General features: G+C 59.4%; 217 protein-coding genes and 8 pseudogenes (1 of these 225 running past the window's edge). 126 read left to right on the plus strand and 99 right to left on the minus strand.

Annotated features, from left to right (window positions below):
• A partial coding sequence (locus tag AB1E34_RS08805; RefSeq protein WP_372571968.1) for a DNA helicase occupies positions 1–1070 on the plus strand: 1070 nt, incomplete at its 5' end.
• Between the two features lie 351 nt (positions 1071–1421).
• On the plus strand, positions 1422–1838 hold the full coding sequence (locus tag AB1E34_RS08810; RefSeq protein WP_372571969.1) for a putative quinol monooxygenase: 417 nt from the start codon (positions 1422–1424) through the stop codon (positions 1836–1838).
• A gap of 110 nt (positions 1839–1948) precedes the next feature.
• On the opposite strand, the gene urtE is transcribed toward AB1E34_RS08810, so the two are convergent.
• The 5 genes from urtE to urtA all read right to left on the minus strand — a co-directional run bounded on the left by urtE (position 1949) and on the right by urtA (position 7934).
• Positions 1949–2644 carry an urea ABC transporter ATP-binding subunit UrtE gene (gene urtE, locus AB1E34_RS08815; RefSeq protein ID WP_372571970.1) on the minus strand — a complete coding sequence of 232 codons (696 nt, stop codon included), beginning with the start codon at positions 2642–2644 and terminating at the stop codon, positions 1949–1951.
• 3 nt (positions 2645–2647) lie between these two features.
• Entirely contained in the window at positions 2648–3388 is a 741-nt protein-coding gene (gene urtD, locus AB1E34_RS08820) for an urea ABC transporter ATP-binding protein UrtD (protein ID WP_372571971.1), read from the minus strand.
• Positions 3385–4617 carry an urea ABC transporter permease subunit UrtC gene (gene urtC, locus AB1E34_RS08825; protein WP_372571972.1) on the minus strand — a complete coding sequence of 411 codons (1233 nt, stop codon included), beginning with the start codon at positions 4615–4617 and terminating at the stop codon, positions 3385–3387. The genes urtD and urtC overlap by 4 nt, the downstream gene beginning before the upstream one ends.
• Positions 4618–4620: 3 nt before the next feature.
• The gene (gene urtB / locus AB1E34_RS08830; RefSeq protein ID WP_372571973.1) at positions 4621–6537 is read right to left on the minus strand and encodes an urea ABC transporter permease subunit UrtB; all 1917 of its coding nucleotides are present in this window, start codon (positions 6535–6537) and stop codon (positions 4621–4623) included.
• A 116-nt stretch (positions 6538–6653) separates the two neighbouring features.
• Entirely contained in the window at positions 6654–7934 is a 1281-nt protein-coding gene (gene urtA / locus AB1E34_RS08835) for an urea ABC transporter substrate-binding protein (protein ID WP_372571974.1), read from the minus strand.
• A 408-nt stretch (positions 7935–8342) separates the two neighbouring features.
• On the opposite strand from urtA, the gene AB1E34_RS08840 reads away from it, so the two are divergent.
• The 9 genes from AB1E34_RS08840 (at position 8343) to ureG (ending at position 14158) form a co-directional block, all read left to right on the plus strand.
• On the plus strand, positions 8343–9155 hold the full coding sequence (locus AB1E34_RS08840; protein ID WP_510769685.1) for an urease accessory protein UreD: 813 nt from the start codon (positions 8343–8345) through the stop codon (positions 9153–9155).
• A gap of 1 nt (position 9156) precedes the next feature.
• Positions 9157–9459, plus strand: coding sequence for an urease subunit gamma (locus AB1E34_RS08845; protein WP_372571976.1), 303 nt, complete (start codon positions 9157–9159; stop codon positions 9457–9459).
• A 17-nt stretch (positions 9460–9476) separates the two neighbouring features.
• Entirely contained in the window at positions 9477–9638 is a 162-nt protein-coding gene (locus AB1E34_RS08850) for a peptidase M23 (protein ID WP_372571977.1), read from the plus strand.
• Positions 9635–9940 (plus strand): urease subunit beta, encoded by a 306-nt coding sequence (locus tag AB1E34_RS08855; RefSeq protein WP_372571978.1) that lies wholly within the window; start codon positions 9635–9637, stop codon positions 9938–9940. The genes AB1E34_RS08850 and AB1E34_RS08855 overlap by 4 nt, the downstream gene beginning before the upstream one ends.
• A 337-nt stretch (positions 9941–10277) precedes the next feature.
• Complete coding sequence (gene ureC / locus AB1E34_RS08860; RefSeq protein WP_372571979.1) at positions 10278–12038, plus strand: urease subunit alpha; 1761 nt, start codon at positions 10278–10280, stop codon at positions 12036–12038.
• Positions 12039–12168: 130 nt separating this feature from the next.
• Complete coding sequence (locus AB1E34_RS08865) at positions 12169–12396, plus strand: hypothetical protein (protein ID WP_372571980.1); 228 nt, start codon at positions 12169–12171, stop codon at positions 12394–12396.
• A 34-nt stretch (positions 12397–12430) separates the two neighbouring features.
• On the plus strand, positions 12431–12883 hold the full coding sequence (locus AB1E34_RS08870) for an urease accessory protein UreE (protein WP_372571981.1): 453 nt from the start codon (positions 12431–12433) through the stop codon (positions 12881–12883).
• Positions 12867–13514 carry an urease accessory protein UreF gene (locus AB1E34_RS08875; RefSeq protein ID WP_372571982.1) on the plus strand — a complete coding sequence of 216 codons (648 nt, stop codon included), beginning with the start codon at positions 12867–12869 and terminating at the stop codon, positions 13512–13514. Before AB1E34_RS08870 ends, AB1E34_RS08875 begins: the two co-directional genes overlap by 17 nt.
• A complete protein-coding gene (gene ureG, locus AB1E34_RS08880) occupies positions 13511–14158 on the plus strand; it encodes an urease accessory protein UreG (protein WP_372571983.1) in 648 nt (215 codons plus the stop codon). Before AB1E34_RS08875 ends, ureG begins: the two co-directional genes overlap by 4 nt.
• 388 nt (positions 14159–14546) lie before the next feature.
• Here ureG and AB1E34_RS08885 read toward each other — a convergent pair whose 3' ends face one another.
• Positions 14547–15731 (minus strand): MFS transporter, encoded by a 1185-nt coding sequence (locus tag AB1E34_RS08885; RefSeq protein ID WP_372571984.1) that lies wholly within the window; start codon positions 15729–15731, stop codon positions 14547–14549.
• A gap of 163 nt (positions 15732–15894) precedes the next feature.
• Here AB1E34_RS08885 and AB1E34_RS08890 point away from each other — a divergent pair, with 163 nt between their 5' ends.
• The 3 genes from AB1E34_RS08890 (at position 15895) to AB1E34_RS08900 (ending at position 17657) form a co-directional block, all read left to right on the plus strand.
• Positions 15895–16503 (plus strand): 2-hydroxychromene-2-carboxylate isomerase, encoded by a 609-nt coding sequence (locus AB1E34_RS08890; RefSeq protein WP_372571985.1) that lies wholly within the window; start codon positions 15895–15897, stop codon positions 16501–16503.
• 397 nt (positions 16504–16900) lie between these two features.
• Positions 16901–17251 carry a nitrile hydratase subunit alpha gene (locus AB1E34_RS08895; RefSeq protein WP_372571986.1) on the plus strand — a complete coding sequence of 117 codons (351 nt, stop codon included), beginning with the start codon at positions 16901–16903 and terminating at the stop codon, positions 17249–17251.
• A gap of 49 nt (positions 17252–17300) precedes the next feature.
• A complete protein-coding gene (locus AB1E34_RS08900; protein WP_372571987.1) occupies positions 17301–17657 on the plus strand; it encodes an NHLP leader peptide family RiPP precursor in 357 nt (118 codons plus the stop codon).
• 395 nt (positions 17658–18052) lie between these two features.
• Here the strand turns inward: AB1E34_RS08900 and AB1E34_RS08905 are convergent, their stop codons facing one another.
• The 6 genes from AB1E34_RS08905 to AB1E34_RS08930 all read right to left on the minus strand — a co-directional run bounded on the left by AB1E34_RS08905 (position 18053) and on the right by AB1E34_RS08930 (position 24392).
• Positions 18053–19225 carry a quinone oxidoreductase family protein gene (locus tag AB1E34_RS08905; RefSeq protein WP_372571988.1) on the minus strand — a complete coding sequence of 391 codons (1173 nt, stop codon included), beginning with the start codon at positions 19223–19225 and terminating at the stop codon, positions 18053–18055.
• Positions 19226–19247: 22 nt separating this feature from the next.
• Positions 19248–22523, minus strand: a complete 3276-nt coding sequence (locus AB1E34_RS08910; RefSeq protein ID WP_372571989.1) for a type 2 lanthipeptide synthetase LanM family protein — start codon at positions 22521–22523, stop codon at positions 19248–19250.
• Between the two features lie 106 nt (positions 22524–22629).
• Entirely contained in the window at positions 22630–22965 is a 336-nt protein-coding gene (locus AB1E34_RS08915; protein WP_372571990.1) for a hypothetical protein, read from the minus strand.
• Positions 22966–22979: 14 nt separating this feature from the next.
• Positions 22980–23330 (minus strand): hypothetical protein, encoded by a 351-nt coding sequence (locus AB1E34_RS08920; RefSeq protein ID WP_372571991.1) that lies wholly within the window; start codon positions 23328–23330, stop codon positions 22980–22982.
• Positions 23331–23415: 85 nt separating this feature from the next.
• Positions 23416–23766 carry a hypothetical protein gene (locus AB1E34_RS08925; protein ID WP_372571992.1) on the minus strand — a complete coding sequence of 117 codons (351 nt, stop codon included), beginning with the start codon at positions 23764–23766 and terminating at the stop codon, positions 23416–23418.
• A 290-nt stretch (positions 23767–24056) separates the two neighbouring features.
• Complete coding sequence (locus AB1E34_RS08930; RefSeq protein WP_372571993.1) at positions 24057–24392, minus strand: nitrile hydratase subunit alpha; 336 nt, start codon at positions 24390–24392, stop codon at positions 24057–24059.
• A gap of 364 nt (positions 24393–24756) precedes the next feature.
• On the opposite strand from AB1E34_RS08930, the gene AB1E34_RS08935 reads away from it, so the two are divergent.
• From AB1E34_RS08935 to AB1E34_RS08945, 3 genes are read left to right on the plus strand one after another with little or no spacing between them, the layout of a single operon-like run.
• Positions 24757–25998 carry an NHLP bacteriocin system secretion protein gene (locus AB1E34_RS08935; protein WP_372571994.1) on the plus strand — a complete coding sequence of 414 codons (1242 nt, stop codon included), beginning with the start codon at positions 24757–24759 and terminating at the stop codon, positions 25996–25998.
• Entirely contained in the window at positions 25995–28136 is a 2142-nt protein-coding gene (locus AB1E34_RS08940; protein WP_372571995.1) for an NHLP family bacteriocin export ABC transporter peptidase/permease/ATPase subunit, read from the plus strand. The genes AB1E34_RS08935 and AB1E34_RS08940 overlap by 4 nt, the downstream gene beginning before the upstream one ends.
• Positions 28117–31035 (plus strand): NHLP bacteriocin export ABC transporter permease/ATPase subunit, encoded by a 2919-nt coding sequence (locus AB1E34_RS08945; protein ID WP_372571996.1) that lies wholly within the window; start codon positions 28117–28119, stop codon positions 31033–31035. Before AB1E34_RS08940 ends, AB1E34_RS08945 begins: the two co-directional genes overlap by 20 nt.
• 36 nt (positions 31036–31071) lie before the next feature.
• On the opposite strand, the gene AB1E34_RS08950 is transcribed toward AB1E34_RS08945, so the two are convergent.
• The gene (locus AB1E34_RS08950) at positions 31072–32547 is read right to left on the minus strand and encodes an NAD-dependent succinate-semialdehyde dehydrogenase (RefSeq protein ID WP_372571997.1); all 1476 of its coding nucleotides are present in this window, start codon (positions 32545–32547) and stop codon (positions 31072–31074) included.
• Positions 32548–32758: 211 nt separating this feature from the next.
• Between AB1E34_RS08950 and AB1E34_RS08955 the strand changes: the two genes are divergently transcribed.
• Positions 32759–33025 (plus strand): hypothetical protein, encoded by a 267-nt coding sequence (locus AB1E34_RS08955; RefSeq protein WP_372571998.1) that lies wholly within the window; start codon positions 32759–32761, stop codon positions 33023–33025.
• Positions 33026–33034: 9 nt separating this feature from the next.
• On the plus strand, positions 33035–33679 hold the full coding sequence (locus AB1E34_RS08960; RefSeq protein ID WP_372571999.1) for a DUF1523 family protein: 645 nt from the start codon (positions 33035–33037) through the stop codon (positions 33677–33679).
• 5 nt (positions 33680–33684) lie between these two features.
• Here the strand turns inward: AB1E34_RS08960 and AB1E34_RS08965 are convergent, their stop codons facing one another.
• Positions 33685–35262: a DUF5928 domain-containing protein gene (locus AB1E34_RS08965; RefSeq protein ID WP_372572000.1), complete on the minus strand. Its 1578-nt coding sequence runs from the start codon at positions 35260–35262 to the stop codon at positions 33685–33687.
• 142 nt (positions 35263–35404) lie between these two features.
• Here AB1E34_RS08965 and AB1E34_RS08970 point away from each other — a divergent pair, with 142 nt between their 5' ends.
• Complete coding sequence (locus tag AB1E34_RS08970; RefSeq protein WP_372572001.1) at positions 35405–36223, plus strand: sulfotransferase family protein; 819 nt, start codon at positions 35405–35407, stop codon at positions 36221–36223.
• 2 nt (positions 36224–36225) lie between these two features.
• Here the strand turns inward: AB1E34_RS08970 and ggt are convergent, their stop codons facing one another.
• On the minus strand, positions 36226–37980 hold the full coding sequence (gene ggt / locus AB1E34_RS08975; protein ID WP_372572002.1) for a gamma-glutamyltransferase: 1755 nt from the start codon (positions 37978–37980) through the stop codon (positions 36226–36228).
• A gap of 227 nt (positions 37981–38207) precedes the next feature.
• On the opposite strand from ggt, the gene msrP reads away from it, so the two are divergent.
• Both msrP and msrQ read left to right on the plus strand, forming a co-directional pair.
• Positions 38208–39107 carry a protein-methionine-sulfoxide reductase catalytic subunit MsrP gene (msrP, locus tag AB1E34_RS08980; RefSeq protein ID WP_372572003.1) on the plus strand — a complete coding sequence of 300 codons (900 nt, stop codon included), beginning with the start codon at positions 38208–38210 and terminating at the stop codon, positions 39105–39107.
• A gap of 4 nt (positions 39108–39111) precedes the next feature.
• A complete protein-coding gene (gene msrQ / locus AB1E34_RS08985) occupies positions 39112–39708 on the plus strand; it encodes a protein-methionine-sulfoxide reductase heme-binding subunit MsrQ (protein ID WP_372572176.1) in 597 nt (198 codons plus the stop codon).
• A 109-nt stretch (positions 39709–39817) separates the two neighbouring features.
• Here the strand turns inward: msrQ and AB1E34_RS08990 are convergent, their stop codons facing one another.
• A complete protein-coding gene (locus AB1E34_RS08990; protein WP_372572004.1) occupies positions 39818–41002 on the minus strand; it encodes an NnrS family protein in 1185 nt (394 codons plus the stop codon).
• A gap of 168 nt (positions 41003–41170) precedes the next feature.
• Between AB1E34_RS08990 and AB1E34_RS08995 the strand changes: the two genes are divergently transcribed.
• The 10 genes from AB1E34_RS08995 (at position 41171) to AB1E34_RS09040 (ending at position 50182) form a co-directional block, all read left to right on the plus strand.
• Positions 41171–42919: a cytochrome D1 domain-containing protein gene (locus AB1E34_RS08995; protein ID WP_372572005.1), complete on the plus strand. Its 1749-nt coding sequence runs from the start codon at positions 41171–41173 to the stop codon at positions 42917–42919.
• A gap of 89 nt (positions 42920–43008) precedes the next feature.
• Complete coding sequence (cobA, locus tag AB1E34_RS09000; protein WP_372572006.1) at positions 43009–43782, plus strand: uroporphyrinogen-III C-methyltransferase; 774 nt, start codon at positions 43009–43011, stop codon at positions 43780–43782.
• Entirely contained in the window at positions 43775–44116 is a 342-nt protein-coding gene (locus AB1E34_RS09005) for a c-type cytochrome (RefSeq protein ID WP_372572007.1), read from the plus strand. Before cobA ends, AB1E34_RS09005 begins: the two co-directional genes overlap by 8 nt.
• On the plus strand, positions 44113–45258 hold the full coding sequence (locus AB1E34_RS09010) for a cytochrome D1 domain-containing protein (protein WP_372572008.1): 1146 nt from the start codon (positions 44113–44115) through the stop codon (positions 45256–45258). The genes AB1E34_RS09005 and AB1E34_RS09010 overlap by 4 nt, the downstream gene beginning before the upstream one ends.
• A gap of 3 nt (positions 45259–45261) precedes the next feature.
• On the plus strand, positions 45262–46251 hold the full coding sequence (ahbB, locus tag AB1E34_RS09015) for a siroheme decarboxylase subunit beta (RefSeq protein WP_372572009.1): 990 nt from the start codon (positions 45262–45264) through the stop codon (positions 46249–46251).
• Positions 46248–46700 carry an Lrp/AsnC family transcriptional regulator gene (locus tag AB1E34_RS09020; RefSeq protein WP_372572010.1) on the plus strand — a complete coding sequence of 151 codons (453 nt, stop codon included), beginning with the start codon at positions 46248–46250 and terminating at the stop codon, positions 46698–46700. The genes ahbB (AB1E34_RS09015) and AB1E34_RS09020 overlap by 4 nt, the downstream gene beginning before the upstream one ends.
• Entirely contained in the window at positions 46697–47182 is a 486-nt protein-coding gene (ahbB, locus tag AB1E34_RS09025; RefSeq protein ID WP_372572011.1) for a siroheme decarboxylase subunit beta, read from the plus strand. Before AB1E34_RS09020 ends, ahbB (AB1E34_RS09025) begins: the two co-directional genes overlap by 4 nt.
• Position 47183: 1 nt before the next feature.
• The gene (nirJ, locus tag AB1E34_RS09030; RefSeq protein ID WP_372572012.1) at positions 47184–48398 is read left to right on the plus strand and encodes a heme d1 biosynthesis radical SAM protein NirJ; all 1215 of its coding nucleotides are present in this window, start codon (positions 47184–47186) and stop codon (positions 48396–48398) included.
• The gene (locus tag AB1E34_RS09035; protein WP_372572013.1) at positions 48373–49947 is read left to right on the plus strand and encodes a cytochrome D1 domain-containing protein; all 1575 of its coding nucleotides are present in this window, start codon (positions 48373–48375) and stop codon (positions 49945–49947) included. Before nirJ ends, AB1E34_RS09035 begins: the two co-directional genes overlap by 26 nt.
• The gene (locus tag AB1E34_RS09040) at positions 49904–50182 is read left to right on the plus strand and encodes a hypothetical protein (protein ID WP_372572014.1); all 279 of its coding nucleotides are present in this window, start codon (positions 49904–49906) and stop codon (positions 50180–50182) included. The genes AB1E34_RS09035 and AB1E34_RS09040 overlap by 44 nt, the downstream gene beginning before the upstream one ends.
• On the opposite strand, the gene AB1E34_RS09045 is transcribed toward AB1E34_RS09040, so the two are convergent.
• The 8 genes from AB1E34_RS09045 to AB1E34_RS09080 are packed head-to-tail and all read right to left on the minus strand — an operon-like array spanning position 50172 to position 59095.
• A complete protein-coding gene (locus AB1E34_RS09045; protein WP_372572015.1) occupies positions 50172–51065 on the minus strand; it encodes an FAD:protein FMN transferase in 894 nt (297 codons plus the stop codon). The genes AB1E34_RS09040 and AB1E34_RS09045 overlap by 11 nt on opposite strands.
• Complete coding sequence (locus AB1E34_RS09050; RefSeq protein WP_372572016.1) at positions 51062–51580, minus strand: nitrous oxide reductase accessory protein NosL; 519 nt, start codon at positions 51578–51580, stop codon at positions 51062–51064. Before AB1E34_RS09050 ends, AB1E34_RS09045 begins: the two co-directional genes overlap by 4 nt.
• Positions 51577–52398: an ABC transporter permease gene (locus AB1E34_RS09055; RefSeq protein WP_372572017.1), complete on the minus strand. Its 822-nt coding sequence runs from the start codon at positions 52396–52398 to the stop codon at positions 51577–51579. Before AB1E34_RS09055 ends, AB1E34_RS09050 begins: the two co-directional genes overlap by 4 nt.
• Positions 52395–53288, minus strand: a complete 894-nt coding sequence (locus AB1E34_RS09060) for an ABC transporter ATP-binding protein (protein WP_372572018.1) — start codon at positions 53286–53288, stop codon at positions 52395–52397. Before AB1E34_RS09060 ends, AB1E34_RS09055 begins: the two co-directional genes overlap by 4 nt.
• Entirely contained in the window at positions 53281–54534 is a 1254-nt protein-coding gene (locus AB1E34_RS09065) for a nitrous oxide reductase family maturation protein NosD (RefSeq protein ID WP_372572019.1), read from the minus strand. Before AB1E34_RS09065 ends, AB1E34_RS09060 begins: the two co-directional genes overlap by 8 nt.
• A 3-nt stretch (positions 54535–54537) precedes the next feature.
• Positions 54538–56445, minus strand: a complete 1908-nt coding sequence (gene nosZ, locus AB1E34_RS09070; protein ID WP_372572020.1) for a TAT-dependent nitrous-oxide reductase — start codon at positions 56443–56445, stop codon at positions 54538–54540.
• A 14-nt stretch (positions 56446–56459) separates the two neighbouring features.
• Complete coding sequence (locus tag AB1E34_RS09075) at positions 56460–58637, minus strand: 4Fe-4S binding protein (protein ID WP_372572021.1); 2178 nt, start codon at positions 58635–58637, stop codon at positions 56460–56462.
• A complete protein-coding gene (locus AB1E34_RS09080; RefSeq protein ID WP_372572022.1) occupies positions 58628–59095 on the minus strand; it encodes a DUF2946 family protein in 468 nt (155 codons plus the stop codon). Before AB1E34_RS09080 ends, AB1E34_RS09075 begins: the two co-directional genes overlap by 10 nt.
• Positions 59096–59263: 168 nt before the next feature.
• Between AB1E34_RS09080 and AB1E34_RS09085 the strand changes: the two genes are divergently transcribed.
• Positions 59264–59968 carry a Crp/Fnr family transcriptional regulator gene (locus AB1E34_RS09085; RefSeq protein WP_372572177.1) on the plus strand — a complete coding sequence of 235 codons (705 nt, stop codon included), beginning with the start codon at positions 59264–59266 and terminating at the stop codon, positions 59966–59968.
• A 1-nt stretch (position 59969) separates the two neighbouring features.
• Here AB1E34_RS09085 and AB1E34_RS09090 read toward each other — a convergent pair whose 3' ends face one another.
• The 4 genes from AB1E34_RS09090 to AB1E34_RS09105 are packed head-to-tail and all read right to left on the minus strand — an operon-like array spanning position 59970 to position 64564.
• The gene (locus tag AB1E34_RS09090) at positions 59970–61904 is read right to left on the minus strand and encodes a nitric oxide reductase activation protein NorD (RefSeq protein ID WP_372572023.1); all 1935 of its coding nucleotides are present in this window, start codon (positions 61902–61904) and stop codon (positions 59970–59972) included.
• 9 nt (positions 61905–61913) lie between these two features.
• Positions 61914–62723: a CbbQ/NirQ/NorQ/GpvN family protein gene (locus tag AB1E34_RS09095; RefSeq protein ID WP_372572024.1), complete on the minus strand. Its 810-nt coding sequence runs from the start codon at positions 62721–62723 to the stop codon at positions 61914–61916.
• Positions 62724–62728: 5 nt separating this feature from the next.
• Positions 62729–64096, minus strand: a complete 1368-nt coding sequence (locus tag AB1E34_RS09100) for a cbb3-type cytochrome c oxidase subunit I (protein WP_372572025.1) — start codon at positions 64094–64096, stop codon at positions 62729–62731.
• 15 nt (positions 64097–64111) lie between these two features.
• A complete protein-coding gene (locus AB1E34_RS09105) occupies positions 64112–64564 on the minus strand; it encodes a c-type cytochrome (protein ID WP_372572026.1) in 453 nt (150 codons plus the stop codon).
• 324 nt (positions 64565–64888) lie between these two features.
• Between AB1E34_RS09105 and AB1E34_RS09110 the strand changes: the two genes are divergently transcribed.
• Complete coding sequence (locus tag AB1E34_RS09110; RefSeq protein WP_372572027.1) at positions 64889–66691, plus strand: NAD(P)-binding domain-containing protein; 1803 nt, start codon at positions 64889–64891, stop codon at positions 66689–66691.
• A gap of 65 nt (positions 66692–66756) precedes the next feature.
• On the opposite strand, the gene AB1E34_RS09115 is transcribed toward AB1E34_RS09110, so the two are convergent.
• On the minus strand, positions 66757–67956 hold the full coding sequence (locus AB1E34_RS09115; RefSeq protein ID WP_372572178.1) for an ROK family transcriptional regulator: 1200 nt from the start codon (positions 67954–67956) through the stop codon (positions 66757–66759).
• Between the two features lie 190 nt (positions 67957–68146).
• Between AB1E34_RS09115 and AB1E34_RS09120 the strand changes: the two genes are divergently transcribed.
• The 8 genes from AB1E34_RS09120 to AB1E34_RS09155 all read left to right on the plus strand — a co-directional run bounded on the left by AB1E34_RS09120 (position 68147) and on the right by AB1E34_RS09155 (position 77543).
• A complete protein-coding gene (locus AB1E34_RS09120) occupies positions 68147–69160 on the plus strand; it encodes a sugar ABC transporter substrate-binding protein (RefSeq protein ID WP_372572028.1) in 1014 nt (337 codons plus the stop codon).
• 95 nt (positions 69161–69255) lie between these two features.
• The gene (locus tag AB1E34_RS09125; RefSeq protein WP_372572029.1) at positions 69256–70317 is read left to right on the plus strand and encodes an ABC transporter permease; all 1062 of its coding nucleotides are present in this window, start codon (positions 69256–69258) and stop codon (positions 70315–70317) included.
• A complete protein-coding gene (locus AB1E34_RS09130; RefSeq protein ID WP_306200054.1) occupies positions 70317–71084 on the plus strand; it encodes an ATP-binding cassette domain-containing protein in 768 nt (255 codons plus the stop codon). The genes AB1E34_RS09125 and AB1E34_RS09130 overlap by 1 nt, the downstream gene beginning before the upstream one ends.
• Complete coding sequence (locus tag AB1E34_RS09135; RefSeq protein WP_372572030.1) at positions 71081–71713, plus strand: nucleoside/nucleotide kinase family protein; 633 nt, start codon at positions 71081–71083, stop codon at positions 71711–71713. Before AB1E34_RS09130 ends, AB1E34_RS09135 begins: the two co-directional genes overlap by 4 nt.
• 400 nt (positions 71714–72113) lie before the next feature.
• On the plus strand, positions 72114–72455 hold the full coding sequence (locus AB1E34_RS09140) for a hypothetical protein (protein ID WP_372572031.1): 342 nt from the start codon (positions 72114–72116) through the stop codon (positions 72453–72455).
• Positions 72452–76030 carry a choice-of-anchor D domain-containing protein gene (locus AB1E34_RS09145; RefSeq protein WP_372572032.1) on the plus strand — a complete coding sequence of 1193 codons (3579 nt, stop codon included), beginning with the start codon at positions 72452–72454 and terminating at the stop codon, positions 76028–76030. Before AB1E34_RS09140 ends, AB1E34_RS09145 begins: the two co-directional genes overlap by 4 nt.
• Complete coding sequence (locus AB1E34_RS09150) at positions 76027–76305, plus strand: hypothetical protein (RefSeq protein WP_372572033.1); 279 nt, start codon at positions 76027–76029, stop codon at positions 76303–76305. Before AB1E34_RS09145 ends, AB1E34_RS09150 begins: the two co-directional genes overlap by 4 nt.
• A 2-nt stretch (positions 76306–76307) precedes the next feature.
• A complete protein-coding gene (locus AB1E34_RS09155) occupies positions 76308–77543 on the plus strand; it encodes an MFS transporter (RefSeq protein ID WP_372572034.1) in 1236 nt (411 codons plus the stop codon).
• A 57-nt stretch (positions 77544–77600) separates the two neighbouring features.
• On the opposite strand, the gene AB1E34_RS09160 is transcribed toward AB1E34_RS09155, so the two are convergent.
• Positions 77601–78248 carry a glutathione S-transferase family protein gene (locus AB1E34_RS09160; protein WP_372572035.1) on the minus strand — a complete coding sequence of 216 codons (648 nt, stop codon included), beginning with the start codon at positions 78246–78248 and terminating at the stop codon, positions 77601–77603.
• A 70-nt stretch (positions 78249–78318) separates the two neighbouring features.
• Entirely contained in the window at positions 78319–79095 is a 777-nt protein-coding gene (locus AB1E34_RS09165) for a transporter substrate-binding domain-containing protein (protein ID WP_372572036.1), read from the minus strand.
• 110 nt (positions 79096–79205) lie between these two features.
• Between AB1E34_RS09165 and AB1E34_RS09170 the strand changes: the two genes are divergently transcribed.
• Positions 79206–79952: an amino acid ABC transporter ATP-binding protein gene (locus tag AB1E34_RS09170; protein WP_372572037.1), complete on the plus strand. Its 747-nt coding sequence runs from the start codon at positions 79206–79208 to the stop codon at positions 79950–79952.
• Positions 79953–79968: 16 nt separating this feature from the next.
• Entirely contained in the window at positions 79969–80721 is a 753-nt protein-coding gene (locus AB1E34_RS09175; protein ID WP_372572038.1) for an amino acid ABC transporter permease, read from the plus strand.
• A gap of 65 nt (positions 80722–80786) precedes the next feature.
• On the opposite strand, the gene AB1E34_RS09180 is transcribed toward AB1E34_RS09175, so the two are convergent.
• The 10 genes from AB1E34_RS09180 to AB1E34_RS09225 form a co-directional block, all read right to left on the minus strand.
• Entirely contained in the window at positions 80787–82136 is a 1350-nt protein-coding gene (locus tag AB1E34_RS09180; protein WP_372572039.1) for a sigma-54-dependent transcriptional regulator, read from the minus strand.
• 4 nt (positions 82137–82140) lie between these two features.
• Positions 82141–82266 (minus strand): hypothetical protein, encoded by a 126-nt coding sequence (locus AB1E34_RS09185; RefSeq protein ID WP_372572040.1) that lies wholly within the window; start codon positions 82264–82266, stop codon positions 82141–82143.
• A 2-nt stretch (positions 82267–82268) separates the two neighbouring features.
• The gene (locus AB1E34_RS09190) at positions 82269–83543 is read right to left on the minus strand and encodes a c-type cytochrome (RefSeq protein WP_372572041.1); all 1275 of its coding nucleotides are present in this window, start codon (positions 83541–83543) and stop codon (positions 82269–82271) included.
• Positions 83524–84705, minus strand: a complete 1182-nt coding sequence (locus tag AB1E34_RS09195; RefSeq protein ID WP_372572042.1) for a formate dehydrogenase subunit gamma — start codon at positions 84703–84705, stop codon at positions 83524–83526. The genes AB1E34_RS09190 and AB1E34_RS09195 overlap by 20 nt, the downstream gene beginning before the upstream one ends.
• 158 nt (positions 84706–84863) lie before the next feature.
• Entirely contained in the window at positions 84864–85457 is a 594-nt protein-coding gene (fdh3B, locus tag AB1E34_RS09200; protein ID WP_249706918.1) for a formate dehydrogenase FDH3 subunit beta, read from the minus strand.
• Positions 85458–85470: 13 nt separating this feature from the next.
• Positions 85471–88368, minus strand: coding sequence for a formate dehydrogenase subunit alpha (locus AB1E34_RS09205; protein ID WP_372572043.1), 2898 nt, complete (start codon positions 88366–88368; stop codon positions 85471–85473).
• A 153-nt stretch (positions 88369–88521) separates the two neighbouring features.
• Positions 88522–88707, minus strand: coding sequence for a twin-arginine translocation signal domain-containing protein (locus AB1E34_RS09210; RefSeq protein ID WP_372572044.1), 186 nt, complete (start codon positions 88705–88707; stop codon positions 88522–88524).
• 55 nt (positions 88708–88762) lie between these two features.
• A complete protein-coding gene (locus AB1E34_RS09215; RefSeq protein WP_372572179.1) occupies positions 88763–89371 on the minus strand; it encodes a TorD/DmsD family molecular chaperone in 609 nt (202 codons plus the stop codon).
• Between the two features lie 17 nt (positions 89372–89388).
• Positions 89389–89946, minus strand: a complete 558-nt coding sequence (locus tag AB1E34_RS09220; RefSeq protein ID WP_372572045.1) for a DUF3306 domain-containing protein — start codon at positions 89944–89946, stop codon at positions 89389–89391.
• A complete protein-coding gene (locus AB1E34_RS09225) occupies positions 89943–90476 on the minus strand; it encodes a DUF3305 domain-containing protein (RefSeq protein ID WP_372572180.1) in 534 nt (177 codons plus the stop codon). The genes AB1E34_RS09220 and AB1E34_RS09225 overlap by 4 nt, the downstream gene beginning before the upstream one ends.
• A 360-nt stretch (positions 90477–90836) precedes the next feature.
• On the opposite strand from AB1E34_RS09225, the gene AB1E34_RS09230 reads away from it, so the two are divergent.
• Entirely contained in the window at positions 90837–92780 is a 1944-nt protein-coding gene (locus tag AB1E34_RS09230; RefSeq protein ID WP_372572046.1) for a 4Fe-4S binding protein, read from the plus strand.
• Here the strand turns inward: AB1E34_RS09230 and AB1E34_RS09235 are convergent.
• A complete protein-coding gene (locus AB1E34_RS09235; protein ID WP_372572047.1) occupies positions 92774–93505 on the minus strand; it encodes a hypothetical protein in 732 nt (243 codons plus the stop codon). The two genes, AB1E34_RS09230 and AB1E34_RS09235, sit on opposite strands and share 7 nt — an antisense overlap.
• 59 nt (positions 93506–93564) lie before the next feature.
• On the opposite strand from AB1E34_RS09235, the gene AB1E34_RS09240 reads away from it, so the two are divergent.
• Positions 93565–94275 carry a biotin/lipoate--protein ligase family protein gene (locus tag AB1E34_RS09240; RefSeq protein WP_372572048.1) on the plus strand — a complete coding sequence of 237 codons (711 nt, stop codon included), beginning with the start codon at positions 93565–93567 and terminating at the stop codon, positions 94273–94275.
• Positions 94272–94751: a DUF6505 family protein gene (locus tag AB1E34_RS09245; protein ID WP_372572049.1), complete on the plus strand. Its 480-nt coding sequence runs from the start codon at positions 94272–94274 to the stop codon at positions 94749–94751. Before AB1E34_RS09240 ends, AB1E34_RS09245 begins: the two co-directional genes overlap by 4 nt.
• Before the next feature lie 13 nt (positions 94752–94764).
• Here AB1E34_RS09245 and AB1E34_RS09250 read toward each other — a convergent pair whose 3' ends face one another.
• The 3 genes from AB1E34_RS09250 to AB1E34_RS09260 are packed head-to-tail and all read right to left on the minus strand — an operon-like array spanning position 94765 to position 96979.
• The gene (locus AB1E34_RS09250) at positions 94765–95568 is read right to left on the minus strand and encodes an ABC transporter substrate-binding protein (RefSeq protein WP_372572050.1); all 804 of its coding nucleotides are present in this window, start codon (positions 95566–95568) and stop codon (positions 94765–94767) included.
• Positions 95565–96281 (minus strand): ATP-binding cassette domain-containing protein, encoded by a 717-nt coding sequence (locus AB1E34_RS09255; protein ID WP_372572051.1) that lies wholly within the window; start codon positions 96279–96281, stop codon positions 95565–95567. Before AB1E34_RS09255 ends, AB1E34_RS09250 begins: the two co-directional genes overlap by 4 nt.
• Positions 96275–96979: an ABC transporter permease gene (locus tag AB1E34_RS09260; protein WP_372572181.1), complete on the minus strand. Its 705-nt coding sequence runs from the start codon at positions 96977–96979 to the stop codon at positions 96275–96277. Before AB1E34_RS09260 ends, AB1E34_RS09255 begins: the two co-directional genes overlap by 7 nt.
• 205 nt (positions 96980–97184) lie before the next feature.
• Between AB1E34_RS09260 and AB1E34_RS09265 the strand changes: the two genes are divergently transcribed.
• A complete protein-coding gene (locus AB1E34_RS09265) occupies positions 97185–99146 on the plus strand; it encodes a sensor histidine kinase (RefSeq protein ID WP_372572052.1) in 1962 nt (653 codons plus the stop codon).
• A 122-nt stretch (positions 99147–99268) separates the two neighbouring features.
• On the opposite strand, the gene AB1E34_RS09270 is transcribed toward AB1E34_RS09265, so the two are convergent.
• Positions 99269–100171: a LysR family transcriptional regulator gene (locus tag AB1E34_RS09270; protein WP_372572053.1), complete on the minus strand. Its 903-nt coding sequence runs from the start codon at positions 100169–100171 to the stop codon at positions 99269–99271.
• A gap of 171 nt (positions 100172–100342) precedes the next feature.
• Here AB1E34_RS09270 and xdhA point away from each other — a divergent pair, with 171 nt between their 5' ends.
• The 6 genes from xdhA (at position 100343) to AB1E34_RS09300 (ending at position 109084) form a co-directional block, all read left to right on the plus strand.
• Positions 100343–101806 (plus strand): xanthine dehydrogenase small subunit, encoded by a 1464-nt coding sequence (xdhA, locus tag AB1E34_RS09275; protein ID WP_372572054.1) that lies wholly within the window; start codon positions 100343–100345, stop codon positions 101804–101806.
• A gap of 17 nt (positions 101807–101823) precedes the next feature.
• The gene (gene xdhB / locus AB1E34_RS09280; protein WP_372572055.1) at positions 101824–104142 is read left to right on the plus strand and encodes a xanthine dehydrogenase molybdopterin binding subunit; all 2319 of its coding nucleotides are present in this window, start codon (positions 101824–101826) and stop codon (positions 104140–104142) included.
• Positions 104143–104145: 3 nt separating this feature from the next.
• The gene (xdhC, locus tag AB1E34_RS09285; protein ID WP_372572056.1) at positions 104146–105027 is read left to right on the plus strand and encodes a xanthine dehydrogenase accessory protein XdhC; all 882 of its coding nucleotides are present in this window, start codon (positions 104146–104148) and stop codon (positions 105025–105027) included.
• 44 nt (positions 105028–105071) lie between these two features.
• Positions 105072–106673, plus strand: a complete 1602-nt coding sequence (locus AB1E34_RS09290) for a xanthine/uracil/vitamin C permease (RefSeq protein ID WP_372572057.1) — start codon at positions 105072–105074, stop codon at positions 106671–106673.
• A 62-nt stretch (positions 106674–106735) separates the two neighbouring features.
• Positions 106736–108073: a guanine deaminase gene (gene guaD, locus AB1E34_RS09295; protein WP_372572058.1), complete on the plus strand. Its 1338-nt coding sequence runs from the start codon at positions 106736–106738 to the stop codon at positions 108071–108073.
• A gap of 141 nt (positions 108074–108214) precedes the next feature.
• Positions 108215–109084, plus strand: coding sequence for a bifunctional allantoicase/(S)-ureidoglycine aminohydrolase (locus AB1E34_RS09300; RefSeq protein WP_372572059.1), 870 nt, complete (start codon positions 108215–108217; stop codon positions 109082–109084).
• Here the strand turns inward: AB1E34_RS09300 and bhcR are convergent.
• On the minus strand, positions 109065–109913 hold the full coding sequence (gene bhcR, locus AB1E34_RS09305; RefSeq protein ID WP_372572060.1) for an HTH-type transcriptional regulator BhcR: 849 nt from the start codon (positions 109911–109913) through the stop codon (positions 109065–109067). The genes AB1E34_RS09300 and bhcR overlap by 20 nt on opposite strands.
• 166 nt (positions 109914–110079) lie before the next feature.
• Here bhcR and bhcA point away from each other — a divergent pair, with 166 nt between their 5' ends.
• The 4 genes from bhcA to bhcD all read left to right on the plus strand — a co-directional run bounded on the left by bhcA (position 110080) and on the right by bhcD (position 114484).
• On the plus strand, positions 110080–111270 hold the full coding sequence (gene bhcA, locus AB1E34_RS09310) for an L-aspartate--glyoxylate aminotransferase BhcA (protein WP_372572061.1): 1191 nt from the start codon (positions 110080–110082) through the stop codon (positions 111268–111270).
• Positions 111270–112235, plus strand: coding sequence for a beta-hydroxyaspartate dehydratase BhcB (gene bhcB, locus AB1E34_RS09315; protein ID WP_372572062.1), 966 nt, complete (start codon positions 111270–111272; stop codon positions 112233–112235). Before bhcA ends, bhcB begins: the two co-directional genes overlap by 1 nt.
• A 14-nt stretch (positions 112236–112249) precedes the next feature.
• Positions 112250–113413, plus strand: a complete 1164-nt coding sequence (gene bhcC / locus AB1E34_RS09320; protein ID WP_372572063.1) for a 3-hydroxy-D-aspartate aldolase BhcC — start codon at positions 112250–112252, stop codon at positions 113411–113413.
• Between the two features lie 105 nt (positions 113414–113518).
• Positions 113519–114484: an iminosuccinate reductase BhcD gene (bhcD, locus tag AB1E34_RS09325; RefSeq protein ID WP_372572064.1), complete on the plus strand. Its 966-nt coding sequence runs from the start codon at positions 113519–113521 to the stop codon at positions 114482–114484.
• A 111-nt stretch (positions 114485–114595) separates the two neighbouring features.
• Here the strand turns inward: bhcD and AB1E34_RS09330 are convergent, their stop codons facing one another.
• Genes AB1E34_RS09330 through puuE form a run of 3 tightly spaced genes read right to left on the minus strand, consistent with a single transcriptional unit; the run spans position 114596 to position 117989 of the window.
• Positions 114596–116038 carry a nucleobase:cation symporter-2 family protein gene (locus AB1E34_RS09330; RefSeq protein WP_372572065.1) on the minus strand — a complete coding sequence of 481 codons (1443 nt, stop codon included), beginning with the start codon at positions 116036–116038 and terminating at the stop codon, positions 114596–114598.
• A 56-nt stretch (positions 116039–116094) separates the two neighbouring features.
• The gene (locus AB1E34_RS09335) at positions 116095–116580 is read right to left on the minus strand and encodes an ureidoglycolate lyase (protein WP_372572066.1); all 486 of its coding nucleotides are present in this window, start codon (positions 116578–116580) and stop codon (positions 116095–116097) included.
• On the minus strand, positions 116577–117989 hold the full coding sequence (puuE, locus tag AB1E34_RS09340) for an allantoinase PuuE (protein WP_372572067.1): 1413 nt from the start codon (positions 117987–117989) through the stop codon (positions 116577–116579). The genes AB1E34_RS09335 and puuE overlap by 4 nt, the downstream gene beginning before the upstream one ends.
• Positions 117990–118140: 151 nt before the next feature.
• Here puuE and uraH point away from each other — a divergent pair, with 151 nt between their 5' ends.
• Positions 118141–118494 (plus strand): hydroxyisourate hydrolase, encoded by a 354-nt coding sequence (uraH, locus tag AB1E34_RS09345; RefSeq protein WP_372572068.1) that lies wholly within the window; start codon positions 118141–118143, stop codon positions 118492–118494.
• Here uraH and AB1E34_RS09350 read toward each other — a convergent pair.
• Positions 118491–119411, minus strand: a complete 921-nt coding sequence (locus AB1E34_RS09350; protein ID WP_372572069.1) for a LysR family transcriptional regulator — start codon at positions 119409–119411, stop codon at positions 118491–118493. The two genes, uraH and AB1E34_RS09350, sit on opposite strands and share 4 nt — an antisense overlap.
• 98 nt (positions 119412–119509) lie before the next feature.
• Here AB1E34_RS09350 and AB1E34_RS09355 point away from each other — a divergent pair, with 98 nt between their 5' ends.
• The 5 genes from AB1E34_RS09355 to AB1E34_RS09375 all read left to right on the plus strand — a co-directional run bounded on the left by AB1E34_RS09355 (position 119510) and on the right by AB1E34_RS09375 (position 125987).
• Positions 119510–120745, plus strand: a complete 1236-nt coding sequence (locus AB1E34_RS09355) for a urate hydroxylase PuuD (protein WP_372572070.1) — start codon at positions 119510–119512, stop codon at positions 120743–120745.
• A gap of 195 nt (positions 120746–120940) precedes the next feature.
• Positions 120941–122191, plus strand: coding sequence for a sarcosine oxidase subunit beta family protein (locus AB1E34_RS09360; protein ID WP_372572071.1), 1251 nt, complete (start codon positions 120941–120943; stop codon positions 122189–122191).
• A gap of 13 nt (positions 122192–122204) precedes the next feature.
• A complete protein-coding gene (locus AB1E34_RS09365) occupies positions 122205–122492 on the plus strand; it encodes a sarcosine oxidase subunit delta (protein ID WP_372572072.1) in 288 nt (95 codons plus the stop codon).
• Positions 122489–125434 (plus strand): sarcosine oxidase subunit alpha family protein, encoded by a 2946-nt coding sequence (locus tag AB1E34_RS09370; RefSeq protein WP_372572073.1) that lies wholly within the window; start codon positions 122489–122491, stop codon positions 125432–125434. The genes AB1E34_RS09365 and AB1E34_RS09370 overlap by 4 nt, the downstream gene beginning before the upstream one ends.
• Positions 125427–125987, plus strand: coding sequence for a sarcosine oxidase subunit gamma (locus AB1E34_RS09375; RefSeq protein WP_372572074.1), 561 nt, complete (start codon positions 125427–125429; stop codon positions 125985–125987). Before AB1E34_RS09370 ends, AB1E34_RS09375 begins: the two co-directional genes overlap by 8 nt.
• Before the next feature lie 8 nt (positions 125988–125995).
• On the opposite strand, the gene AB1E34_RS09380 is transcribed toward AB1E34_RS09375, so the two are convergent.
• On the minus strand, positions 125996–127000 hold the full coding sequence (locus tag AB1E34_RS09380; protein WP_372572075.1) for a GlxA family transcriptional regulator: 1005 nt from the start codon (positions 126998–127000) through the stop codon (positions 125996–125998).
• 113 nt (positions 127001–127113) lie between these two features.
• On the opposite strand from AB1E34_RS09380, the gene AB1E34_RS09385 reads away from it, so the two are divergent.
• The 5 genes from AB1E34_RS09385 (at position 127114) to glnT (ending at position 132345) form a co-directional block, all read left to right on the plus strand.
• A complete protein-coding gene (locus tag AB1E34_RS09385; protein WP_372572076.1) occupies positions 127114–127770 on the plus strand; it encodes a helix-turn-helix domain-containing protein in 657 nt (218 codons plus the stop codon).
• Between the two features lie 207 nt (positions 127771–127977).
• A complete protein-coding gene (locus AB1E34_RS09390) occupies positions 127978–128907 on the plus strand; it encodes a class II glutamine amidotransferase (protein ID WP_372572077.1) in 930 nt (309 codons plus the stop codon).
• 1 nt (position 128908) lies between these two features.
• Positions 128909–129592: a GltB/FmdC/FwdC-like GXGXG domain-containing protein gene (locus AB1E34_RS09395; protein ID WP_372572078.1), complete on the plus strand. Its 684-nt coding sequence runs from the start codon at positions 128909–128911 to the stop codon at positions 129590–129592.
• A gap of 20 nt (positions 129593–129612) precedes the next feature.
• Positions 129613–130941, plus strand: coding sequence for an FMN-binding glutamate synthase family protein (locus AB1E34_RS09400; protein ID WP_372572182.1), 1329 nt, complete (start codon positions 129613–129615; stop codon positions 130939–130941).
• Positions 130942–131016: 75 nt separating this feature from the next.
• Positions 131017–132345 carry a type III glutamate--ammonia ligase gene (glnT, locus tag AB1E34_RS09405; RefSeq protein WP_372572079.1) on the plus strand — a complete coding sequence of 443 codons (1329 nt, stop codon included), beginning with the start codon at positions 131017–131019 and terminating at the stop codon, positions 132343–132345.
• Positions 132346–132440: 95 nt separating this feature from the next.
• Here the strand turns inward: glnT and folD are convergent, their stop codons facing one another.
• The 3 genes from folD to AB1E34_RS09420 all read right to left on the minus strand — a co-directional run bounded on the left by folD (position 132441) and on the right by AB1E34_RS09420 (position 135137).
• Positions 132441–133343, minus strand: coding sequence for a bifunctional methylenetetrahydrofolate dehydrogenase/methenyltetrahydrofolate cyclohydrolase FolD (gene folD, locus AB1E34_RS09410; protein ID WP_372572080.1), 903 nt, complete (start codon positions 133341–133343; stop codon positions 132441–132443).
• Positions 133344–133399: 56 nt separating this feature from the next.
• A complete protein-coding gene (locus AB1E34_RS09415; protein WP_372572081.1) occupies positions 133400–133705 on the minus strand; it encodes a chorismate mutase in 306 nt (101 codons plus the stop codon).
• Positions 133706–133880: 175 nt separating this feature from the next.
• Entirely contained in the window at positions 133881–135137 is a 1257-nt protein-coding gene (locus tag AB1E34_RS09420; RefSeq protein WP_372572082.1) for a glycerate kinase type-2 family protein, read from the minus strand.
• A 229-nt stretch (positions 135138–135366) separates the two neighbouring features.
• Here AB1E34_RS09420 and AB1E34_RS09425 point away from each other — a divergent pair, with 229 nt between their 5' ends.
• Positions 135367–135999, plus strand: coding sequence for a TetR/AcrR family transcriptional regulator (locus AB1E34_RS09425; RefSeq protein WP_372572083.1), 633 nt, complete (start codon positions 135367–135369; stop codon positions 135997–135999).
• A gap of 7 nt (positions 136000–136006) precedes the next feature.
• Here AB1E34_RS09425 and AB1E34_RS09430 read toward each other — a convergent pair whose 3' ends face one another.
• Complete coding sequence (locus AB1E34_RS09430) at positions 136007–137173, minus strand: NAD(P)/FAD-dependent oxidoreductase (RefSeq protein WP_372572084.1); 1167 nt, start codon at positions 137171–137173, stop codon at positions 136007–136009.
• Between the two features lie 306 nt (positions 137174–137479).
• Between AB1E34_RS09430 and napF the strand changes: the two genes are divergently transcribed.
• Genes napF through AB1E34_RS09470 form a run of 8 tightly spaced genes read left to right on the plus strand, consistent with a single transcriptional unit; the run spans position 137480 to position 143985 of the window.
• A complete protein-coding gene (napF, locus tag AB1E34_RS09435) occupies positions 137480–137995 on the plus strand; it encodes a ferredoxin-type protein NapF (RefSeq protein ID WP_372572085.1) in 516 nt (171 codons plus the stop codon).
• Positions 137992–138240: a chaperone NapD gene (locus tag AB1E34_RS09440; RefSeq protein WP_372572086.1), complete on the plus strand. Its 249-nt coding sequence runs from the start codon at positions 137992–137994 to the stop codon at positions 138238–138240. The genes napF and AB1E34_RS09440 overlap by 4 nt, the downstream gene beginning before the upstream one ends.
• A 41-nt stretch (positions 138241–138281) precedes the next feature.
• Entirely contained in the window at positions 138282–140771 is a 2490-nt protein-coding gene (gene napA / locus AB1E34_RS09445; RefSeq protein WP_372572087.1) for a nitrate reductase catalytic subunit NapA, read from the plus strand.
• A gap of 28 nt (positions 140772–140799) precedes the next feature.
• Positions 140800–141618, plus strand: a complete 819-nt coding sequence (napG, locus tag AB1E34_RS09450) for a ferredoxin-type protein NapG (RefSeq protein WP_372572088.1) — start codon at positions 140800–140802, stop codon at positions 141616–141618.
• Positions 141615–142532, plus strand: a complete 918-nt coding sequence (gene napH, locus AB1E34_RS09455) for a quinol dehydrogenase ferredoxin subunit NapH (RefSeq protein ID WP_372572089.1) — start codon at positions 141615–141617, stop codon at positions 142530–142532. Before napG ends, napH begins: the two co-directional genes overlap by 4 nt.
• Positions 142533–142571: 39 nt before the next feature.
• Positions 142572–142982, plus strand: coding sequence for a nitrate reductase cytochrome c-type subunit (locus tag AB1E34_RS09460; protein ID WP_372572090.1), 411 nt, complete (start codon positions 142572–142574; stop codon positions 142980–142982).
• Positions 142983–143012: 30 nt separating this feature from the next.
• The gene (locus AB1E34_RS09465) at positions 143013–143714 is read left to right on the plus strand and encodes a NapC/NirT family cytochrome c (RefSeq protein WP_372572091.1); all 702 of its coding nucleotides are present in this window, start codon (positions 143013–143015) and stop codon (positions 143712–143714) included.
• Between the two features lie 13 nt (positions 143715–143727).
• A complete protein-coding gene (locus AB1E34_RS09470) occupies positions 143728–143985 on the plus strand; it encodes a hypothetical protein (protein ID WP_372572092.1) in 258 nt (85 codons plus the stop codon).
• 26 nt (positions 143986–144011) lie between these two features.
• On the opposite strand, the gene AB1E34_RS09475 is transcribed toward AB1E34_RS09470, so the two are convergent.
• From AB1E34_RS09475 to AB1E34_RS09500, 6 genes are all read right to left on the minus strand, one after another.
• On the minus strand, positions 144012–145007 hold the full coding sequence (locus AB1E34_RS09475; protein WP_372572093.1) for an ABC transporter ATP-binding protein: 996 nt from the start codon (positions 145005–145007) through the stop codon (positions 144012–144014).
• A complete protein-coding gene (locus tag AB1E34_RS09480) occupies positions 145004–146035 on the minus strand; it encodes a Gfo/Idh/MocA family protein (protein ID WP_372572094.1) in 1032 nt (343 codons plus the stop codon). Before AB1E34_RS09480 ends, AB1E34_RS09475 begins: the two co-directional genes overlap by 4 nt.
• Positions 146032–146871, minus strand: coding sequence for a carbohydrate ABC transporter permease (locus AB1E34_RS09485; RefSeq protein ID WP_372572095.1), 840 nt, complete (start codon positions 146869–146871; stop codon positions 146032–146034). Before AB1E34_RS09485 ends, AB1E34_RS09480 begins: the two co-directional genes overlap by 4 nt.
• A 10-nt stretch (positions 146872–146881) precedes the next feature.
• Positions 146882–147796 carry a carbohydrate ABC transporter permease gene (locus AB1E34_RS09490; RefSeq protein ID WP_372572096.1) on the minus strand — a complete coding sequence of 305 codons (915 nt, stop codon included), beginning with the start codon at positions 147794–147796 and terminating at the stop codon, positions 146882–146884.
• Positions 147797–147858: 62 nt separating this feature from the next.
• Positions 147859–149112, minus strand: coding sequence for an ABC transporter substrate-binding protein (locus tag AB1E34_RS09495; RefSeq protein ID WP_372572097.1), 1254 nt, complete (start codon positions 149110–149112; stop codon positions 147859–147861).
• A 36-nt stretch (positions 149113–149148) separates the two neighbouring features.
• Positions 149149–150036, minus strand: coding sequence for an N-acetylmuramic acid 6-phosphate etherase (locus AB1E34_RS09500; protein WP_372572098.1), 888 nt, complete (start codon positions 150034–150036; stop codon positions 149149–149151).
• 168 nt (positions 150037–150204) lie between these two features.
• Between AB1E34_RS09500 and AB1E34_RS09505 the strand changes: the two genes are divergently transcribed.
• Genes AB1E34_RS09505 through nagA form a run of 4 tightly spaced genes read left to right on the plus strand, consistent with a single transcriptional unit; the run spans position 150205 to position 154042 of the window.
• The gene (locus AB1E34_RS09505) at positions 150205–151092 is read left to right on the plus strand and encodes a glucosamine kinase nucleotide-binding domain-containing protein (RefSeq protein ID WP_372572099.1); all 888 of its coding nucleotides are present in this window, start codon (positions 150205–150207) and stop codon (positions 151090–151092) included.
• Positions 151079–151834, plus strand: coding sequence for a GntR family transcriptional regulator (locus tag AB1E34_RS09510; RefSeq protein WP_372572100.1), 756 nt, complete (start codon positions 151079–151081; stop codon positions 151832–151834). The genes AB1E34_RS09505 and AB1E34_RS09510 overlap by 14 nt, the downstream gene beginning before the upstream one ends.
• 34 nt (positions 151835–151868) lie before the next feature.
• Positions 151869–152876, plus strand: coding sequence for an SIS domain-containing protein (locus AB1E34_RS09515; protein WP_372572101.1), 1008 nt, complete (start codon positions 151869–151871; stop codon positions 152874–152876).
• Positions 152873–154042: an N-acetylglucosamine-6-phosphate deacetylase gene (gene nagA, locus AB1E34_RS09520; RefSeq protein WP_372572102.1), complete on the plus strand. Its 1170-nt coding sequence runs from the start codon at positions 152873–152875 to the stop codon at positions 154040–154042. The genes AB1E34_RS09515 and nagA overlap by 4 nt, the downstream gene beginning before the upstream one ends.
• A gap of 8 nt (positions 154043–154050) precedes the next feature.
• Here nagA and AB1E34_RS09525 read toward each other — a convergent pair whose 3' ends face one another.
• A complete protein-coding gene (locus AB1E34_RS09525; protein ID WP_372572103.1) occupies positions 154051–154734 on the minus strand; it encodes a DnaA N-terminal domain-containing protein in 684 nt (227 codons plus the stop codon).
• A 465-nt stretch (positions 154735–155199) separates the two neighbouring features.
• Here AB1E34_RS09525 and AB1E34_RS09530 point away from each other — a divergent pair, with 465 nt between their 5' ends.
• Positions 155200–156507: an AAA family ATPase gene (locus AB1E34_RS09530; protein WP_372572104.1), complete on the plus strand. Its 1308-nt coding sequence runs from the start codon at positions 155200–155202 to the stop codon at positions 156505–156507.
• Positions 156508–156689: 182 nt separating this feature from the next.
• Positions 156690–157607 carry a ParB N-terminal domain-containing protein gene (locus tag AB1E34_RS09535; RefSeq protein ID WP_372572105.1) on the plus strand — a complete coding sequence of 306 codons (918 nt, stop codon included), beginning with the start codon at positions 156690–156692 and terminating at the stop codon, positions 157605–157607.
• A gap of 62 nt (positions 157608–157669) precedes the next feature.
• Here AB1E34_RS09535 and AB1E34_RS09540 read toward each other — a convergent pair whose 3' ends face one another.
• A complete protein-coding gene (locus AB1E34_RS09540; protein WP_372572106.1) occupies positions 157670–158725 on the minus strand; it encodes a tyrosine-type recombinase/integrase in 1056 nt (351 codons plus the stop codon).
• Positions 158726–158993: 268 nt separating this feature from the next.
• Here AB1E34_RS09540 and xrtT point away from each other — a divergent pair, with 268 nt between their 5' ends.
• The 4 genes from xrtT (at position 158994) to AB1E34_RS09560 (ending at position 164910) form a co-directional block, all read left to right on the plus strand.
• Positions 158994–160448: an exosortase T gene (gene xrtT / locus AB1E34_RS09545; protein ID WP_372572107.1), complete on the plus strand. Its 1455-nt coding sequence runs from the start codon at positions 158994–158996 to the stop codon at positions 160446–160448.
• Positions 160445–162523: a VIT and vWA domain-containing protein gene (locus AB1E34_RS09550; RefSeq protein ID WP_372572108.1), complete on the plus strand. Its 2079-nt coding sequence runs from the start codon at positions 160445–160447 to the stop codon at positions 162521–162523. The genes xrtT and AB1E34_RS09550 overlap by 4 nt, the downstream gene beginning before the upstream one ends.
• Positions 162524–162676: 153 nt before the next feature.
• Positions 162677–163360 (plus strand): response regulator transcription factor, encoded by a 684-nt coding sequence (locus AB1E34_RS09555; protein ID WP_372572109.1) that lies wholly within the window; start codon positions 162677–162679, stop codon positions 163358–163360.
• A complete protein-coding gene (locus AB1E34_RS09560; RefSeq protein WP_372572110.1) occupies positions 163354–164910 on the plus strand; it encodes an ATP-binding protein in 1557 nt (518 codons plus the stop codon). Before AB1E34_RS09555 ends, AB1E34_RS09560 begins: the two co-directional genes overlap by 7 nt.
• 61 nt (positions 164911–164971) lie before the next feature.
• Here the strand turns inward: AB1E34_RS09560 and AB1E34_RS09565 are convergent, their stop codons facing one another.
• The 3 genes from AB1E34_RS09565 to AB1E34_RS09575 are packed head-to-tail and all read right to left on the minus strand — an operon-like array spanning position 164972 to position 166563.
• Positions 164972–165529: a transposase gene (locus AB1E34_RS09565; protein WP_372572111.1), complete on the minus strand. Its 558-nt coding sequence runs from the start codon at positions 165527–165529 to the stop codon at positions 164972–164974.
• A gap of 30 nt (positions 165530–165559) precedes the next feature.
• The gene (locus AB1E34_RS09570; RefSeq protein ID WP_372572112.1) at positions 165560–166168 is read right to left on the minus strand and encodes a transposase; all 609 of its coding nucleotides are present in this window, start codon (positions 166166–166168) and stop codon (positions 165560–165562) included.
• Positions 166132–166563, minus strand: coding sequence for an IS110 family transposase (locus AB1E34_RS09575; RefSeq protein WP_372572113.1), 432 nt, complete (start codon positions 166561–166563; stop codon positions 166132–166134). The genes AB1E34_RS09570 and AB1E34_RS09575 overlap by 37 nt, the downstream gene beginning before the upstream one ends.
• 254 nt (positions 166564–166817) lie before the next feature.
• Between AB1E34_RS09575 and AB1E34_RS26120 the strand changes: the two are divergent.
• Together AB1E34_RS26120 and AB1E34_RS09580 are read left to right on the plus strand one after the other, a co-directional pair.
• Positions 166818–166988: pseudogene (locus AB1E34_RS26120) on the plus strand (IS481 family transposase); the annotation flags it as partial.
• Positions 166981–167340, plus strand: a pseudogene (locus AB1E34_RS09580) (IS5 family transposase); the annotation flags it as partial. The pseudogenes AB1E34_RS26120 and AB1E34_RS09580, both read left to right, overlap by 8 nt.
• Before the next feature lie 114 nt (positions 167341–167454).
• On the opposite strand, the gene AB1E34_RS09585 reads toward AB1E34_RS09580, so the two are convergent.
• The 5 genes from AB1E34_RS09585 to AB1E34_RS09605 all read right to left on the minus strand — a co-directional run bounded on the left by AB1E34_RS09585 (position 167455) and on the right by AB1E34_RS09605 (position 173002).
• Positions 167455–168462, minus strand: a complete 1008-nt coding sequence (locus AB1E34_RS09585) for an ABC transporter ATP-binding protein (RefSeq protein ID WP_372572114.1) — start codon at positions 168460–168462, stop codon at positions 167455–167457.
• On the minus strand, positions 168459–169427 hold the full coding sequence (locus AB1E34_RS09590; protein WP_372572115.1) for an oligopeptide/dipeptide ABC transporter ATP-binding protein: 969 nt from the start codon (positions 169425–169427) through the stop codon (positions 168459–168461). The genes AB1E34_RS09585 and AB1E34_RS09590 overlap by 4 nt, the downstream gene beginning before the upstream one ends.
• A gap of 9 nt (positions 169428–169436) precedes the next feature.
• Positions 169437–170354 (minus strand): ABC transporter permease subunit, encoded by a 918-nt coding sequence (locus tag AB1E34_RS09595; RefSeq protein WP_372572116.1) that lies wholly within the window; start codon positions 170352–170354, stop codon positions 169437–169439.
• 12 nt (positions 170355–170366) lie between these two features.
• On the minus strand, positions 170367–171290 hold the full coding sequence (gene oppB / locus AB1E34_RS09600) for an oligopeptide ABC transporter permease OppB (protein WP_372572117.1): 924 nt from the start codon (positions 171288–171290) through the stop codon (positions 170367–170369).
• An 89-nt stretch (positions 171291–171379) separates the two neighbouring features.
• The gene (locus AB1E34_RS09605) at positions 171380–173002 is read right to left on the minus strand and encodes a peptide ABC transporter substrate-binding protein (protein ID WP_372572118.1); all 1623 of its coding nucleotides are present in this window, start codon (positions 173000–173002) and stop codon (positions 171380–171382) included.
• Positions 173003–173423: 421 nt separating this feature from the next.
• On the opposite strand from AB1E34_RS09605, the gene AB1E34_RS09610 reads away from it, so the two are divergent.
• Together AB1E34_RS09610 and AB1E34_RS09615 are read left to right on the plus strand one after the other, a co-directional pair.
• The gene (locus AB1E34_RS09610) at positions 173424–174362 is read left to right on the plus strand and encodes a LysR family transcriptional regulator (protein WP_372572119.1); all 939 of its coding nucleotides are present in this window, start codon (positions 173424–173426) and stop codon (positions 174360–174362) included.
• 58 nt (positions 174363–174420) lie between these two features.
• Complete coding sequence (locus AB1E34_RS09615; RefSeq protein WP_372572120.1) at positions 174421–175332, plus strand: glutaminase; 912 nt, start codon at positions 174421–174423, stop codon at positions 175330–175332.
• A 118-nt stretch (positions 175333–175450) separates the two neighbouring features.
• On the opposite strand, the pseudogene AB1E34_RS09620 reads toward AB1E34_RS09615, so the two are convergent.
• Positions 175451–176083: pseudogene (locus AB1E34_RS09620) on the minus strand (tyrosine-type recombinase/integrase).
• A gap of 295 nt (positions 176084–176378) precedes the next feature.
• Positions 176379–177053, minus strand: coding sequence for a GntR family transcriptional regulator (locus AB1E34_RS09625; protein WP_372572121.1), 675 nt, complete (start codon positions 177051–177053; stop codon positions 176379–176381).
• Positions 177054–177186: 133 nt separating this feature from the next.
• Here AB1E34_RS09625 and AB1E34_RS09630 point away from each other — a divergent pair, with 133 nt between their 5' ends.
• The 4 genes from AB1E34_RS09630 (at position 177187) to AB1E34_RS09645 (ending at position 181236) form a co-directional block, all read left to right on the plus strand.
• Positions 177187–178185, plus strand: coding sequence for a TRAP transporter substrate-binding protein (locus tag AB1E34_RS09630; RefSeq protein ID WP_372572122.1), 999 nt, complete (start codon positions 177187–177189; stop codon positions 178183–178185).
• A gap of 78 nt (positions 178186–178263) precedes the next feature.
• The gene (locus AB1E34_RS09635) at positions 178264–178749 is read left to right on the plus strand and encodes a TRAP transporter small permease (protein WP_372572123.1); all 486 of its coding nucleotides are present in this window, start codon (positions 178264–178266) and stop codon (positions 178747–178749) included.
• A gap of 10 nt (positions 178750–178759) precedes the next feature.
• Positions 178760–180043 carry a TRAP transporter large permease gene (locus AB1E34_RS09640; protein ID WP_372572124.1) on the plus strand — a complete coding sequence of 428 codons (1284 nt, stop codon included), beginning with the start codon at positions 178760–178762 and terminating at the stop codon, positions 180041–180043.
• Positions 180044–180090: 47 nt separating this feature from the next.
• Positions 180091–181236 carry an alpha-hydroxy acid oxidase gene (locus tag AB1E34_RS09645; protein ID WP_372572125.1) on the plus strand — a complete coding sequence of 382 codons (1146 nt, stop codon included), beginning with the start codon at positions 180091–180093 and terminating at the stop codon, positions 181234–181236.
• Between the two features lie 24 nt (positions 181237–181260).
• On the opposite strand, the gene AB1E34_RS09650 is transcribed toward AB1E34_RS09645, so the two are convergent.
• From AB1E34_RS09650 to AB1E34_RS09710, 13 genes are all read right to left on the minus strand, one after another.
• Positions 181261–181674: a methylglyoxal synthase gene (locus AB1E34_RS09650; RefSeq protein ID WP_372572126.1), complete on the minus strand. Its 414-nt coding sequence runs from the start codon at positions 181672–181674 to the stop codon at positions 181261–181263.
• Complete coding sequence (locus AB1E34_RS09655; RefSeq protein ID WP_372572127.1) at positions 181655–182173, minus strand: 2,4'-dihydroxyacetophenone dioxygenase family protein; 519 nt, start codon at positions 182171–182173, stop codon at positions 181655–181657. Before AB1E34_RS09655 ends, AB1E34_RS09650 begins: the two co-directional genes overlap by 20 nt.
• 10 nt (positions 182174–182183) lie before the next feature.
• Positions 182184–182885 carry an SDR family NAD(P)-dependent oxidoreductase gene (locus AB1E34_RS09660; RefSeq protein WP_372572128.1) on the minus strand — a complete coding sequence of 234 codons (702 nt, stop codon included), beginning with the start codon at positions 182883–182885 and terminating at the stop codon, positions 182184–182186.
• Entirely contained in the window at positions 182882–183508 is a 627-nt protein-coding gene (locus AB1E34_RS09665) for a 2-dehydro-3-deoxy-6-phosphogalactonate aldolase (protein WP_372572129.1), read from the minus strand. Before AB1E34_RS09665 ends, AB1E34_RS09660 begins: the two co-directional genes overlap by 4 nt.
• Positions 183505–184425: a 2-dehydro-3-deoxygalactonokinase gene (locus tag AB1E34_RS09670; protein WP_372572130.1), complete on the minus strand. Its 921-nt coding sequence runs from the start codon at positions 184423–184425 to the stop codon at positions 183505–183507. Before AB1E34_RS09670 ends, AB1E34_RS09665 begins: the two co-directional genes overlap by 4 nt.
• Positions 184406–185095 (minus strand): RraA family protein, encoded by a 690-nt coding sequence (locus AB1E34_RS09675; RefSeq protein ID WP_372572131.1) that lies wholly within the window; start codon positions 185093–185095, stop codon positions 184406–184408. The genes AB1E34_RS09670 and AB1E34_RS09675 overlap by 20 nt, the downstream gene beginning before the upstream one ends.
• Before the next feature lie 12 nt (positions 185096–185107).
• Positions 185108–186097: a C-terminal binding protein gene (locus AB1E34_RS09680; RefSeq protein ID WP_372572132.1), complete on the minus strand. Its 990-nt coding sequence runs from the start codon at positions 186095–186097 to the stop codon at positions 185108–185110.
• A gap of 34 nt (positions 186098–186131) precedes the next feature.
• Positions 186132–186626 (minus strand): lactoylglutathione lyase family protein, encoded by a 495-nt coding sequence (locus tag AB1E34_RS09685; RefSeq protein ID WP_058275454.1) that lies wholly within the window; start codon positions 186624–186626, stop codon positions 186132–186134.
• Between the two features lie 22 nt (positions 186627–186648).
• The gene (locus AB1E34_RS09690) at positions 186649–187437 is read right to left on the minus strand and encodes an SDR family NAD(P)-dependent oxidoreductase (protein ID WP_372572133.1); all 789 of its coding nucleotides are present in this window, start codon (positions 187435–187437) and stop codon (positions 186649–186651) included.
• A gap of 1 nt (position 187438) precedes the next feature.
• Positions 187439–188440, minus strand: a complete 1002-nt coding sequence (locus AB1E34_RS09695) for an ABC transporter permease (protein WP_372572134.1) — start codon at positions 188438–188440, stop codon at positions 187439–187441.
• The gene (locus tag AB1E34_RS09700) at positions 188437–189960 is read right to left on the minus strand and encodes a sugar ABC transporter ATP-binding protein (RefSeq protein WP_372572135.1); all 1524 of its coding nucleotides are present in this window, start codon (positions 189958–189960) and stop codon (positions 188437–188439) included. Before AB1E34_RS09700 ends, AB1E34_RS09695 begins: the two co-directional genes overlap by 4 nt.
• A gap of 87 nt (positions 189961–190047) precedes the next feature.
• On the minus strand, positions 190048–191202 hold the full coding sequence (locus AB1E34_RS09705) for a sugar ABC transporter substrate-binding protein (protein WP_372572136.1): 1155 nt from the start codon (positions 191200–191202) through the stop codon (positions 190048–190050).
• Positions 191108–191977: an SMP-30/gluconolactonase/LRE family protein gene (locus AB1E34_RS09710; protein ID WP_372572137.1), complete on the minus strand. Its 870-nt coding sequence runs from the start codon at positions 191975–191977 to the stop codon at positions 191108–191110. The genes AB1E34_RS09705 and AB1E34_RS09710 overlap by 95 nt, the downstream gene beginning before the upstream one ends.
• Positions 191978–192086: 109 nt before the next feature.
• On the opposite strand from AB1E34_RS09710, the gene AB1E34_RS09715 reads away from it, so the two are divergent.
• From AB1E34_RS09715 to AB1E34_RS09745, 7 genes and pseudogenes are all read left to right on the plus strand, one after another.
• On the plus strand, positions 192087–192758 hold the full coding sequence (locus AB1E34_RS09715; RefSeq protein ID WP_372572138.1) for a GntR family transcriptional regulator: 672 nt from the start codon (positions 192087–192089) through the stop codon (positions 192756–192758).
• Between the two features lie 127 nt (positions 192759–192885).
• Positions 192886–194448 (plus strand): sugar ABC transporter ATP-binding protein, encoded by a 1563-nt coding sequence (locus AB1E34_RS09720; protein ID WP_372572139.1) that lies wholly within the window; start codon positions 192886–192888, stop codon positions 194446–194448.
• A gap of 2 nt (positions 194449–194450) precedes the next feature.
• Positions 194451–195437 carry an ABC transporter permease gene (locus AB1E34_RS09725; protein ID WP_372572183.1) on the plus strand — a complete coding sequence of 329 codons (987 nt, stop codon included), beginning with the start codon at positions 194451–194453 and terminating at the stop codon, positions 195435–195437.
• Between the two features lie 51 nt (positions 195438–195488).
• Entirely contained in the window at positions 195489–196484 is a 996-nt protein-coding gene (locus AB1E34_RS09730; protein WP_372572140.1) for a substrate-binding domain-containing protein, read from the plus strand.
• Between the two features lie 52 nt (positions 196485–196536).
• Positions 196537–197427, plus strand: coding sequence for a hypothetical protein (locus AB1E34_RS09735; RefSeq protein WP_372572141.1), 891 nt, complete (start codon positions 196537–196539; stop codon positions 197425–197427).
• Positions 197415–198224: an NAD-dependent epimerase/dehydratase family protein gene (locus AB1E34_RS09740; protein WP_372572142.1), complete on the plus strand. Its 810-nt coding sequence runs from the start codon at positions 197415–197417 to the stop codon at positions 198222–198224. The genes AB1E34_RS09735 and AB1E34_RS09740 overlap by 13 nt, the downstream gene beginning before the upstream one ends.
• A gap of 162 nt (positions 198225–198386) precedes the next feature.
• Positions 198387–198563 (plus strand): annotated as a pseudogene (locus AB1E34_RS09745) (IS5/IS1182 family transposase); the annotation flags it as partial.
• On the opposite strand, the pseudogene AB1E34_RS09750 reads toward AB1E34_RS09745, so the two are convergent.
• Positions 198557–198796: pseudogene (locus AB1E34_RS09750) on the minus strand (transposase); the annotation flags it as partial. The pseudogenes AB1E34_RS09745 and AB1E34_RS09750 sit on opposite strands and share 7 nt — an antisense overlap.
• Before the next feature lie 19 nt (positions 198797–198815).
• Here AB1E34_RS09750 and AB1E34_RS09755 point away from each other — a divergent pair.
• Positions 198816–199357, plus strand: a pseudogene (locus AB1E34_RS09755) (IS5 family transposase); the annotation flags it as partial.
• 71 nt (positions 199358–199428) lie between these two features.
• Here the strand turns inward: AB1E34_RS09755 and AB1E34_RS09760 are convergent.
• Positions 199429–200112 carry a GntR family transcriptional regulator gene (locus tag AB1E34_RS09760; protein ID WP_372572143.1) on the minus strand — a complete coding sequence of 228 codons (684 nt, stop codon included), beginning with the start codon at positions 200110–200112 and terminating at the stop codon, positions 199429–199431.
• Positions 200113–200417: 305 nt separating this feature from the next.
• Here AB1E34_RS09760 and AB1E34_RS09765 point away from each other — a divergent pair, with 305 nt between their 5' ends.
• The 8 genes and pseudogenes from AB1E34_RS09765 to AB1E34_RS09800 all read left to right on the plus strand — a co-directional run.
• Entirely contained in the window at positions 200418–201389 is a 972-nt protein-coding gene (locus AB1E34_RS09765; RefSeq protein ID WP_372572144.1) for a TRAP transporter substrate-binding protein, read from the plus strand.
• Between the two features lie 116 nt (positions 201390–201505).
• Positions 201506–202000 (plus strand): TRAP transporter small permease, encoded by a 495-nt coding sequence (locus AB1E34_RS09770; RefSeq protein ID WP_372572145.1) that lies wholly within the window; start codon positions 201506–201508, stop codon positions 201998–202000.
• Positions 202001–202002: 2 nt separating this feature from the next.
• Positions 202003–203289: a TRAP transporter large permease gene (locus AB1E34_RS09775; protein WP_372572146.1), complete on the plus strand. Its 1287-nt coding sequence runs from the start codon at positions 202003–202005 to the stop codon at positions 203287–203289.
• Positions 203290–203307: 18 nt separating this feature from the next.
• The gene (locus AB1E34_RS09780; RefSeq protein ID WP_372572147.1) at positions 203308–203742 is read left to right on the plus strand and encodes a GlcG/HbpS family heme-binding protein; all 435 of its coding nucleotides are present in this window, start codon (positions 203308–203310) and stop codon (positions 203740–203742) included.
• Between the two features lie 9 nt (positions 203743–203751).
• Positions 203752–204633 (plus strand): NAD(P)-dependent oxidoreductase, encoded by an 882-nt coding sequence (locus tag AB1E34_RS09785; protein ID WP_372572148.1) that lies wholly within the window; start codon positions 203752–203754, stop codon positions 204631–204633.
• A gap of 57 nt (positions 204634–204690) precedes the next feature.
• Positions 204691–205434 (plus strand): SDR family NAD(P)-dependent oxidoreductase, encoded by a 744-nt coding sequence (locus AB1E34_RS09790; protein WP_372572149.1) that lies wholly within the window; start codon positions 204691–204693, stop codon positions 205432–205434.
• A 17-nt stretch (positions 205435–205451) separates the two neighbouring features.
• Positions 205452–205763 carry a cupin domain-containing protein gene (locus AB1E34_RS09795; protein WP_372572150.1) on the plus strand — a complete coding sequence of 104 codons (312 nt, stop codon included), beginning with the start codon at positions 205452–205454 and terminating at the stop codon, positions 205761–205763.
• A gap of 193 nt (positions 205764–205956) precedes the next feature.
• Positions 205957–206755 (plus strand): annotated as a pseudogene (locus tag AB1E34_RS09800) (IS5 family transposase); the annotation flags it as partial.
• A gap of 77 nt (positions 206756–206832) precedes the next feature.
• On the opposite strand, the pseudogene AB1E34_RS09805 reads toward AB1E34_RS09800, so the two are convergent.
• From AB1E34_RS09805 to AB1E34_RS09820, 4 genes and pseudogenes are all read right to left on the minus strand, one after another.
• Positions 206833–207465: pseudogene (locus AB1E34_RS09805) on the minus strand (IS3 family transposase); the annotation flags it as partial.
• Positions 207438–208745 (minus strand): malonyl-CoA decarboxylase, encoded by a 1308-nt coding sequence (locus tag AB1E34_RS09810; RefSeq protein ID WP_372572151.1) that lies wholly within the window; start codon positions 208743–208745, stop codon positions 207438–207440. The pseudogene AB1E34_RS09805 and the gene AB1E34_RS09810, both read right to left, overlap by 28 nt.
• Position 208746: 1 nt before the next feature.
• Positions 208747–209412, minus strand: a complete 666-nt coding sequence (locus AB1E34_RS09815; protein ID WP_372572152.1) for a GntR family transcriptional regulator — start codon at positions 209410–209412, stop codon at positions 208747–208749.
• A 42-nt stretch (positions 209413–209454) separates the two neighbouring features.
• Positions 209455–209841 carry a YciI family protein gene (locus AB1E34_RS09820; RefSeq protein WP_372572153.1) on the minus strand — a complete coding sequence of 129 codons (387 nt, stop codon included), beginning with the start codon at positions 209839–209841 and terminating at the stop codon, positions 209455–209457.
• Between the two features lie 84 nt (positions 209842–209925).
• On the opposite strand from AB1E34_RS09820, the gene AB1E34_RS09825 reads away from it, so the two are divergent.
• From AB1E34_RS09825 to AB1E34_RS09870, 10 genes are read left to right on the plus strand one after another with little or no spacing between them, the layout of a single operon-like run.
• Complete coding sequence (locus AB1E34_RS09825; RefSeq protein ID WP_372572154.1) at positions 209926–210810, plus strand: fumarylacetoacetate hydrolase family protein; 885 nt, start codon at positions 209926–209928, stop codon at positions 210808–210810.
• A complete protein-coding gene (locus tag AB1E34_RS09830; RefSeq protein WP_372572155.1) occupies positions 210807–211472 on the plus strand; it encodes a malonic semialdehyde reductase in 666 nt (221 codons plus the stop codon). The genes AB1E34_RS09825 and AB1E34_RS09830 overlap by 4 nt, the downstream gene beginning before the upstream one ends.
• A gap of 18 nt (positions 211473–211490) precedes the next feature.
• The gene (locus AB1E34_RS09835) at positions 211491–211943 is read left to right on the plus strand and encodes an OsmC family protein (protein WP_372572184.1); all 453 of its coding nucleotides are present in this window, start codon (positions 211491–211493) and stop codon (positions 211941–211943) included.
• 38 nt (positions 211944–211981) lie between these two features.
• Positions 211982–213055 carry a C4-dicarboxylate TRAP transporter substrate-binding protein gene (locus AB1E34_RS09840; protein ID WP_372572156.1) on the plus strand — a complete coding sequence of 358 codons (1074 nt, stop codon included), beginning with the start codon at positions 211982–211984 and terminating at the stop codon, positions 213053–213055.
• 30 nt (positions 213056–213085) lie between these two features.
• Positions 213086–213637, plus strand: a complete 552-nt coding sequence (locus AB1E34_RS09845) for a TRAP transporter small permease subunit (RefSeq protein WP_372572157.1) — start codon at positions 213086–213088, stop codon at positions 213635–213637.
• Positions 213634–214938: a TRAP transporter large permease gene (locus tag AB1E34_RS09850; RefSeq protein WP_372572158.1), complete on the plus strand. Its 1305-nt coding sequence runs from the start codon at positions 213634–213636 to the stop codon at positions 214936–214938. The genes AB1E34_RS09845 and AB1E34_RS09850 overlap by 4 nt, the downstream gene beginning before the upstream one ends.
• A 10-nt stretch (positions 214939–214948) precedes the next feature.
• Complete coding sequence (locus tag AB1E34_RS09855) at positions 214949–215815, plus strand: dioxygenase family protein (RefSeq protein WP_372572159.1); 867 nt, start codon at positions 214949–214951, stop codon at positions 215813–215815.
• A gap of 12 nt (positions 215816–215827) precedes the next feature.
• Positions 215828–216643 carry an amidohydrolase family protein gene (locus AB1E34_RS09860; RefSeq protein ID WP_372572160.1) on the plus strand — a complete coding sequence of 272 codons (816 nt, stop codon included), beginning with the start codon at positions 215828–215830 and terminating at the stop codon, positions 216641–216643.
• Positions 216640–217017: a hypothetical protein gene (locus AB1E34_RS09865; RefSeq protein WP_372572161.1), complete on the plus strand. Its 378-nt coding sequence runs from the start codon at positions 216640–216642 to the stop codon at positions 217015–217017. The genes AB1E34_RS09860 and AB1E34_RS09865 overlap by 4 nt, the downstream gene beginning before the upstream one ends.
• A gap of 8 nt (positions 217018–217025) precedes the next feature.
• Entirely contained in the window at positions 217026–218144 is a 1119-nt protein-coding gene (locus AB1E34_RS09870) for a cytochrome-c peroxidase (protein ID WP_372572162.1), read from the plus strand.
• Here AB1E34_RS09870 and AB1E34_RS09875 read toward each other — a convergent pair.
• Positions 218131–219294, minus strand: a complete 1164-nt coding sequence (locus AB1E34_RS09875) for a pyridoxal-phosphate-dependent aminotransferase family protein (RefSeq protein WP_372572163.1) — start codon at positions 219292–219294, stop codon at positions 218131–218133. The genes AB1E34_RS09870 and AB1E34_RS09875 overlap by 14 nt on opposite strands.
• Before the next feature lie 104 nt (positions 219295–219398).
• Here AB1E34_RS09875 and AB1E34_RS09880 point away from each other — a divergent pair, with 104 nt between their 5' ends.
• Positions 219399–222305: an FAD-binding and (Fe-S)-binding domain-containing protein gene (locus tag AB1E34_RS09880; protein ID WP_372572164.1), complete on the plus strand. Its 2907-nt coding sequence runs from the start codon at positions 219399–219401 to the stop codon at positions 222303–222305.
• 9 nt (positions 222306–222314) lie between these two features.
• Positions 222315–222992 (plus strand): GntR family transcriptional regulator, encoded by a 678-nt coding sequence (locus AB1E34_RS09885; protein ID WP_372572165.1) that lies wholly within the window; start codon positions 222315–222317, stop codon positions 222990–222992.
• Between the two features lie 42 nt (positions 222993–223034).
• Here the strand turns inward: AB1E34_RS09885 and AB1E34_RS09890 are convergent, their stop codons facing one another.
• From AB1E34_RS09890 to AB1E34_RS09910, 5 genes are read right to left on the minus strand one after another with little or no spacing between them, the layout of a single operon-like run.
• Positions 223035–224189, minus strand: a complete 1155-nt coding sequence (locus tag AB1E34_RS09890; protein ID WP_372572166.1) for an Ldh family oxidoreductase — start codon at positions 224187–224189, stop codon at positions 223035–223037.
• The gene (locus tag AB1E34_RS09895; protein WP_372572167.1) at positions 224101–224973 is read right to left on the minus strand and encodes an ABC transporter permease; all 873 of its coding nucleotides are present in this window, start codon (positions 224971–224973) and stop codon (positions 224101–224103) included. The genes AB1E34_RS09890 and AB1E34_RS09895 overlap by 89 nt, the downstream gene beginning before the upstream one ends.
• Positions 224970–225779 (minus strand): ABC transporter ATP-binding protein, encoded by an 810-nt coding sequence (locus AB1E34_RS09900; protein WP_372572168.1) that lies wholly within the window; start codon positions 225777–225779, stop codon positions 224970–224972. Before AB1E34_RS09900 ends, AB1E34_RS09895 begins: the two co-directional genes overlap by 4 nt.
• Positions 225776–226804: an ABC transporter substrate-binding protein gene (locus tag AB1E34_RS09905; RefSeq protein WP_372572169.1), complete on the minus strand. Its 1029-nt coding sequence runs from the start codon at positions 226802–226804 to the stop codon at positions 225776–225778. The genes AB1E34_RS09900 and AB1E34_RS09905 overlap by 4 nt, the downstream gene beginning before the upstream one ends.
• Positions 226805–226862: 58 nt before the next feature.
• The gene (locus tag AB1E34_RS09910) at positions 226863–227708 is read right to left on the minus strand and encodes a fumarylacetoacetate hydrolase family protein (protein ID WP_372572170.1); all 846 of its coding nucleotides are present in this window, start codon (positions 227706–227708) and stop codon (positions 226863–226865) included.
• 150 nt (positions 227709–227858) lie between these two features.
• On the opposite strand from AB1E34_RS09910, the gene AB1E34_RS09915 reads away from it, so the two are divergent.
• Entirely contained in the window at positions 227859–228599 is a 741-nt protein-coding gene (locus AB1E34_RS09915; RefSeq protein ID WP_372572171.1) for a FadR/GntR family transcriptional regulator, read from the plus strand.
• Between the two features lie 194 nt (positions 228600–228793).
• Positions 228794–229232 carry the 5' portion of a fumarylacetoacetate hydrolase family protein gene (locus tag AB1E34_RS09920; protein ID WP_372572172.1) on the plus strand. It continues 245 nt past the right edge of the window, so only the first 439 of its 684 coding nucleotides appear in the window; its start codon is at positions 228794–228796; the stop codon falls past the right edge of the window.

Here is a 229232-nt window from a genome sequence, read left to right on the forward strand (position 1 = left end):
TGGGAAAACCCTCTGTCAATCGAGGCAAAATCACCTCGATCAACAGGAAACTCCCAACTCAACAAACCGCGAAACATATCCCGCGTAAGCACAACTCACGCCAAACAGAGCCCATATCGCGGAGCGATTTAGTGCGTGAGCCCAGCCTCCCAACTCGTCAGCGTGCGGCGAACGTCAGCTATTCAATGTTGAATTTTGGGATCGGATCGGACACGGTTGTTGTGGGCCTTGCTCGGGCCTCCGCCCTCCATCTGGGAAGCATCTGTCATGCGGAGCGAAGTGAATTTGGACCTGTCTCGTCCGAGCGTGTGCATAAGGAGGGATTGCGGAGGCGTCTCGAAAGAGGAGGAACCAAATTGCACCTTTCCGCTCCCATTTATCGGTTGAAACGACAAGCTAAACTCTTGGCGCGCCAGAATGGTATCCCTTTGCACGAAGCGCTGGATCAGATGGCTATTGAAGAGGGGTTCCAAAGCTGGAGCCACCTTTCATCGTCATTGTCTAGAGAAAGTCCGGCGGCGATCGTCCTGTCTCGGCTCGAACCCGGCGACCTGGTCCTGCTTGGTGCAAGACCCGGTCACGGCAAGACACTTCTTGGGCTCGAATTGGCGTCAAAGGCAGTAACGCTTGGCCGGAAAGGGTATTTCTTCACACTAGACTACCACGAGCGTGACATTGCAGACCGGTTTTCGGCTCTCGGCATCGACCCGGTGCCCGAACAGAAAGCCGTGGTTATTGATACGTCGGATGAAGTATCTGCGAACTACATCATCAATCGCCTTGAACGCGTCTTAGAACCCGCAGTGATTGTGATCGATTACCTTCAACTTCTCGATCAGAGGCGCACCAATCCAAGCCTTGACGACCAGATCACGTCTCTACGGAGATATGTGAAGGCGACAGGTGCAATTTGTGTGTTGATCTCGCAAATAGACCGTTCGTTCGATCTGAGCGTCAAGACTATGCCCGATGTGTCGGATGTTCGCCTACCCAACCCGCTCGATCTGTCTGTGTTCGACAAGTATTGCTTCTTGCACGATGGCGAAGTCCAGTTGGATCAAGCTGCGTAGCCGAGCGGCACAGTGCATTGCGGACATTCGGCGAGTGTCCATAAAGTCCGCACATCTGACCTTGTATGTTGGGCACCAAAACCCGACCCGCTCTGGCGTTACACGATAAGATCGGGGTCATACCAATACTGTTCACCGACCTTTGGTATGTCTTTTCTTATTCGTGCCTGTCTGGCTGCAAGATCACCAAGTATCGCTTTCGGTATCCGCGACGTCGTCCAGCATGATACCTTTTGAGCATATGGGTTGGTCCTCGAAACCTTTTCGCGCAGGTGTTGAGGCTGGTTGCATCCTTGACTCATACGATGCGGTGCCCGCACGCTCGACCCATTAAAACCAAGGGAGGTTAGAATGAGATTTTCGATTTGGGTAGGCGCGATGATCCTGGGTGCCACGGCCGCAATCGCCGGGGAAGACGCGGATGATATTCACTGGAGCATCACCATGTCGGTGAATGAGGGCATGGCCGACAAGGTTGTGCCGCTGGTGACCCGCATGTCCGAGGCCACAATGGCCAACGAACCAGACGCGCTGATTTATGAATACATGCAGGATGGCGACACCGTGCATATCTATGAGCGCTATGCCGACAATGATGCGGCGATGCTCCACATGTCCAATTTCGGAGCAAATTTTGCCGAAGAGTTCTTTGAGGCATTCACCGTCGACAGCATCGCGATTTACGGCCCCGCAGGTGATGATCTGAAAGAAGTATTTGCCGATGCGAACCCCGCCTATCTCGGCAAAATCGCTGGCTTCGCACGCTGAGATTTCGCGAAGCTAGAAACGGCGGGTCGTGTCGTTTATGCGATCCCGTGATCCAGCCTGACATAGCCGTCTAGGCTGCGCTGGTCCGATAGAAATCGCGGTGAGCAGGGTCAGACGGATACGCCCGCCAGCACGTCTTCGCGCATCAACTCGTCCTTGCGTCCCGAGAGAGTCACCTCTCCCCGGCGCAGCACAACGAAACTGTCGGCCAGTTCATAGGCGAAGTCGAAATACTGTTCGACCAGCACGATTGCCATTTCGCCCTTGTCGCGCAGCATCGAGATCACACGACCGATCTGCTGGATGATGTTGGGTTGGATGCCCTCGGTGGGCTCGTCCAGCAACAGCAGCTTGGGCTTGGTGATCAGCGCCCGCGCGATGGCGAGTTGCTGCTGCTGCCCGCCCGACAGGTCGCCACCGCGCCGATCACGCATGTCATGCAGTACCGGGAACAACTCGAATATCTCGTCCGGGATGTGATGCGCCTCGCGCGGCAGGCAGGAGAAGCCGGTTTCCAGATTTTCCTGCACGCTCATCAAGGGGAAGATCTCGCGCCCCTGCGGGACATATCCGACTCCCATCCGCGCCAGCGCATGGGCGGGCAGCAGCCCAATGGACTCGCCATCCAGCGACACCTCTCCGGCTGATCGCGGATGAGTGCCCGAGATCGCCTTCATCAGGCTGGTCTTGCCGACGCCGTTTGTGCCCACCACGCAGGTCACCGCGCCCTGCTGTGCCTCCAGCGACACATCATAGAGGATCTGCGAGTGGCCGTAGTGCAGCGTCAGGTTCTTGATATTCAGCATATTCTAGCGCCCCAGATAGACGTCGATGACGTCCTGATTTGCGGTGACGTGATCCAGGCTGCCCTCGGCCAGAACCGAGCCCTCATGCAGCACGGTGACCTTGCAATCGAGCCTGCGCACGAATTCCATGTCATGTTCGACCACGACCACCGCGCGGGTTTTTGCGGCCTCGACCAGAATGCGGGTCGTATGCTCGCGCTCTTCCGGTGTCATACCGGCAGCTGGTTCATCCACCAGCAGCAGTTGCGGCTCCTGCGCCAGCAGCATGCCGATCTCAAGCCATTGTTTCTGGCCATGGCTCAACTCGCCGGATTTGCGATCCATCTCATCCTTCAGCCCGATATGCTCGGCCAGTTCCGCCACCCGCGCGCGATCAGGAGCGGAGGGGCGAAAGAACAGCACCGACAGGATCGAGCGGGGCTTTTTCAGCGCCAGCAACAGGTTGTCCGCTACGGATTGATCCTCGAACACGGTGGGTTTCTGGAACTTGCGCCCCACGCCCGCCTGCGCGATCTGCGCCTCGTTCAGCGCCAGCAGGGACTGGCTTTTGTCCCCCCAAAGCACCCTGCCCTCGTCCGGTTTGGTCTTGCCCGTCACGATATCCATGAAAGTGGTCTTGCCCGCGCCATTGGGGCCGATGATGGCGCGCATTTCCGCCTTGCCGATCTGGAAGGACAGGTTGTTGATCGCGCGAAACCCGTCGAACGAGACCGAGACGCCGGAGACTTCCAAAAGCGTGGTCATTCCAAAGCCTCCTTCTCGCGCAGCGATCCCATATCGGGGCCCAGGTCTGCGCCGTGGCGATCCGGCGCGCGCCGTTCATTCCAAAGATCGACCAGCCCACCGATCCCCGTCGGTGCAAACAGCGTGACCAGAACAAAGGACAGGCCCAGCACGATCTGCCACCAATCGACCCATTTGATCGTGTAAAACCCAAGCGGCAGATCAGGAGCAAGTCCGCCAGTGAACCAACTGGAGAGCAGGCTGACAAGCGCCGCGCCCACAACGGCCCCGTAGAGCCGTCCGCGCCCGCCAATGGCAACCCAGACCGCCAGATAGATCGAGGCGATCGGCGCAAGTTCGGCGGGGTTGATGATACCCGCCTGCGGGTAATAGAGCGCACCGGCGATCCCCGCGATGCATGCAGTCAGCGTGAAGACGGCCAGCTTGTAGCGTTCGACCGAATAGCCCAGGAACCGCACCCGCGCCTCGTCATCGCGAATGCCTTTGATGACCGACCCGAACTTGCCCGACATCACCCAAGCGCCCAGAAGATAGCCCAGACCAAGCGCCAGCGCCGACGCCCAGAGGAACCAGAGCGAGATGGTGGCCTGCGGCACCGCCTCCAGTCCCGGCAGGTTCTGCAGGCCCGAAAGGCCGTTATTACCGCGCAGTCCGCTGTCATTCTGGAACAGATAGAGCGCCAGCGCCAAGGTCATCGCCTGTGTCAGGATTGACAGATACACGCCCGTCACCCGGCTGCGGAAGGCCAGCCAGCCAAAGACCAGTGCCAGCAGGCCGGGCACCAGCACCACCAGCGCCAATTGCAGAACCAGACTGTCGGCAAAAGCCCAGACCAGCGGAAACTTGTTCGAGCCGACAACGCCGAATATCTGCGTGCCGATGGCGTCGATCACCTCTTGCTCGGTCGGTGGCAGCGGCGCCTCGCTGAGCGAGGTCACGACGATATCGCGCGTCCGTTCATACATCAGCCACATACCGATCATGTAGCCACCCAACCCGAAGAACGCGAAATGACCAAGGCTCAGGATACCGCAATAACCCCAGATCAGGTCCATCGCGATGGCCACCAGACACAAGCAAAGCGTCTTGCCCAGTGTCTTGACGAACGAGGTTGAGATCACGCCGATGCCGAACCCTTCGGCCAGCACCGTGACCATCAGCGTGAACAGCGCCAGCAGCGAGATGAAGATCAGCACCGACGGGTTGCGGGCGAAGAAACTGCGATCCATGGTTCAGTCCCCTGCCGCTCGGCCCTTGAGCGCGATGATCCCGCGCGGCCGGAATTGAATGAAGATGATGATGAAGATGATCATGTAGGTCTGTGCCGCCAGCGTGTTGGACGGGTTCAGCCATTCTACACCTTTCTGGAAGAAACCGATCATCGTGGCCCCTGCCAGCGCGCCCCAGATATTGCCGACGCCGCCGACCACCACGGTCATGAAGCTCTGCACGATATAGGCCGAGCCCAATTCGGATGTCACTTTGGCAAAGAGACCGATCGCGACCCCCGCGACACCGGCAATGCCCGAGCCAAAGCCAAAGGCCAGCATGTTCACGCGCCCCGGATTGATCCCCATGCTCGCCGCCATGCGCGGGTTCTGCGTTACGGCGCGGGTCTCAAGCCCCAGCCGCGTGCGTTTCATGATGAACAGGAACACGACGAGGAAAAACAACGCCAGCACAAAGATCGCGATGCGGATATAGCTGATCGAGACCACGTCATTCAGCACCAGCGACCCGTCCAGCCAGCCCGGCGCAGTCAGGGGTCGCGCCTGAGTGCCAAAGATGTTTTTGGCCAGTTGCTGCAGGGCGATGGAGATGCCAAAGGTGGCCAGCAGCGTCTCAAGCGGACGATGATAGAGATGGCGGATCACCAACCGCTCCATCGCCACCCCTGCCCCGAAGGTCACCGCAAAGGCCAGCGGGATCGCCACCAGGATCGAGGTGGTGTGATCGGGGATCACCTGCTGCACCACGTAACCGGTATAGGCGCCCATCATGATGAACTCGCCATGCGCCATGTTGATCACGCCCATCACCCCAAAAGTGATGGCAAGGCCGATGGCCGCAAGGAAATAGATCGAGGCCAGTGACAGCCCGTCCAGCACCAGATCGAGCGTCTGCCCGGCAGCTACCCGCGTGCTGATGCTGCCCATTGCCTGCTCTGCCGCCGCCGCGACGGAGTGTGACGGGTCCAGATAGACCTCGGCAAATTGATATTGCGCGACGATTTCACCAATCTGGTCCGAGGTCACACCCGGTACAACTTGCCCCTGCTCGACCAGCGATTGATAGGCCGCAGCGCGGGCGGCATCGGTGTCCAGCGTGACCAGGGGCACGCCGCCGACCCGTCCACCGTCGATATGGGCGATCAGCGCTTTGCGGATATCCTCCGGCGTCAGGGGTTTCGTCGCGAAACCCTCGGAAACCAGCAGCTCATAGGCCTGATCCAGCGACAGGGCTTCGCTGCCGGGTATCAGCTCGGCTTTGACATTCAGGTCTTCGGGGATGTCACCTTCAAACACCTGAACGCGGGCTTGCAGGATTGGGTTCAGCGTGGCACGCACATCCACGCCCAGATCGTCTGACATGCTCTCGATCGCAGTGACGCGGGCGGCATCATCAGGATCATAGGCCATGGTCAAAAGCCGTTCCAACCGCTCTTTGCGGGCTTTCAGCACGGTATTTTCTTCGCCTGGGATCGAGGCGCGGAGCGGCTCCAGCGCCGCCGCTGACGGGTCGCGCTCCAGCGATTGCAGCGCCGCGGCCCGGTTGGCCGCATTCGGATCGGAGAGCTGGAACTGCACCAGAGCCGTGGCGAGCATGGCGCGGATGCCGCTATTGGGCTTGATCTGCTTCAGATCGCGCTTTTCTGCCTCGCCAACCTGCGCGCCGGTATCGAGGTCATAAAGCGCATAGAGGCCAGATTCAGCCTTTTCCGCCCGAAAGAAAAGGTCATCCTCTTTGCGTAACCACATGTTCTTGGCCTGCCAGGCTTCCAGCACCTGCTGGGCCTGCGCCAAGCCGCTGGTTGCCACTGCATCGATGGCGGGCGCGATGGTCTTGCGCGAGCTTTTCACGATCACGTCGCGGTGGTCCTGCAACACCGACTGCATCGGCGCGTCCTGGGCGAGGGCTGCCGTGGCCATCAGAACCCAAAAGACAAAAATATTCACTGCGCGCAGCATCGTGCACTCATTCCTTTATCGGCCCGAAGGCGCTTATGGGCCAGAGGGGTCGCCCCCTCTGGCAGGTTTTCATGGGATCAGTAGTTCGACTTGGTCTGAACGCAGGTCGAGGTTTCGGTGTTGTACATCCCGCAACCCAGCTCTTTCCAATCCGATTTCAGCAGCGCCGATTCCGGCAGGAAGTCGGTCCAGGCATCGCCCGGCACTTCTTCGGTCTGGCTGATGATGTCGAACTGACCATCGTCGAGGATCTCGCCGATCAGCACCGGCTTGGCCAGATGGTGATTAGGCAGCATCACCGCTGTGCCGCCGGTCAGGTTCGGGAATTCCTGCCCGTACATGGCCGCGCGAACCGCATCCACATCGGTGCTTTGGGCCGCCTCGGCTGCGTTCACCCACATGTTGAAGCCGATGTAATGTGCTTCCATCGGGTCGTTGGTGACGCGTTCTTCGCCCATGCGCTCTTTCCAGGTGGCGATGAACTCTTCGTTGGCCTCGGAATCCGCCGACTGGAAGTAGTTCCAGGCCGCCAGATGGCCGATGAGGTTCGAGGTATCGAGGCCCGAAAGCTCTTCCTCGCCCACCGAGAAGGCCACGACCGGGATATCGTCGGCGGAAACACCCGCTGCGGCCAGTTCCTTGTAGAAGCCGATATTGGCGTCGCCATTGATGGTCGAGATCACACCGACCTTTTTGCCGTCGGCCCCAAGAGCAACCACATCAGCCACGATCTTGGACCAGTCGGAATGGCCAAAGGGCGTGTAGTTCACAAAGATGTCGTCCTTGGCGATGCCCTTCTGCTGCAGGTAGCTTTCCAGGATGTTGTTGGTGGTTCTGGGGTAGACATAGTCCGTGCCAAGCAGAGCGAATTTCTCGACCCCCAGTTCCTCCAGGAAATAGTCGGTGGCCGGGATTGCCTGCTGGTTCGGTGCGGCGCCGGTATAGAAGACGTTCTTGGACGATTCCTCGCCCTCATACTGTACCGGGTAGAACAGCAACCCGTTCAGCTCTTCGATTACCGGCAGAACCGATTTCCGGCTCACGCTCGTCCAGTTGCCGAAGATGACATCGACATCATGCACCGTCAGCAATTCCCGCGCCTTTTCCGCGAAAAGTGGCCAGTCCGAGGCCGGGTCGACGACAACGGCCTCGATCTCGCACCCCAGAACGCCGCCCTTGTCGTTTTGCTGATCGATCAGCATCAGCATGGTGTCTTTCAGCGTGGTTTCCGAAATGGCCATCGTGCCGGACAGCGAATGCAGCACACCCACCTTTACAGGGCAATCGGCTGCATGGGCGACGCCGGTCAGCGCGGTGGTCGCGACCGCAGCCGCCAATGTGGTTTTCAGGAAGTTCATTCTGTCTCCTCGCGGGGTGGATCAGCAGCACACGCTTGCTTTGGCAGGCACCTCTGCTTACCTATTCCCCCGCAACTTAAATGTTGCACCCGTGTGGCGGCTGATCCGAGTGCCAAGTCGATCCGGCCGTCACACACCCTTGACCGGTCCCCCCGGCCTGAGTGCCTTCAGCGATTCTGCAACGCGGCAAATTAGGCAACGGCCCGGCGCCTGTTTTCTAACTCAATGCATGTTTTTGCCTAATTTTTAATCCAATAAGGTTGTTTCGTTGATATTTTGGGCAACCAAAGGGGGGATACCGCTGATTTGGCCGTTTAGGCTGGTTGCTCCTGCCCCTCTGATCGACAGTCAGCGCCGAAATCGCCTGAATCGGAGGCAGTTATTCAACTGGCCGCACCCATACCGACGCTGTCTTCATCATCCGCGCAACCCAGAGCGCGGGGACATGTCAAGCTGTCGACCAAACCGCTGGCAGGTCGCAGCGTGCTGGATGACCTGCGGATGTCCGGGTCGTATAAATGCGTCTTTCCACGGCCAAGCGGACCCGCGGTTGATGCGGTTCTGGTCAACACGGCGGGCGGCATCACCGGCGGCGATCGCTTCCAGGTCGAGGCGCGGGCCCTTACCGGAACCGCGCTGACCCTGACCACACAAGCCGCCGAACGGGCCTATCGCGCGCAGCCGGGCCAGATCGGGCAATTGCGGACCGAATTGCATGTGGAAGCCGGGGCAAGCCTCAATTGGCTGCCGCAGGAAACCATCCTGTTCAACGGCTCGACCCTGCATCGCAGCCTGCGGGTCGAACTGGACGACGAGGCCCGGTTTCTGATGGTCGAACCGTTGATCCTGGGCCGTCCGGCCATGGGCGAGAGCCTCACGGATGCGCGGTTCCGTGACCATGTAGAGATCAGCCGCGCTGGTCACCCGATCTTTCTGGACCGTCTCGACCTGAGTGGCGATCTGCAGGCCCATATGGCGCGGCCTTTCACCGGCAATGGCGCAGGAGCGCTGGCGCTGCTGCTTTATGCCGCCCCCGATGCCGAGGCCCGCCTAAACGGGTTGCGCGACCTGCTACCCGAAACCGCCGGGGCCAGCCTGATCCGGGACGGGCTGCTGGTGGCGCGGGTGCTGGCACGCGACGGCTTTGCCCTGCGCCAGGTTCTGGAACCGGCGCTGACATACCTGTCGCAAAGTGAATTACCAAAATGCTGGACGCTCTGACATGAACCTGACCCCAAGAGAAAAAGACAAACTGCTGGTCGCCATGGCCGCCGAGGTGGCCCGCAAACGGCTGGCGCGCGGCGTCAAGCTGAACCACCCCGAGGCGATAGCGCTGATCACCGATGCGGTGGTCGAAGGCGCGCGCGACGGACGCTCGGTTGCCGATATGATGCAGGCCGGCGCTCAGGTGATCACCCGCGACCAATGCATGCAGGGCGTGCCCGAGATGATCCACGAGGTTCAGGTCGAGGCCACTTTTCCCGACGGCACCAAGCTCGTCACCGTTCACAACCCCATTCGCTGAGTTCAAAGGAGATCCCAATGACCCGATTGATGCTGCCCGCCCTGATGTTTGCCACGCCCGCTCTGGCCCATGAGGCCGGACATGTTCATGCCCATGGGACGGACTATACCAATCTTGGTTTGGGCCTCGCCCTTATCGCGCTGGCCGCAGTGGGTCTTGCCGCGACCCGTTCCAAATGATCCCGGGTGAGGTCATGCCCGCGGCGGGTGACATCACCCTGAACGCGGGCGCAGAGGCGATCACTCTGATGGTCGCCAATACCGGCGACCGGCCGGTGCAAGTGGGCAGTCACTATCACTTTGCTGAAACCAATCCGGCGCTGGAGTTCGACCGGGAGGCCGCTCACGGGCTGCGCCTCGACATCGCGCCCGGCACCGCCGTGCGGTTCGAGCCGGGCCAACGCCGTGAAGTGTCGCTGATCCCCATCGGCGGCGCGCGACGGGTTTATGGATTCAATCAACAAGTCATGGGCGACCTCTGATGCCAAGCAGCGCCAACGTTTCCGGCAAAGAGTTAAGGTTCGCCCCGCGATACATTGATCTACCACCAGCCGCGCCATTGGCCGAGTGTAGCCAAAACAAAGATAACGTACGCGGAAACGTGAAGCCAAAATGCGATGGTAGACATAAGGTACCCTTCGGTGATGCACTGTCTCATTTGTCAAAGCCGACCGATGGGCTCAAAACTATAAAAAACCGCAGCGCACTTCGTTTGCAAGGAAGTGTTCCCGTCGAAAAATCAAAGCGAAGCAAACTGTTACAGACCAATGGCAGCAGTTCGCCTAGTTCATGAAACAATACGTGATCTGAGGATCAGACATGCCCGCTCAAATCAAACGCTCCGACTATGCCGCCATGTTCGGCCCCACCACCGGTGACAGGCTGCGGCTGGCCGATACCGATCTGATCATCGAGGTCGAACGCGACCTGACAGCGGAACGCGCGGGGGCCGCCGCAACGGGCGGGACCGGCGACAACGCGCTGCTCTATGGCGAAGAGGTCAAGTTCGGCGGCGGTAAGGTGATCCGCGACGGGATGGGGCAGTCTCAGGTTACGCGCGCCGAGGGCGCGGTAGATAACGTCATCACCAACGCGCTGATCGTCGATCACTCGGGCATCTACAAGGCGGATGTAGGCCTGAAGGACGGGCGCATCGCCAAGATCGGCAAGGCGGGCAACCCCGATACGCAGCCGGGTGTCGATATCATCATCGGCCCGGGCACAGAGGCCATCGCGGGCGAAGGGCGTATCCTGACCGCAGGGGGGTTCGACAGTCATATCCACTTCATCTGCCCGCAACAGATCGAGGATGCCCTGCATTCCGGGCTGACCACCATGCTGGGCGGCGGCACCGGCCCGGCGCATGGCACCCTGGCCACCACCTGCACGCCCGGCCCCTGGCATATCGGACGGATGATGCAAGCAGCGGACGCTTTCCCTATGAACCTGGCCTTTGCGGGCAAGGGCAACGCCTCGCTGCCCGCCGCGTTGGAAGAACAGGTCCGGGCCGGGGCCTGCGCGCTGAAACTACACGAGGACTGGGGCACAACGCCCGCCGCCATCGACTGCTGCCTCTCGGTCGCGGATGCGATGGATGTACAGGTGATGATCCACACGGATACGCTGAACGAATCGGGTTTTGTGGAAAACACCGTGGCTGCCATGAAAGGCCGCACAATCCACGCCTTCCACACCGAAGGCGCGGGCGGCGGTCATGCCCCGGATATCATCAAGATCTGCGGCGAGCAGCATGTCTTGCCCTCCTCCACCAACCCCACACGGCCCTTCACCGTGAACACGGTCGAAGAGCATCTCGACATGCTGATGGTCTGCCATCATCTGGACAAATCTATCCCCGAGGATGTGGCCTTTGCTGAAAGCCGCATCCGGCGCGAGACCATTGCCGCCGAGGATATTCTGCATGATATGGGCGCGTTCAGCATCATCGCTTCGGACAGTCAGGCGATGGGCCGCGTGGGCGAAGTGCTGATCCGCACTTGGCAAACCGCGGACAAGATGAAGAAACAGCGGGGTCGTTTGTCCGAGGAAACCGGCGAGAATGACAACCTGCGCGTCCGCCGCTACATCGCGAAATACACCATCAACCCGGCCATCGCCCATGGCCTCAGCCATCAGATCGGCAGCATCGAGGAAGGCAAACGCGCCGATCTGGTTCTGTGGAACCCGGCATTCTTTGGCGTCAAACCCGAGATGGTGCTGCTGGGCGGCACGATTGCCTGTGCGCAGATGGGCGATCCCAATGCCTCGATCCCGACCCCGCAGCCGGTCTATAGCCGCCCGATGTTCGGGGCCTATGGCCGCTCGGTCGAACGCTCGGCCATTACCTTTGTCTCTGCGGCGGCACAAGCCGAGGGGATCGGTGACACCCTGGGGCTGGCCAAGGACACCGTGGCGGTGCAGGGCACCCGTTCCATCGGCAAACGCGATCTGATCCTGAACAATGCGACGCCACAGATCGAGGTTGACCCCGAAACCTACGAGGTGCGCGCCGATGGCGAGTTGCTGACCTGCCAGCCCGCCGAAACCCTGCCGATGGCGCAGCGATACTTTTTATTCTGATCAAATCCTGTGCTGCGTTGCAGCAATCACAACGCAGCCATGATCAAAAACCCACTATACAGTGAGGATCAAATGACAAACACTAGATGCCATGGGAGGACCTGCTTAACCCATCTTTATGGAGGTCCTATTGGCACAATCCACACTTCAAGAACGCCCCGGTTTCTCGGTTTCCGCAATGCTCAGCAGAGTCGGATCATCGATCTACGCGGTTTTGATCAACATGGCCGAGGCGCGCTCGCACGCGAAACAGATTCAGTTTCTGCAATCGCTCAGCGACGAAGAACTGAAACGCCGCGGCTTGTCACGCGACCGTATCGTGCATCACGTCTTTGCCGGTTCGGTCTGGCGCATCTAGCGGACGCACAACCCAAATCAGAGGAGGCGTGCGCATGACCACCCTCCTCTCTACTGCGCTTCAGTATGCCGATCATTTGCATGGCGAGCCCTCGAACAACCTGTCTCTGACCTACGAGGGCCGCTTCTTGCGCCGCAAAGTGCTCACCTGTGAAGACGGCGAGCGGATACTGGTTGATCTGGCGCAAACGACCTCGCTGAACGATGGCGGAGCGCTGATCCTTGACGATGGGCGCAAGGTTGAGATTCACGCCGCGCCCGAGCCGCTGTTGGAAGTCACAGCATCCGATCTGACCCGTATCTCTTGGCATATCGGCAACCGCCACACACCCTGCCAGATTGAGGGCGACCGGTTGCTGATCCAACGCGATCACGTGATGCGAGACATGCTGATGAAGCTGGGCGCAACCCTGCGCGACGTGGTGGAACCTTTCACGCCCGAAGGTGGCGCTTACGGGCACGGGCGGACCCATGGCCACGCCCACTGAGACCCTGACCCTGCTGCAATGGCTGTCGCCCGCCTACCCGGTGAGCGCTTATGCCTATAGCCATGGGCTGGAAGCGGCTGTGGATCAGGGCTGGGTCACCGATGCGGAAAGCTTCAAGGCGTGGCTGAGCGATGTGTTGACTGCCGGGTCGGGCCGGTCCGACGCCCTGTTTCTCGCGGCGGCCTATCACGCGCAGGGGGCAGCGGCGCTGTCCCGCATTGACGATCTGGCGCGGGCATTTGCCCCGGCCCGCGAGAGACTGCTTGAAACCGACCAGCAAGGCGCGGCCTTTTGCCGGACCACACGCGCGGTTTCGCAGCCCGGGTTGGGTGATTGGGTCTATCCGGTGGCTCTGGGTTCGGCGGCCGCGCAGGAAGGTCTGCCGCTTGACCTGACACAGCGCAGCTATCTGCAGGCCTTTGTCGCCAACCTGATCGCGGCGGCGCAGCGGTTGTTGCCGCTGGGCCAGACCGAAGGACAAGTGATGCAACACGCCCTGATCCCCGTTTATGCCGAGGTAGCACAGGCGACGGAACATGGTGATCTGGACGCGCTGAGCGGTACCACCTTTCTGAGCGATATCGCGGCAATGAAACATGAAACCCAGTATTCGAGGATTTTCCGAACATGAGCAGTATGAACGGCCCCCTGCGCATCGGCATCGGCGGCCCGGTGGGCGCGGGCAAAACCACTCTGACAGCAGCGCTTTGCACCGCATTGCGCGACAAGGTCTCGCTGGGTGTCATCACCAATGACATCTACACGCAGGAGGACGCCGATGCGCTGATGCGGATGCAGGTGCTGCCCTCGGACCGGATTATCGGTGTCGAGACCGGTGGCTGTCCGCATACCGCGATCCGCGAGGACGCCTCGATCAACCTCGCCGCCGTGGCGCAGATGGTCGAACGCCACCCCGAGGTCGAAGTGGTGCTGATCGAAAGCGGCGGTGATAACCTGTCGGCCACGTTCAGCCCGGAACTGGCCGATCTGACTCTTTATGTGATCGATGTGGCGGCAGGCGAGGAAATCCCGCGCAAGGGGGGCCCGGCGATCACCCGCTCGGACGTCCTGATCATCAACAAGACCGATCTGGCGCCGCATGTTGGCGCCAATCTGGACGTGATGCGGCGCGACGCGACTCGCATGCGCAAGGATCGGCCCTTTGTGATGGCAGCCCTGCGTCATGGCGAGGGTGTGGCGCAGATTGTCGAGTTGCTCGCGGGGCTCGGCGGCCTAGACCTTGCGCACCAGACCCCACGCGAAGCGGTGGTGTGATCCGGGCGCGCCGGAAAACCGGCCCCTGGCAAGATTTTTTAACCTTGTGTGGCCTGGATTACAGAAGCCCTCGGCTCTTTGTGGCTAAATGATGTCAGGCGGCAAGACATTAACCGCTCTGGTTTGGGAGACATTGACCGAAACTATTAAGCCGAAGCGCACAACAACTTTCTGCGTTGGTCTGGAATTCCCGACAGGCCGCGCCTCCGGAGATCGGTTTCCGATCAGCGAGTGAACCGGTGATGAACATGCGCTATGTTAACGATTACTGGCCGCGGCGCGGCATTTGATTTTAGAGCTTTCCCAAGGCGTGGTATGCCGAAACGGGTTCCCCCGTTTCGGCATCCATCTTTGTGGGTCTGGCATTGGGTCGAACTGACCTGCAGGCTCACGAAGGCGACGGGTGCCGTTTGCGGGACAGGCTGCCCAGCACCAGCACGATCGCCGCCACGCCGGCCACACCCGAGGCCACGAGAATCACGGTACGGAAGTCATAGGCCTGCGCGATCAAACCCGCTGCTGGCCCGGCAAGTATCCCGGTCACCATCAGCGTATTCCAATACAGCGCGGTGGCGCGTGCGGGACGATTCGGCGCAAAGGACTGGACGAAGCTGATCCCAAGGCTGGCATAAAGCCCGTAATAAAGCCCCTCCATCGCCGCACCGGCCAGCATCTGCGAGTAGCTCTGGACCGAGGCAAGCACCTGAATGGTGACCACCGCCAACAGCGTCACCGCCAGCAGCGACTTCCGCAACCCGAACCGCGCGATCAGATAAGGCGTTGAAAAGATGGCGAACACCTCGACAAAGGTCTTCACACTGAAGGCTGTACCGGGGGCATAGCCGGGCAGGCCGACCTCCTGCACATAAAACAGCGGCAGCGCCGAGAAGGTCAGCGAATGCGCCGTGGACAGGCAGAACACAAACGCCGCCGCCAGCCAGAGCCCAGTATTGAGCCCGCCCTGCCCCGGCTTGGGTGTTTGGTCGTCCTTGGCCTCAAGGCGCAAGTCATGCGGCACGGCCCGCCACCAGAGACCAAGCCAGAGCAGCGACAGAAGCGCGCTCAGCTTGAACACCGCCGTCGCGCCCAGTTGATCGGCAATCAGAAAGGACACGGCCGGGCCGACCATCCACGCCGTCGATGTGGTGGCGCGCATATAGGCGTTGAAGCGGCTGCGGGCGATCCCGTGCCGCTCGGCCATGCTGCCACCAAGGCTGAACAGGGTCGATACGGTGCTGGTGCTGATTCCGAAGCCCAGCACGCCAACGCTCAGCACCACCCAGAAGACCGGCGCGACCGACAGTACGAGATTGGCGATCAGAAAGGCCGCCGCCGCGATCCCGATCAGCGGAAAAGCATTGTCCCCGCCATCCAGCCGCCCGGCAAAGTTGCGATTCACCAGGATCGCCAGACAGGACACCAGCCCGGCATAGATGCTTATGGTCCAGGGCTCCTGCCCCAGCCCGTTGACGATGAAAAACCCCATATATGGAACGATCATCGCGCTGCAGACGGTCCCCACGAAGAGAAGCAGCAGAAAGGGTAGCAGCGCGGCGGGAAAAGACCGGAACATCTGGCTCAATCACATAAGGGAGTGCTATGGGACCGACATCGCATGCGGGGTCGAATGACACAAGGTCAGCCATGCCCTTCTCGGACGGCGGTCGGTTGGCATCGGCGCGCGGACCGGTAACACTGCACTGAGAAAATGCCAGTTCAGCACAGGACCCGACCGCATGCCCGTATTGCATTTCTGGTACGAATTCGCTTCGACCTACTCTTATCTAACGGCGATGCGGATCGAGGATCGCTGCCGCGCCGCCGGGGTGGAGCTGATCTGGCGCCCCTTCCTGCTGGGACCAATCTTTCGCGCACAGGGGTGGGATACCTCACCCTTCAACATCTACGAGGCCAAGGGCAGATATATGTGGCGCGATCTGGAGCGTCGCGCCGCCGCTCAGGGCCTGCCGAACATCCATCGGCCTGATCCGTTTCCACAGAACGGCCTCCTCGCCGCGCGCATTGCCACCATTGGCGCGGGGGCGGGCTGGGGGCCCGATTTCACCCGCGCGGTCTATGCCGCGCAATTCGCGCAGGGGCAGCCCATAAGTGCGCCCGAAACACTGGTCGCCCTGCTGAACGGTCTGGGTCTGGATGGATCACAGGTCCTCCAGAGCGCTCAGACCGACGATTCCGTCAAGAACCAACTGCGCGCAACCACCGAAACCGCGCAATCGCAAGGGTTGTTCGGTGCGCCGAGTTTCACCACCGAGGACGGAGAGTTGTTCTGGGGAGATGATCGGCTTGAGGACGCGCTAAACTGGGCCCTGCGCGTGAAGAATTGAGCGCGCCGGTTTCTTACTGCCCTTGAACATCTGCTTGTCCGAATTTGGCCGATCGGGTTATTTGCAGCCGCATCCGGCGCGATAATTCTTAAATCTATTTTAACAGGAATCGCACCCGGCAAACAGGTTTGAATTCTACCTTTTTAGGTGAAATGAGGAAATCTATCTCGGAAACAACTCGGAGCCGTTGCTTTTTGCCACATGCTCAATTCCGATTTGATCGTAGACTCTGAAGGTGAATACAGCCTTCGCGTTTTGCGGAATCCTCCTTTCTGATGGCAGAGGGATTCTCGACAGAAAATATGTCCCTAAGCTACTGTAAAGAAACCAAACTCCGGGGAGGAAAAGCAAAATCCCGGGTCAATCGCACGATCTGTGCAAATTAAGGGAGAATACAATGACCATTAAAAGAAAAATGCAAGTACCGGCAGAAGTTCAAAAGGCAGAATTTCTCAACAAGGTGTGGAGCGACGATGCATATCGCGCGCAATTGCAGAACGATCCAAAAGCCGCGTTGGCTGAATTCGGGGCGCAGATTTCCGACGATGTGGAAATCGAATTCGTCATGGATACGGAAAATGTCAAGTACCTGCATATTCCCTATGCTCCGGCCTATGGTGAAATCTCGGATAGCGACCTGCTGAACGCCGTCGGTGGAAGCACCCCGCTTTGCTATTCGGCGGCGGTGTCGATTGCCGCCGCTGTTACGGCAGGAATCTCGGCGGGGATTTCCGCGGCCACGAAGTGACCGGCAGCAAGAGCCGCGCCACGCTAAAACCCAAATATTGGAGGACACAATGAACAACGACACTGCAACCCATTTGCCCGCAGCGCCGATGCCGCGTGGTGAGATTTTGAACAAGGCCTGGACCGACGAAGCGTTCATGGCGCAGCTTGAAAGCGATCCACGCGCAGCCCTCGCTGCTGCTGGTCACAACATTCCCGAGGATGTCGAGATCAAGGTTGTGCGCGATACCGGCGACACCCGCTTTCTGCACGTGCCTGCCGCACCCGAGCAGGGCGAGATTTCCGACTCCGACCTGTTGAACGCGCAGGGTGGTTCGACCTTTGTCTGTGTCGCAACGGCAGGCATCGTTATCTCGGCGTTGGGGTCTGCCGCTGGATCGGCCTCGGCGGTAATCACTCTGGACTAAGACCAACTCCTCAAGGGCGGGTGGTTGTTCGATCAACCGCCCGCCTTTTTTTTGTGTCCACTCGCTGGTGCCCCGATACATAGGGTGCAGAGACAGTATCCACGCGCCAAGCTCCTCTTTGCCCCTGAGAGGGCGCAACCCCCAAGTCGCGTTCGTGCTTTGCGCACGCCCACAGACCCACCTGGACCTTGCGTTGGAACCACGCCGCGCCGGGTGAGCGGATTGCCGTCAATGGATCCGGCGAGCGAAGCCCCGGCCGACACTCTTTCCGGCGATGTCACCGGGCCTTTCAGGCCATATTCGCAGGTAAATCACCCGGGTCCGAAGATGTGAAAAGGCCGCCACATCCTTCCAGATGTGGCGGCCTGTTGGGCCTGCCTGACAAATGTTGGCGGTCAGGCGGTGGCCAAAGCTGCCATCTTGCCACTGGCTGTTGCAGCGTCTTTGTTATAGTCGAGCACCACTTTGCCGAACCGGTCCATGTCGAGATAGGTCTTCTCGAAAAACCGGCCGGTCTCCTGCACCCCGAGATGAGCATAGACCGGTACGTCCAGTTTGCCGCCGGCATAGTCATCGATCGCGTCTTGCAGATCGCTGGTTTGACCCAGGCAGTTGCCGATGATCGAGATGTTGCGCGCCAGAACCATGCCCATCAGGCGCGAGGCATCGACGGGATCGACGATTGGCTCCTGCCCCAGAAGGTGCGAGTGCTGATCGACCACGCCGCAAGTGATGTGGCGCCCTCCAATGGCGAGGATGTTCGGAATCTCGGCCAGATAGACATCCGAAAACGGGTCGACCATCGCGTCGAAGCCGCCAATCTCCATCACGCATTGCGCCAGATCACCGGACAGCGACCAGCCCTTCTGCGATGGATCAACGGTGATCAGCCGATCAACCCCCAGCGCTTTCAGCTTGTCCGCATGTTTCTGCGACCTGGAGATCGCATAGGTGTTGACGCCATAGTTCTGCAGCGCCGAGATCGCGTAGAGCGAGGTGTTGGATTTGGCCCCCGTCACCAACACGTTATCGCCGGGCTGCAGGTTCAGACGCCGCACCATGCTATAGGCCGTCTGACCCCCGATCGAGAAACCACCCGCCACTGCATCCGACATGCTGTCGGGGATCCGGATCAGTTTGCACTGATGCAGGATTTGCAGCTCGCGCGAGCCCTGGTTGGTCGGGATGCCGGGCATCACGCCTTCGACACCTGAAGACGGGTAGGCTCCGTCCGCAATCACCCGGTCACCGGGCTTGAACCGCGTGACATTGCGGCCCACCGCAATGACTTCGCCCACGAAGTCCGAACCGAGTACAAAGTAACTCTTGCTGAATTTCGGCTCTTTCATCCGCAACGCAAAGGCGCGGTCGCGGTAGTTGCAGGAAAACGCGGTGACACGGAAATAGACCCGGTCGGCATTCTCCGATGCATCCGCATCGAAGCCAATATCGTCGGTTTCGATGATGCCGAACCGCAGCGGGACGCCTTCGAGGGTAAAGCTGCTCTCGCTACCGGGAACGATGTTGGTGCCGGAATAGTCCTGGCCGATAATGCAAAGCTGTTTCATATCAGTCTCCTTTTCTCAGAATTCAGGTGGCGTTGGCCGCGTTGGTTGACCCGGTTTCAAACGCCCAGATGTTGGGCACCAGATCCGGGCGTGCCATGCGCAGCAGCGCCAGGCCGACGCCGGCCGAGCCCGCGAACAGGGTCGGGTTCTGACCATCGGAGCCATTGCGCCAAGCAAAGCTGCCCGCCGCGTCTGCCTGTTGCAGAACGGTCGCCGTTTCGCGGCCCAGCTTGGTCGCGAGACCCGGCGCGTCGGTTGTGCGGGCCATCTCGGCCTGGAAGGCGAGCCTGCCGAACTGACCACTGAAGACACTATCGGTGGCCTCCATCGGCGCCGCGTCCAGCATGGTGACGGCCCGCCCCTCATCGGCTCCGGCGAGCTCGTCCCCCATCGACAGGCGTGCCAGTCCGATACCAGCTGCGCCATTGGCATAATCCAGCGCGGGCTTGGTCGTCGTGTCCTCCTTAAGGGTGGTGAGATCACGCAGGTCCGGCCAGTAGCCGTAGCGATCCAGCAGCGCGCTTTCGAAGGCGACAGCCTCCTGCGCTGCGGCGTGCAGAGCACTATCCTCCAGCAGGTTGCCCGCGCGGTGCAGCGCCAGAGCGATACCGCTTGCGCCATGCATCAGCCCGACCTGTGACACCCGCCAGGTCCGGTCGCGCCAGGCCTTGCCACCAAAGGGCACCTCCTTGCGCGCATCAATCAGCGCAGCCGCGCCTGCCGCGATAAGGTCGCGATAGCGATCGGCGGGGGCTTTTTCATACAATGCGATCAGACCCACCAGCGCACCGGCGACACCGCTCGACAGGCTGGAGTCCTCCTCGGCCTTCAGGCGCTCTTCGTCCAGCAGGCTTGCAAAGACCTTTGCGGCCTCCAGCAGCGAGGGTTCGTCCAGCATATCCGCCAGTGTTACCAGACCGTAGATCACGCCACCGATGCCCGACGCGAGGCCCAGCGGGGCAAGCTTGGCCATGACACGCAGGGTATCGATGTTCTCGACCGCATGTCGGGTGGTGTCCAGAATGGCCATCGCCTCGACGCGGTGCTTCTCTTCACCGGTGACGCGGTAGAGCGCAGCTTCGAGCATCGCGATCCCGATGGTACCGGTCAGGAAGGTATTGCCGAGCGGTTGCAATTGCAGCGCGCGTTCATCCGCCGTCACCGGGGCGAGGCACATCCAGGTCTGGCTGCGGCTTTTGCGGATCGCCGACTTTTCCACGCGACCGGCAATCGTCTGCGCCGCAGCAATCAGCTGGTCTGTTGTCACCGGCGCGATGTCGGCATTAGGGGTGCGTGCGGTGCCGGTGGCGTTTGGGTCCAACTCGGTCGAGCTGAGCGCCTGACGGATGACCATGAGATCAAACTCCAGCAGGTCATCGGCCATGTCGGCAAGGCGTTCGCGAATTTCCCTAAGGCAGGGCATGCGGAAAAAGTCCGGCACCACGGTGCCATCGCCGCAGATCAGATCGGTGCTGTCGGTTGTTCCCTCGAAGAAGGGAACGTTATAGCCCGCCATACAGGTGGTTTCATAGTGGCAGACAGCAGCCAGCGGCCCTGCCCCATCGCGCGTCACCGAAGAGCGGTAGAGGAAGTCGAAATTCTGGCTCCACGCCGCGCCATCGACGACGGACTGGCGACCAAGGGCGCGATGCTGCAGAAAACCGTAGAGCCGGGTGGCGCGCAGCACAGACCGGAACCGAAGACCCTCAAAGACATCAAGCGGCCCCCCGTCGGCGGCGATAACCGTGCCATGCCGCTGCAAATAGGCAAACATCGCCTCATATCCGGCCAGCAATTCCGGGCCATAGTCATTCACCTGCAAGGGAACGCCATTCAGGTTGGGCACATTGCCGAGCGCTTTCAACTCTTCCGAACCGCCCGCGCGTGACGCGAGGGTTTCATGGGCGTCCAACCCCCCCATCAGCACAGCTGCGCCACCGGGAACCGAGGTCCAGCCCGGCAGATAGCCGCTGGTAAACACCGAGTCCTCAAGGCTGCGATAAGCCGCGACCATGGCCTCGGCTTCGGGCTCAATCTCTTGGTCGTCCTTGATCCGGGCGACCATGATGGTTTCCAGATCAACGGGAACCGGGACCGGCCCCTGCGCGATGATGTTCTCGAAATGGAAATCATTGCCCTGAAGCGCCCGGATCAGGCAGAGCGTCGCGCCGGAGCGGCGGAAGAACTCCGCTGCCTCATCAGCAGTTTCGCAATCCTTCGGAGCAACCCATTCGACCCAGCCATAATCGCCGCATGCAGCCACATCGGGCGTACCGGCCGAGGCCGGCGCACCATTGGCATCAAGCCAGTCGATCAGAGAGGCCCAGGCCGCGTCGATATCGAGCGATTTCGGCTTGTAACCCACCTTGGTGCCGCTTTCGAAGGTCACCTGATAAACGGAGCGGCCCTCATTGTGCAGGTCCGACAGGCTTGCGCCAATCTCTGCCACCCGGCCAAGGTCAGCGTCGCCGGTCAGATCAACGATGCGAGTCAACCGGTCGGCATGCAACCTTTCGATGAACTCGACCGTCACGACCTGCCACTGCTCGACAAGCGTTGCGATCAAACGGGCCAGAACGGGACGTTCCACGAAGAACTGTTTCAACCCCGTGGCCCGGAACGAGGCCACAAACCCAGGCACCTTGTCCAGCAAGGCGTCGCCGCCCAGCATGGCGGCCAGACCGCCGCCATAGCCCTGGGTCTGCACGCTCAGCGCAAACCGGTCATTCAGGGCGCGCACGCAGATATCGGTCAGCGGCTGCAGCAGCGAGCGATCCAGGTGGTCCAGCCCTTCAGTCGTGAAGGAACCCATCATATCCGGGTCCACCCGGGCGTCGCGACGGCGGCGCACCTCACTGACAAGCGCATAGAACAGCTCTTCGAAGGGCCGCTTGGGATCGTTGGCCAGACGCGCGACATCCTGCGCCTGGGGCGCGAGGGACAGCGTATCAAACACCCATTCGAAGGTCGCTGCCCACGCAGGCAGGTCCCGCCCGGTTCCACCTACGGGCCCGAACAGTGCAACATCCGTCCTACTGTCAACGCCGCGCGCCTTGCACACATTCTCGAACACCTGAGCGTCGCCGCCGGACACCGTATGCGTCCAATCCGCGAACACCTTCTCGGCGCGCGCGGCCTTGTCTGCGACCGGGGCAAAAGCGCTGCGGTCCTGCAAACGTTCATCGAGCGAGGATGCGCTTGCGGCCAGCGCCTGCAATTCGGCATGGCTGAAACGGTCCTGCGCTACAACTTTGCTGGCATTTCCGGTGATGTCATTGCTGTTTTCAAGAAGGGTCATTGGCTTTCTCTTTCTGTTCGAATGGGTTCAGGAGATCGGGCCTCGATTTCTGAGGGGGTGGGGTTGGCCTGCTGAAACCGGTTGGCACGGCAGGCATGGTCTAGGTTCAGACAGTGATTTCGATCGAGATCGCGGAAGCCGCAGTCACGAGCGTACCGACGCACACCCAGGTGCTCCCGCCCTGGGCGCCGATCAAATCGGCGTCGGACAACTCAGGGTCGACCGGAGCGGCCGGTATGTGCAGGTATTTGGTGTCTGCAGTATCGCGCACCACACGCACTTCGATATCCTCGGGCAGTGCCCCGTAGATATGTTCGACCGCTGCTTTGGGATCACGATCCAGCAGGGCCGCAAACGCGTCATCCGTCCATACCCGGTCATAAAGCGCCGCGAGCGCATTTCCGTTGGCTTGATCAAGGCTGTCCATCATATTCTCTTTCATGTGACCGGGATGTCTCAAGGGTCGACCGCCCCGGGTAGCTGGACCGTCACGGTTATCGGGAACGGGCAGGTAAGCCCAATGCAGGACTGAATGGTCATGCAGTTATTGGTGGTGCCACCCTGCGCGCCCATCAGGTCGCTTTCGTCAATCTCACCCTCAACCGGTGCCGCTGGAATATGGAGATGTTTCACATCCGGGGTGTCCCGCACGACTCTTACTTCAAGGCCCTCGGGCATCTCACCGAAATACTCCGCCATGGCGGATTTGGGATCACGATCCAGACGCGCCGCAAAGGCTTCATCGGTCCAAACACGGTCCAGAAAGGCAGCGGTCGCGGGGTTCGAAACTTTCTGATCATAGGTCATGGGACCCTCCGTTTTATCAAATAGCTTGAGATATTTGCGGGCCCGAGTGACCATCCGTCGCCCGGACCCGTAGCGGCTGTGCGGCTTAGAAGTCGCCGTTGGGCACAGTCGGCTGCGGTACAACGCTGGTTCCGATAACGGTGAGTTGCGGATCGCCGATCACGGTGGCGCAGTTCCAGAACGTGCCGCCGCGCGCCTGCATCAGATCCGCATCGGGGATCTCACGCTCGACCGGTGGGTTCGGGATATGCAGATACTTCACGTTGCCCGTGTCACGGACTACTTTCACATCCACATTCGCGGGCATTTCGCCCACATATTCCTCGACAGCAGCCTTTGCGTCGGTATCCAGACGTGCGCTGAACGACTCGTCGTTCCAGGCACGGTCATAAAGGGCTGCGAGCTTTTCCTGATAGAATTCTTTGGACTTGGTCATGGCGTTCTTTCCTCCAATTGAACTGTGACTGCTTCATTTTTTTGCATCGGGATGGTTCTGGAAATCTCACGCCAACTGGCAATTGTGATTTCCTCCGTCTGCAAAAATGAGATAAGTACGCTGTGTTTTCTGTGTGTGTAGTAAGAATTAATAACCGTTAATTTCTGAAATGAGGGCAGATTGCCTCAAGTCTGAAATGCCTCATGCAATAAATATGCTGTTCAAACAAAGTCATACGAGCGGGCATCCACATCCGGGATACCTGCTCGTATAACGCAAAGGCCTATACCCTAGTCAAAAGTTCCAGTGCCCCCAACGATGGAAACAACCGTGTAGTAAATGCTGACGACGGCCGAAAAACAACCCATTGTCGTACCACCTTGTGCGTTCATCAAATCAGAATCTCCAATCTCACCCTCGGCCGGCGCTTGGGGAATGTGCAGATATTTCACGTCATCAGTGTCTTTCACGACTTTCAATTCGACGCCATTGGGCACATCTATTCCAAATTCCTGAAGTGCCTCTTTAGGATTTGATTCGCAGAAACCTACAAATCCCGGGTCAGCCTGCAGCTTGTTCAAGAGCTCCATCCCATTTTTGTTTTTTTGCGCCTCTGTATTATTCACGCCGCTTTCCTCCCATATACAAAGATAGTTCAAAAGACGTGCACCGTTCTTTGACAGGCATTACACATCTCGCGATACTATATAGGGGGTAATAATTGAGAATAATTGTTACCATCGTGAAGAATTTTTAATATTGCTTCAGCCTGAATGAATACGCAGATAGATATAGCAATATGAAGCGATAATATTATTTAATAACAGCAAGTTGTGCGCACACGCATCTCACTGGGAGAATTTCCGCAAGAGCATTGTGGAGTTCCCATTCGGTTGAATCGCATTCGACTATTTCACATCTGTTAATGAAGATTTTGCGGCCCCAATTTCGCGACACGCCCCGAACTATAATAGCCGGACGAGGTGAGATATGCAGTTCCGTGAGAAAGCCCTCAAGAAACTCTCAACCCCGGAAGAGTTGAAAGTTGCCGTGGCGGTAACCTCTCCGATGAGCTGGGTCTTGCTCGCTGTTCTGCTGCTCGGGTTTGGCGCGCTTGTAACCTGGGGCGTTGGCGGAACAATCCAGACACGCGTCATCGGTCCCGCCTTTGTCGTCTATCAGGACGCCGAGGTGACCGAGGTCGTGGCTCTTGGCGATGGCACGCTCACCCGGCTGGAAGCCGGACAGGGCGATGTTGTTGAGGCAGGCGACGTTCTTGGAACGGTGTCCAACCCTACACTTGTCGGGCGACTGGAACAAACCCGTCTGCTGGCGCAGGAGGCGGCGCAATCCGTCGCGGATAACAAAGCCATGATGGAGTCGGAGCTTGAGGAGTTCGACCGGCTGCAAGGCCTGCAACGCGTCGCGATGAACAGAAAGCTTGAACAGACCCAAGAGATGGTCGAGGCCTTCGAGAGCCGCCTGACCGGCAACGAAAAGCTGCTTGAACGCGGCATGACCAATGTCGCCTCAGTTGACGAGATGCGCAGCCAGTATTTTCAGGCGCGGCAGGAAATCGAAAGCGTCAATAACGACATCGCACAGCTCGATCTCAACCGAGAGGAACGCGTGACATCGTGGCGTCAGCGCATGCTGGATCTGGAACGTCGGCAGTCCGAACTGAACGTACAGGTGCGTGAGCTTGAGGATGCCGTCGCGCAGACCGAAACGATCTATGCGCCGGCCTCAGGCGAGGTCTCGCCCATCGTGGTGGCGCAGGGGGCCTATCTGGATGCGGGGCGACCGATCATGTCGATCATCCAGCCCAACGCGGAACTGGAAACACTGGCCTTTATCAGCGCGAACCAGGCAAAGCTGGTCACGCCTGGCATGACCGTGCGTGTGTCGCCCACGACGTACCAGCAGGAGGAATACGGCACGCTTCTGGGGACGGTTCAGGACGTGTCCAAATTTCCGCTTTCGTCGGACGCGCTAATGGCGATCCTGCAGAACCAGAACCTGGTCAACCAGTTTGTTCAGGAAGGCGCACCGCTGCTGGTGCGTATCTCGATGGACCGGGACGCTCGGGGCGATCTGATCTGGACCTCTGCCAACGGCACTGATGCCGAACTGACCGCCGGTACGCTGGCGAGCGTTTCGGTGATCGTGCGTGAACAGGCCCCGATTACCCTGCTGCTGCCAACCCTGAAAAGCTGGGTAGGTGTGCAATGAGCCGGGTCAGAACCCCCACCGTCATCCAGATGGAGGCCGTCGAATGCGGCGCGGCCTCGCTGGGGATCATGCTGGAGCATTTCGGCAAATGGGTGCCACTGGATGAATTGCGGGTGGCCTGTAATGTCTCGCGCGATGGCTGCAACGCCGCCGACGTGGTGCGCGCGGCGCGTGAGCACGGGCTGATCGCCAAGGGTTTCCGGCTCAACCTTGAAAAGGTGGCCGAGCTGAAAGCACCGTTCATCGTGTTTTGGGAATTCCGGCATTTCATGGTGGTCGAGGGATTCGGGCGCAACTGCGTCTATATCAATGACCCCGAAACCGGCCCGCGCACGATCACGCTTGATGCGTTCAGCGACGGCTTCACCGGGCTTGCGTTGACCTTTGAACCGTCCGAGGCGTTCGAGCGCACCGGCAAACGCAAAAGCGCCTTTTCCGACATGGTCTCGCGGCTGGCCCAGGTCAAATCGGGGCTTGTGATGCTGGTGCTGGTCAGCCTGCTGCTGATCGTGCCGGGACTGGCCATTCCGGCGTTTTCCAAGATTTTCATCGACACCGTCTTGATACAGGGCGCGACTGACGTTCTGCGCCCGCTGCTGTTTTCCATGATCATCGCGTTGATCGCCTATGCGCTGATGACCTGGCTGCAGGAATGGTCGCTGATGCAGATCGAGAATAAGATGTCGCTGACCGGCGCGGCCTTTTTTCAATCGCGGCTGATGAAACTGCCGATCCGCTTCTTTGCGCAGCGCAGCCCGGGTGATCTGGTGGCGCGGATGATGGCGAATGACTCCATCGCGCAGATGCTGGGCACCCAGCTCAGCCGCAATGTCGCGAATTTTCTGACGGTGATCTTCTTTGCCGCGGTCATGGTGAGTTATGACCCAGTCCTGACGGCGATTGGTGTTGCGATAAACGTGGCGGTGACCATCGGCTGCCTGCAAGCCAAACATGTGCTGCGCAACGTCAACCTCAAGCTTGAGATCGAGAATGCGCTGCTAATGGGTGTGGGCGTGTTCACCACACGCTCGATCGACACGATCAAGGCCAGCGCCAGCGAGGATCAGGTGTTTTCCCGCTGGTCGGGCACCCATGCCCGCATGATCAATTCCGAGCAGCAGCTGGGCCGGATGATGAATGTCATCGGCATATTGCCCAGCGTCGCGGCGTCGCTGACTACGGCAATCATCCTTGGTGTCGGTAGTTTCCGCATCGTCGAGGGGCAGCTTACGGTCGGCGGGCTGGTCGCCTTTCTGGCGCTGATGACCGCGTTTTCGCGTCCCTTCGAGGGGCTGGTGCAGTTCATCAGCCAATTCCAGAGCGTCGGCGCTTCGCTGACCCGGGTGAATGATATCCTGGAGCATGATGTGGCCGACGATTTCGTCTCGCCCGCGCAGGCAAAGCCCGAAGACGCCGCCAAACTGACAGGTCATGTGGAACTGCGCGATGTCAGTTTCCGCTACACGCCCTCTGGCCCGCTTCTGGTCGAGGATCTGAACCTGACGATCCAGCCAGGCACGCGGGTGGCGCTGGTGGGGTCGACCGGCAGTGGCAAATCAACCATCGGGCAGATGGTAGCCGGGCTTTATCATCCGGCCTCGGGTGAAATCCTCTATGACGGGTTGCGGCGGGACCAGATACCGCCGGGATTGCGGGACAGTTCGATTGGCTGGGTCGCACAAGAGCCGAACCTGTTCGAGGGGACGATCTATGACAACCTGACCCTCTGGAACGATGCGATTTCGATGGAATCGGTAATTCAGGCCGCGAAGGATGCGGAAATCCATGACATCATCATCCGCCGCCCCGGGGGCTATCAGAGTCGCCTGTTGGAAGGCGGGCGCGACCTGAGCGGCGGCGAGGCCCAGCGGTTCGAGATTGCCCGCACGTTGGCGCAGGACCCCAGCATTCTGATCCTGGACGAGGCGACAAGCTCGCTGGATGCGCTGGTGGAACAGAAGATCGACGAGAACATCCGCAAGCGCGGCTGCACCTGCCTGATCATCGCCCATCGCCTGTCGACGATCCGCGATTCCGAAGAAATCCTCGTGCTCGATCAGGGCAAGGTGGTCGAGCGCGGCAATTTCAAATCCCTGATGCAAGCAGGAGGGCAGTTCCATGACCTCGTCAAATACTGACATGGCGGTACTGGAGCGTGACCGTCTCCGCGATGCGATTGTGGCAGAGGGGCAAGAGCTTGCCGCCTATGGCACAGGCCCGATCGTCCTGCGGGACCCGGCGACCTGCTGGTTTGTCGCCGAAGGATCGGCCGATATTTTTGCGACGCATCTGACCGAGCAGGACCAGCCCGAAGGGATGCGCCAGCATTTGTTTTCCGCCTCGGCGGGGGATATTCTGCTGGGCGGTCAGATCGACGACGGCGAGCGTCGGCTTGGGCTGATCCTGAATGGCAATGTACACACGCGGCTGTTCCGGATCTCGACCCAAAGGCTTTTTGCCGCTCCCGCCCTGGCGGCCGATCTACGAGTGCCGGTAGAGCGCTGGATCGCCAATCTCGACGCGGCATTGGTGGCCGATCACAATCAGAAGCCCGTGTTTCGGGGGCCGGTCACCACAGGTCTTATCGAACCGTCTGAGTGTTATACAGGGGCAAAGGACGTCGCCTGGGTACAAGCGGACACGCCCACAACGGTCTGCAACATAACTGAAATCCAGCCGGGCGAGGCGTGGTTCCCACTTGCGGAACACAGCTGGCTTTCAGCCCCGAAACCGGCTCAGCTCACGGTGAAGCGTAGTTCCGAACTGGACCTGATGCGCGACATCCAACCCGGTTTGCGGCTGTTTCAAAGTCATGCGATGCAGGGCTTTGCCGCGAATATCGCGCGCCTTGAAACCCGCGCCCGTGCGCAACAGGACCGGCGCAGCGCACAGGATGCCGAGTTGCTGAGCCGGTCCTTTGCCGATGCGGTCGAGGTCAGCCAGCGGACACGGTCCGTTGCCCGCCCCTCCCCAACCCAAAGTGATCTTGCGAAGGTCGTCGATTTCCTCGCAGGCGTGCTGAAGGTTGACCCATCGGAAACCGCGGCCAAACCCATGAACGATGAGGGTCCCCGGCCGCTTTATGCGCTGCTGGGAGATACCAACCTGTCCAGCCGCGAGATTCAGCTGACCGATGGCTGGTGGAAAGGCAAAAGCCTTCCCCTGATCGTGCGCACCGCCGAGGGCCATCCCCTGGCCATCTGGTCGCCAAAACGCAGCGGGGCAATGGCTTATGACCCGCGGACCGGCGAGACCCGAAAGGTAGACGCGGCGCTTGCCGAGACGTTGATCGACCGGGCTCACACTGTCTACCCGACACTGTTGCAGGAAAAGGTCGGGTTTCGCGACCTGTTCAGAACCGGCCTGCGCGGCAGTCTGCGCGATGTGGTTGCGCTGCTTGTCTTCGGTATCATCGGCGGGCTGATCAGCCTGCTGACACCTTCGCTGATGGCGACGCTGATCAATGTAGCGATCCCGCATGCAGAAACCGGGCTGGTGATGGAGGTGGCAACGGTGCTGATCTCGGTCGCGATCGTGACGGCGTTGTTTCAATTCCTGCAAGCCACGTCACTTTTGAGGATCGAAACGCTGTTTGAATCCCAGGCACAATCGGCGGTCTGGCATCGATTGCTGCGGATGCCCTCCGGCTTCTTCCGGCGGTTCAATTCCGCGAACCTGACCTTGCGGGCGCTGGGACTGTCACAGATTCGTACGGTTCTGTCGCGCGGGATCGCCATGTCGGCGCTTGGCGCGATCTTCTCGCTGCTGAACCTGATCGTGATGATCTATTATGGCGGCTGGCTGACGCTGGCGGCACTGATCCTGACGGCGCTGACGCTACTGGTGGCGGTTGTCACCAACCTGATCAAGCTGAAGCATCTGCGCGGCTATATCGCGGCGCAAGAGGCGCTGGCCGGGTTTTCAAACCAGGCGCTGACCGGGATACGCAAGCTGCGCATCGCCGGGGCCGAGGACCGCGTGACCGCCAGACTGATCTCGCATCACAACGAACAGCGAAAGCACTATTACAACTCGCGTCGGGTCGAGAACCTGTTGCGCACTTTCAACACGGTGATCCCGCTTCTGTCGACCGTGGTGTTTTTTGCGGTGATCGAGTTCATCTTCGACGCGCCGCCCAACGCTGGTAATTTTGTAGCCTTTGCAGCCGCTTATGGCAGTTTCATGGTGGGCATCACCGGGTTGCTTAACAGCGTGCCGCTGGGCCTGATCGCACTGATCCAGTATGAGCGGATAAAGCCCATTCTGGACACCGCGCCGGAAAAGCCCAGCGGCGAACAACCGCCGGGCAAGCTAACCGGCCGGATTGAGGTGAACCGCCTGTCCTTTGGCTATGAGGCTGACGGGCCGCCGGTGCTCGACGACATCTCGCTGGACATTCAGCCGGGGCAGTTCGTGGCCATTGTCGGCGCGTCGGGGTCCGGCAAATCCACACTGCTGCGCCTGCTGCTTGGCTTTGAGCAGCCGCAGAATGGCAGCATCCTCTATGACGGCAAGGATCTGTCGCGGCTCGACATTGCCGCGCTGCGCCGCCAATTCGCCGTGGTTCTGCAGGAAAATCAGATTCTGGGTGGCACGATCCTTGAGAACATCGCCGGGTCACGTCCACTGACGCTGGAACAGGCCTGGGAGGCGGCAGCAAAGGTCGGGCTGGATCAGACCATCCGCGACATGCCGATGCAGATGCATACGGTGGTCAATGACGGCAGCACCTTGTCGGGCGGCGAAAAGCAACGACTGATGCTGGCGCGCGCGCTTGCGGGCACCCCCCGGATCATGTTCATGGACGAAGCGACAAGTTCGCTCGACAACGCCACTCAGGCGACGGTCGCGGATTCGCTGTCAGGGATCGAGATGACCCGCATCGTGATCGCCCACCGCCTGTCCACGGTCAAGGATGCGGACAGGATTTTTGTCATGGAGGCGGGCAAGATCGTCGAAGCGGGGACGGCGGATGAATTGATCGCAAAGGGTGACCATTTCGCCCGCTTCGTTGAGCGCCAGCAATTCGAGTATTGAACAAGAAGGCGCGCCCATCCGGCGCGCCCGACCCCGTCAGACCGACAGGCAGATGTATTTCATCTCAAGATAATCCTCAATCCCGTGATGGCTACCCTCGCGGCCCAGACCCGATTGCTTGACGCCGCCAAAGGGACCGACCTCGGTCGAGATGATGCCGGTATTGACGCCGACAATGCCATATTCCAGCGCCTCGGCCACCTTGTAGACCCGGCTCAGATCCTTGGCATAGAAATACGAGGCGAGGCCGAAGATCGTGTCATTGGCCATGGCGATGACCTCATCTTCGTCCTCGAATTTGAAGAGCGGTGCGAGGGGACCAAAGGTTTCCTCCTGCGCGACTTTCATGTCCTGCGTCACGCCGGTGACAACGGTGGGCTCAAAAAACGTCCCGCCCAGAGCGTGGGATTTGCCGCCGGTCAGTACCTTCCCGCCATGGGCGGTCACATCTTCGAGGTGTTCCTGCACCTTGGCCACGGCCGCATCGCTGATCAGCGGCCCGGTGGTGACGCCTTCGGTCAGACCGTCGCCCACTTTAAGCGCCTCAACAGCGGCTGTCAGCTTGGCGGCAAAGGCATCATAAACGCCAGCCTGGACATAGATGCGGTTAGCACAGACGCAGGTCTGGCCGTTATTGCGGAACTTGCTCAGCATTGCCCCTTCCACGGCGGCATCCAGATCTGCATCGTCAAAGACGATGAACGGCGCGTTGCCGCCCAGTTCCATCGAGCATTTCATCACCTGATCCGCAGCCTGCCGCAGCAGGATACGTCCCACTTCGGTGGACCCGGTGAAGGTCAGCTTGCGCACGACCGGGTTTTCACAGAACTCCTTGCCGACATCGCTGGCCGAGGAGGACGGCACCACGTTCAGCACCCCTGCAGGAATACCCGCCCGTTCCGCCAAAACCCCCATTACAAGCGCCGAAAGCGGGGTTTCCGAAGCCGGACGCGCCACAAAGGAACAGCCCGCCGCCAGTGCCGGTCCCGCCTTGCGGGTGATCATCGCATTGGGAAAGTTCCATGGCGTGATAGACGCTGCGACGCCGATGGGTTGTTTCAGCACCATGATCCGTTTGTCGCGTTGGTGGCCCGGGATCGTCTCGCCGTAGATTCGCTTTGCCTGTTCGCCGAAGAACTCGATGAAGGAGGCGCCATAGCCGATCTCGCCCACCGCCTCGGCCAGGGGTTTGCCCTGTTCGGCGCTCAGGATTTTGCCCAGATCGTCAGCGTTTTCCATCATCAAATCGAACCAGCGGCGCAGGATCACCGCGCGTTCCTTGCCAGTCAGGCTCGCCCAATCTTTCTGCGCAGACTCCGCGGCGGCGATCGCTTCGGCCACTTGTGCGCGGCTCAAATCGGCAACCTCGGCAACCACGTCGCCACGCGCCGGATTGGTGACCGCGAATGTACCATTCTCGCCATCCACCCATTGCCCGTTGATATAGGCTTGCGTGACCAGCAGTGAGGGGTCTTTCAGCATCGATTTCAGGTCAGTGGTTGCGTCGAGCATTTCAGGTCTCCGAAAGTTGTCGAAATCCGGCTATCCGGATCGTTGACCCAACGCTAGTTGAGCCTGCGTCCGCGCGAAAGGGCCAGTTTCGCCTGCCGAGCGATCCAGATCAGGGCTCGCGACATTCGGTCCGACCGCTTTCCCCTTTTCACCACCGGGTCCATTTGCAACATTCTCTGACAAACCTGAAGCTTACCAAGGAGACGCCCGGTTGATCGCGGCGCTGAGATTCCTGATCCCGCTGCTCGTCGTTCTGACGGTTGTCTATGTCTGCGTGTCGCTCTATTCCCGGCGTGTGCGGCGCGACAAGCTCGAGGCGCGGTGGCGGGACAAGGGCATGACGGGGAACCGGGATGCCTTTATCAACCGGGGTCTGAAGAAGTATGATGCCTCATTCCGCCGCAAGCTGATCCTTGGGGTCTATGTGGTGCCGCTCGGACTGATCGCAGTGCTGATCTACGTAACGAATTTCATGTGAGGACCCGCCATGGTCTATGTCAAATGGGCATTCATCATTCTCTTCTGGGGCACAATTGCCGCAGTGCTGAACTATACGCTGCCGCAATACGACGTAGTGCGGATCACCGATACCTACGAAAAACGCATCGATCCGGGCGAAAACAGCCTGTTCTGGTCGCGCGCTGATGTCGGCAACGACACGACAACGCCGAACCGGGACGTGTTCTTCATCCAGACCCGCAAGGCCAACGGAAAGGTCATGGTCTATCGCAACGAGGATACCGGCTGGGGCTGGCCGCCCTATTTCAAGGTCCATTCCTCAAACCTGCAGGCCGAAGCGGCGGATATGAAATCGACTGCCGACGCCCCCAGATGGGCGCTGATGCGGCACTATGGCTGGCGCAGCGAATTCCTGTCGATCTTCCCCAACGCGGTGAAGATCAAGGCGGTTGACGGGCCCGACTACAAGGTCGTCAACTGGTTCAATATCATCTTCCTGACAGTGTTCTTTGCCCTACTCTGGGCGCTTTATGTCCGCTGGCGCCGCTTCCGCCAGCGCCGGATCGATCCGATGCTGGAGAATGTCGAAGACAGCCTTTACGCCACCGGTGACGCCATCGCCGAGAAACAGGGGCGGCTGAGGCGCTGGCTGGGCGGTTCAAACGCCAAGTAGATAGCTCAATCGGCGTAGAGATGGTCGGTGGACGCGATCTGCTGGCCTTGCTCTGTTGAAATCGACAGGAACGCGGCGAGCTTTTCAGCGTTGTCTTCCGGGTCGGCACTCTGGTGAATGCGGCCGTATTTCTCGAAACCCGCGTCGCGAATCCGGTCGGCCTCATAGGTCAGGTCGTTGCGGATCGTGGGCAGCAGCCGCTCAAGCGTGGCTTTCGACGTGCGCTCCCCGGCCAGACCAACCCGGCGGGCATGGCCGATCAGGTAGTCGTCGCTGAACTGACATTCGATTTCCAGAATGCGGGTCTTTGAGCGGTCGGAATAAAAATCGTTCAGCAGGTCGATATTCGATGGATCCATGCAGATCACCAGCCGGTCGCTGTCGAAGTACTCAAACAGCATCCGCATCAGTGCGCGACGGTGGCGGGTGCGCTTGCCAAGCGTGGCCTGAATGCCGCCCAGATCGGGCAGCGGTGTGGCCTCCTCGTCGAACAGATAGTCAATTGCAGGCAGATTGGTGACCTGGCGGATCTGTTCCAGCAGGCGCTTGGCCACATGCCACTTCTTGCAGACCACGATCATCAACTCACGCTCACGACCCAGCGAGCTTTCGGTTTCCCAGAAGCGTGTCGCGAAGCGGCGCCCGATGCGGCCGCGCCCGGTCAGGAATTTGTAAAGGCTGCGCCCCTCGTTCGAAATCTGGAAATCGACCCCACGCGTGGCATAAAGCCGGCCAAGACGGATCTTCAGCTCTTTCGCCTCGGGGCTGATCTTGCGCGCAAACAGGAAATCCTGGCTCAGCAGCAGGTCATAGTGATCGTTGTAAAAGCTGACCGGCATGCCGTAATCGGAGAACATCAGAAAGGTAAGCGTGCGGCTGTCGATCTCTTCCTCGGGGATCAGGTGGCGGACCAGCGTCTGGAAAAAGGTTTCATCCGGGATCCAGGTGGTGCGAAAGAACCGCATCACGTCGCGGCGCGTGCGGGTGAACTCCAGGATCGCCTCGATGGTGCGTCGCCTCAGGCACCACCATTGGCTACCGATCATCATCTGGAGGTCGCCGGGTATCTCTCGTGTCAGGCCAAGTTTCTTTTGCAGATTGAACGATGCATAGAACAGGTTCTTGTGCTTGCGCTCGTTGAAGTAGTGGCGATAGATCAGCCGCTCTTCCCGCATGCCGGTCTTGATCCAGTAGCTGTCGAAGAAATCGACGCTTTCAACGAAGTCCTTGTCAGTGTCATCCAGAAACTCATGGGCATATTCCGCCGTCTTGATCGCCATGCAATCGCCCGAGAGCATGTAGAAATGCGTGGCATCGGGGAATGCCTCGACCGCAGCTTCGATGGCGTTGAGCGAGGCCTGCACCAGCGACCATTCCCCCCAACCGCATTTGATGCGCTTGCGGGCGAAGGTGACATTCGGATTGTCGTGCAGAACCTTGTGGATCTTCCTAAAATGCTCGGGTTTGGCGCGGGCGTCGAAATGGATCGACATGTAGTCGCCCACCGCTGTCAGGCGCTCGGCCTGCAGGATGATCGCGTCGGGGTCCTTGTGACAGAGAAGGATATAGGCGATTTTTGCCATTTTTATCGATCAGTCCCTGTTTCTGCCCGCCATTTACCCATTCGCCGCTAACACCGATTGAACAAACGGAATATTTTTGCTTGTTTTAAGGTCAAGACGCCTGCGGTCAATTATGACGAAGCGGGGACAGGAGGCAAGGCAGATGGGCTTTCCAGGAACCTGGATGACTGAAAGCGAAAGCGTGGTCTATCGCGTGGTGCCGAAATGCGCCTGTTCGACCATCGGTCAGATCATGTATTTTTCCGATCACGGGCAGTTTTTCGACGGCGATATCCATGATGCGCAATCCGGCCTGCACAAATGGGCTTTGGAAGCGAGTCAGCAACCGATCACCCAAAACGTGCAGACCCACAAATCTTATGCGTTCACCTGCGTGCGCAACCCCTATACCCGGATTCTGAGCTCATTCTTCGACAAAATCTGCGGCATCCAGCGCAATGGCAGCCGCTATCGCGGCAACATGGTGCCGATGCTGGTCTACAAATACGGGGTCGAGGTGGGCGGCGAAGACGGCAAGCAGGACTTCGATCAGATCGCGAGCTTTCGCCGCTTTCTGCTATTCGCCCGTGATACCATCCGCTGGCGCCGCCCTATGGACCCGGACATTCACTGGTCGGCTATGTCAGGCCATGTCTCGACCTTCATCAGCAATGGCGGGCAATACGATCATATCTTCTGGACCGAGGCCTTCAATGACGGCATGCAGCAGGTTGTCGATGCGATCGACACTCCGCATCCGGTCGATCTGGCGACGGTGCCGCGATTCAACGAATCCGAAGGGCATGGGCCCAAGCGACAGCATCCGGTCGAGGACTACTTCGACGACCTGTCGATGCATATGGTCTATGAAATCTACAAGCGCGATTTCGATCTGTTCAAATACGACTTCGAAAACCCGACCAACAAGATGCCGACCGGAGAGATCGATCTGGACGAGGTGCACGCCAAGCTGGGCGGGTAGCTTTAGCGCCCCATCGCGACACCTTCACGGCGCGGATCGGCGGCACCGATCAGTTTGCCATCCTTGATAAGGATCGCGTGCAGCCCACTGTTGAGGTCGCGCGGGTTCACCTCATGACCCTTGCCGCCAAGCGCCTCGGAAAAGCCCGCCGCGCTTGTGCCCTCTTCCAGGTCAACAGCGCCGGTGTTGCGATGCACGAAATGCCCGGTCTCGATGGCGTCCTGCGGATCCATGTCCCAGTCGAGGATCGCGATGATCGTCTTGGCCACATAGTTGATGATCCGGCTGCCTCCGGGTGAGCCGACCAGCAGGTAAGGCGCGCCATCCTTCATTACGATTGTCGGGGCCATCGAGCTGCGCGGGCGCTTGCCGCCTTCGACCCGGTTCGCCACCAGCCGGTCGCCATCTTTTGGCGCGCGGTCGAAATCGGTTAGCTGGTTGTTCAGCAGAAAGCCGCGCGCAAAGACCCGGCTGCCAAAGAATGTCTCGATCGTCGTCGTCATCGACAGCGCGTTGCCATAGGCGTCGCGGATCACGATATGGCTGGTGCCGGGGCGGCCCGGATTCTTGGAGGGCGCCAGATTCAGCGCGCTTTCCTGATAGGGCGGATTGCCAGCCTCACGCTTTTCGCTGGCGTTGATCTGGTCAATCAGCTTGGCACGTTCGGCCAAATAGGCCGGATCCAGCAGCCCCTTGACCGGAACATCGACATAGTCGCTATCGGCCATGTACAGCCCACGATCGGCATAGGCGAGCTTGGCGGCTTCGGCATAGAGATGCACGAATTCCGGCGACCAGCCCATATCCTTGATGTCGAACTTGTCGAGGATGCCCAAGATTTGCCCAACCGTCAGTCCCCCCGAGGTGGGCGGACCCATCCCGCAGACATCATAGGCCCGGTAGGGCGCACAGACCGCCGGGCGGATCTTGACCCGGTAATCTGCCATGTCCTGAAGGGTGATGTTGTTTTCCACTGTCGAGGTCCCGGCAACGGCGGCCACGATATCCTCGGCGATGGGGCCGCTATAGAACGCATCTGCGCCCTCAGCGGCGAGAATGCGCAAGGTCTCGGCAAATTCGGGGTTTTTCAGCAACGTGCCCTCGGTCAGAGGCGCCCCCGCCTCATCAAAGAAATAGACATCTGCGCCCGGATGCACATCCAGCGGCATTTCGAAATCGATTGTGCTTTGCAGCGAGTTTGCCATGCGCGGCGATACTTCGAAACCGGCCTCGGCGGTTTCGATAGTGGCTTGGAACAGATCGGCCCAGGGCAGTTTGCCATAGAGGTTGTGGCTGACCTCCATCAGCCGCAGGATACCCGGCACGCCCACCGCCTGCCCGCCTGAGATCGCCTGTTTGAACGGCACTTTCTCACCATTCTCGTCCAGGAATCTCTCTGGCGTGGCGGCGGCAGGCGCGGTTTCGCGCGCATCGAATGTGGTCAGCAACCCGGTGGAGGCATCCCAATAGAGCATGAACGCCCCACCCCCGATGCCAGAGGATTGCGGCTCGACCAGATTCAGCATCAGTTGCACCGCGATCATCGCATCGACGGCGGTGCCGCCCGCAGCCAGCACGTCATAGCCTGCCTGCACCGCCAGCGGATTGGCGGCGGCGACCATGAATTCCTGCCCCTCGACCGAGTGCTTTTCCTCCCAACCATACCCAACTTCGGGTGCGGGGTCTTGCGCCTGCAGCGCGGTGGCCAGGGCAAGTCCGGGGGCCATTGCGGCGATCAACGAATATCGGTGCATCATGGTGTTCTCCTGCGCGGATGAGCCACCGGAGGTTGCGGGGTGGCATGAGACTCACCTTCAAGCCTAACCTGATGGCCCTGCAATGCCACCTGATTTTGCCCCCCTTCGCCTTTGAGCGGGGCCGCCCGAAGCGTTACAATTCCGTCGCTCAATCGTGAGAACAGTTTTCTTTAAACCAAATCGCCCTAAAGCTATGTGACAGGAACGAATTGGGTACGGAGACAAGAATGGCGCATCGCTGGAAGAATGACCTGACTCACGCGGACGTGACGCCCGAGCAAACCTATCTGAACCGGCGTCAGGTAATCGCGGGTCTTGCGGGCGCAGGTCTTGCCGCAGCGGCGGGCCCACTTTCGGCCGAGACGCTGGAACCCAATAACTGGGAAGAGATCACCACCTACAACAATTTCTACGAATTTGGCACCGGCAAGGAAGATCCGGCCAGATACGCCCATCTGATGAAAACCGAACCCTGGAGCGTCAAGATCGACGGTCTGGTCGACAAGCCGGGCGAGTACAGCTTTCAGGACATCATGTCCGAAATGACAGTAGAAGAGCGTCTCTATCGCTTTCGCTGCGTCGAGGCGTGGTCGATGATTGTACCCTGGAACGGCTTTGAACTGGCCGATCTGCTGGCTATGGCAGGCGTTCAGGACGGGGCGAAATATGTCGCCTTTGAAACCCTCTACCGTCCCTCCGAAATGCCCGGCACCGCCTATCGCACGATCGACTGGCCCTACCGCGAAGGCCTGCGCCTGGACGAGGCGATGCACCCGCTGACAATCATGGCGACCGGGATCTATGGCAAACCGATGCCGAACCAAAACGGTGCGCCTCTGCGGCTGGTTGTGCCTTGGAAATACGGTTTCAAGTCGATCAAATCCATCGTGCGCATCACGCTGACCGAGGAAGAACCCCCGACAAGCTGGAACCAGCTCGCCCCGCGCGAATACGGGTTCTACAGCAATGTGAATCCAACCGTGGATCACCCAAGATGGTCACAGGCCAGCGAACGGAGGATCGGCGGCGGGCTGTTCTCCAAACGGCAACCCACGCTGATGTTCAACGGCTATGAGGATGAGGTCGCCAGCCTTTACGAAGGCATGGATTTGGCTAAGAATTACTGACGTGCTGGACCGGTTCAATCCATATCTCAGAAAGCTGCCCGTCTGGGCGGTGTATCTGGCAGGCGTCCTGCCTCCGGTCCTCTGGCTTTGGATGGGGGCAACGGGCCGGTTGGGAGTGGAGCCGATCAGCGCGTTGGAACACAAGCTGGGCGAGGCGGCGCTGCAATTGCTGATCCTCGGGCTGGCAGTGACGCCGCTGCGCCGCTATCTGGGTTTGAACCTGATGAAATTCCGCCGGGCGATTGGTGTTCTGGCGTTCTTCTACCTGACCATGCATCTTTTGGTCTGGCTGGTCCTCGACGTTCAGGTCCCGCAACAGATCTGGGCCGATATCGTGAAACGTCCCTATATCACAGTCGGCATGGCGGGTTTTCTGCTGTTGTTGCCGCTGGCCCTGACCTCCAACAATTTCTCGGTGCGCCGTCTGGGCCCGAAATGGCGCTCGCTGCATCGGCTGGTTTATGTCGGGGTTGTTCTGGGCGGGCTGCATTACGTGATGCTGGTCAAGGGATTTCAGATCGAACCTCTGATCTATATGGCGATCATCGCCATGCTGCTGTTGCTGCGCCTTCAGAAACAGAGCAAGAGGCAAGCGGCCTGAGCGCTTTGCCCAGATGAAACTGCAGGCTCAGTTTCGTAGCGAGAAAAGCGCGGCCTCCCGACAACTGCACGCTATCGGGCTCTGAACTTCCTTGGTAAACAGCGCAGATCTATCCCAACGGGGATGTCTGGCGCGGCCCGGTCAGGGCGGGCCAGAGCGCAAAAAGGAACAGGCCAAACGCCGCGATCCACAAGCCGCCCGTGGTGAGAAGCGCGGGCAGGTAGAACATGCTCAATTCGGTGCCCGCCCATCGCAGGATCGCCGCCAGAAGGATCAGGATATACCCCAGCGCCATCGGGCGGGGCGCAATCAGGGCACGCCCGGAATGCCCAAGGGCTGCGCGGCTCATCACCGCCAGAGTCATACCGCCGACGCAACCGATCCCCAGAACGTGCAGCCCTGCCAGCTCATGTCCGATCCCGAACCGGGCCAACCCCGTCAGGATCATACCAAGCGCAAGCATTGCCATCCCCAGATGCAACGCGAGCAGAATGGGCTGGGTCAGGCACCAGATCCCACCCCAGCCAGCCAGGCGAACCACCTGCACCACGCCAAACAGCAGCGCCGCCGAGCCGATCAGCCAATCCGGGGCGGACGCCATCGTCAAAACCGGTAGCGCGAGCGCCAGCACAAGCGACACACGCTCGACCAGCTTGGGGCTGCGCGGCCAGTCGGCCTCGGGCACGCCGGCCCGTTTCATCGCGTTGCGGGTAAAGGCGGGGGTGACGCGCCCACCAAGCACCGCGATCAGCCCGCAAAGCGTCATCAACCCGCCGCGCAGACCTAAAGCAGCAGTAGTCTCATCGGCAAGACCCATCCACCCCAGATGCACCAACAGGTTGGCGACCCAGAGATAGACAAGAAACAACAGGAACATCACGTTCTGCGGTTTTGGGCGCTTCAGCAATTGGGTCAGGATTTTCAGCGCGAGAACCGGAACAAACGCCAGATCAACCGCCGCGACCAACAAGGGCGGCAAGGCTGCAGCATACCAGACGGCCAGACGCCCCGCCAACCACAACCCGGCCGCCAGCGCTATGAAGCCCTGGCGCGCGCCTTGCGTGTTGGTCCAGCTGGGCACTGCGGTCAGAAAGAAGCCACCAATCGCGGCGCTGGCATAACCGAAGATCATCTCATGTGCGTGCCACATGACCGGGTGCGGTCCGAATGCCGGACCGGGGCCGATCCCGCTCAGAAACAACTCCCAGACCAGTCCTGTAAACAGGGCGTAAAGCCCGGCCGCCAGAAAAAACACCCGAAACCCTTCTGAAAACAGGCGGTTCGCGACACCCATTCGTCAACTCCTGTCCGCGCTGGCATGGGGCTGCGCAGATCTGCTCGCTCGTCGTTCGACAACACCTAGCCTGCCCCTCGTCCCGCGCCCTTAACTTAAGTCAAGGCAATGGCTCTGCACGGCTGACAGACTTGGGAGGCCTCACCAGCCACCGACGGAGATACCGTTATGAGAACGACCACAGCCATTCGCAGAACATTGCTTCTGACCAGCGCGTCTTTGGCGCTGGGTCTGGCCGCCCCCATGGTTTCTGCGCAAGAGCAAAATCATGGCGATGATGCCTCGGCATCTTATCAACCCAGCATGACCACCCTTGGACAGCTGAACCTGGAAATCCCCGGCCGCAAGGAAGGCGACCCGGTGATGACCCAGGAAGAATATGACATCGGCAACAAGATCTATTTCGAACGCTGCGCCGGCTGCCATGGCGTGTTGCGCAAGGGTGCGACCGGCAAGGCGCTGACGACCGACCTGACCCGCGAAAACGGGTTCGAGTATCTGCGCGACTTCATCACCTATGGCTCGCCCGCCGGGATGCCGAACTGGGGCACATCAGGCGAATTGACCGAAGATCAGATCGACCTGATGGCGCGTTACATCCTGCTGGAACCGGCCTCGCCGCCAGAATTTGGCATGGCCGAGATGCGCGAAAGCTGGAAGCTGGTCATCCCGCCCGAGGAGCGCCCGAACGAGAAGATGAACGACATTGATATCGACAATCTCTTCTCGGTCACCCTGCGCGACGCAGGCCAGATCGCGCTGATTGATGGGTCGTCTTATGAAATCAAGGCCGTGATCGACACCGGGTATGCCGTGCATATCAGCCGCATTTCCGCGTCGGGCCGCTATCTGTTCGTGATCGGTCGCGATGCCAAGGTCAACATGATCGACCTGTGGATGGAAGAACCTGCCACCGTGGCCGAAATCAAGGTCGGCTCCGAGGCGCGATCGGTCGAAACCTCGAAATTCGAAGGGTTCGAGGATAAATACGCCATCGCCGGGTCCTACTGGCCGCCGCAATACGTGATCATGGATGGCGACACGCTGGAGCCGCTCAAGATCAAATCAACCCGCGGCATGGTCTATGACGATCAGGAATACCATCCCGAGCCGCGCGTGGCCTCGATCCTCAGCTCGCACTACAAGCCGGAATTCATCGTCAACGTAAAGGAAACCGGCAAGATTCTGATGGTCGATTATTCGGACATCAAGAACCTGAAAGTGACCGAGATCGAAGCTGAACGCTTCCTGCATGATGGCGGGTTGGACAGCACCAAGCGTTACTTCCTGGTCGCGGCAAACGCCCGTGGCAAGGTGGCGGTGGTTGACACCAAGGACAGCAAGCTGACCGCGCTGATCGAAACCGGCGGCGAGACCCCGCATCCGGGCCGTGGTGCCAATATCATGCACCCGACCCATGGGCCGGTCTGGGCAACCTCGCATCTGGGCGATGAAACCGTGGCCCTGATTGGCACCGACCCCGAAGGCCACCCGGATCAGGCCTGGACCGTGGTTCAGACGCTTTACAGCATGGGCGGCGGGTCGCTCTTCGTGAAATCGCACCCGACCTCGAACCACCTATATGTCGATGCGCCACTGAACCCGGATGCCGATATCACCGGCTCGATTGCAGTCTTCAAGATCGATGAACTGACCCAGGAAGAGCCGGAATACACCGTTCTGCCGATCGTGGAATGGGCCGGGGTCACCGACGGACAGCCCCGCGTGGTGCAGGGAGAGTTCAACCGGGAAGGCAACGAGATCTGGTTCTCGGTCTGGAATGCCAAGGACCTGACCAGCGCCATCGTGGTGATCGACGACAAGACGCTTGAACTGAAACAGGTGATCAAGGACGAGCGCCTTGTGACGCCGACCGGCAAGTTCAACGTCTATAACACCCGGGCTGACGTCTACTAATCAGCCCACCGGGCGGGCCATTTCGCGTTCCTTTGGGCCCGCCCGACCTTTTCCCGAGCCAGCAATCGTCCCAGCACACGGAGCCCGCCATGACCCAGCCCGGAAAAGTCTGTCTGATCGGAGCCGGACCGGGTGATCCCGAGTTGATCACGCTCAGGGCGCTCAGGATGCTCGAAGCGGCGGATGTGGTGGTTCATGACAAGCTGGTCAGCCGCGAAATTCTGAACATGGTCCGGCCCGGCTGCCGGATGATCCCTGTTGGCAAGTCTCCCAAATGCCACCCGGTCCCGCAGGATCGGATCAATGATATTCTGGTCACCGAGGCAAGCAAGGGTCACACGGTCGCGCGGCTCAAAGGGGGCGACCCCATGATCTTCGGGCGCGGCTCGGAGGAGGCCGCGTATCTGATCAAACATGGTATCGCGGTTGAATATGCGCCCGGCATCACCGCCGCGCAGGGCGCAAGCTGTGTCACCGGCGTGCCGCTGACCCATCGCGGGTTAGCGACCTCGGTCCAATATGTCACCGGCCACAGGCAGGCCGACAAGGTGCTCGATCTTGACTGGAAGCGCTTGGCCGATCCAGACACCACATTGGTCATCTATATGGGCGTGGCAAATATCGGTCAGATCGCGATGGGTCTGATGACCGAAAACCTGCCCGGCGCGACCCCTATCCTTGCCGTCAGCCGCGCCACCACGCCGGACGAGCGCAGGCTTGTCTCGCGCCTTGATCAAATCGCTACGGATGTGCGCGACCAGGCGTTCAAGGCCCCGACCCTTTTCATCATCGGCAAGGTGGTTTCACTTTGCGCCGATCGCGCAATCGCTGATCTGATCGATCCGGTGAAGGCTCATGGCTGAGCTGGCGCGCATATCCCGGATTGGCCGCCTCACGCGCGCCCTGCTGACCACTGGCGCATTAGTGGCGACGTCAGCTTTTGCCGCCGAAACCCTCGATCCCGGAGCGTTGAAACGTCTGGTGCATCAGGATTGCGGCTCCTGCCATGGGCTGACGCTCAAGGGCGGGCTAGGTCCCGACCTGCGGGCGCAGAAGCTGCAGCACTACGATCTGAGCGTTCTGAAGGGGGTCATTCTGGACGGCATCCCCGACACCGCGATGCCCGGCTGGCGCCCGCTGATGAGCGAGGAAGAGGCCGAATGGGTCGCCCGCTACCTGCTGGAGCCCACGCAATGAAACGCCTCGCATTTGGCCTGATCGCCGCCTGTCTGGCCACATTGGCCGAGGCCGAGCCCACCGCTACCGGCGATCTGGGGTTGGTGATCGAACGCGCGACCGGTTCGGTCCTGTTGATTGATCAATCCGACCGCGCCGCGCTGGCAAGGATCGAGGGGTTGGGCGATCTCAGCCATGCCTCGCTGGTCTATTCTCCCGACCAGCGCTTTGCCTATATCTTTGGTCGCGATGGCGGTCTGACCAAGCTCGACATCGTCACCCGCCAGATCGCAGGCCGCGTGCTGCAGTCGGGCAATGCGATTGGCGGCGCGATCTCGGATGACGGGCAACTGGTGGCTGTGTCGAATTACGAGCCCGGCGGCGTGCGCGTCTTTGACGCCGACACGCTGGATATGGTGGCTGACATCCCCACCGGTGGCAAAACCATCGGTCTGGTCGACGCGCCAGGCCGCCGCTTTGTCTTCACCGGGTGGGATAGCGGCGAGACCTGGATCGCCGATTTTGCGGGTACGGAGCCGCAGATCACCAAAATCCCCGAGATGGGCCGCAACCCTTATGACGCGCTGATCACCGCCAATGGGCGCACCTATATCACCGGGCTGTTCGGCGAGGACGGCCTGACCGCGCTGGATCTCTGGTCCGACGATCCGCAGCCTATCCGCGTGTTGCCCGGTTATGGGCGTGGCCAACAAGAGATGCCCGTCTACAAGATGCCACATCTGGAAGGCTGGGCGGATACCGGTTCGGAATTTGTGCTGCCAGCCGTTGGTCACCACGAAGTTCTGTGGATCGACGCCAAAACACTGGAAGAAACCGCACGCACGCAGACCCATGGTCAGCCGGTCTTTGCCATGGCGCGACCCGATGGTCGCCATGTCTGGGTCAATTTCGCCCATCCGCTGAACGATACGATTCAGGTGATCGACACGCTCAGCAAGCAGGTGATCCACGAATTCAAACCCGGCCCCGCCGTTCTGCACATGGAATTCACGCCGCGCGGGCATGAGGTCTGGATCAGCGTGCGGGATGCCAACAAGGTGATGGTCTATGACACGCAGAGCTTCGAGAAGCTGCGTGAGATCGAGGCCGACAGCCCCTCGGGCATCTTCTTTACGGCCCGCGCGCATAAGACGGGGTTGTAAATGATGCAGCATGTTACAGATCCCGTCGACCGCCAGCTTCTGGACAACTGGCAGCGCGGCTTTCCGGTCACCGCGCGCCCTTTTTCCGAGATCGCCCAGGCGCTCAACCTGCCCGAGGGCGACGTGATCGCCCGGTTGCGTCACATGCAGGCTGGCGGGCGGATCACGCGTGTGGGCGGCACGATAGCGCCCGGTACCATCTCGGCCAGCACACTGGCGGCCATCGCGGCCCCGGAACACAGGATAGAAGAGGTCGCGGCCTGCATCGACGCGGAACCGGGCGTCAACCACAACTATCTGCGCGAGGATCGCTGGAACCTGTGGTTCGTCGCAACCGGCCCGGACCAGACCCATGTGCGCGCCACCCTGGACCGCATTTCCCATGCCACCGGGCTACGGGTGCTGAACCTGCCGCTTCTGCGACCTTTCAATATCGATCTGGGCTTCCGCATGGCCTCAGAGGACCGGGCGGTGCCAAACCCCCGCCGGATTGATCTACAAGCCCTGCAAGCGGGGGACCGGAGCCTGCTGCAAATGCTCAGCAGCGGTCTGCCCCTGACCGCGCAGCCTTACCATGATCTGGCGACCGGTCTTGGCCGGGATGCGGATGAGATCATGCGCCGGATCATCGCGCTGCGTGAGGCGGGTATCCTGTCTCGCCTTGGCGTGATCGTACGCCACCGGGCGCTGGGATGGACCTCGAACGCGATGGTTGTCTGGCAGGTGCCCGGGGACCGCATGGATCAGGCCGGACCAGCTTTGGCCGATGTACCCGGCGTGACGCTATGCTACGAACGCCGCCCGGTGCCGGATGTCTGGCCCTACAGCCTCTATTCCATGATTCACGCCCGATCCCGTCCCGAGGCGCGCGCGGTTCTGGCCCGCGCCGCCGCCCTGCCAGAGCTGAGGGACGTCGCGCATAAAGTGCTGTTCTCGACCCGGTGTTTCAAACAGACCGGCGCGCTGATCAAACCCAAGGAGGCCGCCGCATGACTATGCTGGACGACACCGACCGCCGCATCCTGAATCGGATGCAGGACGATCTGCCCCTGGTCGCGAACCCCTATGCAGAGGTTGCCGCCGAGTTGGGCCTGACCGAGGCCGATCTGCTGACACGTCTGAACCGCATGAAAGAGGACCGCGTGATCACCCGGTTCGGCCCGTTCTTCGATGCAGCCGCAATGGGCGGGGCCTTTTGTCTTTGTGCGATGGCGGTACCGGAGGAGAGGTTCGACTCCGTCCTGATCAAGGTCAATGCGCACCCCGAGGTCGCACATAATTATGAGCGCACGCATCACCTGAACATGTGGTTCGTCTTGGCCACCGAAACGCCTGAGAGGATCGGAGCCACGGCAGATGCAATCGAACGGGAAACCGGGCTGAAAGTGCTCCGGTTCCCGAAACTGCAAGAATTCTTCATCGGCTTTCGGGTGGCGGCATGAGCATCACGAATACGGATCGACAGATCATCGAAGCGCTGCAAGGCGGGTTACCTCTGGTCACTGCCCCTTTCGCCGATGTCGCCGCGCGGCTGGAGATGGACGAGGCCACGCTGATCGACCGGCTCGCCGCGCTGAAAGCCAGTGGCGTGATCCGCCGCATCGCCGCCGCGCCCAACCACTACAAACTGGGAATGATTGCCAATGGCATGACCGTCTGGGATGTCGAGGATACCCGCATCACGACTCTTGGCGCGCAGATCGGCGCGCTGCCTTTTGTCACCCATTGCTATGAGCGCCCACGCGCGCTGCCCGACTGGCCCTATAACCTGTTTGCCATGGTGCATGGCGCGACCCGCGATGAAGTGTGCGAGAAACGCGCGCAGATCGCGGCGATCCTTGGCGACGCCTGCCGGGCCAGCGACATCCTCTATTCCACCCGCATCCTGAAAAAGACCGGCCTGCGTCTGAAGGAAAGGACCTAATATGTTCCGCCTGACCGAATATATGCGCCAGTTGATCGACCCAACCCCGGTGCGCGCACGACGCGGATCGGGACCGGTGAAACCGGTGGTGATCTGGAACCTCACCCGCCGCTGCAACCTGAAATGCCGCCATTGCTATACTGTCTCGGCGGATGTGAATTTCCCCGGCGAATTGAGCCACGCGCAGGCGATGGACACGTTGGAAGACTTGGGTCGCTTCAAAATCCCTGCTCTAATCCTGTCGGGTGGCGAACCGCTGGATCGCAAGGACCTGTTCCAGATCGCAACCCGCGCGCGGCAACTGGTTCGGATGCTGGCTCTGTCGACCAACGGCACGAAAATCCATGGCGAGGCGGCTGACCGCATTGCCGAGATCGGGTTTGATTATGTCGGCATCTCGCTGGACGGGATCGGGGCCACCAATGACTGGTTCCGCGGCGTCGAGGGCGCGTTTGCCGACGCCCTGCGCGGCGTGCGCGAATGCAAGAAGCGCGGCATAAAGGTGGGTCTGCGCTTCTGCCTGACCGAAGGCACGCATCACCACCTGCCCGACCTGATAAAGCTCTGTGACGATGAAGGGGTCGACAAATTCTATCTGAGCCATCTGGTCTATGCCGGACGCGGCGACAAGCACCGGGGCGAGGACGCGGCCCACAGACGAACCCGCCATGCGCTGGACCTGTTGCTGGATCGCGCCTGGGTGGCAGTGGCCGAGGATGCGCCTCTGGATATCGTGACCGGCAACAACGACGCCGATGCTGGGTATTTCCTGCAATGGGTCGCGCGCAACTTCGATGCGGAACGCGTCGCCCATCTGCGCGAGCATCTGGCCGCCTGGGGCGGCAATTCTTCCGGGCTGGGGGTCGCCAATATCGACAATCTGGGCCGCGTGCATCCCGATACCTACTGGTCGGACTACACGATCGGCAACGTCAAGACCGCGCCGTTTTCCGAACTCTGGACCGGCGAGGACCCGATGCTTGCCATGCTGCGCACCCGCCCGCGCCCGCTGAAAGGTCGCTGCGGGGCCTGCACGCTGCGTGATGTCTGTGGCGGCAACACCCGCATTCGCGCCTTGCAACTGACCGGCGATCCCTGGGCCGAAGACCCGGCCTGTTACCTGAGCGACGCAGAGATCGGCGTGGCCAGTACCGAACGGCTTGAGGTCAAACCATTCCGGGGGAAACGCCATGATCCGGCGCACCAGTTCTTTTGACATCCCTAGGCTCGCACTGGCGGTTCTGACGCTGACCATGCCCCTGAGCGTCGCGCAAGCGGAACCGGCTGCAGATTATGCAGAACACTGCGCCTCCTGCCATGGCGCGGACCGGCTGGGCGGGCTGGGTCCTGCCCTGATCCCGGAAACCCTGCGGCGGATGCGGGGCCCGAAAGTGGCCGCCGTGATCCGCGACGGGCGCGCCGCGACCCAGATGCCGGCATTTGGCGATGCGCTTGATGCGGCCTCGGTCGAGGCGCTGACCGCCTATCTCAAGGAACCGCTGGCCGTAATCCCGCCCTGGGGCGAGGCCGAGATCATGGCGAGCCGCGACCTGGTGCCGGATTATGCTCCGGTATCCGCACCCGTCTGGGACAGCGACCCGATGAACATCACGCTGGTGGTGGAAACCGGCGATCACCACGTCTCGGTTCTGGATGGCGATACGTTCGAGGTGCTCGACCGCTTCGCAACGCCCTTTGCCGTGCATGGCGGGCCGAAATTCAGCCCCGACGGGCGCTACGTGTTCATCATGTCGCGAGACGGCTGGGTGCAGAAATACGATCTGTGGTCGCTGAGTGAGGTCGGGCGGGTGCGCGCGGGCCTCAACAGTCGCAATATCGCCATGAGCCATGATGGCAAATGGCTGGCTGTTTCGAATTACCTGCCGATGAGCCTGACGCTGCTCTCGACCGTGGACCTGTCCGTGGCCCGCGTCATGGATGTTGTGGCCAAGGACGGCACGCCGTCGCGCGTCTCGGCCGTCTATCAGGCCCCGCAAAGGCAGAGTTTCATCCTTGCGCTGAAAGATGCCCCCGAGATCTGGGAAGTGGCCACCGACCCGAATGCCGAGCCGGTCTATGAAGGCTTCGTGCATTCGCGCGAGAAAGGCATGATCGAGGGCATACCGTCCAGCCAGGGCCTGTTCGCCCGCCGCCGGATCGAAGTCAGCGAGCCGCTGGATGATTTCTTTTTCGACGACGACTACCGAAACCTGATCGGCGCGGCGCGGGACGGGGTCCGGGGCGTGGTCGTCAACCTCAATGTCGGCCGGGAGATTGCGGAACTGCCGCTGCAGGGGATGCCGCATCTGGGTTCAGGCATCAGCTGGATGCGCCATGGCAAGCGGGTGATGGCGACGCCACATCTGAAAGAAGGCAAGCTATCGATCATCGACACCGAAAGCTGGCAGCGGATCACCACGATCCCCACCGAAGGGCCGGGTTTCTTCCTGCGCAGCCATGAGAACACGCCCTATTTCTGGGCCGATGTCTTCTTTGGTCCCAACAAGGACGCGATGCATGTGATCGACAAGCAAAGCCTTGAAATCGTGCGCACCCTGCGCCCGGTGCCTGGCGCCACCGTGGCCCATGTAGAGTTTACCCGCGACGGAAAAGAGGCCTTGGTCTCGGTCTGGGAGGATGAGGGCGCCGTTATCGTCTATGACGCGCAAACGCTGGAGGAACTTCGCCGCCTGCCAATGCGCAAACCTTCGGGGAAATACAATGTCTGGAACAAGATCACATTCTCGGAAGGCACCAGCCACTGAGGACGGGCGCTGGCCAGTCTGGAAACTGGCGCTGCTGCTTTACCCGTTTGCGATGGCCGCTGTGGCCATCAACCTGTTCATGGCGAGCCTGATCGGAATTGTGCTGGGATGGCAGGCGCTCGATCCCTCAACCTCGATCCTCTGGGCCGTACCTCTGGGCGTGCCTGCGGCATGGCTGGCCGGCCGTTGGGTTCGCTCACTGATCGATGAGGCGGAACCACCCCTCAAAGAGTGATCGCGGCCTCCAGCTTGGCCTCGGGGAAGTTCCGTAGGAGCGCGTCGCGCTCACCCTGATCGCAGAGGCAGAGCGCCGTGGACACGCCATCCGCGATCACCGCGCGCGGGGCAGAGATCGAGACCAACCGGTGCGCAACGCGCTGCCCATCCGGGCGCAGGATGTGGCCTTGCGCGGTAGCCTCGTCCAATACGGTGCCGTTGGTGGCGGAGGTGGCCAATGCGCGATCGCTCAAGTGAACCCGCAGCCGCAGCGATCCGTCAGGATCGGCTATCCCTACGCGCCAGGGGGTCTGTCCACCACGATGGCCGCTGGCAACGATCTCGCCCATGTCGATCAGCAGGTTGCGCAGGCCGCGTGCTGCAAGCAACCCATGGATGCGATCCGTGATCAAGCCTTGCGCAATTCCGTTCAAAGTCAATGCCATGCCGGGCCTTTTGAATGTAACTCGACCCGTATCAAACCGCAGATTGGACCACCCAACGGGGCCCTGCGTTGACCGGCCAAAGGCCCGCGCCAGCCAAAGTGGCTGAACCGTCGGATCAAAGAGCCCGTTGCTGGCGTGATGCAATGCGGCCGACAGGCTGAGGACCTCAAGAAATTCCGCCGACGGGTTCTCAAGCCGTCCGGCATCATTCAGGCGGCTGATTTCCGAAGTCGGGCGATAGAGGCTGAAGATGTTCTCCAGCCGCAATAACTCGCGCTCCACCTCGGCGAAGATCGGGTCAGCTTCGGCTTGAGAAAGCCCTTCCAAACGCATGCTTGCAGGCGCGCCGAGTGCCACACCGCGCCAATAGGCCGATACCTTAGGCCCCGCGAAAGCGGGGAGCGCGGCGGCGCTGGCGGACATGCTCAGGAAGCGGCGGCGGGTCAGGCTGGTCATGCTGGGGTCTCCAACTCCTGATCCAGATCGACCGGGCCCAGCGCCGCGTCATCCGGAATATCCTTGAGCGACACAGCCTCGCCGCCATAGGTGGTGATGAAGCCCTGCGCGCCTTCCACGTCGCCAAACGGCACGATCTCGGGCGCACCCATGCCGCCTGCTACGTCCGCGCCGATCACGTAGATCGCCGTATCGGCGGGTATCCAATTGCCCGCACCCGGCGCCTCCCAGCTCGGCGCCATTGCCATGTCGCTGACATAGGCACCGGTGATCTCGGCCTCGCGTTCGGGGCTTTTCAGATAGGCCACCATGTCGCGCACCTGTGCAAAAAACAGTGGTTGTTGGTGGCCCTTGAGGTGGACCTGCCCCTTGGGGCCGCCATGTTCGGCAATGTGCATCTGACAGAAATAGCTCAGCGCGGTTTCAGTCAGATCGGCGGGTGGCGGGGGTGCGGCAGCCTCATCTTCCTTGCAACCCGCAAGAGACACCAACGCAATCAGGATCAGATATCTCATGGCTCAACCCTTTGGAACGCGGCGCGGGCCAGCAGCAAAGCCAATAGCGGCCAGAGCAACAACGAGGCGGGCGCGGCCCATACGGGCAATGCCTGCGCGGCCCCTGTCATGCCGCTGGCCATGGCGACGCCTTCGGTTGCGGCGATGTTCCATAGACGAAAAGCGTCGGCCGGGTTGGCCACCATCATCCAGGGAAAAACGGACCGAGTGAAGGTCCCGCTTTGATCCATGACCACAGCCCCCAAAAGGCCGAGGTCGTAGAGGACGACGAAGATCAACCAGAGCCCGGCCGACAGACCCGCCGCCGCGGTGCTTCCCCTTGCGACCGCAGACAGCAGGTATCCCAGCGCCAGAAACACAGCGCCCAGCAGGATCGAGGTGAGGATCAGGCGGCTCAGCGCCATGAGGCTGTCCGGCCCGACCCCGCCAAGCCACGCGGCCAACGCCCCTGCGGTGCCGAAGCCGACAGTCATGGCAAAACCCAGCGCCGCAAGATGGGCGGTGAATTTGCCCAACAGAATCTCACCCCGGCCCGCCGGATAAGACAGCAGTAGCGCCAGACTGCCGCGATCCACATCCCCCGCGATGGCATCGAAGGCAATCATCAACGCCAATAGCGGTGCGAGATAGACAGACAGCGTGGTCATGGATGCGACCGAGACAGTCAACATATCAACACCCAGTGTGCCGGTCGGAGCACTGCCGGCAAAAGTCAGGGCCAGCGCAAACAGCACCATGATCAGCGTAGCAACCAATAGCCAACGATTGCGGCGCAGGATCAGCAACTCGGCCCGCGTGACGGCCAGAAAGCGGGTCATTGCAGGCTCTCCTTCGCGTAGTGCCGGTAGAGGTCCTCCAACCGGGGGGGTGTCATTTCCAGATCGACGACCGCTTCGCCCATGTCGGCAATACGGCGCAGCGCCTGCATCTTGTCGGCGGGCGAACAGAGGAGCTCGATCGAGGCCCCGTTGACCCGGTCGCCCCCCAGATGGGCGGCCAGCGCCTCGGGGTTCTCTCGCGCGCGGACACGAAGCCGGATCGGCAGGCCCGCTAGCTCCGACAAGTTGGCCAGCGTGTCATCGGCCACCATCTCGCCCTTGCGCAGGATCGCGATCCGGTCGGTGCGGGCCTCGACCTCGGTCAGGGCGTGGCTGGCGATCAGAACGGCGGTGCCCTGCCCCGCCAGCTCATCAATGATGGCATAAAGATCCTGGCGCGAGATCGGGTCGAGCCCGCTGGTCGGCTCGTCCAGCAGCGCTAGCTTCGGCCGCCCCAGCAGCACCTGCGCCAGCCCCAAACGCTGCCGCATTCCCTTGGAATAAGCGCCGATCCGGCGATCCATCGCATCAGATAGCCCAACACGCTCCAACAGGCCCGGCACATCCGCAGCAGCGCCGCAGAGCTGGGCAAAAAGCGTCAGTTGTTCACGCCCGGTCAAAGCCGGGTGGAACGAGACCGCCTCGGGCAGATAGGCCGTATCACGGCGCGCAGCTGCGCTGCCGGGCTGCGCGGCACCGACATGGATCGCACCGCTTTGGAACCGTGTCAGCCCAAGGATGCATTTGATCAGGGTGGATTTGCCCGCGCCGTTATGGCCCAGCAGCGCCACGCGCTCTCCGGGTAACAGGCGCAGATCCACGTCATCCAGAACCCGCAGCGTGCCGCGTGCCTTGCTGACACGGTGGATGGTCAGGGCCTTGTCACTCATGCGGCACCTTTTCGATTGCTGGGGGTTTCGGGGCACTCATCAGAGGATGGCTGTCCATCACCCCGCCGGGCAGCAGCGCCGGAAAGGCCGATTGCGACCAGCGCACAAGTTGCACGGCGGGTGAGCCCAGCAGCAGCTTGGCGGAGGGCTGCGTCCACAACACATGGTCCATGCTGTCATTGGGCCGGTAAGGCGCATCGGCGATGCCGTCACCATCCACGTCATACGCCGCGAAATCGGACCAGTAATTGCCCCGCCCATCTTCGGACCACTCCACCCATTTGGTCGAGACGTATTTCACCTGCGTGCGATTACCGACAAAGGCGTTGCCGACGATCCGGTTGCGATCGGACCCGGCAGTGAAATGGATGCCGATGCCGCAGCCCTCGAACCAGTTATCGGTGAACTCGTTCTTGTTGGCGTTATAGAGGAAGGTGCATTTCTCTTGCGCGCCCACCACCACGTTGCCCGAGATCACGCTTTGGTTGGCATAGTTCAGCATGACGCCATGTTCACGGTCATTGATCGAGACATTATCAGTGACGCGCACCCGTTTGGTGAACATCACCGCATAGCCCAGATCATTGCCGATCGAGACATTGCCCGAGACCTCGGAATTGTCGGCATACATGTAATGCACGGCAAAACGCAGATCACGAAACAGGTTGTTTCGGAACGCATTTTTCTTCGAGGAGTTCACGAAAATCCCGTCGCGACCATATTGGATGTCGTTATCCGCCACCACGGCACCCGGCGCGTTCCAGACGTAGACACCGTTGCCACGCGCGTTCATGCGACGGTCCTGTCGACCCTCGATCCGGTTGCTTTTCACAAGGCTGTCTTTTGCCCCGTGGATATCAACCCCGTAGAGATTGCCGATTAGTACATTGTTCAGGATCTGCGGCGCGATTGCGGTCTTGGTCAGCTTGATGCCGCTATCGATGCCCTCGTGGTCTGAGCCGGAACCGACCACCGTCAACCCGCGCAAGGTCACGTCCGGTCCGGTGACGGTGATGACACTGCCCGCGCCCTGCCCGTCGATTGTGGCGTGCCCCATCCCGTCGATGGTGACGGGACGGTCCAGAACCAGTGTCTCGGCATAGGTGCCCGGCGACAGGCGGAGGGTGTCGCCCTCCTCCGCCTGCGCTAGTGCTTCGGCGATGGCTCCGGCCCGGTTGGGCACGTCCCACTCACCCGCCCAAAGGGGCGAAGCGAATAGAACGGGTATAAGCAGGAGCCAGCGCATCGCTCAGACCGCCCGCGGCTCGACCATCATCCGGCCGCGCATCTCCATATGCAGCGCATGACAGAACCACTGACAGTAGAACCAATGCACGCCCGGACGGTCGGCAATGAAGGTGACCGAGGCTGTGGCCTGCGGGCCGACCTCCATCGCGACGCCGAAATTGGCCAGGCAGAAGCCGTGGGTCACGTCGTCGACATCATCGAGGTTGGTCACATAGACCGTCACCTCGTCGCCCTGTTTGACGGTGAACTGCTCCATGCTGAACACTGGCGCGACCGAGGTCATGTAGACCCGCACCTTGTTGCCGTCCCGGATCGGTTCTTCGGCCCCGTAGTCCAGATCGACGCCGTCGGCAGCGGCCTGCTGGCGCGCGTCTTCCCACATCGGGTCGTTGCGGTCCCAGACATTGACCGGGTTCACGATATCCCGGCGCACGATGATGGAATCGTGCGGCTCGGCGAAGGTCGGGCCGTCATGGACCACCTTCATCTTGTCGCCGGAAATGTCGATCAACTGCTCGTTTTCAGGCTTGAGAGGCCCCACATTCAGGAACCGGTCCTTAGAGAACTTATTCATCGAAATCAGCCACTTGCCATCCGCATCAGCGGTCTCGCCCATCGAGGTCGAGTTATGGCCCGGCTGATACTGCACATCCACCTTGTCCAGGATCGGATCGACATCCGCCCCGGCATAAGCCTCGATCGCCTTGGCGATGTCCCATTTCACCACCTGACTGTCGAGGAAGAGCGTGGTGAAGGCGTTGCCCTTGCCGTCGAACGCGGTGTGGAGCGGGCCAAGACCCAGCTGCGGCTCGGCCACGATACATGAGCGCGGCTCGGCATTGTCGGCAAACAGCGCGTCGACTTTTTCCACATCGATCACAGACACTGTCGGGGACAGTTTGCCGTTGATCATGATGTGTTTCTTGTCGGGCGCGGCGTTCACGCCATGCGGGCTGTTCGGGATCGGCACGTAGCGGGTCAGGTTGCCGCCGGCCTCTTTGCGCCCATCAACCACCTTGGCTCCGTTCAGCTCTTGATAGTTGCCGGCAGCGACGGCCTCTTCGATGGCCTTGATGTTGAACACGACCACATGGTCCAGCTCATTCTCGGTCATCTCGGCCAGGTTCATGCCCATTTCCGAGTTATAGGACGTCGAAAACGCGTATTTACCCTGATAGTCGCAATCGGTGTTGTCGAGGTTGCCCGAGACGATCACCTGCCAGGCGACCTCCATGGTATCGCCGTCAATGGCGGTGAAGATGTTCACGTATTTCGACGGATCATCCAGAACCGAACCATCATTGACCAGCGGTGCCTCATGCTCGCCATTGGCAAAGACATAACCGGTGCGTGGGTATTTCTGAGGCCGCAGCCCGTGAATATCCATGGCGTTGGGGATCTCGATGATCTTGTCGCATTTCATTACGTCGCAGCGCACCCGGGCCACACGGGTATTGGCCTTGTCGTTCATGAACAGATAGCGCCCGTCATAGGTGCCGTCAGTGAAGGACATATGCGGGTGGTGCAGGTCGCCATTATCATAGGTGACCTTGCCGTTTGCAGCGAGATATTCCTTGGTCTCGGGCAGCAGCCCCTCGGTCAGAATTTTCAGCGACTCGTTGGTCTGCCCCCAGCCAGTGGCCGAGCAACGGTTGAACACCGGCACCCGCATGAATTCGCGCATCGAGGGCACGCCCAGGATTCGCAACTCGCCGGTCTGGCCCGAGGACCAGAAACCGTAGTAGTCATCCAACTCGCCCGGCTCCAGATTGGCCTTGGCGGCGGCACTTGCCTCGCGCGCGGTCATCATCGTGGTGCCGAGCCCGGTCGCGGCCAAGGCGGCTCCGGTTGCGGTGGCCCCCATCAGGCCGCGGCGCGTGATGCTCAGTTTTTTGTCTTGATCCGACATGGTCATTCCCCCTTTCAGGAAGCAGTTTTTGGTTTGGCGTTCGGGTGGTTCGCCGGTGGTTGGCCCAGCGGCACCTTCAACTCGACCGCGCCCACCTTGGCGCGGCGTTTGAGCTGGCGGATGACCACCGGGCATTTTGTCTCGGACTGGTAGAGCACCTGACAATGCAGGCAGGTGACGCATTCGTTTGGATTGATCTCACCGGTGGGGTGAATCGCCTGAACCGGGCATTCATTGGCGCAGGTCTGACAGGGCGTGCCGCACTCCTTGTAGCGCTTGAGCCAGTCGAACATGCGCACGCGCGCCGGGATGGCCAGCGCCGCCCCAAGCGCGCAGAGATAGCGGCAATAGAACCGTTCAATGAACAATCCGACGAACAGCAGCGACAGGGCAAAGACAACAAAGGGCCAGTCGCGCATGAATTTCAGGATGATCGCGGTCTTGAACGGCTCGACCTCGGCATATTTTTCGGCCAGCGGGATCGACACCATGCTGAGGCCGAAAAGCCCGAGAAAGATCATGTATTTCAGCGGCCAGAGACGTTCGTTCAGACCCCAGGGCAAGGTCCACTGCGGCACGCGGCAGGCCCGCGCGAGTTTGTTAGTCAACTCCTGCAGCGCGCCAAACGGGCAGAGCCAACCGCAATAGGCACCGCGTCCCCAGAACAGAAGCGCAGCAGCCACGGCAAACCACTGGATGAAGACCAGCGGGTCAAGCAGAAAGGCGTCCCAGGTGAAGCCGGTGCGCAGGCTGCCCGCCAGCGCCATCAGATTGACCACGCTCAGCTGGGCATTGGCGTACCAACCCACGAAGAACAGCGTTGCGGTCAGAAAGGCGATGCGGAACCAGTAAAACACCCGCGCATTTGCCGTGACATGAAACTGAAAGAAGAAGGCAGCGGTCAGCAGCAGCAACATGCCGCCCAGGGCCGCGATCTCGACCTGCCGGTCTCTCCAGATTCGCTGCCAGAGCGCGGCCTTGGCGGCGGCCTCATCGCTGGCGTCATCAACCACAACCGGGGCGGCGACGGGCAACAGGTACTGCTCTGGCAACCTGTAGCCCAGATCGAAGGTCAGAAAGGTCTTTTCGACCGCGCCCACGGCCCGTTGCGCCAAGAGTTGCAGCCGGAAAGGGGCGGCGGGGTCGAATTCGGCCTCCACCGGGATCTTGAAGATATCCAGTTCCGTGAAGCTGGGCGCATCGGGGGCGGCAACAGAGCCCAGCCGTTGCTGTTGCTTGTCAAAGAAGCGCACTGACTGGTCGCCCTGGATCAGTTGGATACGGTCGAAAATCCCGCCGCGCACATAGCCCGAGCCCTTGAAGCTGTAAGCACCGCGCCCCAGCACCAGAATGGCGTGCTCGCCGGGGTCCAGCCACTTGGTCAGGTTCTGGTATTCGGCCTCTCCCAACAGGGATTTCCCGATCGACGGCACCGAAACCAGCGCCAGATGCATGTCGATATAGGTATCGTCGGGCGCGCCCGGCTCGGGCCGTTTGATGGCGCGCACGTCGCCCGTGGCTTCAAAGGCCGCGTTGATCTGGCCGACATCCAACGTCAGCCGCCGGATCGAGCCATCGCCCGACAAGGTGGCCCAGTCAGACACGGCATCCTGCGCCATGTCGACCTCGCGCTTTGGTCCATCCGGCTGCACCGGTGACAACCCGCCCAGCCCCAGCGCCCGTGCCACCTTGATACCGCCGCGCACAAGGCTGTCATCAATCACCATGATCGTGACCGTCGCGCCTGAGATGATGTCGAGGTCATGCCCCTCGCCGCCGGTCTCGGCCTCGCGTTTCAGGTCCAGCCCGGCATAGCCTCCGGTCAGCTCAACCATACGCGCATTTGGAATACCGATCAGCACAATGGGTTCGGAGTGTTTGACCAGTTTCACGCCGGTCAGAACGGCCTCTTCGTCAATGGCGGCGACCACATGGATGGGTTTGCCGGAATAGCCGGTGGTGCCAACGAAATCAGAGGTCAAGAAGGCCCAGGCGACGGTCTCACCATCGCGCAGCACAGGGGCGACGGCCACATCCGCGCGCACCGGGCCAAAGGCCTCGGCACCGGGTGCAAGCTCGGCAGGGTCAATGTCGGGCAGGAAGCTGGCCAGGCTGTCGGCCTGCGCGCTCAGCGCGACAAGGCAGGACAGAAGAAACGCCAGAAGGAAACAGACTGCGCGGTTCAGGACCATGGCGCACCTCCGGTCACGGGAGTGGAGGCCAGGGCCACGCGCAGTACGTGGGTCATATGATCTTGGGTCCCCGGCGGGGGTCCGCGGTTGTCGGGCCAGAATTGTGCCGGATTATGGCGTTCGCATTGCGCCGATGCGGAAAACCGGGCGCTTGCGAGGCTGGGTGTCAGGCTGAAACCCGGCACAGTGGCCAATGTGGCAAAAGAACCAATGGCGCATAACGTGCAATTCTGACATTTCGGGCAGGGTTCGCTTTCGCGCTCTTCCCCATCTTCGTCGATCTGTATCCAGACCGCCGCACCATCTGAACAGATCTCGATCCAGTCACCACCCCCGGCGCGCGCCAACGAGGGGGCGAGCAATTGCAGGACAATCAGCGCGATGCCAAGCAACGCAAACGCACCGTTACGCATACGGCCCGGAGCTGTCCTGAGAGGGATGGAAGTGGCGTGGATCATGAGTCTGGTTCAGTGTTGTGACGCGCGAGTCCTACGCCAATCCAGGCGCGCCATTCTTGACTTCGGTCATGTGGGTGGGGATTTGAGCTATGGATGCGGTTGACAAATCAGGCCACGGGCGTGATTGCTCAACGCCTATCGGCTTCTGCTCCAGCAAAGGTGCCAGACGTGACGCATGACGCCCATAAACTCGTGGCCCGCAAATCGCTGCTGGTGCGATCGCTGCCGGAACAACACGTTGAGCACGTGCTGAGCCATGCGCTGTGGCGCAGCTATGATCGTGGCGAGACCCTGTTCCTGCAGGAAGAAAACGCGCATGCGATCCATGTGGTGCTGGACGGCTGGGTCAAACTGTATCGCGTTTCTCCGACAGGGGCAGAGGCGGTGGTCAGCGTCTTTACCAAGGGCGAGAGCTTTGGCGAGGCTGTTGCCCTGCACAACCTGCCCTATCCTGTCTCGGCAGAGGCCGTGTCCCCCTGCGAAGTGATGCATATTCCGGCAAACGTGCTGATCTCGCTGATGCGCAAGGACCCGGAGATCGGAATTTCTATCCTGGCGGCAACCTTCAGCCATCTCCATGGGCTGGTGTCGCAGCTTGAGCAGCTCAAGGCACAGACCGGGGCGCAACGGGTGGCCGAGTTCCTGCTGACACTCTGCCAAGGGGAGGCGGGCGGTTGCGAGGTCACGTTGCCCTATGACAAGATGCTGATCGCCGGGCGTCTAGGCATGAAGCCCGAAAGCCTGTCACGCGCCTTTTCCCGGTTGAAAACCGCAGGTGTGCGTGTCAGCCGCAACCATGCCGAAATTGCCGATATCGAGGCTTTGCGCGAATACGCCGAAACCGATCGCGCCGATAGCTGGCACAAGGGTTAGATCAAGCGCCCACGAGTTGCCGGTAGATTTGCGGCAGCGCCAGCGTCAGGCGCGCCGGATCGGGAATGACCGCAAAGCCCCCTTGCCCGAACATGCGCGGGAACCAACTCTTGCCGGTTTTGTCGACGGTTACTCCAAAGACCGACTGCCCCGCCCGGCGCGCCTCGCGCACCGCCATGGCGGTATCCTCGATCCCGTGGCGGCCTTCATAATGGTCCAGATCGTTGGGTTTGCCGTCGGTGATGACCAGCAGCAGTCGGCGCTTGCGGCTCTGCTCTGCCAGATCGGCAGAGGCATGGCGGATCGCCGCACCGAGGCGGGTGTAAAAACCAGGACGCAGCGAGGCGATGCGCTGTTCGACCCGTGGTCCCATCGCCTCGTCAAACCCTTTGCAACGCTGCACATAGACACGGTCGCGCTTGAGTGATGAAAACGCGTGGATCGCAAAGTCGTCACCACAGGCATTCAGGCCCCACGCAAGTGCGGCCAGTGCCTCTCGCTCGACATCAATGACGGCCCGTCCCGACACCGCGCTTTCGGTAGAGCGGCTGATATCGAGCAGGATCGACACGGCCAGATCGCGCGCCTCGGGGCGCGACTGCATCCAGATCCGATCATTGCCCTGACCGCTGACAACGCGGTCGGATTCTGCCCGCACTGCCGCGTCCAGGTCCATCTGGTCGCCGTCAAGATGGCCCCGCGTCATCTCCCGCCCGGGGCGCAGCGCCTCGAACTGTCGCTTGACCGCGCGGATGCGACGGGCGGTGGCGGTGTCCTGCCCGAAGCTGTCTGCCTCCTCCCGGATGTCGGCCTCCGAGGTCAGAACGTTCACGTGATCGGGCAGATACTGGCCCGACCGCACATCCCATTCGGGATAAAGCACGCGGCACGACAACCGCTCGCGGTCCACATCTTCGGGCGCGAGGTCGAGATGCAGCTTCAGCCGCGTCGGCGGCGCCTTGGAAATTTGGCCCAGCCCGATCTCATCCTGATCGTCTGCCGCTTTCTTGGCGTTGTCGGGATCGTCATCATCGACGCGGCGATTGAGGTTGAGGAACTCGGTCCAGCTGAGGATCGCCTCGAACTTGTGCAGGATGAAACTGTCACTGCGGGCCGCCTGATCGGATTTGCGCCGCCGCGCGCGATGGGTCTTTTCTCCGGACTCTTCCGGCGGTCCCTCCGTATCGCGGTTTTCCACCTCATGCGCGTCAGAGAAGGTCACCGCCCGCAATTCGGGCCAGAGTGGCACCGGGCGAAAGGGCTGATAGCCGCGCGGGGCGCTGATATCGGGTTCAAAACCAATTGACGGCGCTTGCAAACGCCTTGCCTGTAATGAAAGCGGGCTTGGATCGCCCAGCATGTGGCGGATCACCTCTTCCACCGCCGCCTCGGCAGGCGGCAGGATTGGCACCATGCGCTGACACAGCAGCCCCTTGCACAACTCTTCATAGAGCGGGCGCAGGCCCGGTGCGTTTTTTAGGGTTCGGCTCACCATTTGCTGAGCTTCATCCAGAGCGCCCAGATCGGCGCGCAGCGGGTCCGGCTCGTCGATCTGTGTCCCGGCATGGGCCGAGACGGCGGCCAGCCAGACATAAAGCGCGGCGTTAGCCTCGCGCACCGGATAGACCGCCAGCCGGTCCGGCAGGCGCAGCACCTCACCGTCGAAACTGGCGCGCGGCAGCGCTTCGGCTTCGGTGCCAAGCTGTCGCCGCCAGCCCAACCGGTGGCGCGAGACCTCGGGCGAGACCGGGCGCAGCTCTACGCTAGCGCCACCGCCAAGCCCGCGAAACAGAACGGCCAGCCGTCCGGCAACCTCGGAGAGGTCGACCGCGGCCTCGTCATGCGCCAGTGGCGCATCCAGACGGCTGGCAAGGCTGTGCCACAGTTTCCCGATGGTTTCTTCGGGTTCCCATGGCTCAAACTCGATCCTGCCCATACGCCGGCCTCACCCAAAGACGGCAGTGACAAGATCGAGGAGGCCGCGTTTGATATCCTCGTCATCGGTCAGCGGTTCGACCATCGCCGCCAGAATCGCGCGGTCGGTCGACATACCCTGCGCGATCAGCGTGGCGGCATAGACCACGAGGCGGGTCGAAACCCCTTCTTCCAGATCCTGGCCTTTCAATCCACGCAGCTTGCTCGCCAGCCGTACCAACGCAGCGCAGCGATCCGGGTCGAGACCGCTTTCCTGCGCCACAATCTGCGTTTCTACCGGCGCGGCGGGGAAATCGAACTCCATCGAGATGAAGCGTTGCCGGGTCGACGGTTTCAACGTCTTGAGGATGTTCTGGTATCCGGGGTTGTAGGAGGCCACCAGCATGAAGCCTGGCGCGGCTTCCAGCTCTTCGCCGGTCCGATCAATCGGCAGGATGCGCCGGTCATCGGTGAGCGGATGCAGCACCACCGTCACATCCTTGCGCGCCTCGACCACTTCGTCGAGATAGCAGATCGCGCCTTCGCGCACCGCGCGTGTCAGCGGGCCATCGACCCAGACGGTCTCACCGCCTTTCAGCAGATAGCGCCCGATCAGATCAGCCGCGGCCAGATCGTCATGGCATGCCACCGTATAAAGCGGTCGGCCAAGCTGCGCGGCCATATGCGCCACGAACCGGGTCTTGCCGCAGCCTGTCGGCCCTTTCAGCAGAACCGGCAGGTTGTTGGTGTAAGCCGCTGCGAAGACATCACATTCATCGCCCTGGGCAAGGTAGAAGGGGGCGTTAGCCGCCCCCTTTTCCAAGTTTAGGGACCCATCCATTTCAATCACTCCGCAGGTGTTTCGGCAGCGCCGGGTTCGATGACCTCTTTACGAGGCACCCAGATGGCGTAGATGAACAGCAGCGCGCCGATCACTACCACCAGACCCGAGCCAAAGCGCATCCAGTAGAAGATCGCGACCTGATCCTGCACATCCATGAAGTAGTCGCCCAGAACCCGCTGCATATGCGTCTGGATGGTGCCTGCGAAGGTCAGCACGAAGGTCATGAAGACCATGCCACCCGACATCAGCCAGAAGGACGCCATGTTCAGCACCTGGTTATAGGGATCGCGCCCTTTCAGGATCGGCATCGCATAGGTGAAGATCGCCAGGTTCAGCGAGACATAGGCCCCGAAGAAAGCAAGGTGACCATGGGCTGCGGTGATCTGCGTGCCGTGGGTGTAGTAGTTCACACCGTGCAGCGTATGCAGGAAGCCCCAGACACCGGCACCAAAGAAGGCCAGCGTGGCACAGCCCAGCGACCACAGAAGTGCTGCCTTGTTGGGATGATCCCTGCGGCCCTTCCAGACCATGACAAAGGCAAAGGCCATCATCGCAAAGAACGGGATCACCTCAAGCGAGCTGAAAATCGAACCGATCCACTGCCAGTAGCCCGGTGTGCCGATCCAGTAGTAATGGTGCCCGGTGCCAAGGATGCCCGAGAACAGCGCGGCGGCGACGATAACATAGAGCCATTTTTCGACCACCTCGCGATCCACACCGGTCAGCTTCAGCATCAGATAGGCAAGGATCGACGCCATGATCAGTTCCCATACACCTTCGACCCAGAGATGGACCACGTACCACCAGTAGAGCTTGTCCAGCCCAAGGTTTTCAGGGTTGTAGAAGGCGAAGAGGAACAGCAGCGCCAGCCCCCAGAGGCCCAGGATCAGGATGTTGCTGATTGCGGTCTTGCGGCCCTTCAGCACCGTCATGGTGACGTTGTAGAGAAAGATCAGCGCGGCTACGACGATCCCGGCCTTGACCCATTTGGGTTGCTCAAGAAACTCGCGGCCTTCTTTGCCGAGGAAATAGTTCCCCTCGAACAGGTTGAAGACATAGGTTAGCACAACGCCAAGCGTGCCGATCACCAGAATGGCCAGCTGGATATAGGCCAGCTTGGTCGAATGGATCTCACGCTCGGTCTCTTCGGGGATCAGGAAATAGGCCGCGCCAAAGAAGCCGGTGATCAGCCAGACGATCAGCGAGTTGGTGTGCAGCATGCGCACGATGTTGAACGGCAGCGACTCCGACAGCGTGTTGGGCGAGACATAGATCCAGCCCGCCAGCAGGCCGCCAAGCACCTGGATCGCAAACAGCGCCATGGCCACGGCGAAATAGGCCAGCGCGATTTTCTGGGATTGATATTTCATTGGGTCAAGCCCTCCTTAACCTGCGTCATTCGGCGGCCATTCCTGGGCGTCGATATGGTCTGTCCAGATGAGGAAATCGGTGAGGTTCTGCAGCTCTTCATCGCTCAGGTCGAAATTGGGCATCTGCCGCCGCCCCTCGATCCCGGTGGGTTGGCTTTCCATCCAGCCCTTGAGCGTCTCAAACGCCGATTCACGATCATCCAGCACATCCCACCGGGTCATCACGTTGGCCAGTTCGGGCGCAAAATAGGCCCCTTCGCCCAGGATTGTGTGGCAGTTGATGCAGGCGTTTTCCTCCCACACACGTTTGCCCGCTGCCACGCTTTCGGTCAGCGGCTCGGACGCGGTCGAGGTGTTCACGATGTAGCGGTGTGAGTGTACGGTCAGCCCCACAAAGATGAGGATGAAGAATAGCGACCCGCCATAAAAAATATTGCGGGCCATGCTCTTGGTCATGACTTCGCGCATTGCGCTCTCCTTTGCGCCGCGTTGGTGATGAGGAAAACCATGTCGTCTGCGCGCGGCCGGGGCCTTAACGAAAGTCAAGCCTGTGCGATTAAGCCATCCGAATGGAGGGCGGCGGTCGAGTTCAGGCCAGAGCGGCGACCAAAGTGGCAGTCCACTTCGAGTTGGATTTGATGATAGGGTCCCGGTGAACACCAAGAAGATGACCTGGCCGGATTAACCAAGCGGCTTGGATGGGGCCGTCGCACCAAACGGCCCTTGGGCCGCCTGCCTTTGGCGGACCGGATCGGTCAGTATCTGATCGATGACATAATCAGGGAGGACAGAATGCTCGATACAACACTTGCCGACCAGACCCAGGCTTTGCTGGACGAATTCGGACAGGCGCTTGCCGAGGGCGATATCGCCCGGGCAACAGACATGTTTGCCGATGAATGCTACTGGCGCGACCTTGTGACCTTTACCTGGAACCTCAAGACAGTAGAGGGCAAAGATCAGGTTGCCGACATGCTCTCTCATCAGTTGGCGACCACAAAGCCTTCGAGCTGGTCGATCGCCGAAGGCGAGGTCCCGACCGAAGAGGACGGCGTCGTCACCGCCTGGATCAGTTTCGAGACCGAACTCGCGCGGGGCTATGGCCTGATCCGGTTGATGGGTGGCAAGATCTGGACCCTGCTGACCACGATGGTCGAATTGAAGGGCCATGAAGAACCCAGAGGGTTTGCGCGCCCGCTTGGTGCCAAACATGGGGCAGGTAAACACCGCACCACCTGGAAAGAAGAGCGCGAAAAGGAAGAGGCAGAGCTTGGTTATCAGACCCAGCCCTATTGCCTGATCATCGGCGGCGGTCAGGGCGCCATCGCGCTTGGCGCGCGGCTGCGCCAGCTTGGCGTGCCCACCATTATTGTTGAGCGCAATGAGCGCCCGGGCGACAGTTGGCGCAACCGTTACAAGTCGCTCTGCCTGCATGACCCGGTCTGGTACGACCATCTGCCCTACATCAAGTTCCCCGAGAACTGGCCGGTCTTCTCACCCAAGGACAAGATCGGCGACTGGTTGGAGATGTATACCAAGGTGATGGAGCTGAACTACTGGACCCACACCACCGCGAAATCCGCCAGCTATGATGCGGCCGCTGGCGAGTGGACCGTGGTCGTGGATCGCGATGGCGAAGAGGTGGTGCTGAAACCCAAACAACTGGTCATGGCCACCGGCATGTCGGGCAAGGCCAATGTGCCTGACTTCCCCGGTATGGACAGGTTCAAGGGCGATCAGCATCATTCCTCGAAACATCCCGGTCCGGACGCTTACAAAGGCAAGAAGGCGCTGGTGATCGGCTCGAATAACTCGGCCCATGATATCTGCGCGGCGCTATGGGAGAACGATGTCGATGTGACCATGGTGCAGCGATCCTCCACCCATATCGTGCGCTCGGACACGTTGATGGATGTGGGCCTTGGCGCGCTTTACTCGGAAGAGGCGGTCGCGGCGGGGGTGACCACCGAAAAGGCCGATCTGATCTTTGCCTCCCTGCCCTACCGGATTCTGCACCAGTTCCAGATCCCGGCCTATGCAGAGATGAAAAAGCGCGATGCCAACTTCTACGAGGGTCTGGAAAAGGCAGGGTTCTGGCTGGATTGGGGCGATGATGACTCGGGACTGTTCATGAAGTATCTGCGCCGCGGGTCGGGCTATTACATCGATATTGGCGCAAGTCAGTTGATCATCGATGGCGAAATCAAGCTCAAGCGCGGTCAGGTGGTCGAGGTGGTCGAGGACGGGGTCATTCTGGATACCGGCGAAAAGCTTGAGGCCGACCTGATCGTTTACGCCACCGGTTATGGCTCGATGAATGGTTGGGTTGCGGACCTGATGGGGCAGGACATGGCCGACAAGGTCGGTAAGGTCTGGGGCCTTGGCTCGGATACCACCAAAGATCCCGGTCCTTGGGAAGGCGAACAGCGCAACATGTGGAAGCCCACCCAGCAAGAGGCGTTGTGGTTCCATGGCGGCAACCTGCACCAGTCGCGTCATTATTCGCAATTCCTGTCGCTGCAACTGAAAGCAAGGATGGAGGGGTTGGACACGCCGGTCTATGGACTGCAGGAGGTGCATCACCTCGGGCGTTGATCTTGCCGTCCGATATGGTCTGAGGTGGCGCTGATCTTGATAGGATCGGGGCCGCCGGATGTCGGTTAAATCGCCGATAGCCCGGCATTTGTGTTCAGCAGATACTGCGAAAAGAACGGGCTGCTTGCCGCGCCGATCCCGCGGGCATTGCCACCGATGCTGCCCGGTTCGATCTGAGGGACCACCAATCCGCGGGTGTCCTGATTGATCAGGTAGCGGCGAACCCGCTCCACCAATTCGTTGCGTACGGGTTCGGGAAAGGCGCCATCGATCAGGATCGCCTCGAAATCGATCACCGAACAGATCGACAGCGACGCCTTGGCCAGTTCCTGCGCCGTTTCGCCGATCCAAGGGTCGACATAGCGCGACAGGGCGCTCCAATCCTGTGGTTGCCGCCAGAGCAGCTTGGGGTCCAGTCCCGCCTCGATCAGGCGCGCCTCAAGCAGGTGGATCGAGGCGACATCGATCAATTGCCGGCTCTCACCCAAGGGCCCGGTGCTGCGCATCGACCCCAGCGCACCTGCATTGCCCTGATTGCCCTCGAACACCGTGTCATTCAGAACGACGCCGCCGCCAATGAACGACCCGATGAAGAAATAGGCATAGTCGCGGTACTTCTTCGCGCTGCCATAAAGATGCTCGGCCCGGCAGGCGGCAGTGGCGTCATTGACGACAAAAACCGGAAGCTCACTGAAACCAGCGACTTGCTCGGCAAAGCTCAGGTCTTTCCAGGTTTCAAACTTGTTGGCGGGCGCACCCACCAGATCGTGCCATTTCCAAAGTTCGAAAGGCGCGGCGATCCCGATCCCGCACAGCCGCGCCAGCGCGCTGGCATCCAGATCGCTGCACAATGTTTCCATTCCCCTTTCGAGAAAGCCAAGCACAGCGTCGGGCAGCGGATAGTCAAAGGAGGTTCGAAGTTGATTGCGCACCCTGCCCGCGAAATCGAGCAGCAACAGATCCGCGCTGCGGCGGCCGATCTTCAACCCGAAGGACAGCACCCCGTCGGGGTTCAATTCCATCGGGATCGAGGGTTTGCCAACCTTGCCGCGGATCGGCTGGCCACGCTTGACGAACCCGTCTTTCTCAAGCTTGCGCAGGATGACCGAGACCGTTTGCGGCGACAGCCCGGCGCGCCGCGCCAGATCGCTGCCCGGCATGGCACCGTTGCGTTGCAGCATGGAAAGAAGCAGGCGTTCGTTATAGTCGCGAACCCCGCTCTGGTTCACGCCCCCGATATGCTCTCTGACATCTTGGCCATCCATGATGCCGACCATAGTGATCTCCTGTTCAAGGGAAAGATGCCCAAAGCGGTTTAATAAATCAAGTTTATTTATTTATTGACAGACAGAAGGGAATCGGGCTTGCTAGCAGGCAACCTGAAGCCGGGAGAGCGTTCAGGTTCGGGCCGGGTGTAACCACCCCGGTTGCAAGTTATTTCCTTGGGAGGACATCATGAAAAGACTTTTGACTTCGTCGGCATTGGCCTTGACCGCGCTGGCCGGAACCGCCTCGGCGGATGAGGTTGCCGCCTGCCTGATCACCAAGACGGACACCAACCCCTTCTTCGTGAAGATGCGCGAAGGCGCCGAAGCCAAGGCAGCCGAACTGGGTGTGAGCCTGAGCAGCTATGCGGGTAAGGTCGATGGCGACCACGAAACCCAGGTGGCCGCCATTGAAACCTGCATCGCGGGTGGGGCCAAGGGCATTCTGCTGACCGCATCCGACACCAGTTCCATCGTGCCGGCCGTTGAACAGGCCCGCGAAGCCGGGCTGCTGGTCATCGCGCTGGACACCCCACTTGAGCCGATCGACTCGGCCGACATGACCTTTGCCACCGACAATTTCCTGGCTGGTGAGTTGATTGGCCAATGGGCCGCAGCGGCGCTTGGTGATGAGGCGGCAAATGCCCGGATCGCAATGCTTGATCTGGCGGTCAGCCAGCCAACCGTCGGCGTGCTGCGCGATCAGGGTTTCCTGCAGGGCTTCGGCATTGATCTGGGCGATCCCAACAAATGGGGCGATGAAACCGATCCGCGCATTGTCGGCAATGACATCACCGCAGGTAATGAAGAAGGCGGCCGCAAGGCGATGGAGAACCTTCTGGCCAAGGACCCGACAATCAACGTTGTCTACACCATCAACGAACCCGCTGCCGCCGGGGCCTATGAGGCGCTCAAGGATATCGGGCGAGAAAACGACGTTCTGATCGTATCGGTCGATGGTGGGTGCCCCGGTGTCGACAACGTCAAGGATGGTGTGATCGGCGCGACCTCGCAGCAATATCCGCTGCTGATGGCCTCCAAAGGCATCGAGGCGATTGCCGCCTGGGCCAAGGACGGAACCAAACCGCAAGCCACCGACGGCAAGGATTTCTTTGACACCGGGGTGTCGCTGGTCACCGACAACCCTGTCGAGGGCGTGGACAGCATAGACACGGCCAAGGGAACCGAGCTGTGCTGGGGCTGATAAGCGCCTCAAACGCTTGAACATAAGATGGCGGGCGTACTGAACCGCGCCCGTCACACCAACCCAAAACCACTGCTACTACCGGGAGGAAACCCATGTCCCCGTCGGACAATTTCGAAGCTGCGGCCTCCAGCGCGGATGCCGAGGTGGCTTCCTTCGACGATCACGAAAAGGGGCTGGTCGGCCGGTTCCACCACGCCTTGCATACAACACCGGCCCTTGTGCCGCTGATCGTTCTGGTCGCAGCAGTCGTGATTTTCGGCGCCCTTCTGGGCAGCAAGTTCTTCTCGCCCTTCGCGCTGACGCTGATCCTGCAACAAGTACAGATCGTGGGCATCGTGGCGGCGGCACAAAGCCTCGTCATCCTGACCGCCGGCATCGATCTGAGCGTCGGGGCAATCGCGGTGATTTCTTCGGTGGTGATGGGGCAATTCACCTTCCGATACGGGATACCGGTGGAAACCTCGATCCTTTGCGGCCTCGCTTTCGGCACCGCCATCGGCTACGTCAACGGCTGGCTGGTTGCCGTCATGAAACTGCCGCCCTTCATCGTGACGTTGGGCATGTGGCAAATCGTGCTGGCCGCCAACTTTCTCTACTCGGCTAACGAGACCATTCGCAGTCAGGAGATCGAGGACAACGCCCCGCTGCTGCAATTGCTGGGGGCCAAGGTCAATATCGGCGGGGCGGTGTTCACCCTCGGCGTGATCTTCCTGATCTGCCTCGTGCTGGTGTTGGCCTATGTGCTGCGCCACACAGCCTGGGGACGGCACGTCTACGCAGTGGGGGATGATCCCGAGGCGGCGGAACTGTCCGGCGTGAACGTGCGCAAGACGCTGATCTCGGTCTATGCGCTGGCCGGTTTGATCTGTGCCTTCGCAGGCTGGGCCCTGATCGGGCGGATCGGGTCGGTCTCGCCGACCTCCGGGCAGCTTCTCAACATTGAAAGCATCACCGCCGTGGTGATCGGGGGCATCTCGCTTTTTGGCGGGCGTGGCTCGATCCTGGGCACGTTCTTTGGTGCGCTGATTGTCGGGGTCTTCACTTTGGGCCTGCGCCTGCTGGGCGCGGATGCACAATGGACCTTCCTGCTGATCGGCGCGCTCATCATCGCGGCTGTCGCCGTGGACCAGTGGATCAGAAAGGTGGCAGCATAATGGAACCGATCCTCAAAGGCCGTGGTCTGGTCAAGCGCTACGGCAAGGTAACCGCCCTCGACAGATGCGATTTCGATCTGATGCCCGGAGAGATCCTGGCCGTGATCGGCGACAATGGTGCGGGCAAAAGCTCACTGATCAAGGCGGTGTCGGGTGCTGTCATCCCGGATGAGGGCACCGTGACGCTCGAAGGTCAGGACGTGCAGTTCACTTCGCCGATCGAAGCGCGCGAAGCAGGGATCGAAACCGTCTACCAGACCCTCGCCATGTCCCCTGCCCTGTCGATTGCGGATAACATGTTCATGGGCCGCGAAATTCGCAAACCCGGCTGGCGTGGCAAATACCTGCGCCAGCTCGACCGCGCCGCGATGGAGAAGTTTGCCCGCGACAAGCTGACCGAGCTTGGGCTGATGACGATCCAGAACATCAATCAGGCGGTCGAAACCTTGTCGGGCGGACAACGTCAGGGCGTGGCCGTGGCCCGTGCTGCGGCGTTCGGGTCCAAGGTCATCATCCTGGACGAACCCACTGCCGCGCTGGGGGTCAAGGAAAGCCGCAAGGTGCTGGAACTGATCCAGGACGTGAAATCACGCGGCATCCCGATCATTCTGATCAGTCACAACATGCCCCATGTCTTCGAGGTTGCCGACCGCATCCATGTCCACCGGCTGGGCAAGCGGCTCTGTGTGATCGACCCCAAGGATTACACCATGTCCGACGCTGTCGCCTTCATGACCGGCGCAAAAGAGGCCCCCGAAGCCGCATGATGGCACTGCACCCACCGGTCACGTCGCTGGTCGAGTCTATCCTCGCCGCGCCCCGTGCGGGCAGGCGACGCCTTGTGGCGCTGGTTGGCGCACCTGCCAGCGGCAAATCCACATTGGCCGAAGCGCTTGCAGAGCGGCTCACCGAGAGCGGATGTGACACTCAGGTGGTGCCCATGGACGGGTTCCACCTGCACAACCCGACCCTGATCGAACGTGGCCTGCTCGACCGCAAGGGCGCGCCCGAAACCTTTGATGTCAGCGGCTTTGCCCATCTGACAACCCGACTGCAGGTGGAAGATGAGGTCTTCTATCCGACCTTTGACCGGGCCCGCGATATCGCTATCGCGGGAGGCGGCCTGATCGACCCGCGTTGCGATACGGTCATCATCGAGGGGAACTACCTGCTTTTCGACGCGCCTCTGTGGCGGGATCTACACGAGCACTGGGATTTCTCGGTTCGCCTGGAGGTTCCGCTGCGGATCCTCGAAGAACGACTTGTCAAAAGGTGGCTGGATCACGGGTTGTCGCATGAGGACGCCACCACCCGCGCAACCCGGAACGACATTGCAAACGCCCGTAGAATCGCAGAGGCCATGTTGCCCGCAGACCTGACGGTCAGAACGGGCTAACGCGGGCAGCGCTAACAAATTTGCAGCGCCTTCCACGCAAACCCGGCCCCAGGCGCTAACCCTCTCTGGAACAAGAAATAACCTGCATAGGTTGCAGTCAGACGACTTCCTCCGATGGGCGGTACCTTGCGCAAATCAAGAGACGCGTTTGACGGAATCGGGACCGAATGCTACCATTTTTTCAATATAAATTTGAGTTACTGCAATTTTGCATGCGCGTTCTTTTGCGCGAATCCAGGTTAATGAGTGACAGCAATCTTCGAAGGCTGGCCCCAACACATCGAACCGACCCCACACGTCTAACGCGTCTTGTGCTCTTGAATTTTTAGCATCGGTCGTTCGGTTACCAGACCCATGTCGCTCGTTATTCAGAACCTCAATTTCAGAGGAGCGTCTGATCATGGCGAATTCTAAATCGACGAAACCAAAGACACGAAAACCAACGAAAAAGGGCTCGGGTGGCTCCGGTGGTGGGAACGGCGGGGGATATGGCGACGGCGGAGGCGATGACGAGCCTATCGGCGAAGTGCCTGAAAACCTCGATGTTCACGAAGCCTTTTTGAAACACCGGCTTGAAGGGGGCGAAACGCCCTCATCGCAAGCCTATGCCCGCGCGGTTGACCAGTTCCAGAAGCTTCCCGGCGCCGTGCGCGGCAAGCCCACTTTCATCCCTCCTGCCCCTCCGGACGACGATGACGAAGGCGACGACGACGCAAATGGCGGAGCGGAGGGCAAGAAATGATACCGGGAACAGTTTGGAAACCCATTGGCCCCAGCCCGATCACGGGCGGACGCGAAGATAACGGTCTGGTCACATCAATCGCAACGCACCCCAGCGATCCGGACATCCTCTATATCGGCACCGCCGATGGCGGCGTCTGGAAAACTGGAGACGGAGGCGCAACCTGGCTGGCCCTTTTTGACGAAGAGCTGTGCCTTGCGATCGGAGAGCCCAACTGCGTGGCCATCGATCCGGGCGACACCGATGTGATCTATGTCGGCACAAGCACACGCGCCGCGGTCTCGGTGCAGCAGAGGGTCGGTATATTCAAATCCCGTGATGGTGGATCGAGCTGGATACTGCTCGGCTCGGGCTATCCCGAGGGCAATGATGGCAACGCGGATGATTTCGCGAACCGCAATGTCAATTCGATCATTGTTGATCCGGCAAATTCGCAGATCGTCTATGCCGCGACGAGCCGTGGTGTCTGGATCTCGGATGATGGTGGCCAGAACTGGGTTCAGGGTGCCGGGACGGCGAATTTGGACGCCCGCTCGCTGGAGCTTGACACCACCTCACCTGCCGGAGCGCGTATCCTTTATTCGGGTATCAGCGGTCAGGGCGTGTTCCAGTCCACCGATGGCGGAGCAAACTGGGCGCCGATCATGACGGCCGCCACCCCGGCGGTTGCAGCCGTTCTGGGTGGCGGAGTGGTGATGGGGCAGGTCCTTGCGCGGCTTGCGCCACCAACCTCGCCCCCTGCGGCGGGTGGTGTCCAGGTGATGTATGCGGTCATCGCGCATAACGTTCGTGGCTCCAACCCGGACCCGATCGGTCTGTTCATGAGCACGGATCAGGGCGCGACATGGACTCAGCAGGCCGCAGCAGGCGCAGCCGCCGCGACGACTTTCGCGGGTTATTGCATGACGCTGGAGGTTGATCCCGCCTCACCCGGGGATGGTGCCAACGATATCCTGTATTGGGGCACGCAAAACCAGGTGCGGTCATCCGATTCAGGCGCAAATTTCTCCAACATCTCAAATGGACTCCATGCCGATACCCATGCCTGGGGCTTCTTCCAACCGCCAGCGCCCGCGACGACCACGATCTATTGTGGCAATGACGGGGGTATTTTCCGCTCGACGGATGATGGCGCGAATTGGACGGCACTGAATTCCGGCGGCTTCCAGACCACGTTGATTTACAACATGGACATCAAACCCGGAGCCACCGGTGACGTAACCGTCGCTGGCTTTCAGGACAACGGGCACAAGCGCACCAACGGCGCGCTGGGGTGGACGTCGATCGGTGGCGCGGATGGCTGGGACATTGTCTATGACGGTGTGACCGCCGATCGCATGCTGTTCACGCGCAACGGCGGCAACCCTGCAACAAGGGTGCGTCGCTCGACTGATGATGGCGGCAGCAACAATGACGTGACCCCCTGGGCCGCAGGCAGCGCCGAGGATGCCTTCTATCTGGCGAGCCTTGCCGCTGATCCCGGCAATGACGGCATCTTCTACGTCGCGAGCAACGCCAATATCTGGCAGAGCCTCGATGGCGGCGTCACATGGCGCACGATCTTTCCCGTCGCATCGGGCTTTATCACCCCGAGGATCGCAGTATCGCCGACCAACGGCAACAATGTGGTCGTTTCAGCTGGCGGGCAGGTCTTTGTGTCAACCAATGCGATGGCGGCGACGGTCGGACTTCCCAATGGCGTCACATTCACGAATATCACGCGAAACCTGCCGGGTCGAAACGTCACGCGATCAAGTTTTGATCCCAACGACGAGACGGCGATCTTCTGCGTGCTTGGCGGTTTCGCCACGGCTGGCGCGCCGGGGCATGTTTTTCGCACCACGATTGGCGGCACACAATGGGCCGATATCTCGCCAGACGTGAACGTGCCATTCGGCGCCATCGCGCTGGACGGGGATGAGACGCCTTCGACCATCTATGCAGGCTGCGATCTGGGCGTGCTGCGCTCGGTGGATCGGGGCAACACTTGGTACGTGCTGGACGACCTGCATTTCCCCAACGCGCCGGTGACCGATATTGTGGTCGGGCGCGGCTCAAACGTGTTGCGGGCTGCGACCTACGGGCGAGGTGTGTTCGAATTTGCCGCGCCCGAAGGCCCGGTCATTGCCGTCAACCTTGAAGACAGGTTCGAATTCGGAACAGTCTGCGAAGGCCCTGTGTCGCTGACATTACAGGTTTTCAATGTCGGCACCGATGACCTGATCATCAAGAGCGTGCAGCGCATCCTTGGCTCGACCGCGTTCAGCATCGAAGCCTTCCCTTCCACACCCCTGTCGATTGCTCCCGGGGGCGAGGTCGATTTCACGCTGACCTACACGCCATCGGCACCGGGCGCGACAGATCTGGCAACCATTCGGATCGCCAGCAACGACCCGGAATCGCCAACCGTCGATCTGCTTGCAAGCGGCGAGGGCGGCACTGCGGCAGCCGAGCTGTCGATCGCCGATAGCGGCGATTTTGGCGAGGTCTGTGTCGGCAAGTTCCGCGATCAGGGGCTGGTGGTCAACAATTCCGGCCACTGCCCGCTGCTGGTCAGCGGGATTGCGTCTGCCGCGCCGGAATTCTTTGTGCCCAATACCGTGCCCTTCCCGCTGAAGATCGCACCCGGCGCAAGCATGACGCTGCCGCTGCGCTATCAGCCTACGGCGTTCGGCAGTGACGTGTCGGTGATCACCGTCAGCAGCAATGACCTCGACAGTCCGGCGCAGCTTGAAGTGCGTGGAACCGCGCCACCTCCGCGGCTGGTGCTGTCATTCGCTGACCACGGCGATTTCGGAAAGGTCTGCGTCGATCATTTCAGCGACAAGACACTGGTGCTGTCCAACAGTGGCAAATGCCCACTGACGATCACGGCAATCTCGTCGAATTCGGCAGAGTTCATCGTGCCGCAGGTCCTGACCTTCCCGATCGTCATCGCCTCGGGGGCGGCAGTACCGGTGAGCATTCGATTCCAGCCGACCTCCTTCGGCCCGAAAGCGGGCACGATCACGGTGGTCAGCGATGACCCGGCGAGCCCGGCAACCATCGATCTCACCGGCTTTGCCCCAAGCGGCAAGCTGACGATCACCGGCACAGGGTGCTTCGGCGGGGTCGAACTTGGGACCCACGCCCTGACCACCTTTGCCATCTGCAATACCGGCGATTGCGATCTTCATGTGACCAAGGTGGGCTTCAAGCAACCCAGTCGCTGCGAAGAGCTCTCTCACTGCGACAGTTGCGGATGCGGGTGCGATTGCGGCTGCCAGGATGACGGCTATGGCAAACACAAGGGCAAGAAGCGGCACTGCGATCAGAAGTGTCTGAACTTCAAAATCGTCAGCAACCCGTTCCCGGCGACGGTCAAGCCCGGCTCCTGTCTGGACCTGATCGTGAAATACACGCCGACTTGCAACAACTCGGCCTGTTGCAAGCTTGTGGTCAAGTCCGACGATCCGGACAATAAAAAGGTATCGATCTTCGTGACCGGCCACCTGAAACGCACGTTGCATTCGGCCTTGAAATGTTGGGCCGGGCAAGAGCTGAGTGACATGATCAAGGCGGGGAAATCCTGTTGACCCATCGCCGCCGGATCACCCGTTACCAAGGCGACATGCCGGTGGTGCGGCAGCGCTTAAGTAAAACGCTGCTTGCACCGTCACCTGCGCTCGCGATACTCCTCTCGGCCTTTCTGGCCGGTGTGGTGGTCGCCATGTTGTTCATGGGCCTGCTTATCCTGATCATCATCGTGTCGGCTTTGGTCATGGCCGCCCTCGGAATTGGCAGGCATACCCGTGCCCGCCGTCGCGACCTGATCCGACGGCAGGGGCCACATAACATGGACCGAGGTTAGGTTTGCTGCCCCGTGCGAACGCCCCGGCCGGGGGGTCAGCGCTTGTCGCGCTGTTCCTCGCCGATCTGATTGTGCGGACAAGCTATCAGATTGGCAAAGCGCCGGTTTTGCCGGTTTTTGCCCATGGTCTTGGTGCCTCGCCTCTGCTGCTTGGCGCGATCATTTCTGTATCGACCGCAACCGGACTGTTTCTCAAACCGCTGTTTGGCCTGCTGTCGGATTATCGCGGGCGATGGGTCTGGCTGCTGACGGGGACCACGCTGTTCACCGTGGTCCCGTGCCTGTACCTTTTTGTCGAGCGCCCTTCCGAGCTGTTCATATTACGACTTGTTCACGGGCTATCGACTGCGATCTATGGCCCCGTGACCCTGGCCTATATCGCCGCCTGGCGCAGCAAAACGGCGGCCGAGGCCTTTGGCTGGTTCGGACTGGCGCGCACCGCATCCTACATTCTTGGCCCTCTTATCGGAGGTGTCGCGCTGACCTTCGCCGCACCCGAAGCGATCTATGCCGGGACGTGCTTTCTTTCCGCGCTGGCCTTTGTGCCGACATTGTATCTGAGAAACGCGGATCACGTCGCGATCCCGCAAAACTGGTCACTGACCGGCGCTGTGCGGGCCATCGCGTCCAGCCGCCCGCTTGTCGTGCTGGCCCTGATTGAGGGCACGACCTATGTGGCGATCTACGCGGTCAAGGCGTTCATGCCAGTCATGGCGCTCGTTGCCGGACACCAGCCGATCGAAATCGGCACATTCCTTGCGATCCAGGAGGGTGCCAATGCCGCGCTGCGCCCACCCATGGGGCGACTCGCCGACCGGACACGCCCTTCTGTGCCACTCTTGCTGGGCCTCGGGGCGCTTGCCGCTGGGCTGCTGATCTTGTCGGCCATGGGGCCAACGTGGTTCGCAATGCTGGCGGCGGCGCTATTTATCGGTGCGGGTCAGGGCGCGTTCGGCCCGGCGACATTGTCACTTGTTGCGAGCGCCACGCCGGCGGCGCATCTCGGGCTTGCCTTTGGCAGCATCGGTGCCATCCGGAACGCCGGCAAGATCGCCGGACCCATCGTGGCGGGTGCGCTTGTCAGCACAATGTCCTATCAGGCCTCCTTCGCCAGCATCGCAGCGATCCCCTTGATGATTGCGCTGTGGATTCTGTGTGTATCCGGAACCTCCCTAGCGATACCTGCAAATGAGTCCCTGCGCGTCGAAAGGGCAAAGGCACCACGCAGAGGGCGCTAGAGCGTAGTCCGAGAAGCGCCATCTGGGCTCTCCGCAGGTATCACGTTGCACGACCTGCTATTCCGACGCCCCAAGCTTGGTTGCCAACCAATCTTCGACATGTGGCATGTAATGCGCGATTTCTTCCGATACGGTCGGGGTGCTGCGGAGCCAACTGTCATACGCAACAACATTCTCTGGCCACTGAACTGCCGTGCCAAGCCGGTCGGAAATGGCGCGCAACCAAAGGAAGGTGATCGGGTAGCCGCAGTCAAACAGCCGCAATGTCACGTGATCAAACCCTGAGAGCATCGCATCGAGCTGCTTTAGCCTGGCATTCATTGCAATGATCGCGGCGCCAATTTTAGACTGATCCCTGTTGGTCGGATCAACCAATGGGAAAAACTGCCTGAGCACAGGTTCCAGCCGGGTATCGTGAAACCTGCTCATTTCACGGTACCTAGCCCGATGTCGCGGGTTTTCCGGCATCAGGGAATTGTCGGGATGCGCCTCTTCCAGGTATTCGATGATCGCCTCGGAATCCCCCAGTATGAACCCGCCATCATTCAACGTCGGTATGTTGCCGGAGGGGATGATTGACCTGAATTGATCAGAGCCAACACCGCCCGGCGGCGGCTCCTCTCTCCACTCCAGTTGCTTGTGCCGCAGCGCTATGCGCAGCTTCGCGCAGTACAGGCTGTGAGGTATCGCGTAGATCGTCAGCATCTTCCAACCGCCACACTTTCTGATCGCCCGTTGTCACAAGCGATCAGTCATGAACCCCGTTATAGGCGTGCTACTGGGTGAGTTTCCATTTCAAGGCAAGCTCGTCAAAGAACCCGCGCTCTTTTTTCAGCGTAATCCAGGTGTTCACGTAGTTGATCCACACCTGATCCGATTGCGGCAGCAACATCGCAATTGGCGTTGGTGAGCGCGGTTCCGACACCGGCACGATCATCATTTGCGGGTATTTCTCAACCAGTTTGATGGCCTCGACATTGGAGGTGATATGCGCATCCGCGCGACCGGCAAGAACCTCCTGAAAATCTCGTGCCGGTGCTTCCACGATCTGGTGTTTGGCATCCGGGAAATACTGTTTGACCTGCTTTTCCTGAGTGGTACCAAGCGTCGCGGCTACGGTCGTCTCGGGCGTGTTCAGGTCGTCCCAATCACTGAAGCGGTCGGCATTCTTGGACAAGATCAGCGGAACCGTGACGAGCGAGAAATAGCTGTCGGAGTAACCTGCCGCCTTGGCGCGCGCCGGTGAAACCGAGGCCGACCCGGTGATCTGGTACTTGCCCGAGCTGACGCCGTTGACGAGCGTTTTCCAGTCGGTCGGAACAAACTCCACCTGAACACCCAGATCAGTGGCAAGCTCTGTCATCACATCGATATCAAAGCCCGTATAGCTGTTGGTTGCCGGGTCCTTCATTGTCATCGGGTTCCAGTCACCCGTTGTACCAACTTTCAAAACGCCCGAACTCAGGATTTCCTGCAAAGCGGATTGTGCTGTTGCCGGCACCGCGAACAACATCAGCAGAACAAAACCAAAAAATGGTTTGATCAATTTCATAATGGGGTCCTCCTGTAATCCCGACAATGCAAGCATTGCCCCAAGATTAATTTATTGCATTTGGATCAACAAATTACTACCCCTTACTTCAGCAAGAAGAGGTCGCAGCCATGCAATCCGATAGCCCACTGATCACGCTGGACGCCGTTTCGAAGCACTTTGGAGAGTTCCAGGCGCTGAAACAAGTATCGCTGGAGGTGGGGCTTGGTGAAAAGGTCGTGATCTGCGGGCCATCCGGGTCGGGCAAGTCCACCCTGATCCGCTGCGTGAACCGCTTGGAGGCGCATGAGAGCGGCACGATCGTCATTGATGGTATAGAGCTGAATGAAAGCCCGCAGAACCTGCGGCAGATCAGGGCCAAGGTTGGGATGGTCTTTCAGCAGTTCAATCTGTTTCCCCATCTGACCGTTCTGGAAAACCTGATGCTGGGTCCGGTTCGGGCGCGCAAACTGCCCCGTGAACAGGCGCGTGAAACCGCGCTGAAATATCTGGGCCGCGTGCGGATTCCCGAGCAGGCCGACAAATATCCGCGGCAATTGTCCGGTGGCCAGCAACAGCGTGTCGCAATTGCGCGCTCGCTCTGCATGGAGCCAGAGATCCTGCTTTTTGACGAACCCACCTCGGCGCTTGATCCCGAGATGATCAACGAGGTTTTGGATGTGATGGTGGAACTCGCCGATAGCGGCATGACGATGATCTGCGTGACCCACGAGATGGGGTTTGCAAAGAAGGTCGCCGACAAGATGGTCTTTATGGACCATGGCGAAATTGTCGAAGAGGCAACGCCGGACAAGTTCTTCTCTGCCCCGGATAGTCCGCGCTGCCAGGACTTTCTGGAAAAAATCCTGCACCACTGATGCATAGGGGATGGGTATGTTTGTGAAACGCCCGAAACGTAAAATCTTGATCCTGGCTCTTCCGATATTGCTGTCGGGATGTTCCGGGGATTGGGGGTGGTACGTCGTCGACCCGACAACCCCGACCGGGCTGACCAACCTCAAGTTTCTGCTCAGCGGGCTCTATTATACGGTGTCACTCTCGCTGATTGCGATCTTGATTTCCGTTTTTGTCGGCCTGCTGGTTGCCTTGCCGGGCCTGTCTCAAAAACCCTATTTGCGGCGCATCAACAGGGTCTATGTCGAGCTGGTCCGCGCCATCCCCATTCTGGTCCTGATCTTGTGGGTCTATTACGGGTTGCCGCAGGTGACCGGTCTGTCCATCGGTGTGTTCTGGGCTGGAGTGATTGCGCTCGCGCTGTCCGACAGCGCCTTTCAGGCCGAAATCTTCCGGGCCGGCATCCAATCCATCGACAAGGGTCAATACGAGGCCTCTCACAGTATTTCGTTAAGCTACACCGACATGATGCGATTTGTGATCCTGCCGCAGGCCATCAAACGTATTCTGCCTGCTTTGGGTAACCAGTTGGTATATATGCTAAAGATGTCTTCTCTGGTGTCGGTGATCGGAATGCAGGAACTGACCCGCAAGGCGAATGAGTTGGTCGTGTCCGAATACAGACCCCTGGAGATTTACACGATTCTGGTGCTGGAATATCTGGTCCTGATCCTGATCGTATCTGCCGGCGTCCGTTGGCTGGAGCGAAAGATGAAGACAGACGAGCGTTAGGGACCCATGGCCATCAGGGTCGAAACCCCGTGACGCGCTGCGTTGCAACTGCTGCACCCTAGCCGTCACTCTGACCAGGCCTGCATCTTGCGGTCGATGGTCTTGCGGGACACGCCCAACCGACGGGCCGCTTCGGCGCGGTTGCCGCCGCACAGGTCGAGCATGTGCAGGATATGGCGCTGCACGACAAGGTCCAGATTTTCGATCGCCTGTGATCCGATGACGCTGCCGCCGCCGGAAAATTCTTCTGGAAAGCCGCCCAGGATCACCGACCGTTCAATCAGGTTGCGCAATTCGCGAACGTTGCCCGGCCAGTCATAGCGGCGCAGCTTCAGAAGGGTTTCCTCATCCAATTGAAGCGACGGCATGGCCAGCGAGGCGGAAAATTGCGCCATGAAATAAGCCGTAAGCTCGACGATATCCTCCATCCGGTCCCTGAGCGGCGGCATGTCGATTTTCACAACATGGATACGGTGATAGAGATCGGCGCGGAACCGGCCCGCAGCGACAGAGGCCTCGATATCGTCATTGGTGGCAAACAGGAAGCGGACATTCAGCGGAATCTCACGCTCGGCCCCCACCGGGCGGACCTTTTTGTCCTCCAGCACCCGCAATAGCGCGGCCTGCACCGTTTCCGGCATCTGCGCGATCTCGTCCAGCAACAGCGTCCCGCCATCGGCCAGCAGCAACAGGCCCGGTTTCAACCGATCCTCGGCCTCAACGATGCCGAACAGCTCTTCGGCAAAACGGTCGGGCTGGATCGTGGCGCAGTTCACCGGGACAAAGGGCGCCTCGGCCCGGTCAGAAGCATCATGCAGATGCCGCGCGGCCAATTCCTTGCCGGTGCCACTGCCACCGGTGAACAACACGGAGGTCGGCAGCGGTGCAAGACGCCCCAGCATCGCGCGCACCTCCTCCATCGGTTCGGAATTGCCCAGCAACTTGCCATGCCCGCTGCCCGAAGACAGTTCGCGCCGCAGCAGCGTGTTGTCGCGTTCAAGGTATTTGCGATCAAGCGTCCGGGCAACGGCACTCAGGATCTGGTTCGCGCGAAAGGGTTTGAGGACAAAGTCGCTGACCCCGGCCCTGAGCGCGGCAATCGCCGTTTCCAGATCGGCATAGGCGGTGATCAGGATCGCATCCGCAAAGAACCCCTTGCGCTTCTGCTCGGTCAGCCAGTCCAGCCCCGTTCCGCCGGGCATCAGATTGTCGAGGATCACAAGGTCATACTGCGCCTCGTCCAGTGCCTTGGTTGCTTGCGCGGGCGAGCCCACCGCATCGACACGGGTAACCCGCGTTTCCAAGGTCTTGGTCAGAAAATGCCGCATCCCCGGCTCATCATCGATCACAAGGACCGACGCCCCGGCCAGCGAGGTGCCATACATGTCCAGCGTGGTATTCGGCGGCGCATTCATTGCGTCAATCAAGCCTCACAGTGTCGCCCGCATTGCGCGCATCGGTCGAAAACCCCAGTTCCTGCAATCCGAAATGCGCACCCACCGAGATGACGATCAGCGCGGCAAAGCCCATCATCATGGCCTTCATGGTCAATCCTCCTTTGTCGCCTGGCGCAAGAACGCGATCAGGTCGGCCCGGTCCTGCGCCCCGGCGATCACCTGCATCGGCATTTTCGAGCCGGGGATATAATGGTCTGGCCCCTGGTCGAACAGCGCATCGATCGTGGTGTCAGTCCAGATAATTGCAGACCCGTCGAGCGTTGGCGAGTAGCGATAGCCCGGCACCACACCAGCCTTGCGCCCGAACACACCATGCAGCGTTGGCCCCGCCTTGCGCGATGGCTTCGGCTCCAGACTGTGGCAGATCGAGCACTTGCGCATGAACTGCCGCTCGCCATTGCTCATCGTGGCGACGTCGCGCAGGAAGCTGCGCGTGTTGCCCCCGGCCGGATCATAGCTGTCCAGCAGCGCAACGGGCCAGGCATAGATCACGTCATCAATCCCGCCCGCATGGATCACCGTGCCATCGGCGGAAAAGGCCAGCGCCCAGACCGGCCCCTGCCGCATGGCGCGAAAATCACGGGTGATGCGCCACGCCTCGGTGTCCACCATCATGATATGCCCCTCGCCATCGCCGATGGCGAGTTGCCCGGTCTGTGCGTGATGCGCCATGGACAGGATCGGGCGGCGATCCAGCGTGAAATCGGCCAGTTGCGCGGCCGAGTCCGCGTCGATCACCCGCGTGACCCCGTCCACGGCGCCATAGGCGATCCAGCCATCGCCCACGATCAGGCGGTTGATGCCAAAGCCATGCCGTACCAGCGGGCGGGCCGCGTCGCGGGTGGTCATGTCATAACGCAACAGGTCTCCTTTGGAGGTCGCCGCGAAAAGCTGCGCGCCATCCGCCGAATAGGCCACCGCATTCACGCCTGCGCCGGGATAAGGCAGCGTTTCAGGCGCGTCCTCCCGCAATGGCCACAACACGATATCCCCATCCCACGATCCGGCGGCCAGAACCCTGCCATCCGGGGATGCGGCAAGCGAGGTCACCTTGCCCTTGTGCTGCCCGATCTTGCGCGGCTGCGCCCCCCAGTGCCAGACGGCAAAATCATCCCCGCCGGTCACCAGCACGCCCTCGCTATCCTCGACAATTGCCGTCACAGCCGCGTCGTGCCCGTCAAGCCAGCGCGGGGTCTGCCCGCTCCAGACACCGACGGAATTGTCGAAGCTTGCCGAGGCAAGCGTGCCATCCCCGGTCACCAGCAGGCCCATGATCGGCCCGCCATGGCCCTTGTAAGTGGTGAACTCCTGCGCCGACAGCGGCAGCGCGAGGCACAGCAACAGGCTACTCAGCAGGCGTCGCATCTTTGGGGGTCGCCTTCGCCTTTTCTTCCAGCTCTTCCAGCCATAGTGAGTGATGCTGGCGGGCCCAGGCCTCGTCGACTTCACCGGAGCCCATGGCATCATAAGCGCCCTCCATACCCACCGAGCCGATATAGATATGCGCAATGATGATCGCCATCAGGACAAAGGCAACAATCGCGTGCCAGGCCTGAGCATATTGCATCTCTTCATGCGGCGCGAGGGCAGTGGGCAGCGGACCGTAGAAAGGCAGCTCGGTGATCCCCACGCTGCGCAGCATGTCGAAGGTTTTCAGGAACATCGGGAATTCAAACGGGAACAGCAGCGACACACCGGTCAAAGAAATCGACGCCCCCAGCAGGATCACGCTCCAGAAGATGATCTTTTGCCCGCCGTTGAACTTCTTGGCGGGCGGGTGTTTGGAGCCGATGATGCCCCCGGCCTGCGCAAACCAGGTGATATCGGTGCGGTTGGGAATGTTGTGCCAGACCCAAAGGCAGAACACGACGATCAGCGCGACGATAAAGGCCCATGCCACGTTGTTGTGGATAAGCTTCGACCCCATCAGCAGGGTCGCGTTGAACTCCTTGGAGATGTAGGGCGCAACGAACATGCGCCCGAACAGGGTAAGCAGACCGGTGATCCCCAGCAGGATGAAGGACCCCGCCAGCAACCAATGCGCCGCGCGTTCGAACTTCTTGAACCGGGTCACGGTGCGGCCAGTCTTTTCATAATCCAGCTTGATCCGGCCCCGCAGGACAAAGAACACCAGCAACAGCACGATGGTTCCCAGCAACAGATAGCCGCCATAAGTCGCCAGCGGCCCCTTGCGAAACTCCAGCCAGGCCATGCCGCCATCCTGCATCAGCACCGAGGCGACCTCACCGCCGGAGGACACGGTCACGTCCGCCGACCCGTAGCGTAGCTGCCGCCACAACTCGGGGTCTGACGCACCGCCCAATGTACCCAACTGACCTGACAGGTCGCGGGCCGCACCGGCGGCATCGCCGGATTTCGGCGCGACCTGCTCGCCGCGCTGGCGCGCCATGATATCCTCAAGCGTTTGCGCCCCGCCAGTGGCGGACCGGTCCGGAGGCGGTGAAGCATCCTGCGCTGCAACCGGCAGCGCCAGACAAAGGGCGAGTATGCAAAGAAGAGCGCGCATATGGGTCCTCAAGTAGCGGGGCAGCGGGGCACGCCACAGCCCTCAAATTTGATCGCATCAAGGATGCGAATCCGGCAAAACCCACCGGGACCGTCTTGTCACGGTCCCGGCATGATCATTGCGGCGCGCGCGAACGCGCGCCGGTCGCTGAGCGAGGCCTACCCGTCCTGACGGCCATAGGCTGAACCCCAGCCCCATGCCCCCGAGCCGAAGCCACGGGCCACCACACGCTCGCGGTAGATGGCCGACACGACATCGCCATCTCCGGCCAGCAACGCCTTGGTCGAACACATCTCGGCGCAGATGGGCAGCTTGCCCTCGGCGATCCGGTTGCGCCCGTATTTGGCGAACTCGGCGGTGGAGTGGGTTTCCTCGGGACCACCGGCGCAGAAGGTGCATTTGTCCATCTTGCCGCGCGATCCAAAGTTGCCAGCCTGCGGGAATTGCGGCGCGCCAAAGGGGCACGCGTAGAAGCAATAGCCGCAACCGATGCAGAGGTCCTTGGAGTGCAGAACCACCCCTTCCTCGTTCTGGTAGAAGCAGTCCACCGGGCAGACCGCCATACAGGGCGCATCGGAACAGTGCATGCAGGCCACGGAAATCGACCTCTCGCCCGGGTCGCCATCATTGATGGTCACCACGCGGCGGCGGTTGATGCCCCAGGGCACTTCATGCTCGTTCTTACAGGCCGTGACACAGGCGTTGCATTCAATGCAGCGCTCGGCATCGCAGAGAAATTTTGCTCTTGCCATCTCTCAGGTCTCCTTACGCTGTCCAGATCTTGCAGAGAGTCGCTTTGGTCTCCTGCATCTGGGTGACTGAATCATAGCCATAGGTCTGGGCGGTATTGGTGCTTTCGCCCAACACATAGGGGTCCGCCCCTTCGGGGTATTTGGACCTCTGGTCTTCGCCCTGGAAATGGCCTCCAAAGTGGAACGGCATGAAGGCCACGCCCTCGCCCACCCTGTTGGTGACCATCGCCATCACCTTGACCTTGCCGCCTTCGGGCCCTTCGACCCAGACCTGACTGCCGTCCCGCACGCCCAGATTGTTGGCGTCACGCGGGTTGATTTCGACAAACATGTCCTGCTGCAGCTCGGCCAGCCACGGGTTGGACCGGGTTTCATCGCCGCCGCCCTCATATTCGACCAGACGGCCAGAGGTGAGGATGATCGGGTAGTCCTTTGAAAAGTCCTGCTTCTGGATCGATGCGTACATCGTCGGCAGGCGATAGAACTTGCGGTCCTCATAGGTCGGGTAATCCACCACCAAATCCCTGCGGTTGGTGTAAAGCGGCTCGCGATGCACCGGCACCGGGTCGGGGAAGGTCCACACAACCGTGCGGGCCTTGGCGTTCCCGAAGGGCGCGCAGCCATGCTCGATCGCGACCCGCTGGATGCCGCCGGACAGGTCGGTCTTCCAGTTGGTGTCCGGACCCGCCACCGCATCGATCGCGGCGCGTTCCTCGTCGGTCAGGTCACCGTCCCAGCCGAGATCCATCAGCATCTGCATCGTGAATTCCGGATAGCCATCCTGAATCTCCGATCCTGCGCTTGCAACCCCTTCGGCCAGCAGGTTCTCGCCGTCCCGCTCGACACCAAAGCGAGCGCGGAAGGTCAGACCACCCTCAGCGACAGGCTTGGACATGTCATAGAGGTTCGGCGTGCCCGGATGGTTCATCTCGGGCGGGCCCCAGCTGGGCCATGGCAGACCGTAGTAATCGCCATCCGCAGGTCCACCCACAGCTTGCAGCGTTGTCCGGTCGAACGTGTGCTGGTTCGCCATGTGCTTCTTGATCCGCTCGGGGCTCTGGCCGGTATAACCCACCGTCCACATGCCGCGATTGATCTCGCGCAGCGTGTCCTCGGGCTCCGGCGTCAACCCGTCCTCTTCCAGCTTGATGTTGCGGAAGATACGGTCATGGAAGCCGAACTTCTGCGACAGCAGCGCGATGATCTCGTGATCGGGCTTGGACTCGAATAGCGGCTCAATCACCTGCTCGCGCCATTGCAGTGACCGGTTCGAGGCGGTGACTGATCCCCGCGTCTCGAACTGGGTCGTGGCAGGCAGCAGATACACTCCGTCCGTCCGGTCATGCAGCACGGCCGAGACGGTCGGGAAGGGGTCGATGACAACCAGCATGTCCAGTTGCTCCATCGCCTTCTTCATTTCGACCATGCGGGTCTGCGAGTTCGGCGCGTGGCCCCACAGCACCATGGCCCGCACCTTGTCGGGGTTGTCCATGTTGTCGGGATCTTCAAGGATGCCGTCGATCCAGCGCGACACCGGGATACCGGTGAGGTTCTGTAGCGACTTCTCCTTGCCATCGGCGCCGGTTGTCTTGGCAAACTGACCGGCCAGCCATTCAGGGTCTTCGCCCCAAACGCGCGCCCAATGGCCCCAGGCCCCTGCCGACAGGCCATAATAGCCGGGCAGCGTGTGGCTGAGCACGCCAAGGTCAGTTGCGCCCTGCACATTATCGTGGCCGCGGAAGATATTGGTGCCGCCACCGCTTGTGCCCATGTTCCCCAGCGCAAGCTGCAGCACGCAATAGGCACGGGTGTTGTTATTCCCATTGGTGTGCTGCGTGCCACCCATACACCAGATCACGGTGCCGGGCCGGTTATTGGCCATGGTCCGCGCCACGCGCTTGAGCTGCGAGCCGGGCGCGCCGGTCACACGTTCGACCTCTTCGGGGGTCCAGCGGGCAACCTCGTCCTTGATCTGATCCATGCCCCAGACACGGGTGCGGATGAACTCTTTGTCCTCCCAGCCATTGTCGAAGATGTGCCACAGAATTCCCCAGACCAGCGCCACATCGGTACCCGGACGGAAGCGCACATATTCGTCCGCATGGGCCGCGGTGCGAGTAAAGCGCGGGTCACACACGATCACCGGCGCGTTGTTCTGCTCCTTCGCGCGCAGCAGGTGCAGCAGCGAGACCGGATGCGCCTCAGCCGGGTTGCCGCCGATGATGAAGATCGCCTTGGAGTTATGGATGTCGTTGTAGCTGTTGGTCATGGCGCCGTAGCCCCATGTGTTCGCAACACCCGCAACGGTGGTCGAGTGGCAGATACGTGCCTGATGGTCCACGTTGTTGGTGCCCCAATAGGCAGCGAACTTGCGGAACAGATAGGCCTGTTCGTTGTTATGCTTGGCCGAGCCCAGCCAGTAAACGCTGTCCGGGCCGCTTTCGTCCCGGATCGTCATCATGCCATCGCCGATCTCGTTGATCGCCTGCTCCCAGCTGATGCGCTTCCACTCACCATCCTCTTTCTTCATCGGGTATTTGAGGCGGCGCTCGCCATGGGCATGCTCGCGGACCGAGGCCCCCTTGGCGCAATGGGCGCCCAGGTTGAACGGGCTGTCCCAACCGGGCTCCTGACCGGTCCAGACCCCGTCCTGCACCTCGGCCACAACCGTACAGCCGACCGAGCAGTGCGTGCATACCGATTTCTTCAAGTCCACTTTGCCTGCTGCCCCAGCGGCAGCGCTGGCCTGGGTGACCGTCCCGCCCGTGGCGGCAATCGCCGACAGGCCCCCGATCACCAGCCCCGAGCCGCGCAGAAACGCGCGCCGATCTACCGAGGCGTTGGCTGCTTCAGACAGGATACTTGTCCGCTGGGGGCGTCGCGCAACCCCGTTGGTCTTTTTCCTAAGCATTGTTTCCTCCCTTGCTTGCGCCCCGTTGAACCGGGTTGCTTGCTTGGTTTTCCCTTTTGGCCTCCAGCAGTCGGGCGTCACGCAACCAGTCGCTGTTGGCCTGCCTCGTCCGGGCTGATTCCCGGGCGCGGCCCTCCTCCTCTGTTGGCGCCCCTAAAAGCGCGCGCTGTCCAAATACGCGCGCGTATGCGCGGTATCCTGCATCGTCTCCTTGCTCAGGTCAGGCTCTGCCGCCTCGGCCTGCGCGCTGGTTGCCACAGCCACCGCTGCCACGGGTGCCGTGGTCGTTGCCAGCTTCAGAAAGTCGCGGCGCGATGCACCGTCTTCTTTCCTGCTCATCGACACGTCTCCTCTCGATGTTATGGCCGGGTTGCCCCGACCCTTTTGACGCTGATCACTCAGCGCCGCTCATCCGGAAGGCTTCCGCCTCCACGGCCATGAAAATCCGACCCACCGTACCCACGGGCGTGTAAAAGACCGAGGTTTTGGCCTCTTCGAGGTCGGTAAAGAAATGCCCCGCCCAAGGGCCGATATGTTTGTTGAAGAACTGCTTCTGCGTCGCCAGCTCCGCAGGTGAGCCAAACCGGCCCACGATCATGGCGGCCATCATCTCCATCAGGCTGGCAATGCTGTCTTCGGGTTCGAACACGGTCTCAGAGCGTTGCATGCCGCGCGCCGACATGTCCTGACGCAACAGCGCCAGCGGTTTCTCGTTCAGAAACCCCGTCAGGTAATAGCTGGCAAAGGGCAAAAGCTCGCCCCGGCCCAACCCGATGAAAAGCTTGTTGAACTCCGATTCAGCCGCCTTGGGCTTGGTCACACGGGCGAGCTTGGCCAGCGTGCCGATGGCCTGTCCCAGCTCGGTGTCGTCTCCGGTCAGACCCGCGGTTTGCGACAGCAACATCTGGTCCGGCGGGCCAGCCAGCAACGCGCCAAGGAAGTTGTATAGGTCGGCGCGGGCGCGATCCATGTCTGCAATCTGAATGTCCTGGGCGGCGTCCATCTTCGGGTCTTCCATCTTTATGCCGTGTCAAAACTGAACCGCATCCGGCGCTGTGGCATCGCGACGGGTTCAGGTTCAGGGTCTGGCAGGGGCTGCGGCTCGGCCTGCGCAACCAGTGGCGCGGGTTCTTCTTCTGCGATCTCTTCGTCTAAGGGGTCTTGGGCCGCGTCCTCTTCGGTCGCATCTTCGTCGGCGTCTTCGACAAAGGCGGTTAACATGCCCTTGCCCACCTGATAGGCGGTCTGCAGGTTTTCGACGACCGTGGCCGCGTCGGTGTAATCCTCACCGTAATCCACCAGCCCATCGAGATTGGCCAGCATCGGGTTCAACCGCCAGAGCCGCCGCAACGCGCGGGTTTTCAGGCGCTGGGGCAGCTCGGCCTTCAGGAAGTCCCGCACCGCGTCGGGGCTGTCCAGAGCCTCCGGCTCGGGCAGGCTTAACTCGGCCAGAATCTCGTCATCCGGGCGCGCCTCAAGCTCAGCGGCCTCGGCTTCGGCCGCGCGGGCCTCGACCGCTTGCGCCTCGGCCGCTACCCCGGCTTGGCGCCGGGACCAGAAATCGCGCTCACCGCTCAATGCACCCGCCTCCGCTGTCGCGCGGGCGAGGCATAGATATCCCCTGTCCCCGCGATCCGTGGATCACCAATGCCGTCCTGTGTCAGGTCGGTACGCTTCTTGTCGCGCTTGCGTTTGACGAACACCTCATCCTGATGAAACTCGGTGACAAAGGCCTGCACCCACGCCATCAGCCCTTCGGGCATCGCCACTTTCTCGACGATCTCTTCGCCACTATCAGTGTAATCCTGCGCCTCATAAGGCGAGGCCGTGACCAGGACCACATCGAGCGGATGGTCGCCACCGCTTTCGCGCATCACCACATAGATCGCGGGCACCTCTGCCGACAAACCGTGCAGATACGCCTCGGTCTCTGCCCCATGCAGATCGAGTGACAGGGTCGCGGCGTGGTACTCAATCGCGTCACCTTCGCGGCGCAGCTCCTGCCAGTCGGCAGGTCCGGCTCCGGGCAAAACGGCAACGGCTTTCCAGCTGTAAGAGGCCCAGCGGGTCACGCCCGGAAGGCGTCGCAATACGACACCCAGCGGCATGGTCTGGTGCTGGTTGGGGTTTCGGATCACCCGGGTTCCTCCTCTGAAGCTATCAAACTGCCAAATCCTGTGCCCGAGAAGGCTCTTCTGCCCGATAGACCAGCCCTGGGTCGGGTTCTGGCAATTTGGCCAGCCTGTCCGAAGACGGCGGGCGATAAGGGACGATATGTCTAATATGAGTGTTTACGTCAGGAATAGTGCCCGGCCTGAAATTGCGAATCGCTTGCCTGATTCGGGGTGCACTGCGGCCTTGGCTTGGCACCGAAAATGGTTTGTGAAGCGCTACGATCCTGACTAGGCTTACGCCAAGAAACGATCAAATAAGGGGGCAAAAAGCCACCTGACATGGGGGAGGCAACCGTGCCCAAGTCATTGATAACCTGCGATTGTTTGGGAAGCCAGACCATCGACGCCAAAGGGCTGTCCGAGGCCACCGGCCTTAACGTCGCGCGCCCCTGTTCCGCCCTGTGCACCACACAGTTGGACCGGGCGCAAGCCGCGCTCGAAGGGGGGGATGTCGTTTTTTGCTGCACTCAGGAAGCGCGGGTTTTCGAGGAGTTAGCAGAGGGTCTGGGCCGCCCCGCCCCGCCCAGTCTGGACCTGCGCGACCGCGCCGGGTGGAGCGCGGATGACGCCCCGAAACTGCCCAAAATGTCCGCCCTCATCGCCAATGCGATGCTGCCCGCCGAGCCGGAAAAGACTCTTGATGTGGTCAGCGAGGGACTTTGCCTAATCCTTGGCCCCGCCGAAGTGGCGCTGGAAGCTGCCGAGCAGTTGAAAGATCATCTGGGGGTCACGGTGCTGATTGAAGACGGTGAGCTGCCCGACACCCGCGCCTTTGATGTGGTGGTCGGCAAGTTGCGCCGCGCAACCGGGGCCTTTGGCGGCTTCGAAGTGGTGATCGACGCGCTGCAACAGGTGAACCCCGGCGGGCGCGGGGCGTTCACGCTCAGCGATCCGCGCGACGGGGCGGTGTCGCAATGCGATGTCATCCTCGACCTGCGTGGCGGCACGCCCCTGTTTCCCGCCCCTGAGAAGCGCGATGGCTACCTGCGCGCTGATCCCGGCCATGCGCCCGGTGTGGCTACGGCTATCATGGCGGCGTCGCACCTGACCGGTACGTTTGAAAAGACGATGTATGTCAAGACAACACCCCTGCTCTGCGCTCATTCCCGCGCCGAGCAGACCGGGTGCACCACCTGTCTAGACCTGTGCCCGACCGGGGCCATCACCTCGGCCGGAGAGCATGTGGCGATCGACCCGATGATCTGCGCGGGCTGCGGGGCCTGTTCCGCCGCCTGCCCGTCCGGCGCGATCACCTATGACGCGCCGCCGGTGGACCTGACCATGCGGCGGGTACAGACCATGGCCAAGGCGTATCTCGATGCGGGTGGAACCGCGCCGCGCCTGCTGGTGCATGACGCCCATGGAACGAAAATGGTGCGCCTGTCAGCACGCCACGGGCGTGGCTTGCCCGCTGACGTCATCCCGCTGGAATTGACCGCCATTGGTGCCTTTGGACATGCCGAGGCGGTGGCCGCCCTCGCCGCCGGGTTCGCGTCGGTCACGCTTCTGCCCGGTCCAACCGCCGATATCCCTGCGCTGCAAAGCCAGATCGCGCTGATCACCGCCATCGCAGGCGCGGGCAAAGCCACCCTGCTCGACACACCCGACCCCGACGCAATGAGCGACGCGCTCTACGCGGAGGTCGCCCCTGCGCCGGTTGCCAGCCCGGTTCGCCCCGTGGGCACCCGGCGGCAGATCACCCGGCAGGCGGCGCGCGCCCTGCATCCCGATACCGACCAGATTCCGCTGCCCGAGGACGCGCCTTATGGCGCGGTGCTGGTGGATAAAGATGCCTGCACGCTCTGCCTGTCCTGTGTCTCACTCTGCCCCTCGGGCGCGCTAGGAGACAACTCCGACAAGCCGCAATTGCGCTTTCAGGAGGACGCCTGCCTGCAATGCGGTCTCTGCGCCAATATCTGCCCCGAGGATGCCATCACCTATGAACCGCGCCTCGACCTGACCAATGCAGCCCTGCGTCAGGAAGTCCTCAACGAGGAAGAACCCTTTGCCTGTATCGAGTGCGGCGCGCTGTTCGGGTCCAAATCCGCCATCGACCGGATCAGCGAAAAGCTGAAGGATCACGCGATGTTCTCGGGCGACAAGCTGCGCATGATCCAGATGTGCGACAATTGCCGGGTGAACGCGCAATTCCACGCAACCGACAATCCGTTCGCCGGGGGCGAGCGGCCTCGCGTGCGCACCACCGACGACTATCTTTCAAAGCGGCGCGATCATTGATGTTGCAGAGGTTTTCCCAGATCGGCGGGGTCCAGAATGGCGACATAAGCCAGGATCGCCTCCAACTCGTCCAGCGTCAGTTCGATGGGCGCGATCGGCGACGGGCGATCAACCGGGAAGGGGTCGGTCACCTCGGCGATCTGGGTGAAAGCGGCATGGGGTTTGAGCACGTAAAACCCGGTGAACCGCGCCTGCCAGTCGTCAAACCCACGCATGACAAAGAAACTGGGGGTGGAGCCGATGCCGAAACTGCCCTTGCCCCGCTCAGTCACATGGCAGCGCCCACATTTGGCCCAGGACAGGCCCTGCCCTGCCACGGCATCGCCGGTCATCTCGACCCTGGCCACCGCCGCCTCCTGCACCTTGGGTTCGGTGAAGATCGGCGTGCCCTCGGGCGCAAAACCCTGAATGGTGCGCGCACCCACCTGCGAGGTCAGCCAGTCGGCAAAACGCTGCGCGCCCTTGGTCTCACTGCGCAGTTCCATATGCCAGACCTGTCCAAGCCCCGAAAACAGCGCCCGCCCCTCCGGGCCCAGCAACAGCTCGGCTTGCGCCGGATCATTCACAAGATCGACCTTGATCTGGGTCTTCAGCGAAAAGCGTGGTGCGATGTGGCGGATCAACCCGCTCTCGACCAGCGCGGGCGGAGCATAAAAGGCCACCCGCTTGTCATCGGCCATTGCCAAACCCGGCAACAGGGCCAAGATCAGAACCAGGATACGCATTGGGCCAAACTAGGCGCCCCCATCGCATTCCGTCAACGATAGCGAGGACAAGGACACCGATGAGCGACGTGGCAGAGCTCACTTTCCCTCCGCTGATGTCGGGCGAAGAAGCGCCGGACAGCGCCTTCGACCACGCGATCATGCGCGCAACACTTGGCTGTGACGCCGGTCTTATCGCTTATCATCTGGGTGCGGCAGAGATGGAGGCCGCGCTGGTTTTCGCCCCCGAAGTGCCACTCAGCCGGGCGATGACCATGCTGCCGCTCTGCGGTGTGGGCTTTCAGAACGCGCTCGGCGCGCTGGCACCGCCCGAAGTGGCCGTGCATCTGGACTGGTGGGGCGGCATCCGCGTGAACGGCGCGCGTTGCGGCGGGTTTCGGGCGATGGCATCGGGCACCGATCCCGACGCGGTCCCGGATTGGCTGGTCATCGGCTTCAGCCTGCCCCTGATCCCGGCGAGCGAAGAGACCGGTCAAACGCCCGATGACACCGCGCTCTTTGCCGAAGGCTGCGCCGATGTCGCCCCCCCGGCCCTGCTGGAGGCCTGGGCACGGCACACGCTGAATTGGCTCAACCGGTGGGAGGGCGAAGGCACCGCGCCGGTGCATTCCGAATGGCGCGGTCTGGCCCATGGCATCGGCGAAGACGTGCAAAACCAATCTCTGACCGGGACCTTTCTGGGCGTGGATGAGCTGTTTGGCATGCTGTTGCGCGACGCGGACACAACCCATCTGATCCCGCTCACCACAGTGTTGGAGGACCCCGCATGAAGCTTGCCCGTGCGATCCATTTCGACGAAAGCGACATGAATGTCTTTGCCTCACCAGCCCGAACCGGTGAGTGGTGCATCTCGGGCGGGTTCGAGTTTTCGAACTGGTCCGAAGCGGACCTGACCGGCAAGGCGCGGCAGGCTTTTGCCAATGGCTGGCTTGGGCTGGAAACCGGGGGCCGGGTGACCTTTGTCGCCGTCACCGCGCTGGAACCGGCCGAGTTAGAGCTGCTCATCGATCTTTTGGCGCAGCATTTCGTGACCTATTATGGCGCACCATCCGTCGAGGATGCCCGCCCCGTCGCCGCCGAAGAACTGTCGCTAATGGTCGAGCTGTGCGAGGATCACGACCCCAACACGCTGCTGACCGTGGCGCGCGAGTTGGCCCGGGCAGGCGTGCGCGAGGCCTATCGCACGATCCAGCCGCAGGATGCCGGGCTGGATCAGTTCGCGATCCACGGCGATATCGACGAATAGGCGCTGCCAACCTCTATTGCGCGTTGAACACAAACAGCGTTTCGCCGTCGATCGTGTAGCCATCGATCAGGACTTGCGCACGCGCGGAGCTCAGCCAGTCTTCCAGCTTGGCCGTCAGATTGGCTTTGACATGCGGGTGCCGGGCGGGATCCACGGGCAGGTAGGCATATTGGTTGAACAGCACCGGATCGCCCGCAAAGAGCAGCGCCAGATCGCCCTTGTTGCCAAAGTTCAGCCAGCTTGCCCGGTCGGACAGGATATAAGCGTCAAGGCCGGAAGCCGTGTTCAGAGCGGCCCCCATCCCTGCGCCCACCGCGCGATACCAGGGGCCGAGACCCTCGGCCTCCAGCCCCGCATCCTGCCACAGGGCAAGCTCTTTCTTGTGGGTCCCGCTATCGTCGCCGCGGCTGACAAAAGCAGCCTCGGACGCCGCAATATCGCGCAGGGCATCCGCAGCGCTCTCGGCTTCCACAATACCCGCAGGATCGCCCGACGGGCCAACAAAGACGAAGTCGTTATACATGATCTCGCGCCGATGCGTGCCATAGCCCTCGGCCACAAACGCCTCTTCGGCGACGCGGGAATGCACTAGGATTGCATCCACATCGCCCGCCCGGCCCAGCCGCAGCGCCTGCCCCGTGCCGACCACCAGCATCTGCACCTCAAGGTCCAGATCGCTGGCAATCTCGGGCAGCAGCACATCGGCCAACCCGGAATTGTGAAACGAGGTTGTGACCGCCATGCGCAGCTGATCCGCCGCATGGGCCGTATGTGCGATGAGAACCGCCAGAACCCCGGAAATGAACCCCTTTGTCATTCCACGATATCTCCTTTCAAAAAAGCCCGTGCCTCGGGCGTTTGTGGCCCGTTAAAAAACGCCTCGGCCGGTCCGGTTTCATGTACTTTGCCACCCAGAATGAACACAACCTGATCCGCGATCCGGCGCGCCTGTCCCATGTCATGGGTGGACAGGATCAGGCGGGTTCCCTCGGCTATGGCCTGTAGCAGGATCGCCTCGATCTCGCGCGTCGCGCGGCCATCGAGTGACGCGGTAGGCTCATCAAGAAAGACCAGCGCGGGGTCAGTGATCAACGCGCGCGCAAGGGCGAGCTTTTGTTGCTCGCCGCCCGACAGAACCATAGCGCGGCGCATCAGATGTGGCTCCAATCCGACGCGTTTGGCCCATTTCCTTGCGGCCTCGCGCGCCACACCACGCGCCACACCGCGCAGGCGCAACGGGTAGATCAGGTTGTCTTCCACCGTGCGGCGCAGGACGATAGGGCGTTGGAACACAAAGGCCTGATGATGGCGCGCCTCATCCGTGTCACAGGCCCATCGCACCGTGCCACCGGTCAAGCGCGCGGTGCCATGCATCAGCCGCAATAGCGTCGTCTTGCCCGCACCGTTTGGCCCCATCACCACGCACAGGCCCTGCCCGTCGAGCGTCAGATCCGCAGGCCCAACCAGCCGTTTGCCCCGGCGCGAGGTCTCGGCCGCCTCAAGGACCAGCGGGAATAGCTCGACTACCATCGGCTGTCCCTTTCCGTCTGGCCAATCCAGTGGATCAACAGGTTCACCCCAAGCGCCAGCGCGATCAGGATGAACCCCAGCGCCAGCGCCAGCGCGAACTGCCCCTTGCCGGTCTCAAGCGCGATGGCCGTGGTCAGGACGCGTGTGGCATGGTCGATATTGCCGCCCACGATCATGATCGCGCCAACCTCTCCGATCCCGCGCCCGAAGCCAGCCAGCGCCGCCGTCAGCAGCGCGCGCCTTGCATCCCAGATCAGCGTCCGCATCTTCTGCACCTGCGTCACATTCATCGAGATCAGCAGGTCGTGATATTCCGCCCAAAGCTCGCGTAGCGACTGATGCGCGATCGAGGCGATCAACGGCACGATGATGATCACCTGCGCCACGATCATGGCGGTGGGCGTGAACAGCAGCCCCAGCGCCCCAAACGGACCCGAACGGGACAGAAAAATATAGACGATCAATCCAACAACCACCGGCGGCAGGCCCATAAGCGCGTTCAGCACCGCAATCGTGGCACGACGCATCCGAAAACGGCGCACCGCCAATAGCGCGGCCAGAGGTAGGGCGATCGCGCTGGCAATCACCAACGCGGTCAGGGTGACGCGCAGTGACCGCAGCGCGATCTCTGTCAGTTCTGGATTAAGTGTGACGACCAGCCAAAAGGCGTGGCGCAGCCCCTCCCACAGATCGACTATGGTCAATCCTCCGCGTTCTCGTTGTACTCAGGTTGTACGGTTTTTCGGAGGGGATGCCAGCCCTGTTGTCGCAACGGGGCTGGGCTATGCCAGCCTGTCTCGGATGCCGCTTCAGCAGGCCATTTCCCGGGTCAAATTGTCCTTGGCGATTTCCGGACCCTTTACAGCTTTTGCGCAAAACAATCCGCTTTGATAGCGTGAGCGCATGACCTCTGTCCGTTTCCGTCTGCTGATCCTGGCCCTCGCGCCCATGGTGCTGCTGATGCCGCTTCTGCTGTTTCTGGGCATGACGCGGTGGACGGCGGATTATGACGAGGTGCTGATTGCCAATGTCGAAAGCGATCTGAGAATTGCCGAGCAATATCTGTCACGGCTGATGGTTGAGACCGGTGATGAACTGCAGGCCGTTGCCGGTTCGGTGGAATTTGCACGAACCCCCCGGCCGGGCTTTGAGGCGTTCTTTGAAAAGAAGCGCGCGCAGCTTGAATTGGACTTTCTCTATTACCTACCGCGCGGCAAGGCCACCGGCACTTGGCCCGTCATCGAAAGCGCAGCACAGGGTCAGGGGCGGACCGAGATCGACATCTTCACTGGTGCGGCACTCAGTGCGATTGCTCCCGACCTTGCCAGTCGCGCCCGCCTGCCACTGATCGAGACAGAGGCCGCCGTGCCCACCGACCGCGAAGTCGAAGATCGCGGCATGGTCATTCACTCCGCCACCCCAGTCCGCCTGCCCGGGCGCGATGGCGTGCTGGTGGGGGGCATCCTGCTGAACCGCAACCTCGGCTTTATCGATACGATCAACGCGCTGGTCTATCAGGACGCGGTGGCGGGCGGGTCGCGACAAGGCACGGCCACCCTGTTTCTGGAAGATGTCCGCGTGTCGACCAATGTGCGCCTTTTCGAGGATGTGCGCGCCCTTGGCACCCGTGTGTCGGCAGCGGTCCGCGGGCAGGTGCTGGGCGAGGGGCAGACATGGCTCGACCGCGCATTTGTGGTCAATGACTGGTATATCTCGGGCTATCTGCCTCTGAGAGACAGTTTTGGGGACTATGTCGGCATGCTTTATGTCGGCGTTCTGGAACAGCCCTTCACCACCGCAAAGCGCAACGCCTTCCTTGCCATTCTCGCGGCGTTCGTGGCGGTGCTGCTGTTGTCGGCACCGGTATTCCTGCGGCTTGCCAAGGGCATCTTCGCCCCGCTCGAACGCATGATCCGCACCATGGTTCAGGTGCAGCGCGGCAACCTGTCGGCGCGTAACGGACAGGTCGGCGCCAGCGGCGAGATCGAAGAAGTGGCCGGTCACCTTGACGATCTGCTGGACCAGATTCAGGAACGCGACCAGCGATTGAGATCCTGGAACGAGCAGTTGAACGAGCGCGTCGACAAGCGCACGGCAGAGCTGCAACGCGCCAATGAAAAGCTCGAAGAGACGTTTCGCCAGTTGGTGATGAGCGAAAAGCTGGCCTCGATCGGAGAAATCACCGCCGGTGTCGCCCATGAGATCAACAACCCTGTCGCGGTCATTCAGGGCAACATGGACGTCATCCGCGAGAGCCTGGGAGATAGCAGCGAAACGATCCGGACCGAGCTTGGCCTGGTCGACCGGCAAATCGCGCGGATTCAGACCATCGTGGGTAAGCTGCTGCAATTCGCCCGACCCGGTGAGTTTGCCGATCTTGAACAGACGGTGCCGGTCAGCCCGGTGATCACCGACTGCCTGGTGCTGGTCAATCACGTCATTTCGCACGGCGATATCCGGGTCGAGACCCATCTGGACGCCGAGGTCGCGGTCCGCATCGATCCCGGTGAATTGCAACAGGTGCTGATCAATCTGATCATGAACGCGGTTCAGGCTATGGAAGAGCGCGGCGTGTTGACCCTGACATCGGCGGATGCCCAACGGGACGGGGTTGCCGGGGTGCGCATCACGGTGTCGGATACCGGGCCGGGCATCGCGCCAGAAGATGTCGATGACGTCTTTGCCCCCTTCTACACCACCAAACAGGCCGAGGGCACCGGTCTGGGCCTGTCGATTTCACAAACCCTGATTCAGCGGGCCGGAGGGTTGATCACGGCCCAAAACCAACCGGGCGGCGGTGCCCGGTTCGACGTCTGGCTACCAGCCGCGTCCATAAAACCAACCCCGCTACGACAAGCGGTTTAGGTGGTCGATCCCCTGGCTTGACGCTGCAAACCGCTCCCTGAAACCGACGGGGGCCCTGTGAGGCAAGCCCGTCATGACCACGGCACGTGCTGAGCCCTCATGTCACTTGAGAGACAGAACGGCTATGACAGCATCATCTGGCTTCTGGCAAAAATGTGATCGACAAAAAGGCGCACCTTCGGGTCTTGCAGCTTCTTGTGCGGATAGATGCATCCGAAAATCGTTGGTTGTGGCGGGGTGTCCGGCAGGACCTCGACCAGTCGCCCGCTCGACAGATGCTCGGCGACATCGAACCGTGGCTTGTTGACGATGCCGCGACCGGCAACGGCCCAATCGGTCAGGACATCGCCATCATCGGCGTCAAACCTGCCACGCACCTCAAGCTTGACCGGGCCGGTCGGCGCGATCAGCGTCCAGAAATATTCCGGCGAGCGCGGGTATCGCAGCAGCAGGCAGTTGTGATTGAGGTGCAGTAGATCCTCTGGCGTCTCAGGCGTGCCGAAGTCCGCAAGATAGGTTGGGGACGCGCAGAGAACCCGCTCGCAATCGGCGATCTTGCGCAGCTTCATGTTCGAATCCTGCGGCTGCCCGACAAAAAACGCCACATCCAGACCATCCGCCAGCATGTCGACCTTGCGGTCGGACAGCCGCATTCTCACCTCGGTTTCCGGGTAGGCATCAACAAAATCCGGTACAAGCGGCGCAACTATCCTGCGGCCCACGCCCAACGGGGCCGTGACGCGGATGGCGCCTCTGGGCCTGTCCGAGAAATTGGCAACTTTCGCCTCTGCCGTCTCCAACGCCAGCAGCACGCTCTTTGCCTCGTCATAGAAAACCGTACCAACCTCGGTGGGCGTGATCGACCGCGTGGTTCGGTTAAACAGCCGCACGCCAAGGCGTTTTTCCAACTCCTTGATACGTTTGCTGGCCACTGCGGGCGTAAGCCTGAGGTCACGCCCGCCAGAGGTGATGCTGCCAAGCTCAACCACTCTGACAAAGACACGCAGGCTTTCTACATAGGACATTCTTGATCACGCCTTGTGCAAACTCAGCGCAGGCAGGTTGCCCTGTTCCGCGCTGACTTTCAACAAAGTGTTGAAAGTATTTGCCGTTTGCAGCGGTTTTTTACCGTAATGGGTCGTTCTAGAGTGCCTTGGACGTGACGTTTTGCAACCAGGCAGCGGGAAACGACGAAGATGGCGCATCGCAGTGAGATACGATTTGTACTGAACGGTCGGGATGTTTCGGTCAGCGATGTCGGCGCAAGCCAGACGCTGCTCGACTATCTGCGGCTGGAGCGCCGCCTGACCGGCACCAAGGAGGGCTGTGCCGAGGGCGATTGTGGTGCCTGCACCGTTCTCGTTGGACGGCTGAGCGACGCTGGCCTGACCTACGCCCCCGTCAATGCCTGCATCCGGTTTCTGGCCTCTATCGATGGCTGCCATGTGGTGACAGTCGAATATCTGTCAGGGCCTGACGGGCGGTTGCACCCGGTTCAGCAAGCCATGATCGATCACCATGGCAGCCAGTGCGGATTTTGCACGCCGGGCTTTGTCATGTCGCTTTATGCGCTCTGGATGGAGACCGCCGAACCCTCCGAGGCGCAGGTTGAAACCGCGCTGCAGGGCAATCTGTGCCGCTGCACCGGGTATGAGCCGATCATCCGCGCCGCTGTCGCCGTCAACCGCTATGGATCGCCAGCCGCTGATCATCTGAATAAGGAGCGTGACGCCATCACAGCCCGCCTGCAAGCGCTGCAGGACGGTAAGCGAGTTGTGTCGGGCCCTGAGAACAACCTCAGCATTCTGCCCTCGGACGTGGATGACTTCGCCGATTGCCTTCTCAACTATCCCGAGGCGACGATTGTCGCGGGGGCCACGGATGTCGGCCTCTGGGTAACCAAATTCCTGCGCAATATCGGCCCGGCGATCTTCATCGGTCACTTGAACGACCTGAAGAACGTCGAACGCCAAGGCAACGACCTGTTGATCGGTGCCGGGGCAAGCTATACCGACTGTCAGGACGCGCTGTCCCGGCATCTGCCGCATCTTTCAACCTATTGGGACCGCATTGCCGGATGGCAGGTGCGCAATATGGGCACCGTGGGCGGCAATATCGCAAACGGTTCGCCAATTGGGGACACCCCGCCAGTCCTGATCGCACTGGGAGCTGAGATCACCCTGCGGCGGGGGTCCGAGCGCCGGACTCTGCCGCTGGAGGCGTTCTTTGTCGGTTACGGCAAACAGGACCGGCAATCCGGAGAATTCGTCCAAACCATCCGCATTCCGCTTCCCGAGCCGAACCAGCACAACGCGGCCTACAAGATCTCAAAACGGCGAGACGAGGACATCTCCTCCGTCGCGGTGGGGATCAACGTGAGCGTCACCGATGGCATTATCACCACCTGCCGCATCGCCTTTGGCGGCATGGCCGCCACCCCAAAACGCGCCGCTGCAACCGAGCGGGCCCTAATCGGCCAGATCTGGTCAGAAGCCGCATTTGATAGGGCCGCCGCTACGCTTTCACAGGATTTCACACCGCTCAGCGATTGGCGGGCCTCGTCCGACTACCGGATGCTGTCTGCCCAGAACCTGCTGCGCCGGTTCTTCCTTGAACATGACGCCGCAACCACAACCCCCATTCAACTGGCCTCGGCCTGAAAGAAGGAGACGATCAGATGAAAGACAACGTTTCCGTCCAGGGTACCGCCCATAGTGATCGCATTCACGACAGCGCCATCAAGCACGTCACAGGCCGTGCGGATTACACCGATGATATCGCGCTGCCCGCAGGCGCGCTGCATGCGTATTTGGGCGTTTCGGATGTGGCCCATGCCACGCTGAAGGGCATCGACCTGGCCGCAGTTCGGGCCGCACCCGGTGTGGTCGGCGTATTGACGGCAGAGGACGTCCCAGGCGTGAACGATATCAGCCCCACTGGGCTGAACGACGAGCCGGTCTTTCCCACCGACAATATCCAGTTTCACGGCCAGCCGCTGTTTGCGGTCATCGCCGAGACCCGCGATGCAGCCCGGCGCGCGGCGGAGCTGGCAAAGGTTGACTGTGACGTGCTGCCCCATGCGCTCGACCCGATTGCCGCGCAGGATGCCGGGTGTCCTTATGTGACCAAACCGCTCAAGCTTGAACGCGGTGACATTGCGCCCGCCTTCAAGACCGCGCCGCACCGCATCAAAGGCCGGATGAATGTGGGCGGCCAGGATCACATGTATCTCGAAGGCCATATCGCCTTTGCCATCCCGGGCGAAGACGATGAGGTTGTTGTGCAATGCTCGACCCAGCACCCCTCCGAGGCGCAGCATATGGTGGCGCATGTTCTGGGCGTACCCTCAAATGCCGTGGTGGTGAATGTGCGGCGCATGGGCGGGGGGTTCGGCGGCAAGGAAAGCCAGATGAACCTGTTCTGCGCCGTCGCCGCGATTGCCGCCAAGAAGTGGAACCGTGCGGTCAAAATCCGCCCCGACCGCGATCAGGACATGACCGCAACCGGCAAGCGGCATGATTTTGTGATCGACTATGACGTGGCCTTTGACGATGCCGGACGGATCGAGGCGGTGGATGGCAGCTTTGCCGCCCGTTGCGGGTTTTCGGCCGATCTGTCCGGACCGGTGACCGACCGCGCGCTGTTTCATGCCGACAACGCCTATTTCTACCCCAATGTGCGCCTGACCAGCCATCCGATGAAGACCAACACGGTGTCGAACACGGCTTTCCGTGGCTTTGGTGGTCCGCAGGGCGTGATCGCGGCGGAACGCATCATCGAAGAGATCGCCTATGCCACCGGTCAGGACCCGCTGGATGTGCGCAAGGCCAATTTCTATGGCGGCGAGGGTCGCGATCTGACGCCGTATCACCAGACGGTTGAGGACAACATTTTGGACCGATTGGTGTCTGAGCTGGAAGACAGTGCGGACTATCGCAAGCGGCGGCAGGATATCATCGCCTTCAACGCCAACTCACCGGTTCTGAAAAAGGGCATCGCGCTGACGCCGGTGAAATTCGGCATCTCCTTCACCGCCACTTGGTACAATCAGGCCGGTGCGCTGGTGCATGTCTATAATGACGGCTCGATCCACCTCAATCACGGCGGCACCGAGATGGGGCAAGGCTTGAATACCAAGGTCGCCCAGATTGTCGCAGAAGCATTCCAGGTGGATATCGATCGGATCAAGATCACCAAAACCACAACCGAGAAGGTGCCAAACACCTCCGCCACGGCGGCTTCCAGCGGGACCGACCTGAATGGGATGGCCGCACTGGATGCGGTCAAACAGATTCAGGCGCGTCTGGTCGATTTTGCAGTCAAAAAATGGGAGGTCGCCCCCGAAGAAGTGCTGTTCCGCGCCAATGAGGTTCATGTGGGCGCGGAGACCATCCCCTTCGATACCTTCATCAAACAGGCCTATCTGGCGCGGATACAGCTCTCTGCTGCGGGCTTCTACAAGACCCCGAAAATCCACTGGGACCGGGACAAGGGACAAGGACGTCCGTTCTACTATTATTCCTATGGCGCGGCCTGTTCCGAAGTGACCATCGACACGCTGACCGGCGAATACCGGGTTGAACGTACCGACCTCTTGCACGATGTCGGGCGCTCACTGAACCCGGCCCTGGACAAGGGTCAGGTCGAAGGGGCGTTTGTTCAGGGGATGGGCTGGCTCACCACCGAGGAACTGTGGTGGGACGACGCAGGCCGCCTGCGGACCCACGCGCCCTCGACCTACAAGATCCCCTTGGCGTCGGACCGGCCGCGGGTCTTCAACGTGAATCTCGCCGATTGGTCGGAAAACCGCGAGTTGACGATCAAGCGCTCCAAAGCCGTGGGCGAGCCCCCCTTCATGCTGGGCATCTCGGTGTTCGAGGCGCTGTCGATGGCAGTTGCTTCGCTCGCCGACTACAAAACCTGCCCGCGCCTGGACGCGCCCGCCACGCCTGAACGCGTGTTGATGGCTGTCAACCGGCTCAGAGACGGGGGATAGGATATGGCCCGCTCTTCGAAATCCTTGTCGGCCTTTCTGCAGGTCCAAGGCCCGGTGATCCGCATCTCGCTGACGCGGGTGCGGGGCTCGTCGCCGCGCAACGAAGGCACCGAGATGTTTGTTGCGGCGCAGGGGCTGTGGGGCACCATTGGGGGCGGGCAGCTGGAGCATCTCGCCATCGAACAGGCCCGCGACATGCTGCATGCGGGCATCCTGAACAAAGACATGGACGTGCCGTTGGGTCCAGAGATCGGGCAATGCTGCGGCGGGCGGGTGGAACTCTCGCTGTCGCGCATGCGCCCGTCGGACAAGCGCGCCGCTAAGTCGCGTGCGCAAAGCTCCGACGCGGCCCTGCCTCACATCTATGTCATGGGCGGCGGCCATGTCGGGCGGGCGCTGGCGGACCTGTTCCAGCATCTGCCGGTGCGCTGCATTGTCATCGACACGCGCGCACAGGAAATCGAGCTGTGCCAGGCCGATGTAGAATGCCGCGTCAGCGCCATCCCCGAGGTCGACATCATGACCGCCCCAAAGGACAGCGCTTTCATCGTCCTGACCCATGATCACGGTCTCGATTTCCTGCTGGCCTCGGCGGCGCTGGAGCGTGGCGACGCGCGCTACGTGGGCATGATCGGATCGGCCACCAAACGGACCAAGTTCCGCAACTGGGCGCACAAGCATTGCGACGGCCAGACAATCGAGCATCTGAACTGCCCCATCGGGGCGAGCGGCAGCCGCGACAAGCGGCCCAGCGTCATTGCCTCCTTCGTGGTGGCCGAAGTGATGGCTGAATTGACCTCTGAAACTGCCGCAACCGCCCCTTACGGGGCACTCGACGCATGTGCATCGGGACATCACCAAGGCCAGCAAGGGATTTCGGGCTGAATTCGCCGGAACGAGGGCTGGTTCCATCAGAGGAGGAGACCGTCATGGACGGGAGGACCTACGACTACAAGCTGTTCACACGCAGCGATTTCAGCGCCTTCTGGGCGCTGTTCACCGATAACCTTGTCAATCTGCTGATCCTGTCCGGGGTCTGTCAGTTCGTATTTCAGATGCCCGCCGAGATCGTATTCGGCCGCATCGTTCCCGGTGCCGCCATCGCAATTCTGGCCGGTGTCGCCGTTTATACCTACATGGCCAAATGGGCCGCAAAAGCGCAGGGCAAGGATGTAACCGCCCTGCCCTATGGCATCTCGACGCCGGTAATGTTCGTCTATCTCTTCGGGGTGATCGGGCCGATCTACTGGGCCACACAAGACCCGCTGCTGGCCTGGCAAGTCGGCATCGGTGCAGGCTTCATGGGCGGCATTGTGGCGGCTCTCGGGGCCGTCGTCGGCCCGTTCCTCAAGCGTATCACGCCGCGGGCGGGGATGCTGGGTACGCTCTGCGGTATCGCGCTGGTCTTCATCGGGTCGGTGCCGCTTGCGGAGATCTTCGAGCATCCGATCATCGGCTTCACGTCATTGCTCTTCATCCTGTGGGGGCTGATCGGACGGTTCCGTCTGCCGGGCAACATCCCTGCCGGTCTGGTCGCAATCGGCGCAGGTACGATCATCGCGCTCGTGTTGGGAGAGGCCAAACTCGACGTCAGCGGCATCGGGTTCTATCCCCCAATTCCCTATTTTGGCGATCTGATTGTCGGGGTGCAGTATCTCTTTACCAATCCCGAGCTGTTCCTCGTCCTGATCCCGGTGCAGATCTACAACTTCATCGAGACCATGAACAACGTGGAATCCGCCGAAGCGGCGGGCGATCACTATCCGGTTGGTCTGTGCCAGGTCACCGATGGTGCGGGCACCATGATCGGCGCTCTGTTCGGCTCGCCCTTCCCCACCACGGTCTATATCGGGCACCCGGCCTATAAGCGTCTGGATGCACATGCGGGCTATATCGTCGGGGTTGCTCTCGTGATCGCCGCAGCGGCCTTCCTTGGGTTCCTGTCCTTCCTGGCGGGTCTCATTCCGATTGCTGCCGCCGCGCCGGTGCTGGTCTTTGTCTCGGTCAGCCTGATCACCAACACCGCCTGGGCGGTAAAGCCACTGCATATGGCAGCCGTGTCCTTTGCCATCCTACCGCATATCTCAGCGTTCCTGATGGTCAAATGGGGGTCGTTGATGAATGCCCTGCGCAGTTCCGGCGTCGAAGGTCTGCCCGCGCTTGGCGATGAAGGACTGACCGCAGCGTTGCTGATGGAAGGCGCGCATTACGAGGGCCATCTGGCGCTGAGCCAGGGCGCCATTCTGACCGGCCTGATCTGGGGCGCGATCGTGGCGGACGTGATCGACGGACGGTTCCGCATGGCGGGTAGCTTTGCCATCGCGGCGGCAGTGATGTCCTCTATCGGGGTGATCCATTCTTTCACGCTGCAGGCCCCGCAACTGGACGGGATCACCATCGGCTATCTGATCATCGGCGCGTTCCTGTATCTCTACCCGATGCTCGTGCCGAAGGAAGATCTGGAACATCGGGTCATCGTCCCTGATGAGCCTGACATGATCGACGACGACACGCCTGCGCAACAGGCCTAAGCGCAGATCGGGGCGGCGCAGCAGCCGCCCCGAACCTTCCCCGTGATGCAAAGAGACCAATCATGACCCAGACATTGCTGCGTGGACGCGTACTGACATTTCACGCCGAGCCACAAAATGGCGAAGACAGCGACGCCTACAGCTATATCGAGGACGGGGCCGTGCTGGTCCGTGACGGTGTGATCCGCAAAACCGGTAGCTTCGGCGACGTGACGGCCATCGCTCCAGATGCGCAGATCATCGACCACCAGCCGCACCTGCTGATGGCGGGCTTCATCGACACCCACCTCCATTTTCCGCAGGTGCAGGTAATCGCATCCTGGGGATCGCAGCTGCTGGATTGGCTTAACAACTACACCTTTCCCGAAGAAACACGCTTCGCTGATCCCGATCATAGCGCGCTTATGGCCGAGAAATTCTTCGACCAATTGATCGCCCATGGCACCACGACGGCTGTGGCCTTTTGTTCCGTCCACAAAGCCTCGGTCAGCGCCTTTTTTCACGAGGCCACAAGGCGGCAATTGCGAATGCTGGGCGGCAAGGTGATGATGGACCGCAACGCGCCCGCCGGCCTTCTGGACACCCCGCAAACGGGCTATGATGACAGCAAGGAGTTGATCGCCACATGGCATAGCAAAGGACGGTCGAGCTACGTTATCACGCCACGCTTTGCGATCACCTCGACGCCCGAACAGATGGAGATGGCGCAGGCTCTGGTGCAGGAACACAGCGACTGCCACGTACAAACCCACCTGTCGGAAAACCGCGACGAGATCGCCTATACGCTGGAGCTTTATCCGCAGGCCCGCGACTATCTGGATGTGTATCAATCCTACGGGCTGCTCGGTGCGAAGACCTTACTCGGGCACTCCATCCACCTGGAACCGCGCGAGATCGACGCGCTGGCCGAGACCGGCGCACATCCGGTCTTTTGCCCGACCTCGAACCTGTTTCTGGGCAGCGGGCTTTTTGACAATGCCGGTCTGCGCGCACGCGGCATCAGCAACGGGATCGCGACCGATGTCGGCGCGGGAACAAGCTATTCCATGCTGCAGACCCTCAACGAGGGCTACAAGGTATTGCAAATGCAGGGCCAGTCGCTGCACCCGCTGCAGGCCTTCCACTGGGTCACGCGTGGCAATGCCTGCGTCCTTGGAATGGAGGACAAGATCGGCACGCTCGATCCCGGCACCGAGGCCGATATCGTTGTCCTTAACGCACGCAGCACGGAGGCGATGGCCCTGCGCATGGACCGCGCCGAGACCTTGTCCGAAGAATTGTTCATCCTGCAGATGATGGGCGATGACCGGGCCATCAAAGAGGTCTATGTCAGCGGCAAGCCAAGCAAGAACGCCCCCGCCGTACGCGCACCTCGCGCCCGGGTCCCGGAATATTCGTGACCCGCGCTACCTTGCGAATTTTCAAGCAGCACGCCGGGATTATCAAGCGAATGCGAAAGGTGCTGTAACACTGACGCGGGTGGCCAGCCGGTACCTGGCCCAACATATTTGACCTAAACTGCAGAAAAGACAGGAGCCTTGATGTCAACGAATTACTATGCCCCGACAGGCGGGCATCCCGGTCAAGAGCAGCTCCTGACGGATCGGGCAGTCTTCACCGATGCCTATGCCGTCATTCCAAAGGGAACGATGCGCGACATCGTGACCAGCTTTCTTCCATTCTGGGATGACACCCGGCTTTGGGTGATTGCCCGCCCAATGAGCGGTTTTGCCGAAACGTTCTCGCAATACATCATGGAGGTCGCGCCCGGCGGCGGCTCTAATCATCCGGAAACCGATCCGGGTGCTGAGGGGGTCCTGTTTGTCGTCGAGGGAACAGCATCCCTGAAGGTGGACGGGGCCGAACATCATCTGACCGAAGGTGGCTATGCATATCTGCCACCATCATCCAACTGGACCCTGCGCAATGCCTCGGACGAGATGCTTCGTTTCCATTGGATTCGCAAAGCCTATGAGGCGGTGCCGGGTCTGGCCGCCCCCGACGTGATCATCGCCAACGAGCAGGACATCGCGCCGACGGTCATGCCCGACACGGACGGCAAGTGGGCGACCACGCGCTTCGTCGACCCAAGTGACCTGCGCCACGACATGCATGTCACCATCGTCACCTTCGAACCCGGAGCGGTCATTCCCTTCCTCGAAACCCATGTGATGGAGCATGGGCTTTATGTGCTGGAGGGCAAGGCCGTCTACCGTCTGAACAATGACTGGGTCGAGGTCGAAGCAGGCGATTACATGTGGCTGCGCGCCTTCTGCCCGCAGGCCTGTTATGCAGGCGGTCCGGGCAAATTCCGCTATCTGCTCTACAAAGACGTCAACCGCCACATGGCGCTGCGCCCGCTGGCGGGCATGGCCAAAACAAACGCGCCTCTCAGGTCCGCCGCCGAGTAGCCTGCCCCCCGATGGCGAGCGAGAGCGCCTGAGCCGCCTCCACCACAGAGCGGCTCAGGCGCTCGATGTCATCCGGGGCGACGCGGCTGGTCGGGCCGGACACGGAAATCCCGGCAACGGCCTCGCCATTCACGTCAAAAACCGGTGCCGCGATGCAGCGCATGCCGAGGTTTTTTTCCTCACCGTCAATGGCAAACCCGGCCCGACGTACCTCTGCGAGATTGTCGCGCAGGGCGGCGAGGTCGGTGATGGTAAACTCGGTGAACGCCTCAAACGGCTTTCCCTGCAGGGCTCGGGTCAACCGCGCCTCACCCATCTCGGCCAGCAAGGCCTTGCCGATGCCAGAGGCATGCATCGGTGAGAGGGTACCGGGCGGAAAGAAAGCCCTGATATTCGCATAGGTCTCGACCTGGCTCAGAAACAGCACAGAGCCTTCTTTTTCGATCCCCAGATTGGCTGTTTCCCCGGTCTCTTCCATCAGCTTGCGCAACAAGGGGCGGGCACATTCCACGAGGCTCGTGCGCCTGAGAAACCGCGCCCCGATGACAAAAGCCTGCGGCCCGATATGCCAGACCTGTTCGACCGGATCGAATTCGACCAACCCCCTGCCCTCCAGCGTCACAAGCACCCGGTAGACCGTCGCCGGAGATTGCCCCATTTCGGCGGAAATCACCGTCAGCGCCTTGCCCTGCGCCTCGCTGAGAAACTCGAAAACCTCCATCGCGCGATCCAGGGACTTGATCGTGTTCTGCGCGGTCTTGTCCTCCCAGCCACGCGGCCGTCCGCGTGCCCGACGGGGACTGGTTTCGTCATTGTTTTGAGATTTCATATAAAGCCTCAGATTTTTGCGAAAGGTATTTTCACATTATGAAAAATGTAAAGGTCTGACAACAATGAAGTAATCTTTCTCATTGGAAAATGAAAAACGATTTCAAAAAAATATCACCCAGTTCGGGGCCGCGCTAGAAACGAGGTAACGATCTAAGGAGATGGATATGAGCTTTCAAAACCCTGTTTTCATTCCGGGGCCGACCAACATCCCGGAAGCTCTGCGCAAAGCCTGCGATATGCCGACCATAGACCACCGGTCACCGCTGTTCGGGCAGATCCTGCACCCGGCCCGGGAGGGGGTGCGCAGGGTGCTCAAAAGCGGATCGGCCGAGATTTTCATCTTTCCCTCCACCGGGACAGGTGGCTGGGAAACGGCGCTGACCAATTGCCTTAGCGCAGGTGACACGGTTCTGGCCGCGCGCAACGGCATGTTCTCGCATCGCTGGATTGATATGTGCCAGCGCCATTCTCTGGACGTACGGATCGTTGAAACGCCTTGGGGCGACGGTCTGCCTGCCGACCGCTACGAAGAAATCCTCACTGCCGATACGCAGCACCAGATCAAGGCCGTGCTTGCGACCCACAATGAAACGGCCACCGGCGTGAAATCGGACATCGCCGCGGTGCGCCGCTCCCTGGATGCGGCGGGCCACCCTGCCTTGCTGTTTGTCGATGGCGTGTCCTCGATCGGCTCGATGGATTTCCGGTTTGACGAATGGGGCGTCGATGTCGCGGTGACCGGCTCGCAAAAGGGCTTCATGCTGCCCGCCGGGCTTGCCATTGTCGGGTTCAGCGACAAGGCGATGGCGGCAACCAAGACCGGCACCCTGCCCCGGACCTTCTTTGACGTGCATGACATGGCCAAGGGCTATGCCAACAACGCCTACCCCTACACGCCCGCCGTGGGCCTGCTGAACGGTCTCAACGAGGCCTGCGCGATGCTGTTGAGCGAAGGGCTGGACAACGTCTTCGCGCGTCACCACCGCATCGCCAGCGGCGTGCGCAAGGCGGTGGCGGCCTGGGGGATGGACCTCTGTGCCAACAGTCCCGACGTCTATTCTGACACGGTCAGCGCCATTCGCACGCCCGACGGGTTCAACGCCACCGATATCGTGACCCATGCGGCTGAAACCTATGGCGTCGCCTTCGGCGTCGGGTTGGGAGAAGTTGCCGGTAAGGTGTTCCGCATCGGCCACCTGGGCAGTCTGACCGACGTGATGACCCTGAGTGGTATCGCCACGGCTGAGATGTGCATGGCTGATCTTGGCCTCGACATCACGCTCGGCTCAGGGGTCGCGGCGGCGCAGGAGTATTACCGGGGACACCCGTCGCTCGCGCACAAGGATGCCGCGTGATGAAGGACAGCGCGATGTATATTCCAACCTACGATGACATGTTGGCCGCCCATGAACGGATCAGCCCTTTCATCCACCGCACACCGGTTCTGACCTCGTCTTATCTGAACGACTTGACCGGCGCGCAGCTGTTCTTCAAATGCGAGAACTTCCAGAAAGCGGCCGCGTTCAAGGTGCGCGGTGCCTCGAATGCGGTGTTTGGGCTGGACGAGGACGAGGCCAGGAACGGCGTCTGCACCCATTCCTCGGGCAACCATGCGCTGTCGCTCAGCTACGCGGCGGGTCGCCGTGGCATTCCTTGCAATGTGGTGATGCCGCGCACCGCGCCGCAGGCCAAGAAAGACGCGGTCATCGGCTATGGCGGCACCATCACCGAATGTGAGCCCTCGACCACATCGCGCGAGGCGGTGTTTGCCGAGGTTCAGGCCGCGACCGGGGGCAATTTCGTACATCCCTACAACGATCCGCGCGTGATCGCTGGCCAAGGCACCTGCAGCCGCGAGTTGATGGAACAAACCGGTGGCGTCGATATGGTCGTCGCCCCCATTGGCGGCGGTGGCATGATCTCGGGCACCTGTTTGACCCTGTCGCATATGGCGCCGGAGACCCAAATCATCGCCGCCGAGCCCCAGCAGGCGGATGATGCCTATCGCAGCTTCAAGGCCGGCCACATCATCGCGGATGATGCGCCGGACACAATCGCCGATGGTCTGAAAGTGCCGCTCAAGGATCTGACCTGGCATTTCGTGTCGAACCACGTGAGCGACATTCTGACAGCGAGCGAAGATGAGATCATCGACGCGATGAAGCTCACCTGGAAGCGCATGAAGATCGTGATGGAGGCAAGCTCGGCCGTGCCGTTGGCCACCATCCTCAAGAACAAGAACCGGTTCGCGGGCAAGCGCGTCGGTGTCATCATTACCGGCGGGAATGTCGATCTGGACGCCCTGCCCTGGACCAAATGAAGGGAGCCAACCCAATGAACGCACAGACAAATTTCAATGGCCTCGAAGTGGGCTTTGACGTTCCCGCCCTGCCCGGCATGGACGAGGCCGATATCCAGACGCCCTGCCTTGTGCTGGATCTGGACGCGCTTGAGCGCAACATCAAAAAGATGGGCGATTACGCCAAAGCCCACGGCATGCGCCACCGGGTTCATGGCAAGATGCACAAATCCGTCGACGTCGCGAAGTTGCAGGAGACGCTGGGCGGCTCGGTTGGCGTGTGCTGTCAGAAAGTGTCCGAGGCCGAGGTCTTTGCCCGTGGCGGCATCAAGGATGTTCTGGTTTCCAACCAGGTGACCGATCCGATCAAGATTGACCGTCTGGCGCGGATGCCCAAGTTGGGCGCGCGCGTCTTGTGTTGTGTGGATGATCCAGAAAACGTCGCGGCGCTGTCTGCCGCCGCCGTCAAACATGGCACCCAGATCGAAGCGCTGGTCGAGATCGACTGTGGCGCGGGTCGCTGCGGCGTGACCACCACGCAGCAGGTCGTCGATATCGCCAAACTGCTCGACGCCGCCGAGGGGCTGAAATCTGCCGGTATCCAGGCCTATCAGGGCGCGATGCAGCATATGGATAGCTACGAGGATCGCAAAGCCAAGCTCGACGTGGCCGTGGCGCAGGTCGCCGAGGCGGTCGCCGCTCTCAAGGCGGAAGGCCTGGACTGTGATATCGTCGGCGGTGGCGGCACGGGGTCGTATTATTTCGAGAGCAATTCCGGCGTCTATAACGAGCTTCAATGCGGCTCTTACGCCTTCATGGACGCCGATTACGGGCGCATTCTGGACAAGGACGGCAACCGCATCGACGAGGGCGAGTGGGAAAACGCGCTGTTTATCCTTACCACCGTAATGAGCCACGCCAAGGCCGATAAGGCCATTGTGGATGCGGGTCTGAAGGCGCAGTCACTCGATAGCGGCCTGCCGACCATCTTTGGCCGGGATGATGTCGAATACGTCAAATGTTCCGACGAGCATGGCGTGGTTGCCGACCCGGATGGCGTGCTCAAGGTCAATGACAAGCTCAAGCTGGTGCCGGGCCATTGCGACCCGACATGCAACGTGCACGACTGGTATGTCGGCGTGCGGAACGGGAAGGTCGAAACGCTCTGGCCGGTCTCCGCGCGCGGCAAGGCGTATTGAGCAGCATAGGGGGTCCGGCAGGGTGTTGGATCAAGACGCCCGCGTGCAGTGGCCACCCAAGGTAAGCACGCGGGCGCACGAGGTTTTTCGACAAGGAGCAAACACATGCTGATCGTCCCCGAGCGCGAGATCGCCGATCTCATGACGCGCGAGGCCGCCTTTGAGGCGGTCGAAAAGGTCTTTGCGGCCATGGCCGCCGGAGACGCCTACAACTTCCCTGTGGTCCGTGAGGCGATCGGCCACGAGGACGCGCTCTATGGCTTCAAGGGCGGCTTCGATCAGGCTGGCCTGACCCTTGGGCTGAAGGCCGGTGGGTACTGGCCGCATAACCTTGAGAAGCGCGCGATCATCAATCACCAATCAACCGTTTTCCTGTTCGATCCCGATACGGGCAAGGCCAAGGCCATGGTCGGCGGCAACCTGTTGACCGCCCTGCGCACGGCGGCGGCCTCTTCGGTGTCGATCAAGCATCTGGCCCGCCCGGGTGCCTCGGTCATCGGGATGATCGGGGCCGGGCATCAGGCGGCGTTCCAACTTCGCTCTGCCCTGGAGCAGCGCAATTTCGACAAGGTCATCGGCTGGAATTTCCACCCCGAGATGCTGCCGAATATCGAAAAAGTGGCTGCTGAGGCAGGCCTGCCCTTCGAGGCGGTGCAGCTGGATGGTATGACTGATGCGGATGTTATCATCTCGATCACATCGGCCTTTTCGCCCTCGCTGATGGCCGAGCATGTCTCGCCTGGCACGCATATCGCCTGCATGGGCACCGACACCAAAGGCAAGCAGGAGGTCGAGGCCGCGCTGCTCGCCAAGGCGGCGGTCTTCACCGACGAGGTGGCGCAATCGATTTCCATCGGCGAGGCCCAGCATGCGATTGCCGCCGGGCTGATCACCGAGGCAGATGTTGCCCAGCTAGGCGCGGTGATCAACGGCACTCATGCCGGGCGCAGCTCGGACGATCAGATCACGCTGTTTGACGGCACGGGCGTGGGCTTACAGGATTTGGCGGTTGCCGCCTCAGTGGTCGATCTGGCAGTTGCCAAAGGCATCGCCATCGAGGTCGACTTCTGAACTGAGCGCACTTCTCCCAGACATCCCAAAACGAAGCAAGCGGCGCCTATTTGGCGCCGCTTCTCTTTTCTTGCCGAAGGGTGTGGTGCCAGAGCACCACAAGCGCCTCATTCAGACGTGGCCGTCCTGCGGCAGCGACCCTTTGCTATGTCCCGCCATTCCGCCGGATACCTCCTCGGTTGCTTCATCCGACAATTCCTCAGGCAGCAGCAGGTTCAGCACAATGGCGATCAGGGCCGCGGGCAGCAACCCGCTGGTCATCAGGATGCGCAGCGTGTCCGGCAGGTATTGCACGGCTTTGGGGTCAAGTTGCAGGCCGAGCCCGATGGACAGCGAGATTGCAAAGATCACCATGTTGCGGCGATTCCAGTTCACGTCGGACAGCATCGAAATGCCCGCCGCGACAACCATGCCGAACATGACGATCACACCGCCCCCTAGCACCTCGATCGGGATGGTGCGGATCACAGCGCCCACTTTCGGCACCAACCCGCACAGGATAAGGAACAGCGCGCCAATTGTGACCACGTGACGGCTCATGACACCTGTCATGGCGATCAGGCCCACATTCTGGCTGAAAGACGTGTTGGGGAAGCCGCCGAAGATACCGGCGACCGCAGACCCGACACCGTCGGCATAGGTCGCGCCGGTGATCTCTTCTTCGGTCGCCTCACGCCCCGCGCCACCCTTGGTGATGCCCGAGACATCGCCCACGGTTTCCACCGCCGAGACGAAAGCCATCAGGCAGAAGCCGATGATCGCGGCAAAGCCGAACTCGAACCCGTATTTGAACGGGACCGGGAAGGCGATGGGCGCCGCGCGGCCCCAACTTGTCGCGATGCCTTCCAGAGTGACCATGCCCATCGCCATGGCGTAGAAATATCCCACCACGATGCCGATCACGACAGCAGACACCGCCAGCATGCCCTTTGCGTAGAACTTCAACGCCAGCGTGACAAACACGACGACGAGGGCTGCCGACCAGTTCAGAAGGCTGCCATATTCCGGCTTGTCGATCGCGGGCACGCCCCCTGCGGCGTATTGAATACCCACCTTCACCAGTGCCAGACCGATCATCGTGACCACGAGACCAGTCACAAGCGGTGGCAGCGCAAAGCGGATCTTACCGATGAAGGTTGCGATGAAGGCGTGGAACAGCCCGCCGACCAAAACGCCGCCAAAAAGAACGGGCAAAGCCTCGACCCCCTTGCCTGCTACCAGCGGGATCATGATCGGAATGAAGGCAAAGCTGGTGCCCTGCACGATCGGCAGCCGCGCGCCGACCGGGCCGAAGCCGATGGTCTGCAAGAGCGTGGCAACCCCGGCAAACAGCATCGACATCTGGATCAGATAGGTCATGTCCGGGAAACCTTGCGCGCCCGCATCAGACCCGAACCCAAAACCGGCAGCGCCCGCGATGATGATCGCGGGCGTCACGTTTGACACGAACATGGCCAGAACATGCTGAATGCCCAAGGGTATAGCGCGGTGGAGCGCCGGGGTGTAATTCGGGTCGCGGAGCTGTTCCGGTGTCCCGATTGATGTGTCTGCCATGGGGGTGATCCTCCTGTGAAGATGCTTTGTGCTGGCTCCTTTGCCAACTTCGCTTTTCATCTTTCGACTACGTATTCCGTCTCGAACCAGTGTTCCTCAAGGTTCGCACCGTCTCCGATCCGGTCGATGACCGCAAACAGCCCCGGTTCGGACAACGGCGTCAGAACACCGTGCCAGGTGCCGCGGTAAAAATTGATCGCCTGACCGGGTTGGGTGAGAAAGGCCACCGGATTTTCCGGCACGCCATTGGTGTCGCTGGCCACAACAACCAAAAACGGATCGGCGGACATCGGCACAAAGGCCTGACTGCCCGCCGGGTGACGCTCGACCATCCTCAGGGCCAGAGGCAGGGTTTCCTTCTCCCCTCTGAAGATGCTGATGCCAGCCGCGCCATCCGAGAAATCCAAACGCGCGCAGTCGTGAAACCGGGCGCAGCGGCCTTGGTTTATCAGTTTGTCAGGGTCGCCGCTTGCCTCCATCACATCGCCATAAGGCGCGAAGGCTTCGGCGGTCAGGGGCTCGGCCTTGATATGTCTGGTCATGCGCCGAGCTTCTCCAGCAGCCGCAATTCGGCGATGCGTTCCACCTGTTTGCAGGCCTCGTCGAATTCGGTCGCCCGGTCATGCCCGATCCGGCGCTCAAACGCCTCCATGATCGACGCCTTGGTGTTGTCGCGTACAGCAATGATGAAGGGAAAACCGAATTTCGAGGTATAGGCCTCGTTCAATCGCGTGAAACTAGCACGTTCCTCATCCGTCAGCGCGTCCAGGCCAACAGAAGCCTGCTCGGCCGTGGATTCAGCAGTCAGCCGTTTGGCTTCGGCCAGCTTGCCCGCCAGATCCGGGTGCGCGGTCAGGACGCCAAGGCGCTTGTCCTCGGGTGCGGCGCGGAACACGCGGGCCAGCATCTGATGGACACCGCGCGCGGTGTCATGCGTGGGGCCCAGTTCAAGATCATGCGCGCCTTCGGCGATCCAGGGGCTGTGTTCAAAAATACCGCCGAACTCGGCCACAAAGCTGTCGCGGTCCATTTCGGAGGGGCGAGGGTTTTGCATCGGGGGGTTCTCCTGTGCCCAGTGCTGCGCGATCTGCAGCCGCGTCGCGAACCAGACGTCTTCGTGGGATTTGAAATACTCGATCACCCGGCGCAGAGCGGCGGCGCGACCAGGACGCCCGATGAGGCGACAATGCAGACCGATCGACAGCATCTTGGGCGCACCGGCGGTACCCTCTTCGTAGAGCGTGTCGAAGCTGTCCTTAAGATAGGTTTCGAACTGATCGCCGCTGGTAAAGCCTGCCTGAATGGCGAAACGCATGTCGTTGCAATCCAGCGTGTAAGGAACAATCAACTGATCCCGCGCGCCACAACGCATCCAATAGGGCAGATCATCGGCATAGCTGTCAGCGACATAGTCGAACTGGCCGGTCTCAGCCGCCAGCCGCACCGTGTTGTTGGAGCAGCGCCCGGTATACCAGCCGCGCGGTGCCTCCCCGGTTACCTCTCGATGCAGCCGGATGGCCTCGGCAATCTGCGCGCGCTCGTCTTCTTCGGCCATATCCTTGTGCTCGACCCATTTCAGGCCATGACTGGCAATCTCCCAGCCCGCCGCCTTCATCGCGGCAACCTGCTCGGGCGCGCGCGCCAGGGCTGTCGCAACCCCGTAAACGGTGATGGGCAGATCGCTCAGCAGCCTGTGAACCCGCCAGAACCCGGCACGCGCGCCGTATTCATAGATCGATTCCATGTTCCAATGGCGTTGACCGGGCCAGGGCTGCGCGCCGGTAATCTCGGACAGAAACGCCTCAGAGGCGGCATCCCCGTGCAGGATGTTGTTTTCGCCGCCCTCTTCATAGTTCAACACGATCTGCACGGCGATCTTCGCGCCGTTCGGCCAGTTGGCGGCAGGCGGGGTGGCGCCATAGCCTGTCATGTCACGGGGGTAGCGGGTCACGCTTGTGTTCCTTTTGCTTTCATTCCTCTGTAATCCAAAACAATTCAAAAATTTTTCAAAAAAACGACGAAAGAGTATCTTGCCCAGAGCGCTTTGCAGCCTGCTAGGCATTGCGCCTATAAAAACAGCACCGCAAAAAGGAGAGGCAACAATGACCGGATATCTGACAACTCATGTGCTTGACACCGCGCGTGGCTGTCCGGCGCAAGGCCTCAGGGTCGAGCTTTACCGGCTGGACGGGGACAAGCGCACGCATCTCAAGACGCTTGTGACCAATGATGACGGGCGCACGGATGAACAAATCCTGCCCGCCGAGGCGTTCGAAACCGGTGTGTACGAGCTGGTCTTTCACGCGGGCAGCTATCTTGACGCCTGTGGCACCCCGCCCGAGACCCCGCGCTTCCTTGATGTCATCCCTCTCAGGTTCGGCATGTCGGAAGCCTCGCATTATCACGTGCCGCTGCTGCTGTCCCCGTTCGGCTATTCCACCTATCGCGGCAGCTAGGCCCGAAAGGCACTGCCGCGAATAACCTTGCCAATCCGCTCAATCACGAACTCCATGAACAGGCGCGTTTTGGGGTCCTGCCATTTGCGGTGGGTGAACAGGCACGCCATCTGGATGGACTCCGGCGGCGTTTCCATCGCGACGGGCACCAGAGCGCCGGATTTGATATGTTCCGAGACCTCGAATACCGGCTTCATCGCGATCCCGTTCCCCCCCAGCGCCCAATCTGTCAGCACATCGCCATCATCGGATTCATAGCGACCCGAGACCGGAAATTTCTTGGGGCCGTCCACGGTCATCAACGGCCATTGAAACTCGGTTGCCCCCGGAAACCGCAGGTTCAGGCATTCATGACGTTCTGACACCAGTTGCTCCCCGGATGCCGGATTTCCGCGCTCCGCGATATAAGAAGGCGCGGCGCAGAGCACCCTGTCCACGTCGGCAATCTTGCGGATGCGCAGGTTGCTGTCTTCGGGCTGGCCCAGGAAAAACGCCAGGTCCAACCCCTCGGTCGTCAAATCGACATTGCGATCCGTCAGACGCAACCGGATTTTGACCTCCGGGTATTCCTTCAGGAAATTGGGAACCTGCGGTGCGATCAATCTGCGTCCGACCCCCAGTGGTGCGGCCACATACAGAGAGCCCTTTGGGTATTCGGTGATGTTGACGACCTGCGCCTCGGCGCTTTCGACGGATTCCAGAATGTCACAAGCGCCGGTGTAAAAGGCCTGCCCCTGCTCGGTCGGAGTAAGGCTGCGAGTCGTCCGTTGGAACAACCTGACGCTCAAGTGTTCTTCGAGCTGCGAAATACGCGACGAGGTCACAGCCGGTGAGATGCGCAGGTCACGACCCGCAGCAGACATGCTTCCCAGTTCATAGACACGCACAAAGGTGCGGATATTGTCGAGATAGGACATTGTTCTGTTTTTTTTGATGCTTCTTGGTATTCTTCGACAATACCAGAGTAATGCGCGGTCGCATAGGGTGCCCCGGTAAAGAACAAGAGGAAACTGCTATGTATGATCTGGCTGTGGCGTGGGACTGGGTCGCGTTCTCGGTCCGCTGGTTGCACGTCATCACCGCAATGGCGTGGATTGGCGCGTCATTCTATTTCATCGCCCTCGACCTGATGCTGAAGCCAAACCAGGCGCTGCCGGACGGCGCTAACGGAGAAGAGTGGGAGGTTCACGGCGGCGGCTTCTATCACACAGTCAAATATCTGGTGGCCCCGGCTCAGATGCCCGAACACCTGACCTGGCACAAATGGCAAAGCTACATGACGTGGGTGTCCGGCGCGGCCCTGCTGATGATCATCTACTGGGTAGGGGGCGAGTTGTTCCTGCTTGACCCGACCAAGGTCGAATTGTCGCTGTGGCAGGGCATCCTGATTTCGGGCGGGTCGCTGACCATCGGCTGGCTGGCCTATGATTACCTGTGCAAATCCAAGCTGGGCGAGCGGCCCACCTTGCTGATGCTACTGCTCTTCGCCATTCTTGTTGCGATGTCATGGGGTTATAACCAGATCTTCACCGGCCGCGCGGCACTCCTGCATCTGGGCGCCTTTACCGCCACCATCATGACCGCGAACGTGTTCTTCCAGATCATGCCCAATCAGCGCGTCGTGGTTGCTGACCTTAAGGCGGGCAGAACGCCGGATGCCAAATACGGCAAGATCGCCAAGCTGCGCTCAACCCATAACAACTACCTGACACTGCCGGTTGTCTTCCTGATGTTGTCGAACCACTATCCGCTGGCCTTCGGCACGCAATATGCCTGGATCATCGCCAGCCTGATCTTCCTGACCGGCGTGACGATCCGCCACTACTTCAACACCATGCACGCAACAGGCAAAGGCCCGCATTGGACCTGGGGTGTGACGGTCATCCTGATGATCCTGATTGCCTGGCTGTCCTCGGTGCGCCCGACCCAGACCTGGGAGGAGGCCGAGGCCCAGCCTCTGACCCCCTATGAGCAGAAATTCGCGTCAGCCGCCGGGTTTGAAGAGGCCTATGACACGGTGTTGGGCAACTGTTCGATGTGTCATGCAAGGGAACCGGTCTGGGGCGCCATGAAATGGGCCCCCAAAGGCGTCTATCTGGAAACACCGGGCGATGTCGCGCGCCAAGCCAGCGAGATCTACCTGCAGGCCGGGATAAGCCACGCCATGCCGCCCCCGAATGCGGTGCAAATGGATGAAGAGGCCCGCGCCCTGATCGTTGCCTGGGTGAACGAAGTTCGGCAGAAAGAGTGAAGGGGCAAGCCACGATACCCTCACTCAGGACGCTGCCGCTTTGCTGGTGACCGTCACAAGTGTTACGAGACAGGCAGGCCCTGCCGTTTTCTCCCAATCCGTACCACTTAAGGTCTGATTCAACACCACCGATGTCGGATTTGAGAATACCCAAGAGGTGAATTTGTGTGAATTCTGGCAAAAAAGGTCCGATTCATGCGATATTCCGGCTTCAAGGTCATCAAAGAGGCGCTCACCGGTCACCAAGGCTGGAAACCGGCCTGGCGCGATCCCGAACCCAAGGCGCATTATGACGTCGTGGTGATTGGCGGTGGCGGCCATGGGCTGGCCACAGCGCATTACCTCGCCAAGGTCTATGGGCAGCGCAACGTCGCGGTGATCGAAAAGGGTTGGATCGGCGGCGGCAATGTGGGGCGCAACACCACCATCATCCGCTCGAATTATCTGCTGGATGGCAATGAACCCTTCTATGAATTCTCGCTGAAGCTGTGGGAAGGGCTGGAACAGGACCTGAACTATAACGCGATGGTCAGCCAGCGCGGGATCATCAACCTGATCCACACGGACGCGCAGCGCGATGCCTATACCCGGCGCGGCAATGCGATGATCCTGAACGGGGCCGATGCGGAACTGCTGGATGCCGAGCAGGTGCGCAAGGAATATCCCTATCTGAACTTCAACGACGCGCGTTTTCCGATCAAGGGCGGGCTGGCGCAGCGGCGCGGCGGTACGGTACGCCATGATGCGGTTGCCTGGGGCTATGCCCGGTCGGCCGACAGCCATGGCGTCGACATCATCCAGAATTGCGAGGTCACCGGGTTGCGGATCGAGGACGGCAAATGCCTTGGCGTCGAAACCTCAAAGGGCTTCATCGGCGCAGGCAAGGTCGGCTGTGCGGTTGCGGGCAACTCGGGGCGCGTGATGGGGATGGCCGATATCCGGCTGCCCATCGAAAGTCATGTGCTGCAGGCCTTCGTCTCTGAAGGTCTCAAACCGGTCCTGCCAGGCGTGATCACCTTTGGCGCGGGGCATTTCTATGTCAGCCAGTCTGACAAGGGCGGGCTGGTCTTTGGCGGCGATATCGACGGCTATAACACCTACGCCCAACGCGGCAATCTGCCGGTGGTCGAGGATGTGTGTGAGGGCGGTATGGCCCTGATGCCGATGATTGGCCGCGCGCGGCTGCTGCGGATGTGGGGCGGGATCATGGACATGTCGATGGATGGCTCGCCGATCATCGACCAGACCCATATCGACGGGCTCTATTTCAATGGCGGCTGGTGTTATGGCGGGTTCAAGGCAACCCCGGCCTCGGGCTATTGCTTTGCCCATCTTTTGGCGCGGGATGAACCGCATCCCACCGCCACCGCCTATCGGTTGGACCGGTTCCGCACCGGTCGCATGATCGACGAAAAAGGCGTGGGCAACCAGCCCAACCTGCATTGAGGGGAACGACACCATGATTATCGACCACCCCTTGCTGGGTCCGCGCGACAGCTCGGAATTTGTCTATCTCGGCGACGCATCGCTGATCGAGCGGCCCGACTGGCAGGCCGAGAACGCGGCAGAGGCCTTTTACGACTACGCCTATCTGCGCGACAATCCCGCCGGGGAACATCGCGAGCTGTGGTTTCACGAAAGCGGCGACCGGTCCTGGCTGGTGGTCACGCGCAATACCATGACCCATGAGATTTCAAAGGTGGAACTGGCCCGCGACGTGGCCCGGGCTCGGGGGCGATCCAAATGACCCAAGGCAACAGGCTGAGCGGCGGCCAGATCGACCGCAATACGACCCTGAATTTCAAGTTCGACAACCGCAGCTATAGCGCCCATCCCGGCGATACGCTGGCCTCGGCCCTGCTGGCCAACAACGTGCGGCTGATCGGGCGGTCGTTCAAATATCACCGCCCGCGCGGGTTGCTGACGGCTGGCTCCGAGGAACCCAACGGGATCGTTGAACTACGCTCGGGCAACCGCCAGGAACCCAACACCCGCGCCACCACGATCGAGATGTTTGACGGGCTTGAGGCACGGTCGCAGAACCGCTGGCCCAGCCTGAAATTCGATGCTCTGGCGATCAACGACCGGTTCTCGAATTTTCTGACGGCGGGCTTCTACTACAAGACGTTCATGTGGCCCGCGGCGTTCTGGGAAAAGCTCTATGAGCCGATGATCCGCCGTGCCGCCGGGCTGGGGTCTCTGTCGATGCAGGAGGACCCCGACGAATATGACAAGGGCTTTCGCCATTGCGACCTGCTGATCATCGGGGCCGGTCCCGCCGGCCTGATGGCGGCGCTGACTGCGGGGCGTGCCGGGGCGGATGTCATTCTGGCGGATGAGGATTTTGCGCTTGGCGGGCGGCTGAACAGCGAGAGCTTTGCCCTGAACGACAGCGCTGCCAGCGATTGGGCGGCACAGGCCGTGGCTGAGCTGTCGTCGCTGCCCAATGTACGCCTGATGGCACGCACAACGGTGATCGGCGCCTTCGATCACGGCATCTATGGCGCGGTCGAGCGGACCGGCGATCATCTGGCCAGCCTGCCCGCAGGCAAGCCACGGCAGATCCTCTGGCGTATCTATACCAAACGCAGCTTGCTCTGCGCGGGCGCAACTGAACGCCCGATCGCGTTCGAGAATAACGACCGGCCCGGCATCATGCTGGCCAGCGCCCTGCGGACCTATGCCAACCGGTTTGCCACCACGGCGGCGCAGCGGGTGGCGGTCTTTACCAATAATGATGACGGGCACCGCACCGCCGCCGATCTGTACGCCAAAGGCGTCAAGATCTCCGCCGTGATCGATGTGCGCCCGGATGCGCCGATCAATCACGACTATGAAGTCCTGCGCGGCGCGCAGGTCGCCGACACCAAGGGGCGTCTGGGCCTGAGCTTTGTCGAGGTTGCCCTGGCCGACGGGTCGACCCGGACCCTGGAATGCGGCGCGCTGGGTGTGTCGGGCGGCTGGAACCCGAATGTGCATCTGACCTGCCATCAGCGCGGACGCCCGGTCTGGAACGGCGATCTGGCCGCCTTTGTCCCCGGCGCTGATCTGCCACCAGGTCTATCGGTTGCAGGCGCGGCCAACGGCGCATTCTCTACCCATGATGCGCTCCGCTCCGGTGCCGAAGGCGCGATGACGGCGCTGGATCTGAAAGGCCCCCTGCCCGATCTGCCCGCTGCCGAGGATGCACCCGCATCACAAACACCGTTCTGGTATGTGCAGGGCTGTTCCCGCGCCTGGCTTGATCAGCAAAACGACGTGACAGTCAAGGATGTGAAGCTTAGCCATCAGGAAGGCTTCCGCTCGGTCGAGCATCTCAAGCGCTATACCACGCTGGGCATGGCCACCGATCAGGGCAAGACCTCGAACATGGGCGGGCTGGCGATCATGGCCGAGCTTGCGGGCAAGTCCATTCCCGAAACCGGCACCACCATTTTCCGCCCGCCCTATACCCCCGTCCCGATTGCCACTTTCGCGGGCCGGATGAAGGGTAAGGAGTTCCACCCGACCCGCCTGACACCTTCGCATTACTGGGCCAAGGAGCGCGGCGCTGTGTTTGTCGAGGCTGGCAACTGGCTGCGTGCGCAGTGGTTCCCGCTGCCGGGGGAAACCCATTGGCGGGAGTCAGTGGATCGCGAAGTGCGCCAGACCCGCGCCTCGGTCGGGGTGTGCGACTGTACCACTCTGGGCAAGATCGACGTGCAGGGCGGTGATGCGGCAGCCTTCCTGAACCGAGTCTATTGCAACGGCTTTGCCAAACTGGCCATCGGAAAAACCCGCTATGGTCTGATGCTGCGCGAAGACGGGATTGCCATGGATGACGGCACCGCAGCGCGTCTGGCCGAGGATCACTTCGTCGTCACAACCACCACGGCCAACGCCGTAAGTGTCTATCGCCACATGGAATTTGTCCGGCAATGCCTGTTCCCGGACATGGATGTGCAACTGATCTCCACTACCGAGGCCTGGGCGCAATATGCCGTCGCCGGACCCAACGCACGCAAGCTGCTGCAAAAGATCGTCGATCCGGAGTTCGACATCTCGAACGAAGGTTTCCCCTTTATGGCGTGCGGCAACATCACCGTCTGCGGCGGGTTGCGGGCGCGTCTGTTCCGAATTTCCTTCTCGGGCGAGCTGGCCTTTGAAATCGCCGTGCCGTCCCGCTATGGCGATGCGCTGATGCGGCGTCTGATGACCGAGGGCGCGGAGTTTGACGTGGTGCCTTATGGCACCGAGGCTCTGGGTGTCATGCGGATCGAAAAGGGTCACGCGGCGGGCAACGAGCTGAACGGAACGACAACGGCGCTGAACCTCGGCATGGGCCGGATGGTGTCCAAGAAGAAGGACAGCATCGGCTCGACCTTGTCCGAACGCGAAGGGCTGAACGAACCGGATGCGCTGATGATGGTCGGTATCAAGCCGGTAAGCCAAGGCGACAAGATCACCGCTGGTGGGCATCTGATGGATGCTACTGGCCCGGTCGATGCGGCCCATGATCAGGGCTATGTCACCTCGGCCGCCTTCTCGCCCGCGCTGGAGTGTCATATCGGCCTGGGGTTCCTGAAAAACGGCGGCGCACGCATGGGCGAGAAGATGCGCCTTGTGTCGCCCGTGACCGACCTGACCGTGGAGGTCGAAATCGTCTCGGCCCATTTCGTCGACCCAGAGGGAGAACGGCTTCGTGCATGATCTGGTAGCAATCACCGCCCTGGGCGGATCAGAGCCCCGCGTCGATACGGCAGGCACAGTCACCTGCAGCGAAGTGCCCGGCGTGGCACTGGCCTCCGTCGCGGCGCGGCTGGGGCAGGAAAAGAAGGCGGCAAAAGCGCTGGCCAAGCTGACCGGCGCCCCTGCCCCCGGTATCGGACGGTTCGAGGGTACGCCTGTCATGGCTTTCTGGACCGGGCCGGATCAGTGGATGACCGAGGCACCATTCGAAAGCCACGAAGATCTGGCAGAGCAGGCAAAGGCAGCGCTCGGCGATACGGCCTCGGTTTCGGAACAAACCGACGCCTGGGCGCGGTTCGATCTGAGCGGTGCGGATGTTCTTGCAGTGCTGGAATTGCTCTGCCCGCTGGACACACGCAAGATGGCCGAAGGTGAGGCCGCGCGCGCGTCGATCCATCATCTTGGGTGTTTCGTCCTGTGTCGAACGCCCGAGTTGTTCAGCATTTATGGCCCACGCTCTTCGGCCGGGTCGCTACATCATGCCATCGTGGCGGCGATGAAATCCGCGCTCTAAGGCGCTGATCAGATCGACGGCAGCGGGGTGTTCCCTTCGACCCGGAACCGATTGGTCCGGCGGCGATCCTCGCTGGGGCTGAGGCCGAAAGCCGACCGGTAATGCGTCACCAGCGGTGCGACAGACCCATAGCCGATGGCCAGGGCAATATCCGCCAGCGGGTCCTTGGTATAGACCACCATCTGGCGTGCAGCCTTCATCCGCATGGCGCGGTAGTAATGGCTCGGGCTTCGACCTGTGGCCTGCTTGAAGGCACGCTCGATCTGGCGCGGGGTCACGCCAGTCTGCTGCGCCACATCCGCGATCGAGATCGGCTCGCTGATATGACTGGCAAACAGATCAACGCAGCGCGCAACCAGCGGCGGCAACCGGTCTCCGGTATCGGGTGAACTGGTGCTGGGCACCTGTTGGCGCACACCTTTGCCGCGCATCATCGGATGCTGAAACCAGCAGGCAACTTCATGCGCGACATCGCCGCCCAGCCGGTCTTCGATCAGGTGCAGAGCCAGGTCAAAGGCCGCCGCCGCGCCTGCGGCAGTGTAGCGGGTCGCATCAGTAACGATCACCTCGCAGCGGGCATCCATCTCCGGGAATTCGGCCTCGAACGCAGCCTCATAGCACCAATGGACCGAGACGGGATGCCCCGTCATCACGCCTGATCGCACGAGCGGAAAGACACCGCCGCTGATGCCACCCAGAATGGTGCCGTGCCGAGCGAGGCTGCGCAGCACGCCATTGCCATAGCCGGGATCGGCAAAGCCGGATGTCGGGCTGCTGAGCAGGAACAGGATATCGATGGGCTGACATTCCGACAGCGAGCGTTCGGCCTCGAACCGGACTTCGGCGCTGGAGCGAACTTTCTGACCGCGCTCGGTGATCAGCGACCAGCAAAACGCCCCCTGCCCGGCAATCTCGTTTGCGGCCCGCAGAGGCTCGATCAAGGAGGTCAGACAGGCCATCGGGAACCCGTCAAAGAGCAGAAATCCGATCTCGATTCTCTTTTCTGTCAGCATGATTATTTTACTATCAGGAAATGCCGGTGCTAAGGTAGACCGAATTGGTTTGGACAGATCAGCACATCACCCTGCGAAGCGGGCTTGGCGGAGTGTAGCAAGGCTTTGGCACGATGAAATCAAAGAAAAACGAAGCAGAAATGGCGGCAAAGCTGACGCAGGATCCACATTCGGTTCGGACAGGCGAGCGCGAAAAGGTTCTCGAAGTTGCCATCGGTCGCGAGGTGCGCGCCTTTCGTAAACAGCAAAACATCACGGTGGCGGAACTGGCGCAGCTGACCGGGCTATCGATCGGGATGCTTTCCAAGATCGAAAACGGCAACACCTCTCCGTCGCTGACGACGCTGCAATCGCTGGCCCACGCGCTTTCGGTGCCGTTGACCGCCTTTTTCCGGCGGTTTGAGGAACGGCGCGAGGCGGTGCATACCAAGGCGGGCGAAGGTGTCGAGCTGGAACGCGAAGGCACCCGCGCCAACCACCAATACAACCTGTTGGGCCATATCGGCGCCAACGGCTCCGGCGTGATCGTCGAACCCTATCTGATCACGCTGACGGTGGAATCCGATGTGTTCCCGACCTTTCAGCATGGCGGGATCGAGACGATTTATATGCTGGAAGGCGAAGTGGATTATCGCCATGGCGACGAGGTCTACCCCCTGCAACCGGGCGATACCCTTTTCTTTGACGCCGATGCACCACACGGGCCGGAACGGCTGGTCGCGCTGCCCGCGCGCTATATCTCGGTGATCAGCTACCCGCAGACAAACTGACGGACAAAACCACGGCGCAGGGCCCTGGTTTCCAAGCTCGTTTCGCGATTGATCAGGTCTGATCCGGCTCCGGCGGCAGGCAATGGGTGCACAAAAATCATCCATTCATTGCCTATTAGGAAAATAACTTTCCTGTAATTATTGATGTTCTTCGCCATTATTGATAGCGTCGAATCGCAATGAAACTCACAAGGAGAGCTGCCTGCCATGTGCGGAATTGTCGGACTATTCCTTAAAGACCAGTCACTTGCGCCCAAGCTGGGCGACATGCTGACGGACATGCTGATCACGATGACAGATCGCGGCCCGGACAGTGCCGGAATTGCGATCTATGGCGATGAAACGCAGGGCAAAACCAAACTGACCGTTCAGTCTCCGAACCCGGATGAGGATTTTGCCGGACTGGCCGAAGATCTGGGCCAGCACTTGGGCGCGAGTGTGACGCAGTCGATTATCGACACTCACGCCGTCCTGGACATACCGGGCGATCAGTTCGAGGCCGCGCGCGCAGCCCTGGCCGAAATCCGCCCCTCGGTGCGGCTCATGAGCCGGGGCGAGACCCTTGAGATTTACAAAGAGGTCGGCCTGCCCAAGGATGTGGCGGCCCGCTTCAACCTCAGCGGCATGAGCGGCACCCATGGCATCGGCCACACCCGCATGGCGACCGAATCTGCGGTGACCACGATGGGGGCGCACCCGTTCAACACCGGCCCGGATCAGTGCCTGGTCCATAACGGCTCGCTGTCCAACCACAACTCGCTGCGCCGTAAATTGCGCCGCGAAGGCGTGACCATCCAAACCGAGAACGACACCGAGGTCGGCGCCGCCTATCTGACCTGGAAGATGATGAACGGCGCGACACTGGGCGAGGCGCTGCAATCCAGCCTCGATGATCTGGACGGGTTCTTTACCTTTGTGGTTGGCACCAAGGACGGCTTTGGCGTTGTCCGCGATCCGATCGCCTGCAAACCCGCAGTGATGGCGGAAACCGATCAATATGTGGCCTTTGGCAGCGAATACCGGGCATTGGTGAACCTGCCCGGCATAGAAGAGGCCCGCGTATGGGAGCCCGAGCCCTCAACGGTCTATTTCTGGTCCCACAATGACAGCCCCACGACCCACGAGAAGGCCGCCTGACATGCAGACTTATGACCTGGAAGCAAACGGCCTGCGCGGTTTGAACGCGGCCCTGCAGGCGCAGAGCACCGAAACCAACCAGACAAGCTGGGAGGTTGTGAACCCCAAGGGCAGCCACGCCATTGCCGTTGGTCTGGACGCGCCGATTGAGGTAACCGTCAAAGGCTCGACCGGCTACTACTGCGCCGGCATGAACCAGCAGGCGACGGTGCGGGTCGAAGGCTCGGCCGGGCCGGGTGTGGCGGAAAATATGATGTCCGGTCAGGTGATCGTCGACGGCGATGCCAGCCAATATGCCGGGGCCACAGGCCATGGCGGATTGCTGGTGATCAAGGGCAATGCCAGCTCGCGCTGCGGCATCTCGATGAAGGGCATCGACATCGTCGTGCATGGCAATATCGGCCACATGTCAGCCTTCATGGCGCAGGCGGGAAATCTGGTGGTGTGCGGCGATGCGGGCGATGCGCTGGGGGATTCGCTCTATGAGGCGCGCCTGTTCGTGCGCGGCTCGGTCAAAAGCCTCGGTGCCGATTGCATCGAAAAAGACATGCGCCCCGAACATCTGGAGATCCTGAAAGATCTGCTGGACCGTGCGGGAAGCGACGCCAAACCGGAAGAGTTCAAGCGCTATGGCTCGGCCCGTCAGCTTTACAATTTCGACGTCGACAATTCCGCCGCTTACTGAGGAAGAAGGGTATGAAAGATATGGACGATCAGATCCCCCGCACCCTGCCGATCCAGTCGGCGACATTCACCAACCCGATCAATGCCGAAATCCGCCGCGCTGCGGCCACCGGCATTTATGATATCCGGGGGGGCGGTGCCAAACGCCGGGTGCCGCATTTCGACGATCTGCTGTTTCTGGGTGCCAGCGTCAGCCGCTATCCGCTGGAAGGCTACCGCGAGCGCTGCGATACCTCGGTGACACTGGGCACGCGCTTTGCCAAGAAGCCGATCCAACTGGACATCCCCATCACCATCGCGGGCATGAGCTTTGGCGCGTTGTCAGGCCCGGCAAAAGAGGCTCTGGGCCGGGGCGCGTCGGCAGCGGGAACCTCGACCACCACTGGTGACGGCGGCATGACTCCCGAGGAACGTGGCCATTCCACCAAGCTGGTCTATCAGTACCTGCCCTCGCGTTATGGCATGAACCCCAACGACCTGCGCAAGGCCGATGCGATTGAGATCGTTGTTGGTCAGGGCGCAAAGCCCGGTGGCGGCGGTATGCTGCTGGGCCAGAAGATCTCCGACCGCGTGGCCGAGATGCGGACCCTGCCCAAGGGCATCGACCAGCGTTCGGCCTGTCGCCATCCCGATTGGACCGGGCCGGATGATCTGGAAATCAAAATCCTTGAGCTACGCGAAATCACCGACTGGCAGGTGCCGATCTACGTCAAGGTTGGCGCGACCCGCCCCTATTACGACACCGCGCTGGCGGTAAAGGCCGGGGCCGATGTGGTTGTCATGGACGGCATGCAGGGCGGCACGGCGGCGACGCAGGACGTGTTCATCGAACATGTGGGCCTGCCTACCTTGTCCTGCATTCGCCCTGCCGTTCAGGCGCTGCAGGACCTCGGCGTGCATCGCGAGGTGCAGTTGGTGATCTCGGGCGGTATCCGCACCGGTGCGGATGTGGCCAAGGCGCTGGCCTTGGGCGCGGATGCGGTGGCGATCGGCACCGCCGCGCTGGTGGCGCTTGGGGATAATGACCCGAAATGGGAATCCGAATACCAGAAACTGGGCACCACCACCGGTGCTTATGATGACTGGCACGAAGGTCAGGACCCGGCGGGCATCACCACGCAGGACCCGGACCTTGCCACACGCCTCGACCCGGTTGATGCCGGACGGCGGCTGCGCAATTATCTGAAGGTGATGACGCTGGAGGCGCAGACCATTGCCCGCGCCTGTGGCCACAACCACCTGCACAATCTGGAACCCGAGGACCTCTGCGCCCTGACGATGGAGGCCGCCGCCATGGCGCGCGTCCCACTGGCCGGAACCACCTGGTATCCCGGCAAAGAGGGGTTCTGAACACATAGCGCGCGGCTCTCGGATGGGGGCCGCGTTTTTTGCATTCAAAAACCAACAGGGAAAGGAAAGCGTATCGTGACGACAGATCTCGCAGCTTTCGCAAAAGAAAAAGGCGTCAAATACTTCATGATCTCGTTCACCGACCTGTTCGGTGGGCAGCGGGCCAAACTGGTCCCCGCGCAAGCCATTGCCGAGATGCAGGAAGATGGCGCAGGATTTGCCGGGTTCGCCACCTGGCTAGACATGACGCCCGCGCATCCCGACATGCTGGCCGTGCCGGACCCGTCCTCGGTCATTCAATTGCCCTGGAAACCCGAGGTTGCCTGGGTCGCGGGCAATTGCGTTATGGAGGGCGAGGATGTGGCCCAGGCCCCGCGCAACGTGCTGCGCCGCCTGATCGACGAGGCCGCCGAGATGGGCCTGCATGTCAAAACCGGCGTCGAGGCCGAGTTCTTTCTGCTGACCCCCGAGGGCGACCAGATCAGCGACCCGTTCGATACCGCCGAAAAGCCGTGCTACGACCAGCAGGCGGTGATGCGCCGCTACGAGGTGGTGCGCGAAATCTGTGACTACATGCTGGAACTGGGCTGGGGTCCCTACCAGAACGACCACGAGGACGCGAATGGCCAGTTCGAGATGAACTGGGAATTCGATGACGCGCTGAAGACCGCTGACAAGCACAGCTTTTTCAAGTTCATGACCAAATCGGTTGCCGAAAAGCACGGATTCCGCGCCACCTTCATGCCAAAACCGGTCGAGGGTCTGACCGGCAATGGCTGCCACGCCCATATCTCGGTCTGGGACGCGCCGGGTGATGCGGCAAAAACCAACGTGTTTGCCGGTGAAGGCGATGGGCCGACCGGTGAGGTTGGTCTGGGCGAACAGGGCAAGTATTTCCTCGGCGGTATCATGAAACATGCCAGCGCGCTGGCGGCGATCACCAACCCGACGGTCAACAGCTACAAGCGGATCAATGCGCCGCGCACCATGTCAGGGGCCACATGGGCGCCAAACACGGTGACCTGGACCGGCAACAACCGCACCCATATGGTCCGCGTCCCCGGACCGGGCCGGTTCGAGCTGCGCCTGGCCGATGGCGCCGCCAACCCCTATCTGCTGCAAGCGGTGATCATTGCCGCGGGCCTGTCGGGCATCCGCAGCAAGGCCGATCCAGGACGGCGCTATGACATCGACATGTATGCCGAGGGTCACACTGTCAAGGACGCGCCGAAACTGCCGCTCAACATGTTGGATGGCCTGCGTGAATACGACAAGGACACCGAGTTGAAGGCGATGATGGGTCAGGAGTTTTCCAGCGCCTTCCTGAAGATGAAGCATCAGGAGTGGAATTCCTTCGTGTCTCATTTCTCACGCTGGGAAAAAGAGCATACGCTGGATATCTGATCTGACCGGGATGGGTTTTCCTGTCGGGCCGCAGCTTACGCTGCGGCCCTGTTTCTCTCAGCCCTTTTGCAGGGCACGATGGTTCCGGTTGCGTCTTAGGCGGTGAGGCCTTCGGGTTCTGGGAGCCCGTTTGCGCGGCAGGCGGCTGTGAGGGTGTTGGCCAGCAGGCAGGCGATGGTCATGGGGCCGACGCCGCCGGGAACCGGGGTGATGGCGCCGGCGACCGCAGCGGCGCTTTCGTAGTGGACGTCGCCGACCAGGCGGGTCTTGCCCTCTCCTTTTTCCGGCGCGTCGATGCGGTTGATGCCCACGTCGATCACCGTCGCACCCGGCTTGATCCAGTCGCCGGGCACCATTTCGGGGCGGCCCACGGCGGCCACGACGATATCGGCGCGGCGGACTACGTCGGGCAGGTCCTTGGTGCGCGAATGCGCGATGGTCACGGTGCAGCTGTCGCCCAGCAAAAGCTGCGCCATCGGCTTGCCGACGATGTTGGAGCGGCCCACGACGACCGCATCCAGACCGGACAGCGAGCCGTGATGGTCGCGCAGCATCATCAGGCAACCCAGCGGCGTGCAGGGCACCATGGATTTCTGCCCCGTCCCCAACAGCCCCACATTCGAGATATGGAACCCGTCCACATCCTTGGCCGGGTCAATCGAGTTGATCACCAGATCCTCGTTCAGATGGCCGGGCAGCGGCAGCTGCACCAGGATGCCATGCACCGCCGGGTCAGCGTTCAACTGATCGATCAGCGCCAGCAGGTCCGCCTCGGACGTGTCCACATCCAGCTTGTGCTCGTAGGAGTTCATGCCGACCTCGACGGTCATCTTACCCTTGGAACGGACATAGACCTGGCTGGCCGGGTCCTCGCCCACCAGCACCACCGCCAGGCCGGGCGTGATCCCGTGGTTGTCCTTCAGTGTCGCCACATGCTCGGCCACCTGCCCGCGCACCTGTGCGGCAAAGGCCTTTCCGTCGATGATTTGCGCGCCCATTCGGGTCTCCCCCTGCTCGGACCCCGGCAGGACAGCCCCGCCCGTGGTCATGGATTTCAATCGCGGCCGAGCACGCGTTCTTCGCGCGCGATCGACCAGTCAATCAGGATGCGCCAGAGCTGTTCGGCCAGATCGGGGTCCAGCCCGGACTGGCCCGCCTTGGCGCGGACATTTGCCACCACCTCTTCGACACGGTCCGGGATGCGGGCGGGCAGACCTTCACCGGGTTTGAGCTGCGAGGCGCGGTCGATATAGCGCGCGCGTGTCCGCAGCATGTCCACCAGCTGTTGATCAAGCCTGTCGATCTGGACCCGCAGATCCTGCATCGTCTCGCAGTCCTGCGGCGCTTTCAGAGGGGGCATCAAACTCTCCTGCGGCCCGGAACACTCTCCCGGGCCACGGGATGTCTTATTTGGCGGCCTAGAACAAGCCCTCGATCTGACCTGCGTCGTTAAGTCTGATGCTCTCAGCCGCCGGTGTGCGCGGCAGGCCCGGATAGACAAAGCCCGGCATACTCAGCAGCCCAAGCCTCGAGCTCTATCGGATCAGGATTGCCCGAAAATCATTGACGTTGGTTCCGGTCGGGCCAGGCGCAAACAGGTCTCCGACCGCCTCGAAAGAGCTGTAGGCGTCGTTATTGCCCAGATCTGCTGCCGGGTCGCGTCCCGCGGCGCGCAGCCGGGCGCAGGTAGTGCCGTCGGCAAAGGCGCCTGCGTTATCCTCGGACCCGTCGATCCCGTCCGTGTCCGCCGCCAGCGCGGTAACACCCGCCACCCCGTCCAGTTCTGCCGCCAGTGACAGCAGGAACTCGGAATTGCGCCCGCCACGCCCGGTACCCCGTAGCGTCACCGTGGTCTCGCCACCGGACAGGATCACCACCGGCTTGCTGAACGGGCGGTCGCGGCTCAGGACTTCGCGCGCGATCGCGCCATGCACCCGCGCCACCTCACGCGCCTCGCCCTCGATGGCGTCCGACAGGATCACCGCCGGCACGCCCCCTGCCTCGGCCCGCGCCGCGGCGGCCTCAAGCGAAATCGCGGCCGAGGCGACGACCCGCACCTCATGCCCGGCAAAAACCGGATCTGCAGGGTCCGGCGCATCCGCTTCGGGGCGCTGTATATGGGCCAGAACCGCCTCGGGCAGATCAATCCGGTGGCTTTCGATCAGCCGCAATGCGGCCACGCGCGATACTGCGTCGGGCACGGTCGGGCCAGAGGCCACCTGCGCCGGGTCGTCGCCGGGCACGTCCGACACCACTAATGAGACAACTTTTGCCGGATGTGCTGCTGCCGCCAGCCGCCCGCCCTTGATCCCGCTCACATGTTTGCGGATCGCGTTCATCACCGAAATCGGCGCGCCCGAGGCCAGCAACACGGTGTTCAGCGCCTGCTCATCCGCCAGCGTCAGCCCCTCGGGCGGACAGGGCAACAAGGCGGACCCCCCGCCGCAGACCAGCGCCACCACCAGATCATCGGGCCCCAGCCCCGACACCGCCTGAAACAGCGCCTGGGTCGCTTCTTGCCCCGCCGCGTCGGGTACCGGATGTGACGCTTCCATCACGCGGATATGCGCGCATTCCGTGCCATAGCCATAACGCGTGACCACCACGCCCGAGACCGGGCCGGGCCACAATTGCTCGAACGCGCGCGCCAGCTGCGCGGCTCCTTTGCCCGCACCAATCACCACGGTCCGCCCTTTGGGGGGCTCTGGAAGGTGCGGCGCCAGCGCCGCAACCGGATCAGCGGCCTCAACGGCGGCATCAAACAGAGCGGCAAGAAATTCTCGTTCGTTCATGACCTGTCCGATTTTGAAGAAACCCACACCCCCGCCGACCGGCGAGCGCTTTGACGCCACTGTTACCTTTACGCAACGGAAATCAAGCCCGAACATCACCGCGCGACCGGCATGCAACCGCCGATGCGCCGAACCAGCAGGAACTCCCCTTGACTGAATGTCGCAGGTAGGGCGATCAGAGCTACCAATATCGAAACCGGGCGCATTTCAACCCGGAGGGGGGACATCAATGACGCAACTGCACGCGCCAGCCAAACGCGATGCCGACGCCACACGCGCGCGCATCCTCGAGGCGGCCCGAACCGAATTTGCCCGCTCCGGACTGAGCGGGGCACGTATCGACGACATCGCCGAACGCGCCCAGGCCAACAAGCGGATGATCTACCACTATTTCGGCAACAAGGAGGCGCTTTTTACCGCCGTGCTTGAGGCCGCCTATCAACATGTCAAAGCCGCCGAGGCGCAGCTGGACCTCGACAGCCTGAGCCCGCGTGACGCGCTGGAGCGGCTGGTACGCTTTACATGGGACTATTATCTGGAAAACCCGGAATTCATGGCGCTGGCCAATAGCGTGAACCTGCATCGCGGGCGCCATATCCGCTGCCTCGACACGCCGCGAAGCGCGCAGGGCCTGATCGATCTGGTCGCGGGAATCCTTGACCGGGGCCGGGCCGAGGGCGTGTTCCGCGCCGGGGTCGACGCGACGCAGCTGACCATCACCATCGCCGCGATCGGTTGTTATTACCTGTCCAACCGGTTCACCGGGTCGCATCTGTACCAACGGGACATGATGGCGCCAGACGCGCTGGAGGCACGCCTGGCGTTCAATTTGGATACTATTTACCGGCTGGTCGCCCGCTGAGACCGCCTCAGGCGGCCAGCGTTTGCATGGAGTCGCCCCCGCTCAGCTCCAGCTGCTCCTGCTTGAGGCAGGCGTTGAAGCTCATGTGCAACTGCTTGAGCTGATCCAGATCCCAGTCATAAGAAGCGATCTGCTGGGTCAGCGTGAACAAGCGCGGGGCCAGATGGTCGCGTGCAGCCTGATAGGCGCGCGCATCTCCCGGCGTGACCGACAGCGCATTGGCCAGCCGCTGGGCATCCAGAAACGCATCCGTAATGCCATGGGCGGTGGCCGGGTCCTTGAAATACCCCGCATCCCCCACCAGCGCCCAGCCCGGCCCGGCGCAGTCGCGCAGATGGCTGGGTGCACCTGCGTAGCGACGCAGCCGTTCGACCGGACCGCGCGCCGCCAGTTCAGCGGCCAGATCCGCATTCCAATGTGACAGCATCTGCACAGCGCCACCAAAGGCATCGAAGTTGAACCACTGGCGCATGGCGCGCGGATCACAGGCGGCAAAGAAACAATGCGCCCCGTCATTGGTCGGGATCAGCCCGGCAGAAATCCGATTGCCGAAAAACCAGCGATAACCCTCATTCGACAGACCATCGACATAGGAATAGATGCAGGCCGCGCGTGTTTCCGAGTGCATTGTGGATCGCGCGCCTACCATACCCGCCAGGCTCGACTGGCGGCCATCCGCGCCGATCACGATTCCGGCGGAAACGGGCTCGACAGCGCCGGATTTCAGCCGCAACGACACCCCGCAAACCCGGCCGTTCAACTGTTTCTGTACGCCGACCAGCGTGACGCCGGTATGCAGCTCGACCCCGGCCTCCCACGCGGCATCGCGCAGCACCCGGTCCAACAGCCAGCGCCGCGGCGCAAAAAGTCCGGCAACCCCGCCTTCGGGCTGCACCGGCACATCGATCACATCCTGCCCGTATTGAAACCGGGTCTGACGGACCAGCGGCGTGCCCGCGCGGGTGATCTGGCCCAGCAAACCCCAGTTCTTGAGCAGCGACACGGCAGGCCGGGTCAGTGCATGGGTGGACAGGGTATCCTGACTGCCATCCTCGCGGTCGACCAGCAGCACCCGCGCACCGGCGCGGGCCAGCAGCAGGGCGGTGGCCGCGCCTGCGCAACGAGCGCCGATGATGATGGCGTCATAGTGAGAGCGTGAAAAAACCTGGGTCATTGGAAAACTCCTGTTCAGTGCAACTTTGATCATGCCCTCAGCCTGCGCAGTTCGACGCGCGCAGTCTTGAGGAGGAGGTGAGGAAAGTCTGGATTTTTTCTGAAAACCAATGGGGGAACACATTGCGCTGCGCCCCTTCACCTGCAGCAAGCTGCCGGTTTCCGCCATTTTCCGCGAACTTCAGGGGTTAGAACCAACTCCACTGATTTAACGCTTAATCGCCGGGAAAATGACTTCGATCAAGTCGCAGGCGTTGCAGAACCGTTAGCCAGAGCAGATCAGCAAGAACCTTCGGGTCACCAGTCAATGAGTCAACTGACCAGCAGACGCGCGTTTCTCGGCGCTCGGCTCCTCCGGGAAGATACCCGTTCCATCCGGCCACCCGGCGCTATGGCTGTGGGCTTCGGTGATCTTTGCACAAGATGTGGCGACTGCGTTCCTGCCTGCCCCGAAGGGATCATCATCATCGACGCAGACGGCTATCCCGTGGTAGAGTTGACCAAAGGGCCGTGCACGTTTTGCGGTGATTGTGCAGAATCCTGCGCCACCGGAGCGCTGGCGCGTGATCGCCTGACCGACTGGCCCTGGCGTGCTGAGATAACGGGCGGCTCCTGCCTGTCTATGCAGGGTGTCAGTTGCCGCCTCTGTCAGGACAGCTGCGAGAGTGATGCAATTCGCTTCGACCTGCGGCTTGGCGGGCGGGCGAACCCAAATCTGGACCTCGACACCTGCATCGGGTGCGGGGCCTGCGCCCATGCCTGTCCCGTCGGGGCCATCAAACTCGAACGCCACGCCACCCAACAGTCGGAAGACCTTCAATGAACATATGCGGTTGCCTCATCCATGTTACCCCGGAGCGCGCCGATCCCGCGCGACTGGCCATGACCGAAACGCCCGGCGTCGAGATCCACGCCGCCGCCGATGATGGCCGCTTTGTCGTCGTCGTCGAAGATACGCCCACCCGATTGGCCTCGGAAACCATCATGGATCTGCACCAGATCCCCGGCGTGGTTTCCCTCAGCCTGACCTACCATCACTTCGAAGATATCGCGGCGGCCCGTCCGTGACCCGATGCCCCAAGCCAACCGCCCAGCAGGAGGCCCATGCCATGACCATTTCTGAATCCCGCCGCACATTCCTCAAGGCCTCGGCTGCCGCCGCAACGGCCTCAGCCGCAGGCATCCCCCTGGCCACGGGCCAGGCAAAGGCCCAGGCCTCCGCCGATATCCGCTGGGACAAAGCGCCCTGCCGGTTCTGCGGCACTGGCTGTTCGGTTCTGGTCGGCACCAAGGACGACCGGGTCGTGGCCACGCAGGGCGATCCGGACGCGCCGGTCAATCGCGGTCTGAACTGCATCAAGGGCTATTTCCTGTCCAAGATCATGTATGGCGAGGACCGCCTGACCACGCCGCTCTTGCGCAAGACCAACGGCGTTTACGACAAGAATGGCGAGTTCGAACCGGTCAGCTGGGACGAAGCCTTTGACGTGATGGCGCAGAAGTGGAAAGAGGCGCTGGCCAAAAAAGGCCCGACCAGCGTCGGCATGTTCGGATCGGGCCAGTGGACCGTCTGGGAAGGCTACGCCGCCGCCAAGATGATGAAGGCCGGGTTCCGGTCCAACAATATCGACCCCAATGCACGGCACTGCATGGCCTCTGCAGTTGTCGGCTTCATGCGCAGCTTCGGCATCGACGAGCCGATGGGCTGTTATGACGACCTTGAGCATGCCGACACCTTCGTGCTCTGGGGCTCGAACATGGCCGAGATGCACCCGATCCTGTGGTCGCGCCTGACCGACACGCGCCTGACCAAGCCGGGATGCGAGGTGCATGTGCTGTCAACCTTCGAGCATCGCTCGTTCGAGCTGGCCGATAATGGCATGGTCTTCAACCCGCAGACCGATCTGGCGATCCTGAACTATATCGCCAATTACATCATCCAGAACGGCGCGGTGAACGAAGAGTTCGTCAAAAACCACGTCAACATCACCAAGACCGCGACCGATATCGGCTATGGGCTGCGTGATGCCCACGCGTTGCAGCAAGACGCCGAAAACCCCAATTCCGGTAAGCAGGAGCCAATCAGCTTCGAGGAATATGCCGAGGCGGTCGCGCCCTATACGCTGGAATACACGTCCGAGCTGTCGGGTGTTCCGGCGGATAAGCTGGAAAGGCTGGCGCAACAATATGCCGACCCCAACCGCAAGGTCATGAGCCTGTGGACCATGGGCTTCAACCAGCACACGCGCGGGTCCTGGGTGAACTCGCTGATGTATAATGTGCATCTGCTGGTCGGCAAGATCTCGGAACCCGGCAACTCGCCTTTCTCGCTCACCGGTCAGCCCTCGGCCTGTGGCACCGCGCGTGAGGTCGGCACCTTTGCCCACCGTCTGCCCGCCGACATGGTTGTGGCCAATGACGAGCACCGCAAGATCTGCGAAACCGCCTGGAAGATCCCCGAAGGCACCATTCCGCCCAAGCCCGGCTTCCATGCCGTGCTGCAGCACCGCAAGCTGAAGGATGGCGAGTTGAACGCCTATTGGGTGCAGTGCAACAACAACATGCAGGCCGCACCCAATATCAACGAAGAAGGATATCCCGGCTATCGCAACCCGGAAAACTTCATCGCCGTCTCGGACCCCTATCCGACCGTCACCGCCGTCTCTGCCGACCTGATCCTGCCGACCGCCATGTGGGTCGAAAAAGAAGGCGCCTATGGCAACGCCGAACGCCGCACCCAGTTCTGGCGCCAGCAGGTGAACGCACCGGGTGAGGCAAAGTCGGACCTGTGGCAGGTGATGGAATTCTCCAAACGCTTCGCCATCGAAGAGGTCTGGGACGAAGAACTGCTGGCCAAGATGCCCGAACATCGCGGCAAGACCATGTTCGACGTGCTTTTTGCAAATGGCACGGTGGATCAGTACCCGCTTTCCGAGACCGCCGAAGGCTTCGCCAATGACGAATCCGAGCATTTCGGCTTCTACGTCCAGAAAGGCCTGTTCGAAGAATATGCTGATTTCGGACGCGGCCATGCCCATGACCTTGCGCCGTTTGACACCTACCATCAGGCGCGCGGGCTGCGCTGGCCGGTCGTGGACGGCAAGGAAACGCTCTATCGTTTCCGCGAGGGCTATGACCCTTACGTGAGCGCCGGGTCCGATGTGGAGTTCTATGGCCACAAGGATGGCAAGGCCAAGATCATCTTTGCCCCCTATGAACCCGCCGCCGAAGAGCCTGATGAGGAATACGATCTGTGGCTCAGCACCGGTCGCGTGCTGGAACACTGGCATTCCGGCTCAATGACCCGCCGGGTGCCGGAACTGCACCGGGCCTATCCCGCCGCCGTCGTCTATATGCATCCCGAGGATGCCAGAGACCGGGGTCTGCGGCGCGGCCAGGAAATCGTCCTGTCCACCCGCCGGGGCGAGGTCACCAGCCGGGTCGAGACGCGCGGTCGCAACAAGGTGCCGCGGGGTCTGGTCTTCATGCCCTGGTTTGACGAGGGCCAGTTGACCAACAAGCTGACGCTGGACGCGACCTGCCCGCTGTCGAAAGAGACAGACTACAAGAAATGCGCCTGCAAGGTCGAGCGCGCGTAGCCGGCACGGATCGCAAAGGTAGCCCCCTATGTCCCTTGCCGGCACACCCCTTTCGCCGCAACGGCGCCGTTTCCTGCAGGATACGGCACGTGCGGCTGGTGGCTGCGTGGTGGCCGGAACGCTGCTGGCCTATCTGGCTCGCGACGCCCGCGCCCTGCCCGCCGAGGCGCTGCGCCCTCCCGGCGCCCTGCCCGAGGAGGACTTCCTGTCCGCCTGCATCCGCTGCGGGCTCTGTGTGCGGGACTGTCCCTATGACACGCTGAAACTGGCGCAGCTGGGGGCCGATGCCGGGGCCACTGGGACGCCCTATTTCACCGCCCGCGACGTGCCTTGCGAAATGTGTGACGACATCCCTTGTGTCGCCGCCTGCCCCACCGGCGCGCTGGACCCGGCGCTGGACAATATCGACGATGCCAATATGGGCGTTGCGGTTCTGGTCGATCAGGAAAACTGCCTGAACTACCTCGGCCTGCGCTGCGACGTCTGCTACCGGGTCTGTCCCGTCATTGACGAGGCAATCACGCTGGAGCCGTCGCACAACACCCGCTCGGGACATCATGCGATCTTTGCGCCCACCGTGCATGCCGACCGCTGCACCGGCTGCGGCATGTGCGAGAAAAGCTGCGTTCTGCCCGAAGCGGCCATCAAGGTCCTGCCCGCCCGACTGGCGCGTGGCAGCAGCGCGGATCACTACCGCAGGGGCTGGGAGGAAAAAGACGCCAAAGGCGCGCCCGTTGTCGAAGGCATCATCGACCTGCCCGATCGCCTGCCCGGACCGGGAACCGACAACCTAGCCGCCCCGGGCGGCTATGAGCCGGGCTATTCATTGCCGGGGCTGAGCCAATGAGCGCGCGCACCCATATGCCCGTTGGACAAGAGGCCGTTGAGGTCAAAGGCTGGATCACCGCGCATCGTTTTCTGCTGCTGCGCCGCGCCAGCCAGGTGTTCTTTCTGCTGCTCTTCCTGCTCGGGCCCTGGTTCGGCATCTGGATCGTCGAAGGCACGTTGGCCGGATCGCGGACGCTGGGCGTTCTGCCTTTGACCGACCCGTTCATCCTGTCACAAAGCCTCATCGCCGGGCACTGGCCGGAACTGACCGCCCTGATCGGCGGCCTGATCGTGCTGGTGGCCTATGCGCTGATCGGCGGGCGTGTCTATTGCTCCTGGGTCTGCCCGATCAATCCCGTCACCGATGCCGCCAACTGGCTGCATCGCCGTCTGAACCTGCCCAAGGGCTGGCAGCCCAAACGCAGCACCCGCCTGTGGATTTTGGCCACGGTGCTGATCGTCTCGGGGCTGACAGGCGTTATCGCCTGGGAGCTGGTCAATCCGATCACCATGCTGCACCGGGGGCTGATCTTTGGCATGGGGTTTGTCTGGGCGCTGATCGTCGCGATCTTTGTCTTTGACCTCATCGTCGCGCGCCATGGCTGGTGTGGCCATATCTGCCCGGTCGGCGCGTTTTATGGCCTGATCGGCGCAAAAAGCCTGCTGCGGGTCAGCGCCGCCAACCGCGTGGCCTGCGACGACTGCATGGATTGTTACGCGGTCTGCCCGGAAAACCATGTGATCTCACCCGCCCTGAAGGGCAAGAACGGGGCCACGCCGCTGATTCTGTCGCCCGACTGCACCAATTGCGGGCGCTGCATCGATGTCTGCTCTGTCGATGTCTTTGCCTTCACCCACCGCTTTGACGACCACGTCGTCGCGCCATCCGATCCAGCAACCGCGCCCGAGCCGCGCGCCGCCAGACCAATTTAAGGGAGTGCCAATATGAGAAAACCAATCGCGACAGGTGTTATGACCCTGATCCCTATGTTGCTCCTGAGCGGGTTCGCCCTGGCACAATCCGCCCAGGTGGACAGCTTGCGCGGCGCCGATGTGGACGAGCTTGTGCCCCTCGATCAGGTCCACAAGAATGTCGAGGGACGGATGCAGCGCAACTATCGCCAGCAGCCGCCCCTGATCCCGCATTCGGTCGAACAATACCAGATCGATGTGCGCACCAATCAGTGCCTGTCCTGCCATGACTGGACCAAGGCGGGCGAGCGCAACGCGCCGACCCTGTCGATGACCCATTATCTGGACCGCGAGGGCCGCGAGTTGGATCGGATCGCAGGCACCCGGTATTTCTGCAATCAGTGCCACGTCCCGCAGGCCGACGCGCCCGCGCTGGTCGACAACGTCTTTCAGCCTTCTTCCGGCAATTGATCCAACACAAGAATTGAAAGGAGCACCGATATGGCAGACTCCCCTGAAAACCGCGGTTGGATCCGCCGCCTCTGGAGCTGGATCTGGACCCCGGCCGTCGCCTTCAGCTCGGGCTTTCTCATCCTTGCGGGGTTTCTGGCCGGCATCCTGTTCTGGGGCGGATTTCACTGGACGCTGGAACTGACCAATACCGAGGAATTCTGCGTCTCGTGCCACACGATGGAAACCAATCTGGGCGAGTATCGCGAGACCATCCACTACAACAATCATTCCGGCGTGCGCGCGATCTGTTCTGATTGCCACGTTCCCCATGAATGGAACCACAAGATCAAGGCCAAGATCATGGCGGTCAAGGATGTCTATCACGAGCTTGCCGGTACCATCAGCACCCCCGAGAAATACGAGGCGCACCGGCTGAGCATGGCCTCTGCCGTTTGGAAAAAGATGAAGGCCTCGGACAGCCGGGAATGCCGGAACTGCCACAATTTCGACTACATGGATTTCACCCTCCAGGAAACGCGAGCGGCCTCGGAGCATCAGCGCGCCATCGACAACAACATGACCTGCATCGACTGCCATCAGGGCATCGCGCACAGCCTGCCGCCCGACTACTTGCAGACATATCAGGAGGTCACCGAAGCGCTGAATTCCGACAATTCCGGATCGGCGCATCAACAGGTTGCTGAAAACGGCGAAGCGATCCGGTCATTCCTGACCTCCGGCGCGGATTGAGAAGGGGCAGAACATGCTTGAGATACTTGGAACGATCGGCGGAAATATCCTTGGCCTGCCCGGCATTCTCGGCCTCGCCCTTGGTATGATGACTCGTCGCTTGTGGCTCGGCGCGGCCTTGGGCGCACTGATCGGCGTGATCGAAACGCTGCTCTTCGCCGGGTGGAGTTTCGCGCATGTCGAGCCTTTGGAGTTGATGATCGCCATCATCGTCGGGGTCTGCGCTGGCAGCGTGGGCTGCCTGATCCGCGTGAAAGGCGCAACCGTTTAGGACCCGTTCGATTGCGCGGGAAGTGCTTACTGCACCCGCGCGCCTTCCGTGTCGAAATAGTATAAACGCTCTGGCGAGAACCCGAGCGTAACCGTTTCGCCCTGACTGATCGCATGCTGCCCGAACAAACGCGCCGTGATCTGGGTGTTCTTCACCCGGGCGATGACATTGGTGTCCCCACCCAGATGTTCGACATGCTGAACCGCCGCGCTCAATGCGCCGTCATCCGCCAGACGCAGGTCTTCGGGGCGCACGCCCATGGTCCGCTTATCCCCGTCATTCACATATCCGGCCGGCATGAAGTTCATCGCCGGCGACCCCAGGAACCCGGCGACAAACTGGTTGGCGGGGTTGTTGTAAAGCTCCATCGGGCTGCCGATCTGCTCGACCCGGCCATCGCGCAGGACAACGATCTTGTCGGCAAGCGTCATCGCTTCGGTCTGGTCATGGGTGACGTAGATCATCGACGCCGCCAGCGCATCATGAAGGTTCGCGATCTCCAACCGTGTGTTCATCCGCAGCGCCGCGTCGAGGTTCGACAGCGGTTCGTCAAACAGAAACAGCTTCGGCTCGCGCACAATCGCGCGGCCGATGGCGACCCGCTGACGCTGGCCGCCTGACAGCTCGGACGGATAACGATCCAGATAATCTTCGAGGTTGAGCATCTTGCTGGCCTTGGCCACGCGCTCCTCGATGATCGCCTTGCTCTGCTTTTCCTGCTTCAGCGCCAGCGACATGTTCTTGCGCACGTTCAGATGCGGGTAAAGCGCGTAGGATTGAAACACCATCGCGATACCGCGTTTCGAGGGCGGTGTGGCGTTGACCAGCTCACCCCCGATCCGCACCTCACCCGAGGTCGCATCCTCCAGCCCGGCGATGACCCTTAACAGCGTGGATTTCCCGCAGCCCGAGGGGCCGACAAAAACGACAAACTCGCCGTCTTCCACCTCGATATTGATATCCTTGAGCACATGAACATCGCCAAATGACTTGTTCACATTGGTCAGGGTCAAAGCAGTCATTGTTGCGGCTCCTTCAATGAAACGGGCTGGCCGCTGCGGATGCTTTCATCGGCGGCCAGGCAAATGGCAAGGGATTGCACGGCGTCATTCATATGCCGTGTCAGGTCGATATCTTCGGTGATCGCGCGGATCATGTAGGCCTGCTCGGCATCGCAGAGTTCCTGATGGCCGGGCTCGTCGGGCATATCGATGGTGAAATCCCCCTCGGGACGGTGCACAAGGATACCACCGACCTTGGTATGCCCGTCTATGTCTGACGACGCGCCTTTATTGCCATCGGTGATCGAGACCGAACCATTGGGCGACACGACATCTTTCACGAAGAACGCGGTTTCCGACATCATCGGTCCCCACCCTGCCTCGTACCAGCCGACAGAGCCATCCTCGAACACCACCTGAAACTGGCCGTAATTGTACATTTCTTCGGCGATTTCGTCGGACAGGCGCAGACCCATGCCATGCACCCGGACCGGGTCGGCATCGGTGATCTGGCACATCACATCGACATAATGCACACCGCAATCGACGATGGGCGAGGTCGTCTGCATCAGCGCCTTGTGGGTCTCCCACTCCGCGCCCGAGGATTGCTGGTTCAGGTTCAGACGAAAGACGTAAGGACCGCCCAGACCGCGCGCCTCATCGATCAAGCGCATCCAGGACGGGTGATGGCGCAGAATATAGCCAACGACCAGCTTGCGGCCCGTTTCCTGCGCCGTGGCAACCACGCGGCGCGCATCAGCGACCGTCGTGGCAAGCGGCTTCTCGACAAACACTTGCGCCCCCGCCTCCATCGCGGTGCAGGCATAATCGGCATGGCTGTCCGAATAGGTCGCGATGACCACGAGGTCGGGTTTGGCCTGCATACCCTCTTCGAAAGTAGAATACCGCCGATAACCACTCAGCGCCTCGGGCAGCCTAACAGGCGAGCGATTGACCAACCCGACAATCTCGGACCCCGCATGATGGTGATGGGCCAGAGCATGCGACAGCCCCATATTGCCCAGACCTGCTACGAGAACCCGGATCATTTGACCGCCCCCGACGTGATGCCGCGGATCAGTTGCCGCGAGAAAATGACGTAGAGGATCAGCACCGGCAGGATCGCCATCGACAGCGCCGACAGGACCGCGTTCCAGTCGGTCACGAACTGACCGATAAAGACCTGCGAGCCAAGCGTGAGCGTCTTGGTTTCCTCGGCAGGCGCAAGGATCAGCGGGAACCACAGATCGTTCCAGATCGGGATCATGTTGAATACCGCAACGGTCGCCATGGCAGGCCGCACCAAAGGCAGGACAAGCCGGAAGAAGATCGCATATTCGCTCAACCCATCGACCCGCGCTGCGTTCTTCAGATCGTCCGAAACCTGCCGCATGAACTCGCTGAGGATGAAGACCGCCAGCGGCAGGCCCTGCGCCGTATAGACAAGGATCAGCGCCCAAAGCGTGTTCACCAGCCCGCTCGCCACCATCATCTCAAGGATCGCAACCGTGCCGATGCGGATCGGAATCATGATCCCCAAAGCCAGATAGAGCCCCATCAGCGTGTTGCCCTTGAACCGGTACTCGGCCAACGCAAAGGCCGCCATGGCGCCAAACAGCAGCACAAAGAACAGCGAGGCCACCGTAACGATGAGCGAGTTCTGGAAGTAGAGAAAGAAGTCGCCCTGTTTCATCACCGTCTGGTAGCCGATCATCGAAAACGTCTCGGCATCGGGCAGCGCCAGCGGTTCGCGAAAGATCGCCTTGCGGTCCTTGAAGCTGTTGATCAGGATCACAAAGACCGGAAACAGCGCGATCAGCGTATAGAGGATCAACGCACCATGCATGGCCAGCGTGTTGAACGGATTTTTGCGTGCTGTGTTCATATCTGACCCCTCACATCTGATACCGGCGCATCCGGGTCTGGATGCCGAACAGGTAGATACAGACGCCGATCAGGATGATCGCAAACATGCCGCTTGCAATGGCAGAGCCCATATGCGGATCGCCCAGTTGCAGTTGGAAGCCGAAGAAGGTGCGGTACAGGAAGGTGCCCAGAATATCTGTCGAAAAATCAGGCCCGGCCAGCGCGCCTTGCGAGGCGTAGATCAGGTCAAAGGCGTTGAAATTGCCAACAAATGTCAGGATCGAGATGATCCCGATCGACGGCAGGATCAGCGGCAGCTTGATCTTCCAGAAGGCCGATATGCCGGTGATGCCATCGACCTCACCCGCCTCCAGAATTTCCTCGGGGATGGATAGAAGGGCCGCATAGATCAGCATCATCGGGATGCCGACGAACTGCCAGACCGAGATCAGCGCAAGCGTCGTCAACGCGTATTCTTCCTTGCCCAGCCAGGGCTGGAACAGGGATTTCAGCCCGACGAAATCCAGCATCGAGGGCGCGATGCCCCAGATTGGCGACAGGATCAGTTTCCAGGCGAAGCCCACGATCACAAAGGACAGGATCGTCGGAATGAAAATGGCGGATCGATAAAGCGCGGCAAAGCGCAGACGCGGATGGCTCAGGATCGCGGCCAAGGCAACCCCGATCGGGTTTTGCACCAGCATATGCACGATAAAGAACCAGAAGTTGTTTCCAAGCGCGTTCCAGAACTGCTCGGACCAGATTGGGTCAAAAAACAGGGTTCGGAAATTGTCGAGGCCGACAAAGATCCGCGCCTGATCCACCTCGCTATAAAGCGCCAGGCGCAGCGTGTTGAACAGCGGAAAGATCATGATGGCGGTGTAGACCAGCACGGCAGGTGCCAGGAACACGACAATGTGCCAGCGAAAACGAGCGCGTTGCATTGGAAGTCTCCTAAGGGGTCCGGGCAGTCAGGTCCGCCCGGACAGGTCAGTAACGGGAGGGGTTACTGATGTGGTTCGTACCAGCTTGCCAGACCTTCCTGCAGGTCGGCCCCAAGCTCTTCGGGTGCCGACGCCCCCTTGATGGCCGCAACCGACGCACCCCAAGTCTCGTTTTCAAGGTTCGGCGTGCCGCGTGACAGGATTTGGTAGGTCGAGCGGATCGTGCTCTCGCACTCCCCGCGCCAGCCGACGATTTCCTTGGCCAGCGGGTCCGCCAGCTCGACCGGTTCATTGGACAGCGGGAAGAAGCCGGGCAGCGCATTGCCGAAGATCGACGCGAATTCCGGGCTGCCGACCCAAGCCAGGAAGGTTTTCGCAGCTTCCGGGTTTTCGGTGGCGGCATTCATACCGATACCGATATCGGTGTGATCCGAGATATAGCAGGTGTCACCCGCATTCTGCACCGGCGGCTTGAAGGCACCCATCTCGAAATCGGCCTGGCTGTTGAATCCCGAGATTTCCCAGGACCCCGCCGGATAGATCGCCGCACGACCCAGCGTGAACAGGTTCTGGCTGTCGGGATAAGTCTGCGCCTCATACCCGTCGCCCAGATAGTCGGCCCATTTCGCAAGCGTCGCATACGGAGCGACCCACTGCTCATCGGTCAGCTTCTGCTCGCCGGCGATCAGGGCAAGGCGGCCTTCCTCCCCTTTCCAGTAATTCGGGCCGATATTGTTATAGCCCATCGTGGCCGCTTCCCACTGGTCATTGGTGCCCATGGCCATCGGGATGTAGGTGCCGTCTTCCTTGAACGTGTCGAGAACGGCAAAGAACTCGGCCTCGGTGGTCGGAACCTCGACCCCGAGCTCGGCAAAGGCGTCCTTGTTGTAGATGAACCCGTGGATCACCGAGGCCATCGGCACGCAAAAACTGACCGCGCCATCATCGGTCTGCCATGCGGATTTCGCCACATCCGAGAAGTTGCTCATCGCCTCCATATCGTCGAGGCCGGACAGATGCCCCGCTTCATAAAGCGCCAGCGAAGCGTCAAACGGGCGACAGGTGATCAGATCACCGGCAGAGCCCGCGTCCAGTTTCGAATTCAGAACCGCGTTGTATTCCGCCGGGGCAGAGGGCGTGAAATTCACCTTGATGCCGGGGTGTTTGGCCTCAAAGGCCGGAATGATCTGTTCCTGCCACAGCACCAGATCGTCGTTGCGCCAGCTTTCGATGGTTATCGTGACATCCTCTGCCATCGCGCTTGTGGCGGTGAGCGCTGTGCTCAGTAAAGCCAGTTTCAAAAAGTTGCGTTTCATGAATGGATCCTCCCAGTTGCAACAGGTGTTCTTGTTTTAGCTCGCACGCTCCAGTGCGGAGCGCAGATGTCCGTTTGTGTCGTTCAGCAAGGCGCGGGCCGCTTCGCGGGCCACACCACGCGCGGCCATGACAATGGCGGTTTTCACCTCGCCCTCTGCGCTGTCGAGCGCGACCCGCGCCGCCTCTTCCGGAACGGCAGCGATTTTGGCCACGATCCCGCAGGCGCGCGCGCGCAGTTTGATATTGTCGGCATGCACATTGACCATCATACCGTCATGCACATGGCCCAGATGCACCGCCATCAGCGTGGACAGCATGTTGAGCGCGATCTTCTGCGCCGTCGCCGCCCCCATCCGGGTGGACCCGGACAAAACCTCGGGCGGGGTTTCCAGCAAAACCGCGTGCTCCGCCATCTCCAGCAGCTGCGCGTCGCGATTATTGGCGATACCGATCAGGCTGGCGCCCTTCGCCTTGGCGAGATGCGCCGCCGCGAGCGTGTAAGGTGTTGAACCGCTGGCCGAAACCGCGATGACCGTGTCGTCGGCGCTGAGGTCGGCCAAGGCGGCCTCCAACCCGTCAGTGTCATCCTCGGTCCCGCCCGGCATCTCGACCCCGGTGGGCAGACCGCCCGCCATATGGATGCGAATCTGCGCAGGTGGGATCGAAAAGGTTCCGCCAAGCTCTTGCGCATCAGCAGCCGCCATCAGACCGGACGAGCCTGCGCCAACATAGTGAAGGCACCCACCGCGCCCGACCGTTCGCGCCATCGCTTCAGAACCCGCGCAGATGGAGGGAACCGTACCCCGAACCGAGGCCGCTGCCGCGATTTGCCCATCACCAAGAAGCGATGCAATCTCGGCAGGTGGACGTTGGTCCAGCCCGATGGCCGCCTCGTGCAGATGTTCAGTGGTTCTTGCGATCACGCGATTCTCCTCCGTGCTTCAACAAGCATACCTATTAGATACCATTTGTCTACCACTATCTTATTTTCCGAATTTTCGCCTTACCTTACACTGTTTAGGCGCCATATCATCAATTTTGGTTCCACTTAGGCCTTTAAAAGTGGAAAAAGGTATTATAAAGGTATTGTCATGACGGATTCGCCTGATACCCAAGTTCTGGCCATCGATGGCGGCGGCACGCGCTGTCGGATTGCGCTTATTCGCGGCAATGACCGCCGGGTCATCGAGGTGGGATCGGCCAATGTCACGACAGATTTCGACAGCGCAGTGCGCTGCCTGCACGAGGGCATCGAAACCCTGGCAAAACACAGCGATACCCGCCCGCAAACACTGCATGCCTTGCCCGCCTTTGTCGGGTTGGCAGGGGTTACCGGCCAGACGATTGTCGACCGGCTGACCGCCGCCCTGCCCCTGCGGAACGTGCACTACGCCGATGATCGCCTCGCCGCATTGCGCGGGGCGCTGGGGCGTGGTGACGGGCTGGTCGCCCATTGCGGCACCGGGTCCTTCTTTGCCGCCCAACTCGCAGGAACGCACCGGCTTGCGGGCGGTTGGGGCTCTGTTCTGGGGGATGAGGCCTCGGCCCAATGGGTCGGTCGCGCGGCCCTGTCGCAGCTTTTGCATCAGGTCGACGGGTTCATCCCGAGCTCCGCGATGATCGAAGAGTTCCGGACACAATTCAGCACGGCCACCGAGGTCGTGGAATTTGCCCGCACCGCCACCCCGGCAGCCTTAGGGGCCCTGGCCCCACAGGTGACGGCACATGCACAAACCGGCGATCCGGCTGCGCTGAAGATCATGCAGCGCGCCACCGAACATATCACGCTTACGCTCACACAGATGGGGTGGACGACCGGCACGCCCATTTGCCTGACCGGCGGGATCGGGCCGCACTATGCGCCGTATTTCACTGACCTGCTGAAGGGTGACCTCACCAAACCGCAGGGCGAACCGCTCGATGGCGCAATCGCGCTCGCGCAGGAGAGAGGCAAGGAGATCGCACATGGACATTGCTGAGTTCCTCCGCCCTGAAAGCTGGCTGAGCAAGACAGCCGGGCCGCGCTATGTGCAGTTGCGCAGGCGGCTTGAGGCCGGGATCGAAGATGGCATCCTGGCCCCCAATTCGTCTCTGCCCCCCGAACGCGAAATCGCCGAGATCACCGACCTCTCACGGGTGACCGTCCGCAAGGCGATTCAGGAACTGGTGCGTGAGGGAACTGTCGAACAGCGTCAGGGCTCGGGCTCTTTCGTGCGCGAACCGATGACCCGTGTGGAACAATCGCTCTCGCATCTCACCTCCTTTACCGAGGACATGCAGGGGCGCGGGCTTGAAACCACCTCGAAATGGCTCGAACGCGGGATTTTCATGCCCTCACCGGAAGAGGTCCAGAGCCTCGACCTCGCCGCCGGAGATCAGGTCGCCCGCATCTACCGTCTGCGCGAAGCAGGCGGTCGCCCGATGGCCCTGGAACGCGCGGCCCTGCCGCTCGACATCCTGCCAAACCCGACCGCGGTGACCACCTCGCTCTATGAGTTGCTGGAACAATCCGGCATGCGCCCTGTCCGGGCGGTGCAGAAAATCTCTGCCATCAATCTCGAAGCGGAAGAAGCCGGGCTTCTGGGTGTTGCCGAAGGCACCGCCGGGTTGCGGATTCAACGCATGTCTTACCTGAAAAGCGGGCGGGTGGCGGAACTCACCCGGTCCATCTATCGCGGCGACGCTTATGACTTCGTGGCCGAACTGCGGCTATCTCATTGAAAAGGCTTTACCAATGGCCCACAGCACCACCCTCATGCGACGTGAAATCGTCGAGATCCCCGATGCCGTAGATCGCCTGCTGACGCAAGGCGGCGACGCCATTCGCGAGGCCGCCACTGCCGCGCGCGACATGGACCCGAAATTCCTGTTATCGGTCGCGCGCGGCTCATCTGACCACGCCTGCACCTATCTGAAATACGCCAGCGAGCTGATCCTGCGCCGCCCGATGGCCTCGGTCGGCCCCTCGGTGAAATCGGTCTATGATGTCGACCTGATCGCGGATGGCGCGCTGTGCCTGTCGGTGTCGCAATCGGGCATGAGCCCCGACATCGTGCGAATGACCAAAGCCATCACAGCGTCAAACGGACTTACGGTTGCGATCACGAATGATCCCAGATCCGATCTCGCCTCGGTCTCTTCCGCGACCTTGCCGATCCACGCCGGGCCGGAGCTAAGCGTCGCGGCGACAAAAACCTTTGTCACGTCACTGGTTGCGGGCCTGTGGCTGATCGCCGAAATCAAGCAGGATGGCGAACTGATCCGCGCCATTCACGCCCTGCCCGCCCATCTGGCCGCCGCCACCGCCTGCGACTGGTCGCAGGCCGCCGCCGCTCTGGACGGGCGCTCGCTGTTCACCCTCGGGCGCGGGCCATCCTGGGCCATCGCTAACGAGGCCGCCCTGAAGTTCAAGGAAACCTGCCTCATCCATGCCGAGAGCTACTCCTCTGCCGAGGTGCTGCACGGGCCGGTTTCCATAATCGAACAGGGCTTTCCGGTGATCGGCTTCACCGCCGGTGATGCGGCGGAAAGCAACCTGGCCGAAGTGGCCGACGCCCTTGCCGACAAAGGGGCCACCGTGTTTGCAACAACCGCAAAGCTCGCAAAAGCGGTGGCATTACCGCATATTCGCACCGATCACTGGCTCACCGATCCGATTGCGGCGATCGTTTCATTCTATGGAATGGTCGAAGAGGTCGCGCGCAATCGCGGCATCAACCCCGATACCCCACGCCATCTGCGAAAAGTGACGGAAACCGTATGATCCCCCACAGCGTAACATTTACCGGCGGTCGGTTCTTTGACGGAACCCGCCTTCATGACGGGAAAGCCGCCCGCTTTCGCGACGGGGTGTTCGCCGGGCTGATATCCGAGGCGGAGCTCGATGCTGAGGACAAGGTTATCACCCTTGAGGGGGGTATCCTGTCTCCGGGATATGTCGATCTTCAGGTCAATGGCGGCGACGGGGTGATGTTCAACGACGACCCGTCGGTTGCGACCCTGAAACGCATCGCAAGCGCCCATCGCAAGCTTGGGGCGCTGACGATCCTGCCAACGCTGATAACCGATACGCACGAAAAGACCACAGCCGCCATTGACGCGGCGCGATCCGCCATTCGCGCGCAAGTTCCCGGCATCGCGGGTCTGCATCTTGAGGGCCCGCATCTGAGCGTCGCCCGTAAAGGCGCGCATGATGCCGCCCTGATCCGCCCGATGGAAGAGGACGATCTTCAGCAGCTGCTTGCCGCCAAGCGCGACATACCGGTTCTGAAGGTCACCATCGCGCCCGAGAACGTCTCGACCGATCAGGTGGCCACGCTGACCGCGTCCGGCATTCTGGTGTCGCTTGGCCATACGGATGCCGGTTTTGAGACCTGCGCCACCTACGCCAGAGCCGGAGCCCGTTGTGTCACCCATCTGTTCAACGCGATGAGCCAGCTTGGCAACCGCGAGCCCGGCCTTGTCGGCGCGGCACTGGCCACCGGCGCTCTCTCCGCCGGGCTGATCGCCGATGGCATCCACGTCCATCCCGCCGCCATGCGGATGGCCTGGAACAGCAAAATGGCCCCCGGTCGGATTTTCCTGGTCAGCGATGCCATGGCCGTCGCGGGGACCGAACACACGGAATTCCTGCTGGAAGGCCGCCGGATCTGCCGCGAAAACGGACGGCTGACGCTTGAGGACGGAACACTTGCCGGCGCCGACCTGGATCTGACCTCAGCGATCCGGGTGCTGGTTTCAGACGTGGGCGTCGACCTCGACGCGGCCCTTCAGGCGGCCACAACAACACCCGGAGCGCTGATTGACCATCCGACCGCCCCAACGCCCGGAAAAACCACACTGGCAGACTTGATCCATATTTCGCCCTGTCTGCATCATCTGACGCTCCTTGAGGATGTGACGGCTCAATCACTGTCGATTGCTGGCTAGTTACCCCCCTACTCCGATGCTTCAATTCGAACCGACCGGATTGACGGGTCAAAGCGGGCATAAGCCGCCAGCACCCGCCCGGTCCATTTCTGCGCGATGTAATCGGCCATAAAGCGCGACGGGGCCATCAGGGTGGCCACCCCCCCTGCCCTATCGGCCTCGACCAGGTGCTGAAACCAGCTTGCCCAAAGCTCCGGGTCGCGCCCGTGCAACACGCTCTGCACCTGCCCCCAGATGTCTTCGCCGTCAGGTAGGTTGGCATTTGTGCTGACCTTGAAAGGCACAACATTGGTCACCGGCTCAGGCTGGTGATCCATACGCGCCCGGAAATCCGAACCGATGACAGGCCATATCGCTGAGGTATCCAGCATCATCTGCTTCAAGTCCAACTCGTATACGGCAACCCTACCCCGCGCCGCCGGGCGTTTGACGGTAATCCAGCCCTGGCCGCGAAATCTGGCCATCTCTCGTTTTACGGTGCGTTCATTCACAGACCAGAGCCGCGCGATTTCCTCTCTTCCGATCGACAGCTCATTGGTTCGCCAGTTATACCGTGTCGTGATCAGTGTCAGGATACGCAGAATGCTGCGTTGTCGATGTTTGTCCTCTGACAGTGCATGAACCGCCAGAGCAGAGATAATATCGTATTTGAGGGCTGGTGCATTCCGCCCGACCGGTTTTGCAACCTGCATTTTCTTCTCGCCGCCTTGTCTGCCTCATGCGGTTGTTCCGCATTCCTGACGCTGTTTGCCAACGCTTTTCCTGATCGCGCCTCAATTAGCGTCCAAAGCCTCGATTCTGTCAAGAGGAGTCTGAAAACCGCCTCGAAAGGCGCCTCTTCAGGATCAAATTTTTAATTTAAATCGGTGAAGTATTGGTGATGGGGGACAGATAGGGCGTCCCCCTAAGCGCGCATGTTGTCCCCCTATATGCGGCGGAGGAGTCCAAGCTGTCCCCCTAAATCTGGCGCTGCGCCTCAAGGCCCGCCATTCTGTTCCCCTCCTCGCTATCCGAATCGGTTGCGCCGCCTGGGCCCTTATTTTCTTACCCATGGGTAAGATTACAATGACATGATATTTTCTTTTGCCAAAAACGCAAACTGGGCGTAAATAGGCGGTACAACAATATTAGCGTCCGATAGAGCAGAGACCAGATGCATGTATACGCACGAAGACCTGAGCGCCTTGCGCAACCAGTCCCTTAAGCTGCAAGGGTGGATCCGCCAGCAAACCTTTAGCCCCGAGATGGAAAAGACCTTGCGCCGCTTCTCAAGCTGGGAAGTGTCCGAGCTGATCTTCCGGGTCAATCAATCGACCTTCCGCGGCAAGCTGGCCGCAGACCCGACCCTGCCAAGCGGCGAGGTCGAGCCTGATGGGCGGCAGCGCTGGTTCAGCCTAGAGGAGGTCAATGAGCTGCGCAGGCGGCTCAAGGTCAACCGCAAATCCCTGATGCCGCCGCGCCCGGCTGGCAAGCGGGCGATCCGGGCGGCTGTGGCGAACTTCAAGGGTGGCGCAGGTAAGTCCACCGTCGCCCTGCATCTGGCCCATGCCTCTGCCCTGGATGGCTATCGTGTGCTGGTGGTCGATTTTGACCCGCAGGCGACGCTGAGCCACTCCATGGGATTGACCGATGTGGCCGAGGACTTCACGGTCTGGGGGATCATGGCACGGGACCTCATTCGTGAGACCGAGCGAATGAACAACCGGCCTGCTGCCGCCGAATCCGGAACCGCCCTGCCCCGCCGCGAACTGCCTCCTTCCATCACCGAGATGGGATTGGGAGATCTGCGGATCTCCGACTTCATCAAGCAGACCTCGTGGTCGACCATCGATGCGATCCCGTCCTGCGCCAATGCTGCCTTCGTCGAATTTGCCTCGGCGCAATACCGGCATCTGAATCCCGAATGGTCGTTCTTTGCGGCTGTGTCGCGTTACCTGGATCAAATCCCCGACGACGCCTATGACCTGATCCTGTTCGATTGCCCGCCGGCCATCGGGTATCAGTCGATGAACGCGGTGTTTGCGGCAGATATGCTCTACGTGCCGTCTGGACCCGGATATTGGGAGTACGATTCGACAACGTCTTTCATTGGCCAGTTGGCCGAGGCGCTGGAGGATCTGGCCTATGGCTTCGACAAGACCTTACCCACGGGTAAGATCAGCCTGCCCAAAACCTTTTGTGAACTGCGCTTCCTGCTGACACGTTACGAGCCCGGCAATGCCCTGCATCTGGCCATGTTCGATGCGTTCCGCAAGGTTTTCGGAGAACATGTCGCGCAGCATCCGGTTGAGATGACGCGCGCCGTTGAACAATCCGGCCGGTTCCTGAGTTCGGTTTACGAGATGGATTATCGCGAGATGACGCGCGAAACCTGGCGCCGGGCGCGCTCGACTTTTGACAACGTCTATGAGGAATTCCGGGACGTCATGATTTCGGCCTGGGACAAGCTGGAGGATGACGCATGAGCCGCAAACGCAGAGTTTTTGATATCGAGATGCCAGCCATGGCGGATATCCAGACAGGCAAAGTACCAGATGAGGTTCTTGAAAAGCGGCGTGGCCCGATGGCCGCTGCCATCTCTGAGAACGCGGAAGCCTTGCGGGACAAGCAATCGACCGAAGATGTCATCCGCGCCGAAAATGACCGCTTGGCGCATGAGCTGGTCCGCCTGCGGGCCGAAGGGCTGGTCACTGAGCATATCGCGTTGGAAAGTGTCGTTTCCGAAAAACTGACGCGTGATCGCAAGCCTGGCCCCGACCCTGAACTTGATGAATTGAAGGCGTCGATCAAAGAGATTGGTTTGTCGAACCCCATCCGCGTCGAACGCCGACCCGACGGCCGCTATGATCTGATCCAGGGTATGCGTCGGTTGTCGGCCTATCAGGCGCTGCGCGAAGAAACAGGTGACGAGGCTTATGCCGCTATACCGGCGGGGATCGCAGATGCGACGAATCTGGATGACAGTTATCGGCGCATGGTGGATGAGAATCTTATTCGCAAGGATATCTCGTTTGCCGAGATGGGAGCACTCGCGCGCGCCTATGCGGAGGATCCTGCGAATGATTGCCCCGATATGGACAAAGCGGTCTCGACCTTGTTCAAATCGGCCAGCTATACGAAGCGCAGTTACATCCGGGCATTTGCTAGTTTGCTTATGAAGATGGACAAGCTGCTGATGCATCCCAATGACATTCCACGCAATGTCGGGGTGGAACTCAAGCGCAAACTCGATTCCGATCCGGGGCTGATCCGGAAGGTTGGTAGCGCGTTGATGAGCGAGCCAGATCGGGATAGCGCTCGGGAAGTCGCGATCCTCAGAGGGATTTTGACGCAGGAAACCGTTGCTCCGGTGAAGTCAAAATCTGAAGGCAGCGCCAAGCCACGTCGTGCAAAAACGACTTTTCAGGTGCCGGGCCGGGCAGGGGTCGCCAAGTGCTCCGCTTCCAGCGGGCGGATTGAGGTGCGATATAACCTGGACTTCACGAGGGTTGATCGCGCGCGTTTGGAGCAAGCTATCGCAACTCTGATCGAGGATCTTCAGGAGGATGACCTTACCCACGGGTAAGATACATATTCTGATGTTTTCTATGACGTGATGGCCCCAGATTGCATCTGGGGCCATTTTTTCTACCCCAACAGGTCTGTTGCGGGGTTCTCCGCGATATCCACGTCATCATAGTATTTCTGCGCCTGAACAACCGAGCGATGCAGGGACAAGCGCATGGCGGCCTGGATCGGAGCGCCGTCCAAAGCGGCCTGGGTCAGGAAGCCCGAGCGCAACCCGTGGGGCGTGGCAAAATCCTCTGGCAGGCCTGCCAGTTTCAACCGGTGTTTGATGATCTGGTAGATGGCATCCGGGCTGAGGCGGCGTTTGAGCATGCGATCGGCTTTGGATACCGGGCGGAACAGGGGCCCGTCCTTGATCTGACCCACTTCAATCCAATGCACCAGCGCTTGCGCGGCGCGGCCCTTCAGCACCAACCGCGGCGTCTCGCCTTTACCCGTGGTCTTGGTTTCCAGCAGCGAGAGCCAGACCAGCCCATGTTTCTCAAATTCCTTTAGCGACACATCCTCGCGCATCAGCGCGGTGAGCTCCGACCGCCGCCGGCCACCGGAAGCCCAGCCCAACATCAAGATCGCCCGGTCGCGGCAATCCCGCCGGGAGCCCCGGCAGGTGGCCAGCAGCTGCTCCAGCACATCGCGGGTGATCGGATGCTGCGACTTTGGGGCAGGGGCCCGGGCTGCGGCGCGTCTTGCCTTGGCACGGGCCTGCTTGACCTGCGGCGCATCAAACGGAGAGGGGAGGTTCTTCATCCGGTGAAAGGCCAGCCAGGAGGCGATGCGGCGATCCAGAGTGGACGGGGCCGGGCAGGCGAGCGACTTGCGCAGGCCTTGTGTGATGAGCGCCTGTGCCGCTTGTCGCGCGATATCCGTGTCGGGCGCGCCGCCAAGATCTCGCGCGTGATCCAGGATGAAGGCCAGCGCCGTGGCCTCACTTTCCGGCCAGTCCGGCGCCGTCCCGAAGCGCGCCGTCTTCCATGCTGTCACATAGAGCAGGTCGCGCTCATAGGCCCTGAGCGTATTGGCGGGAGTGCCACGCACATAGAGTTCGGTGAGCGCCTCCTGGTCCGCGGCAGAGAGGGCAGGGGAGGGGGGTGGGAGATAGGGGGTAGGGGGCGTCATGTGGCCCATTCTGCGTCATTTTGGCGGTGAAATCAATCAAATGCGATAAGCGATACTTATCGAGTATAAAAGAAGAGTCGCCGTTCAGGCAATGTGGAGATCAAAAGCATTGTATTATGATCGTAAAGAATAGCCGGCAATTGCCCGGATTGCAGAATCCAGCATTCAGAAGGGGGCTGTTTAGCCCGAATTTTCAACAGATCCCTCTCATCAAAATCTGCACATCTTGGGCAGGGTAAATGCGCATTCGCCAGTCACATCTGGCGGTATGAAACATTTGACCACAGATACATTGGTTTGGTGCGCCATTGCGATTGCTTCAGCAATTCTCGCCGCGCAGCCCTTGCAATGGCTTGTTCGAAGCTGGCTTAGCCCAGCTTACGGGTCCTACGGGTATGTCTATATCCTGCTGATCCTTGGTCTTGCCGGGATGAGCTTGCTGAGTGGCCGTCCGAAAGACGCGCGCTCTCAGATACCCGCGATTGTCCTGTTGCTATTGGCGGCATCGATCCGGCTTTTGGGGCAGGTACTGGCGGTCAATATCCTCAGCGCACTCGCCCTTGCTTTGGATGTTTTTGCGCTGGTTGGGCTGTTGCAGCTGCGTCGGCGTCCCTTCGCATTATCGCCATTCTGGATGGCTGCATTGTTCCTGTTTTCGCTGCCGACCGAAATTGTGTTGCAGCGCACGCTTGGTTTCCCGTTGCAGATGGTTTCGGCGGAATTGTCCTGTCACTTGCTTGGCACCTTGTTTTCGAATGTTGCCTGCGACGGGGTACGCATCACCATGGAACAAAGGGATATCCTGGTGGACTTGCCATGCTCCGGAGCCTCAGGGCTTTTGCTGTCTCTGGCTTTCGTGGTTACCCAAAATGCGGTTATGCGCCCAAAATGGTATGCCGGCGGCCTCAGCCTTTTGGCCGTGATCGGATGCGCCACCCTGGGCAATAGCTTACGCATTTCGATTCTGGCCATCGGGCTTGCGCATGATCTGGATGTGATGGCCGAGCCGTGGCACAGCTTTATCGGCTTGGCGACTCTTGGCCTGACCCTCGCGCCCTTTGCGCTGTTCTATCGACCCCGCAGCGCGCGCGTGCGTGAAAACCGACCTCAGGCTAAGCCAATTGTCCTGCCAAAACCTTTCAAGGCTTTGACGGGGATTGTTTTCCTGATCGGTAGCATCGCCATCGCGTCCCTCAAGGCAAATCCTGTGGATGTTTCGGGCAATGTTGTAGCGCCGAGCCTGCCCACGCAGATCCACGGACATCTGGCGCAGCACGTGCCTCTGACGGCGATGGAGTCACATTACTTCGAAGCTTATGGCGGGCAGGCGCAGAAGGCTCAGTTCGGGCCTCTGGGGCTGAATGTGGTCAGCACGCGCGCGCCGCTGCGGCATCTGCATGCCCCCGAAATCTGCCTGCGAGGTCTTGGCTACAAGGTTCGGTTTCTGGGCACGCGCCATGACGGGGTTCCCAGCGCCTACTACCGGGCGACCGGTCCGGACGGAGATCAATGGCTAGTCGCGGTCAGCTACGTCTCACAAAACGGGCACGTCTCACCCAGCGTGGGCGAAGCGATCTGGCGCTGGCTGAACGGCGCCGGCGGCACCTGGAGCAGCGTGCAGCGGATCACCCCTTGGGACTTGGACACCGCGCTGCGTGCCCGACTCGACGCTGCCACGATTGCAGCTCTGGACATTCACACCAACAAAGGAACGGACATATGATACGGCATTTTGTTTTTGTTTTTCTGCTACTGCCGGGGGCTGTCCACGCTCTGGCAGACGACGAGATCGCTGGTCGATTGGTTGCCAGTGGGGCAGTTGGTCAACTGGATCTGCCCCTGCTGAAATCAGACCTTTTCGTCGACATTCAGAGCGATATGGCAACCGTTCAGGTGCGGCAGGTATTCGTAAATCCGTCGGACCATCCTATGTCCGCGGAATATCTGTTCCCGCTCAACCAAAAAGCCGCCGCCTATGCAATGCAGATGCAGGTGGGCGACGACGTGATTGAGGCACAGATCCAAGAAAGGCATGAGGCCGAACAGACCTTTGAGACCGCAAAACAAGAGGGCAAAGCCGCAGCCCTTTTGACCCAGCATCGTCCCAACATGTTCACCCAGAACGTCGCCAACCTGATGCCGGGACAGCCGATCACGGTAACGCTTAGCTATGTGCAGGCCGTCTCTAAGGTCGACGAGGCTTACGAGCTGGTGCTGCCCTTGGTCGTTGGACCGCGCTATCTAGGGGCGGTGGACTTTGACCCGATGCCCGATGACATTGTATTGGCTGATTACAATGAAGAGGAACCGCACACCGCAACTCAGATTGATGGCTGGACGGTTTCCAAGTTACCTCAATACCCACCGGTTCCACGCCTTGCGAACCCTGATACCATTGAACCCTCACGCGTCTCGCTCAACCTGAACCTGCGCGGCGCTGTTCCCGTCTCCAATCTGACAAGCACAACGCATGATCTGAAAATCCAGCAGTCGCAAGGGGTGATCAGCGCGACCTTTGAGGACGGACGGGAGATCGACAACCGCGATCTTGTTTTGCGCTATGAGCTTGCTGGTGATGAGACAACGGCCGGAGTGCTGGCCCATCATGATGAGCGAGGTGGCTTTGTATCTCTGCTGGTTGAACCGCCGAAGGTTCCGCAGTCGGATCAAATCACCGCGCGAGAGTTGGTCTTTGTGCTGGACACCTCGGGATCAATGAGCGGAGAACCTCTGGATGCCAGCAAGCGGTTTATGGAGACCGCATTGCAGGGTCTGCGTCCCGAGGATTATTTTCGTGTGATCCGGTTTTCCTCGGAAGCGACGGAATTCGCGAACCAGGCCGTTCCGGCCACATCCGGAAACATCCGGTCGGGATTGCGCTATGTGCGCAGTCTTCGGGCTGGCGGCGGAACTGAAATCGACAGTGCAATCCGTCACGCCTTTGCGACGCGGCAACCCGACAACACGCTGCGCGTCGTTGTTTTCCTCAGCGACGGTTATATCGGGCGCGAGGCAGATGTCTTACGCACGATCCGCCGGAAAATCGGCGATGCCCGTATCTATGCCTTTGGTGTGGGCACTGCGATAAACCGCTATCTTTTGGACGCAATGGCCGAAGAGGGCCGCGGTTACGCTCGTTACGTTGACCCAACACAACGCGCCTCGGAAGCCGCTGACATGCTGGCCCGAGATCTTAAGTCGCCGGTGCTGACGGATATATCCATTGATTGGGGCGGACTGAATGTCAGTGAAGTGGTACCTCAACATATCCCTGACCTTTTCGATGGCGGCTCAATCCGGGTTCTGGCTCGGTACGAAGGCGGAGGGCCAACCGATATCAAGATCAATGGCTTGGTTCAGGGTAGAAAAGCGCAACTGCCGCTGTCGCCAGTCCTGCCCACAAGCTCTGATCCAGAAGATGATACGCATCAGGGTACTGCAATCCCACTGACATGGGCACGTACTAAGATTGCAGATCTGGACCGCGCCATGGCCGTGCAGACTGGTGATCCTCAGAAGCTTGAGGCGCAAATCACCGATCTCGGGCTGCGCTTCAATCTGCAAACACGCTTCACCTCTTTCGTCGCGGTGTCGAAACAGGTCGTAAATGACGGCGAGATGCCGACCCAAGCCACGCCGGTGGCACTGCCACAGGTCGCAGGTGTGGGCGCCGGGGCCTATCCCAAAACCGCGTTCAGCGGATCATCAACACCCGAGCCGCAAACGATCTTTGGGCTGATAGTGCTGATGGCTTTGGGCGCGCTGCGCCTGACCCGGAATCGGAGAGTTTTGGCATGAGGAAGATACCCTACAAACTGCGCACGGATGCCTGGTGGCTGGGGGATGATTTCAGTTGGCGCAAACCACAGAAGCAGCCCCCACTTGACCCGGCCAATCGCAGTATGATCTCTGATTGTGACTTCGGTGGAACCTTGATGGTGGACGCAAATCGTGAACAACATCCTGATCGTAGACGATGATGCCCGCATTCGTGATGTGGTACGCTTTGCGCTGGAAGATTCCGGCTTTCGAACAACCGAGGCGGCCAACGGTCAAGATGCAGTGGACCTATTTGATAAAACGCCTGCTGACCTCGTCGTTATGGATATCGGCATGCCCGAAATGGACGGGTTGGAGGCTTGCAGGGAATTGCGCAAGAGCTCGACCGTTCCGATCCTGTTTTTGACCGCACGGGATGATGAGATTGACCGCATTCTCGGGTTTCAGCTTGGCGGGGACGACTATGTGACCAAGCCCTTCAGTCCGCGTGAGCTGGTGCTGCGTATCAAGGCCATCCTTGCCCGCTCGGCAGATACAAAATCGCAGGACGAGGTGACGGTTTTTCAGGATTTGCGGTTGGATCATAGCGCTCATCGCTGCACCCTTGCCGAGGCCGAGATTCAACTGACCGGGATCGAGTTTTCGGTGCTGTCGATCCTGGCCAAAACGCCAAGCAGAGTTTATGCGCGCGCGCAACTGATCGAGCTGGTCTATGGTCAAAACACCTATTTGTCGGGTCGCACGGTGGACAGCCATATTCGCAATATCCGCCAAAAGGCGCGTGTGCTGGGCTATCCCGACCTGATTCAAACCGTACACGGGGTTGGGGTGAAACTGGGCGTTTGTCAGTGCTGATCATCAAACAAAAATGGCGGCCATCGCTTGCCCTCGTGATAGCGCTGGTCTGCATCGCTTTGGTGGCGCTTCCGATCATCGGCGTTCTGGGCGCCCGCCTGTCCAGCAACCAGTTCGCGCGTGAAACTGAACGCAGTCTGCTGTCTCAGGCGGTTATCTTTGCCGAGGTGTATGCTGCAGCTTTCTCCGATGTCCAGCCCACGCCCGATGTGGGACACATCTTGTCCGCCGAGCAGAGCGAACGTCTGAAACAGGATTTTCATCCGATCCCACCCAGTTTGGATTTGCTTAGCAGTGAGGTCTCGCCGCCTCGCCCCGATCCGGTTGCAAGCGATGAACCTCTGAATGGGCCTTATGAGGCGATCTCGCGAACGCTGTCACAGCTGGCGAGGTCGGCAAAGAAGACCACCCTGTCGGGCTATGTCTTTACGGATCACGCTGGTCAGGTCATGGCCAGCAGCGGATCAATCAGCGGGTCTTTTCTGCATGTCCCGGAAGTGTCTCAGGCTCTGCAGGGATTAACCGTTTCTGTGCTTCGGCATCGGGATGATCCGTCCCGGCGGCATCTTCTGAACTCGATCAGTCGGGACACGTCATACCGCGTTTTTGTCGCACATCCGGTAGTGTTGGGTGATCGGGTCATCGGTGCCGTCTACCTGTCTCGTACGCCCATGGACTTAAGGAAGTTTCTGTTTCAGGAACGGTTCACGCTGGGCTCTGTGGCGGTATTCATGTTAGTCTCTGCTGTTGGCGTCGGCTGGATAATGTGGCGGCTGATCTCGAAACCAATTCGCGATCTCAGCAGTCAGAGCCGGGATGTGGCAAGTGGATTAAGACCGACGCCGGATCCTGTGCAGCACTATGGTGTGCAGGAACTGGCGGATTTGGGCAAAAACGTTGTTTCGATGGCTGCAACCTTGTCGGAGCGGTCCACCGCGATTGAGACCTACACGAGCCACGTAACCCACGAGTTGAAATCGCCGGTAACTGCAATTCTCGGTGCGGCTGAGCTGCTGTCTGATGGGCCTTCTGCCGTGTCCGGTGATCGCAATCGAAAACTGGTTCATAACATTCAGAAAGAAGGTCTGCGCATGAACGCTCTGCTGGGTCGACTTCGCGAGTTGGCCCGGGCCAGTGTTCAAACCGATCCGACCCCCACGTCACTGGCTGATATTGTCCAAGCTGCGTCAGCTGCGTTTTCGGAGAAGGTAATCGAACTGCATGCCCCGCCAGAAACGCACCTGTTTTTGTCCAAAGATCAGGGTCAGATTGTTCTGCACCATCTTCTGCAAAATGCGTTCCAGCACGGCGCAACGCGTGTCGACATAAGTTTTGACGCGGCTTCAAACAGCCTGATTGTCTCCGACAACGGCACGGGCATTACCCAGCGAAACAGTGCGCGCATCGCAGACCCGTTTTTCACGACGAGACGGGATCAGGGAGGCACCGGACTGGGCCTATCCATTGTCGCCGCTGTATTGAAACAAGCGGGCGCAGCGATCGAGGTAATGGCTTCGAAGCAAGGCGCCAGTTTGCGCATCAGATTTTAAGTCGACATGAATGTGTTGCATGGATCAGAATTGGGGCGGATTGGCCCCTTACCCCATCACTTCAGATGACGCGCTCATACACCGCACGACCGAGACCAGTCATGCGGTTGAGCGCTTTTGATGCTATTTTCGCTTCGGCAATTTGATTGTCGAAGTCGCGCGCTTGAAGGCGATCGCCGATAGCTTGTTTCCATCTGTCGATCTGGGCTTCGGCCCGCGATCTCTGGTTGTATCCCGTCTTCGTTTGCCAGCTCATTCTGCCATTTTGGGCGATGACGTCGATGTGGTGGTTGCGTTGTGCATTCTTGCCGTGAACCGCGTTCTTCTGCGGAGGAATAATGATCTCAACCCCGTGCCAGAACTTCTCGATCAGGCAGTCTGGCAGCCCCTGGCCGTCATAGGCACCATCCGCCAGAAAGCGGGTCACATCGGCATCCATGTCTTTTAACAATTCTGGTAGCGCCGTTTCATCGCCCACATGTTCGGTAGTCAGTTTCGAGGCAACGATGTTGCCCGTTTCCGGATCGAGCCCGATATGCAGCTTGCGCCATGTTTTTCGGACCTTCCTGGTGCCGGACTTCTCGACCTTGTCGCGGCGCGGTAGAGGGCTAAAGATCACCCCAAACCGGCGAGCTGCTAGCAACTGTGTCTATTCGCTGAGTTGAAGTTGCCAGGGTTTGCCGGATTTGATGATTGCGTTTGCGATTGTGATCAACCTTCGTGCGATAGCGACAGTGACGAGCTTGTGCGGCTTGCCACGTTCTTTGAGACGTTTGGCTACAGGCTTCAGAGCTGGATTGTGGCGGGCGGCTGTAAGAGCAGCCTGAAACAGCACCTGTCGGAGTGACTGCCGCCCGCCCGCGATAGCTCTTTTGCCGCGCATGGTGCCACTGTCATGTGGAATCGGTGCGAGGCCGGTCATGGCTGCGGCCTCGCCAGCCGTCATTCGGCCGAGTTCGGGCATTTCCGCAATTAGGAGCGCCGCAGAAACGGGTCCGATTCCTGGAACGGATAAGAGCAGCTTCGCTTTTGCTGCGGACCTGTCGTCCTGAGCGATAGCGACCTTTATCTGACTTTCGATGTCGCGGACTTGGCTGTCCAGCAGGGCTTTAAGATCATTGTCCATACCTTCGACATCGGCCGCAACGCCTTGCTTCCTACGTGCTGCGATCTGGGTGGCAAGCCGTTTGCGCATATCGACGACCTGCGCGCGACGCGTTGTCAAGGTTCTGAGAATGCGTAGTTTTTCGTTCGGCAACCGCCGTCCCGCCCCTGGTCGGAACTGCATGAACTGGGCAATGAGTTCCGTCCTTCTCGTGACATCGCTTCACGATGCACTGCCGGGCAACGATCAATTCTGTCCGTCTTCGCGCGCGTACCTTTAGACTTTGCGAAGGCCTTGACCTGGGCTGGAGGCAGCTGTCTGGCATCGATGTCCGCAGCCACCAGCATTGTCCACAAAACCCACTCCTGTCCGCCTGTTGCCTCGAAGCCGATCTGAACCGGGCCAGGTTGCTGCCGGATAATCGAGATCAGCTCCTCATGCCCCTCCGCCGAATTTGCCAACCGGAACCTGGTTCCTCCGGGCAGGCAAAACCCGTCAAGCCAATCTCGCGACACATCTATGCCGACCATGGGTTTTGCTGATATCATGTCACTCTCTCTTTCTTATACTTCGCGGTCCCACAAACGGGCCGCCATCAACTGTCCGAGACGGTGAAGAGAGGTGGGATCAGCCTGCTAGAAAGCGTGGTCTGACCACAAGGTGTTCAGCGCTGTATCCCACCCCGTCGCCGGACCTGGCCGGGACCGGCGACGGGGAAGGTTATAGCAGAGAAGAGACACATAAGGTGTTTGATCCCAAGGTTTGATGGTGCGATCCATTCGCTGGAATGGAAGGAGGCCTTATGGGACAGATACGTCACGGCTGCGTCACGACAACGCACGCGATCCGAGCAACAATACAGCGATCGCAAGTTTCGAACGCGGAGCTGAGCCGCGAGCTTGGCATCAACGTGAAGACCGTTGCCAAGTGGCGAAAGCGTCAAACGGTCGAGGACAAAAAGACAGGCCCAAGGGCGGCCGCTCAGCCTTTTTGTCACCGCAGGGCAAGTAAGCGACTACACTGGTACTCGGGCTCTGCTCAGCAGTATACCAAATGTGGACTGGTTGCTCGGGGATCGTGGCTATGATGCCGACTGGTTCCGAGATGCGTTGAAAGACAAAGGGATACGCGCCCGCATACCAGGTCGAAAGCAACGCAAGACTACCGTAAAGTAAGACAAGCGTCGATACAAACGACGCAACCGCATCGAGATCATGTTTGGCAGGTTCAAGGATTGGAGACGCGTGGCGACACGTTATGATCGCTGTCCCAAAGTCTTCCTCTCCGACATCGCACTCGCAGCAACCGTCATCTACTGGTTATGAATCCTGACCCTAAGAGCGCATTTTCAACCTGAAGGTTTGTAATAGGGAGATCTCTCAACCGACCGGCAGAATGGTTCGAGTTTGATTGATTTAAGTCGTAATTTATTGGCAAATTCAGTTGTCGTGTTGGTCAACCCCATGAAAATGACACGCAACACCATGACCGTCGAACGACGTGTTCAGCTTCGGCTTGTCAACACTGCAAATATCCTGGGCTATGGGACATCTCGTGCGAAACGGGCACCCGGACGGAGGCGCCAGCGGCGAGGGCAATTCTCCATCGACCATTAATGACGCCCGGTCTGCCGGGGCGGGCTTGTCCAGATCCGGCACCGCAGCAATCAAAGCTCGGGTATATGGGTGCGACGGATTTTGGTAGATGGCTTCGCTGTCGGCGAGTTCCACCACATTACCCAGATACAGAACCATCACGCGTGTGGAAATGTGTTTTACGACACTGAGGTCATGGGCAATAAACATCAAGGAGAGGTTCATCTCTTTCTGCAGATCCATCAGCAGATTGATCACCTGCGCCTGGATCGACACGTCCAGCGCAGAAACCGGCTCGTCACAAATGATCAGCTTGGGCTCTAGTATCAGGGCCCTCGCAATCCCGATCCGCTGACACTGGCCACCGGAAAACTCGTGTGGATAGCGGTTGACCATATTGGGCAACAGGCCAACCCGCGCCATCATGGCTGCCACTTTCGCGCGGATCTCGGATCGGGGCATCTTTGGGAAATGGGTTTTCAACGGTTCCGCGATGATCTGTCCCAATGTCATTCGCGGGTTCAGCGAAGCTAGCGGATCCTGAAAGATCATCTGCAGATCCTTGCGCTGGTCGCGCATAGCGTTGCCATCCAGCTCCAGTAGGTCCTGCCCCATCCACAAAACGCGCCCGGAATGCGAAGGAACCATCCTTATGACAGCGCGGGCCAGCGTGGATTTACCGCAACCACTTTCGCCGACGATCCCCAGTGTTTCGCCGCGTTTGATGTCGAAACTGATCCCATCAACGGCCTTGATGTACTTTGGTTCCTTTTTTCTCGCGAGGCCGGTACCACCGTACTTAAAATATACCTTGACGTCATCGACCTTGAGCAGTGTTTCGGTACTGGTCATGCGAACTCCTCCGAGGACAGATGACAGGTGCGGCTGCGATCCGCTGCGAATTGTTCCAGCCTAGGCTTCTCGGCGATGCAGCGGTCATTGGCATATCCGCAGCGCGGAGAAAATGCGCAGCCCTTGGGTGGGTGCTGCATATTTGGCGGGTTTCCGGGGATGGTGGCCAGCTTGGCTTCATTTGACTCTAACCGGGGCACCGCGTGCAACAATCCACGGGTATAGGGATGGGTGGGTTCGGCAAAGAGCTCGCTCGTCGGGCCGGTTTCCATGACGCGCCCGCCATAGAGCACCAGCGTGTTCTCGCATGATCCTTTCACAACACCAAGGTCGTGGGTAATCAATACGATGCTCATGCCAAAATCGTTTTGCAGATCGCTGAGCAAATCCATGATTTGCGCCTGCACAGTTACGTCAAGTGCAGTTGTCGGCTCGTCGGCGATGACCAGCCTCGGGTGGCATAGCAAGGACATCGCGATCATCACTCGCTGGCGCATGCCCCCGGAAAACTCGTGCGGGTACATGTGCACACGTCGCGCCGGATCGGGAATTTTCACGGCGTCCAGCATTCTGATGCTATCCTTGATGGCATCCGTCTTACTGAGCCCTTTGTGAAGCATCAGCACCTCAGCCATCTGTTTGGACACCCGGACGAACGGATTCAGCGAGGTCATCGGATCCTGGAAGATCATCGCAATCTGCGCCGCGCGGTAGGTATTCATCACTTTTTCCGACGCATTCAGGATCTCGGTTCCGTCAAACTTGACCGATCCGGTCACCCGCCCGTTGCTGGCCAGCAGCCCCATGATCGAAAACGCCGTCTGGCTTTTCCCTGATCCGCTTTCTCCGACGATGGCCAGCGTCTTCTGCTCTCCGAGCGAAAAGCTTACATCTTGCACAGCACGTACCTGTCCGTCGGGTGTGTCGAATTCGACAGAGAGATTTTTGACTTCCAGCAAGCTCATGAAGGGTCCCTACCTGTCTTTGGGGTCCAGCGCATCGCGCAGGCCGTCACCGATGAAAAAGAAGCAAAAGAGCGTCACAACAAAAAAAGCGAGCGGGAAGAAAAGCTGCCAGTAGGTGCCGTATTGCAGGGTCGAGGCACCTTCCGAGATCAGCGCTCCCCAGCTTGTGTTGGGCTCCTGAACGCCGAGGCCAAGGAACGAGATGAAGCTCTCGGTCAGGATCATCTGAGGCACCAGAAGGGTCGCGTAAATCACGATCACACCCAGCAGGTTCGGGATGATGTGCCGGATGACAATCACATGGTGCTTGACCCCGATGGCCAGCGCCGCCTCGACATATTCTTTGGATTTCAGGGCCAGTGTCTGGCCGCGCACGATCCGTGACATTTCCAGCCAGGAAATCAAGCCAACGCCTACGAACAGCAACCACATCGAGCGGCCAAAGACGACCAAAAGCAGGATCAGCACGAACATGTAAGGGATCGACATCAGGATATCGACAAGCCGCATCATGATGTTGTCGGTGCGCCCGCCAACATATCCAGCGGTCGCGCCGTAAAGCGTCCCGAATGTGACGGCGATCAATGAACCGACGATCCCGACCATGAGTGAGACCTGCGTTCCCTGAACGACGCGTGCAAAGAGGTCCCGCCCCAGTTCATCGACGCCGAAATAGTGGCCGTTTTCGAACGACGGCGCGCCTAGCGACGCGATGTCGCCCAACACGCTCCAGTCCACCTCTTCGTTGCTCCATGCGGCCAGAAACGGGCCAAGAACGGCAACAAGGCATACAAGGCCCAGCACGAACAGGCTGATCACAGCGGCCCGGTTCTGCAAGAACCGGCGGCGCGCGTCCTGCCAGAGGGAACGCCCCTTGGTCGGTGTTTCCACGTGGCCTTCAGGAGCTGCAATGGCGGTGTCAGACATGGTGCGGCCTCATCAAAGTTTGATCTTGGGGTCAATCCAGGCGTAGAGGATGTCCACAACCAGATTGAACAGGATGGTCAGGCAGCCGATCAGGATCGTGATCCCCATCATCACCGAATAGTCCCGGTTCAGCGCCGAGTTCACAAAGGCCTGCCCGATACCGCCGGTGGTGAAATAAAGATCGATCACAACGGAACCGGTGATCATGATCACGAAGGTCGGCCCGAGGTAGGAAATCACCGGCAACATCGCCGGTTTCAAGGCATGCCGAAACAGGATTGCCCGTGCCGGCAAGCCCTTGGCGCGCGCGGTGCGGATAAAGTTGCTGTGCATCACTTCCAACAGCGAAGACCGCATGATCCGGGCAATCGACGCCATGAAGCTTGTCGACAGAGCGATCACCGGCATGATCAGGTAGGGCCATTGCCCACCGTTCCATCCGCCGCCGGGCAACCATCCCAGCCATAGCGTAAAGATCAGCACGAGGATCGGCGCCATGACAAAGTTCGGCAGCACCTGCGCGCCGATAGAAATACCCACGGCAAAGTAATCAAGCCACGAGTTCTGGTTCAGCGCAGCCGTGATGCCCAAGGCGCACCCAAACACAACGGCAACCACAAATGCGATCGACCCATAGGTCAACGTCACCGGGAAACCCTGGGCGATGATCTCGTTCACTGTCCGGTCCTTATATTGAAAGGACGGACCGAAATCGAACTGGGTGACGACACCCCAAACATAGTTCCAGATCTGGAGCGCAAGGGGATCGTCGAGATGGTACTTGGCCTCGATATTGGCCAGCACTTCGGGCGGCAGCGGGCGATCGGATGAAAACGGGCCGCCGGGTGCGGAATGCATCAGCAGAAAGGAGAAGACGATCAGAATGAGCAGCGTTGGAATCGCGGATAGCAGACGTCTGATGATGAACTCGGTCATGGGGACCTCCCGTGGACCTGGGATGTTTGGGACGAATTCGGAATGAGGTGCAGGACCAGAGACGTGGTGTGCGGCCCGGCGCCGCCCAGTCAGTCAGCTGCGAAATAGAGCTCGCGCGAGTACCATTTCTGCTCGACATTCCCGACGGGCCAGTTCCGAAGATCGTCGTTCATCATATAAACGCCTGCGTAGTGATAGATCGGAATGATCGGGAAGTCGGTTGCCAGGATTTCCTCGATACGTGTAAAACTTGCAGACGGATCGGGGCTGGTCTTGGCTTTTTCCAGCAGCGCGTCAACCTCGGGATTGGCGTAGCCCGCGTCGTTATAAGCATGCGTGCTGCTCATCAGGTCCAGGAAGGACGAAGCCAAGTTATACGGCCCGCACCATCCCGCGCGGCCTATGTCGAACTCCTGGTTCGAACGCGCTTCGAGGAACGTCTTCCATTCCATGTTTTGTAGGACGGTACCGACACCCAGCTTCTGCTTCCACATCTGGGACACGATGATCGCAATCTTCTTGTGTGCCTCGCTGGTATTGTAAAGAAGATCCAGCTCAATCTCTTCGCCAGTGTAGCCAGCCTCGGCCAGCAAAGCCGTAGCGCGCGCATCCCTTTCGGCTTGCGTCATACTGCGGGCCGGGGTGTCGGGTCCGACAAAGTTCGCAGTCGCCTCGGGTGTAAACGTATAGGCCGGAAATTCGCCACCCTGCAGGATCGCGTTGGTGATCACCTCTCGGTCAATGGCCAGGTAAAGCGCCTCGCGAACACGCGGGTCCAGCAGCGCGGGATGCGTATTTTCCGTCATGTTGATGAAGTAGTAGTAAGCACAGAGACGCGGAAAGCTGACCGCGTCATCCGGGTGTTTTTTGCTTAGGGCATTGTATTGCCCGGTAGGCACCTCTGTGCGATCCAACTCACCGGCGAGGTAGCGCGTCAGGGCACCATTGTCGTCACTGATGACAAGAGCCTCGACCCTTTCCAAAATCGTGTTCTGATCGTTCCAGTAAAGCGGATTGCGTTCGCGCACGGACTTTTCTTGCGGCACATGTTCGGTCAGAACATAAGCACCGTTTGATACGATGTTGCCGGGCTTGGTCCAGTCAGACCCATGCGCATCGATCGCCCATTTCGGCGACGGAAATGTCGGTTCGCTGGTCGTCATAAGCGGAAAGTGCCCCATGCTGTTTTCCAACCGAACTTCCAGAGTGTGGTCATCCAAGGCTTTCACACCAAGCTCGGACGGATCCATATCTCCGGCCATTACAGCTTTGACATTCTTCAGCCCCATTTCCTTAGCAAACCAGGAATAAGGAGAGGCCGTGTTCGGATCGGCAAGTCGCTTCCACGAATACTCAAAATCATGGGCGGTCACAGGTTTGCCGTCTGACCATTTGGCGTTGTCACGCAATTGAAAGGTGTAGACGGTGTTGTCAGCACTCGCTTCAAAATGGGTGGCGACACCCGGCACCAGATTGCCATCGGCGTCCTGGTTCATGAGCCCTTCGAAAAGGTCCCGAATGAATTCACCGCCCTGGACATCTTCCGCCAGTTGCGGATCAATCGAGGCAAATTCATCGCCAACGCGGTATATAAACACCTGCTCGTCGGCGAGTTCTTCATTGGTGATAGGATGGACGTCCGCGATAGAGGGCGATGCAAGCAACGCCATGCTGAGAACGGAGGACAATGCAAGTGCGCGGTTCGAGGTCATGTTTGCTCCGAGTATGTACAGTAGCATCAGCGAATAGAAAGCGCAGGACATCACCTGTTCGCTAGTTTTCCAGGCCTTATCTTGTGCCTTGCTGTGCCTTGTGGTTCATAGTGGTCGGTGTGGTAGCAAACATTTTCCCTTTGGAATCCTGCTGAATCATCAAGGTGCTTGACTTTACGTCAGCAATACAAATTTTTTGCATTTATCCTAAGATGTTAAACGGCGGCGAGCGCCGAGTGGTTTCTTTGCGACCGCCGCTCAGTTGAGCGTCTCCAACTTGTGAAGCGGTGGCGTGCACCGTAATCTGACGCTTATCGGCGCTTCGCCCGTTTTGGTCGGGAATCGCGATTTTTCACCCGAAAGATCCGGAGCGAACTGTTGGCCACACTATATTTGATCATTCCTCGAAGAGGGTTGGACGATGACATTTAGGCAGCTTCAGGCGTTTCTGCTCGTGGTGCGAACTGGGACATTAGCGGCCGCCGCTGAGCATATGGGGTTAACACAATCGGGCGTAAGTCGACTTGTCACTGAACTTTCGCGGAATGTGGGGTTCGAACTTTTTACTCGCGTGGGCCGGGGCGTAACGCCAACAACTCAGGGCATGGCTTTCTTCAAAATCGCAGAGGGTGTTTACGATAGCGCCGAATCCCTACAACGCGCCGCGGCCGAGATCCGCGCAGGGATCGAAGATCGGGTTCGCCTAGCCTGTCTACCGACGATCGGCGCCGCGGTATTGCCATCGGTTCTCGAGTCGTTTCATCAGACCTACCCAAATGCCTTCGTCGACATTTATGATCAGGATGCCAAAGAAACTGTGGAAGCTTTCTACGACAAAAAGCTCGACTTTGCCGTAACGCACAAAGTTGGTCATCTTGAAGGGATCCACACCGAAGCCTTTGCGACGGCCGACTATGTGTTTGCTGTTCACCAGGACCATGAGCTGGCCAACCTGAAGGTGATCAAAAATACCGATCTCAGCGGGCATAGTCATGTGGGGTTTGAAAGCGAAACGATGTTCTTGCCCAATGATGACGAGACCCGGTTAATTGGCGAAGCATCTGGCAGCATTTCCAAGCGAATCTGGTGCCAATCATCCGTCATGCGGTACGCGCTGTTGGCCAATAAGCGCAACGTCAACATTGCGGAACCATTTTCACTGCCGCTATTTACACCGCATGGCGTTGTTGCGCGCAAGTTCGAACCGCGGGTTACCATCGAGATGGAATTTGTGATGCCGACAGAAAACGCAAATGTTTCGATGTATGTCGACCTAAAGCGGGCATTCCGCAAAGCCACGGCCTCCTTCGCCGCCCGCCACGATTTGCCAATCTTCGTAAGCGGCAAAGAAAAGCTGTGAGCCAGACTGACTCGGGTGTAGGGCAAGCGCGCTTCACGGCAAAACCAAGGATTGGCTTATGATCGATTTACAGGCATTGCTCTTGCGCATCGCAGATCGGGTCTACCATGAAGCGGACTGGGGACAGCCTGCGCAATATATCCCGGACCTGGCCGAAATCGACCCCGCCCAATTTGCCATCAGCGTCTGTACCGCAGACGGGGAGACATATTCCGCGGGGCGGGCCAATCAGCCGTTCTCTATTCAAAGCATCTCCAAGGTTTTCGCACTGATCGCAACCTTGGGACGTATAGGCGATCAATTGTGGATGCGGGTCGACCGCGAGCCTTCGGGCACCGCTTTCGACTCGATCATTCTTTTGGAAAGCGAGAAAGGCCATCCCAGAAACCCGTTTGTGAATGCAGGCGCCATAGTCACGACTGACGCCCTGTTGTCTGGCCGTGAACCCAAATTGGCTTTGGCCGAAGTCCTGAATCTCGTGCGCGCAATGGCCGAGGATGATGACCTTCATATCAACGGCGCCGTGGCAAGATCTGAGCAAGAGACAGGGGCCAGAAACAAGGCGCTCGCACACTATCTGGCTTCCTATGGGAACCTTTTGAACCCGCCCGACTTGGTCCTTGGAACCTATTTTCATCAATGTGCAATTGAAATGACAACTGTCCAGCTTGCCCGAGCTGGTCGTGTTCTAGCCGGTTTGAATGGATCGCCCAATGTCGTTTCACCATATCATGCCCGTCGCATCAATGCGTTGATGATGACTTGCGGTCACTACGATGGTTCCGGCGACTTTGCTTTTCGCGTTGGGTTGCCCGGAAAAAGTGGCGTTGGTGGCGGAATCCTCATTATTGCACCCAACGTTGCTTCCATCGGCATTTGGTCGCCGGGATTGAATTTCTACGGCAACTCAAATGCTGGTACACGGGCAGCTGCCTATCTTACCCAAGAAACTGGATGGTCAGTCTTCTGAATTGATCAGTGAGTATCCGTTGCCCCAAGATAGGATCGTTTCGTCTGCGACCCATAGGTTGCCCGCTTTTGGAAGCCGCTTTGGATTGGCGAACGGCAAGACCGTTCGCCAAGGCAGGTCAGATATCGATGCGCTCGGCGATGTTCAGAGCGTCTTCGAGTTCAACGCCGAGGTAACGCACTGTGCTGTCGACCTTGATGTGACCGAGCAGCAGCTGCACTGCCCGCAGATTGCCGGTCTTTCGACAAATTTACGCTACCTTCGTACGGCGGAGCGAATGCGTGCCGTATGCGCTTGGCTCCAACCCAATCGCCGACACCCAATCGCGGACGAGCCGACCGTATTGGCGGGTTGATATGTGTGGGCGGTCGTGAAACCGGCTGGGAAACATGAACAGGCAAGCAAGCATATCCGGTGATCTGACCCATGTCAGAACAGTTTCTCGCGTGTTTTCCGTAAGTTCGAATTGAACAGGTCGCCTGGTTTTACTCTGAATCACCGACACACGGTCCCGAACGCGATCATCCTTCACCAGATCAAACACGGCAAGTTTGACCAGATCGCAGCCCCGCAGTTTGCTGTCGATGGCGACGTTGAACAAGGCAAGGTCGCGCAGATTACCCGCAAGTTCTAGCCGCGCGCGGATTGCCCACACCTGTTTTGGCAGCAATGGACGTTTCTGTCCGATGAGCCAACCCTTGTTCCACGTCTTGCGTTTTGGGGTGACTGCGGGAAGTTGGACTCTTGACATGGTTTGCCCTCCGATCCTCCCTCCGCGCCCAATCATCAGCACCGCGCTGACGGGATGATTGTACAATCTGAGCGGATGGTCGGTGTCCGAGGCCCGAGAGATGTGCCGTCGCTGCGACCGCAGCGGGCGGCTGAGAGCCCAACTCGGAAGTGCCATTCTTTGCGAACGCATGCAGCGCCGGTTTTGCTGCAATCGCGCGAAAGATCATGCCGCTCGGTGGAAGACAATTTGGCCATTCAGTTCAAGCGCAGCGAAGTTTGGGTGCGCAATGGACGGCAGTTGGCAAACTGGAATCTTACCGATTCTTCTCCGATGACAACTCGTTGCCAGCCAGATCCGAGTAAGAGCGTTCTCCACGCGTGATTTGGCGGCTTAAGATGTTCTTTGCGGCTTTCACTTTGCCCTCACGCAGATGCGCAGTGATTGCATCATGTTCTTTCAAAGATTTGGCAGTGCGATCCGGGCGCTTTGATAAATGCGTGCGCATTGTGCGGACGATGTCACTGACTTTCTGATATCCGTCCCGCAGGTAGCTGTTGCCACAATGTCTGAAAAATGCGTCGTGAAAAGCTGCGTCCAACTCGAGATACCGTTCGAAATCATCGGCCTTCCGCGCGTCAGTCATCTCGGACACCAAATCCGCAAGTTCATCAAGCAAGGCAGAAGGGTTTTCAACAAGCGCCTGATCCATAGCCGCTGTTTCGAGGATCAACCGATACCTACAGAGTTGCACGACATCCTCGTGAGACAGAGTGAAAACAAATGCTCCGCGCCGCGGAACGATCTGCACAAGACCCTGAAGGTTTAACGCTGCAAGGGCCTCGCGAATCGGCGTCTTACTGATGCCCATGGCCGTTGAAAGCTTGGCTTCCTGCAGCGACTCGCCCAACCCAAAGACACCCTGCACGATGTTTCTCCGGATTTCCGCCTCCGCAATTTTGCTCAATGAATCCGGTCGTTTAAGTTGCATTTTCCCTGCCATATTTAAGGTATCTGACCACTCTACTGTTTCAGGGTATCACGTCCAGCATTGATTTATATATTATATCTGATATGTCAGATGAAAGATCGTAAAAATACTGAACAATTCATGGGAGGAAACCTTGTTCAACAAATCCACATTCGCGCTTGCCGTCGCCATGTCGACCGGACTTGCCTTCGCGGCCTCGGCCGAAACAGTTATCAAAGTTGGGCACGGTGCCGCCGAAGCATTCCACATGCATCGTGCGCTCCTGAAATTCGAAGAACTGGTTGAGACCGGTTCGAATGGCGAAATCGATGTCCAGATCTTTCCATCCTCGCAGATGGGCCCGGATCGCGAGATGATCGAAGGTGTTCAAACCGGCGTTCTTGAAATGGCCATTCCCCCGTCTTCGTTCTTCGCAGGTTGGGATCCGGCTTTTGCGGTGATCGAGCTTCCCTACATGTATGCCTCCAAAGACATCGCCTTTGATGTTCTGGATGGTGAGGCCGGAGACGGAATGCTCGGACGGGTCGAAAATCAGGGGCTCGTCGGTCTTGGTTGGCTTGAATTGGGCGTGCGCAACGTGACCAACAATGTCCGCCCGGTTGAAACACCCGAAGACCTTGAAGGCGTCAAGCTGCGCACGATGAAGGTTCCGGCGCATGTGGCAACATTCGAGACACTCGGCGCCAACCCGACACCGATGAACTTCGGCGAGGTTTACTCTGCCCTCCAGCAAGGCGTGATCGACGGGCAGGAAAACCCGCTGGCGATCATTACCTCACAGCGTTTCTACGAGGTGCAGAAGTACCTTTCGACCACGGGCCATGTCTTTGCGGTCTACATGCCGGTCATCTCCAAACCATTCTTTGACTCGCTGCCCGCGGAGCATCAGCAACTGGTCCGCGACTCGATGGCCGCCGCACGAGATTATCAGGCTGAACTGGTCGCCAGCGAAAATGCGGAGCAGCTGGAACAGATCCGTGCCGCTGGTGTCGAGGTTCTGGAACTGACTGCAGAGCAGAGACAGGCTTTCGCCGACAAAACCGAAAGCGTTCGCCTGAAATATCGCGATGAAGTTGGCGCAGAAGCCTACGACGCTTGGGTCGCGGCGGTATCCGCTGCAAGCGGAAGCTGACCCACGAAATACTCTGTCAATCCGGGCACCCGTACCATGCGGGATCGGGTGCCCCTTTCGTTCAAGGGGAGGTGAACGATGTCGGCTATCAAATGGATCGATATGAATGCCGAAAAAGTCCTGGCCAGTGCGCTCCTAGCCGCGATTGTCGTGTTGATTTTCGGCAATGTGTTTATGCGCTATATCATGAATGCCTCTCTTTCATGGGGTGAAGAGCTAACACTCTGGCTGTTCGTCTGGTTTGTCTGGCTTGGTGTCAGCTATGCCTTCCACACCGGCGATCATGTGCGCATTACAGTCCTACGTGATGTCCTGAGCGAGCGGGCGAGGCTTTATGCGGACGTTGTGATCGCGCTTCTGGTTCTTGGGTTTCTGATCGTTCTGACAATTGAATGCATCAAGCTGATCCGGCAGCCCTTTGTCGCCAGCCAGACCTCGGTTGTTTTGGGGCTGCCAATCCCGATCCTTTATGCTTCAGCGCCGGTTGGTGCGGGCCTGTCCGCGATCCGCATCACTCAACATCTGATCCGAACCCTGCGTCTGATCGCAGGAACCAAAGTGTGAGGAACCCGGCATGCTTGCGACAACGCTTTTCCTTACACTTTTCGCCCTTCTGCTTTTCAGCGTGCCCATTGGCATCTGCCTGGGTCTTGCGACCATGATCGTGATGGTCTTCGTGGATGGCACGCCGCCGATGGTTCTTTTGGCGCGCTCGGTGGTCACAGGCGCGGATTCGTTTCCGCTGATCGCTGTTCCCTTGTTCATCCTCGCAGGAGACCTGATGCAGCACGGTGGGATGTCCCGTCGACTGGTTGGGTTCGCCAATGCACTGATAGGTCACATCCGGGGTGGGTTGGCTTATGTGAACGTGCTCGCCTGTGTGTTCTTTGCCGCCATATCCGGTTCGTCTCCTGCAACTGTCGCCGCCATCGGATCAAACATGATCCCCGAGATGGAAAAGGTCGGCTATACCCGCAAATTCAGCGGCGCATTGACGGCGTCTTCGGGGATGATCGGCGTGATGATCCCACCAAGTATCCCCTTCATCATCTATGGTGTTACTGCCGAGGTTTCGATTGGAAAGCTGTTCCTGGCGGGTGTTGTTCCTGGTATCCTTTTTGCCCTCATGTTCATGTTGGTCGCCCGCGTCCTGCTGCGGAAGGACGCGGTTGTTCAGCAATCGACAACCACGTTCTCAGGCCCGGGCGTCTGGCAGAGTTTCCGGTCTTCGATCTGGGCGCTTCTGGTGCCAGTAATTATCCTTGGGGGCATCTATAGTGGTATCTTCACCCCGACCGAAGCCGGCGCCGTGGCTGTGGTTTATGCCGCCTTCATCGGCATCTTCGTCTATGGAGACATCACCCTGAAGGACCTGCCAGAGGTTTTGGCGGGCAGTGCAAAGACCAGCGGCACCATTCTGATATTGGTGATCATGGCGACCGCCTTTGGCAGACTGATCACGCTTGCAAGAATCCCGACAGAACTCGCCACAACGATCACCAGCCTGTCCGACAATCCGATCATCATTCTATTGTTGATCAATCTGCTATTGCTGGTGATCGGCATGTTCATGGAGACGATTTCGTCGATCATCATCATGACGCCGATCCTGCTGCCGGTTGCAACCGCGCTGGGTGTCGATCCTATCGTCTTTGGCGTCATTCTGACGGTCAATCTGGCCATCGGATTCTGTACACCACCTTTGGGCGTAAACCTGTTCGTGGCCAGCAGCATTTCGAAGGTCTCCATCGAAAGCCTCAGCCGCGCGATCCTGCCATTCTTTGCCGGCATGCTGATCCTGTTGATGTTCATCACCTATGTGCCCGCAATCTCCCTGGCCCTGCCATCCCTTTGGTGAACGGCTGAGGCGTTTCAAACGTTAGACAACAAAACCAGAGGACCCGGATGGATCTGGACCTATCCCACCCGTCGATAGAAGACCTTCGGAAAACCGCGCAAAAGCGCATCCCGAAGTTTGCCTTCGAGTATCTCGACAGCGCAACTGGCAGAGAGCTGGGGAAAAGCGTGAATCGTGATGCGCTTGATGCTATCGGGTTCATGCCCAGCGTGCTGTGTGGACGAACCAAAGCCGACCTCCAAACGACACTGCTGGGGCAGACCTACGATCTGCCGTTTGGAATTGCACCTGTCGGTATGTCTGGATTGTTGTGGGCCGGCGCGGAACGGATGCTGGCGCAGGCCGCCGTCGCCCACAACATCCCGTTTTCACTGTCCAGCGTCGCGGTCGCCTCACCGGAGGATGTCGCCCCTTACATCGGCCAAAACGGGTGGTTTCAGCACTACCCCGTGAACTCTGCAGAATTGCGCCGGGAAATGCTGCCACGGATCAAGGCCGCTGGTTTTCACACACTTATTATGACTGTCGATGTCCCGGAAGAAAGCAGGCGTGAACGCCAGAGACGTGCAAACCTGACCGTCCCGCCCAAGGCCGACTTGCGAACGCTTGCCGAAATGGCCGCGCGGCCGGCTTGGTGCCTTGCCCATATGCTTGAAGGTATCATGCCGCGCATGCGGTTCTTTGATGACTATGTGCCGCAACGCGGTCGGGAGAGTTTCACCCATGCTGGCGCCCTGATCCGAGGCATTCCCGATTGGCAATACCTGCGAGAATTGCGCGACGAATGGGATGGTCATCTTGTCGTCAAAGGCGTTTTACGGTCGGAGGATGCTGAAAAAATGGTGGCAGAGGGCGTAGATTGCATTTGGGTTTCAAATCATTCCGGTCGCCAATTCGAAGCTGGACCTGCTGTCATCGACCAGTTGCCAAAAATCCGTGATGCGGTCGGACCGCGTGTCCCCCTCATATACGATTCTGGTGTGGCCTGGGGCCTGGATATCATGCGCGCGTTGGCCAAAGGTGCCGATTTCGTCATGGTCGGGCGGGCGTTTCAGTATGCGGTCGCAGCTTTTGGATCACAGGGCATAGATCACCTCGTGCATATTTTGCGAGCTGACATGACAGCCAATATGAGTCAGTTGGGCGTTGAAAAACCTGACCATCTTGCCCGGTTCCTTCTAAACAGCGACTGAGCAATCCGCCGGAATCGGAAAGCTTTAGGACTGCGCGTTGCTGTTGGTCTCACGCAGGCCCTTCACGATTAGATCAGCCGTTGATCGCGAACACGCCATCGGCAGATCGTATACCGTCGCAAGACGGGTCAACGCCTTTACATCCACATCGTGCGGCATAGGCGAGAGTGGGTCGACGAAGAATATCAAAGCATCAAGCTTCTCTTCGCAGATCATTGCACCAATCTGCTGGTCACCGCCAAGCGGGCCACTTTTCAAACAGGTTACATTCAATTCAGGAAAGGCTTCTTTGATACGACCGCCGGTCGTACCTGTTGATACGATGCTAACTCCTGATAGCCGGGTCTTCTGAAGGCCAACCCAAGCTACGATCTCGTCTTTTCTTGCGTCATGCGCAACAAGCGCAAAACACGGGCGATCACCGGATGAATTGTTCAACGTAGTTCTCCCCAAGACCAACTTCGGCGAAGTGCTTTCGACACAGATCGATCTTGGTGAACACATCCTCGTAGCCTTGCACCTTGCCCCACGGATCGACATAGCACATCACACCGTTAACCTGGAAATAGGTGATCATCTCTTCGACATCATCCGGAACAACCAGCGTGTGAGTTTCACCCGGTGGTTCATAGACATAGCCGCCCTCTTCGGCGACCCAGTCATGTTCCAAGTAGTGCCAGCGTCCTTTCAGAACAAAGCCGTGGACAGGTTGCGGGTGACGGTGGCGCGAAAGGACACCGGCCTTGCGGACCTTCAACAGGTTCATCCAATAGCCTTGTGACCGATTGAGGCAGAGGGGGCGGAACCACACGTTTTCGGCCTGCGGCACCCAGAGCCTTTCGTCCTCTGTCACCGCGTTCGGTATCACAATCTCGTCCTGCGCTTCCTTCGGGAACGGCAACTGATACGGCATTCTCGCAGTGTCGTCGTTTTTCATTGGCCTCTCCTCACATTGCCAGATAGCCACCGTCGACCGGATAAACCGACCCGGTGACAAAGCTGGCATCTTCACTCAGAAGCCAGCGTACAAGCGCGCCAACCTCTTCAGGTTTACCCCATCGTTTCAACGGCGTACGCGCCATGATCCCTTCGGTTCGATCAGGGTCGTCCCGAAGACCTTGTGTCATTTCCGTCTCGATCCAGCCCGGTGCAATGGCATTTACTCTGACGCCGTCTCCGGCCCAGCGACCTGCCAATGCCTTGGTGAGTTGTGCGACCCCACCTTTTGAGGCCGAATAGGCCGGGACCAGTGGGCCGCCAAAAGTGCTTAGCATGGACGCGGTGTTAACGATTGCCCCACCCTGCTTGACCAAAAGCGGTTGCGCGGCGAGGCAGCAGCGCATCGTCCCGGTCAGGTTTACATCAAGAACCCTGGCAAAGACGTCGATATCATATTCTTCACCCCTGAGCAGAATCCCCGCGCAGTTCACCAAGGCGTCGAGGCGCCTGAGGTTGCCGAACACAGCATCGACCGAAGCCTGATCTGTCACATCCAGAAGCTGTGTTGTTATACCGGCCTGAGGAGCAAAGGCATCCAGCTCGGAGTCCGACACGGATGCGGCGATAACGGACCAGCCAGCATCAGCAAGCGACCGCGCCACACCCGCGCCGATACCTCGGGTGCCTCCGGTGACAATGGCTTGTTTCATCTTTGATCTTTCAGTGCTTGGGTGAAAGCACGCGCACGTGCGCCAATATCATCCAATGCACGGCCCGGCTTGAACAGGGCCGATCCCAACCCGAACCCATTTGTCCCGGCTGCGCGGTACGCGGCCATTGTTTCCGGTGTGATCCCCCCCACCGCAGCAATGACAGCCTCTTGGGGCAATATCGCACGCATGGCGGCGATGGCGGTCGGCGGCACCATCTCAGCTGGAAAGAACTTTAGAACAGAGGCACCAAGATCCAAGGCGACAAAGGCCTCGGACGGGGTCACCACGCCCGGACACCAATATAGACCCCGCGCAACCGCGGCACGCCCCACATCCGGGTTCATGTTCGGTGAGACTATGATCCGCCCGCCTGCATCAGCAACCGCATCGACTTGCTCAGCGGTCAGGACTGTGCCCGCCCCTACCACGGCCTGCGCCCCATAATGCTTGGCAATTCGAGCGATCGACTCCAGCGGATCTGGAGAGTTCAGCGGAACTTCGACGATACGAAAGGCGGCCTCAATCAGCTCACCAGCAACTGGTAACGCGTTTTCTGGTTCCAGCCCGCGCAAGATTGCAATCAGTGGGTTTTCGGCCAGCGCCGCAGTGAGGTCGATCATCCCAATAGCCCCGCTGCGCGGGCAATCAGAAAATGCCCTTTGGCGACGATATCATCCGGCGCTCGGCGGGTTTCCAGCCCCGCGGCCCGTAAGGCAATATCATAGCGGTCTGACAGGTCGCTGCGTCCCACAAGGGTGACGGTGCCGATATTTTCGACAGCGCGGGTCGCAGCCGCAACCTCCGCACCTATCAGAAGGCCGGACAAGTAATCAGCCGTAGCAACCTTGGGGATTTTACCCATGAGTGGAAGTGTCCGAACGTGAAACAAATTGTGCAATAGATTGGACCCCCCTTCGAGGCCCGCAGCTACGCCGGTTTCAAAGGCAGCTACGTCGAAGTCGTGATCCTCCATCAAAGTTCCAAGGATCGTGTGCCCCTTGAGAGCTGCAAAGATCTCGCCCGTCATATAGGTTGAGAAATCCACGATCTGCCCATCCGCAACCTGGACCCATTTGCTGTGCGTGCCCGGCATCACGAAAGTACCGTCGTTCAGACCAAGTGCGGACGCGCCAATAATCTGCGTCTCCTCGCCGCGCATCACGTCCGGGCCGCCCGCGTGCTCGATTGATGCCCCCGTCACAAAGTGGATCCGGGCTCCGCTATCGGCATCATGTGGCACCAAAGCCCGCGCAAGACCACAGGCACCAAGCGGCATTTCGGCATAGGGCGTTTCAACCCAGCCGTTCCGGCTGGTTATCATACCAGATGCAAGGATCGGCAGATCGATCTGGGCAACCCAAGGGCCAATGAGACGATCAAGGACCACCTCGAAGGTCTTTCCAGAAACCTGCATGATGCCTTCGGGAGATGAGACACCGTCAATGACCTCACCCTCCGCACCAATAAGAAAAGCACGGAGAGAAGAGGTTCCCCAATCGACACCGATAAGGGCTGGTTCAGATACGACCGAATTCATTTAGAAGATCCTCGACGGTTTTTCCCTTGGCAACCCATTTGCGGGTTTCTTCTTCGCGATCGGCCTGTTCCTGGGCAAGGCGCACGGTTTCTTCGGCCAGTTCCTGCGGGATCACGACAACGCCCATCAAATCAGCGACGATAAAGTCACCGGGGTTCACGACCACGCCACCACAAGCGATCGGCACGTTGATCGAAAGCTCGTCCTTGCGCCCGGAAAACATCGTGTGCGTTCCGCGCGGGGTGATCGCCCGTGTCCAGATCGGCCAGTTGATGTCTTCCAATTCGTCCGTATCGCGTCCCGTACCATCTACGATCATGCCGCGAATGCCCCGGTTCTGCGCCAACCCGCCCATGAGCCCACCGCAGACCGACGTATTGACGTCGCCGCCCGCATCCACAACGATCACGTCGCCGGGTTGGCCCATCTCCAAGGCTTTCAGAGGGTCGACCAGGTCGCCTTTGGAAAGCTGCACGGTGACGGCCTGGCCCGTAACCTTGGCGCGGAATGCGGGCTTGATGGCGCTGTCCATCACACCGGTACGATACTGAACGTCGGCAAAGATGGCTGCTGCTGAATAGGCCTCGAGCACCTTGTCGAATTTCTTGAGCAGATCCGGGTTTCGTTCAAAGTCATTGAAGACCCTGAGGTCACTACTAACGTCTGGCATTCTTGTCTCCTGTTATGCGGGTGTTGCGGCCAATGCCTCGGCATTGACGGTGTAGTCTGGCTTTTGCCCTGTGAGCACCTTGGCCACCTGCGTTGCAGCGGTGACCCGGGCGGCACGTATGGATTCTTCGGAGTAATAGGCGGCGTGTGGTGTCACGAGCACGTTGGGCAGCGTGAAGAGCGGGTTGTCATCCGGGTTCCAGTTGGCGCGCTTGGCCGGCTCTTCTTCGGGATCATCGAGGCCGGCGGCGGCCAGTTGACCATTGGTCAGAGCGCGGTAGAGGGCCTTGTTGTCCACGGTTGGACCACGACCGGTGTTCACCAGGATTGCGCCCGGTTTCATCGAAGCGAATTCCGCATCCGACAAGAAATGATGGGTATCAGGCGTCATAGGCGCCTGCATCAGGACATAGTCGGAGCGTGCCAGAAGATCGGCCTTGGACACCAATTCCACCCCCAGCGACGTGGCGACATTTGCCGGCAGGAAGGGATCATAGGCAATGACATTGACGCCGAAGGCCCGCGCCCGTGCCACGATGGCCTGTCCGATCTTGCCCAGCGACACGACGCCCATCGTGCGCCCGCGCAGGCGAAAAACCGGCTGTCCACTTTGCCATCGCCAGATTCCCGCATGGGTTGCGCGGTCGTAGTCTGGCAGTTTTCGGGCCAGCGTGAGCCATAGGGAGATCGCATGATCTGCGACCTCTTCGGTGCAGTAGTTTTGCACATTGGTCACCAGAATGCCCCGTTCGGTGGCCGTGCCGACATCGACGATATCGACACCCACACCATAGCGCGCGATCACCTCACAGCGTTCCATCCGCGTGATCGTTTGCTGCCCAACCTTGGCATATTGGTTCATCATCGCAGCGCAGTGCGGCGCGACCTCAAAAAGGTCCTCTTCGGATTTGGCCTGAAGCGCGATGACTTCGGCACCGGCCGCTTCGAGGATCTCGGTTTCCACATCGACATTGCCAAAGTCGTAATCGGTGATCACGACCATCGGCCGATCCGTCCGTGGAACGAATGTCGGCTGATCAGACATAGGCGCCCGCCGAATATGTCAACTCGTACGAGTGGCTGTAGAGTTCGAAAATGTTGCCGAACGGGTCTTCCATGTAGACCATGCGATATGGCTTTTCGCCCGGGTAATACTTGCGCACCTGTTCCATGCGCTGGCGACCGCCCAGTTCTTCGATAATTTTGATCCGCCCTTCCAGATCCGCGTCCTGCACGCAGAAGTGAAACAGACCCCGGCGCCAATATTCGAACGGGCGTTCTTCTTCGATCGTCTTGGGAAACTCGAATAGCTCGATACCCACACCGTCGCCCATCGACAGATGCGCGATGCGAAATTTGCCCCAGCCTTCGCCAAAGACATCGTCGCACATCTGACCGATGGCGCTTTCGTCGTGGAGAATTTCGGTGGGCTCCATCAGCACGTATAGATCGAACGCCTTGGAATAAAATTCCACGGCCTTTTCCAAATCCGGAACCGTGATGCCGATGTGAGAGAATGTAAGTGCGACCATGGGTGGCTCCTGTTTTTGAATGTCAGAGAATGTTGCGAACAATGCCGCCTTCGATCCGGTGTGCAGAACCATTGGAGGCGGTGCTGGCCGAGATCGTGACGATCATGCGGGCGACTTCGTCCGGTTGGACGAAACGTTGGATCAGCGAGGTGGGCTCGTCCGACTTGAAGTAGTTGTCCACGATTGTGTCGAGCGGTTCGCCCTTTTGGTCGGCAAGGCCGTCGAAATATGCTTCGACCCCTTCGGTCCATGTTGGACCAGGCAGGATGGAATTGACCCGCACCTTCGTGCCCTTGGTCAGCTCTGCCATGCCACGGGTGAGACCTAACATGGCAGTTTTCGTGACGGAGTAGTGCACCATCTGGGGCAGAGGCTTTACCGCTGCTTCGCTCGCCATGTTGATGATCGACCCAGTGCCGCGTTTCAGCATAGCAGGCAGGAAAACCCGGCTCATCCGAACTGCAGACAGGACGTTGATGTTAAAATAGTGCATCCAGTCATCATCGGTCAGGTCTTCGAATGGTTTGACCGAGAAGATGCCAACATTGTTGACCAGGACATCTACTACACCTTGCAATTGCGCAAATTCAGCCAGCGCGCTTGCATCAGTCGCCCTCGTCAAATCCGCCGCCATCCCTTTGACGTCGCCCAAGGTGGCAAGGTCGTCCATGCAGGCACTCACTTCGGTCTCCGTCAAACCGTGAACAATGACGCGTGCGCCTTCCTGCAAATAGACTTTCGCAGTCGCCTTCCCAATACCAGAGCCAGAGCCGGTGACGAGTACAAGCTTGTCTTTCAGCCCAAGGTCCATGTCATGCTCCCTTTTTCACACTGGATGTCTGAGCGGGCGACGCGCGCCCGAAAATGCGCGCCATCAGGGCAGAAATCTCAGCCCGCCACATGTCGATGCCAACGGCCAGAAGGATGATCAGTCCCAGCACGATATTCTGAACAGATGACGGCGCTGCATTCAGGTTCAGGCCGTTCTGGACAATCACGATGGTCATGGCGCCCATCAGCGTGGCGAGGATGTTGCCGCGCCCTCCAGCGAGACTGGCACCTCCGACCACAGCGGCGGCTATCGCCTGCAATTCAAGCGTTTGCCCATAATTTGGGGAGCCGGAGTTCAAGCGTGCCGACATCAGGATCGCGCCTACGGCGGTCATGAAACCTGCAATCACAAACGTCGTTGTCTGCACCTTGCGCACGTTGATGCCGGTCAGAACGGCGGCGGCCGGGTTGCCGCCGACGGCATAGATTTCGCGGCCCAGCTTTGTGAAATTCATCGTAAATGCCGCAAGTGCATAGAAGAAAACGAGATAGAAGAAGGGCAACGGAATGCCAAACAACTTACCGTAAAAGATCGGCTCAAGCGCGGGATCGAGCGAAAAGATAGGCGAGCCATTGTTGAAGGTCAGTGCGAGACCACGGAATGCGATCAGCGCCGCCAGTGTGGTAATGAACGACGGTATGCGTCCGTAAGCCGTAATCAAGCCAATAAAGAGCCCCAACAATCCACCGGCAAAAAGGATAAGCGGGAGTGCCAGCACAAGCGGAATGCCAAGGAACTTCAGCATTTGTGCAAGGATCATGGTCAGCAAAGCAACCATTGAACCGGAGCTCAAATCGATGCCAGCCGCGAAAATCACGATGGTAGAACCGATGGCAATGAGCGCCACGATGCTGACTTGCAAGGAAAGGTTCGAAAGATTTCCCGGATTCAGAAACCGCTCTGTTGTGAGCGCGACAATCAGGGCGACGATCACCATGGCCGCGAAGGGTCCGATCAATTGAGTGTCAAAGATCCGCTTCATGCGAAAACCTCCTCTGGCTTGAGATGTGGGACGTCTGCGGAGGCCCGCACGAGGTCATCATGAGTTAGGTCCGACGCATCCACGGTTCGCGTAATCGTGCCGTGCTGAACGATTGCGATCCGATCGCTCATCGCCAGAAGCTCATCGTGGTCCGAACTGATCAGGATGATGGATTTGCCTGCGCGGGTCAGCTTGTTTATCAGCTTGTAGACCGCGATCTTGGCGCCGATATCGATCCCTTGCGTGGGTTCATCAAGGATCAAGATCTCCGAATCCGAGAACAGCCAACGCGCAATCACGATCTTCTGCTGGTTCCCTCCGGAAAGGAAGTTGACTGTCTTTTCCTCTGCCTGGGTCGAAATCTCCAGATCGCGGATCAGGTCGTGCGTGGCGTGTTCCTCAGCCTTAAGGTCCAAGACACCAAACCGGCTCAGACCGCCAAGCGACGCTGCGGTAATGTTGCCGCTGGCCCGGAAATTGAAGAACAAGCCATCATATTTTCGGTTTTCCGGAACCAAGGCCAAACCGGCGCGGATCGCGTCGATTTCCCGGCCGAACCGGACTGGATTGCCCTTTAATGTGACTTGACCGGCAACAATCTCATCTGTTCCAAACAGGGCCCTTGCGATTTCCGTGCGCCCGCTTCCCAACACGCCGCCTAGGCCAAGCACTTCACCTTTGTGGAGCGCAAAGGATGCATCCGTCACTCCGGCATTGGTTGCAAGCCCGCTCGCTTCGAGAACAACTTCGTGGGTTGCATTCTGCTCTTTTGGGTAGTGCTCACCTATGTCTTCCCCGACCATGGCGCTGACAATTTCAGAGACGTTGATTTCCGTCTCGCCACTGGCTCGCACGACGCGCCCATTGCGCAGGATCGTTACTTCGTCGACGATCCGCTCCACCTCATCCAAGCGATGGGAGACATAAAGAATAGCTGTTCCGCGGCTGCGCATGTTGCGCAACAACTGGTGCAGGCGTTCGATTTCGTCCTCGCCCAACGCGGCTGTCGGCTCATCGAGGATGATCATACGGGCATCCATCGCAATAGCCTTGGCAATCTCGACAAGCTGTTGCTCACCTACGGAAAGCGTGCCGGTGATGGCATTGGGTGAAACATCGACGTCCATCTCTGCTAAAACACGGGCGGCTTCGTCGTGCACCTTACCCCAGTCTATTACGCCCAATCTGGACCGGGGCATGTTGCCCAGAAAGATATTCTCGCCAACAGACAGTGTTGGAACGATCGAGAACTCCTGAAATACCGTTGCGATACCGAGATCGCGTGCGACCTGTGGGTCGCTAACTGTTACCGGTTGGCCGTTGTGAAGAATCCGGCCGCTGTCAGGCTGCTGCACGCCGGACAGCGTCTTGATCATTGTGGACTTGCCGCACCCGTTTTCACCAAGCAGCCCATGGATCGAGCCGGGCAGAAGCTTGATACAGACTTTGTCATTCGCCAAAACGCCGGGATAGGCCTTGGTGATATCGACAAACTCCCAAAGGGGTTTTTCTGTTGTCATCTGTGTGGCCTCGACTTGAACGGGAAACTCAGTTGAATTGCGACCCCGGCAGCACACGAACATGCCACCGGGAAGCAGGGAGAACGCTCAGTACTCTTTGGATGGCTGCGGGAAGAGCTTTTCAGGTTCTTGCAGAACGCTGATTGCACCATCCTTGTCCTCAATCGAGGTCGGTGTTTCGATCCATCCACCGGGATAGGAGCCATTCAGCGCATCAATCGTTGCCTGCATAGCCGCCCGACCCATGAGGAACGGCGAGGTATTTACCGTTGCGGTGATGTTACCCGCAGCGATTTCCTCCAGGCCCGAGGTATCCCCATCGTTGCCGAGCAGAACGATATCAGAGCGACCGAGGGCCTTGGCTGCAAACGATGCCCCGATGATCATGTAGTCATTTGCAGCAAAGATCATGTCGAGATCGGGATGTGATTGCAGAATATCCATGCCAGCGGTATTGCCACCTTCGACATTCCACTTGCCGTCAATGGACACGACTACTTCGAAGTTTTCGTTGCCGTCGATACCGTCGAGAAAACCGCCAACACGCTCGGTCGAGTGGTATCCGGGCTGACCTTCAATGATGCCAACCTTCAGAGGTTTGTCGCCATAATTCTCGATGGCCCAATCAGCGATGTTGTGTGTGCCGTTTCGCTGCGAATACCCGACCACGCCGTGGATCGGCGTCGGAAAGTTCGGTATATCCGAGTTGATCATCAACACCGCCATACCCTTGTCGACCGCCTGCTTGAGAAGGGGCGCGGCAGCAAATTCATCGTGGGTGCCAAAGATGATCGCATCCACATCCTGGGTCAGCACGTCCTGGATCATGCCCATTTGGCCGTTGATGTCAGCACCCGATTGTGGGGCCAACATGAAGACTTCAACGCCCGCTTCAGCCGCAACCGCTTTGATACCCTCGCCAATTGCGATGTAGTAGTTGAACTCGGTTGCGGGCGGCATGTAGGCGATGCGGAACTTTTCGTTTTTTGGGGCAATCGCATCAATTGGAGCTTGCGCACCGTCTTCGAGCGGGATCGGTGTCGGATAGTCTTCCGCATGGATGACAGAGGCGAGCAGGGCGAAACCAGCGGCCATTGTCGTATTCATAAGTGTTTTCAGCATTTTATTCTCCTCCAGAAATTTTTCGTTATCCGTTGAATGGCGTGTCGAGCACGCCACAAACGCCGGGTTTGACTGCGAACAAGCCGCCCGATTCCGGTTCTTTTGATAGGGCGTCTTCATCACTCATCAGGCGCGAGGTCGTAATGAAGAGTGTGTCGAGTTCCGGGCCACCAAAGGCACAGCAGGTGGGCTTCCAGACAGGAATTTCTATGACCCGATCAATCGCGCCGTTCGGGGCTACGCGAACAACACGGTGACCTTCCCACTCGGCGTTCCAGACACCACCTTCGGCATCGACACAGGACCCGTCGGGTAGCCCCGGTTCGTCCTTGAATGAAGCGTGAATGCGTCGGTCAGAAACCGAACCAGTGGCGGTGTCGTAATCAAAGGCTACGATTTCCCGGTCTGGTGTATCCGCAAAAAACATCGTGCCGCCATCTGGGGCAAAACAAGCAGAGTTTGCACAGGACACCTTTTCGATGATTGTCCGCACGGACAGGTCCGTGTCGATGCACAAGACTGACGAATCGTGGGCTCCGGACACCTCGTTCATCCCACCGACGATCAGCCTTCCCTGCCGATCTGTCCGTCCGTCGTTCAGTCGCGTCTCGGCGTTATTGGGTTCGAAGCGGGCAACAAGCGTTTCCACGTTCGTGTCCAGATCAAACAGAACGACCCGATCAGCAAAGGCAACGATCAAGCCCCCTTTTGCGCGAGGAGCAAAGCAGCAGACACGCTCTGTCATAGGGTGTTTGGCGCTCTTCAAAGTCGATGGATCGTAAGACCAAAGCGCGCAGCCTTCGATATCGGTCCACCAGACAAGCTCATCGGCAGGGTTCCAGAGAATCCCCTCCCCATGCTCATTCCTGCAATCAAGAACTAACTCTGCACGCATTTCAAACCGGCTCCCCTCCAGTCAATCTGATATCTGATATTCCAGCTTGCCTTATCTGGTGTATCAGATATCTTCTGTCATGCAACACATTTTTTTGGAGACCCCGATTATGGCCCTTGAACGACCCAAATCTCTCCGAGAACTTGCCTTGGAGCATTTGAGGAACAGTATCATCGACGGCTCGCTAAAGATGGGCCAGATACTTTCCGAGCGTAAGATATCCGAGGAACTTGGTGTCTCCAAATCGCCGGTTCGCGAAGCGTTAGCCCAACTGCGTGATGAAGGGCTTGTTAGTATCGAACCGCAAAAAGGTGCCCGCGTGTTCTCCCTTTCCGAGGCTGAAGTAACGCAAATCTGTGACTTCAGGCAGGCCATCGAGACAGCCGCATTTGAATTGGCTCTATCGAGGGACCCTGATGGGTTGGCCGTCGGCATGGAGAGAGTTGTGAAAGATATGGAGCGCGCTCGGTCGCGCCGCGATGAAAGAGAGTACCTGGCGCTGGATACTTCTTTTCACCAATTGATCTTTGAGCACGCCGGAAACGACTATCTGACCGCGAGTTATACGCGCTACATCGGTAAGATCGCCGCATTGCGGACCCATTTATCCAAGCTACCGCAACACACAGAACTTTCATTCGAAGAACATCAGAAAATCGCGGTCGCGGTGCGTCAAGGTGATATGGCGAAAATTAAATTGCTTCTGGTGGAGCACATTGATCGAACCCGGCAGGCCTATGAAAGTGCTTCGATCGTGCTTGAGGGCGCGAAGGCCTCCTAATCAACGCCAACACGTTTCAAAGGGCAGTCCTGCGAAGGGCTGCCCTTCTTCATGCCATCATTAGCTTCATCACAAAGCAATTGACATCTGATATCTCAGATGTCAATTAGACTTCGGGAGGAATACAATGACATCAGCTTCGATTCTTGATCCGAGGAACGCACTACCCCTGATCCGATTGGATGCGGTTAGCAAAAGTTTTGGTGCAAACGTTGTTCTTAATCATTTGGAATTCGAACTGCGCCCAGGCGAAGTGCATGCGCTTTGCGGTGAAAACGGCGCAGGCAAATCCACGTGTTTGGGTCTGCTCTACGGACTTCATCAACCGTCGGAGGGAAGAATTCTGTGTAACGGCAATGAAGGTCGAATTGAAAATCCGTCGCACGCGCAATCGCTTGGCGTCAGTTGCGTGTTTCAAGAGCTCAGCCTGGCCGGGGCTCTTTCTGTCGCTGAAAACATCTATGCCGGACGAGCTCCGACCCGTTTGGGTGTCGTTGACTGGCCGGAACTGCGCCGCCGTGCCGAAGCGCTTTTGGCAGAGTTCGGACTGGACATCGACGTTTCGATCCCCGTCGACAGCCTGCCAATCAGCTCCCGCCAGATTGTAGAAATTGCCAAGGCGCTGTCCCTGAACTCACGCGTCCTTTTGCTGGATGAGCCGACATCAGCACTGGCTCCTGACGAAGTGGACGCGTTGTTCGACGTACTTCGCGGGCTGACAAAAAAGGGGATCGGCATTGTCTATGTCAGCCACCACATGGACGAGATATTCCGAATATCCGATCGAATTACCGTTTTGCGGGATGGACGCCAGATCAGCACTTTGCCAGTGGCTGAGACCTCTCAGGAACAAGTGGTTGCAGAGATGATTGGGGGCGCACATCCTGGTGATGTCAACAGATCAGCCCATGTCAAAGGGAACGATGTCCTTACCGTCAAAGGCCTGACGCACTCAGGTGAATTCGAAGACATCTCATTTTCGATTAAGGCCGGCGAAATAGTCGGCATGGCCGGGCTAATGGGAGCGCGCCGAAGCGAGATTGTCCGCTCAATCGTTGGATTGATGCCGGGAGCCGAGGGGGTTGTCGAGCTGCGCGGGGCGCCAGTGAAGCTCACTTCCCTGCGCCACGCAATGCGCCTTGGCATAGGCTTTGTACCGGAAGAACGAAAGACCGAAGGTCTGTTTCTCGAACAATCGCTCAGCGACAACCTGATCGCCGCAAGTCTTTCTGAACACGCGAACCTGGGCATCATGCGCAAGGCATCAATAAAGAAAGCCAGCAACGCTGCCATTGATGCATTTAGCGTCAAAGCCAGTGGGATCACTGAAGACGTCGGCGCTCTGTCGGGGGGAAATCAGCAAAAGATCATGCTGGCCAAATGGCTCAAACGCACACCTGACCTTCTGATCGTGGAAGAACCTACGAAAGGCGTCGATGTGGGCGCGAAATTTCAGATCCATACAGAGCTGCTCCGCCAAGCGGCAGAAGGAATGGCGATTCTGGTGGTGTCGTCCGATTTTCCGGAATTGGCTTCGCTGTCCTCGCGCATTCTTGTCGTTCACGAGGGTCGTCTGATGGGCGACATCGCAGCAGAGGACGCCAGCGAAAGCGTACTTCTGCAAATGGCCGCCGGGAACGCCAATCGCTCGGCTGCACAGCCTTCCCAACACAAAGGAGTCGCGTCGTGACCATGGTCGCTCAAGCCAACATTTCCGAGAAACGGTCACTTATGCGGCGCGTCCTGCAGGCATTCGTCGACATCCGTGAGCTGACGCTGATCGTTTTGATCGCCGCGATCATCATCGTGATGGCCAACGTCAATCCCTATTTCTTCAGCTTCTCGAACTTTCGGGCCGTGGCCGTGGGCATGGCACCGACAGCAATCATTGTCATCGGCATGGCGATCCTGCTGGCATCAGGCGGGTTCGATCTTTCGGTTGGATCAGTCATGGCGCTGTCTTCCACGGTTGTTGCAATGTTGCTGCTGACCGGCATGCCGATCCCGCTTGCGGTGATCTGCGGCCTGATCCTTGGCTGCGTCGTCGGGGTTGTAAACGGTTTGCTCGTCACGGGACTCGGGATCAACCCATTGATCGCCACACTTGGGACAATGTCGATCGCGCGCGGCATCGCGTTAGTTCTGACTGAGGGTTTCTCAGTCTCCAGTCTGCCTGCGTCATTCAGCTGGATTGGCAAGACCGACATTGGCGGCTTTCCTGTGATCGTGTTGCTGACCCTCGTTTTGGTGATCCTTTTTGACCTGGCAGTGCGCCACACCCGGTTTTTCAGGCAGGTCTACTTCATCGGTGCAAATGAAAAAGCCGCCATGCTTTCAGGCATCCACGTAACACGCGTTCGCATCATTCTTTATGCGCTCACGGGCATTTTGGCGGCCTTGGCCGGCGTGCTGCTGGCCTCGCGATTGATGAGCGGCACGCCGACAGCAGGCAATGGAATCGAACTGCAGGTGCTGGCTGCGGCCGTTATTGGTGGTGCGTCGCTGCGCGGGGGCGAAGGCACAATTCTCGGCGCATTCCTTGGCGTCGTGTTCGTCGCCTTGATCAACAATACGATGACCATGCAAGCCGTTTCGATCTACTGGCAAATGATTGTCATCGGTGGCGTGCTCGTCTCAGCCGTCGCATTGGACATGCTGATCCGCAGCAAACGGGGCTGACCCCAATCAATAAAAACCAACAACAACCAATCATCCAAAAGGGAGATCACGATGACTGAGATGACTGTAAATCGGCGCAGGCTGCTGACTGCGGGCACTACCGCAGGATTGGCCGCCGCCTTCGGACTACCAATCCTGTCGAAGGAAGCCATGGCACAGGCGGCTGGTAAGGAATATGTTTTTCTCTCCATCGTAACTCAGGTGCCGTTCTGGGTGGATTACCGCAACGCGATGGAGGACCTCGAAGAACTGATGGGTATCAAGGCCACGTTCACCGGTCCGCTGGATTTCGACACAGCAGCACAGGCGCGTCAGCTTGATGAACTGATCGCCCGCCGCCCCGCTGGCATCCTGATCTTCCCCGGCGATCCCGCGACCTTAGCGCCCGGCGTGGAGCGCGCAGTCGAAGCCGGCATCCCCATCACTTGTTGTATTGGTGACATCCCCGACAGCCCCCGATCCACTTTCCTGGGCATCAACGGCGTTCAGGCCGGGCGGGTCGGTGGCGAGATGCTGGCCGAAGCGATTGGTGGAAAGGGAAAAGTCATCCTTGGTACATTCCCAGCGCCGTCGACCCTGGAGCGTGTAGAAGGGTACAAACAGATCTTTGCAGAGAAATATCCTGACATTGAGGTGGTTGACGTCGTCAACGACAAAGCCGACCCGTCATACGCTCCGACGGCCTATCTTCAGGCTATCCAGGCCAACCCTGACATTGTTGGCATTGGTGGTACGGACGGCGACAGCGGCAAAGGCGCAGCCATCGCAGTGACCGAAGCAGATCGCAAGGACATCAAGATCGTCGCGATGGACCGCAACGATGACATGCTGCCCTATATCGAAGACGGTACGATCCACGGTGCGGTGGCTCAGAAATCCTACCTCGAGATCTTCCTCGCCTTCCACATGATGCACTGGCAGAACACGGACGCACTGAAGGTCTTGCCGGATTGGAAGGCCGCCGGGATCAATCCACTGCCGGAACGCGTCGAAACTGGGGTGATGCCGATAACGGCGCAAAACGTCGCCCAATTCAAGCACGTCTAAACGTTTTCCCGGCGCAGAAGTTTTGCGCCGGGTCACCGCTCGGGAACCCCTCATGTCTGATCGATGGTCCGTTCTGCAGTTAACAAGAGGCGAATTGGAGCTTGTTATCCTGCCTGGAATTGGTGGCCGTTTGTGGGGTGTTACTTTCCAAGAGCGATCGCTGCTTTTTCAGAATCCGGACTTGGTACACTTGCCGGTTGATGAAATTGATCTGGCCGACTTGCCAACACGCTCCCCGCAGTTTGGTTTCCCCCTCTGGGGCGGAGAAAAAACCTGGATTGCGCCCGATAGGGCCTGGAAGGATAGTGCCCCGTATACGGCACTCGACAGTGACCCTTTTCTGGTCACCTCACGAGATGAGGATCATGTCGAATTGACAAGCCAGATCTGTCCTGTCTCGCACCTGTCCGTGGCGCGGCGCATCACCCTGAAGTCAGCCGCTGCGTGGAGCATTGAGCATAGTGTGACCAATCACGGTCACGTTTCCAGGGCAACAGGCATTTGGTCCGTCATGATGATCAATACGCCCGCCACGATCGGGATTATGATGGGCGATCCCAAAATCTATCCCGTTTTCGGGCACTCCGGATCAATGGTTGAACTGGCGGAAAACTGCGTCATTGCAGATTGCGCCAAACAGCAAGAATTCAAGGTTGGACTTCCTAACCCAGATGGGGAAACGCTTATCAAGGTCGGCAAAGCTGGCCCCTGGATACTCTGTTCAACACACCCGCCAGCACCGAGCGACAGCTTTATGCATCAGTATCCCGTCGAGGTATTCAATTCGGGCGACTATTCCTACTGTGAGGCCGAATGGCACTCGCCAAAATCTGATTTAGCGCGGGATGAGACGCTCAGGTTTCGTCAGGACTTTGAAATTTGGCCAAACAGCAATCCACCAATTCTTGGCTCGAATAGGGAGTTACTATCATGCATGTCCTGATTACAGGTGCAGGTGGGCATCTGGGTCGAAAACTCTTCGATGTGTTGGAGGCGGATCCTGACTACAAAGTGTCAGGGATCGACATTCGCCCGGTTGATCACCCGGATATTCATATCGCGGATCTGTCTGGTGACCTAATCTGGATCAGACTTCTGGAAGGCGTGGATGTGATCGTCCATCTGGCCGGAGACCGTGAGCCTGCCGCAAGCTGGTCATCAGCGATCAAACACAACATGGACGCGACGCTGTCACTCTACCATCATGCAGTGGCGATGGGCGTCAAACGTGTGGTTCTCGCCAGTTCGAACTGGGTCCACGGGGATAAGCGTTTCACCGCTGATGCATTGAACAGCGACACGCCTCCGGGGCCGGTGAACGCCTACGGCATGTCAAAGCTGTTTTGCGAACGGACCGGCGCTTACTTTGCGCAGCATCACGGGCTTTCGGTCATCTGCCTGCGCATCGGCTGGACCCAATGGACCCATGACAACAAACCTGGACCGCATATGGCGATGGGCCGTTGGGGACAGGAGATGTGGCTGAGCGATCGGGATTTTCTGAACGGCATGCGTGCAGCGATAGACGCCAAGGACGTCGCGTTTGCGGCTTTAAATCTTATGTCAGACAACCCCGGCATGCGTTGGGATATCGCCGAAACAAAACGGAAAATCGGGTACGATCCGCAAGATGGAAGCCCCGCGAAAATGACATCCGCCATCGCAATGAGAACCTCAATCAAAAGGCTTTTCTCATTTCGCATCGCTGAGTTTTTTGAGAAGCGGCTTCCGCACTGGTGAAAGCCCTGGTTGCTCCAGTAGACGGGCCCAGTATGTTGATGAAATCCGAGGGCGCTCGCAGACCGAAAATGCGCGCAGCCGGCCAAGGCTCCGAACGGCGTTGTTGCAGAACTCTTTGTGCGAGGGATTCACAGCGTTAAGCCTCATGGTTAAACGGGGCGAATGAGTAAGCCATCATCCGCCCGATACCGCGTCACGAACTGGTCTGACTACAATGCTGCGCTCAAGAAGCGCGGCTCACTTCTTGTCCGGCTGGACAAGGACATGACCTGGCTCGCAGCGCATAAGGGTCGGCCTGGTCGCCCGCCGATCTTTTCGAATGCGGCGATCCAATGCTTGCGGGCTTGCCACTCGCCATCGCCGAGAAACTTGATCCCAGTGCTGTCGATAAGCAGGTTGAGCGGGCCGTCGGCGCGGCGCTACGGGATTTGAACGGCTAAGGTCTTCTGTCGACGGCTAAGGGTGGAGTAATCGGGAACAGGCCAGTCCAGCCCGGCCATGCGCAAAAGGCTGGCGACCATCCCTGCTGTCTGTCTCAGTGGCAGCTTGAACAGCACCTTGATCGACAGGCAGAATGGCGTTCGGGGTTGCCGCCAGTGGCGCAAGGTGCATCTGGCCATGGATACGGCAACCTCTGACACCCGCGCCGTAGAACTCACCCCAAGCCGAGATGGCGACAGTCCGGTACTGCCAGAGTTGCTCAATCAGATCTCCGAGGACGAGGAGATCGGCACTGTGACAGCGGACGGCGCTTACGACACGCGCCGCTGCTACACGGCCATCATTGAGCGTGACGCCGCCCCGATCATTCCGATCCGAAAGAACGGTCGACCGTGGACGGAAGACTGCTCGGCCGCTCGGGTCAGGAACGAAACACTGCGCGCTACCCGGCACTACGGTCGGGCGTTCTGGAAGCGCTGGACAGGGTACCACGCTCAGAGCCGGATCGAGGCGACCCTCTCATGGTTTGCAAGCAAACCACTGCCGGGCAGTGGATGCGGTGCCTCAAGGCAATCGGCGAACGCATAGCAGCAAGAGACCCCGACCGACAAACCGCAGAATTCCACATCCGCGTCGCTCTCATGAACCGTTTCAATGCTCTCGGCACCGCCGAAATCACTCGTGCGGCATGACATCAACGGGGAAAAGGGCCGTCACGCCTTACCCGTGAGTTACGCAACAGCGCCCACGCGGGTTTCCGAACTTATTCAAAATACTCCGGATGGCGTTCGTGAATAAACGCAATGGTGTCATCGAGGCGGGACAAGTGTTTTCTAACTGCGGTCTGCGCTTTTGACAGATTCCGCGAAGCGAGCCCGTTTGCGATTTCATAATGGTCTTCTAAAATGGAATTTGCTTCGCGGTCTTTCCCAAGGCCAAGCATGCAGAGACGATCTACTTTTTGCTTGCATTCCAGCATTACTTCGAATGCTAGTGGATTGCCGCCCAGAACATAGATTAGTTTGTGAAAATCATAATCAAGCGCATGGAAGGCGGGTAGATCCCCTTTGGCCAGAGCGTTCTCCTGGAGGGTCAGATTTTCACTAAGCTTCGCATCTCTCTCTGCGTCCCAGGTTTCGATCGCCCCATGAATAACTTCAAGTTCGACGGCCCTGCGCACCAAACGAGCAAGCTCTAATCGATCCATTGAAAACCCGCGCACCTCGGTTGCTTTTTGTGGCCGAATGAGCAGCAAATCCTCATTGCCTAGCTTGGTAAAGGCGTTGCGCACAGGTTGGCGAGAGACGCCAAATCGGCGTGCGACTTCGGTCTCGGACAGTTTTGTACCGGGAAGAATCTCGAGCGAAACGATCTGATCGTGTAGAGTATCGTAGACGACATCTGTGGTTGTTCGGGTTCTAATTCCGTCCACGATTTTTTCTTGCACTCTCTGATTCATAGTTCTACTGCCACGGATTTCGGCTGATTTAAGTAATTGTTATATAGAGGTAAAAACCAGACCGGGGTTCATTTTAAGGTAGGTTTTTTCCGGTGGCATCAAAGAGCCTCTGATCATCAGAGTCAAGGCCGGTACAAGTTTCAAACGAGTTGTTGACACAACTTGGATACTAGTGTCCTTATGGTGTCAGCAGTGATTCCGGCTCTGGGAGGAAGCAGGAAGTTTTGCGACTTTCATCCTCCAGACGACACGTTTTGGCCTGTTGCTGCCCAGAAAAAACGGGGAGGAGACCCATGACTTCTACGAAATCGCTTTTTGCAGCAGTAGCCGTTGCACTGATCGCCTCATCAGCATCGGCCGAAAGCTGGCGCGCTTGGAACATTCACAATGACGGCCACCCCAATACGGCGGCGATGGACAAGTTTGCTGAACTTGTAGACACAGCCACGGATGGCGAAGTCACGGTCGATGTGTTCCATGGCGGCGTTCTTGGCTCGCAACCCGATGCGCTGGAGCAAGTGCGTATTGGAGCCATCGAGGTTGGTAACTTCAACCTTGGCCCGATTGGTCCGATGGTCAAAGAGGCAAACCTTGTATCGCTTCCATTCATCTTCAAAAGTGTGCCGCACATGTTCCGCGTTATGGAAGGTGAAGCTGGCGAGGTCGTTGCCGAAGCAATGGGTGAAGCAGGGGTCCTTCCACTTGCATATTTTGATGCTGGGGCCCGATCGTTCTACAGCCAGAAACCGATCAACTCTCCAGCCGATGTGGAAGGCCTGAAGATCCGAGTCATGAACAATGATCTCTACACTTCGATGATTTCGGCGATGGGTGGAAATCCGTCTCCCATGGCGTTTTCGGAAGTACAACAGGCGCTGAAAACAGGCGTTGTTGATGGTGCGGAGAACAACTTCCCGTCGTTCAAAAACGTCGGCCATTTCGAAGTGACATCGCACTACTCCCTATCTGAGCATCTGATCATCCCCGAGTGCATCTGTGTGAATACAGCCAAGTTCAACGCGCTTAGCCCCGAACTACAAGAAGCTGTACGCAGTGCGGCACAAGAAGCGGCTCTGTACCAGCGCGAACTGTGGGCTGTTGGGTCTTCGCAAGCGCGCTCTGACGTGGAAGCGGCTGGCATCACAGTCAACGAAATCGCAGACAAGGGCCCGTTCCAGTCCGCGATGGACGTTGTCTATGCTGACTACCTTGCTGCAAACCCTGATATGAAAGCATTGGTCGAGATGGCCCAGGCCACCGAGTGATCTGCCAAAGCGAACAAAAAAAGCGCGTCCGGTTTCCTTCAACGAAGCCGGGCTCGTAAAACCAAAAAGGGGGCGGCATGCAAGTTTCAGGCAAGACATCAGAGCTTCTACGGAGGATGGATATCTTCCTCGATCTGCTCGCCCGCCTTTGTACCTTGTTGGCCGGCGTCGCCATCGTGATTATGACCGCCATCTTCGCGTGGCTGGTCTTTGGCCGGTACGTCCTGAATGACACGCCCACCTGGGTTGAACAGGTTTCGCTTTTGCTTGTCATGGTCATTGCCTTCTTCGGCGCAGCAGCTGGAGTGCACAACCACACCCATCTCTCTGTTGTTCTCTTCCGCAGCATGGTGCCACCGAAGGTACGAACGGTCTTTGTCTGCATCACAGATCTGCTGCTCGCCGGATTTGGCGTGATGATGTTCTGGTATGGGCTTGAATTGACCGAATTCAAATGGGGCACATTGATACCACTTATTCAATGGCCCGAGGGCCTGCGATCCCTGCCTATGACCATAAGCGGAGCATTGGTCCTTCTGTTTTCCATCGGTCATCTGATCCGCCTGTTTCTGGGCGAGGATGCGCGCCAAGACACCATAGATCAGGGTTAATCATGGGACTTGCAGTTCTTCTCGGGGCCTTTGCCCTTACCGTCATCATTGGTACTCCGGTCGCTTACGCGCTTGGGATCTCTGCCTTAGTTGCGTTTTGGTATGAAGGCTTGCCCTTGTTCGTCGGTTTTCAACGAATAGTCGCAGGAATTAACGTTTTTTCGCTTATGGCGATCCCGTTCTTCATTTTCGCGGGCGAGCTGATGTTCCACGGCGGCATAGCCGTCAGATTGGTCAGGTTCGCGCAAGCTGCTGTTGGCGCCGTGCGCGGCGGGCTTGGCATTGTGAACGTGTTTTCCTCGATGCTTTTTGGTGGGATTTCCGGCTCGGCGATCGCGGACATCTCCGCGCTTGGCTCGATTCTCATCCCCGTTATGAAGGACAAGGGATACGACGCTGACTATGCGGTGAATGTGACGGTGACATCTTCCATCGCGGGGATCATCATTCCACCCAGTCACAATATGATCATCTTTGCTCTTGCCACGGGCGGTGCGGTATCAATTTCCAAGCTGTTCTTGGCGGGTGTGATCCCTGGCATCCTGATGTGCTGTTGCCTGGCATTTGCTGCGTATGTGGTCGCCGTAAAGCGTGGTTATCAGGCTGAACGGTTTCCTGGATGGACGGCGCTGGCATACGCTTTTGTCGGCTCCATCCCCGGCCTGCTGACTGCTGTCATTATCGTCGGAGGTGTCCTGTCGGGCATCTTTACTGTGACAGAGTCCGGTGCGTTCGGGGCTATGTACGCCTTTGTTGTCACGCTGATCGTCTACCGCAGCCTGTCATGGGATGCTTTTAAGACTGCTGTAATTTCGTCCGTGCGCACAACGTCGATGGTCATGATCCTGATCGCCTGTGCCGGGGCCTTCGCCTACATGCTGACTTACAACCGCGTACCGACCAAAACGGTCGAGTTCCTTTTGGGGATAACCGAGAATCCGATCCTGATTTTGCTGATGATCAACGTCGTTCTTCTGCTGCTTGGCATGATTATGGATATGGCAGCCTTGATCCTCATCTGCACGCCGATCTTCTTACCCGTGATGAACATGCTGGGGATCGATCCGCTGCAATTCGGCATGATCCTTCTGGTGAACCTTGGTCTGGGGCTTTGCACGCCTCCGGTCGGGACCTGTCTGTTTGTAGGCTGTGCGGTTGGCCAGTTGCCGATGGAAAAAGCCATCAAAACGATCTGGCCTTTCTACCTTGCGATCTTCGCAGCGCTGATGCTGATCACCTTCGTTCCTGCCATCTCGCTCATACTTCCGACCCTCCTAATCGGCCCATAAAGCCCAAAGGACGCCGCTATGCTGAATATCAAACGATTGGACATTGAAGAGGCGCGACGGTTGATCGCGGTCGCAAGGGTCAATGCCGAGGGTATCGGCGTGCCTATGTGCATCGCTGTTACCGACGAGAGCGGTAACCTTATCGCATTCGAGCGAATGGATGGCGCTAAGATTACCAGCATCAATCTGGCGATCGACAAGGCTTATACCGCATGCGGCATTAAAAAGAGCACGCAAGCCTTGGGTGAAGTCAGTCAACCAGGAATGCCAGCGCATGGCATCGCCTCAGCCTTAGGCGGACGCATGGTGACCGTTGCCGGCGGTCTTCCTGTGCTCGCAGGTTCTGATGTCGTCGGCGGTATTGGAGTTAGCTCTGGCTCGCCTGCGCAAGATCATGACGTCGCCCAAGCTGGAGCCAGTGTCTTTTCCAATACGAAAAACCCAAACGCTTAGGAGTCACATATGTCGAACCCAAAAATCGGTTTCATTGGTCTTGGCCAAATGGGCAGCAAGATGGTTGAATGCCTCCAAAAAAATGGTTTTGATCTTGTGGTCATGGGCCGCAACAAAGCGGCGGTTGCCGAAACGGTTGCGCGGGGCGCGGTCGAGGTGAGCACCCCTGAGGAACTCGCCGCGGCCAGCGATATCGTCATGCTCTGCGTGACAACATCTGAAGTGGTCGAAAGTCTGATTTACGGCGAAAATGGTATTCTTGCCGGGATCAAAAAAGGTGCGGTGGTCATAGATTTCGGCACGTCCATTCCAGCGTCAACAAAGAAAATTGGCGCGGACCTTGCGACAAAAGGGGCCGGGATGCTCGACGCTCCGTTGGGGCGTTCACCTATGCACGCTAAGGACGGTTTGCTGAACATCATGGCAGCGGGCGATATCGAAACGTTTGAAAAGGTCAAACCTGTGCTGGATGTACAGGGCGAGAACGTTTTCCATCTTGGCGCACTCGGCGCGGGCCATACGACCAAGCTGATCAACAACTTCATGGGTATGACAACAGCGTGTACCATGAGCCAAGCATTTGCTGTTGCAAAACAAGCTGGCATCGATGGCCAGCTGCTTTTCGACATCATGTCCGCAGGCCCGTCCAATTCCCCCTTCATGCAATTTTGCAAGAATTACGCCGTAGATGGTGTAAGCGATCTTGGGTTTTCGATCAGCAATGCCAACAAGGATATCGCTTACTTCGTTCAGATGATCAGTGACATTGGAACGCGCTCCGAAATCGCCGAAGGCACTTCCGCAAATCTTCAAAAGGCGCTTGATGCCGGGTTGGGTGATGGCAACGTGCCCGAAATTTTCGACATGTTTGTCAAACGCGGCGCAGCCTAAGCAAGTGCCTGCTGGAGCATTACAACTTTCAAAGCAGTGCAACGATGAGGGATGGCCATGAAACTCGCTGGAAAATCTGCAATTGTAACTGGAGCCGGCCGCGACATCGGTGCAGTTACCGCTCTCAAACTAGCTTCCGAGGGCGCAAACGTCGCAATCAACTATTTTGCCAGCAGCGCAGGCGCTGAGGACGTTGTGGCCAGGATCAAAGCAAATGGCGGGACCGCATTTGCTTTTCAGGGAGACCTGACTCAGAAAAGCGACGTTGACGCACTGGTGGCGCGGGTGCTCGCGGAATTCGGCAGTATTGACGTCTTGGTCAACAATGCGGGCGGCTTGGTTGCCCGCAAAACCGTCGCAGAGTCCTCACTCAAACATTGGCAATACGTGATGGATTTGAACCTAACCAGCAACTTCATGATGACGAACGCCTGTCTGGCTCACATGAAAAGCGGTACAATCGTCAACTTGGCAAGCCAAGCCGCCCGCGATGGAGGCGGTCCCGGCTCAGTTCCCTATGCGACCTCAAAGGGCGCGATCATGACGCTGACGCGGGGTTTGGCCAAAGAGCTGGGCCCGGATATACGGGTCAATGGGCTGTGCCCTGGCATGATCGACACTGATTTTCATAACATTCACACACCGGACGCAGGACGCCGCGGCTTTGAAGCCGCTGCGCCAATGAAACGTCAAGGCACTGTTGAGGATGTCGCAAACCTTGTCCTATTCCTCGCCTGCGACGACAGTGCGTTCATTACAGGAGCTAATGTCGATCTGAATGGTGGAATGCTTTTCTCATAATGTAGCGGAGGTACACCTTGCCTGGATTTCCAGTTGTCTCGACAGGAGAGAATGTCACACGGCAAGTTCTTTCTGATCATCCTAATCTCATGGTTGTTGCCTTTCGGTTCAGCAAAGCAGGTGCGATAGGCGCGTTGCACAGGCATCCGCATGTCCAGTCAACATATGTCGAAAGTGGCCGGTTCCGGTTCACTTTGGGCGAAAGTACGCGGGAGTTCGGGCCAGGAGACAGTTTTGTCATTCCTTCAGGTCAGACCCACGGATGTGTTTGTCTGGAACCAGGAAAGCTCGTGGATAGCTTCACTCCGCGGCGTGACGATTTTTTGTAGAACCCATGCGTATCTTGGCAATCGGTGAGTGCATGGCGGAACCTGCTCCCTTGGGCGCTCCAGGGGAGTTCCAGATCGGGTACGCGGGTGATACGTTCAACACGGCTTGGTATTTGGCGAAAATATCGGCGTTGTTGCACAACTCTGCTTGTTGACGATTCACAATGTGAATCCATGCGGTTAGACGAGCCGCATGCCGAAGCCCTCACCCGCCCGCTATCGCACGACGAACTGGTCCAGCTACAACGCCGCGCTGAGGAAGCGCGGTCCTTACTGGTCTGGCTGGACAAGGGGATGACCTGGTTCGCGCCGCATGAAGGTCGCCCGGGGCGTCCGCCTGTGTTCTCCGATACCGCGATCCAGTTCTGCCTGTCGATCAAGGTGCTGTTCAAGCTTCCGTTGCGACAGACCACAGGCATGGTGGCCAGCCTGCTGCGGATGGCGGGACTGGACTGGCCCGTGCCCGACTATTCGACCCTGTGCCGCAAGCAGAAAACACTGGCCGTCCAGATCCACTACCGCTGCGCCGATGGCCCGCTCAACCTTCTGGTCCCCTCTCGGGACATTGCTGCGCAATGCCCTGCCGGGCAGCGGACACCACCGGCATCAAGTTCCTCGGGGACGGGGAATGGCAGGCCCGCAAACATGGCGTCCAGGGTCGCCGCCAATGGCGCAAGGTGCATCTGGCAATGGATACGGGCACCGGTGACATCCGAGCCGTGGAATTCGCTGCGAGCCGCGATGGCGACAGCCCGATGCTGCCGGAACTGCTCGGCCAGATTCCCGAGAAAGAGCAAATCGGCACCGTGACCGCCCGCCTCGGCGATGCGGGCATCGCCTGCCGGGCAATGGATGGCGCCTACGACACCCGCCACTGTCACACCGCCATCATCAAGCGCGAGGCCACCGCGATCATTCCAATCCGAAAGAACGGGCGGCCGTGGAAAGAGGACTGTCCCGCCGCAAGGGCACGGAACGAAATCCTCCGCGCACACGACGCTATGGCAGGTGACCTGAGCCCCAAGTTTCCTCCACCTGTCGGAGAGTCCTTGGGGTTTGGTTGATGTCCTTACGCGGCCAGTTTGTCCATGTTCGTTTTCTCAGCAAATTCTCTCGGCGTCAGATTTCCGAGCGCCGAATGTGGTCTGTTTGTATTGTAATCCTCCTGCCATGCTTCCAGCGTTTCACGGGCCTCGGCCAGTGAGCTGAAGAGCGTTTCGTTGAGGCATTCATCGCGTAGCTTGCCGTTGAAGCTTTCGATGAATGCGTTCTGGGTTGGTTTTCCCGGCGCGATGTAATGCCAGTCGATCCCGGTGTCCTGAACCCATCGCAGGATAGCCATGCTGGTGAATTCGGTGCCGTTGTCCGAGACGATAGTGCCGGGCCTGCCCCGATCTGCGATGATCCGATCCAGCTCGCGCGTGACACGCAGGCCGGACAGGGATGTGTCGGCGACCAGGGCCAGGTTCTCGCGGGTATGGTCATCCACAACCGCCAGGATGCGGAACCTTCGCCCATCGGTGAAGGCATCTGATACGAAGTCCAGCGACCAGCGCTGGTTCGGGCCATCCGGCACCACCATCGGCTTCCTTGTGCCCAGAGCACGCTTCCTGCCGCCCCTGCGGCGCTCCTGGAGCCTCTCCTCGCGGTAGATGCGTCTGAGTTTCTTGTGGTTCACCTCGAAGCCCTCGCGCCGCACCATCGCGTGACCGCAAGCGCTGTGGTTGAGGCCGCGCGAACAGAACGCGAGGCTTGGATCGTGGCACGTGTCGCGAATTCTTCGTGGTGACGTTCTGTTTTGTTCAAATCGTAAAGATAATTGACCATCGCGCCTGCGGACTGGGCGCGTCCGTTTGGCGACAGATCTGCTCCAGCATGCAATTCATGAAGCTCGGCACCATTGCCTAGATGAAAGCGGGCCACAGGGTCCAGTGGCATCCCATCTTCGCGCTTGGCGAGCATCAAGTATCGGGCAGCCATCGCGCGCGTGTCCTGCGACGTGGCTGTTTCTGCCAGCACGGCCTCGGCGGCATGGCCGTGCTCAGGATGCTCTGTTTCGTCGGCCAGCCAACGGTTCAGTCCTGGTATCGGCGACAAGGTCACAAATGTACCAAGTTGTTGAAGCTCTCGCGAAAGCTCGGTCACAACCTGCTTTATTAGCAGATTTCCAAAGCTGATGCCCGCCAAACCCTTTTGGCAGTTTGAAATGGAATAGAACGCCGCAATTTTTGCCTGCTCGGCTTCGATCGGTTCTCGAACCTCGGAAAGAAGCGTGTCAATCGCATCCGGGATTTCAGCGGTCAGAGCGACTTCGACAAATATCAGTGGCTCATCTGGCATCGCAGGGTGGAAGAACGCAAAACAACGACGATCTGGCGGGTAGAGCCGTCGCCGCAAGTCGTCCAGATCGTTGATCTGATGGACCGCCTCGTAGGCAACGATCTTGTCCAGAACGCGGGCTGGGGTATCCCAACTGATTTGTTTGAGGACAAGAAACCCCCGATTGAACCAGCTTCGCAGCAAATGGGCGAAATCAATATCTGTTCGCTTGAGCTCGGGGTTGGATTTGAGAAAGCGCAACAGGTCAACGCGCATTGCTACGAGTTCTTGTGTTGCGCCCGATGGTTGGTTCAATCGGCGCAACAACTCTTGCCGTCTGGGTTCCGCGACTTCGCTAAGTTTTTGATACAAAAAGACACTTCTGTCCTTGGCATAGAGGCTTGCCACTTCAGCAAGCTGATCCGCGTCCAGCTCAAGTTGGTCATTCAGATAGGCAAAAAACCCTAATTTCTCGGAATCGTTCAAAGTCTGGTAGCGATCAAGAATCGTAGAAGCGAGGGAATAGCCCGATACTTCGCCTTCGGCAGACAACAAGGCCTCACAAAGCTCTAGAATGGATCGTTTGTCATCGTTGCCGCGCCTTTTGCCGGGACGGTCGAACAGCTGATTCAGCAGATCGCCCAGAAACCAGTTCCGCTGCATCTCAGGACTCCATCTGACTGCTCAGGTACTCACCCGTTCGGCGGTAGTGGTTGAGCAAGTGCTGGGTTGCGCTGTCCGCGTCGTGGTCGAGAGCGGCATCTAGAATTTGCTGGTGTTCGGCAGCGATATCGCGCTTTTTGTAACTTGGCCCTCCCGCTGCCAGATATCGGTAGCGAATGTTGAGGTCATAAAGCTGCGAGCAATACCGTAACAGCAGCGGGAGTTTTGCGTTTTCCAATAGAGCCATATGAAACGCTTTGTGTGCGTCTTCAAAGTCGGGCGCACTTTTTAGACTGGCCTTTTTCATATGGTGATGGCGTAGGACTAGCCTGTCCTCCCAAGCTCGGTCTGCATTGGCGATGGAAGCGCGCAGCGCTGTTTCTTCGAGGTTGCATCGCAGCAACAGGATTTCCTCGAAGTTGCATTTGCTGACCGGCGCTGCCCGAAATCCGCGCTGATCGATCCTCTCGACCAGCATGTCGGAGGTCAGGAGGCTAAGCGCCTCGCGAACCGGGCTTGCGCCAGTATCCAGCAGACCACGGAGTTGTTCGATCTTGAGCTTCTGTCCGGGAGGCAGCTCGCCGGTCAGGATCATATCGCGCAGCCGTCGATACGCACCATGAGTGGCTGATGTCTCTTTGCCCTCGGTATCAAGCATGACGTCCATATCCGACTGTTCCTCTTTGAATGCGCAATCTTCGAAGTGCTTTTAACTGAGGGCGCTCGTTCCGGTCGATAGGCCGACTGAGAGGTTCAGCGAGCCTTCGTTGATCATCCAGCGGCGAAGAACAAAGCTGCGCGCCCCGCTTTTATGCATCGGATCGTCCTCGGCCAGCATTCGAGCGGCCTCAAGGCTGTCGGCGCGATAGATGATCAGGCCCATTCCTTGCATATGCTCGCCAGTCTCGTCCGACATTGGCCCGGCAAAAGCCAGCTGACCTGAGCGTTCAAGGTGCGCCTGATATGCCAGGTGATCGGGAAGTGACGCTTTCACATCTTCGGGCGCTTTGGCTGGTGTGCTGAGCGCCGCGTATAGCTCCAAAGCCAGCGCGCCACGGCTCTTTGCTTCTGATTTGTAGTCCGCCCAAGCAACCATCAGCGCCCTCCAAAAATATCGATATTATTTGACATATTGCAAAATAGTCGGCAAAAATCAAGCGAACTGATATGGATGGTGAAAATGAAATACCTGGTGGGAGAGACTTCGGAAGGCACTGCGGTTTTTGCCGTGAGCAGCGAAAACGCAGTAAATTTAACGGCTTTGGACTCTGGTGTCGGCACAGATCTGATGGGGCTGATTGCCAATCCGGGTTTGAGCGACTCACTGGCCGACAAAATCTCGGCAGCGGTGTCTGTGCCAGTCTCGACTATCACCCCGGCTTTGCCGGTGGCCGCCCCCGGCACCATTATTTGCATGGGATTGAACTATACCGACCATATCAAAGAAGGTGGATACGACATTCCCGAGTACCCCACGCTGTTCATGCGTGGAAAGAACTCGATCATGGCGGCTGGCAAACCCATGGTGCGACCGGCGGCTTCCCAGCATTTCGATTATGAAGCGGAATTGATGCTGATCGTTGGGAAGCGCGGTCGCCATATCTCGGAGGCGGGCGCGTTGGACCATGTGTTTGGGTATACCGTTTTCAACGATGGGTCGGTGCGGGACTATCAGCGAAAAACGGTACAATGGACGCCGGGCAAGAACTTTGACGACACCGGAGCAATTGGTCCTTTCACGGTTACTCCGGATGAGTTGCCCGAGGGCGCTTCGGGCCTGAAGATCGAAAGCCGCGTTGGCGATGAAATCCTGCAAAGTTCAAACACCGCCAACATGATCTGGGGTGTTCGTCAGGTGATTGCGACAATTTCAGAATTTATGACGCTTGAGCCGGGCGATCTGATTGCATTGGGAACACCGCCGGGTGTGGGTCACGCAAAGAAACCCGACCCACGATGGTTGAAACCGGGCGAGATCGTTGAGGTCGAAATCGAAGGTATCGGCATCTGCGCCAGCCCGATTTTCGACGAAAAAGATACCAGATCGAAGGTGGCTGCAGAATGAGTGCACCAACCGGGGCAGAGCTGGAGACACTTCGCGCCAAGGCTCAGCAAGATCATCGTGATCTGCGCCAGCGCATTCCACGTCTGTCGGATGACGCGATCGCCCTAATCCTGCGCGATTCCCGGTCTCACTACACGTGGACAGACCAACCGGTCCCCGACGAGTTGCTTGAAGAGATCTACGACATCACCATCAACGGCGCGACCAGCATGAACACGCTGCCTGCGCGGTTCATTTTTGTCAAAAGCGCCGAGGGCAAAGTGCGGCTGGCCAAGTCTTTGAAACCAAAGAACGTGCCAAAGATGATGGATGCGCCGGTCACAGCGATCATTGCCTATGACATGGACTTCTGGAAGGAATTGCCCTTTCTTTTCCCGCATGAAGATCGTCGGCCGTTGTTTGACAACAATCCCGACTATGTGTCCAATACAGCGTTTCGCAATGGTACGCTTCAGGGTGCCTATTTTATGATCGCCGCCCGGGCCGTTGGGTTGGACGTTGGTGCCATGTCGGGATTTTCGAACAAGATCGTCGACGAGGAATTCTTCGCGGGTACGACGCTCAAATCGAACTTTCTTTGCAATCTGGGATACGCCGATGAAACGGGTTTGTTCCACAAACTGCCGCGATTTCCGTTCGACAGGGTTTGCTCTTATGCATGAGGAGGTGATGCCGTGGCGATGAAAGTGAAGCCTGTCGTGACGTATCGCACGACAGCTCAATGCCCGACGCACGCGCGTACTGAGATACCCATTCGCGATCTGGATGTGGTTGTCGACGAGCCTGTCGAACGGGGCGGAACAAATCTTGGCCCGTCTCCAACCGAAACCGCAATGGCGGCCCTGATCGCCTGTACGAACGTCATCGGTCACAAGAATGCGCACCGATTGGGAATTGATCTTGGGACGGTGACAATCGACGCGAAATGCAGGCTGGATCGGCGCGGTGTCCTGATGGAAGAGGAGATCGATGTTCCGTTTCCCGAAATTGAACTCACTGTGAATTGTGAGACGCCGAGCAGTCAGGAGCAGCTGACATGTGTGGGCAACGAAACAGCCAAGTATTGCGCCATCGCAAAACTGTTCGAAGCGGCAGGCACCGACCTGACCGTCAACTGGGTCAAAGCAAACTAGTGGAAATTGAAAGACCCATCTTTCTGGGAGGAGAGACGATGAAAAAATGGACCAAGCGCAGTCTGCTGGGTGTTGCCGTGGCAAGCACTATGGCACTGTCAGTCGCAGCAGAAGAGACCATTTCAGCTGTCGTAATTGATGGTTACCCGGACCGGGCCTTGTGGGTGAAAGAATTCACAAACTTCTTTATTCCCGAAGTGGATAAGCGGTTGGCCGAGTCCGGCAACTACAAGATGAACTGGCAGGAGAACTATGGCGGTTCAATCGTAAAACCCAAAGGTGTTCTGGAAGGCGTACAGCTGGGTTTGGGGGACATTGGCATCGTCACAACCATCTTCCATTCATCCAAGCTGCCCAGTCAGGGGATCTCGGGCTCGACACCATTCGTCGCGTCGGATGCCCGTGCAGTGGCCAAGGCGGTTGACGAGATCGCGCGAGAATACCCGGCTATGCAGAATGAGTTCGCTGCGCAAAATCAGGTCTATCTGGCGACTGGCGTTGTGCTCGACACATATCAGATGTTCTGCTCAGAGCCGGTCGAGAAAGTTGCAGACCTTGAAGGACGCAAGATCGCGGGTGCCGGCCTGAACCTGCGCTATCTTGAGGGTATCAAGGATGCGGCGGGCGTTCGCGGTGGCCTCACTGATTTCTACAACATGGTTCAAACCGGCCTTGTCGATTGTGTGATGATTTGGCCGGAAGCTTCCAAGACGTTCAAAATCGTAGAAGTTGCCCCTTACATGTTGAAGGCAGACCTTGGCGCGGTGAATACAAAAACAGTCACAGTCAACGCCGATTACTGGGCAAATCTGCCTGACGAGGTCAAAGACGTACTCCAGGCTGTGGCTATCGACTACCGTGACCACGTGGCAGGCATTGCAATGGATCGAGCCGCTGCGTCACGAGATGCCTTTGTGGAAGCTGGCGGATCGATCATTGAAATCTCGGACGAAGACCGCGCTGCGTGGGCAAATGCGATGCCCAATGTTGCGCAGGAATGGGCTGCAACGCTGAATGAGAACGGCGAGCAGGGCACGGATATGCTGGCCGCTTATCTCGGCAAGCTTCAGGATGCCGGTTTCACTGGTGTGCGCGACTGGACGGCCGAATAATCGCTCGGCGACCCGAGAAAGGGGCCAGACATGCTGAAGACCGCAGTTGCCGTTCTGTCGCAGGTCGCCAATTCGCTTGCAATAACTGCCAACGCTTTGGGCACGCTCGTCGTCCTAGCGTTGGTGGTCATTCTGAATGTCGACGTCGTTGCGCGCGGGCTGTTTTCGGCCCCGCTTCGAGGCACCTACGAAATGGTGCAGTTTTCGGTCGTGATGATTGTTTTTCTGCAATTGGCCGACGTGGTCAGAGTGGACCGGCTGACACGTTCGGACGGGTTCCTGAACCTGATGCACCACCGCCGCCCTGGCCTGACAGCAAACCTGAGGCGCATCATAAACGCCATCTCGGCGATCTTCATGGGCCTAATTGCCTATGTGACCTTCCCTGAATTTCTTCATATGTGGGAGACGCAGGACTACTTCGGAGTTCCGGGTCTTTTCACACTCCCATGGTGGCCGGTCAAATTGGTCATCGCGTGCGGCACTGCGCTTGCCTGCGTGGTTTTCCTGCTCAAGGTTGTCACGGCGCAGGACCGCCCGCAACTTATCCGCACCCCTGAACATGACGAGGCTGCAGAATGACGCCGATTGAGATTGGCCTGATCTCGGTCGTCGCCATCGTCTTTCTGATTTACGCGGGCGTCTACATTCCGATTGCTCTGGGCGTGGTCTCGTTCGTGTCGATTTGGCTGATGCGGGACAATTTTACGCTGGCGCTGAACCTGTTGAAAGTGGCGGTCGGCGACAGCGCGATGGAATACAGTTTCGCGACCATTCCCCTGTTTACCTTCATGGGGCTCATTGTCTCAAAGGCCGGGTTGGGCAGGGACATCTATGAAGTCATGACAATGCGGTTTCGCAAGGTCAAAGGCGGTATTGGAATGGCAACCGTCGGAGCCAACGCCGTCTTTGCCGCAGTTACCGGGTCGTCAATTGCGTCGGCATCCGTGTTCACCAAAGTCTCGGTCCCGCAAATGATGGCGCAGTCTTACAATCCGCGCTTTGCCGTCGGCGTGGTGGCTGGGTCCTCAGTTTTGGGCATGATTATCCCGCCTTCTGCTATGCTGATTATCTATTCCTTTGTCGCTGAACAGTCCGTAGGGGATATGTTTCTGGCGGGGGTTATTCCCGGGATTATGCTGGCAATCGCTTATGTCGGCGCGATTTGGGTCATGGGGCGATTCACGCCGGCATTCGTTGGAGGGCGGGTCGTCGAAGACACTGAATGGATGTCTGGGCGCGAGATCGCGTCCAAAACTCTACCGACATTGTTCATCATCACTGTGGTGCTTGGCGGAATTTATACAGGGTGGCTTACCGCAGTCGAGGCAGGCGCGGCCGGGGCACTTGTTGCGCTGATCATCGCCGTTGCGCGCAAGTCTATGACGCCAAGAGCGTTCTGGGACGCGCTGCTGGAAACCGGTCATATAACGGCGGCGATCCTGTTCCTGATCACTGCAGCTTCAATCTACAGCCGCATGCTGGGACTCGCCGGGCTGCCCAACCAGTTGCAGGGCTTGCTTGCGGGGAATTCCGCGTCCTTCTGGTCGATCATGCTGCTCTATGTCTTGCTGATGCTTTTCTTGGGAACATTGCTTGACACGGCATCGATCATCCTGATCGTCGTCCCGTTGTTCCTGCCCATGGCCGAGGCCCTTGATATGTCGCTGATCTGGTTCGGGATCATCACCGTGGTCGGAGCCGAAATCGGACTTTTGACCCCGCCTCTGGGCATATCGTGTTTTGTTATCAAATCCACGATCAACGACGACCGAATATCGCTCAAGGACGTGTTCATGGGCGCACTTCCCTTCGCGTTCGTGATGCTAATCGTTCTGTTTATTCTGATCGAGTTCCCAATCCTCAGCCTTGCCCTGATTTAAGGAGGCCAAGATGCGCTCTGTCACCAAAGACAATATCACCGACGTTTTCATGGGATACCTGTCCAATGACGCCGATCCGCGGATGCGTGAGATCATGGGGTCACTTGTCAAACACCTTCATGACTTCGCGCGAGAGACCAATCTGACGCATGACGAATGGCGCACTGGAATTGCGTTTCTCGAGGGGTGTGCAGCCGTGGAAACCGAGGACCGGCACGAGTTTGTGCTGGCGTCTGACGTGCTGGGTCTGTCTTCTTTGGTGGACATGCTGCATTCAAGTCCAGACGCAACAAGTTCGTCAGTATTAGGTCCGTTTCATGTGTCTGGCGCACCCCCGTTGCCAATAGGCGGGGATATGAAACGATATTTCGGCGGGCCGGTTTTGCTTGCTGAAGGCGTCATTCGCGACACTGAGGGCAATCCCATTGCAGGAGCAGAACTCGACATCTGGCAAACGGCCCCCAACGGCCTCTACGCCAGTCAGGATGAAGAACAGGACACCTATTCTTTCCACGGGCTGATGACAGTTGGCGATGACGGCAGATATGCGTTCACTACCGTTAAGCCAGTTGAATACACTGTACCGTCTGACGGGCCGGTCGGTGATATTCTGCGCGCTTGCGGTCGCCATCCATGGAGGCCCTCACACCTGCACTTTATCGTCAAAGCCCCCGGCTATCGCTCACTTGTGACCGAGATTTTCCCGGACGATGATCCTTATCTGGATCAAGACACGGTCTTTGGAGTTCGGGACGATCTCGTGATGACTTACGTTGAACGACCCGCTTCAGAATTTCCCAATGAGATGGAACTTTCAGGTAAGATCACCGAACCATACCTGCACGTGAATTTCGACGTCACGCTTGCTCGGGACTGAACGCTATGGAGGATGCTTGAAGTGCGAAAATACGCCTTCGTTTTAGGTGCAGCGCTGTTCAGCGGAGCGGCCATTGCCGACGAGCGACCGATTTTCGATGCGCATATTCACTACAGCCATGATGCCGTGAAACTGGTTCCGCCTGAGCAAGTGGCCAAAATCCTGCGGGATGCAGGCGTGCGGAAAGCCCTGGTTTCCAGCTCGGATGATAACGGTACACAACTGCTTTTGGCTGCAGCGCCGGATATCGTTGTTCCGGCACTTCGCCCTTATCGTCGTCGCGGTGAGATCAACACCTGGATGCACGACGAAACAGTTATCGACTATCTGGAAGCAAAGCTGGCGAAGAATGACTACGAAGCCATCGGTGAATTTCACGCCTATGGAAATGACATTAAGACGCCAGTCATCCAGCACATGATCGCGCTGGCCAAAGAGCGGAACCTAATTCTGCACCACCATGGTGATCGCGAGGCGGTAGACCTGATTTTCGAAACCTGGCCGGAGGCTCGGGTATTGTGGGCCCACTCAGGTTTTGACGATCCGGGGAAGGTGGTCGACGCTTTGAACGCGTATCCCCGGCTTTGGGCCGATCTGGCGTTCCGTTCCGATATGGTCTCGCGCGGCCGTGTCGATCCGGATTGGCAAGCTGCGTTCGAAGCGCATCCTGATCGGTTCATGGTCGGGACCGATACGTTTGCACCAGAGCGTTGGTACTACGTTGGTCCGCATGCAGATTTTTCACGCGAATGGCTGGATTTGCTTCCAGACCAGATCGCGGACAACATCGCGTATGCCAACGCAGAACGTTTGCTGGCATCGGAATGATCCGCTGGCTCGTCTGGTTTCTGGCATCTTCTGGCGCGGCCATCGCTTGTGAGGCGACGGGGCAACGGATGAGTACAGAAACTCAGAACGCACCTGCGGTGCATGTGGCTGTCGACGAAATTCCGTTGGCCCAGCCGTTTTCGATACTCCTCACGGTGTGTGGTGAAACTGCCGTAAGTGAAATGCGTGTCGATGCAGTCATGCCTGCTCACCAACACGGGATGAACTACCTTCCAGTCGTCACTGCAATAGGCGACGACGTGTTCCGTATCGATGATATGCTGTTTCACATGCCGGGAAAGTGGGAGCTACAAGTGGACGTCGAGTACAACGGGCAAACGGTATCCTACACTTCTGACTTAGCGTTGAAATGAAGCTGTGGGTGACAGTCGCGTTCGTGGCATTAACGAGTGTAGTGCGTGCCGAGGTCTTGCTGTCAGAAGACGAGATCCAACAAACGTTGTCCTTCGGGCCGTGGCCGCCACCAATCCAGCCGGATCCAAGCAATAGGGGTTCAAACGATCCCCGAGCGATTGCTCTGGGTGCTGCACTTTTCGATGATCCGGTGTTGTCGATTGACGGTGCATTAGCCTGTGCAAGTTGTCACAACCCCGAGCAGGCATTTACCACGCTCGATCCGCGTGCGTTCGGTCGCGTGCTTTTGGATCGGAATACGCCATCGCTGCGGAACCTGGCTGGTCTGCGATGGTACGGGTGGGGCGGAAAGAGTGATAATCTTTGGGCCGCCAGCTTGCATCCGATCATCGAAGAACAAGAGATGGCGCACAGTAAGGAAAGCCTGAAGAGGGCCATTTCTGAAAGTCCCTATGTCAATGATTTTGAGGATATTTTTGGCGACATTGAAAGCCAAAACCCCGAGCTGGTGTTGGTAAAGATTGCCAAAGCCCTATCAGCTTATCTGGAAACGCTGGTAACCGAGCGGACACAATTTGACGATTTTCGCGACGCGTTGGAGCGCAGCGATCTGGCGGAGGCTGCGAACTACCCCGAGGCTGCCCAGCGAGGTCTTCAGCTCTTCCTGGGGCGCGGGAATTGCGCGTTCTGCCATAATGGCCCGAGATTTTCCAACAACGAATTCCACGACGCTGGCGTACCGTATTTTCTGAGCAAGACAAAGGTCGACGAAGGCCGGTTCGGAGGACTGAATTTTCTACTCTCCAGCCCTTACACATTGGACGGAGACTGGACTGACGATCTGGAAAAGCAAGGTGCGTGGGCGGTCCGAAATGTGCGACGGAGCCATTCTGATTTTGGAATCTTTCGTACGCCCAGCCTGCGAGGTGTGGTCGAAACCGCCCCCTACATGCATGACGGCAGCCTGGATGCTCTGGATGCCGTGGTCCGACACTACAGCGAAATCGATACGGAAAGGCTTCACGCTGATGGCGAGGCGGTACTTTCCGAACTGAATTTGACGGGACAGGAGATCACAGACCTTGTGGCGTTTTTGGAGACGTTGTCCAGCGCTACGCGGCCTTGAGATATTCCAATGCAGCCTGAGTACCGCCTTTATTGTGCGGCACGCCGCTTTTGGCGAGTCCCATTTCTACGCCTGAGAGTGTGCCCATCAACATCAGGTCGTTGAAATCCCCCAAGTGACCTATTCGAAAAACCTTGTCGGCCACTTTCGACAGGCCATTTCCAAGTGAGATGTCATAGTGCTCCAGCGCTGTCGCGCGGAAGGCGTCCGCAGAGTGCCCTTCAGGGACTTTGACAGCGGTCAGGACGCCCGATTCCTGACCTTGGCGAGCACACAGTACCTCGAGACCCCATGCTTGCACGGCAGCTCGAGTCGCGGCTCCGTGGCGGGCATGCCGGGCGAATACGTTGTCCAGTCCTTCTTCATGCAGCATATCGATGGCCTCAATTAATCCGTAAAGAAGATTGGTGCCGGGGGTATAAGGGAAAAACCCTTTCTGGTTTGGCCCGACCATATCCTGCCAATCCCAATAGCTGCGTGGCGTGGTCACGGATTTCGAATGTTCCAACGCCCGATTACTTACAGCATTGAAGCTCAGACCAGGCGGTAGCATCAGTCCCTTTTGCGAACCTGAGACGCAGACATCTACGCCCCAGTCATCGAACCTGAAATCGATCGATGCAAGGCCGGAGATTGAGTCCACCATAAGGAGGGCAGGGTGTTGTGCAGCGTCCATAGCCCTGCGCACGTCCTCAATAGGCGAGACAGACCCTGTAGAAGTTTCATTGTGGACGACGCATACCGCCTTGATCTCGCGCCGACTGTCCGCGCGTAAGCGGTCTTCGATCTGATTGGGGTCCGCACCGCCACGCCAATCCCCTTCAATCAACTCTGGCTGCAACCCAATTTTTCCAGCCAAGTTACACCACATGAACGCGAAATGTCCTGTTTCGTACATGAGAACCTTTTCGCCGGAAGACACTGTGTTCACAAGCGCAGCTTCCCACGCGCCTGTACCGGATGAAGGGTAGATAAAGACGTTCTGTTCGGTCTTGAAAATCGTTTTTATCCCAGCGAGGGCCTTGTTCCCGACTTCTGCGAAATCGGGTCCTCGGTGGTCGATGGTCTGCATGCTTATGGTCTTCAGAATGCGTTCCGGAACAGCACTCGGCCCTGGGATTTGCAAAAAATGTCTGCCCGCCTTGCGCATCTGAACTGATCCTTCCGCTGGCGCCGAATAGCTGGCGCGATTACCTATTGGCAAAAGTTAGTTATGAATTCATTATTCAGTCAACGGTGAAGTGGAGCCTTTAATTGGCTGGTTGGGAAGGGAAGGCGAACCCGATGCTTGAACATGGATCGTTGCACCGCCGACTGTTGTCTGACGTCCAAGGCGAGGTGATGGCTGACCCTGCATCTCGCGCACGGTATGCGACTGACGCATCGATTTATCAGATGATACCGGACGCCGTCGTCGCCCCCCGATCCACAGAAGATATCCAAGCAGTGATGTCTGTTGCGCGCGACGAAGGATGTTCGGTTCTTCCGCGCGGTGGTGGCACGTCGCAATGCGGGCAAACGGTCAATCAAAGCGTTATTCTAGACAACACCAAGCACTTGAATCGAATTCTGGACGTGGACGTTGAGAGCCGTGTCGCGCGTGTTCAGGCCGGTGTTGTTCTGGATCAATTGAACCAGTCACTTAAACAATATGGTCTATGGTTTCCCGTCGACCCCTCGACCGCGTCGCGCTGCACGCTTGGAGGAATGGCAGCCAACAACTCTTCAGGCGGAAAATCCCTGCGCTATGGGATCATGCGCGACAATGTCCGTGCAATAAGTGCAATCCTCAGAGACGGCATGGAAGCACGGTTCAGCGCCGATACGGCGGCACCCGGCGACTATGCCGATCTTGTTGGAGACATGCGTGCTCTGGGGCGTCGCGAGGCTTCGGAAATTGACGCCCAGTTTCCCAAAGTTCAGCGTCGTGTCGGCGGATACAATATCGATGCGCTCGTAGGTAACGATGTCAACATGTCCCATTTGCTAGTGGGGTCAGAAGGGACACTTGCCTATTTCACTGAATTGGAACTGAACCTCGCTCACTTACCGGGCGAGAAAGTTGTCGGCGTGTGTCATTTCCCTACGTTTCGCTCTGCGATGGAGGCTACGCAGCACCTCGTGACGCTCAAACCGCAAGCGGTAGAGTTGATCGACGACACAATGATTGAATTGGGGCGTGAAATCCCGCTGTTCCGCAGTACGATTGAGGCGTTTGTCAAAGGCGACCCCGAAGCCCTGCTGCTGGTAGAATTCGCTGAGGGTAGCGCTGAGGCCAATGCCGCAAAACTGGTCGAGCTTTCCCAACTGATGGGAGATCTCGGGTTTGCTTTCAGCGGAACTGAAACCCGTTGGGGCGGGGTTGTTTCAGTTACAGATACCAAATTGCAAAACTCGATCGCGGAATACAGAAAATCTGGGTTGAACGTCATGATGTCGATGAAAGAGGCGGGTAAACCGATCTCGTTCGTTGAAGACTGCGCCGTCCCGTTGCCTGATCTCGCCGATTACACCGCTGGCCTGACCGAAATTTTTGCTCGGTACGGCACAAAGGGGACATGGTACGCGCATGCTTCCGTCGGGTGTTTACATGTTCGCCCTGTCCTGAACATGCGGCAGGATAAGGACGTCCGGACTATGAAAGCGATTGCCGAAGAAACCTTTGATCTGGTCAAGAGGTACAAGGGGTCTCATTCAGGCGAACACGGTGATGGGATCGTGCGATCAGAGTTTCATGGCAAGATGTTTGGCCCGCGTATCGTTTCTGCGTTTGAAGAGGTTAAAGACCGGTTCGATCCCGATGGGCTAATGAACCCCGGTAAAATCGTGCACGCGCCTGCCATGGATGATCGCCGCCTATTCCGCTACGGCCCGGACTATTCAGTTCCGGAATTTGAGACGGCGTTGGATTGGTCGGCTTGGCCGGGTGCTGGAGGAGGATTCCAGGGTGCCGTCGAGATGTGTAATAACAACGGTGCGTGTCGCAAGCTTAAGGGCGGAGTTATGTGCCCCTCCTTCCGCGCGACCCGAAACGAACGTGATGCCACACGTGGGCGGGCAAACACATTGCGTTTTGCCATCAGCGGGCAGTTGCCGGGCGGTTTAACTTCAGACGCAATGCAGGACACGATGAAGTACTGTGTGTCTTGCAAGGCTTGCGCGCGTGAATGCCCGACTGGCGTCGATATGGCCCGCATGAAGATCGAAGTGCTTTCAGCGAAGCGCAAAAAAGATGGGCTGACTTTGGCAGATAAATTAATAGCTTATCTGCCCCGATATGCACCAAAAGCAGCAAAAGTTGCGTGGCTTGTGAATGCCCGGAATAAAATTGGTCCTTTGCGCAAACTACTGGAAAAACCGACTGGAATTTCGGCGCGACGTGACCTGCCAGTGTGGTCTTCGGAACCGTTCCGTGATGCCGAGGCTCAGGACGCAGATCCGCAGGTTCTTCTGTTTGCCGATGTGTTCAACCGGTATTTCGAGCCTGACAATCTACGCGCCGCGGTCCGGGTCCTGCGTGCGCTAGGACTGCGGGTCGCCGTAGCACGGGATGACCATACTGGAAGGCCGCTGGATTGCGGGCGCACTCTTTTGGCTGTGGGTCGCGTGGAAGAGGCGCGTCGCGAGGCACAGCGCGTGATTGGCGCGACACGAGCGGCAGTAGCACAGGGCATACCATTAGTCGGTCTCGAACCTTCCTCTATCCTCACTTTCCGGGACGAATACTTGGCTCTTTGCACGGGGCGGGATACGGAAATGGTATCCAACGCCACTCATACCTTTGAGGAATTTCTGGTCAGGCAGCCCGAAGTGCCTCTGAAACGGTTGGATCGCCCGATCTATGTGCATGGGCATTGCCACCAGAAAGCGCACGATGCCGTCACACCGATGCTTGATCTTCTGAAGCGTATCCCCGAGGCGCAGGTTCACATGATTGAAAGCAGTTGTTGTGGTATGGCCGGGGCATTTGGATACGCGCCCGAAACTATCGATGTCTCGATCAAGATGGCAAAGCTCGACCTGTTTCCAGCTTTGGAAAAGGCACCTGCGGATGCAATTATTGTGGCGGATGGAACATCGTGCCGGCACCAAATCACTGAGGGTACCCTGCGACAGCCCATGCATGTCGCGCGCCTGCTGGAAATGGCACTTGATGAATAGGAAGTGGCAATGAATCTGACGGACAGCATCAAGCGCACGACGTTACATGAAGAGCTGGTCGAACGCTTGCGCAATCTTGTTGTAGAGGATGTGTTGAAGCCGGGTGAAAAAGTGCCCGAGAAACAGCTTTGTGACTCCTTGGGTGTTTCACGGACACCACTGAGAGAAGCCTTAAAGGTTCTTGCATCAGAAGGTTTCGTGGTGCTTCAGGCCAATCGTGGTGCTCGCGTTGCGAGTGTAACGAGAGAAGAATTGGAGAACACGTTTCCAGTACTCGCAGCGCTTGAGCAACTTGTGGGTGAACTGGCCTGTCAGCAGGTAGACGCCGCAGAATTTCAACGGATTGAAAGTAGCCACAAGGATATGCTGAGTGCGTACGAGGCGCGTGATCGGCAGGCGTATTTCAAAGCCAATCAGGAGATCCATCAGGCACTTATTCAGGGCGCGCGAAACGACATTTTGGAAAACCACCACAAGCTTTTAGCCGCGCGGGTCCGCCGTGCACGTTTTATGGCCAACTTGTCGGACGAACGCTGGGCGCAGGCAATTGATGAACATGAAGCCATGATGGAGTTGCTTAAAGCCCGCGATGCAGATGGGCTAGGAAAAACCATGAAGCTTCACATGATGAACAAGCTTTCTGCTCTTGTGAAAGCGCTGGAGGCAGAGGACGAGACACCTCGCTAAACTCTCATCAAAAGCGCCTATCAGCTTCCCACGGATGCGCTGCTAGTCGGCGCTGAGACTAGGAAACAGAGGGGATAACCCACAGTCCTCGGCAAGTTTGTTTAGGTCTCGACAAAGAGCGGGGTTCAGCCTCACACCGTCTTTGCGGCGGGCCTCTGCGGCGGCCGTTTTGCCGTCTCCGGGCAGGCGCACCGGGTCATGACCGGGCAGGGGGACGGATGCGCGCATTTCGGAGAAGACGCGGGCTGCGTTAGAAGCAAAGTCATTGCCCATCCCAAAGGCTGCCGGATTGAGCGCCATAACGAACTGGCCGGTGTTTGTGGATGAAGTTGTGTCCGAGGTGAAATTGACCACGTCAGAGCCGAATGCCGCACCATTCAGCACCCCGGCCATCAACCCGATAGCCACGGAAAGGCCGAAACCCTTCGGACCTCCGATCGGCAAAAGAAACCCTTCTGATTTGCGGGCAGGGTCCGTTAACGGATTGCCATCACGCCCAACCATCCAACCTTCGGGCATAGGTTCGCCTTGCTGCAAAAGGGTTTTGATCTTACCCATCGCGGCAACAGTCGTCGCCATATCGAACACAAACGGGTCCTGGCCATCGGCAGGGGCAGAGAATGCGATGGGATTGGTGCCAAGAAGCAAGTCGCTTCCGCCATAGGGTGGAACGTGGTTCGCACTGCCCACTGCCGCGGCCATGCCAAGCAACCCAGCCTCGGCTTGCGGGCGTACATAAAGTGCCAGTGGTCCTGAATGATTGCCGCGCCGAACACCAACCCATCCGATGCCGGCCTCTTTTGCCTTTTCTATGGCAAGATCACGTGCCGCGGCCATAGCCAGGTGACCAAGGCCGTCATCGCCGTCAATCAACGCGGTTGCGACGGTTTCATGTTCTATGGTGACGTTTGGTGTGGCGTTGCACCCGCCCCCTGCCAACCTGGCAAGGTACTGGCGCAGGCGAAAAACCCCGTGAGTGCCATAGCCGAATATGTCGGCCTCAACCATCAGCGAGGCCACCCTGTCCGCATCGGCTTCTGGCACACCTCGTGTTTCGAGCGCGCTCGCCACAAATTCACGCAAGGTCTGGCAATTTATCTCCACAGGCTCAGAAGTCATCTCTGCCAACCTGCTCTTTGTGCCAGAACACCAGCTTACGCTGTGTCCAAACCACTGACGCAAATACAGCGAGACCAACGAGGCTTAGATACAGGATCAAGGAGAACACGCGCGGAGTGTTGAGCTGCGAGGCTGCAACACGGATGAGTTCACCAAATCCCTTTCCACCGCCCAGGAATTCCCCTGTTATCGCACCTGCCATAACGCCGACTGCTCCGATCTTGAGGCCAGTGAATATCTGCGGCAATCCGGTCGGCAGCTTCATTTTGATCAATGTCTGCATCCGGCTCGCACCCATTGTCTTGAACAACATGCGCGCATTTTCGTCCGCGGCGTGTAGCCCAGCCGCAGTACCAACCACGATTGGAAATGTTGCGATAAAGGCGGCAAGTGCCACCTTGGATTCAATGCCGAACCCCAGCCACGCCACAAACAGCGGGGCGAACGCGACTTTTGGCATGGTGTCGATGGCCACGAGGTAAGGCATCACCGCCTTTTCGCCAAATGCGGTTTCCCCGACCAGCACGCCAAGCGAAAAACCGATCGCGATTGCCAAGGCAAAGCCATAGATGACCTCTTTGAAAGTGATCCAAAGCGCACCCAGCATGTAACCTCCGGTCAAAAGGTTTTGTCCGACGAATATCATGTCCCTAAGGGTCTCCATCGGGGTAGGCAGGATGATCGGCGATACAAGCCCCAGGCTCGTCACAATCTGCCAGGTGCCTACGAAAACGACGAAAACAAACGTCATCGCAATCCAACGGGGAACCGAGTCGATAAAGTGAACTTTCTGCTCCCAAACAGTGTCTTCTGCGGTGCCAGCGTCCTTTGCGGAAGGCGAGTAATCCTGAACTTGGCTCACATTTCTTCTCCCTTATCGAGGAGGCTGCGAATGTAGTCTACAATAGCGCCGAACTTAGGAGTCGTCATCATATCGAGCGTGCGCGGGCGAGGCAGGTCGACTTCAACAATTTCAGCAATCCTGCCTGGACGTGGCTTCAACACGACGATTTCATCGGACAAAATCACCGCCTCTTGAATGGAGTGTGTCACAAGAAACGCGGTCGCTTCCTGTTCCCGGCAAATCCGCTGCAACTCCATATTCATCATGTCGCGCGACAACTCGTCGAGAGCGCTGAACGGTTCGTCCAACAAAAGCACGGCTGGTTCGGTTATCAGCATTCGACAGATCGATGCGCGTTGCGCCATCCCGCCCGACAATTCGTTCGGATATACGTTTTCAAACCCATTCAAGCCTACGACGTCCAAAAGTTCGTGCGCCTTTGCCATGGCTTGCTTGGCTGCTGCCTTTCCATCGCGTATCTCAATCGGCAAGACGATGTTTTCTACGGCCGTTTTCCAGGGAAAAAGCGTCGCTTGCTGAAACATCATACCGATGTCCCGGCGGGTCCCAGTGACTGGTTTGCCCTGAAGGATCACTCGCCCCTTTGTGGGCGGGATTAGACCCGCCATGATCTTGAGCAGAGTTGATTTGCCGCACCCGCTGGACCCGATGACAGATGTGAAGCTTCCTTTCCGAAGCGTCAGGTTAATGTCCTCAAGAGCGACAACCAGATTGCGTGCGTAGGTCTTGCTTACATGTGTCAACTCGTAGACCGGCGTGCCCAAGGGCGCGCCGGAAAACTCATGGGTGACTACAGCGTTCATTTGCTGGCGGCCTCGTTGCCAATGGCAGCAAACTCATTGGTCCAAGCAGCGCTCAGGTCGTCAAGTGGCCCCGGAATCTCACCCCCCGCGACCAGCGCGTCTTGCCATTCTTGCCAGACTTCGGCGGGATACCATCCCAGACCATTGCTTGGATCCGCTGCTATGGTTTTCGAGCGTACCGCATCGAACAGCGCTGACTGGAACTCCTTGTCCTCGCCTTCCTGTGGATTGCCGTCGGCCAGATGCTTCAACACGGCTTCGCGGTTGGCATCATCGAGCGCAAAGGCATGCCCACGTGCGAAGGCGCGACTCCAGGCTTCGACCAATTCGCGGTCGTTGGCGATTGTATCGGCCATAGTTGCGATACCGTTTCCGAAAAAACGCCCGAATTCCGCAGGCGTTATGTCACGCACCTTCATTCCGCGTTGGTTCAGGATTGCTGTATCTGCTGTCGAGGCAGAGTAGGCGTCGATTTCACCGTTCAGGAATGCTGCAGTTGCTGGGCCACCGTCGCCGACTGTAAGGAATGTGAAGTCCTCGCCTTCTTTCATACCGGCACCTGTCAAGACGTTGCGTGCAAAACCCACTTCGGCACCGTCGGCGGTGCCGGTTCCGATCACCTTTCCGCGCAATTCTTCAACGCTTTGGACTTCAGAATCTTCCGGCACCGCGATGCCGAAGTTGCTGCGCGCCGCAACGTTGTAGATGTGAACGGCATCCACATCGCGCGACCGTGCTGCAATCAGTGGGCCAGGTCCTGGGCGACCAAAGTGCGCCTGTCCGGCGGATAATGCCTGAAGCACGGCTCCCGAGCCGTTGATCGCCTCGACGGTCACATCCAAACCTTCATCTGCGAAATACCCTTCGCCAATGGCGACAAAAACCGGAAATGAATTGATTGCCGAGGGGCTTGGCTGCACGAAGGTGATTTCTCGCAAGTCTTGTGCAAAAGCCTTTGTTCCTAGTGCTCCTGCTACCGGGATCGCAGAAAGCAAGGACGCTGTGAATGTCCTTCTGTTCATCATTGTAGTCTTCCTCCCTTTCATGGTTGGCAACCCGCAGATTCAGCTATGCAGGAGCCACTTAAACGGCGCGCACGGTATTCCTGAGCGTGCCGATTTCTGAAATTGCACAAACCACGACATCCCCGTCTTTCAGGAACTGTGGAGGGTCCATCGCATACCCGACGCCAGACGGCGTACCGGTCGCGATAACGTCGCCAGGTTCCAGGGTCATGCCCTCCGACAGGGATGCGATCAGCGTTGGAATGTCGAAAATCATGTCCGACGTGCTTCCGTTTTGGCGCTGTTCACCGTTGATCGTTAGTCCAATTGATAAAGCGTGCGGATCGCTGATTGTATCAGCGGTCACTATGAAGGGACCCAGTGGGCAAGACCCATCTAAACCCTTGCCTTTGAAGTACTGACCACCGTGCCGGCGTTGGATGTCACGGGCGGTGATGTCGTTGAGGATCGTGTAGCCGAATACATGGTCGTACGCGTCAGCCTTAGCTATGTTACGCCCTGACTTTCCGATCACAATTGCCAGTTCAACTTCATAGTCGATGGCTTGCGAAACGTTCGGAAAAATCAAAATGTCTGCGTCAGGTGCCACGATAGAGGTCGGTGGCTTTGTGAAGAAAACCGGATGCTCCGTCACACCAACTTTTTGGTTTTGTGCCCGATCACCCTCGGCAATGTGTTCAGCGTAGTTGCGCCCGACACAGAACACGTTTTTGCGTGGATCAGGAATGGGAGCCAACAACGGCGCATCAGCGGGAGCCAACACGCCCTTGAGTTCGCCTTCTTCGGACGACGAAACGAGGGTTTTCAACGTTCCAAGCGTAGCCTCGCCGCCCGCGATCAACTGCTGCATTGAACTGGCGTCCAACGCCTTGTCATGCATTTGTGCTGCGCGCAGAACATCCAATCTACTGCCATCGGCAAGTATTGCCACGCAAACGGCACGGCCCTCTACGGAAACAGTTGCTAACCGCACTCGGCACTCCTCCCTCGTCCTGATGTCAAGCTCTGGTCGCGGATTCCGTCCGGCGACTCGTTATTGGCTTTCCTCTTACCCTTGAGTTTTTTCCGACTTGGCGTTTCAATCAATCAACCAATCACCAAATTGGGCGGGGATATGAGCGCTCCAACCGAACTCGCGCAACGCGTACGAGACCTGATTAACAATGCTGGATACCGGCACAACGACCGGCTGCCGCCTGAACGCGATCTCTGTTCAACGCTTGGGACAACCCGCAATCAGTTGCGAAGAGCGTTGGCAGAGCTTGAGGCGCAGGGGCTTATCTGGCGCCATGTGGGGCGGGGAACTTTCGTCGGTTCCAGGCCGGTTCTTAACCTTACCGACGTAACCTATTTGGGTAACCAAATAAAACCTGAACAAGTTGTATCCGTACGATTTACGATCGAACCGCAGCTTAGCCGCCTCGCAGCGTCCCATTCCACCCGTTCGGATCGTGAGCAAATGAGGCTTTGCGCGGACAAATGCCGCACTGCAGAAGACTGGCGCACGTACGAAGCGTGGGACAACAATTTGCACTACGCCATAGCCCGCTCTACTCGAAACCAGCTCTTTCTATACTTCTTTGAGACTTTGAATTCGGTTCGAAGATCAATTGTTTGGGGGCAGCCACGGGAGACTTCGAGGCCCGCAGAAGATTATTCCAGTTTTAGTGAACATGATGTGATCGTGTCAGCCATAGCAAAGGGTGATGGCGAGCTTGCGGCCAGCGCCATGGTAGATCACTTGAAATCGGTTTATTCGCGTGTGCTGCCAAAGAGCATCCAGTCCGACGATTGAGGCAACGCCAAAACCCAACCAATTTGGGAAATGGTCGGGCCAGATTAAAGTCGTGGCTCTTGCAAAATAGCGTGGATTTTGGCGATGACTTGGTAAGCGGCTACGTCCATTTGAATGTGACGTGGCATTGATCGGAATGTGTCTGACCGTTTGGAAATCCGATCTATGGCAATCAAACGTTCAGGAGGAAAGCGATGTCCGATCATGTCATTCCCGCGCCGGAGGTGCATGTAATACCCGTAGCGGGGGGCGGCTCGTTCCCGGTCCGTCGTGTCTACTGCATTGGGCGAAACTACGCGGCGCATGCAATTGAAATGGGCCATGACCCGGACCGGGAACCCCCGTTTTTCTTTCAAAAGAACCCAAACAACTTAGACCCTTCTGGCGAGTTTCCTTACCCCCCGCACAGTTCTGATGTGCATCACGAAGCTGAAATGTATGTCGCGCTCAAATCCGGCGGCACGAATATCTCGGTGGATGATGCACTGGATCATGTCTTTGGGTACGGGCTTTCGCTTGATATGACCCGCCGCGACCTGCAAGGACAGATGAAAAAAATGGGCCGCCCTTGGGAAATTGGTAAGGCGTTCGAGCGCTCAGCGCCGTGCGGACCAATTCACCAGGTGTCAGAAG

It is taken from the genome of Ruegeria jejuensis (assembly GCF_041537905.1).
In the GTDB taxonomy this organism is placed as follows: Bacteria; Pseudomonadota; Alphaproteobacteria; order Rhodobacterales; family Rhodobacteraceae; genus Ruegeria_C.

Coding starts and splice junctions, on each gene's coding strand:
- napH (WP_372572089.1), top strand. CDS start 141,615: ATGAGCGCGCGCACCCATATGCCCGTTGGACAAGAGGCCGTTGAGGTC.
- AB1E34_RS09050 (WP_372572016.1), bottom strand. CDS start 51,580: ATGAGATATCTGATCCTGATTGCGTTGGTGTCTCTTGCGGGTTGCAAG.
- napA (WP_372572087.1), top strand. CDS start 138,282: ATGACCATTTCTGAATCCCGCCGCACATTCCTCAAGGCCTCGGCTGCC.
- napF (WP_372572085.1), top strand. CDS start 137,480: ATGAGTCAACTGACCAGCAGACGCGCGTTTCTCGGCGCTCGGCTCCTC.
- AB1E34_RS09235 (WP_372572047.1), bottom strand. CDS start 93,505: ATGCGTATCCTGGTTCTGATCTTGGCCCTGTTGCCGGGTTTGGCAATG.
- AB1E34_RS09740 (WP_372572142.1), top strand. CDS start 197,415: ATGCATGTCCTGATTACAGGTGCAGGTGGGCATCTGGGTCGAAAACTC.
- AB1E34_RS09675 (WP_372572131.1), bottom strand. CDS start 185,095: ATGCCAGACGTTAGTAGTGACCTCAGGGTCTTCAATGACTTTGAACGA.
- AB1E34_RS09525 (WP_372572103.1), bottom strand. CDS start 154,734: ATGCAGGTTGCAAAACCGGTCGGGCGGAATGCACCAGCCCTCAAATAC.
- AB1E34_RS09865 (WP_372572161.1), top strand. CDS start 216,640: ATGATCCGCTGGCTCGTCTGGTTTCTGGCATCTTCTGGCGCGGCCATC.
- AB1E34_RS09175 (WP_372572038.1), top strand. CDS start 79,969: ATGTTTGTGAAACGCCCGAAACGTAAAATCTTGATCCTGGCTCTTCCG.
- AB1E34_RS09160 (WP_372572035.1), bottom strand. CDS start 78,248: ATGCTGACGATCTACGCGATACCTCACAGCCTGTACTGCGCGAAGCTG.
- AB1E34_RS09490 (WP_372572096.1), bottom strand. CDS start 147,796: ATGCAACGCGCTCGTTTTCGCTGGCACATTGTCGTGTTCCTGGCACCT.
- AB1E34_RS09210 (WP_372572044.1), bottom strand. CDS start 88,707: ATGAGCAGGAAAGAAGACGGTGCATCGCGCCGCGACTTTCTGAAGCTG.
- AB1E34_RS09645 (WP_372572125.1), top strand. CDS start 180,091: ATGGATCTGGACCTATCCCACCCGTCGATAGAAGACCTTCGGAAAACC.
- AB1E34_RS08925 (WP_372571992.1), bottom strand. CDS start 23,766: ATGACCAAGTCCAAAGAATTCTATCAGGAAAAGCTCGCAGCCCTTTAT.
- urtC (WP_372571972.1), bottom strand. CDS start 4,617: ATGGATCGCAGTTTCTTCGCCCGCAACCCGTCGGTGCTGATCTTCATC.
- AB1E34_RS09360 (WP_372572071.1), top strand. CDS start 120,941: ATGCGATATTCCGGCTTCAAGGTCATCAAAGAGGCGCTCACCGGTCAC.
- AB1E34_RS09615 (WP_372572120.1), top strand. CDS start 174,421: ATGATCGATTTACAGGCATTGCTCTTGCGCATCGCAGATCGGGTCTAC.
- AB1E34_RS09145 (WP_372572032.1), top strand. CDS start 72,452: ATGATACCGGGAACAGTTTGGAAACCCATTGGCCCCAGCCCGATCACG.
- AB1E34_RS09825 (WP_372572154.1), top strand. CDS start 209,926: ATGAAATACCTGGTGGGAGAGACTTCGGAAGGCACTGCGGTTTTTGCC.
- AB1E34_RS09590 (WP_372572115.1), bottom strand. CDS start 169,427: ATGAGCTTGCTGGAAGTCAAAAATCTCTCTGTCGAATTCGACACACCC.
- bhcD (WP_372572064.1), top strand. CDS start 113,519: ATGCTGATCGTCCCCGAGCGCGAGATCGCCGATCTCATGACGCGCGAG.
- AB1E34_RS09430 (WP_372572084.1), bottom strand. CDS start 137,173: ATGACCCAGGTTTTTTCACGCTCTCACTATGACGCCATCATCATCGGC.
- AB1E34_RS09885 (WP_372572165.1), top strand. CDS start 222,315: ATGAATCTGACGGACAGCATCAAGCGCACGACGTTACATGAAGAGCTG.
- AB1E34_RS09335 (WP_372572066.1), bottom strand. CDS start 116,580: ATGACCAGACATATCAAGGCCGAGCCCCTGACCGCCGAAGCCTTCGCG.
- fdh3B (WP_249706918.1), bottom strand. CDS start 85,457: ATGGCAAGAGCAAAATTTCTCTGCGATGCCGAGCGCTGCATTGAATGC.
- AB1E34_RS09100 (WP_372572025.1), bottom strand. CDS start 64,096: ATGAAATATCAATCCCAGAAAATCGCGCTGGCCTATTTCGCCGTGGCC.
- AB1E34_RS09460 (WP_372572090.1), top strand. CDS start 142,572: ATGACCCTGATCCCTATGTTGCTCCTGAGCGGGTTCGCCCTGGCACAA.
- AB1E34_RS09765 (WP_372572144.1), top strand. CDS start 200,418: ATGACTTCTACGAAATCGCTTTTTGCAGCAGTAGCCGTTGCACTGATC.
- ureG (WP_372571983.1), top strand. CDS start 13,511: ATGAGCAGTATGAACGGCCCCCTGCGCATCGGCATCGGCGGCCCGGTG.
- AB1E34_RS09040 (WP_372572014.1), top strand. CDS start 49,904: ATGTCTGGAACAAGATCACATTCTCGGAAGGCACCAGCCACTGAGGAC.
- AB1E34_RS09665 (WP_372572129.1), bottom strand. CDS start 183,508: ATGATCGACCTCACTGCGGCGCTGGCCGAAAACCCACTGATTGCAATC.
- AB1E34_RS09635 (WP_372572123.1), top strand. CDS start 178,264: ATGTCGGCTATCAAATGGATCGATATGAATGCCGAAAAAGTCCTGGCC.
- cobA (WP_372572006.1), top strand. CDS start 43,009: ATGACCCAGCCCGGAAAAGTCTGTCTGATCGGAGCCGGACCGGGTGAT.
- folD (WP_372572080.1), bottom strand. CDS start 133,343: ATGGGCGCGCAAATCATCGACGGAAAGGCCTTTGCCGCACAGGTGCGC.
- AB1E34_RS09055 (WP_372572017.1), bottom strand. CDS start 52,398: ATGACCCGCTTTCTGGCCGTCACGCGGGCCGAGTTGCTGATCCTGCGC.
- AB1E34_RS09080 (WP_372572022.1), bottom strand. CDS start 59,095: ATGATCCACGCCACTTCCATCCCTCTCAGGACAGCTCCGGGCCGTATG.
- AB1E34_RS09240 (WP_372572048.1), top strand. CDS start 93,565: ATGAGCGACGTGGCAGAGCTCACTTTCCCTCCGCTGATGTCGGGCGAA.
- AB1E34_RS09900 (WP_372572168.1), bottom strand. CDS start 225,779: ATGAACGCTGTAGTCACCCATGAGTTTTCCGGCGCGCCCTTGGGCACG.
- AB1E34_RS09850 (WP_372572158.1), top strand. CDS start 213,634: ATGACGCCGATTGAGATTGGCCTGATCTCGGTCGTCGCCATCGTCTTT.
- AB1E34_RS09840 (WP_372572156.1), top strand. CDS start 211,982: ATGAAAAAATGGACCAAGCGCAGTCTGCTGGGTGTTGCCGTGGCAAGC.
- AB1E34_RS09415 (WP_372572081.1), bottom strand. CDS start 133,705: ATGCCCCCTCTGAAAGCGCCGCAGGACTGCGAGACGATGCAGGATCTG.
- AB1E34_RS09270 (WP_372572053.1), bottom strand. CDS start 100,171: ATGTCCTATGTAGAAAGCCTGCGTGTCTTTGTCAGAGTGGTTGAGCTT.
- AB1E34_RS08965 (WP_372572000.1), bottom strand. CDS start 35,262: ATGGCAAAAATCGCCTATATCCTTCTCTGTCACAAGGACCCCGACGCG.
- ahbB (WP_372572011.1), top strand. CDS start 46,697: ATGAGCATCACGAATACGGATCGACAGATCATCGAAGCGCTGCAAGGC.
- AB1E34_RS09300 (WP_372572059.1), top strand. CDS start 108,215: ATGTCAACGAATTACTATGCCCCGACAGGCGGGCATCCCGGTCAAGAG.
- AB1E34_RS08970 (WP_372572001.1), top strand. CDS start 35,405: ATGGGCTTTCCAGGAACCTGGATGACTGAAAGCGAAAGCGTGGTCTAT.
- AB1E34_RS09605 (WP_372572118.1), bottom strand. CDS start 173,002: ATGACCTCGAACCGCGCACTTGCATTGTCCTCCGTTCTCAGCATGGCG.
- AB1E34_RS09395 (WP_372572078.1), top strand. CDS start 128,909: ATGCAGACTTATGACCTGGAAGCAAACGGCCTGCGCGGTTTGAACGCG.
- AB1E34_RS09195 (WP_372572042.1), bottom strand. CDS start 84,705: ATGCGCGCTCTTCTTTGCATACTCGCCCTTTGTCTGGCGCTGCCGGTT.
- AB1E34_RS09225 (WP_372572180.1), bottom strand. CDS start 90,476: ATGCCGCTGGGTGTCGTATTGCGACGCCTTCCGGGCGTGACCCGCTGG.
- AB1E34_RS09815 (WP_372572152.1), bottom strand. CDS start 209,412: ATGGACGTCATGCTTGATACCGAGGGCAAAGAGACATCAGCCACTCAT.
- AB1E34_RS08900 (WP_372571987.1), top strand. CDS start 17,301: ATGAACAACGACACTGCAACCCATTTGCCCGCAGCGCCGATGCCGCGT.
- AB1E34_RS09120 (WP_372572028.1), top strand. CDS start 68,147: ATGAAAAGACTTTTGACTTCGTCGGCATTGGCCTTGACCGCGCTGGCC.
- AB1E34_RS09255 (WP_372572051.1), bottom strand. CDS start 96,281: ATGGTAGTCGAGCTATTCCCGCTGGTCCTTGAGGCGGCCGAGACCTCG.
- AB1E34_RS09690 (WP_372572133.1), bottom strand. CDS start 187,437: ATGGACCTTGGGCTGAAAGACAAGCTTGTACTCGTCACCGGCTCTGGC.
- AB1E34_RS09065 (WP_372572019.1), bottom strand. CDS start 54,534: ATGCGCTGGCTCCTGCTTATACCCGTTCTATTCGCTTCGCCCCTTTGG.
- AB1E34_RS09190 (WP_372572041.1), bottom strand. CDS start 83,543: ATGCGACGCCTGCTGAGTAGCCTGTTGCTGTGCCTCGCGCTGCCGCTG.
- AB1E34_RS09585 (WP_372572114.1), bottom strand. CDS start 168,462: ATGACCAGTACCGAAACACTGCTCAAGGTCGATGACGTCAAGGTATAT.
- AB1E34_RS09720 (WP_372572139.1), top strand. CDS start 192,886: ATGACATCAGCTTCGATTCTTGATCCGAGGAACGCACTACCCCTGATC.
- AB1E34_RS09775 (WP_372572146.1), top strand. CDS start 202,003: ATGGGACTTGCAGTTCTTCTCGGGGCCTTTGCCCTTACCGTCATCATT.
- AB1E34_RS09475 (WP_372572093.1), bottom strand. CDS start 145,007: ATGACTGCTTTGACCCTGACCAATGTGAACAAGTCATTTGGCGATGTT.
- AB1E34_RS08995 (WP_372572005.1), top strand. CDS start 41,171: ATGAGAACGACCACAGCCATTCGCAGAACATTGCTTCTGACCAGCGCG.
- AB1E34_RS09115 (WP_372572178.1), bottom strand. CDS start 67,956: ATGGATGGCCAAGATGTCAGAGAGCATATCGGGGGCGTGAACCAGAGC.
- AB1E34_RS08890 (WP_372571985.1), top strand. CDS start 15,895: ATGCCCGTATTGCATTTCTGGTACGAATTCGCTTCGACCTACTCTTAT.
- AB1E34_RS09370 (WP_372572073.1), top strand. CDS start 122,489: ATGACCCAAGGCAACAGGCTGAGCGGCGGCCAGATCGACCGCAATACG.
- AB1E34_RS09480 (WP_372572094.1), bottom strand. CDS start 146,035: ATGATCCGGGTTCTCGTAGCAGGTCTGGGCAATATGGGGCTGTCGCAT.
- AB1E34_RS09860 (WP_372572160.1), top strand. CDS start 215,828: ATGCTTGAAGTGCGAAAATACGCCTTCGTTTTAGGTGCAGCGCTGTTC.
- AB1E34_RS09550 (WP_372572108.1), top strand. CDS start 160,445: ATGATACGGCATTTTGTTTTTGTTTTTCTGCTACTGCCGGGGGCTGTC.
- urtB (WP_372571973.1), bottom strand. CDS start 6,537: ATGGCCACGGCAGCCCTCGCCCAGGACGCGCCGATGCAGTCGGTGTTG.
- guaD (WP_372572058.1), top strand. CDS start 106,736: ATGACCCAGACATTGCTGCGTGGACGCGTACTGACATTTCACGCCGAG.
- oppB (WP_372572117.1), bottom strand. CDS start 171,290: ATGACCGAGTTCATCATCAGACGTCTGCTATCCGCGATTCCAACGCTG.
- AB1E34_RS09390 (WP_372572077.1), top strand. CDS start 127,978: ATGTGCGGAATTGTCGGACTATTCCTTAAAGACCAGTCACTTGCGCCC.
- AB1E34_RS09365 (WP_372572072.1), top strand. CDS start 122,205: ATGATTATCGACCACCCCTTGCTGGGTCCGCGCGACAGCTCGGAATTT.
- uraH (WP_372572068.1), top strand. CDS start 118,141: ATGACCGGATATCTGACAACTCATGTGCTTGACACCGCGCGTGGCTGT.
- AB1E34_RS09770 (WP_372572145.1), top strand. CDS start 201,506: ATGGATATCTTCCTCGATCTGCTCGCCCGCCTTTGTACCTTGTTGGCC.
- AB1E34_RS09725 (WP_372572183.1), top strand. CDS start 194,451: ATGGTCGCTCAAGCCAACATTTCCGAGAAACGGTCACTTATGCGGCGC.
- AB1E34_RS08850 (WP_372571977.1), top strand. CDS start 9,477: ATGACCCGATTGATGCTGCCCGCCCTGATGTTTGCCACGCCCGCTCTG.
- AB1E34_RS09610 (WP_372572119.1), top strand. CDS start 173,424: ATGACATTTAGGCAGCTTCAGGCGTTTCTGCTCGTGGTGCGAACTGGG.
- AB1E34_RS09625 (WP_372572121.1), bottom strand. CDS start 177,053: ATGCAACTTAAACGACCGGATTCATTGAGCAAAATTGCGGAGGCGGAA.
- AB1E34_RS09485 (WP_372572095.1), bottom strand. CDS start 146,871: ATGAACACAGCACGCAAAAATCCGTTCAACACGCTGGCCATGCATGGT.
- AB1E34_RS09125 (WP_372572029.1), top strand. CDS start 69,256: ATGTCCCCGTCGGACAATTTCGAAGCTGCGGCCTCCAGCGCGGATGCC.
- AB1E34_RS09680 (WP_372572132.1), bottom strand. CDS start 186,097: ATGGTCGTGATCACCGATTACGACTTTGGCAATGTCGATGTGGAAACC.
- nosZ (WP_372572020.1), bottom strand. CDS start 56,445: ATGTCGGATCAAGACAAAAAACTGAGCATCACGCGCCGCGGCCTGATG.
- AB1E34_RS09705 (WP_372572136.1), bottom strand. CDS start 191,202: ATGAAGACGCCCTATCAAAAGAACCGGAATCGGGCGGCTTGTTCGCAG.
- AB1E34_RS09425 (WP_372572083.1), top strand. CDS start 135,367: ATGACGCAACTGCACGCGCCAGCCAAACGCGATGCCGACGCCACACGC.
- AB1E34_RS09350 (WP_372572069.1), bottom strand. CDS start 119,411: ATGTCCTATCTCGACAATATCCGCACCTTTGTGCGTGTCTATGAACTG.
- AB1E34_RS08810 (WP_372571969.1), top strand. CDS start 1,422: ATGAGATTTTCGATTTGGGTAGGCGCGATGATCCTGGGTGCCACGGCC.
- AB1E34_RS09835 (WP_372572184.1), top strand. CDS start 211,491: ATGAAAGTGAAGCCTGTCGTGACGTATCGCACGACAGCTCAATGCCCG.
- AB1E34_RS09820 (WP_372572153.1), bottom strand. CDS start 209,841: ATGGTTGCTTGGGCGGACTACAAATCAGAAGCAAAGAGCCGTGGCGCG.
- AB1E34_RS09510 (WP_372572100.1), top strand. CDS start 151,079: ATGGACATTGCTGAGTTCCTCCGCCCTGAAAGCTGGCTGAGCAAGACA.
- AB1E34_RS08940 (WP_372571995.1), top strand. CDS start 25,995: ATGAGCCGGGTCAGAACCCCCACCGTCATCCAGATGGAGGCCGTCGAA.
- AB1E34_RS09790 (WP_372572149.1), top strand. CDS start 204,691: ATGAAACTCGCTGGAAAATCTGCAATTGTAACTGGAGCCGGCCGCGAC.
- AB1E34_RS09495 (WP_372572097.1), bottom strand. CDS start 149,112: ATGAAACGCAACTTTTTGAAACTGGCTTTACTGAGCACAGCGCTCACC.
- AB1E34_RS09090 (WP_372572023.1), bottom strand. CDS start 61,904: ATGGGCAGGATCGAGTTTGAGCCATGGGAACCCGAAGAAACCATCGGG.
- AB1E34_RS09355 (WP_372572070.1), top strand. CDS start 119,510: ATGTATGATCTGGCTGTGGCGTGGGACTGGGTCGCGTTCTCGGTCCGC.
- AB1E34_RS09640 (WP_372572124.1), top strand. CDS start 178,760: ATGCTTGCGACAACGCTTTTCCTTACACTTTTCGCCCTTCTGCTTTTC.
- AB1E34_RS09855 (WP_372572159.1), top strand. CDS start 214,949: ATGCGCTCTGTCACCAAAGACAATATCACCGACGTTTTCATGGGATAC.
- xdhB (WP_372572055.1), top strand. CDS start 101,824: ATGAAAGACAACGTTTCCGTCCAGGGTACCGCCCATAGTGATCGCATT.
- AB1E34_RS08950 (WP_372571997.1), bottom strand. CDS start 32,547: ATGCTCGACGCAACCACTGACCTGAAATCGATGCTGAAAGACCCCTCA.
- AB1E34_RS09875 (WP_372572163.1), bottom strand. CDS start 219,294: ATGCGCAAGGCGGGCAGACATTTTTTGCAAATCCCAGGGCCGAGTGCT.
- urtA (WP_372571974.1), bottom strand. CDS start 7,934: ATGAACTTCCTGAAAACCACATTGGCGGCTGCGGTCGCGACCACCGCG.
- AB1E34_RS09135 (WP_372572030.1), top strand. CDS start 71,081: ATGATGGCACTGCACCCACCGGTCACGTCGCTGGTCGAGTCTATCCTC.
- bhcA (WP_372572061.1), top strand. CDS start 110,080: ATGAGCTTTCAAAACCCTGTTTTCATTCCGGGGCCGACCAACATCCCG.
- AB1E34_RS09845 (WP_372572157.1), top strand. CDS start 213,086: ATGCTGAAGACCGCAGTTGCCGTTCTGTCGCAGGTCGCCAATTCGCTT.
- AB1E34_RS09245 (WP_372572049.1), top strand. CDS start 94,272: ATGAAGCTTGCCCGTGCGATCCATTTCGACGAAAGCGACATGAATGTC.
- AB1E34_RS09670 (WP_372572130.1), bottom strand. CDS start 184,425: ATGAATTCGGTCGTATCTGAACCAGCCCTTATCGGTGTCGATTGGGGA.
- xrtT (WP_372572107.1), top strand. CDS start 158,994: ATGAAACATTTGACCACAGATACATTGGTTTGGTGCGCCATTGCGATT.
- AB1E34_RS08875 (WP_372571982.1), top strand. CDS start 12,867: ATGGCCACGCCCACTGAGACCCTGACCCTGCTGCAATGGCTGTCGCCC.
- AB1E34_RS09575 (WP_372572113.1), bottom strand. CDS start 166,563: ATGATATCAGCAAAACCCATGGTCGGCATAGATGTGTCGCGAGATTGG.
- xdhC (WP_372572056.1), top strand. CDS start 104,146: ATGGCCCGCTCTTCGAAATCCTTGTCGGCCTTTCTGCAGGTCCAAGGC.
- AB1E34_RS09215 (WP_372572179.1), bottom strand. CDS start 89,371: ATGGACGCCGCCCAGGACATTCAGATTGCAGACATGGATCGCGCCCGC.
- AB1E34_RS08905 (WP_372571988.1), bottom strand. CDS start 19,225: ATGAAACAGCTTTGCATTATCGGCCAGGACTATTCCGGCACCAACATC.
- AB1E34_RS09290 (WP_372572057.1), top strand. CDS start 105,072: ATGGACGGGAGGACCTACGACTACAAGCTGTTCACACGCAGCGATTTC.
- napG (WP_372572088.1), top strand. CDS start 140,800: ATGTCCCTTGCCGGCACACCCCTTTCGCCGCAACGGCGCCGTTTCCTG.
- AB1E34_RS09250 (WP_372572050.1), bottom strand. CDS start 95,568: ATGACAAAGGGGTTCATTTCCGGGGTTCTGGCGGTTCTCATCGCACAT.
- AB1E34_RS09205 (WP_372572043.1), bottom strand. CDS start 88,368: ATGCTTAGGAAAAAGACCAACGGGGTTGCGCGACGCCCCCAGCGGACA.
- AB1E34_RS09465 (WP_372572091.1), top strand. CDS start 143,013: ATGGCAGACTCCCCTGAAAACCGCGGTTGGATCCGCCGCCTCTGGAGC.
- AB1E34_RS09470 (WP_372572092.1), top strand. CDS start 143,728: ATGCTTGAGATACTTGGAACGATCGGCGGAAATATCCTTGGCCTGCCC.
- AB1E34_RS09165 (WP_372572036.1), bottom strand. CDS start 79,095: ATGAAATTGATCAAACCATTTTTTGGTTTTGTTCTGCTGATGTTGTTC.
- AB1E34_RS08855 (WP_372571978.1), top strand. CDS start 9,635: ATGATCCCGGGTGAGGTCATGCCCGCGGCGGGTGACATCACCCTGAAC.
- AB1E34_RS09830 (WP_372572155.1), top strand. CDS start 210,807: ATGAGTGCACCAACCGGGGCAGAGCTGGAGACACTTCGCGCCAAGGCT.
- AB1E34_RS09380 (WP_372572075.1), bottom strand. CDS start 127,000: ATGCTGACAGAAAAGAGAATCGAGATCGGATTTCTGCTCTTTGACGGG.
- AB1E34_RS09140 (WP_372572031.1), top strand. CDS start 72,114: ATGGCGAATTCTAAATCGACGAAACCAAAGACACGAAAACCAACGAAA.
- AB1E34_RS09515 (WP_372572101.1), top strand. CDS start 151,869: ATGCGACGTGAAATCGTCGAGATCCCCGATGCCGTAGATCGCCTGCTG.
- AB1E34_RS08895 (WP_372571986.1), top strand. CDS start 16,901: ATGACCATTAAAAGAAAAATGCAAGTACCGGCAGAAGTTCAAAAGGCA.
- AB1E34_RS09655 (WP_372572127.1), bottom strand. CDS start 182,173: ATGAAAAACGACGACACTGCGAGAATGCCGTATCAGTTGCCGTTCCCG.
- AB1E34_RS09505 (WP_372572099.1), top strand. CDS start 150,205: ATGACGGATTCGCCTGATACCCAAGTTCTGGCCATCGATGGCGGCGGC.
- nirJ (WP_372572012.1), top strand. CDS start 47,184: ATGTTCCGCCTGACCGAATATATGCGCCAGTTGATCGACCCAACCCCG.
- msrP (WP_372572003.1), top strand. CDS start 38,208: ATGGCGCATCGCTGGAAGAATGACCTGACTCACGCGGACGTGACGCCC.
- AB1E34_RS09440 (WP_372572086.1), top strand. CDS start 137,992: ATGAACATATGCGGTTGCCTCATCCATGTTACCCCGGAGCGCGCCGAT.
- AB1E34_RS08870 (WP_372571981.1), top strand. CDS start 12,431: ATGACCACCCTCCTCTCTACTGCGCTTCAGTATGCCGATCATTTGCAT.
- AB1E34_RS08945 (WP_372571996.1), top strand. CDS start 28,117: ATGACCTCGTCAAATACTGACATGGCGGTACTGGAGCGTGACCGTCTC.
- AB1E34_RS09265 (WP_372572052.1), top strand. CDS start 97,185: ATGACCTCTGTCCGTTTCCGTCTGCTGATCCTGGCCCTCGCGCCCATG.
- AB1E34_RS09075 (WP_372572021.1), bottom strand. CDS start 58,637: ATGGTCCTGAACCGCGCAGTCTGTTTCCTTCTGGCGTTTCTTCTGTCC.
- AB1E34_RS09700 (WP_372572135.1), bottom strand. CDS start 189,960: ATGACAACAGAAAAACCCCTTTGGGAGTTTGTCGATATCACCAAGGCC.
- ureC (WP_372571979.1), top strand. CDS start 10,278: ATGCCCGCTCAAATCAAACGCTCCGACTATGCCGCCATGTTCGGCCCC.
- ahbB (WP_372572009.1), top strand. CDS start 45,262: ATGCAGCATGTTACAGATCCCGTCGACCGCCAGCTTCTGGACAACTGG.
- AB1E34_RS09035 (WP_372572013.1), top strand. CDS start 48,373: ATGATCCGGCGCACCAGTTCTTTTGACATCCCTAGGCTCGCACTGGCG.
- AB1E34_RS09095 (WP_372572024.1), bottom strand. CDS start 62,723: ATGGATGGGTCCCTAAACTTGGAAAAGGGGGCGGCTAACGCCCCCTTC.
- AB1E34_RS08845 (WP_372571976.1), top strand. CDS start 9,157: ATGAACCTGACCCCAAGAGAAAAAGACAAACTGCTGGTCGCCATGGCC.
- AB1E34_RS09170 (WP_372572037.1), top strand. CDS start 79,206: ATGCAATCCGATAGCCCACTGATCACGCTGGACGCCGTTTCGAAGCAC.
- AB1E34_RS09010 (WP_372572008.1), top strand. CDS start 44,113: ATGAAACGCCTCGCATTTGGCCTGATCGCCGCCTGTCTGGCCACATTG.
- urtD (WP_372571971.1), bottom strand. CDS start 3,388: ATGACCACGCTTTTGGAAGTCTCCGGCGTCTCGGTCTCGTTCGACGGG.
- AB1E34_RS09045 (WP_372572015.1), bottom strand. CDS start 51,065: ATGACCAGCCTGACCCGCCGCCGCTTCCTGAGCATGTCCGCCAGCGCC.
- AB1E34_RS09905 (WP_372572169.1), bottom strand. CDS start 226,804: ATGATGAACAGAAGGACATTCACAGCGTCCTTGCTTTCTGCGATCCCG.
- AB1E34_RS09105 (WP_372572026.1), bottom strand. CDS start 64,564: ATGCGCGAAGTCATGACCAAGAGCATGGCCCGCAATATTTTTTATGGC.
- AB1E34_RS09385 (WP_372572076.1), top strand. CDS start 127,114: ATGAAATCAAAGAAAAACGAAGCAGAAATGGCGGCAAAGCTGACGCAG.
- bhcR (WP_372572060.1), bottom strand. CDS start 109,913: ATGAAATCTCAAAACAATGACGAAACCAGTCCCCGTCGGGCACGCGGA.
- bhcB (WP_372572062.1), top strand. CDS start 111,270: ATGAAGGACAGCGCGATGTATATTCCAACCTACGATGACATGTTGGCC.
- AB1E34_RS09715 (WP_372572138.1), top strand. CDS start 192,087: ATGGCCCTTGAACGACCCAAATCTCTCCGAGAACTTGCCTTGGAGCAT.
- nagA (WP_372572102.1), top strand. CDS start 152,873: ATGATCCCCCACAGCGTAACATTTACCGGCGGTCGGTTCTTTGACGGA.
- AB1E34_RS09330 (WP_372572065.1), bottom strand. CDS start 116,038: ATGGCAGACACATCAATCGGGACACCGGAACAGCTCCGCGACCCGAAT.
- AB1E34_RS09785 (WP_372572148.1), top strand. CDS start 203,752: ATGTCGAACCCAAAAATCGGTTTCATTGGTCTTGGCCAAATGGGCAGC.
- AB1E34_RS09130 (WP_306200054.1), top strand. CDS start 70,317: ATGGAACCGATCCTCAAAGGCCGTGGTCTGGTCAAGCGCTACGGCAAG.
- AB1E34_RS08920 (WP_372571991.1), bottom strand. CDS start 23,330: ATGACCTATGATCAGAAAGTTTCGAACCCCGCGACCGCTGCCTTTCTG.
- AB1E34_RS09780 (WP_372572147.1), top strand. CDS start 203,308: ATGCTGAATATCAAACGATTGGACATTGAAGAGGCGCGACGGTTGATC.
- AB1E34_RS09420 (WP_372572082.1), bottom strand. CDS start 135,137: ATGAACGAACGAGAATTTCTTGCCGCTCTGTTTGATGCCGCCGTTGAG.
- AB1E34_RS08935 (WP_372571994.1), top strand. CDS start 24,757: ATGCAGTTCCGTGAGAAAGCCCTCAAGAAACTCTCAACCCCGGAAGAG.
- AB1E34_RS09400 (WP_372572182.1), top strand. CDS start 129,613: ATGGACGATCAGATCCCCCGCACCCTGCCGATCCAGTCGGCGACATTC.
- AB1E34_RS09540 (WP_372572106.1), bottom strand. CDS start 158,725: ATGACGCCCCCTACCCCCTATCTCCCACCCCCCTCCCCTGCCCTCTCT.
- AB1E34_RS09110 (WP_372572027.1), top strand. CDS start 64,889: ATGCTCGATACAACACTTGCCGACCAGACCCAGGCTTTGCTGGACGAA.
- AB1E34_RS09185 (WP_372572040.1), bottom strand. CDS start 82,266: ATGAAGGCCATGATGATGGGCTTTGCCGCGCTGATCGTCATCTCGGTG.
- AB1E34_RS09810 (WP_372572151.1), bottom strand. CDS start 208,745: ATGCAGCGGAACTGGTTTCTGGGCGATCTGCTGAATCAGCTGTTCGAC.
- ggt (WP_372572002.1), bottom strand. CDS start 37,980: ATGATGCACCGATATTCGTTGATCGCCGCAATGGCCCCCGGACTTGCC.
- AB1E34_RS09735 (WP_372572141.1), top strand. CDS start 196,537: ATGTCTGATCGATGGTCCGTTCTGCAGTTAACAAGAGGCGAATTGGAG.
- AB1E34_RS09060 (WP_372572018.1), bottom strand. CDS start 53,288: ATGAGTGACAAGGCCCTGACCATCCACCGTGTCAGCAAGGCACGCGGC.
- AB1E34_RS09695 (WP_372572134.1), bottom strand. CDS start 188,440: ATGAAGCGGATCTTTGACACTCAATTGATCGGACCCTTCGCGGCCATG.
- AB1E34_RS09530 (WP_372572104.1), top strand. CDS start 155,200: ATGTATACGCACGAAGACCTGAGCGCCTTGCGCAACCAGTCCCTTAAG.
- bhcC (WP_372572063.1), top strand. CDS start 112,250: ATGAACGCACAGACAAATTTCAATGGCCTCGAAGTGGGCTTTGACGTT.
- AB1E34_RS08990 (WP_372572004.1), bottom strand. CDS start 41,002: ATGGGTGTCGCGAACCGCCTGTTTTCAGAAGGGTTTCGGGTGTTTTTT.
- urtE (WP_372571970.1), bottom strand. CDS start 2,644: ATGCTGAATATCAAGAACCTGACGCTGCACTACGGCCACTCGCAGATC.
- AB1E34_RS09595 (WP_372572116.1), bottom strand. CDS start 170,354: ATGTCTGACACCGCCATTGCAGCTCCTGAAGGCCACGTGGAAACACCG.
- xdhA (WP_372572054.1), top strand. CDS start 100,343: ATGGCGCATCGCAGTGAGATACGATTTGTACTGAACGGTCGGGATGTT.
- AB1E34_RS08960 (WP_372571999.1), top strand. CDS start 33,035: ATGGTCTATGTCAAATGGGCATTCATCATTCTCTTCTGGGGCACAATT.
- AB1E34_RS09020 (WP_372572010.1), top strand. CDS start 46,248: ATGACTATGCTGGACGACACCGACCGCCGCATCCTGAATCGGATGCAG.
- AB1E34_RS09180 (WP_372572039.1), bottom strand. CDS start 82,136: ATGAATGCGCCGCCGAATACCACGCTGGACATGTATGGCACCTCGCTG.
- AB1E34_RS09710 (WP_372572137.1), bottom strand. CDS start 191,977: ATGCGTGCAGAGTTAGTTCTTGATTGCAGGAATGAGCATGGGGAGGGG.
- AB1E34_RS08915 (WP_372571990.1), bottom strand. CDS start 22,965: ATGAAAGAGAATATGATGGACAGCCTTGATCAAGCCAACGGAAATGCG.
- AB1E34_RS08910 (WP_372571989.1), bottom strand. CDS start 22,523: ATGACCCTTCTTGAAAACAGCAATGACATCACCGGAAATGCCAGCAAA.
- AB1E34_RS08885 (WP_372571984.1), bottom strand. CDS start 15,731: ATGTTCCGGTCTTTTCCCGCCGCGCTGCTACCCTTTCTGCTGCTTCTC.
- AB1E34_RS09005 (WP_372572007.1), top strand. CDS start 43,775: ATGGCTGAGCTGGCGCGCATATCCCGGATTGGCCGCCTCACGCGCGCC.
- AB1E34_RS09660 (WP_372572128.1), bottom strand. CDS start 182,885: ATGAAACAAGCCATTGTCACCGGAGGCACCCGAGGTATCGGCGCGGGT.
- AB1E34_RS09685 (WP_058275454.1), bottom strand. CDS start 186,626: ATGGTCGCACTTACATTCTCTCACATCGGCATCACGGTTCCGGATTTG.
- AB1E34_RS09730 (WP_372572140.1), top strand. CDS start 195,489: ATGACTGAGATGACTGTAAATCGGCGCAGGCTGCTGACTGCGGGCACT.